The 230,686-nt window shown below is 35.1% G+C and carries 207 protein-coding genes, 1 tRNA gene, 6 pseudogenes and 2 other annotated features (2 of these 216 only partly in view); of the genes and pseudogenes, 53 read left to right on the top strand and 161 right to left on the bottom strand.

The genetic code is table 11. The features are described from left to right. The 4 genes from rpoB to BR77_RS11750 form a co-directional block, all read right to left on the bottom strand. Positions 1 to 733 carry the 5' portion of a DNA-directed RNA polymerase subunit beta gene (gene rpoB, locus BR77_RS11765; protein ID WP_119906970.1) on the bottom strand. The gene continues 2,849 nt to the left of window position 1, outside the view, so the window shows 733 of its 3,582 coding nt (coding positions 1-733); its start codon is at positions 731 to 733; its stop codon lies off the left edge, out of view. A 352-nt stretch (positions 734 to 1,085) separates the two neighbouring features. Then, positions 1,086 to 1,541, bottom strand: coding sequence for a gamma-glutamylcyclotransferase family protein (locus BR77_RS11760; RefSeq protein ID WP_015077780.1), 456 nt, complete (start codon positions 1,539 to 1,541; stop codon positions 1,086 to 1,088). Beyond that, entirely contained in the window at positions 1,541 to 2,188 is a 648-nt protein-coding gene (gene pcp, locus BR77_RS11755) for a pyroglutamyl-peptidase I (RefSeq protein ID WP_015077781.1), read from the bottom strand. Before pcp ends, BR77_RS11760 begins: the two co-directional genes overlap by 1 nt. A 62-nt stretch (positions 2,189 to 2,250) precedes the next feature. Next, positions 2,251 to 3,144, bottom strand: coding sequence for a DUF979 domain-containing protein (locus BR77_RS11750; RefSeq protein WP_051926717.1), 894 nt, complete (start codon positions 3,142 to 3,144; stop codon positions 2,251 to 2,253). A 158-nt stretch (positions 3,145 to 3,302) separates the two neighbouring features. Between BR77_RS11750 and BR77_RS11745 the strand changes: the two genes are divergently transcribed. After that, complete coding sequence (locus tag BR77_RS11745; RefSeq protein WP_015075518.1) at positions 3,303 to 4,622, top strand: IS1380-like element IS1678 family transposase; 1,320 nt, start codon at positions 3,303 to 3,305, stop codon at positions 4,620 to 4,622. Between the two features lie 247 nt (positions 4,623 to 4,869). Here BR77_RS11745 and BR77_RS11740 read toward each other — a convergent pair whose 3' ends face one another. From BR77_RS11740 to BR77_RS11720, 5 genes are all read right to left on the bottom strand, one after another. Then, a complete protein-coding gene (locus BR77_RS11740; RefSeq protein WP_035065117.1) occupies positions 4,870 to 5,577 on the bottom strand; it encodes a DUF969 domain-containing protein in 708 nt (235 codons plus the stop codon). A gap of 147 nt (positions 5,578 to 5,724) precedes the next feature. Further along, complete coding sequence (locus tag BR77_RS11735) at positions 5,725 to 6,336, bottom strand: class I SAM-dependent methyltransferase (protein WP_015077786.1); 612 nt, start codon at positions 6,334 to 6,336, stop codon at positions 5,725 to 5,727. 92 nt (positions 6,337 to 6,428) lie between these two features. Beyond that, positions 6,429 to 8,777: an ATP-dependent DNA helicase gene (locus BR77_RS11730; protein WP_015077787.1), complete on the bottom strand. Its 2,349-nt coding sequence runs from the start codon at positions 8,775 to 8,777 to the stop codon at positions 6,429 to 6,431. A 176-nt stretch (positions 8,778 to 8,953) separates the two neighbouring features. Then, positions 8,954 to 9,748 (bottom strand): SDR family NAD(P)-dependent oxidoreductase, encoded by a 795-nt coding sequence (locus tag BR77_RS11725; RefSeq protein WP_015077788.1) that lies wholly within the window; start codon positions 9,746 to 9,748, stop codon positions 8,954 to 8,956. A 68-nt stretch (positions 9,749 to 9,816) separates the two neighbouring features. After that, entirely contained in the window at positions 9,817 to 10,659 is an 843-nt protein-coding gene (locus tag BR77_RS11720) for an aldo/keto reductase (RefSeq protein ID WP_035065114.1), read from the bottom strand. Between the two features lie 145 nt (positions 10,660 to 10,804). Here BR77_RS11720 and BR77_RS11715 point away from each other — a divergent pair, with 145 nt between their 5' ends. Further along, positions 10,805 to 11,170 (top strand): winged helix-turn-helix transcriptional regulator, encoded by a 366-nt coding sequence (locus BR77_RS11715; RefSeq protein WP_010052024.1) that lies wholly within the window; start codon positions 10,805 to 10,807, stop codon positions 11,168 to 11,170. A 49-nt stretch (positions 11,171 to 11,219) separates the two neighbouring features. Here BR77_RS11715 and BR77_RS11710 read toward each other — a convergent pair whose 3' ends face one another. From BR77_RS11710 to pplA, 13 genes are all read right to left on the bottom strand, one after another. Next, on the bottom strand, positions 11,220 to 12,155 hold the full coding sequence (locus tag BR77_RS11710) for a LacI family DNA-binding transcriptional regulator (protein ID WP_015077790.1): 936 nt from the start codon (positions 12,153 to 12,155) through the stop codon (positions 11,220 to 11,222). Between the two features lie 67 nt (positions 12,156 to 12,222). Further along, on the bottom strand, positions 12,223 to 12,525 hold the full coding sequence (locus BR77_RS11705) for a hypothetical protein (protein WP_010052022.1): 303 nt from the start codon (positions 12,523 to 12,525) through the stop codon (positions 12,223 to 12,225). A 203-nt stretch (positions 12,526 to 12,728) separates the two neighbouring features. After that, complete coding sequence (rplL, locus tag BR77_RS11700) at positions 12,729 to 13,094, bottom strand: 50S ribosomal protein L7/L12 (RefSeq protein WP_010052021.1); 366 nt, start codon at positions 13,092 to 13,094, stop codon at positions 12,729 to 12,731. Between the two features lie 74 nt (positions 13,095 to 13,168). Next, positions 13,169 to 13,672, bottom strand: coding sequence for a 50S ribosomal protein L10 (gene rplJ / locus BR77_RS11695; RefSeq protein ID WP_010052019.1), 504 nt, complete (start codon positions 13,670 to 13,672; stop codon positions 13,169 to 13,171). A gap of 216 nt (positions 13,673 to 13,888) precedes the next feature. After that, positions 13,889 to 14,019: a sequence feature (ribosomal protein L10 leader region), on the bottom strand. A gap of 44 nt (positions 14,020 to 14,063) precedes the next feature. After that, positions 14,064 to 14,753 (bottom strand): 50S ribosomal protein L1, encoded by a 690-nt coding sequence (gene rplA, locus BR77_RS11690; protein ID WP_010052018.1) that lies wholly within the window; start codon positions 14,751 to 14,753, stop codon positions 14,064 to 14,066. 104 nt (positions 14,754 to 14,857) lie between these two features. Then, the gene (rplK, locus tag BR77_RS11685) at positions 14,858 to 15,283 is read right to left on the bottom strand and encodes a 50S ribosomal protein L11 (RefSeq protein ID WP_015077792.1); all 426 of its coding nucleotides are present in this window, start codon (positions 15,281 to 15,283) and stop codon (positions 14,858 to 14,860) included. Positions 15,284 to 15,582: 299 nt separating this feature from the next. Further along, a complete protein-coding gene (locus tag BR77_RS11680; RefSeq protein WP_015077793.1) occupies positions 15,583 to 16,500 on the bottom strand; it encodes an alpha/beta hydrolase in 918 nt (305 codons plus the stop codon). An 80-nt stretch (positions 16,501 to 16,580) separates the two neighbouring features. Then, entirely contained in the window at positions 16,581 to 17,129 is a 549-nt protein-coding gene (gene nusG / locus BR77_RS11675; protein ID WP_010052014.1) for a transcription termination/antitermination protein NusG, read from the bottom strand. 130 nt (positions 17,130 to 17,259) lie between these two features. Continuing rightward, positions 17,260 to 17,433: a preprotein translocase subunit SecE gene (gene secE / locus BR77_RS11670; protein ID WP_010052013.1), complete on the bottom strand. Its 174-nt coding sequence runs from the start codon at positions 17,431 to 17,433 to the stop codon at positions 17,260 to 17,262. Positions 17,434 to 17,460: 27 nt separating this feature from the next. Then, a complete protein-coding gene (gene rpmG / locus BR77_RS18730; RefSeq protein ID WP_010052011.1) occupies positions 17,461 to 17,613 on the bottom strand; it encodes a 50S ribosomal protein L33 in 153 nt (50 codons plus the stop codon). 119 nt (positions 17,614 to 17,732) lie between these two features. Further along, the gene (gene menA / locus BR77_RS11665; protein WP_015077794.1) at positions 17,733 to 18,674 is read right to left on the bottom strand and encodes a 1,4-dihydroxy-2-naphthoate polyprenyltransferase; all 942 of its coding nucleotides are present in this window, start codon (positions 18,672 to 18,674) and stop codon (positions 17,733 to 17,735) included. Between the two features lie 135 nt (positions 18,675 to 18,809). Further along, entirely contained in the window at positions 18,810 to 19,919 is a 1,110-nt protein-coding gene (locus BR77_RS11660) for an FAD:protein FMN transferase (protein WP_016356677.1), read from the bottom strand. 243 nt (positions 19,920 to 20,162) lie between these two features. Then, a complete protein-coding gene (pplA, locus tag BR77_RS11655; RefSeq protein ID WP_010052004.1) occupies positions 20,163 to 21,101 on the bottom strand; it encodes an extracellular electron transfer flavoprotein PplA in 939 nt (312 codons plus the stop codon). A gap of 354 nt (positions 21,102 to 21,455) precedes the next feature. On the opposite strand from pplA, the pseudogene BR77_RS11650 reads away from it, so the two are divergent. The 6 genes and pseudogenes from BR77_RS11650 (at position 21,456) to BR77_RS11625 (ending at position 26,445) form a co-directional block, all read left to right on the top strand. Next, a pseudogene (locus BR77_RS11650) lies at positions 21,456 to 23,317 on the top strand (FAD-dependent oxidoreductase). Positions 23,318 to 23,525: 208 nt separating this feature from the next. Next, entirely contained in the window at positions 23,526 to 24,008 is a 483-nt protein-coding gene (locus tag BR77_RS11645; RefSeq protein WP_010052002.1) for a NusG domain II-containing protein, read from the top strand. Positions 24,009 to 24,058: 50 nt separating this feature from the next. Beyond that, positions 24,059 to 24,616 (top strand): Gx transporter family protein, encoded by a 558-nt coding sequence (locus BR77_RS11640; protein WP_010052001.1) that lies wholly within the window; start codon positions 24,059 to 24,061, stop codon positions 24,614 to 24,616. Further along, positions 24,613 to 25,593: a polyprenyl synthetase family protein gene (locus tag BR77_RS11635; RefSeq protein WP_015077798.1), complete on the top strand. Its 981-nt coding sequence runs from the start codon at positions 24,613 to 24,615 to the stop codon at positions 25,591 to 25,593. Before BR77_RS11640 ends, BR77_RS11635 begins: the two co-directional genes overlap by 4 nt. Before the next feature lie 385 nt (positions 25,594 to 25,978). After that, positions 25,979 to 26,164: a class II bacteriocin gene (locus tag BR77_RS11630; protein ID WP_010051997.1), complete on the top strand. Its 186-nt coding sequence runs from the start codon at positions 25,979 to 25,981 to the stop codon at positions 26,162 to 26,164. Between the two features lie 14 nt (positions 26,165 to 26,178). Then, positions 26,179 to 26,445 carry a sakacin-A immunity factor gene (locus tag BR77_RS11625; protein WP_015077799.1) on the top strand — a complete coding sequence of 89 codons (267 nt, stop codon included), beginning with the start codon at positions 26,179 to 26,181 and terminating at the stop codon, positions 26,443 to 26,445. 302 nt (positions 26,446 to 26,747) lie between these two features. Here BR77_RS11625 and BR77_RS11620 read toward each other — a convergent pair whose 3' ends face one another. The 31 genes and pseudogenes from BR77_RS11620 to BR77_RS11470 form a co-directional block, all read right to left on the bottom strand. Next, entirely contained in the window at positions 26,748 to 27,329 is a 582-nt protein-coding gene (locus BR77_RS11620) for an ECF-type sigma factor (protein ID WP_015077800.1), read from the bottom strand. 60 nt (positions 27,330 to 27,389) lie between these two features. Then, entirely contained in the window at positions 27,390 to 27,932 is a 543-nt protein-coding gene (locus BR77_RS11615) for an NYN domain-containing protein (protein ID WP_010051992.1), read from the bottom strand. A 38-nt stretch (positions 27,933 to 27,970) separates the two neighbouring features. Next, positions 27,971 to 28,729: a 23S rRNA (guanosine(2251)-2'-O)-methyltransferase RlmB gene (gene rlmB / locus BR77_RS11610; protein ID WP_016356678.1), complete on the bottom strand. Its 759-nt coding sequence runs from the start codon at positions 28,727 to 28,729 to the stop codon at positions 27,971 to 27,973. A gap of 97 nt (positions 28,730 to 28,826) precedes the next feature. Next, on the bottom strand, positions 28,827 to 29,249 hold the full coding sequence (locus BR77_RS11605; protein ID WP_010051989.1) for a Mini-ribonuclease 3: 423 nt from the start codon (positions 29,247 to 29,249) through the stop codon (positions 28,827 to 28,829). Between the two features lies 1 nt (position 29,250). Further along, entirely contained in the window at positions 29,251 to 30,660 is a 1,410-nt protein-coding gene (cysS, locus tag BR77_RS11600; RefSeq protein ID WP_015077801.1) for a cysteine--tRNA ligase, read from the bottom strand. Positions 30,661 to 30,819: 159 nt separating this feature from the next. Further along, the gene (gene epsC / locus BR77_RS11595; RefSeq protein WP_015077802.1) at positions 30,820 to 31,329 is read right to left on the bottom strand and encodes a serine O-acetyltransferase EpsC; all 510 of its coding nucleotides are present in this window, start codon (positions 31,327 to 31,329) and stop codon (positions 30,820 to 30,822) included. A gap of 360 nt (positions 31,330 to 31,689) precedes the next feature. Then, positions 31,690 to 31,912: a binding site (T-box leader), on the bottom strand. Positions 31,913 to 31,970: 58 nt separating this feature from the next. Then, complete coding sequence (gene gltX / locus BR77_RS11590) at positions 31,971 to 33,443, bottom strand: glutamate--tRNA ligase (RefSeq protein WP_010051986.1); 1,473 nt, start codon at positions 33,441 to 33,443, stop codon at positions 31,971 to 31,973. A 148-nt stretch (positions 33,444 to 33,591) separates the two neighbouring features. Continuing rightward, on the bottom strand, positions 33,592 to 34,065 hold the full coding sequence (gene ispF, locus BR77_RS11585; RefSeq protein ID WP_015077803.1) for a 2-C-methyl-D-erythritol 2,4-cyclodiphosphate synthase: 474 nt from the start codon (positions 34,063 to 34,065) through the stop codon (positions 33,592 to 33,594). After that, the gene (ispD, locus tag BR77_RS11580; protein ID WP_035065103.1) at positions 34,065 to 34,763 is read right to left on the bottom strand and encodes a 2-C-methyl-D-erythritol 4-phosphate cytidylyltransferase; all 699 of its coding nucleotides are present in this window, start codon (positions 34,761 to 34,763) and stop codon (positions 34,065 to 34,067) included. The genes ispF and ispD overlap by 1 nt, the downstream gene beginning before the upstream one ends. Before the next feature lie 370 nt (positions 34,764 to 35,133). After that, the gene (locus BR77_RS11575; RefSeq protein ID WP_035065100.1) at positions 35,134 to 36,249 is read right to left on the bottom strand and encodes a PIN/TRAM domain-containing protein; all 1,116 of its coding nucleotides are present in this window, start codon (positions 36,247 to 36,249) and stop codon (positions 35,134 to 35,136) included. A 70-nt stretch (positions 36,250 to 36,319) separates the two neighbouring features. Continuing rightward, a complete protein-coding gene (gene radA / locus BR77_RS11570) occupies positions 36,320 to 37,696 on the bottom strand; it encodes a DNA repair protein RadA (protein WP_010051982.1) in 1,377 nt (458 codons plus the stop codon). Positions 37,697 to 37,935: 239 nt separating this feature from the next. Continuing rightward, entirely contained in the window at positions 37,936 to 38,595 is a 660-nt protein-coding gene (locus BR77_RS11565) for a class I SAM-dependent methyltransferase (protein WP_015077807.1), read from the bottom strand. 214 nt (positions 38,596 to 38,809) lie between these two features. Further along, complete coding sequence (locus BR77_RS11560) at positions 38,810 to 39,289, bottom strand: glutathione peroxidase (protein ID WP_010051978.1); 480 nt, start codon at positions 39,287 to 39,289, stop codon at positions 38,810 to 38,812. A 105-nt stretch (positions 39,290 to 39,394) separates the two neighbouring features. After that, positions 39,395 to 39,802 (bottom strand): annotated as a pseudogene (locus tag BR77_RS11555) (ABC transporter ATP-binding protein); the annotation flags it as partial. A gap of 7 nt (positions 39,803 to 39,809) precedes the next feature. After that, a complete protein-coding gene (locus BR77_RS11550; protein WP_034558278.1) occupies positions 39,810 to 41,414 on the bottom strand; it encodes an IS1634 family transposase in 1,605 nt (534 codons plus the stop codon). Positions 41,415 to 41,537: 123 nt separating this feature from the next. Further along, positions 41,538 to 41,813: pseudogene (locus tag BR77_RS11545) on the bottom strand (ATP-binding cassette domain-containing protein); the annotation flags it as partial. Between the two features lie 4 nt (positions 41,814 to 41,817). Beyond that, positions 41,818 to 42,894, bottom strand: coding sequence for an ABC transporter permease (locus BR77_RS11540; RefSeq protein ID WP_015077809.1), 1,077 nt, complete (start codon positions 42,892 to 42,894; stop codon positions 41,818 to 41,820). Between the two features lie 139 nt (positions 42,895 to 43,033). Next, a complete protein-coding gene (locus BR77_RS11535) occupies positions 43,034 to 43,630 on the bottom strand; it encodes a TetR/AcrR family transcriptional regulator (RefSeq protein WP_010051975.1) in 597 nt (198 codons plus the stop codon). 134 nt (positions 43,631 to 43,764) lie between these two features. Continuing rightward, entirely contained in the window at positions 43,765 to 45,084 is a 1,320-nt protein-coding gene (locus BR77_RS11530; RefSeq protein ID WP_015077810.1) for an amidohydrolase, read from the bottom strand. Then, a complete protein-coding gene (locus BR77_RS11525; protein ID WP_015077811.1) occupies positions 45,081 to 46,793 on the bottom strand; it encodes an adenine deaminase C-terminal domain-containing protein in 1,713 nt (570 codons plus the stop codon). The genes BR77_RS11530 and BR77_RS11525 overlap by 4 nt, the downstream gene beginning before the upstream one ends. A gap of 97 nt (positions 46,794 to 46,890) precedes the next feature. After that, positions 46,891 to 47,949 carry an ABC transporter substrate-binding protein gene (locus tag BR77_RS11520; RefSeq protein ID WP_015077812.1) on the bottom strand — a complete coding sequence of 353 codons (1,059 nt, stop codon included), beginning with the start codon at positions 47,947 to 47,949 and terminating at the stop codon, positions 46,891 to 46,893. A 26-nt stretch (positions 47,950 to 47,975) separates the two neighbouring features. After that, the gene (locus BR77_RS11515) at positions 47,976 to 49,016 is read right to left on the bottom strand and encodes an ABC transporter ATP-binding protein (protein WP_015077813.1); all 1,041 of its coding nucleotides are present in this window, start codon (positions 49,014 to 49,016) and stop codon (positions 47,976 to 47,978) included. Positions 49,017 to 49,039: 23 nt separating this feature from the next. After that, positions 49,040 to 49,819 (bottom strand): ABC transporter permease, encoded by a 780-nt coding sequence (locus BR77_RS11510; protein WP_010051966.1) that lies wholly within the window; start codon positions 49,817 to 49,819, stop codon positions 49,040 to 49,042. Then, positions 49,812 to 50,645, bottom strand: coding sequence for an ABC transporter permease (locus BR77_RS11505; RefSeq protein WP_015077814.1), 834 nt, complete (start codon positions 50,643 to 50,645; stop codon positions 49,812 to 49,814). The genes BR77_RS11510 and BR77_RS11505 overlap by 8 nt, the downstream gene beginning before the upstream one ends. Positions 50,646 to 51,081: 436 nt before the next feature. Then, entirely contained in the window at positions 51,082 to 52,527 is a 1,446-nt protein-coding gene (locus BR77_RS11500) for a sensor histidine kinase (RefSeq protein WP_015077815.1), read from the bottom strand. Further along, on the bottom strand, positions 52,524 to 53,195 hold the full coding sequence (locus BR77_RS11495) for a response regulator transcription factor (RefSeq protein WP_015077816.1): 672 nt from the start codon (positions 53,193 to 53,195) through the stop codon (positions 52,524 to 52,526). Before BR77_RS11495 ends, BR77_RS11500 begins: the two co-directional genes overlap by 4 nt. 78 nt (positions 53,196 to 53,273) lie before the next feature. Then, positions 53,274 to 54,533 (bottom strand): ABC transporter permease, encoded by a 1,260-nt coding sequence (locus tag BR77_RS11490; protein WP_051926804.1) that lies wholly within the window; start codon positions 54,531 to 54,533, stop codon positions 53,274 to 53,276. Beyond that, positions 54,520 to 55,218 carry an ABC transporter ATP-binding protein gene (locus BR77_RS11485; protein WP_015077818.1) on the bottom strand — a complete coding sequence of 233 codons (699 nt, stop codon included), beginning with the start codon at positions 55,216 to 55,218 and terminating at the stop codon, positions 54,520 to 54,522. The genes BR77_RS11490 and BR77_RS11485 overlap by 14 nt, the downstream gene beginning before the upstream one ends. Continuing rightward, positions 55,202 to 56,467, bottom strand: coding sequence for an efflux RND transporter periplasmic adaptor subunit (locus tag BR77_RS11480; protein WP_035065092.1), 1,266 nt, complete (start codon positions 56,465 to 56,467; stop codon positions 55,202 to 55,204). The genes BR77_RS11485 and BR77_RS11480 overlap by 17 nt, the downstream gene beginning before the upstream one ends. 19 nt (positions 56,468 to 56,486) lie before the next feature. After that, positions 56,487 to 56,717 (bottom strand): hypothetical protein, encoded by a 231-nt coding sequence (locus BR77_RS11475; RefSeq protein ID WP_015077820.1) that lies wholly within the window; start codon positions 56,715 to 56,717, stop codon positions 56,487 to 56,489. A gap of 155 nt (positions 56,718 to 56,872) precedes the next feature. After that, entirely contained in the window at positions 56,873 to 57,775 is a 903-nt protein-coding gene (locus BR77_RS11470; protein WP_015077821.1) for a helix-turn-helix domain-containing protein, read from the bottom strand. 329 nt (positions 57,776 to 58,104) lie between these two features. Here BR77_RS11470 and BR77_RS11465 point away from each other — a divergent pair, with 329 nt between their 5' ends. The 3 genes from BR77_RS11465 to BR77_RS11455 all read left to right on the top strand — a co-directional run bounded on the left by BR77_RS11465 (position 58,105) and on the right by BR77_RS11455 (position 61,957). Then, a complete protein-coding gene (locus tag BR77_RS11465; RefSeq protein ID WP_015077822.1) occupies positions 58,105 to 58,689 on the top strand; it encodes a nitroreductase family protein in 585 nt (194 codons plus the stop codon). A 313-nt stretch (positions 58,690 to 59,002) separates the two neighbouring features. Next, the gene (locus BR77_RS11460) at positions 59,003 to 60,427 is read left to right on the top strand and encodes a PTS transporter subunit EIIC (protein ID WP_010051896.1); all 1,425 of its coding nucleotides are present in this window, start codon (positions 59,003 to 59,005) and stop codon (positions 60,425 to 60,427) included. 72 nt (positions 60,428 to 60,499) lie between these two features. Further along, positions 60,500 to 61,957 carry a glycoside hydrolase family 1 protein gene (locus BR77_RS11455; RefSeq protein ID WP_015077823.1) on the top strand — a complete coding sequence of 486 codons (1,458 nt, stop codon included), beginning with the start codon at positions 60,500 to 60,502 and terminating at the stop codon, positions 61,955 to 61,957. Between the two features lie 54 nt (positions 61,958 to 62,011). On the opposite strand, the gene BR77_RS11450 is transcribed toward BR77_RS11455, so the two are convergent. Then, a complete protein-coding gene (locus BR77_RS11450) occupies positions 62,012 to 62,572 on the bottom strand; it encodes a sugar O-acetyltransferase (protein WP_015077824.1) in 561 nt (186 codons plus the stop codon). Positions 62,573 to 62,693: 121 nt separating this feature from the next. Continuing rightward, the gene (locus BR77_RS11445) at positions 62,694 to 63,254 is read right to left on the bottom strand and encodes a hypothetical protein (protein ID WP_010051891.1); all 561 of its coding nucleotides are present in this window, start codon (positions 63,252 to 63,254) and stop codon (positions 62,694 to 62,696) included. Between the two features lie 440 nt (positions 63,255 to 63,694). On the opposite strand from BR77_RS11445, the gene BR77_RS11440 reads away from it, so the two are divergent. Continuing rightward, positions 63,695 to 64,045, top strand: a complete 351-nt coding sequence (locus BR77_RS11440; protein WP_010051889.1) for an antibiotic biosynthesis monooxygenase — start codon at positions 63,695 to 63,697, stop codon at positions 64,043 to 64,045. A 118-nt stretch (positions 64,046 to 64,163) separates the two neighbouring features. Here the strand turns inward: BR77_RS11440 and BR77_RS11435 are convergent, their stop codons facing one another. The 12 genes from BR77_RS11435 to BR77_RS11380 all read right to left on the bottom strand — a co-directional run bounded on the left by BR77_RS11435 (position 64,164) and on the right by BR77_RS11380 (position 74,861). Beyond that, positions 64,164 to 65,306 carry a WxLIP family cell surface protein gene (locus BR77_RS11435; protein ID WP_015077825.1) on the bottom strand — a complete coding sequence of 381 codons (1,143 nt, stop codon included), beginning with the start codon at positions 65,304 to 65,306 and terminating at the stop codon, positions 64,164 to 64,166. A gap of 166 nt (positions 65,307 to 65,472) precedes the next feature. Further along, complete coding sequence (locus tag BR77_RS11430; protein ID WP_015077826.1) at positions 65,473 to 66,159, bottom strand: DUF1129 domain-containing protein; 687 nt, start codon at positions 66,157 to 66,159, stop codon at positions 65,473 to 65,475. A gap of 106 nt (positions 66,160 to 66,265) precedes the next feature. Further along, positions 66,266 to 67,366 (bottom strand): redox-regulated ATPase YchF, encoded by a 1,101-nt coding sequence (ychF, locus tag BR77_RS11425; protein WP_010051886.1) that lies wholly within the window; start codon positions 67,364 to 67,366, stop codon positions 66,266 to 66,268. A gap of 32 nt (positions 67,367 to 67,398) precedes the next feature. Further along, positions 67,399 to 67,587 carry a DUF951 domain-containing protein gene (locus tag BR77_RS11420; RefSeq protein ID WP_010051885.1) on the bottom strand — a complete coding sequence of 63 codons (189 nt, stop codon included), beginning with the start codon at positions 67,585 to 67,587 and terminating at the stop codon, positions 67,399 to 67,401. Between the two features lie 33 nt (positions 67,588 to 67,620). Further along, a complete protein-coding gene (locus tag BR77_RS11415) occupies positions 67,621 to 68,514 on the bottom strand; it encodes a ParB/RepB/Spo0J family partition protein (RefSeq protein WP_015077828.1) in 894 nt (297 codons plus the stop codon). Next, entirely contained in the window at positions 68,504 to 69,268 is a 765-nt protein-coding gene (locus tag BR77_RS11410; protein ID WP_010051883.1) for a ParA family protein, read from the bottom strand. Before BR77_RS11410 ends, BR77_RS11415 begins: the two co-directional genes overlap by 11 nt. 159 nt (positions 69,269 to 69,427) lie before the next feature. Continuing rightward, a complete protein-coding gene (noc, locus tag BR77_RS11405; protein WP_010051881.1) occupies positions 69,428 to 70,336 on the bottom strand; it encodes a nucleoid occlusion protein in 909 nt (302 codons plus the stop codon). Between the two features lie 88 nt (positions 70,337 to 70,424). After that, a complete protein-coding gene (gene rsmG / locus BR77_RS11400) occupies positions 70,425 to 71,141 on the bottom strand; it encodes a 16S rRNA (guanine(527)-N(7))-methyltransferase RsmG (protein ID WP_010051880.1) in 717 nt (238 codons plus the stop codon). Positions 71,142 to 71,388: 247 nt separating this feature from the next. Next, positions 71,389 to 72,162: a nucleotidyltransferase domain-containing protein gene (locus BR77_RS11395; RefSeq protein ID WP_015077831.1), complete on the bottom strand. Its 774-nt coding sequence runs from the start codon at positions 72,160 to 72,162 to the stop codon at positions 71,389 to 71,391. A 128-nt stretch (positions 72,163 to 72,290) separates the two neighbouring features. Continuing rightward, the gene (locus tag BR77_RS11390) at positions 72,291 to 73,460 is read right to left on the bottom strand and encodes an MFS transporter (RefSeq protein WP_015077832.1); all 1,170 of its coding nucleotides are present in this window, start codon (positions 73,458 to 73,460) and stop codon (positions 72,291 to 72,293) included. Then, positions 73,447 to 74,088 carry a FadR/GntR family transcriptional regulator gene (locus BR77_RS11385; protein WP_010051877.1) on the bottom strand — a complete coding sequence of 214 codons (642 nt, stop codon included), beginning with the start codon at positions 74,086 to 74,088 and terminating at the stop codon, positions 73,447 to 73,449. The genes BR77_RS11390 and BR77_RS11385 overlap by 14 nt, the downstream gene beginning before the upstream one ends. A gap of 236 nt (positions 74,089 to 74,324) precedes the next feature. Next, a complete protein-coding gene (locus BR77_RS11380; RefSeq protein ID WP_035065086.1) occupies positions 74,325 to 74,861 on the bottom strand; it encodes a GNAT family N-acetyltransferase in 537 nt (178 codons plus the stop codon). Positions 74,862 to 75,017: 156 nt separating this feature from the next. Between BR77_RS11380 and BR77_RS11375 the strand changes: the two genes are divergently transcribed. The 5 genes from BR77_RS11375 to BR77_RS11355 all read left to right on the top strand — a co-directional run bounded on the left by BR77_RS11375 (position 75,018) and on the right by BR77_RS11355 (position 82,336). Continuing rightward, complete coding sequence (locus tag BR77_RS11375) at positions 75,018 to 75,656, top strand: PepSY domain-containing protein (protein WP_015077834.1); 639 nt, start codon at positions 75,018 to 75,020, stop codon at positions 75,654 to 75,656. Positions 75,657 to 75,923: 267 nt separating this feature from the next. Then, entirely contained in the window at positions 75,924 to 78,977 is a 3,054-nt protein-coding gene (locus tag BR77_RS19760) for a 5'-nucleotidase C-terminal domain-containing protein (protein ID WP_016356680.1), read from the top strand. Between the two features lie 276 nt (positions 78,978 to 79,253). Then, positions 79,254 to 79,850, top strand: coding sequence for a helix-hairpin-helix domain-containing protein (locus BR77_RS11365; RefSeq protein WP_015077837.1), 597 nt, complete (start codon positions 79,254 to 79,256; stop codon positions 79,848 to 79,850). 170 nt (positions 79,851 to 80,020) lie between these two features. Continuing rightward, the gene (locus BR77_RS11360) at positions 80,021 to 81,529 is read left to right on the top strand and encodes an AcpB/EbpR/MafR family transcriptional regulator (RefSeq protein WP_015077838.1); all 1,509 of its coding nucleotides are present in this window, start codon (positions 80,021 to 80,023) and stop codon (positions 81,527 to 81,529) included. A 108-nt stretch (positions 81,530 to 81,637) separates the two neighbouring features. Then, on the top strand, positions 81,638 to 82,336 hold the full coding sequence (locus BR77_RS11355) for an IS6 family transposase (protein WP_015077839.1): 699 nt from the start codon (positions 81,638 to 81,640) through the stop codon (positions 82,334 to 82,336). Positions 82,337 to 82,620: 284 nt separating this feature from the next. Here BR77_RS11355 and BR77_RS11350 read toward each other — a convergent pair. The 5 genes from BR77_RS11350 to BR77_RS11330 form a co-directional block, all read right to left on the bottom strand. Further along, a tRNA-Val gene (locus BR77_RS11350) sits at positions 82,621 to 82,693 on the bottom strand. A gap of 112 nt (positions 82,694 to 82,805) precedes the next feature. Next, on the bottom strand, positions 82,806 to 85,448 hold the full coding sequence (locus tag BR77_RS11345; protein ID WP_015077840.1) for a calcium-translocating P-type ATPase, PMCA-type: 2,643 nt from the start codon (positions 85,446 to 85,448) through the stop codon (positions 82,806 to 82,808). Between the two features lie 273 nt (positions 85,449 to 85,721). Continuing rightward, positions 85,722 to 86,303 carry a TerD family protein gene (locus tag BR77_RS11340; protein ID WP_010053296.1) on the bottom strand — a complete coding sequence of 194 codons (582 nt, stop codon included), beginning with the start codon at positions 86,301 to 86,303 and terminating at the stop codon, positions 85,722 to 85,724. 103 nt (positions 86,304 to 86,406) lie between these two features. Continuing rightward, on the bottom strand, positions 86,407 to 86,988 hold the full coding sequence (locus BR77_RS11335; protein ID WP_015077842.1) for a TerD family protein: 582 nt from the start codon (positions 86,986 to 86,988) through the stop codon (positions 86,407 to 86,409). A 24-nt stretch (positions 86,989 to 87,012) separates the two neighbouring features. Then, positions 87,013 to 87,615 (bottom strand): TerD family protein, encoded by a 603-nt coding sequence (locus tag BR77_RS11330; RefSeq protein ID WP_010053294.1) that lies wholly within the window; start codon positions 87,613 to 87,615, stop codon positions 87,013 to 87,015. 248 nt (positions 87,616 to 87,863) lie between these two features. On the opposite strand from BR77_RS11330, the gene BR77_RS11325 reads away from it, so the two are divergent. Continuing rightward, the gene (locus tag BR77_RS11325; protein WP_015077843.1) at positions 87,864 to 89,489 is read left to right on the top strand and encodes a YceG family protein; all 1,626 of its coding nucleotides are present in this window, start codon (positions 87,864 to 87,866) and stop codon (positions 89,487 to 89,489) included. 18 nt (positions 89,490 to 89,507) lie between these two features. Continuing rightward, positions 89,508 to 90,611 carry a toxic anion resistance protein gene (locus BR77_RS11320; protein ID WP_010053288.1) on the top strand — a complete coding sequence of 368 codons (1,104 nt, stop codon included), beginning with the start codon at positions 89,508 to 89,510 and terminating at the stop codon, positions 90,609 to 90,611. Between the two features lie 380 nt (positions 90,612 to 90,991). Here BR77_RS11320 and BR77_RS11315 read toward each other — a convergent pair whose 3' ends face one another. The 4 genes from BR77_RS11315 to BR77_RS11300 are packed head-to-tail and all read right to left on the bottom strand — an operon-like array spanning position 90,992 to position 95,528. Continuing rightward, a complete protein-coding gene (locus BR77_RS11315; protein WP_015077844.1) occupies positions 90,992 to 91,753 on the bottom strand; it encodes an HAD hydrolase family protein in 762 nt (253 codons plus the stop codon). Beyond that, positions 91,750 to 92,910 (bottom strand): cysteine protease StiP family protein, encoded by a 1,161-nt coding sequence (locus BR77_RS11310; RefSeq protein WP_015077845.1) that lies wholly within the window; start codon positions 92,908 to 92,910, stop codon positions 91,750 to 91,752. Before BR77_RS11310 ends, BR77_RS11315 begins: the two co-directional genes overlap by 4 nt. Next, positions 92,911 to 94,296 carry a phosphoribosyltransferase family protein gene (locus tag BR77_RS11305; protein WP_015077846.1) on the bottom strand — a complete coding sequence of 462 codons (1,386 nt, stop codon included), beginning with the start codon at positions 94,294 to 94,296 and terminating at the stop codon, positions 92,911 to 92,913. It lies immediately after the preceding gene. Between the two features lie 2 nt (positions 94,297 to 94,298). Next, positions 94,299 to 95,528, bottom strand: coding sequence for an HpcH/HpaI aldolase/citrate lyase family protein (locus BR77_RS11300; protein WP_015077847.1), 1,230 nt, complete (start codon positions 95,526 to 95,528; stop codon positions 94,299 to 94,301). Positions 95,529 to 95,935: 407 nt separating this feature from the next. Between BR77_RS11300 and BR77_RS11295 the strand changes: the two genes are divergently transcribed. Then, a complete protein-coding gene (locus BR77_RS11295) occupies positions 95,936 to 96,781 on the top strand; it encodes a histidine phosphatase family protein (protein WP_016356681.1) in 846 nt (281 codons plus the stop codon). Between the two features lie 47 nt (positions 96,782 to 96,828). Here the strand turns inward: BR77_RS11295 and BR77_RS11290 are convergent, their stop codons facing one another. Next, positions 96,829 to 97,902, bottom strand: a complete 1,074-nt coding sequence (locus tag BR77_RS11290) for a saccharopine dehydrogenase family protein (RefSeq protein ID WP_016356682.1) — start codon at positions 97,900 to 97,902, stop codon at positions 96,829 to 96,831. 130 nt (positions 97,903 to 98,032) lie between these two features. Here BR77_RS11290 and BR77_RS11285 point away from each other — a divergent pair, with 130 nt between their 5' ends. After that, positions 98,033 to 99,115 carry a response regulator transcription factor gene (locus BR77_RS11285; protein WP_015077852.1) on the top strand — a complete coding sequence of 361 codons (1,083 nt, stop codon included), beginning with the start codon at positions 98,033 to 98,035 and terminating at the stop codon, positions 99,113 to 99,115. A gap of 14 nt (positions 99,116 to 99,129) precedes the next feature. On the opposite strand, the gene BR77_RS11280 is transcribed toward BR77_RS11285, so the two are convergent. The 3 genes from BR77_RS11280 to BR77_RS11270 form a co-directional block, all read right to left on the bottom strand. Next, positions 99,130 to 100,011, bottom strand: a complete 882-nt coding sequence (locus BR77_RS11280; RefSeq protein WP_015077853.1) for a GNAT family N-acetyltransferase — start codon at positions 100,009 to 100,011, stop codon at positions 99,130 to 99,132. Between the two features lie 116 nt (positions 100,012 to 100,127). After that, entirely contained in the window at positions 100,128 to 100,499 is a 372-nt protein-coding gene (locus BR77_RS11275; protein WP_010053272.1) for an iron chaperone, read from the bottom strand. Between the two features lie 15 nt (positions 100,500 to 100,514). Beyond that, positions 100,515 to 100,916 carry an SRPBCC family protein gene (locus tag BR77_RS11270; protein ID WP_015077854.1) on the bottom strand — a complete coding sequence of 134 codons (402 nt, stop codon included), beginning with the start codon at positions 100,914 to 100,916 and terminating at the stop codon, positions 100,515 to 100,517. 212 nt (positions 100,917 to 101,128) lie between these two features. Between BR77_RS11270 and BR77_RS11265 the strand changes: the two genes are divergently transcribed. Then, positions 101,129 to 101,932: a hypothetical protein gene (locus BR77_RS11265; protein ID WP_015077855.1), complete on the top strand. Its 804-nt coding sequence runs from the start codon at positions 101,129 to 101,131 to the stop codon at positions 101,930 to 101,932. 69 nt (positions 101,933 to 102,001) lie between these two features. Here BR77_RS11265 and BR77_RS11260 read toward each other — a convergent pair whose 3' ends face one another. The 6 genes from BR77_RS11260 to BR77_RS11235 form a co-directional block, all read right to left on the bottom strand. After that, positions 102,002 to 102,226, bottom strand: a complete 225-nt coding sequence (locus BR77_RS11260; RefSeq protein WP_010053267.1) for a hypothetical protein — start codon at positions 102,224 to 102,226, stop codon at positions 102,002 to 102,004. 45 nt (positions 102,227 to 102,271) lie between these two features. Beyond that, the gene (locus tag BR77_RS11255) at positions 102,272 to 103,378 is read right to left on the bottom strand and encodes a WxLIP family cell surface protein (protein ID WP_035065079.1); all 1,107 of its coding nucleotides are present in this window, start codon (positions 103,376 to 103,378) and stop codon (positions 102,272 to 102,274) included. A 327-nt stretch (positions 103,379 to 103,705) separates the two neighbouring features. After that, positions 103,706 to 104,491, bottom strand: a complete 786-nt coding sequence (locus tag BR77_RS11250) for a WxL domain-containing protein (protein WP_015077857.1) — start codon at positions 104,489 to 104,491, stop codon at positions 103,706 to 103,708. 37 nt (positions 104,492 to 104,528) lie between these two features. Further along, on the bottom strand, positions 104,529 to 105,326 hold the full coding sequence (locus BR77_RS11245) for a WxL domain-containing protein (RefSeq protein WP_010053263.1): 798 nt from the start codon (positions 105,324 to 105,326) through the stop codon (positions 104,529 to 104,531). Beyond that, on the bottom strand, positions 105,313 to 105,660 hold the full coding sequence (locus tag BR77_RS11240) for an EF2685/EF0750 family sortase-dependent surface protein (protein ID WP_035065074.1): 348 nt from the start codon (positions 105,658 to 105,660) through the stop codon (positions 105,313 to 105,315). The genes BR77_RS11245 and BR77_RS11240 overlap by 14 nt, the downstream gene beginning before the upstream one ends. Positions 105,661 to 105,672: 12 nt before the next feature. Continuing rightward, complete coding sequence (locus BR77_RS11235; RefSeq protein ID WP_015077860.1) at positions 105,673 to 108,804, bottom strand: WxL domain-containing protein; 3,132 nt, start codon at positions 108,802 to 108,804, stop codon at positions 105,673 to 105,675. A gap of 429 nt (positions 108,805 to 109,233) precedes the next feature. On the opposite strand from BR77_RS11235, the gene BR77_RS11230 reads away from it, so the two are divergent. The 3 genes from BR77_RS11230 to BR77_RS11220 all read left to right on the top strand — a co-directional run bounded on the left by BR77_RS11230 (position 109,234) and on the right by BR77_RS11220 (position 111,869). After that, a complete protein-coding gene (locus BR77_RS11230) occupies positions 109,234 to 110,673 on the top strand; it encodes a helix-turn-helix domain-containing protein (protein ID WP_010053259.1) in 1,440 nt (479 codons plus the stop codon). A 4-nt stretch (positions 110,674 to 110,677) separates the two neighbouring features. Further along, positions 110,678 to 111,166: a hypothetical protein gene (locus BR77_RS11225; RefSeq protein WP_010053258.1), complete on the top strand. Its 489-nt coding sequence runs from the start codon at positions 110,678 to 110,680 to the stop codon at positions 111,164 to 111,166. Positions 111,167 to 111,299: 133 nt separating this feature from the next. Continuing rightward, on the top strand, positions 111,300 to 111,869 hold the full coding sequence (locus BR77_RS11220; protein WP_010053257.1) for a recombinase family protein: 570 nt from the start codon (positions 111,300 to 111,302) through the stop codon (positions 111,867 to 111,869). A 134-nt stretch (positions 111,870 to 112,003) separates the two neighbouring features. Here BR77_RS11220 and BR77_RS11215 read toward each other — a convergent pair whose 3' ends face one another. After that, positions 112,004 to 113,992, bottom strand: coding sequence for a MucBP domain-containing protein (locus BR77_RS11215; RefSeq protein WP_051926715.1), 1,989 nt, complete (start codon positions 113,990 to 113,992; stop codon positions 112,004 to 112,006). Between the two features lie 406 nt (positions 113,993 to 114,398). On the opposite strand from BR77_RS11215, the pseudogene BR77_RS19505 reads away from it, so the two are divergent. Beyond that, a pseudogene (locus BR77_RS19505) lies at positions 114,399 to 114,745 on the top strand (recombinase family protein); the annotation flags it as partial. Beyond that, positions 114,722 to 114,964: a helix-turn-helix domain-containing protein gene (locus tag BR77_RS19500; protein WP_010052237.1), complete on the top strand. Its 243-nt coding sequence runs from the start codon at positions 114,722 to 114,724 to the stop codon at positions 114,962 to 114,964. The pseudogene BR77_RS19505 and the gene BR77_RS19500, both read left to right, overlap by 24 nt. A gap of 188 nt (positions 114,965 to 115,152) precedes the next feature. Here the strand turns inward: BR77_RS19500 and BR77_RS11200 are convergent, their stop codons facing one another. From BR77_RS11200 to BR77_RS11080, 24 genes are all read right to left on the bottom strand, one after another. Further along, a complete protein-coding gene (locus BR77_RS11200) occupies positions 115,153 to 115,986 on the bottom strand; it encodes an alpha/beta fold hydrolase (RefSeq protein WP_015077864.1) in 834 nt (277 codons plus the stop codon). Positions 115,987 to 116,005: 19 nt separating this feature from the next. Next, positions 116,006 to 117,010, bottom strand: coding sequence for an NADP-dependent oxidoreductase (locus tag BR77_RS11195; RefSeq protein WP_016356683.1), 1,005 nt, complete (start codon positions 117,008 to 117,010; stop codon positions 116,006 to 116,008). 37 nt (positions 117,011 to 117,047) lie between these two features. Continuing rightward, positions 117,048 to 118,085 (bottom strand): alkene reductase, encoded by a 1,038-nt coding sequence (locus BR77_RS11190; protein WP_257613358.1) that lies wholly within the window; start codon positions 118,083 to 118,085, stop codon positions 117,048 to 117,050. A gap of 75 nt (positions 118,086 to 118,160) precedes the next feature. Next, positions 118,161 to 118,901 carry an SDR family NAD(P)-dependent oxidoreductase gene (locus BR77_RS11185; RefSeq protein WP_010052230.1) on the bottom strand — a complete coding sequence of 247 codons (741 nt, stop codon included), beginning with the start codon at positions 118,899 to 118,901 and terminating at the stop codon, positions 118,161 to 118,163. 15 nt (positions 118,902 to 118,916) lie between these two features. Then, the gene (locus BR77_RS11180; RefSeq protein WP_010052228.1) at positions 118,917 to 119,492 is read right to left on the bottom strand and encodes a TetR/AcrR family transcriptional regulator; all 576 of its coding nucleotides are present in this window, start codon (positions 119,490 to 119,492) and stop codon (positions 118,917 to 118,919) included. Between the two features lie 200 nt (positions 119,493 to 119,692). Continuing rightward, positions 119,693 to 121,075, bottom strand: a complete 1,383-nt coding sequence (locus tag BR77_RS11175; protein ID WP_035065063.1) for a glycoside hydrolase family 32 protein — start codon at positions 121,073 to 121,075, stop codon at positions 119,693 to 119,695. Positions 121,076 to 121,079: 4 nt separating this feature from the next. Continuing rightward, positions 121,080 to 122,699, bottom strand: a complete 1,620-nt coding sequence (locus BR77_RS11170; protein ID WP_035066133.1) for a type 2 periplasmic-binding domain-containing protein — start codon at positions 122,697 to 122,699, stop codon at positions 121,080 to 121,082. Between the two features lie 43 nt (positions 122,700 to 122,742). Next, on the bottom strand, positions 122,743 to 123,627 hold the full coding sequence (locus tag BR77_RS11165; protein ID WP_015077872.1) for a carbohydrate ABC transporter permease: 885 nt from the start codon (positions 123,625 to 123,627) through the stop codon (positions 122,743 to 122,745). Next, complete coding sequence (locus tag BR77_RS11160; RefSeq protein WP_010052215.1) at positions 123,627 to 124,541, bottom strand: ABC transporter permease; 915 nt, start codon at positions 124,539 to 124,541, stop codon at positions 123,627 to 123,629. Before BR77_RS11160 ends, BR77_RS11165 begins: the two co-directional genes overlap by 1 nt. Positions 124,542 to 124,674: 133 nt before the next feature. After that, positions 124,675 to 125,538: an ROK family protein gene (locus BR77_RS11155; protein ID WP_035065060.1), complete on the bottom strand. Its 864-nt coding sequence runs from the start codon at positions 125,536 to 125,538 to the stop codon at positions 124,675 to 124,677. Positions 125,539 to 125,559: 21 nt separating this feature from the next. Next, a complete protein-coding gene (locus BR77_RS11150) occupies positions 125,560 to 126,531 on the bottom strand; it encodes a LacI family DNA-binding transcriptional regulator (RefSeq protein ID WP_010052212.1) in 972 nt (323 codons plus the stop codon). A 284-nt stretch (positions 126,532 to 126,815) separates the two neighbouring features. Then, a complete protein-coding gene (locus BR77_RS11145; RefSeq protein ID WP_015077876.1) occupies positions 126,816 to 127,865 on the bottom strand; it encodes a hypothetical protein in 1,050 nt (349 codons plus the stop codon). Positions 127,866 to 128,939: 1,074 nt separating this feature from the next. Then, on the bottom strand, positions 128,940 to 130,838 hold the full coding sequence (gene mnmG, locus BR77_RS11135; RefSeq protein ID WP_035065057.1) for a tRNA uridine-5-carboxymethylaminomethyl(34) synthesis enzyme MnmG: 1,899 nt from the start codon (positions 130,836 to 130,838) through the stop codon (positions 128,940 to 128,942). Between the two features lie 24 nt (positions 130,839 to 130,862). Further along, entirely contained in the window at positions 130,863 to 132,251 is a 1,389-nt protein-coding gene (gene mnmE / locus BR77_RS11130; protein WP_035065054.1) for a tRNA uridine-5-carboxymethylaminomethyl(34) synthesis GTPase MnmE, read from the bottom strand. Between the two features lie 220 nt (positions 132,252 to 132,471). Beyond that, positions 132,472 to 136,215: a hypothetical protein gene (locus BR77_RS11125; RefSeq protein ID WP_035065051.1), complete on the bottom strand. Its 3,744-nt coding sequence runs from the start codon at positions 136,213 to 136,215 to the stop codon at positions 132,472 to 132,474. 39 nt (positions 136,216 to 136,254) lie between these two features. After that, entirely contained in the window at positions 136,255 to 137,391 is a 1,137-nt protein-coding gene (locus BR77_RS11120) for a WxLIP family cell surface protein (RefSeq protein WP_035065048.1), read from the bottom strand. An 85-nt stretch (positions 137,392 to 137,476) separates the two neighbouring features. Beyond that, complete coding sequence (locus BR77_RS11115) at positions 137,477 to 138,175, bottom strand: WxL domain-containing protein (RefSeq protein ID WP_035065044.1); 699 nt, start codon at positions 138,173 to 138,175, stop codon at positions 137,477 to 137,479. A 35-nt stretch (positions 138,176 to 138,210) separates the two neighbouring features. Then, entirely contained in the window at positions 138,211 to 138,867 is a 657-nt protein-coding gene (locus tag BR77_RS11110) for a WxL domain-containing protein (RefSeq protein ID WP_035065041.1), read from the bottom strand. A 25-nt stretch (positions 138,868 to 138,892) separates the two neighbouring features. After that, positions 138,893 to 139,873, bottom strand: a complete 981-nt coding sequence (locus BR77_RS11105; protein WP_236700884.1) for a WxL domain-containing protein — start codon at positions 139,871 to 139,873, stop codon at positions 138,893 to 138,895. 73 nt (positions 139,874 to 139,946) lie between these two features. Next, positions 139,947 to 140,168 (bottom strand): hypothetical protein, encoded by a 222-nt coding sequence (locus BR77_RS11100; protein ID WP_010052192.1) that lies wholly within the window; start codon positions 140,166 to 140,168, stop codon positions 139,947 to 139,949. A gap of 378 nt (positions 140,169 to 140,546) precedes the next feature. After that, a complete protein-coding gene (locus BR77_RS11095) occupies positions 140,547 to 142,013 on the bottom strand; it encodes an AcpB/EbpR/MafR family transcriptional regulator (protein WP_015077885.1) in 1,467 nt (488 codons plus the stop codon). A 756-nt stretch (positions 142,014 to 142,769) separates the two neighbouring features. Beyond that, positions 142,770 to 143,405, bottom strand: a complete 636-nt coding sequence (locus BR77_RS11090) for a DNA alkylation repair protein (RefSeq protein ID WP_035065037.1) — start codon at positions 143,403 to 143,405, stop codon at positions 142,770 to 142,772. A gap of 137 nt (positions 143,406 to 143,542) precedes the next feature. Continuing rightward, positions 143,543 to 143,965 (bottom strand): SRPBCC family protein, encoded by a 423-nt coding sequence (locus BR77_RS11085; protein ID WP_035065034.1) that lies wholly within the window; start codon positions 143,963 to 143,965, stop codon positions 143,543 to 143,545. 63 nt (positions 143,966 to 144,028) lie between these two features. After that, a complete protein-coding gene (locus BR77_RS11080) occupies positions 144,029 to 144,433 on the bottom strand; it encodes a VOC family protein (protein ID WP_015077888.1) in 405 nt (134 codons plus the stop codon). A gap of 193 nt (positions 144,434 to 144,626) precedes the next feature. Here BR77_RS11080 and BR77_RS11075 point away from each other — a divergent pair, with 193 nt between their 5' ends. Both BR77_RS11075 and BR77_RS11070 read left to right on the top strand, forming a co-directional pair. Then, positions 144,627 to 145,619: an MsnO8 family LLM class oxidoreductase gene (locus tag BR77_RS11075; RefSeq protein ID WP_035065031.1), complete on the top strand. Its 993-nt coding sequence runs from the start codon at positions 144,627 to 144,629 to the stop codon at positions 145,617 to 145,619. A 145-nt stretch (positions 145,620 to 145,764) separates the two neighbouring features. Next, the gene (locus BR77_RS11070; protein ID WP_035065027.1) at positions 145,765 to 146,736 is read left to right on the top strand and encodes a DUF1002 domain-containing protein; all 972 of its coding nucleotides are present in this window, start codon (positions 145,765 to 145,767) and stop codon (positions 146,734 to 146,736) included. Positions 146,737 to 146,818: 82 nt separating this feature from the next. Here the strand turns inward: BR77_RS11070 and BR77_RS11065 are convergent, their stop codons facing one another. After that, the gene (locus BR77_RS11065) at positions 146,819 to 147,361 is read right to left on the bottom strand and encodes an FUSC family protein (protein WP_010052174.1); all 543 of its coding nucleotides are present in this window, start codon (positions 147,359 to 147,361) and stop codon (positions 146,819 to 146,821) included. 585 nt (positions 147,362 to 147,946) lie between these two features. Between BR77_RS11065 and BR77_RS11060 the strand changes: the two genes are divergently transcribed. Then, positions 147,947 to 148,921 (top strand): hypothetical protein, encoded by a 975-nt coding sequence (locus tag BR77_RS11060; RefSeq protein ID WP_035065024.1) that lies wholly within the window; start codon positions 147,947 to 147,949, stop codon positions 148,919 to 148,921. 300 nt (positions 148,922 to 149,221) lie between these two features. Beyond that, the gene (gene treR, locus BR77_RS11055) at positions 149,222 to 149,938 is read left to right on the top strand and encodes a trehalose operon repressor (protein WP_035065021.1); all 717 of its coding nucleotides are present in this window, start codon (positions 149,222 to 149,224) and stop codon (positions 149,936 to 149,938) included. Positions 149,939 to 149,989: 51 nt separating this feature from the next. Here treR and BR77_RS11050 read toward each other — a convergent pair whose 3' ends face one another. The 5 genes from BR77_RS11050 to BR77_RS11030 form a co-directional block, all read right to left on the bottom strand. Continuing rightward, entirely contained in the window at positions 149,990 to 150,451 is a 462-nt protein-coding gene (locus BR77_RS11050; RefSeq protein ID WP_010052166.1) for a hypothetical protein, read from the bottom strand. A gap of 245 nt (positions 150,452 to 150,696) precedes the next feature. Beyond that, the gene (locus BR77_RS11045; protein WP_035065018.1) at positions 150,697 to 152,469 is read right to left on the bottom strand and encodes an oleate hydratase; all 1,773 of its coding nucleotides are present in this window, start codon (positions 152,467 to 152,469) and stop codon (positions 150,697 to 150,699) included. 246 nt (positions 152,470 to 152,715) lie between these two features. Continuing rightward, positions 152,716 to 154,062, bottom strand: coding sequence for a glutamate decarboxylase (gene gad / locus BR77_RS11040; protein WP_035065015.1), 1,347 nt, complete (start codon positions 154,060 to 154,062; stop codon positions 152,716 to 152,718). A gap of 115 nt (positions 154,063 to 154,177) precedes the next feature. Further along, complete coding sequence (locus BR77_RS11035) at positions 154,178 to 156,604, bottom strand: YhgE/Pip domain-containing protein (RefSeq protein ID WP_035065013.1); 2,427 nt, start codon at positions 156,602 to 156,604, stop codon at positions 154,178 to 154,180. After that, positions 156,576 to 158,009 (bottom strand): amino acid permease, encoded by a 1,434-nt coding sequence (locus BR77_RS11030; protein WP_035065010.1) that lies wholly within the window; start codon positions 158,007 to 158,009, stop codon positions 156,576 to 156,578. The genes BR77_RS11035 and BR77_RS11030 overlap by 29 nt, the downstream gene beginning before the upstream one ends. Before the next feature lie 346 nt (positions 158,010 to 158,355). On the opposite strand from BR77_RS11030, the gene BR77_RS11025 reads away from it, so the two are divergent. Continuing rightward, positions 158,356 to 159,675 (top strand): IS1380-like element IS1678 family transposase, encoded by a 1,320-nt coding sequence (locus tag BR77_RS11025; protein ID WP_015075518.1) that lies wholly within the window; start codon positions 158,356 to 158,358, stop codon positions 159,673 to 159,675. A gap of 246 nt (positions 159,676 to 159,921) precedes the next feature. Here BR77_RS11025 and BR77_RS11020 read toward each other — a convergent pair whose 3' ends face one another. The 15 genes from BR77_RS11020 to BR77_RS10960 all read right to left on the bottom strand — a co-directional run bounded on the left by BR77_RS11020 (position 159,922) and on the right by BR77_RS10960 (position 178,082). After that, positions 159,922 to 161,106: a choloylglycine hydrolase family protein gene (locus tag BR77_RS11020; protein ID WP_035065007.1), complete on the bottom strand. Its 1,185-nt coding sequence runs from the start codon at positions 161,104 to 161,106 to the stop codon at positions 159,922 to 159,924. 508 nt (positions 161,107 to 161,614) lie between these two features. Continuing rightward, entirely contained in the window at positions 161,615 to 162,880 is a 1,266-nt protein-coding gene (gene ilvA, locus BR77_RS11015; RefSeq protein WP_010052247.1) for a threonine ammonia-lyase IlvA, read from the bottom strand. 18 nt (positions 162,881 to 162,898) lie between these two features. Continuing rightward, positions 162,899 to 163,489, bottom strand: coding sequence for a 3-isopropylmalate dehydratase small subunit (leuD, locus tag BR77_RS11010; protein ID WP_010052250.1), 591 nt, complete (start codon positions 163,487 to 163,489; stop codon positions 162,899 to 162,901). Beyond that, positions 163,476 to 164,864, bottom strand: a complete 1,389-nt coding sequence (gene leuC, locus BR77_RS11005) for a 3-isopropylmalate dehydratase large subunit (RefSeq protein WP_035065004.1) — start codon at positions 164,862 to 164,864, stop codon at positions 163,476 to 163,478. Before leuC ends, leuD begins: the two co-directional genes overlap by 14 nt. Then, positions 164,864 to 165,922 carry a 3-isopropylmalate dehydrogenase gene (leuB, locus tag BR77_RS11000; RefSeq protein WP_035065001.1) on the bottom strand — a complete coding sequence of 353 codons (1,059 nt, stop codon included), beginning with the start codon at positions 165,920 to 165,922 and terminating at the stop codon, positions 164,864 to 164,866. The genes leuC and leuB overlap by 1 nt, the downstream gene beginning before the upstream one ends. A gap of 3 nt (positions 165,923 to 165,925) precedes the next feature. Continuing rightward, positions 165,926 to 167,452: a 2-isopropylmalate synthase gene (locus BR77_RS10995; protein ID WP_035064998.1), complete on the bottom strand. Its 1,527-nt coding sequence runs from the start codon at positions 167,450 to 167,452 to the stop codon at positions 165,926 to 165,928. A gap of 258 nt (positions 167,453 to 167,710) precedes the next feature. Next, positions 167,711 to 168,751: a ketol-acid reductoisomerase gene (gene ilvC / locus BR77_RS10990; RefSeq protein WP_080639170.1), complete on the bottom strand. Its 1,041-nt coding sequence runs from the start codon at positions 168,749 to 168,751 to the stop codon at positions 167,711 to 167,713. A 5-nt stretch (positions 168,752 to 168,756) separates the two neighbouring features. Further along, complete coding sequence (gene ilvN, locus BR77_RS10985) at positions 168,757 to 169,242, bottom strand: acetolactate synthase small subunit (protein ID WP_010052256.1); 486 nt, start codon at positions 169,240 to 169,242, stop codon at positions 168,757 to 168,759. Beyond that, on the bottom strand, positions 169,243 to 170,934 hold the full coding sequence (gene ilvB / locus BR77_RS10980; protein ID WP_035064995.1) for a biosynthetic-type acetolactate synthase large subunit: 1,692 nt from the start codon (positions 170,932 to 170,934) through the stop codon (positions 169,243 to 169,245). It abuts the gene before it with no gap. A gap of 82 nt (positions 170,935 to 171,016) precedes the next feature. After that, complete coding sequence (ilvD, locus tag BR77_RS10975; protein ID WP_010052260.1) at positions 171,017 to 172,708, bottom strand: dihydroxy-acid dehydratase; 1,692 nt, start codon at positions 172,706 to 172,708, stop codon at positions 171,017 to 171,019. A 168-nt stretch (positions 172,709 to 172,876) separates the two neighbouring features. After that, positions 172,877 to 173,005 (bottom strand): hypothetical protein, encoded by a 129-nt coding sequence (locus tag BR77_RS19495; protein WP_257613203.1) that lies wholly within the window; start codon positions 173,003 to 173,005, stop codon positions 172,877 to 172,879. A gap of 505 nt (positions 173,006 to 173,510) precedes the next feature. Beyond that, positions 173,511 to 173,639, bottom strand: coding sequence for a hypothetical protein (locus BR77_RS19490; protein WP_257613202.1), 129 nt, complete (start codon positions 173,637 to 173,639; stop codon positions 173,511 to 173,513). Positions 173,640 to 173,782: 143 nt separating this feature from the next. Next, complete coding sequence (gene treC / locus BR77_RS10970) at positions 173,783 to 175,441, bottom strand: alpha,alpha-phosphotrehalase (protein ID WP_015077905.1); 1,659 nt, start codon at positions 175,439 to 175,441, stop codon at positions 173,783 to 173,785. 133 nt (positions 175,442 to 175,574) lie between these two features. Beyond that, a complete protein-coding gene (treP, locus tag BR77_RS10965; RefSeq protein ID WP_010052265.1) occupies positions 175,575 to 177,017 on the bottom strand; it encodes a PTS system trehalose-specific EIIBC component in 1,443 nt (480 codons plus the stop codon). Between the two features lie 201 nt (positions 177,018 to 177,218). Further along, entirely contained in the window at positions 177,219 to 178,082 is an 864-nt protein-coding gene (locus BR77_RS10960; protein WP_015077906.1) for a hypothetical protein, read from the bottom strand. A 164-nt stretch (positions 178,083 to 178,246) separates the two neighbouring features. On the opposite strand from BR77_RS10960, the gene dhaS reads away from it, so the two are divergent. Next, on the top strand, positions 178,247 to 178,813 hold the full coding sequence (gene dhaS / locus BR77_RS10955) for a dihydroxyacetone kinase transcriptional activator DhaS (RefSeq protein WP_035064990.1): 567 nt from the start codon (positions 178,247 to 178,249) through the stop codon (positions 178,811 to 178,813). A gap of 326 nt (positions 178,814 to 179,139) precedes the next feature. Here the strand turns inward: dhaS and dhaQ are convergent, their stop codons facing one another. The 6 genes from dhaQ to dhaK all read right to left on the bottom strand — a co-directional run bounded on the left by dhaQ (position 179,140) and on the right by dhaK (position 184,306). After that, the gene (gene dhaQ / locus BR77_RS10950; RefSeq protein WP_035064987.1) at positions 179,140 to 180,129 is read right to left on the bottom strand and encodes a DhaKLM operon coactivator DhaQ; all 990 of its coding nucleotides are present in this window, start codon (positions 180,127 to 180,129) and stop codon (positions 179,140 to 179,142) included. A 101-nt stretch (positions 180,130 to 180,230) separates the two neighbouring features. After that, positions 180,231 to 180,974, bottom strand: a complete 744-nt coding sequence (locus BR77_RS10945; protein ID WP_035064984.1) for a TspO/MBR family protein — start codon at positions 180,972 to 180,974, stop codon at positions 180,231 to 180,233. A 132-nt stretch (positions 180,975 to 181,106) separates the two neighbouring features. Beyond that, positions 181,107 to 182,240 (bottom strand): glycerol dehydrogenase, encoded by a 1,134-nt coding sequence (locus tag BR77_RS10940; protein ID WP_015077920.1) that lies wholly within the window; start codon positions 182,238 to 182,240, stop codon positions 181,107 to 181,109. Between the two features lie 101 nt (positions 182,241 to 182,341). Continuing rightward, complete coding sequence (dhaM, locus tag BR77_RS10935; protein ID WP_010052274.1) at positions 182,342 to 182,713, bottom strand: dihydroxyacetone kinase phosphoryl donor subunit DhaM; 372 nt, start codon at positions 182,711 to 182,713, stop codon at positions 182,342 to 182,344. After that, positions 182,706 to 183,290 (bottom strand): dihydroxyacetone kinase subunit DhaL, encoded by a 585-nt coding sequence (dhaL, locus tag BR77_RS10930; protein ID WP_010052275.1) that lies wholly within the window; start codon positions 183,288 to 183,290, stop codon positions 182,706 to 182,708. The genes dhaM and dhaL overlap by 8 nt, the downstream gene beginning before the upstream one ends. A gap of 26 nt (positions 183,291 to 183,316) precedes the next feature. Beyond that, positions 183,317 to 184,306 carry a dihydroxyacetone kinase subunit DhaK gene (dhaK, locus tag BR77_RS10925; RefSeq protein WP_015077922.1) on the bottom strand — a complete coding sequence of 330 codons (990 nt, stop codon included), beginning with the start codon at positions 184,304 to 184,306 and terminating at the stop codon, positions 183,317 to 183,319. A 244-nt stretch (positions 184,307 to 184,550) separates the two neighbouring features. On the opposite strand from dhaK, the gene BR77_RS10920 reads away from it, so the two are divergent. Then, positions 184,551 to 185,177 (top strand): helix-turn-helix domain-containing protein, encoded by a 627-nt coding sequence (locus BR77_RS10920; RefSeq protein WP_035064977.1) that lies wholly within the window; start codon positions 184,551 to 184,553, stop codon positions 185,175 to 185,177. 290 nt (positions 185,178 to 185,467) lie between these two features. Here the strand turns inward: BR77_RS10920 and BR77_RS10910 are convergent. From BR77_RS10910 to BR77_RS10875, 9 genes and pseudogenes are all read right to left on the bottom strand, one after another. Then, a pseudogene (locus BR77_RS10910) lies at positions 185,468 to 185,914 on the bottom strand (GNAT family N-acetyltransferase); the annotation flags it as partial. A 427-nt stretch (positions 185,915 to 186,341) separates the two neighbouring features. Continuing rightward, the gene (locus tag BR77_RS10905; RefSeq protein WP_035064971.1) at positions 186,342 to 187,025 is read right to left on the bottom strand and encodes a metal-binding protein ZinT; all 684 of its coding nucleotides are present in this window, start codon (positions 187,023 to 187,025) and stop codon (positions 186,342 to 186,344) included. A gap of 396 nt (positions 187,026 to 187,421) precedes the next feature. Continuing rightward, positions 187,422 to 188,210, bottom strand: a complete 789-nt coding sequence (locus BR77_RS10900; RefSeq protein ID WP_035064969.1) for a hypothetical protein — start codon at positions 188,208 to 188,210, stop codon at positions 187,422 to 187,424. A gap of 13 nt (positions 188,211 to 188,223) precedes the next feature. Further along, positions 188,224 to 188,370 carry a hypothetical protein gene (locus tag BR77_RS19115; protein ID WP_155520284.1) on the bottom strand — a complete coding sequence of 49 codons (147 nt, stop codon included), beginning with the start codon at positions 188,368 to 188,370 and terminating at the stop codon, positions 188,224 to 188,226. 22 nt (positions 188,371 to 188,392) lie between these two features. Next, positions 188,393 to 188,824: a thioredoxin family protein gene (locus tag BR77_RS10895; RefSeq protein ID WP_035064966.1), complete on the bottom strand. Its 432-nt coding sequence runs from the start codon at positions 188,822 to 188,824 to the stop codon at positions 188,393 to 188,395. Between the two features lie 417 nt (positions 188,825 to 189,241). After that, entirely contained in the window at positions 189,242 to 191,062 is a 1,821-nt protein-coding gene (locus BR77_RS10890; protein WP_233463384.1) for a P-loop NTPase fold protein, read from the bottom strand. A gap of 177 nt (positions 191,063 to 191,239) precedes the next feature. Beyond that, entirely contained in the window at positions 191,240 to 191,647 is a 408-nt protein-coding gene (locus BR77_RS10885; protein WP_035064960.1) for a hypothetical protein, read from the bottom strand. Further along, positions 191,644 to 192,540, bottom strand: a complete 897-nt coding sequence (locus tag BR77_RS10880; protein WP_035064958.1) for a Tle-like phospholipase domain-containing protein — start codon at positions 192,538 to 192,540, stop codon at positions 191,644 to 191,646. The genes BR77_RS10885 and BR77_RS10880 overlap by 4 nt, the downstream gene beginning before the upstream one ends. Positions 192,541 to 192,558: 18 nt before the next feature. Continuing rightward, positions 192,559 to 192,798 carry a hypothetical protein gene (locus tag BR77_RS10875; protein ID WP_035064955.1) on the bottom strand — a complete coding sequence of 80 codons (240 nt, stop codon included), beginning with the start codon at positions 192,796 to 192,798 and terminating at the stop codon, positions 192,559 to 192,561. A gap of 134 nt (positions 192,799 to 192,932) precedes the next feature. Here BR77_RS10875 and BR77_RS18325 point away from each other — a divergent pair, with 134 nt between their 5' ends. Further along, positions 192,933 to 193,325: a DUF1433 domain-containing protein gene (locus BR77_RS18325; RefSeq protein ID WP_051926711.1), complete on the top strand. Its 393-nt coding sequence runs from the start codon at positions 192,933 to 192,935 to the stop codon at positions 193,323 to 193,325. Between the two features lie 62 nt (positions 193,326 to 193,387). On the opposite strand, the gene BR77_RS10865 is transcribed toward BR77_RS18325, so the two are convergent. From BR77_RS10865 to rpmH, 9 genes are all read right to left on the bottom strand, one after another. Further along, complete coding sequence (locus BR77_RS10865; protein ID WP_035064952.1) at positions 193,388 to 193,591, bottom strand: hypothetical protein; 204 nt, start codon at positions 193,589 to 193,591, stop codon at positions 193,388 to 193,390. An 80-nt stretch (positions 193,592 to 193,671) separates the two neighbouring features. Beyond that, on the bottom strand, positions 193,672 to 194,241 hold the full coding sequence (locus BR77_RS10860; protein WP_257613201.1) for a YdeI/OmpD-associated family protein: 570 nt from the start codon (positions 194,239 to 194,241) through the stop codon (positions 193,672 to 193,674). Beyond that, a complete protein-coding gene (locus BR77_RS19485; protein WP_236700898.1) occupies positions 194,226 to 194,720 on the bottom strand; it encodes an alpha/beta fold hydrolase in 495 nt (164 codons plus the stop codon). Before BR77_RS19485 ends, BR77_RS10860 begins: the two co-directional genes overlap by 16 nt. 4 nt (positions 194,721 to 194,724) lie before the next feature. Beyond that, entirely contained in the window at positions 194,725 to 195,156 is a 432-nt protein-coding gene (locus tag BR77_RS19480; protein WP_236700897.1) for an alpha/beta fold hydrolase, read from the bottom strand. A 369-nt stretch (positions 195,157 to 195,525) separates the two neighbouring features. Next, positions 195,526 to 195,918 (bottom strand): hypothetical protein, encoded by a 393-nt coding sequence (locus BR77_RS10850; protein WP_229251493.1) that lies wholly within the window; start codon positions 195,916 to 195,918, stop codon positions 195,526 to 195,528. Positions 195,919 to 196,082: 164 nt separating this feature from the next. Next, positions 196,083 to 196,820 carry an RNA-binding cell elongation regulator Jag/EloR gene (jag, locus tag BR77_RS10845; protein WP_035064946.1) on the bottom strand — a complete coding sequence of 246 codons (738 nt, stop codon included), beginning with the start codon at positions 196,818 to 196,820 and terminating at the stop codon, positions 196,083 to 196,085. Between the two features lie 46 nt (positions 196,821 to 196,866). Then, positions 196,867 to 197,703 carry a membrane protein insertase YidC gene (gene yidC, locus BR77_RS10840; RefSeq protein ID WP_010052315.1) on the bottom strand — a complete coding sequence of 279 codons (837 nt, stop codon included), beginning with the start codon at positions 197,701 to 197,703 and terminating at the stop codon, positions 196,867 to 196,869. 36 nt (positions 197,704 to 197,739) lie between these two features. Next, complete coding sequence (gene rnpA, locus BR77_RS10835) at positions 197,740 to 198,081, bottom strand: ribonuclease P protein component (protein WP_010052316.1); 342 nt, start codon at positions 198,079 to 198,081, stop codon at positions 197,740 to 197,742. Positions 198,082 to 198,297: 216 nt separating this feature from the next. Continuing rightward, complete coding sequence (gene rpmH, locus BR77_RS10830; RefSeq protein ID WP_010052317.1) at positions 198,298 to 198,432, bottom strand: 50S ribosomal protein L34; 135 nt, start codon at positions 198,430 to 198,432, stop codon at positions 198,298 to 198,300. A 745-nt stretch (positions 198,433 to 199,177) separates the two neighbouring features. Between rpmH and dnaA the strand changes: the two genes are divergently transcribed. The 11 genes from dnaA (at position 199,178) to rplI (ending at position 212,312) form a co-directional block, all read left to right on the top strand. After that, on the top strand, positions 199,178 to 200,518 hold the full coding sequence (gene dnaA, locus BR77_RS10825) for a chromosomal replication initiator protein DnaA (protein ID WP_010052318.1): 1,341 nt from the start codon (positions 199,178 to 199,180) through the stop codon (positions 200,516 to 200,518). 223 nt (positions 200,519 to 200,741) lie between these two features. Next, positions 200,742 to 201,884 carry a DNA polymerase III subunit beta gene (gene dnaN, locus BR77_RS10820; RefSeq protein WP_010052320.1) on the top strand — a complete coding sequence of 381 codons (1,143 nt, stop codon included), beginning with the start codon at positions 200,742 to 200,744 and terminating at the stop codon, positions 201,882 to 201,884. Between the two features lie 324 nt (positions 201,885 to 202,208). Next, entirely contained in the window at positions 202,209 to 202,451 is a 243-nt protein-coding gene (yaaA, locus tag BR77_RS10815) for a S4 domain-containing protein YaaA (protein WP_010052323.1), read from the top strand. Continuing rightward, positions 202,451 to 203,572 carry a DNA replication/repair protein RecF gene (recF, locus tag BR77_RS10810; protein ID WP_010052325.1) on the top strand — a complete coding sequence of 374 codons (1,122 nt, stop codon included), beginning with the start codon at positions 202,451 to 202,453 and terminating at the stop codon, positions 203,570 to 203,572. Before yaaA ends, recF begins: the two co-directional genes overlap by 1 nt. A gap of 23 nt (positions 203,573 to 203,595) precedes the next feature. After that, positions 203,596 to 205,512 (top strand): DNA topoisomerase (ATP-hydrolyzing) subunit B, encoded by a 1,917-nt coding sequence (gene gyrB / locus BR77_RS10805; protein ID WP_087064554.1) that lies wholly within the window; start codon positions 203,596 to 203,598, stop codon positions 205,510 to 205,512. A 149-nt stretch (positions 205,513 to 205,661) separates the two neighbouring features. Next, positions 205,662 to 208,211 (top strand): DNA gyrase subunit A, encoded by a 2,550-nt coding sequence (gene gyrA, locus BR77_RS10800; protein ID WP_015075095.1) that lies wholly within the window; start codon positions 205,662 to 205,664, stop codon positions 208,209 to 208,211. Between the two features lie 242 nt (positions 208,212 to 208,453). After that, entirely contained in the window at positions 208,454 to 208,753 is a 300-nt protein-coding gene (gene rpsF, locus BR77_RS10795; protein WP_010052328.1) for a 30S ribosomal protein S6, read from the top strand. Between the two features lie 50 nt (positions 208,754 to 208,803). Then, positions 208,804 to 209,355: a single-stranded DNA-binding protein gene (gene ssb / locus BR77_RS10790; protein WP_010052330.1), complete on the top strand. Its 552-nt coding sequence runs from the start codon at positions 208,804 to 208,806 to the stop codon at positions 209,353 to 209,355. A 29-nt stretch (positions 209,356 to 209,384) separates the two neighbouring features. Continuing rightward, the gene (rpsR, locus tag BR77_RS10785; protein ID WP_010052333.1) at positions 209,385 to 209,621 is read left to right on the top strand and encodes a 30S ribosomal protein S18; all 237 of its coding nucleotides are present in this window, start codon (positions 209,385 to 209,387) and stop codon (positions 209,619 to 209,621) included. Positions 209,622 to 209,852: 231 nt separating this feature from the next. Then, positions 209,853 to 211,856, top strand: a complete 2,004-nt coding sequence (locus BR77_RS10780; protein ID WP_035064939.1) for a DHH family phosphoesterase — start codon at positions 209,853 to 209,855, stop codon at positions 211,854 to 211,856. Continuing rightward, the gene (gene rplI / locus BR77_RS10775; RefSeq protein WP_010052338.1) at positions 211,857 to 212,312 is read left to right on the top strand and encodes a 50S ribosomal protein L9; all 456 of its coding nucleotides are present in this window, start codon (positions 211,857 to 211,859) and stop codon (positions 212,310 to 212,312) included. Between the two features lie 128 nt (positions 212,313 to 212,440). On the opposite strand, the gene BR77_RS10770 is transcribed toward rplI, so the two are convergent. The 5 genes and pseudogenes from BR77_RS10770 to BR77_RS10750 form a co-directional block, all read right to left on the bottom strand. Then, positions 212,441 to 213,832: an O-antigen ligase family protein gene (locus BR77_RS10770; RefSeq protein WP_035064936.1), complete on the bottom strand. Its 1,392-nt coding sequence runs from the start codon at positions 213,830 to 213,832 to the stop codon at positions 212,441 to 212,443. 42 nt (positions 213,833 to 213,874) lie between these two features. Beyond that, positions 213,875 to 215,314 carry an oligosaccharide flippase family protein gene (locus BR77_RS10765; RefSeq protein WP_010052361.1) on the bottom strand — a complete coding sequence of 480 codons (1,440 nt, stop codon included), beginning with the start codon at positions 215,312 to 215,314 and terminating at the stop codon, positions 213,875 to 213,877. A gap of 61 nt (positions 215,315 to 215,375) precedes the next feature. Next, positions 215,376 to 216,322: pseudogene (locus BR77_RS10760) on the bottom strand (GDP-mannose 4,6-dehydratase). A gap of 56 nt (positions 216,323 to 216,378) precedes the next feature. Next, positions 216,379 to 217,470: a glycosyltransferase family 4 protein gene (locus BR77_RS10755; protein ID WP_035064933.1), complete on the bottom strand. Its 1,092-nt coding sequence runs from the start codon at positions 217,468 to 217,470 to the stop codon at positions 216,379 to 216,381. A gap of 28 nt (positions 217,471 to 217,498) precedes the next feature. Next, positions 217,499 to 218,218, bottom strand: a complete 720-nt coding sequence (locus tag BR77_RS10750) for a WecB/TagA/CpsF family glycosyltransferase (RefSeq protein WP_035064930.1) — start codon at positions 218,216 to 218,218, stop codon at positions 217,499 to 217,501. 445 nt (positions 218,219 to 218,663) lie between these two features. Here BR77_RS10750 and BR77_RS10745 point away from each other — a divergent pair, with 445 nt between their 5' ends. From BR77_RS10745 to dnaB, 7 genes are all read left to right on the top strand, one after another. Beyond that, positions 218,664 to 220,157, top strand: a complete 1,494-nt coding sequence (locus BR77_RS10745; protein WP_035064927.1) for an AcpB/EbpR/MafR family transcriptional regulator — start codon at positions 218,664 to 218,666, stop codon at positions 220,155 to 220,157. A 363-nt stretch (positions 220,158 to 220,520) separates the two neighbouring features. Continuing rightward, positions 220,521 to 221,030: a DUF5067 domain-containing protein gene (locus BR77_RS10740; protein ID WP_051926710.1), complete on the top strand. Its 510-nt coding sequence runs from the start codon at positions 220,521 to 220,523 to the stop codon at positions 221,028 to 221,030. Between the two features lie 43 nt (positions 221,031 to 221,073). After that, entirely contained in the window at positions 221,074 to 223,026 is a 1,953-nt protein-coding gene (locus BR77_RS10735; protein ID WP_035064921.1) for a DUF5011 domain-containing protein, read from the top strand. Between the two features lie 47 nt (positions 223,027 to 223,073). Further along, complete coding sequence (locus BR77_RS10730; RefSeq protein WP_035064918.1) at positions 223,074 to 224,945, top strand: immunoglobulin-like domain-containing protein; 1,872 nt, start codon at positions 223,074 to 223,076, stop codon at positions 224,943 to 224,945. 81 nt (positions 224,946 to 225,026) lie between these two features. Continuing rightward, on the top strand, positions 225,027 to 229,307 hold the full coding sequence (locus BR77_RS10725; RefSeq protein WP_035064915.1) for a MucBP domain-containing protein: 4,281 nt from the start codon (positions 225,027 to 225,029) through the stop codon (positions 229,305 to 229,307). A 183-nt stretch (positions 229,308 to 229,490) separates the two neighbouring features. Then, entirely contained in the window at positions 229,491 to 229,733 is a 243-nt protein-coding gene (locus BR77_RS10720; protein WP_010052377.1) for a hypothetical protein, read from the top strand. A 204-nt stretch (positions 229,734 to 229,937) separates the two neighbouring features. Then, positions 229,938 to 230,686: the 5' portion of a replicative DNA helicase gene (gene dnaB, locus BR77_RS10715; protein ID WP_010052379.1), read on the top strand. The gene runs 640 nt beyond the window's last position; the window shows 749 of its 1,389 coding nt (coding positions 1-749); the start codon lies at positions 229,938 to 229,940; its stop codon lies off the right edge, out of view.

Genomic DNA, 230,686 nt, shown 5'->3' with positions numbered 1-230,686 from the left:
AAACATCTTTCAAGGCTTCTTCAACACGTGAATCATTGGCATTTTTGTGTAGGTCTTTTTCTAAGGTTAAACGTAGGCTTTCATTGTCACCGAAGATTTCTAGAATTTGATCATCTGATCCAAATCCTAAAGCACGAACTAAAACAGATAAAGGAATTTTACGCGTACGGTCAATACGAACATACGATAAATCTTTTGCATCTGTTTCATATTCTAACCATGCGCCACGGTTAGGAATAACTGTCGAACCAAATCCTTGTTTCCCGTTTTTGTCGACTTTACCATGGAAATAAACCCCTGGTGAACGAACTAATTGAGAAACGATAACACGTTCAGCTCCATTGATAATGAACGTTCCCATATCTGTCATCAGTGGGAAATCACCAAAGAATACTTCTTGGTCTTTTACTTCGCCTGTTTCTCTATTTTGCAGACGTAACTTCACATGCAATGGTGCAGAGTAATTTGCGTCATGACTTCTAGCTTCTTCAACAGTGTATTTTGGGCTGTACAACTGATAATCAACAAATTCTAATGATAGGTTTCCAGCGAAATCTGCGATTGGAGAGATGTCTTTAAACATTTCACGCAATCCTTCATCTAGGAACCATTGGTAGGAATCAGTCTGTATTTCAATTAAGTTTGGAAGTTCTAAAACCTCGCTGATTCGTGCAAAACTTCTTCGTGTGCGGTGTTTACCGTAATTTACTAAGTGGCCTGCCAACCTATTCACCCCTCAAAACATATTTACATATACTAAGCAACAATCGCCAAAAACGAAATATTACAAATGAGTTACGAATGTTAAAATTCGTTAACAAAACTCTTTTTTTGCTATTTTTTGGCAAAAAAAAACCAAAAGATCCGTGACATTTTAAACTTAAAATTCACATTTTCTTTTGTTTCTTCCTTTAAAAACTCGCTCTGGACAATATTTCAGGACGAATTTCATGCTACTGAGTACAGTATTCGCATTAAAATAGTATACCTGTAATTCGCCTAACTGTCAATAGTTGATATTGAGCTACAAATTAAAAAAATTTCATCCTTCAGAAAGATTCTGAAAGGATGAAATTTCCCTACTACTATTTATTTTTTTGCAAGGCTTGGCTATGCCAATCACCCTCTGGTAAATAAAGACTATGTTGAGCAAATGAAGCATCATTATCTATACGATAAGGATAACAATACACTTCGAGTTTTTCATCAAATAGTTGAGTTTGTTCATTGTATAGCCAAACCGTTACAACTTTCCGTTCATATTCATTTTCTGGATGGTTAGAACCATAATAATTTTCTAGTGTATCTAATTCTTTTAGCGTTGGATGAAAATCACATAATTCAAACACTTCCCCATATACCCAGTCATCTCCCACTAATAAAGCCGGATAACCTTTTTCCGTTAAATGATATAGCTCCCCTTTAATTCTGGCTCTCCTTGGTTTGCCCATGACTTTTCCAGCTAAATATAGCTGATAGTTAAAAAGCCCCTCCATTAAACTTCCATAAGTAAACAGTGGACGTGGTTGTTCTTCTTGCATTAGTGAATGGCACCTCCAACGGCTTTTAAGTCCGCTTTTCCATCATATTCGACAATCGCTGAAATTGCTGCGGTCAGTCCCTTAGTAATATCTGGCAAACTCATATAAGGTTGATTCGCTTTATCTAAAACTTGTGCTGGAATAAAAGGCACGTGAATAAAGCCACCTTTAAGATTAGGGTATTCTTTTTCAATCAAGTATTGAACTTGATACATAATATGGTTACAAACAAATGTCCCCGCTGTATTTGAAACACTGCCTGGAATTCCTGCTTCTTTAATCGCTGTTACCATTGCTTTAATTGGTAATTGAGTAAAGTAAGCCGGTGCTCCATCTGCTTGAATGACTTCATCAACGGGTTGATTGCCTTCATTGTCCGCAATTCTAGCATCATCAATATTAATTGCAACTCGTTCTGGCGAGACAGTAAAACGTCCACCTGCTTGCCCGATATTTAGGACAACATCTGGTTGGTGTTCTTCAATTGCTTTTTTAACGACTTCTGCTGCTTTTCCAAAAACAGTCGGAATTTCTAATTGAATGACTTCTGCACCATTAATAACTGGCGCTAACCCTTTAACAGCTTCTAGAGCAGGGTTAATTGGTTCGCCACCAAATGGATCAAAACCTGTAACTAAAATTTTCATTTCGTATTCTTCCCTTCTGTAGTTCATTCTATTGATTCAAGATTTTAATTTAAATTTTAACACTAAAACGCCCAGAAATACATTAAAACGACATGAACCACTAACATAATTATAGCTAATGGAGCTTGAGCTTTTATAACAGCATTTTGATCTTTGATTTCTAGCAAAGCCACTGGCAAAGCATTGAAATTAGCCGCCATCGGTGTTAATAATGTTCCACAGAAACCTGCTGTCATCGCTAAAGCCCCTGCAATGACTGGATCCGCTCCTTGAGCAATAACAAATGGTACACCAATTCCTGCTGTAATAACTGTAAAGGCTGCAAAACCATTCCCCATAATCATTGTAAAGATCATCATACCTAAACAGTAAGCAATAACACCAATTAAACGATTACCCTCTGGAACAAATCCAGAAATACCGTTTGAAATCACCGTTCCCACACCAGCTGCATTGAAGATTACGCCTAACGCTGCTAATAATTGTGGCAAAATCCCTGTCGTTCCAACTTGTTGAATCATACGATCTGTATCATCTAAAACAACTTTAGGTTTTGCTTTAGTAATAAACATTGCAACAACTAAAGAGATGACTGCTGCAATTCCAATTCCAATTTGTCCAGATAAAGGACCAAATGGAGCTGTCTGAGCCACAATAACTGCCACTAACGCTAGAACTAAACAGGGAACAAACACAAGATTCCCTAGTTTTCCTGCCGCCTGCTCAGATTCTTTTTCATTTAAATCTGCCACTTTTCCTAACCTAACTTGTTTAAATAGAGTTAACACACCCATTAACAAAATAATGATGCCATCAACTATAAATGGAATATAGTTTCCAGCTCCGAAAACAACTCCTAATAACAGCCAAAAAGCAGCTGTGCCTATACGAGCCGGATTTGTTTGATCACGGAAAGCTCGAACAGCTGTCATAATTAAGATTAAACCAATTAATATATACCTGAATAATTCATACTTTTAATTAAAACCATGTGAAACTGCCTCACGGCAGCTTACAATTACTTTTTCATCTTCACCCGTTAAGTGATGAAAAAAGAACCCCTTTCTGCTATGGTTAAAGTGACTAAACCAACCAAAAGAAAGGAGTTCTTCTAATGACTAGCTTACACAAAAACCAAGTAAAATTCAATTCAAATATCACTATTTCTCATACAGGTGGTCAATTATCGAGTGATTCGGGTCTCGTCCTAGTGAAAGAGCTGATGAACACCTTCGGTTTTTCTGAACTGGCTAAGCAACACATTCACATTGAAGACGAACGAGCATATTTTACTCATGACAACTTATCCATACTTGAGCAGTTCATTATGCAATTAATTGCTGGTTACTCAGCTGATTCTGCAGCTAATCTCCTGAGACAAGATCCTGTGTTTAAAGCTGTTTTAGATAGGAAAGAACTCGCTTCTCAATCTTCACTTTCTCGATTTTTAGATCGACTATCTGAGGAGAATATCCATGAACTTCAAGCTTTGAACCAAGAACTTATTGATAAAGCACGCCTCATCCGTAATGATACGGAATTAATCATTGATTTAGATTCGACCCATTCAGATACATTTGGTCACCAAGAACAAACGGATTATAATACCCACTACCAAACCTATGGTTATCATCCATTGGTAGCTTTTGACGGATTGACTGGTGACTTCTTAAAAGCTGAACTACGTTCAGGAAATCAATATACATCAAAAGGCGTAAAGGAGTTTCTCACACCTTTATTAGAGCACTATAATCACTCTCTACCAAACACTGACATCTTGGTTCGTGGAGACAGCGGGTTCGCTACACCTGGTGTGTATGATTCGTGTGAATCAAAAAAGAGTCATTATGTTATTCGACTGAAGAATAATCGTAGACTAGGTCAAATAGCTGAGAAATCAGTACTTTATGGCGATAATCAAAAGTGGGAAGAACGAGAAGTTCAGTACTTCTCCACCACTTATCAAGCACAATCCTGGTCACAAAGTCGTCGCGTGTGTATACGCTCAACACGTGAAGCGGGCGAACTACTCTTTCGACATGAGTTTATCGTGACGAATCTATCAGAAAATGTTTCTCCTGATACCATCTTTTCTCTCTATGCCAAACGTGGCACAATGGAGAACTTCATTAAAGAAGCGAAAGCTGGCTTTTACTTTGACAAGACAGACAGTCCTCGCTTTTTGGAGAATCATGTCCGAATGATGCTCAGCTTGATAGCTTACAACTTAGTCAACTTCTTAAGAACGATTGGCTTTGAGGAAGTCCAAAAGGGAATGACCATTCATTCTATTCGATTGAAGTTTCTGAAAGTTGCTGGGAAATTAGTCCAAACGGGTAGACGAGTCTATCTCAAATTATCTAGTTATCATGTGTATCAGAATGAATTCTACAGGGTCTTTGCTCGCCTGAGGCGAGCCAGTCAATGGATCTAATCCAACAATCTAACGATTTTTTTACTGGGAAGTTATCCAGGGAGAAGTATGCTCAAAATGCCTTACACCCAAAATTTATTCCTCAATATTTTTGAACAGTGAATGTTTGAAGTAACTTTTTAGTCAAAATCAGTTGATAGGGATATTAGTGATACATATTTCAATAAAATGTACCAAAGAATTAAAGCTATGAATTATTCAGGATATAAAAGAATTCTAAAATAGTACTTGCAAAATTTTCCATATTCTAACGCTCCCCCTTTTCTTTAGAGGCTGCGCCGACATTTACGCCATATTTTTTAGCCATCTTTTTATCAAAAATCATATTATAAATTGCTACCATTACTAACATAATCAACGCAACAGGAACTGATGCTAATGCAATCGAAACATTCGAAACTTCATATCCTAATGAATCAAATGTCGTCTGAATAAGCAATACTCCCGCCGCTGCAATAAACGTATTTTGGGCAAAAAAGTTTCCGAAATTTTCTGTTGCCGCTGCCCGAGCTTTTATTTTATCCTGATCTTCTTCACTCACGTCACCATATTTATTAACTGCTGCTGCTTGAGCCATTGGATTTACAATTGGACGAATAAATTGCGTCTGACCTTGCACACGAATAGAAAGCGTTCCTGCAATTTCTCGAATAATCATATAGATTGTCAAGAATCTACCCGGTGTTAAATTTTTAATTTTTTCAATAATCACGACGGCTTGCTGACGTAACCCAAACCGTTCTGACAAACCAATCATTGGCAATGTCAATAAAAACAAAGTAACTAATCGATTTGAAACAAATGCCTCTCCTAATAATGCCAAAAACTCAGTGAATGAAATCCCTGAAACTAAAGCTGTCGCCAATGCTGCAACTAAAACAACAGCAATGGTATCAAATTTAAAAATAAATCCAACTAAAATAATTAAAATACCAATCAATTTAATAATTTCCACTTTTTTCTCCCCTTATTTTTTTATTTTCCTCATTATACACTACCTAACTAGCAATGTTAATTACTTTTTAATGATAGCATCTATTCATTTAACCCACAAAAAAAGTCAACAAAAACTTTTTCAAAGTTCGTGTCGACTTTTTATTCTTTAATTTACTTGTTTAATACTTTGAATAATCCAGTAGCCTTTATCTTTAGCAATAATCTCAGCGTTGCCAAAAGTTTCTTCCATTTTCGCTTTTGCAGATGGCGCTCCTTGTTTCTTTTGGATTACAACAGTTAAGCTGCCACCCACTTTTAAATAATGATACGCTCCGGTCAAAATACTATGAACAACTTCTTTTCCTGCCCGAATTGGTGGATTACTAACAATCGCTGCAAAATCTTTGCCTTTCACCTGATCATATACATCAGACACATGAATATCGACTGTTGAAATCCGATTATTTGACGCGTTTTGTTTTGCCAAACCCAAGGCACGTTCGTTGACATCAACCATTTCAACTTGTCGTTCTGGATCTGCTTTAGCTAGTGACAACCCCATTGGACCGTACCCACATCCAACATCTAGTATTGGACCATCTACTAATTCTTTCAAATCAAGCGTTTCAATTAGCAATCTTGAACCAAAATCAACTGTCTTTTTCGAAAAAACCCCTTGATCTGTAACAAATTTAAACTCATGACCTTTTAGCGTATACGTCCATGCTACTTCTTTCGAGACAGCGGACGGTTTATTTGTATAATAGTGATCTGCCATTTTGCGCTATTCCTCGTTTCCTTTTCATTTACTCTTTTCTATTCTACACTTTTTCAGCACAACTTCCTACTTTATCTGTTAAATCAACTGAATTATTTTTGCCAGAATTGCTCTAATTCTGTACTAACTTCTTTTGTATTCGTTACTCGTTTCGCATTGCTCCAATGTTCTGGAAACAGCATCTGATATCTAGTTGAATGAAACCTTTGATCTAGTAACAGCACAACACCTTTGTCACTACGACCTCTTATGACTCTCCCCGCTGCTTGCAAAACCTTATTCATTCCTGGAATTTGATAGGCATATTGATATCCTTGACCATTTTCATGGTCGTAGTATTTTTTCACTAAATCTTGCTCTACATTTAATTGCACCAAACCCACACCTATGATTGCTACGCCAATTAAACGTTCACCTTTTAAATCAATTCCTTCAGAAAAAATTCCACCTAACACACAAAACCCAGCCAAACTCTCGGATGGGTTATCTTGAAAACTCGCTAAAAAAAGTTCTCGCTCGCTTTCATCCATCATAGACTCTTGAATAATAGTCTTAAATTTAGGATATTTTATTGAAAACTGTGTATATACTTGATCTAAATAGTGATAAGAAGGAAAGAAGAAAAGATAATTCCCATTTTTTCCTTCTATCAATGCCGCTAAACTATCAATAATCGGTTCAATACTCGAATCCCGATTTTGATATTTCGTATCGACATAATCTGATACTAACAGCAATTGTTTTTCAGGAGCAAATGGTGAAGGCAATTGGTAACACAAAGCTTCCTTTTCACCTCCTAAAATCTGTGAAAAATAAGACATTGGCGATAATGTAGCCGAAAATAAAATAGAGGCTTTCCCCATTTTTAAAGTTTGGTTTAGTAAATAAGAAGGATTTAAGCACAACTGTTTAATCGTGACTTCGAAACCTTTGACCTGAATATAAGTAACGTATCGTTCGTCATAGAGTTCAGAAATTTTCAAATAGGTTAAGGCTTCAAAATAAACAGCTAACAATTCCCCTTGTACTTCAGATTGCATATTTAATGGTAACCAAATTTTCGCTGCTTCTGTAAATTTCCATACGTGATTTAAAAAAGTATCTGCAGGTTCAGTTTGAATTAAGAATTCACGTCCCTCACAATTTTTCTTAAAGGCAGCTAAATCTTTATCTAGTCGGTTAACTGCTCTTAAAAGTTTTTTATCTTCATCTTGATTCTGTAATGCCTTTTTCAGTTGGTGGATCTTGCTACGACTCAAACTAGCTGAAAACATCGATTTTGAACGCTCAACTAAATTATGCACCTCATCAATTAAAAACACATAATCATTTTTTTCTTCTGTAAAAAAACGTCTTAGATAAACGACTGGATCAAATAAATAATTATAATCACAAATAATTGTATCGCACCATAAACTAACATCTAAAGATAACTCAAAAGGACAAATAGTGTATTTACGCGCGTAAGTTTCAATCACATCACGAGTTAATTGATTTTCTTTTGTTAACAGATCAAACATCGCTTCATTTAAACGGTCATAGTAACCTCTAGCATAAATACAATGATCCGGGTTACAAATTCGCTCATCTAAAAAACAAATTTTATCCTTAGCTGTTAACGTGACACTTTTTAACTGCAGACCCTTTCGTTCCATTTCAGAGACAGCATCTTCTGCTACTTGACGTGTAATTGTTTTGGCTGTTAAATAAAATAATTTTTCTGCTTTTCCCTCACCAATTGCTTTAATACTTGGAAACAGCGTTGACATTGTTTTCCCAATACCAGTCGGTGCTTCACAAAAAAGCTCTTGTTCAGTCAAAATTGTTTTGTAAACTGCTACAGCTAACTCTCGTTGTCCGTTACGATAGCTGCCATAGGGAAACTCTAACTCTTTAATGGATTGGTCCCGTAGTTTTGTCCAATTATCTTTAAAAATAATCCAGTCTTCATACTTTTTTAAAAGATCATCAAAAAAATGGATTAACTCTTTTCTAGTCCAAACTTCTTGCGTTTTTGTCAGTTCTTCAGTTAGCGTTTGGAAATAACTTAACTGTAAACAAACCTCATCTAGATCTTCCTCCTGACAAAGTAAATAGCCGTAGCATTTTAATTGTCCCCAATGTAAGGCTTGTTCAGCTTCATTCAATAAATCAAATGGTGTTTCCGAGGTTTTTATTTCATCAATCAAGACTGGTTGATTTTCTTCACGAACAATTCCATCAAGTCGCCCTTCAATAGTATATTCTTTCTGATTTAACATCCTTTTCGTTTTTAAAACAACCTCTGCTTGATAGTTTTCACCAGCAGCTTTTTGGATTTTTTTATGAATACGCGTACCTTCAATAGCCGTATGGGCGGAACTGGTAAAACGTTGATCAATGCTACCTTTGCGCAAAATAAAACTAACTAATTGACGCACAGCAATTTTTTCTTTCACCATAGTTCACACCCCTTTTCAAAATACTCTGACTCCATTATAGAACATACATTCCCATAAAGATATAAAAATTTCAAGGCACTAGGACAGTCAGATTACTTTGATTAAATCTTAGACAAAATCTATTTTACAAAAAAAAGACTAAAGATTTTTCTCCTTAGTCTTTTCCTACTGCTTATTTAATATAATGTCGGAACCAAACCGCCATCTACTCGCAAAGCTGCTCCATTGATAGCACTAGCCATCGGACTACTTACAAAAACTACCATCCGTCCAATTTCTTCTGGTGCAATAAATTTCTGAATTAAAGAGTTAGGTCGATTTTCTTTCATAAAACGTTGGCCTTTTTCAACCAATGTTTCATTGCCGCCAGGAAACCAATTTTCCAGCATCTCAACAACTCCTTCAGTCATTGTCGAACCAGGCATCACTGTATTCACAGTAACTTTACTGCCTTGGGTCAACTTTGCCAATGTTTTAGACAGCGACAGTTGCATCGTCTTCGACATACTATATTGCGGCATTTCTGCATCTGGCATCACAGCTACTTCACTAGCAATAAACAAAATGCGCCCCGCATCACGCTCTAGCATCTGAGGTAAATAATAGCTTGCTAAACGATTGCCGCTTAAAACATTTACATCAAAATAATGTTGCCAATCTGCATCAGTTAACTGAAAATAATCAGAATTGGTAAAAATCCCTAAATTATTAACTAAAATATCCACTTTTGGAAAAGCATCCGTCATCTGTTTTGTACCCTCTTGAGTCGTGATGTCGAATGGCGCAGCAGATGGATTCGTCATTGGATACGCCGTTTTTATTTCCGCAACAACTTCATTAACCGTCCCTGTACTTCGACCATTAACAATGACATCAACACCTTCTTTAGCAAGTTCAAATGCAATTGCTTTGCCAATTCCTTTTGTAGAGCCTGTAACTAATGCTGTTTGTCCTTGTAAATACATATCCATTTGGTTTCCTCCATTATTATTCAGACTATCTATTTTTATTCCAGTAGATTCCCATTGATTTATTCTGATTAAAAATCAAAATTATCAGGATCTGGCCCAATTCGATGATTTTCATTTAATTGTTGAATTTGTTGCATGTCTTTTTCAGATAAATTAAAATCAACTATATCTTTATTTTGTGCTAAACGCTGTTCATTTGTTGACTTAGGAATAGTGATCACTCCATTTTGTAAATCCCAACGTAGAATTACTTGAGCAGCCGTTTTCCCGTGTCTTTCTGCAATTGCTAAAATAACCGGATTCGTTAAAATTTCACCATTCATCAGCGGCGACCATGCTTCCATTTGAATATTATGTTGCTTCAAGTAATTTTGCAACTCCAACTGTGTTAATTTAGGATGGTACTCGACTTGATTAATCACAGGTTTAATTGATGTTTCTGCAAATAATTCTTCTAAATGGTGAATTTGGAAATTGCTGACACCAATACTCCGAATTTTTCCATCTTGATAAAGTTCTTCCATTTTTTTCCAAGTCGGAATAAATTTACCTGATACTGGCCAATGAATTAAATATAAATCTAAATAATCTAAGCCTAGTTTATCCAAACTGACTTGATAAGCTTTTTCAACTTCTTCAAAACCCATATCAGCTGTCCAGACTTTCGAAGTGACAAATAGCTCTTTTCGAGAAATACCTGCTGCTACAATCCCTTGACGAATCCCTTCACCAACTGCCTCTTCATTTCCATAGATACTAGCTGTATCAATACTGCGATAGCCTTGAACAATCGCTATTTTAATTGCCTCAACCAACTCTGCGTGGTCTTCTACACGAAAAACACCTAGGCCAATCCACGGCATGTTTACCTCGTTGTTTAATGTAACTTGATTCTCAAAATTAATGTTCATTTAAAATTCCTCCATGAAAATGATTTACTTTTTTTTAGTATAGGTTTACTATATACCTAACACTTTCAAATAGGAAGTAGGTACTTTATTGTGCTATAGGTACCAAAAAGTACCTATACAGAGACTAAAGAAATGAGTGAAGAAGATGAAAACCATTACGTACAATATCGGTGTTGAGGCAACAATTGATGTGATTGGCGGGAAATGGAAGCCAATTATCTTATGTCATTTGAAACATGGAACCAAACGGACTTCTGAATTAAAACGATTAATGCCGTCTATAACCCAAAAAATGCTCACACAACAATTACGTGAATTAGAAGCAGATGGTGTCGTAACCCGAATCGTTTACGAACAAGTCCCACCTAAAGTTGAGTACTCTTTAAGTAGCTACGGTCAATCACTAGCACCTGTTTTAGAATTACTTTGTCTATGGGGTGAGAAACACATTGAACAACGCGTCTCTCTTTACCAAGAAGACATTGTGTTGGAAAATACTGAATTAACTTAAATTTAAAATTCCTATCGACTAGAAAGAATCTGGTCGATAGGAATTTATTTTATCGTTTAATATATTCTGATTTTAAGCAAATTTTTTGATACTCTTTTGTACAAACTAAATCAAATGCTAGGCGACCTATTTCTGATAATTGTAAATCGATAGTAGAAATCCCCATCGCTTCACTTACATACATATTCGATTGCCCAATCACTTGAACTGTAAGCCCTTTTCGTTGGAATACTTGAAAAATCGCCACTGCCGTCTCATCATTGTTTGTAAAAACTACTTCTGGAACATCTTTCAGTTGACTAAAATAGTCGCCCGCTATAATCCCACCCGGACCATCGTAACAATTATCAACTAAATAATCTGGGTTTAACGGACCAAAGTTTTTTTGATATGCCTCAAAAGTTAATCTGGCACTGTTACTGATCAGCTGGCTACGACCTAAAGTTAACGCTATTTTATTTTTTCCTTGCGCCTTTAATTCAGCAAAAACTTGATTATAAGCTGCTAATCGATCCACATAAACACCGGACACAAGATAATCCCCTGTATCTTCACAACAAACAATCGTCCCATATTTTGTAAATTTTTCAATTTCAGCCATTTCATGAACTCTAGATGTCACAATAATACCGTCAAAGCGTTTATTTTTCAGCTGAGTGAAATAATATTTTTCTTTAGCTTTATCATAATTACTTGGCAACAATGTCACCATATACCCTTTTTCAAACGCATTTTCTAATATTCCATTAATAATCTGATCAAAATAAATAAGACTAATCGCTGGAACAATTACACCAATCGTCTTCGACTCCCCTGATTGCAGATCTCTCGCTTGGCTATTCGGAGCATAATCATGTTCCGCAATAACTTTTAAAATGCGTTCTTTTTTCTCTTCTGAAACATAAGGATGCTGATTTAAAACACGCGAGACTGTCGAAACCGAACAACCAGACAACTTAGCGATATCTTTAATATTCAACTTCAATCACAGCCCTTCCACTTCTTTGGTTATTCTAAGTATAACCAAAGAGGACACCATAACCAAGTTTTAATTAAACCAATTGTCCAGTTGGAACAAAATAATCTTTTAAAATAAAATTTGCAATAACCGGAATAAATAAACTTCCATTCTCAACAATATGAATCAATTGATTTTCAAGAGTCAATGTCACTTTACGGACACCTTCTTCTTCACCTAAATTAATCTCTTTAATTTGATTCGATTTAACGATGCAGCTATAACCGTGTTCAAATACCGACTTCTGTTGAATATGAATTTGATCTTCCACTAATTTCAACTCCACGTAACAATATCTTAACCCTTCACTATCTATCACTTCAATAATACCTCTCATATTATCTCTCCTCACATATCATTCTGTTAATTTTATCTTACAGTATGAAATGCTTCCCAGGTCAAGAGATATCTTTTCTGTTTCTCCTATGTATTTTTTTACATAAAAAAGAGGAGACTTTGGTTTCCCAAAATCTCCTCTTTAAATTTATTTAATTAACTATTCCGCCTTGTTTAACAAAGCCTTCCTAGCTTTTAAAAAAATTATTTAACTGTTACAGAAGCTCCAACTTCTTCTAATTGAGTTTTAAGAGCTTCAGCGTCATCTTTAGATACGCCTTCTTTGATTGGTGCAGGAGCGCCATCAACTAGTCCTTTAGCTTCTTTCAAGCCAAGGCCTGTAGCTTCACGAACAACTTTGATAACTTTAATTTTTTGGTCTCCAGCAGCAGTTAATTCTACTGTGAATTCTGATTGCTCTTCAGCAGCAGGACCAGCAGCGCCAGCAGCAGCTACAGGAGCAGCAGCAGTTACGCCAAATTCTTCTTCGATTGCTTTTACTAAATCGTTTAATTCTAATACTGTTGATACTTTCAAATCAGCAATGATTTGTTCAATGTTTAATGCCATTGTTATGTTCCTCCATTAGTGGTTATATTTTTTTGTTTTTTGATTAACTTGCAAGTAAGAATAAGGGCTTAAAATTAAGCAACTTCTTCTTCTTTTTGTTCTGCAACTGCTTTGATAATAAGAGCAGTATTTCTGACTGGAGCTTGTAGTACTGATAATAGCATTGAAAGTAAACCTTCGCGATTTGGTAGTTTCGCAAGTGCTTCGATTTCTTCTTTAGAAGAAACTTTTCCTTCAATAATACCACCTTTAATTTCTAAAGCTTCTGCTTTTTCAGCGAAGTCATTGATAATTTTTGCAGGTGCGATAACATCTTCATTACTGAACGCTACTGCTGTAGGTCCTTTGAAAACATCACCTAAACCTGGTAGGTTAGCTGCTTCAGCCGCGCGACTTAAAATTGAGTTTTTAATAACTTTCATTTCAACGCCTGCTTCACGTAATTGTTTACGTAACTCAGTGACTTGGTCAACTGTTAAACCACGGTAATCAACGATAACAACTGATGCTGCATCAGTAAATTTTACTGTTACATCTTCAACGATTGCTTGTTTTTTAGCGATAGCTGCTTGACTCATGTTAGAATTTCACCTCCTGGTAGATTGTCTGGAACTCGTGATTCAGAAATTAGATTGTTCCTTTATATAAAGTGTAGGTCGATTGTTTATTTCCTTACAACAAGTGTAGCTCTATACTCAATCTTCTTACAAGATTTAACAAGGGGACAACTCTCATTTCATTCGTCTTGTGCTTTTCATCATCTATTCTGTCTCGCAAAGCGAGCCAATCATAATGATTCAAAGCAAAAAGCCCCATGTCACCTTAGACATAGAGGGATAGTTGTATGCTTTCACATATATTCATCCTCGGCAGGTATTTTAAGGCTTACGCCACCTACTGTCTTCGGTAATATTTATTAACCTAAATGATTGTACCAAGTACAATCATTTAGGTCAAGCTATTTTTTAATTAAAATGAACCTTGGTCAACTTTTACGCCAGGACCAAAAGTTGTTGTAACTGTAATATTTTTGATGTATTGTCCTTTAGCAGAAGACGGTTTAACTTTCAACATTGTATCGTTGATTGTTTTAAAGTTTTCTACTAATTTAGCATCATCAAATGATACTTTACCGATTGGAGCTTGTACGTTACCAGCTTTATCAACGCGGTAAGTTACTTTACCTGCTTTGATTTCGTTAATAGCTTTAGTAACATCCATAGTTACAGTACCAGTTTTAGGGTTAGGCATTAAACCTTTAGGTCCTAACACACGTCCAAGACGACCAACTTCTGCCATCATGTCAGGTGTAGCAACGATAACGTCGAAATCGAACCATCCACCACTGATTTTTTGTACAAGATCAGATTCACCTACGTAATCTGCGCCTGCAGCTTCTGCTTCTTTAGCTTTATCGCCTTTAGCGAATACTAATACACGTTGAGTTTTACCTGTTCCGTTTGGAAGAACAACTGCACCACGAATTTGTTGGTCAGCTTTCTTAGGGTCAACACCAAGTCTATAAGCGACTTCTACTGTTGCATCAAATTTAGCAAAATCAATTGATTTTACTAAAGCAACTGCTTCTTCTACTGAATAAGCTTTTGTAACATCAACTTGCTTCGCAGCAGTTTGATATTGTTTGCTTTTTTTAGCCATGTTCTTTTTCCTCCTTGATTGTGGTTATAACGGTTTTACCTCCCACTTAATCCTCATATCTAATTTATTAGTCTATGAGCGATACTGAGAAGCCTGGTTGAAGATTAGTCCTCGATTGTGATACCCATGCTTCGTGCAGTACCTTCGACCATACGCATTGCAGATTCAACAGATGCAGCGTTTAAGTCGGGCATTTTTGTTTCAGCGATATCTCTAACTTTATCGCGTTTAACTGTCGCAACTTTTTTAGTATTTGGTTCACCAGAACCAGATTCAATACCAGCAGCTTTTTTAAGTAAAACAGCAGCAGGTGGTGTTTTTGTAATAAATGTAAATGAACGATCTTCATATACAGAGATTACTACTGGAATAATTAGTCCAGCTTGGTCAGCAGTACGTGCATTAAATTCTTTACAGAATCCCATGATATTTACTTGTGCTTGACCTAATGCAGGGCCTACCGGTGGAGCTGGATTTGCTTTACCTGCAGGGATTTGCAATTTAACTAACTTAACAACTTTTTTAGCCACGAGACATACCTCCTTGATTGAGTCCGTGATGTGGTTAATGGGGTTAATATTTCCCCTCCCACTTTCTTACATACGTTAAAACGTACCTAAACAATATAGCAGATTCTATTTAACTTTGCAATCTTTTTTCCAAAAACAAAAAATAACCATCTACTATACACTCTTGGCAATTGAATAGATGGTCATCCTCATTTTAATTACTAGCTACCATCTTTTGAACGGCTCTACTTTATAAGGAATCATGTTAACGCACGATTTCTTTTTCACTTTGAGTATTCCATTTCAAAACTGAATCAGTTTTAGTCCTCTTTCCATAAAAATTGGGTCACAGCTTGGTCAACTGCTTGATTTTCATGCAATAAACTATGAGCAGCTTTTAAACCCGTAAAGGTCATTTCACGATAATCCGCGACCTTCCCTTCAAATATAAATCGAGCTGATAAGGCACTAGCCACCGATACCGACCCATCACTTTTTGTACCATCTTCCTTATCTCCAGCAATAGACAACACAGCTAAATCAACTGGTAGATTATCACGTAAGTTCATGAAATTCTGATACCGCTCTGTTGCCATTAAAGGACCTTCGTCTGTCAAATCAAAATCTGTTACACCATCTGCCCCAATTTCTAATCCATTGATTGGCGCTCCAATCAAAACAAGCTTATCCAGGCTAGGGTAACTTACATCCTGCCCAAATTTAGTTATATAATTTGTCAAACTAACGCCACCCATAGAATGACCAACAGCATTTAGCGTTTCGATACCGTAATTGGTTTTCAATGATTGAAAGAGCTCCTGTAACCACCAACTTTGGTTTTCTTCAGTGCTTTTATTGTCGCTAAACAGTACTTGAATCAAGGGGTTTTTAGCCTTGGAATCATACTCCCCTTCATAATGAATGCTTGCATCAGGATCAATCGTTGCAACAAGAGATGGGGTACCTTCCTTATCTTGACTAAATCGTTTAATCATCCCTCCAAAAGAACCTTTTCCACCACTGTAACCATGAACAAAAATAGTTGGAACATTCAACATTGGCTCAGATTCAGCCGATGGACTAGCAGAATCTGCAGAGCTTGCGGTGTCTTTTTCTACTATACTTTTTTTAGCTGGTAGTGTCGGCTGATTTTTTGGTGGACTGAACCAAAAGTAAGCACCGCCGATTAAGACGACTAAAAGAATCAATCCCACGAGACTAAGAACTATTTTTTTCATCAACTTCCCTCCTATACGAAATATATAGAAAAAAGAGACGTGAGCATAACCCACAATCTCTTTTATTTTATAGTTTTATTCTATAATGTGTCGATTTGTTCGAAATCAAGCTCTGTACTTGTTTCGCGACCAAACATTTCTACATTTACTTTAAGCTTCGCACGTTCATTATCAATCTCAGTGATTTTACCAGTTAAACCGCTAAATGCACCTTCAATAATCGTAACTGTATCGCCAACTTCGAAGTCGATTTCTTGATGACGAGTACTGATTCCTAAACGACGTAAAATAACTTCAATCTCTTCATTTAACAAAGGAGCAGGCTTGCTTCCAGCGCCATGAGAGCCAACAAACCCGGTTACACCAGGTGTATTACGTACAACATACCAAGAATCATCTGCCATAATCATTTCAACTAAAACATATCCAGGGAATGTTTTTTTCATATTTACTTTTTCTTTACCATTTTTTGTTTCAGTTTCTTCTTCTTCAGGAACAACTACACGAAAAATGTAATCTTCCATTCCCATACTATTTGAACGTGATTCAATATTTTGCTTTACTTTATTTTCATAGCCAGAATATGTGTGTAATACATACCATTGTTTTTCGCTCTCGATCTGTTCCACGCTTAACACTCCTAATTTTTATTTTGAATACAAAAAAACCTTCATTCCTAAAAAGAAGGTTTCTATTGCGTTTGATTTACATCTTAGTATACCATTATTGGTCATAATTCGCCAATTAAAAATCATTAAATTATTTAATAAATAAACCTAAAAGAGACGTAATCCCGAAATCAACAATCATAAAGAAGATTACAAAGAAAAATACTGTTCCAAAAACGGTCATAGTATATTTTCTTAACTCTTTACCTGTTGGCCAAGTTACTTGTTTCATTTCGCTTTTAACGCCACTAAAGAATTTGCCCATCTTGTTTCCCTTCTTTCTTTGTATTTCTTATTTCGTTTCACGATGTAATGTATGTTGGTTACAATATTTACAAAATTTCTTTATCTCTAAACGTTCAGTGCGATTGCCTTCATTTACTTTTTTGGCATAGTTTCTTGATCCACAAACTGAACATGCTAATGCTGTTTTTTTACTACTCATCTTTTCACCGTACTTTCTTTTGTGCAGACGATTATCATCTTATTTAATTTAACATCCCTTTGTTTCCCTGTCAAATTGTATTTCCATTAAATATGAGTATTCTTTTATAAACTTGTTATTTAAAATAGCAAACTAATCAGCATTAAGCAAACCAAAGCACCGTTAATTAAAATTAAATTCTTAATTGATAGTACAAACGTTTCTGTTTTGACTTGTTTTTGATTAAAAATAGATAAGTTTTTTGAAACTGGAAATAGTGTTAGTAAAACTGCAAGCATAATTGGATGATATATCTTTAGTACAACCGCCAGAACAACTGCCACGTATGATAAATAAATCAATACATTAAATAGTTGAACTCCTCTTTTACGTCCGATATAAAAAACTAATGTATAGCGGTGGTTGACAATATCTTCATCTAAATCACATAGATTATTCGCCAACATAATATTAGCTATAGTAAAGATTGAAGGAATTGAAACCAATAAAATCACTAAAATCTGTAAATAATTTCCAACTAAAGCAAATTGATAATTTGGAAGAAACTGTAAATTTAACAAAGTGCCTGAAGATAAATTGACATAGACAGCAATAAAAAATATTCCAAATCCCATTGTGACACCTGAAAATAGTTCCCCAACAGGCATTCGTGAAATCGGCACCGGTCCATACGTATAAAAAATACCAATAAAGAAACAGGCTCCGCCCATAAACAACACTAAAATATCTGTTCTAAAAACTAACCATAGTCCTAAAGCCGCTGCAATAACTAGCATTGTCAAAATTATAGCACGGACTAATTTTTCTGGTATTTTTTCTTGCCCAATAATATTGACTTGATCTTTATAACCCTCATCTTTTGCTTTCAAAAAATCCATAAAATTATTGATTGCAGTTGTCGTCATGTCAAAAATTAACATTGCTGCGAAAAATAAAAGTGTATTGCCTAAGTTAAATTCTTTAAAATATAAAGCCGCAAATAAGGCTCCCAGTAAGAAAGGAAACAAACTGGCTAATTTCGTTTGTATTTCAACCAATTTAAGAAAGGTTTTAATCGACATGTGTTCCTCTCCTTAATAAAAAGTTTGTTGAGCCGGGTAACTCCGGAAGAAAAATAGGAAATTCCAAAAAAAGTAGATCTTTACTTTTTTGGGAATTTATCTTTTTTCCGAGGAGCTGGCTCATAAGAACCGACTTTATTTCAACGTTTCATTTTTTTCAAGAGTATAATCTTTGGAAGTCAGTTTAAAGGTATCTTTCAAGCCTTTTGAAATATACACTTTGTTTTCTTTCGTAACAAAAATTGCTTCAACCCCGTCTATATCATCAATAAATTCAAGTCCACCTTTCACACCTTTTGAAAAGACTGCAGTAGATAGACCATCTCCAGCAATTGACTTATCAGATACAATCGTCACACCTGCAATATCATTATCAAATGGATAACCTGTTTTCCCATTCATTAGATGATCGTATTTAATACCCGTATCTGGGTCTTCATAAAAACGCTCATAAATACCTGAGGTCACAATTGAACGATTGCTTTCAGGAATACTTCCGATAGTAGTACCACGAGTTTGATTTGGGTCTTGGATTCCAACATTCCAGTCCGCACCCTCACGTCGTGGGCTCGTTCCCATTACGAATATATTCCCACCTAAATCAATAATAGCTGTATCGACATCATTATCTTTTAACACAATTGCCACTTCATCCGTAATATATCCTTTGGCAATTGCTCCTAAATCTAATTGCATACCTTTTTCACTTAAGTAAACCGTTTGTTTTTCATCATCAAAAATTACCTTATGGTAGTCTACTAGGGGCAACACAGCATCAATTTCTGCTTGGCTAGGTTTACGGGCATCAGGAAATCCAATCCGCCATAGATCAGTCACTGCACCAATTGCCATGTCAAATCCACCTTCAGAAGTTTTACTGTAATGTTGAGCTTCCTTTAGAAGATAGTACATATCATCAGTAACTTCCACTGGTTTCACGCCTGCATTATCATTAATAGCATCAATTTCCGAACCTTTTTCATTCACAGTAATTTTAGCTGCTAGTTCTTTAATCCGATCAAAGGCTTTTTCTAAAACTGCTTCTTTGCCTTCATTATAAATACTGACCTTAACAACTGTTCCCATTAAGAATTGTGTATCAGAATAAGGTTCTTTAATTGTGTTTGTTGTTGAATCTTTTTTAGAAGTTTCTTTTCCATCAGTGCCATTGCTACAACCTACTGCCACAAAAGCGAGTAAAAAAATCAATCCCACTGTTATTTTTTTCTTATTTGCTACTTTCATCTGTTTAGCTCCTTTGTATCAAAACTGAAATAATTAATAGTTTATTGTAAATCGAGAAGAAGAATTCACGAAAGATCAGACTAAATTTTATCTTTATTTATTATAGTGCCCGCGAATTTATTTTACAAGTAAAGGTGTGGAGAAAAATGTCCTGTTCTAACATTTATGAAATCAATAAAGAAAGAGGCTCGGGATTTCCACCCCAGCCTCATTTCTAATTGTTTTTCAGTTCCGTTAAATAAATTATTTAACTTCTTCCATTACAATATTGTCTACTTCAATTTTAGCAGTATCGCCTTTTTGAGCAGCATTGATTAATTGAGCAGCCCATAATTTGAAGGCTTCTGATGAATGTGTAGCTCCTGAAACAACTTCAACAGCACCAGCATCTTGTTTTTCAACTAATGCTTTGTTTAATGTTGGGAAGAAGTCAGCTGGACCAACGCCGGCAGTTTTCTTCATCATTTCTTGGTATTCTTTATTTTCTGATTTGATTTCACCTTTATCGTTTGTTCCATCGTAGTTAGATTTAGTAATCTTTCCACCTTCAACAGTCATTTCAAATGTTTCAGTCCAACCATTTGATGCATTTTTAGTTGCTAATGAATACGTACCATCTTGTAAATCAGCTGTATTCGCAATTTCAATTGTTTCTTGGTTGCCAGCTTGTGCTGCTTGAACTAATTGTTGTGCATAATTTCTAAATGCTTCTGATGAATGTGTAGCTCCTGAAACAACTTCAACGTCCGCTGCATTTTGTGCTGCGACTAAAGCTTCATTTAACTCAGGGATAAACATTGCTGGACCAGTTTTTGTTTTAGCTTCCATTGCTTTTTGGTATTCTTTATCGTCAGACTTTTTATCGCCTTTTTCATTTATATAGTTATAGTCAGATTCTGTGATTTTGCCATCTTTAACAGTCATTGCAAATTCAACTTTCCAACCTTTATCGTCGTAATCTTTTTCTACAAGTTTGTAAGTACCATCTTTAAGTTCGCCACCTGCAACTTGTTTCATTTCTTTAGTTTCTTCTTTTGAAGAGCTATCTTTAGCTACTTCGCTTGATGCTGCACTACTTTCTGAAGAACTATCTTTTTTATCTTCGTTACCACCACATGCTGCCAACACAACTGTTGAAGCAAATACTAATGATGCAACTGACATCGCTTTTTTGAATTTCATAATAAAATTCCCACCTTATCCTTTTTTAGTCTGTCCAGCTCATATCCACTCCACGTTTGTAAATAAATTCACAAAGATAAGTTGAACATCTAAGTATATAATAACCATTTTATTTCGATTTGTCTATCTTTTTCACAAATTTTAAAGTAAGAAAATCATGAGAAAATGAGAAGTGTATATTTTCTGATTCAGTTGTTATTAAATAATTCTCATTTTTCAACAAAACACTTGGTTATGGATAGACTTTTCGCTTCATTTCTTGTATAATCAATAAGGTTGTGAACCTTTTAACTATAAATCTTATAGTTGCACTTATTTTATCATATTATATTTATTGGAAAAGGAGAGAAAAAAATGACTGGAAAGAATATTGTTGTTATCGGCGCTGGTTATGCTGGAGTTGCAGCAACTAAAAAACTAGCAAAGAAATACAAAAAAATAAGGACGTTACAATTACTTTAATTGATCGTCATTCTTATCACACAATGATGACTGAACTACACGAAATTGCAGGCGCTCGTGTTGAGCCTACCGCAGTTCAATATGATTTACAAAGATTATTCTGTCGTTTGAAAAATGTTAATTTAGTGACAGATAATGTAACAAATGTGGATCATGATACTAAAACAGTTACCACAGAACACGGTAGCTATAGCTACGATTACCTTGTTTTAGGTATGGGTGGCGAACCAAATGATTTTGGTACTCCTGGCGTTAAAGAATTCGGATTTACTTTATGGTCATGGGAAGATGCAATGAAATTACGTGGGCACATTGAAGAAACGGTTGCTAAAGCAGCTAAAGTTCGTGATGCCGCTAAACGTAAAGCAATGCTAACATTTACTGTTTGTGGTTCTGGTTTTACTGGGATTGAAATGGTTGGTGAATTATTGGAATGGAAAGACCGCTTAGCAAAAGACAATAAAATTTCTGCTGACGAAATTTCTTTAATTGTTGTTGAAGCTGCTCCAACAATCTTAAATATGTTAGATCGTAACGACGCTGGTAAAGCAGAACGTTATATGACTAAAAAAGGCATTAAAATATTAACGGATGCACCAATTGTTGAAGTTAAAGAAGATCATATCGTTTTAAAATCTGGCGAAACAATTCCAACAAGTACATTAATTTGGACTGCTGGTGTTAAAGCAAATTCTGATACTGCTGAATTCGGTATGGAAGCTGCTCGTGCTGGACGTCTTGTAGCAAACCAATATATGGAAGCTAAAGATTTAGAAAACGTTTATGTGATTGGCGATTTAGTTTACTTTGAAGAGTTTGAAAATACACCAACTCCTCAAATCGTTCAAGCTGCTGAATGTACAGCACACACTGCTGCTGCTAACTTAATTGCAGATATTGAGGGAACTGAAAAACACGCTTATAAAGGAAACTACCAAGGTTTCATGGTTTCTATCGGTTCGCGTTACGGTGTTGCTTGCCTATTCAATAAAATTCACTTAAGTGGTTTCTTAGCTATCTTAATGAAACATATTGTTAACTTGAAATATTTCTTTGATATTCGTTCTGGATATTATGCATTCCAATACATTATGCATGAATTCTTCCACATTAAAGACAATCGTAATATTTTCCGTGGTCACTTGTCACGTTACGGTAACGTATTATGGAGTGTTCCACTTCGTATCTTCTATGGTAGCATGTGGCTCCTTGAAGCTGGTAAGAAAACCTTCGGCTGGTTCGGCGGAGAATCTTGGTTTACAGATTCTGTAAAACTTCCATTTGCTTGGTTACAAGCAGAAACTACTTCTGGTGCTTCTGAAGCAGTTGAACAAGTTAAAGAAGTTGCAAAACCTATCTTTGGATTTAGTTATGCTTATGGCGAAGAACCTATGATGGTCTTCGATAAAGCACCTAAATGGTTTGAATGGTTGATGGAAAAAATGTTGCCAACAGCTGATGTTGCTTTGTTCTTCCAAAAAGCTATGACAATTATTGAATTATTAATTGCACTTGCAATTATCGCTGGTTTATTCACTTGGTTAGCTAACGCTGCAACAATTGCTTTAGTTGTAAGTTTTGCTTTATCAGGAATGTTCTACTGGGTAAATATTTGGTTTATCTTTGCCGCATTAGCATTAATGAATGGTTCTGGACGTGCCTTTGGTTTAGATTACTATGTTATCCCTTGGGTACAAAAAGTTGCCGGAAAATGGTGGTATGGTACACCTAAATCTCTATACGGTGATAAATAAATCATTTAATTAATGGTTAAGGCAGTTACTTGACTGCCTTAACCATTCTTTTTTTTAATAAAATCAATATCTTACATATTTGAAGAGTTATCGCCTAATTCCAATGGGAAACTATTGCTAAATAGCCCCATCTTTCTTATACTTAGCTATATGCATTTAATAACAGCTTCCCCTTTAAAATAGCCATTACTATAGGAGTGATATATAAATGAAAACAAAGTTTAAAGCACTAATTCCTTATTTTAAAATGATACGTCGTTGGGATATTATTATTATTTTAGTCCTGACCATCGGCTCTTTTCTACCCTTAGGTCTTTTTTACCTGAACCAAGCTACAGCTGAGACAGATTCTCCAAGTGGGGAACGACAATTGATTGCACATATTTCAGCAGATGGCAAAGAAGTTAAACAAATTGTATTAACTGGACATACCGGTACCGATACTTATCGTTACGAAGATGAAGATGGTGATTTCAATTTATTAGAAATCAAAGATGAAACCATTCGGATGATTGATGCTGATTGTAATGATTTAGTTTGTGTACGAAGTTTCGGAGCCATTTCAAAACCTGGCGAAACAATTTTGTGTTTGCCTCACAAATTAATTGTCGAAGTTCGTTCTACTGATGGAATTAACGATGGCGGAATGGTTTCCTTTGGTGGACTCGATACCCTCTTAGCAAATAAGTAACTAGACTTCTATTTTAACTTGATAAATTACACGTAAAGGACAGACCTTCTATGACCAAAAATCAAAAATTAGTTTATATAGCTTTATTGGCAGCCCAGGGGGTTGTGATTGGTTTAATCGAACGAAGCATTCCTTTCCCCTTTGCTTTTGCACCTGGTGCTAAATTAGGTTTGGCCAATTTAATTACTATTATCGCTATCTTCACCTTACCCTTTAAAGATAGTTTTACAGTTGTTTGGATGCGCCTATTGTTAACAACCTTACTAGGTGGGACCTTGTCAACTTTCTTATATAGTTGCGCAGGTGCGTTACTAAGCTACTTTGGGATGTTGATTGTTAAACAATTAGGACCAAAACGGGTCAGTATTATTGGGATTAGCGCTACAGGCGGTATTCTTCACAATATTGGTCAATTGGCTGTCGCCAGTTGGATTGCTCAAACGTGGACTGTCATGCTTTATTTACCAGTGCTATCCTTTATGGGGATTTTAGCAGGTGTGGCTATTGGAATTGCTGCAAATTACTTATTAGAACATGTTGAGACTTTACGAAACTTTCGTGCTGTCTACGGTCGTTTTGACCAACAAACGAAAGGAGAACACAAATGAAGATTCATCCTATGTGGGACACTTATCCAGAACTGCAGATGGAGCTGGAAAAAACCGTTGAACTCATCGAAAAAAATATTAAAATTCGCAATAAAGAAATCGAAGCTACAATCTTGGCTTTAATCCATTCTGGCGGAAAGCTTTTACGACCTGCCTATTCTTTATTGTTTTCACGTTTCGGACCGGATCAAGATGCTGAAAAAGCTCGTGCTGTTGCTGCTGCTTTAGAAATCTTACACATGGCAACCTTAATCCACGACGATATTGTTGATGATTCGCCTATGCGCCGAGGAACGCCAACCATTCAAGCAAAATACAGTAAGGATGTCGCTGTTTACGCTGGTGATTACTTATTTACCGTTTGTTTTAAATTATTAGCTCGTTATTCAAGTTCTCTTGAAAGTATTCAAATTGACACTCGTGGCATGGAACGAATCTTAATGGGTGAGCTAGATCAAATGCATCTACGTTATAATCAAAAAATCACAATACGCCAATATTTGACTCAAATTTCAGGTAAAACAGCGCAGTTATTCGCTCTTAGCTGTTATTCTGGTGCTTTAGAAAGTGGCACATCTGAAAAATTTGCGCGTTCATGCTACCATATTGGGAATCATATTGGAATGGCATTTCAAATTATGGACGATATTCTTGATTATTCTCAAGACGCAAATACATTTGGAAAACCTGTTTTAGAAGATGTTCGGCAAGGCGTTTATAGTGCACCTTTAATATTCGCTCTTCGCAAATATCCTGAAAAATTTAAACCGTATTTAGATAAAAAAGATCAAATGACAAATGACGATACCCAAATCGTTCATCAATTAGTTCTTGATTTAGGTGGCTTGGCCGCTGCACAAGAGTTAGCAGAAAAATATACCACCAAAGCTTTAAAAGAATTAACTAAATTACCTGAAACTCCTGAAAAAGCTATTATTATTCAATTAACTCGTTCTTTACTAACTCGTTATGATTAAAAGGAGAGAATAAGCTACATATTTCGTAGCTTATTCTCTCTTTTTAACTTTTGGGGATCCCAACCGAAATCCGACATTTTTGAAAAACAGGAAATCAATGAAGCATCTTTAAGAAGAAATTGGGGTTTGAAATAGAATGATTTATATTTGTTTTTAGTCATTCATCGCTATGTCCTTTTAAAAAACAAACTCATTTATTATTTTTATATGTTTGTTATTCACGAGCTTTTGTTTATTTAAGTTTATCAACTTCTATGGAAATTAAAAAAGGTCTTAGCTTCGTTCGAGATACGTTTATCCATGGTTCAGGATGATTTTATCCACGAGTTAATGATTTATGTTACAGTAAACTTGTTACTAAATACTTTATAAGGAGTGTATGTAAATGAAAAGCGTTAAAGAACTAAATAAAAAAGAAATGCAACAAATTAATGGTGGAGCTATCTCTTATGGCAATGGTGTTTATTGTAACAAAGAGAAATGTTGGGTAAACAAGGCAGAAAACAAACAAGCTATTACTGGAATAGTTATCGGTGGATGGGCTTCTAGTTTAGCAGGAATGGGACATTAAAGAGGTATCTAGTTATGATAAAAGATGAAAAAATAAATAAAATCTATGCTTTAGTTAAAAGCGCACTTAATAATACGGATGTTAAGAATGATAAAAAACTTTCTTTACTTCTTATGAGAATACAAGAAACATCAATTAATGGAGAACTATTTTACGATTATAAAAAAGAATTACAGCCAGCTATTAGTATGTACTCTATTCAACATAACTTTCGGGTTCCTGACGATCTTGTAAAACTGTTAGCATTAGTTCAAACACCTAAAGCTTGGTCAGGGTTTTAACTTTAGTTCCAGATGAGTTAAAATCCTAAAAAATAAGGAATAATGGTAAATCAGCATTCCTTATTTTTATAGTCATCACACTATAACTTTACTTAAAGATGTTCGATGGCTATTTATAGAAATACTTTATGCAAAAATCCTATTGATATCTAACTATTTATCTGTTTTCCAAGATTTCAACATTTCTAAATAATTTAAGTATTATATCAAGAAAAGCTAAGCAAATCGATTGATTAGCTTAGCTTTTTTAGTTTTTATCACATTACTAGATTAATTCGAATTGGAAAGTTCTGTCACCAGATTTAGTCATTAAATTTTGTTCGGCATCGACTAAGAGCGTTTTTAACTGATTGAATACTCTTATCATAATAAGTTGCAATTTCTTCGATTTCATAGCCTTTTGTATGTGCTAAAAGGACTTGTTTTTCATATAGACTAAGTAATTGATAATATCGATGTTCACCTTCTCGAGCCAATAAAAGTGCCTCAGGTGTCGCATCTTTTTGAGGTGCATATAAGTAATTTTCACTGGAGCTCGTCTCACGAACTTCATCTAGTGACCCTAAAAATTTATTGCCTTTACGCTTTATTGCATTTTGACGCCGAATTAAATTAAAATAAAATTGCTGCAATTTCATTTTATACAAGTTTCCAAAACTCATGCCTTTTTCAACTTGATGTTCATGAATCACTTGAAAAAATAAAATGCGAGCTTCTTGCATGATATCATCCTGATCATAATCAATGACATTATATTTTCTAGAAATTTTTAAGGTTAAAAATCGATAACGCTGAAATAATTGTTCGAAAAATTCAGTATCGCCACCCTTAATTCCCTTAATTAATTCCGCATCTGATACTTTCTTTTTTTCTTCATTTGTCATCCCAACACTCCTTTGTATAACGCTTACATACTCTTTTAAATAAACAATAAAATTTAAAAGTTATAAATTTCCATTGTCTTTTTTTTCAGAAAGTTGACTTAACAGCTGCTCTAAATCTACTAATTGCTCCAAATCCCATGGTGAATTACGTCTAATCGTTTGGGAATGGAATTTTTCAGTTTCCATTTTGATGCTTTTATTCGATTCTTTCAAATCTTTGTAGAGCTCATTTGCAGATTTACGCAGTGCTCCCCTAGAGAAGACAAGCCACTGTTCGGCTAAATCGCTAGTTGCTACTGTTACTTGGGTTAATCGATTGTTTTTCTCTGATACTATCCGTTCAATAAAACTATCCGCAGTTTCTCCTTCTTTGGTAAAGATAACTGTGACTGTATATCTTTGATAGGACTTTTGAATACCAGGAACGAGTTGTGCATCAAATACTACCCAAATTTCAATTCCCTCATAACGCTGATAATTTGATAACTGATGCAACAGACTGTCCCTAGCATCTTCCATTTGATCTTGGTCTTTCAGTTTAACCAATTCTGGCCAGGCACCAATCATATTATATCCATCGATGATTAAAAGATCTTTTTTCATAGTATTTGATTCACCTCTTCCCTCTTACTATTTTTTAGTTATAGCGCATTACGACCACGGTAAACTTCATACATCAATAAACTTGCTGCGACACTCGCATTTAAACTTTGAACATGTCCAACCATTGGTATTGTGACCATGCCATCCATTTGTTCTTTGACCAATCTAGAAATTCCTTTGCCTTCATTTCCCATAACAACAGCAATTGGTAATTTCGTATCCCATTGGCGATAATCTTGACCTTTCATATCCGTTCCATATAACCAAACGCCTCGGTCTTTTAGCTCGTTAATTGTTTGAACTAAATTTGTAACACGGACAACTGGTACATGTTCAATTGCACCTGTTGAAGCTTTAGCAACCGTTGCAGTTAAACCAACAGCACGTCGTTTAGGGATGATAATCCCATGGGCTCCGCTAGCATCAGCTGTTCGCATGATTGATCCTAAATTATGAGGATCTTCTAGACCATCTAAGATAATAAAGAAGGGATCTTCTTTTTTCAAAGCTGCCGCTGCAAATAAATCATCTAATTCGGCATATTGAAATGCCGCTGCGGCAACAACAATTCCTTGGTGATTCATACCGTCTACTAGCGTATCTAGTTTAGATTTTGGTACCATTTGAACTTGGATATTTCTTTTTTTAGCTAAACCTAGAATCTCAGATATTTTAGAACCACTTAAACCTTCTTGTAAAAAGATTTTATTGATATCGCGTTCTGATTTTAAGACTTCAATTGCCGGAATTCTACCAGCAACTAAATCACGATCCTCTTCTATTTCAGATTGGTCCATGACTTGTTCAATTTCTTTCCGACCGCGGTTTTCATCACGCTTGGGTTTATGTGCTTTACTAGGACGACGATTTTGTTGCGTTACCTTTTTGCCAAAGTTACTTTTTTGATTGCTCATTTTGGTCCTCCTCTGTTTGTTGAATACACCATTGAATTAATTCTTCCATTCGTTCAGTTTGTTTAGATAAATGCAGATAGCCCATTAGTGATTCGAAACCAGTTGCAACGCGATACGTAGTGATATCAGCATTTTTAGCCGACGTGTGACTTTTAGAATTTCGGCCACGTTTGTACATTGTAATTTCATTTTCGGTTAATAACCCATCCACCGCTAACATTTGTTGCATCAATGCATTCTGAGCCTTAGCTGAAACATATTTTGTTGCTGATTTGTGCAATTGGTTAGGTCTCGTCTTACCTGATTGAATTAAATAATCGCGAATATACACTTCGTATATTGCATCACCAATGTAAGCCAACGCTAAACCATTCAGTAGGGACCAATCTTTTTCAGTTGTCATATTATTCTCGTCTCCATCTCGTTCCTTGGGGAGTATCATCAATGATAATGCCCTCTGCTTTTAGTAAATCCCGAATCTCATCGCTTCTAGCAAAATTTTTCTCTGCTCTAGCTGTAGTTCGTTCGCTTAGCAATTGTTCAATATTTTCATCTAATAGTTCAGCTTGATTTTCTAGATTGATTCCAAAAACTTGAAGCAACTCTTTGAACAGCCCTAACATAGCTTCAATAACTGCTTTAGACACTTCAGCTTGTTCACTATAAATGTTCATAACCTTAGCTAACTCATAAATCACGGTAATTCCATTAGCCGCATTAAAATCATCATCCATCTCAGTGATAAAAGTCTGTTTAAATTCTGCTAATTGTTGGAAATAGTCTTGATCTGTCGGCAATTCAATCGTTGCATCACTTAAGCGATAATGAAGATTGCTCGCTGCCATTTGAACTTTATTTAAATTATTTTTAGCTTCTGATATAGTTGCCTCATTATAGCTAATCGGACGTCGATAATGAGTTGTTGCCATGAAAAAGCGTAATACTTGAGGATCAACTTGCTTAATTAGCTCATGAACTAAAACAAAATTTCCTAAAGACTTACTCATTTTTTCTTCATCCATTGTCACAAAGCCATTATGCATCCAGTAATTAGCAAATGGATGTCCGGTTTTTGCTTCACTTTGAGCAATTTCGTTTTCATGATGCGGGAACGTTAAATCTTGACCACCACCATGAATATCAATTGTATCACCTAAATATTTTGTTGCCAAAACTGAACACTCGATATGCCAACCTGGACGTCCAGCACCCCAAGGAGATTCCCAACTAATTTCATCTGCTTTAGCCGATTTCCATAACGCAAAATCGACAGGATCTTCTTTTCGTTCATTTTCTATTTTTTCTAAACGGTTACTCGCACCAATTTCTAACTCATCAATTGACTGATCACTAAGTTTACCATAGTTCTTAAATTTTCGTGTTCGATAATAAACATCACCATCTGACTCATAGGCATAGCCTTTATCTATTAATACTTGGATAAATTCAATAATATCAGGCATATTTTCCATTACTCTTGGGTTTTTCGTAGCTTTCTCAACACCCAAAGCTGTCACATCTGTATAAAAAGCCTCAATAAAACGGTCGGCAACATCTGGCGCTGTGATATTCAATTCTTTTGCTGCCTGAATAATTTTATCATCTACATCGGTAAAATTAGAAACAAATTGAACTTGGTACCCGCGGAATTCAAAGTAACGACGAACCGTATCGAAAGCAACAGTGCTCCGTGCATTTCCGATATGAATATAATTGTAAACAGTTGGACCACAAACGTACATTTTAACTTGCCCTTCTGTTAAAGGAACAAATACTTCTTTTTCACGAGTCATTGTATTGTATATTTTTAACATTTTCTCATCTCCTTAAATAAAAAGTTTGTTGACCTGGATTAGCTCTGGCAAGAAAATAGAAATTCTTTTGTTTAACCTGCCTTTAGTTTAGAAAAAAGAATCTAAAAAGTCAAAACAACTATCTGGCAAATTAAGCCCTTAAAAAACCTTATTATTCAGTTAGCGCACTTTTACAACTTTAGCAGGAATTCCAACCGCTGTAGTATGAGCTGGAATAGACTTCAAAACAACTGCAGAAGCGCCAATCTTAGCATAATCTCCAATTTCAATGGGGCCTAACACTTGAACATGGGCTGACAATAAGACATGATTTCCAACTTTTGGGTGCCGCTGTCCTGTCTCTTTACCTGTACCTCCAAGGGTTACACCATGAAAAATAATAACATCATCCCCTACGATTGCCGTCTCTCCAATGACCACACCCATCCCGTGATCAATGAATAAACGTCTTCCTATTTTTGCACCTGGATGAATTTCAATTCCTGTGAAAAATCGAGAGATCGTAGCTAGTATTTTAGCTAGAAGATAGAGTTTATGCCGATAGAAAAAATGCGCCAAACGGTGGTTTAAAACTGCATGGAAGCCCGGATAGGTTAAAAGTATTTCAAGTGTACTTTTAACGGAGGGATCATTTTTTTTAATAACAGAAATTTCCTCACGAATAGACATTTTTTCTCATCTCCTCTGGATTGTATATGATGTTTGTTTTAGTAAAAAAGATAGTCTGTATTTTAAGGGTTTTATCCTTTAAAGACCACAGTTGCTAATGAACTTAAGGATTTCATCCTTTAGTTCATTCGTACAAAGCGACTTTATGGAGACTTTTCTTCCTTTTATTTCTCCGATGTGTACCATGCTTCTAAGCAACAGAATATAAACCTTTTCGGATTACAGTCGTCCTGCGGCCGATGCATACCATGCTTCTAAGCTGCTGAAGCAGCAAGAATCATGGCAAAGCAGCAAGAATCATGGCAATCCTGGCAAATCATAACAAATAGGCGCCCTCTATACACATACCTATGTATGTATACAAAAGACGCCTTCTCATTGCGTGGTTCCACTTTTATTCTTAATTAGCCTAATTAAGGGTAATTAACTCAAACAGGTTAACGGGTGTGAACCGGTCTTAGCTACTTTAAACTTCACTAGGACAACTCCGAGAGGCACTTTATTTAGCTTCTGACGTCTGATTTCACCTACACAGACTCTCTTTGGACATTCGCTAAACTACTTTTCTCATCACTGCTTTTATTATTCATAATCTTACTTTAATTTGCTCGTTTATTTGATTAAGGACTATAGTACTACGTTTAGCCTAAATTTGCAATAGCTGCTTCTAAATGGGCTTTCGCTTTTTCGCGTCCTAATAATTCAATTGTTTCGCCTAATTCTGGTCCGTGTGATTGGCCTGTAACAGCAACTCGGATTGGCATAAATAAGTTTTTACCTTTAACTCCTGTTTCTTTTTGAACTGTTTTGATTCCTGCTTTAATGCTAGCAACATCGAATAATTCAATTTCACCAAGTACTTTATGGAAAGCATTTAAAACGACTGGTACTGTTTCGCCTGCTAAAACTTCTTTGGCAACATCGTCTAGTTTAGGAGTGTCTGTGAAGAACAACTCAGATAATTCAACGATTTCAGCACCATAACTCATTTGTTCATGGTATAAACTCACTAGTTGACGCACCCATTCAATTTTTTCAGGTGTTGGATTGGCTTCAACTAAACCTGCTTTTACTAAATGTACTAAAGATAGGTCCGTTAATGTATCTAAATCTGTCGCTTTTACATATTGGTTGTTAATCCATTCTAGTTTTTTACCGTCAAAGGCTGCTGGTGATTTACTTAAACGCTCAGGATCAAACATTTTAATGAAGTCTGCTTGGTTGAAAATTTCATCTTCTCCAACTGGTGACCAACCTAGTAAACCTATAAAGTTAAACATCGCTTCTGGTAAATAACCTAAATCACGATATTGTTCAATAAATTGTAAGATACTTTCGTCACGTTTGCTTAACTTTTTACCAGTTTCGCTATTGATAATTAAAGTCATATGACCAAAAGTTGGTGGTGTCCACTCAAATGCTTCGTAAATCATCAATTGTTTCGGTGTATTTGCAATATGATCGTCACCACGTAATACATGGCTGATTTCCATATAATGATCGTCAACTGCTACTGCGAAGTTATAGGTTGGAATACCATCACGTTTGGCAATAACAAAATCTCCACCAATACTGCTTGATTCAAAACTAATTGGTCCTTTAACTAAATCGTCAAAAGAATAAGTTGTATCACGAGGTACACGGAAACGAATAACTGGAGTTAATCCAGCCGCTTCTTTTTCAGCTTGTTCAGCTGGTGTAAGGCTCGCACATTTCCCACTATAATGTGGCATTTCGCTACGTGATTTTTGAGCATCACGCTCTGCTTCTAATTCTTCTTCTGAACAGTAACATTTATACGCACGGTTGCTTAGTAGAAGTTGTTCAATTAATGGATTATATATAGATCCTCTTTCAGATTGACGGTAAGGGCCATAGTTCCCTGGCTTATCTGGACCTTCATCCCAATCCATTCCTAACCATGTCAAATTATCTAATTGGCTAGATTCACCATCTGCGATATTTCTTTTTGCATCTGTATCTTCAATTCTTAAAATAAAATCTCCACCGTTGTGACGCGCAAATAAGTAATTAAATAATGCAGTACGGGCATTTCCAATGTGCAAATGTCCTGTTGGGCTTGGTGCGTAACGTACACGAACTTTTTTAGCCATAGTCAATTCCTCTTTTCTCTTTTTTGAATTGTGTTCTCTTCTTTATTTTAACACTTATTTAACTTTGAGAGAAGGCTGAAGACGTTTGTTTTGAATATCTTCACTTAATCTCAGAATATGGTACTTTTACAACTAGTTTAAATGGACCTTATTTTTTTCCTAGTAAGCAAACTGCCATCACAGCAATGCCTTCTTTTCGACCAACAAATCCCATTTTTTCTGATGTAGTAGCTTTTATATTAATCTGGCTGCTATCGGATTCACAGTCAGCAGCAATATTTTGTTTCATTTCTTCTAAATATGTCTGCATTTTAGGCGCTTCTGCAATAATTGTTGCATCAATATTTCCCAGGAAATATCCTTCGGTTTTAAGAATCGCCCAAACTTCACGAAATAATTCTCGAGAATTTGCATCTTTAAACTGGGCGTCTGTGTCAGGGAAAAAATGACCGATATCTCCTTTTCCGGCTGCACCTAATAGAGCATCGATAATGGCATGCAAAAGGACATCTGCATCAGAATGACCTAATAAACCTAACTCATAAGGTATTTTCACACCACCAATTATGCAATCGCGCCCTTCAACTAATTGATGAACATCATAACCTTGACCAATCCACATTAGTTACCTCTCTCCTTCATCTTCAAAATAGCTTCACCAATCACTAAATCGTCTGGTGTTGTTAATTTAATGTTCATATAGCTGCCTTCCGTGACTTCCACAGCATATCCGTAATGTTCAACTAAAGACGCATCATCTGTTCCAAAAAAGCCTTCTTGTCTAGCACGTTCATGAACTTCTTGAATAAAAGATATTTGGAAAGCTTGCGGAGTTTGAATTTGCCATAATTCCTCTCTTGGAATTGTCTGATCAACTTTTCCTTCCACAACCTTTTTAATGGTGTCTTTAACGGGTACACCGACTATAGTTGCATTTGTTCGCTGAGCTTTTTGATAGAGTTTTTTGATTAAATTAGCTTCTAAAAAAGGACGAGCCCCGTCATGAATCAATACCACACCCGTCTGTTTTTTTAAGTATTGTAACCCATTATATACACTATCTTGCCGTTCTTTTCCACCAATGACAACGGTAATAGGAACTTTAGCAGCAAATTCATTTTGAGCTAACACTGCTTCAATCAATTCTTTTTCCTTTTTTTCAACAACCAAAACAATATGCTGACAGTCGGCATCATTAACAAAAGTAGTTAAAGCATACTCAATTACTGGTTTTCCCAATAGATGTAACAAGATTTTATTTTTAGAAGCCTTCATACGCCTACCTTGCCCTGCTGCCAACAATACTAGCTCATAGCCCACTAAAATCACTCCTTTGAATAAAAAGTTTGTTGAGCTGGTTAACTCTGGCAGAAAAATAGGAAATTCAAAGAAAAGTTGTTCTTTACTTTTTTGGGAATTTATCTTTTTTCCGAAGAGTTGGCTCATAAGAACTAGCCTTGATAAAAAGTTTGTTGAGCCGCTTAGCTCGATCAAAAGTTTGTTGAGTTCTCTCAGACTAGATTGAAGAATAGATGAAATTTGATGTGACGCTTTTTTTCACCTCGAAATTTCATCTTTCTTCCGAGAGACTAACTCATAAAAACTAGCCTTGGCAGAAAAATAGGGGGATTTGAAATGACGTTTTTTGTCACCTCAAAATTCCACCCTTCTTCCATAAAACGAATCTATTTTATTCTTTTTCCTTAATTCCTCTTTGAGCATGAACAGGCTTAGCGAAAATCATACGACCAGCCGCCGTTTGCAATGCACTTGTCACAACAACTTCAATACTCTTATTCATATAGTATTGTCCATCTTCAACAACAATCATTGTTCCATCATCTAAATAAGCCACGCCTTGATTTCGCTCAGTTCCAGCTTTTACTACCATAACATTCATGTTTTCACCAGGGATAACCACTGGTTTAACGGCATTTGCTAGCTCATTAATATTTAGAACTGGAACATTTTGAAATTCACTGACTTTATTTAAATTGTAGTCATTTGTCACAACAACGCCATCTAAAAGTTTCGCTAATTTGATTAATTTGCTATCAACTTCAGTTATATCTTCAAAATCTCCATCATACATTTCAACTTGAATATCAGATTCTTTTTGTAAAGCATTTAAAATATCTAAGCCACGACGACCTCGGACACGTTTTAAACTGTCTGCTGAATCAGCGATATATTGTAGCTCCATCAAAACAAAATTAGGAATCATTAATGTTCCTTCAATAAAACCAGTCTTAGCAATATCATAAATTCGACCATCAATAATGACACTTGTATCTAAAATTTTATATTTACGGAAATCATCATCAAATTTGCGCTCTAAAACTTTACCATTTGCATCTTCTTCATTGCTTTTTTTAGCTCGTGGTTGAATAAGCTTGCGCCATTCTTCTCTTCTAGTAGTCCCAATACGGAATCCTAAATAAGCAAACACCATATAAATAATAATTGGTAGAATTGTACTTATCACTGGCCATTTTAAGCCCATTAAAGGCATTGTTACTAGGAAGGCTAACAATAAGGCTATAATTGTACCTAAGCTCCCAAATAAGAGATAAGCAGTACTTTGTTGACTCAAGTACACCTCTGCTTTTTTTACACCGCGCTCAACATACTTCACAAGAACCAATGAGAAAAGTAAGAATATAATTGCACCAATAATAATATTTGTGAAAGTATTGTTAAGAAAACTATTTGTTACGTTAAATAAGCTCCAGACATCTGGTAAAAAACTTGCTCCTATGCTTCCGCCAACAACGGCAAAAACTGCGGTAATGATTTTTTTTGTCAAAGAAATTCCTCCTTCTATACGTTCTAATTTTAAAGGGAACGCCTCTCACTAAACGAAAGACATTCAGCCTTTATTTGTCACCTAATGCTTTTCTGATTGTATCGGCAACTGTTGACACACCTACGATTTCAACATCTTTTGGAAATGTCCACCCACCAATATTATTTTTTGGGATAAACATACGTGTAAAACCTAACTTAGCTGCTTCTTGCACACGTTGATCAATGCGACTAACACGACGAACTTCTCCAGTTAACCCAATTTCACCGATAAAACAGTCCTTAGCTCGGGTCTCTTTTTCTCGGTAACTTGAAGCCACACTAACCGCAATCGCCAAATCAATTGCTGGCTCATTCAGCTTAACGCCTCCAGCAGCTTTCAAATAGGCATCTTGATTTTGGAGCATTAATCCTGCTCTTTTTTCTAACACTGCCATAATTAACGAGGCGCGATTATGATCGACACCACTTGCTGTTCGTTTGGCATTTCCAAAAACAGTTGGAGTAATCAATGATTGTATTTCAACTAAAATTGGACGTGTACCTTCCATTGCTGCTACAACAGCAGATCCGGTTGCTCCATCTAATCGCTCTTCTAAAAAAAGTTCTGATGGATTTAATACTTCAACAAGTCCACCTTCGCGCATTTCGAAAATACCAATCTCATTCGTTGAACCAAAACGGTTTTTAACCGCTCGTAAAATTCTAAATGTATGGTGTCGATCGCCTTCAAAATAAAGAACCGTGTCTACCATGTGCTCAAGCATTCTTGGTCCGGCTATTGCACCTTCTTTCGTCACATGACCGACGATAAAAATTGCAATATTGTTACTCTTGGCAATCTTCATTAAATCAGCTGTACTTTCCCGAACTTGAGAAACACTTCCGACAACACCTGAAACATCTGGTTGACTCATAGTTTGGATCGAGTCAATAATCACATACTCAGGCTTTAAATCTTCAATTGTTTGACGAATCGCTCCCATATCTGTTTCTGGGTAAATATAGAAATCCGCACCTTTAACACCCAATCGATCGGCGCGCATTTTAATTTGGCTGGCACTTTCTTCTCCTGATACGTATAAAACTTTTCCGCCTGCTATATTTAACTGAGCAGAGACTTGTAATAGTAACGTTGATTTACCAATTCCTGGATCTCCGCCAATTAAGACCAGCGAACCTGGCACGACACCCCCGCCTAACACACGGTTTAGTTCATTCAATTCAGTTTTAACGCGCGGAACTTTTGATACAGTAATATCTTGAATCGCTTCTGCTTTAGCAGTTTGACCGGTCATACTGACACGGTTCTGACGATCATTTTTATCTACTTCTAATTCTTCCATCATTTGATTCCAAGCGCCACAGTTCGGACATCGTCCCATCCATTTAGGCGATTCATATCCACACGCCTGGCAGACAAATTTTGTGGCTTTTTTCTTCGCCATCTCACTATGTCCCCCTTTTGCTCTCAAAAACGTATCTATTACATTCTAACATAGTTTACGTAATTCTTGCTTAAAAATACCACAAAATTCCTTAAAAAAACCTTATATTTTCACACTTAAGAGCATTTTTAAAAAGCCATGCGAAATGAATCTTTTTTTAACTAACCTTCTAAAAATTTAAAATCCGATTAGTTTTAAGCGTTAGGGCTTATAAAATGAATAAGGATAAGACAAAGTTGCTATTTCTTACATGAAAAATAAACCATACTTTTTTGATTTTTGATACTCACTTCTGAAAATTTATCTTCTAAAAACATTCTGACTTCTTCAAATGAATAAAAAGGTGGGCTAAATAAATAGAATGGCACAAAACAAGTTTTAATAATCAAGTCCGTCAAGTATCTTTGATCTTGAATATAAAAACAGCCAGATATTATTCCCCCGGTTTGTAGGACACGATACAATTCTTCAAAAGCAGCTTTTTTTTCTGCAAAAACATGAAATCCATTCATTGTTAAAATATAATCAAAATGACTATCCTTAAAAGGTAACGCATAAACACTTTCTTCATAAAATTTAATTTGCATCAGATTTTCTTTTTCAAACTTTCTTTTGCTTATCTCGAGCATTTCAGAAGAATAATCGACTGATGAAATTGTGCAGTTTTTCAATTTTTTATATTTTTCTAGTGTAAAATTACTACTTCCAGCAGGGATATCTAATAATTCTCCATCAAAGTCATCTGGAATGTCACTCAATAGTTTTTCTATAAATCCAATTGTATGAAAGCCCCAGACCACATTTCCAGCTAGTTTAGCCCACCAAGGTAAGTCCATAATTTTATCATACAGGCATATTTTTTTATACGTATTTTTGACTCTATCCTCATTGTTCTCCACCTAGCAATCCCCTCATTTCCGATGTATTACTTCACTTGTAAACTGTCCATAAATGTACTAGCAAGCCAATTTTATAACATCTTTTATAATTTCGCAAATGATATTACTAAGTAATGTATTTTAGCAAAGTATGTTTGAACATTTTTTTAATTATACTTACTTTTACAATAACAAAAAAGGACTCTAGTTCAAACTAGAAGCCCTTTTCACTCTATTAATTTTTAGCTAACAATGCATTGATATCTTCAATCATATTTTTAGGACTATCTTTTGGTGCATATCTTTTTACAATATTTCCTTCTTGATCAATTAAAAATTTTGTGAAATTCCATTTAATTTTACTTCCCAAAACACCTGAAGTATTCTTAACTAAATAAGAAAAAATTGGATTCGCATCGTCACCATTTACTTTTGAAATTTCATGCATCGGAAAAGTAACTCCATAAGTCAGTCGGCAAGCTTCTCCTGCTTCTTCGCTTGTACTTAATTCTTGTTTAAATTGATTAGAAGGAAAGCCTAAAACTTCTAGTCCTTTTTCATGGTAAGTCTCATAGATTGTTTCTAAATCTTCAAATTGAGGTGCTAATCCACACTTAGTTGCTGTGTTTACAATCACGAGTACTTTTCCCCGATATTTTTCCATCGAGTAGGTTTCACCATTTTCTAGCGTTGCTGTATAATCATAAATAGTCATGTTAGTTCCCCTTCCTCAAGCTAATAAATTTAATTTTTGATTCTATTGACTATCTACAGTATACCCTAAAATACTTTTTCTCACTCTTATTTCAACCTATTCTTATCATAACAATTTCAAAATGCCATCTCGCATTTCGTAGACTTTATCGCAACGCTCAATCAAACGTTGATCATGGGTGACCATAATCGTAGCTTTTTGTTTTTCTTTGGTTTCTTTCGCTAAAATCTCAACAACTTCAAAAGCTTTTTCTGAATCAAGACTCGCTGTTGGCTCATCTGCTAAAATAACGCTTGGATGATGATACAAGGCACGAGCAATTGCAACTCTTTGACGCTCTCCACCTGACAAATCTTTTGGATAACTATTCTTCAAATTTAGCACACCTAAATCTTCTAATAACTTATCTGTTGCTTTTTGATCAAATGCCTTTTTTTCCACTTTATTGACAAGCTTTAGTTGATCATTAACACTTAAAAAAGGGATTAGGTTTGACGCTTGTAACCTGAATTCCCGGAATTTATAACGAGGGAAGGGCAACGCCTAACGCCTCGTATAATTCCTTCTGCTTCGTCGTAACCTCTCCCAACACGCGACCGTGCCCGGGGGCCTCAAATAATTCAATCATGTCCAGTTCGTCCAGTACACCTTGAAGGGTCCATTGGTTAAATAGCTCGGCATCCTGCATCTTCTTTTTCACGTAGGATAAGTAGATTAAGGCGATGAATTCCACAAAAAGCTTCCCATTCAGGGACAATTCGGATGAAACTTGCATTCTTCTGAAGTTGAGGCGCTCTTTTAAATTGCCGAAGGCTTTTTCAACAACATCCTTGCTGCGATAAAGAGACAACGCTTCAAACGGATCATTGACCTCATTAGAAAGCAAGGCGAAGTAACCATAATTTCTAACCGCATTGCGCATCGCCTCTTCTTTAGGCGTGATTTTCTTCCCTCGTTTAGGTGTCTCAGTAACTTCGAAGTACTTATCATAATCTTTCATACGATAATCTTTTAGTGTATTTTCCTTCAGATCTTGGTGAAGGGCTGTCAGATAGTCGTTCATGTCTACCTGATCTTTAATCGCTTTTTCAGGATTGTAGAACAGATGCAGATACGCGCGCTTTTCCAATTTTATCACATCACCTTTATACGGACGTTCCTGTTCGTATTCCCAGTTTATTGTGCGACATACACCGTAGGTGGTGAACTGTGTTTCGAAGTTTGACCAAAGTTTCAAGTTCTCACGTTCCGCTTCCAACACACCCTTGACATATTTGAGTTTGAGTTGCACTCCTATCACGAATTTCTGGTGGTGTTTATACAAGGCGTTGATATTATCCTTGCTGTAAAAACCTCGATCAAATATCACGTTGACCTTTTTGTAGCCCATTACATCAAATTCCTTCATGAGTTGCCGAACCGTTTTAACATCGGTGATATTTCCGGAGAGCTTGCGGTAATAAAAGGGCAGTCCGGATTGCGCCCCAAACAAGAGTGCCAAGTTGATTTGTGGCAAGCGGTCGTGTTCCTTGTTTCGTCCCTTCTTCACTTGCGATAAGACCTCTGAGTAACTCGATATCGACGTAGTGTCAAATGCCCAATACTCCTTTTCCATCCGGCGGTTGCCTTGTTTCTGAAAGAAGGCCATCCGGCCTTCCTCATCGATTGCTTGGAATAGGTCGCTGCTTCGTTGTGAAGGAATATCCTGGCAATACGGGTGATGATGCAGTTTTTGCCAATGGGAAAAACGACTCAAGGCGTTATTCTCTTCGAGAATCAAGTAATAGGCGATCGACAGAATTTGCTTATAATGCTCCGGGAAGATGGCCTTAAGGTCCGCGTATACGCCTGTCTGCTTGCCAATTTGATCGAGCAGATAACCTGCCCCATAGAAGATTCTTCGGACTTGTGTCATTGGAATCGGCCCTGGCTTAACTTCCGATGAAGTCGGGGCCGGTTTCTTTTTGTACGAACGTGTTGGGACGATTTCACCTGTAACCGGATCGACTTTTCCAATCAGTGTCCTCTTAGCGCGTGATTGTTGCTTTTCCTTATCCCAGTAGGGTTCATTCTGATAGGCATAAGTAATGCCCGTTTTCTTGTTTGTCTGAAAAATAACTGCCATATCAACACTCCTCGTTATACATTATATTATATAACGAGTTATAAGTCTACAAAAAAACCGCTATATATCAATCGTTATAGCGGTTTTTCGAGTGATTATCGTTACACAATTCGGGAATGCAGGTTGTAAAATAAAGCCTAGCTCTTTAAAACGTAATGCTGAACGTTGTTTTTCTTTGACTTTACTAAAATTTTTCCCGTTAATAAAAACTTCGCCTTCTGTCGGGCTTTGTAGTCCGCCAGCAATCGTTAATAATGTGCTTTTGCCAGATCCACTAGGTCCAATAATCGCAACGAATTCTCCAGCTTTAATAGCAAAATCGGTTTTCTTTAAGGCCGTGACTTCAGTATGACCTTTCCCAAATTTTTTGGTTACTTGTTTAAGTTCTAATAAATTCATAAGATTACCCTCCAATCGCTTCTAGTGGATCAATTTTCACAATTGTTCGAACTGAGAACAGTGCGCCTAAAATAGCAACACTAATCAATACCACTGTAAAACCTGCTAAAAATAGATAATTTGTCATATAAGGAACTGCCTCGGGTAAGACAAGAGCTGTACCTAACGTCAAGACTAAGCCAATCCCAACACCAAGCGTTGCTAATAAAAAGGTTTGGGCAACAATTGATTTAGCAATATAACTTGTTGCAATTCCTTGAGCTTTCATAACACCAAACATACTGCTTTTTTGTAATGTTAAGACATAGATAAAAATACCAATCACGAAGGCCGCAATTACAAATAAAAAGCCAATCATAATACTAAAAGTTAAGGTTTGTGCCGTATAACCTGGAATATTTGAAATAAAGTTTTTTGACGTAATCCCACTAACCTTATCTTTATCTAAACCTAAATCTTTCATATTTCCAGATTTGACGACGACCCCGCTAATTCTCTGAGTTGCTGACGGATCAGTTGTACCAAATTTTGCCGCTTGCCACTCTGCCATATCCATGTAAACAATCGGAGCTGTATTAAATTTACTGTTTGTGGTGAATCCGACAATTTTCAACGTTGCTCCGTTGGTAGATAGTCGAATCTTATCTCCTAATTTCAGTCCCTTTATTTTCAAGCTGTCATCAACTACAACCTCACCTTCTTTTTCAAAGGTGCGCCCTTCTGTTACATTTGGATTAATAAACTCATCTTGATTGACGCCAAAAACATTAATATTGATTTTTTCAGAAGTACCTTTTTTGGTAATAACTCCGGCTAACTGCCCTAATTCTGCTGTTTCTTTAGCCTTAATATCTTTTACATCGTCGCTAGAAATCGTTGAAGCAGATAAATTATTGTTAGCTTCACTGCTTAAAACAATTCCTGCAGCATCCCATTTATCGACTACCAAACGATTGTCCTGGGCTAACCCATAGGCTAAGCCTGTTAAAAAAAAGACTAAGTATGATACTAAAAACATCACTCCTACAATTAGTGCAAAACGTGTTTTTGAGTATTTTATTTCGTTCCATGCTAAAAACATGTTATCATCCCCATTCATTTATCAATTGATAAACAAATAATACCATTTATCATTTGATAAGTGAAATAATTTGCTTGAAAACTGTCATTTAAAATAAAAAAAACCAATTCTAAGTTGAATTGGTTTTTACGAATGACTATTACTTAAAAACGCCATGCAGCATGAAATCAGTTAACTCGCGGACTTGTTCAGACATTGGCGTTTTTGATGCAAATTTTTGGTTGCCATTAAACATTGGACTAATGCTAGTCACCACAAACTTAGCTGCCGCTCGTGCTGAAACTTCAGGTCGCAGAAGCCCTTTTTCTTGCATCTCTGTAAAGAAATCATCGAAGGGACGAGAATAGGTATCTTGGCTTAATTGGAACAAAAGATATTGATTTTCTGGTTGCATCTCATTTAAAATATCATGAATCATCAGCATAATGTTCGTCGGATGTAAATCAATTAAAGTCAGTATCATCCCAGATAATTTGGTTTCTGGGTCAGTTTCTTTTTTTAGAATTTTATCTAGTTCTTTTTTTACACTTGTTGTTAGTTCCCGAATGACTTCTATATATAGCGTCTCTTTGTCTTTAAAATGATGGTAAAGAGCCGGTTGAGTAATCTTACTCTGTTGGGCAATTTCTCTTGTAGAGGTTGACTTATAACCCTTTTGCATAAATAAAATTTGCGCTTCTTTAAGAATTTTCTCCCTTGTCAGCTGCATTTCTTCTTTACGTGTCAACTTTTCCATTTACATTCACCTTCTTTATTTCCCAATTAAATAGTATTTATAATTGTTACTATACTATATTTAGTAGGCTCTGTCTTTATAATTACTCTATAAGCACAAAAAAAGACTGGAAACTCCCAGTCTACTATTTTTAGTTAATCTGCTAATTCCATTGCCCTTTTTTTAAATTCAGACATTTCCGCCTGTAAATTTTGTTGTAAGCTACTTAATGACTGCTGAACCAACTGTTTTTTCTCCACAACACATCTGCCATTAATATAAACCATTTCTACATTACTAGCATTTCCAGAATAAACCAAAACTGCATAAGGGTCAAAATTAGGAAACATATTGACTGATTTTGTTTCTACTAAAACGACATCTGCTTGTTTTCCAACTTCTAATGAACCGACTTCCTTAGATAAGCCTAAAACTTCTGCTCCACCATTAGTCGCCAAGGCCACAATTTCAACCGCCGGAAAAGCACCTCGATCTTTTAAGGTTGTTTTATGAAAATTGGCAAACAACTTCATTTGAGTAAACAAATCAAGTGTATTTCCGCTACTTGGTCCGTCTGTACCTAAACCAACTGGGACTCCCGCTGCTAGTAAATCTTGAATGCGTGCAACACCTTTGGCTGATTTCGTATTTGCGCCGATGCAGTGTGCCACTTTTGTTCCAGTTATTTTTAATAGCTCGATATCGTCATCAGTCAAGAAGATGCAATGAGCCGCAATCACACGAGGACTTAAAAAGCCAATTTTATGCAGATAACCAACTGGCGTTAGGCCATATTTGTCCATAAAATACTGTACTTCGTAATCCATTTCAGCAACATGTAAACTAACAGGCACATCATATTTTTCTGCTAACATAGTCGTTTTTTCTAAGGCTTCTTGACTATTTGTATTTGGAGCATGGGGCGCAATCGCTGGGGTGATTAACGGATTTCCTAACCACTTGGGAATATAATTTTCGGCATAAGCTAAACCACCATGAGGCTCTTGGGCATCACAAGTTGGGAAATCAATGATCGTTTCGCCAAGAATACCACGACTCCCCATTTCTGCTGTAGCTTTTGCCAATTCATCTTCAAAATAATACATGTCCATAAAACTAGTGACACCCGCCAATTGCATCTCAGCGATAGCATACTTTCCACTGTGATAAGCCAGTTCTTTAGTCATATGTTGCTCTAATGGAAATAGGAAACGTCGCAAACGGTCTGGTACATCGTCTCCTAAAGAACGAAAGGGAACCATACCAATATGCGTATGGGTATTAATCATCCCTGGCATTAGAATTCCTTGTTCACCATCAATGACTTTATCAAAGTGACTTAGTTCTTCTGTCAAATTTTCCATGGCTCCTAATGCGACAATCCGTGTGTCCTGAATAATGAGATAGCCATCTGGAAAAACATCTCGTGTCGCATTCATCGTTACTAATTGGACATGTTGAATCAGTGTTTTCATTTGAACCTCGCTATCACTGGAATAATTGCTTGTGTTCTAGTATCCATCATTCCAATATCTGTAATTTTAATCGCCGGTGAAACAGGTAACGACAAGGTTGAAAATGACATAATTTCATTCATATTTTTATAGCCTAAATCCACCATTGCCTTGCGTACAGCTTTCAATTCTGTTCCTAAAACAGACAACGGCGCGGCACTTAAAATCCCGCCAATTGGCAAGGGACATTCTGCGACCACTCGTTCTTGATCTACAACAATATAGCCACCTTGAATCTCGACTAGACGTTGTTGTGCCACAACCATATCTGCTGCAGAAGTTCCTAACACCATGACATTATGATGATCATGGGCCCATGTTGTAGCAACTGCGCCTTTTTTGGTTAACGTATTTTCAACAAGTCCATAGGCGATGTTCCCATTTTTTCCATAACGTTCCATCACAACTACTAACGCCAACCCACTATTTTCCCAATCCACAATTCCATTCTTAACTGGTAAAATGCGTTGGACTGGTTTTGTAAAAGTCCCAACTTCTTGAATTTGCATCACATTACAGCTAGCTTCTGTAGCATCGGCTGGTGCGGTTAACTGAAAGTCAATAAGTTCAGCCATTTTGCAATGGACCGATTGGTAAAATTCTGCTGGAAAATTTTCTGTGGCTTCAGGTGCTTGAATGTTCTCACCTTTTGTGTGAACTAATTGACCTTTTTTATACACTTGATAAATATCTAATTGCGCTAAGTCATCTAGTAAAATAAAATCAGCCATTTGACCTGGTGCGATCGCGCCACGATCTTGGAAGCCCATCCGTTTAGCAGGTGTATAAGTACTTGTGTAAATTGCCCATTCAGCTGGCATACCACATTTAATTGCATTTTTAACAATTTGATTTAAATGTCCTTCTAATAAATCGTCTGCCATCACGTCATCTGTAATTAATGCTACATATTCATAAAAATGATTGTCAACAATCGTCTGGATGTTTTCTTTTGTAATTGATTTTCCCTGCATTTCAAGAAACATTCCGTTACAAATTTTTTCATAAATGGATGCCGGGCTTTGATGCGTATGGTCTGCTGTCACACCATGATAAATAAATGTAGCTAAGTCTTCTTTGGTAATTTTCGGAACATGTCCTTCAATAGGCATTGTTGGACGTGTTGTTTGACATTCACGAATAATCTGACGAATTAAAGAATCGGGTTCAGAAATAATCCCTTTAAAGTTCATCGCCTCACCTAAACACATAACTTTAGGTGATTTTAGTAATTCACGAACTTCTGGTAAGCCAATGACTCCGCCCGTTGTTTCTAAATCAACAGTGGTTGAAGGCACCGATGAAGGAATCGCATAAAAAATATCTAACTCTGTCTCTGCTTGTAAAAAGGCTTCGACACCTTTTAACCCAAAAACATTAGCAACTTCATGAGAATCCGCAATAATCGTCGTGACCCCATGGTACAAAGCTGCTTTTGAAAAAATAGATGGAATCGTCATGGAACTTTCGATGTGCATATGACAATCAATCAAACCTGGAATCATATGACGTCCGCCGGCATCGATGGTTGCTTTTGGCTCTAAGTATTTTAGATTTTCTTCGCTAATATAAAAGAAGCGTTCACCAGCAATCGCCACATGTTTGGCTTCAAATTTTTGGATAAAGGTATTGAATACCTGAGCATTTTCAACTAATAAATCAACCTGCATTTTTTATTCCTCTTTTCTACTAATTCACTATTAAAATAACCTTAAGCACCGAGAAACCATTCGGTTATCAGTTGCAAAAGGTTATCTATCGTCTGTATTATTGATTTAAGGTTTTATTCCATTGATCAATCCAGCTTGCCAATTGACCGTTAACAAAGCTGAAATCAATAACTTTTGCCCGATCTGCAACGGCTCCATAAGTTTTATTTTCTGCCGTAGCATCATCTAAAACCACTTTGGCATTGGTCGGTGCTTCGTTTAAAGACTTAGCTGTAACTTCTTGTAACTCTTGACTAATTCTCCAGTCAATGAATTTTTCAGCAAGTTCTTTATTTTTAGAATTTTTAGTAATGTTAATGGTATTGAAGTTGGCATATGTTCCTGATTCTGGTACAACATAAGCAACATCTGCATCCGCTTGAGTAATAATTGGAACAGCAAAATCCCCTACAACAGCTGCAACAATTTCACCAGATTTAAACATATTAGCTAAGTCTGAAGATTTTCCGTAAGTTTTAACAACGTTAGGAGCTAATTCTTTTAAGCCTTTAAAAGCTGCGGCACCCTTATCTTTTTCAATGTCTCCACCTTTATAATCATTGGCTAGGTAAACCATTGAAGGGCCATAAGTCGTAGCAATATCTGGAATTGAGATTTTACCTTTTAAAGCTGGATTCCATAAATCAGACCACTCTTTAATTTCCATTCCAGCAGCTTCTTTGTTGTAAATAATCCCGATACTATTAACGCCATAAGCTGGACCGGCTCCGTCCGTTGCAATTTCTTTAGCTGCGTCAGTTAAATTAGCCATATTCGGTACTTTTTCTGCATCGATTTTAGCAAATAAACCTTCATCTAAACCTTTTGCCGCATTAGATTGCGATAATTCAATGACATCTACTTTCGAATTAGGGTTATTTTCTAGTTTTGTATAACGTTCTGAACTTGTCCCTGTTTCAACAACGATTTTTACATTGTTAGCTTCTTCAAAGGGCTTAAAAATATCCTTTTGAACAATATCTTCACTTAAACCAAACGTTGATACAACTAATTCTTTGGGTACATTGCTTGATTTATCTGCGGCCTTATTCCCACAACCTGATACTACTAAAGCTCCCAATAATGCAACTGCTACAAAACCTAAACCTTTTTTCATTTCATTACCCCACTTTTTTTATTTTTTTAAACTAAAACGACTTTATGTTCTGGCAAGCAAAGTTGAACGCGATCACCTGAATGGTAGACTTGCTTATCTGAACCATTAACTAATAACTTACCGATAGCTGTTTTGACTTCATATTGATAACTTTTCCCTAAAAAGGTCCGGACACTAATTTCACCAGCAAGTAGATTGGTTCTATTTTCTTGTTCTGGATGAACAATTTCAATATCATCTGGGCGAATCGTACCAATCGCCTTATTATTTTCAGAGCTTCTTGTCGTTTCAAAAATTGTTCCATTTTCAGCTACATAACTAAATTCTGATTTTTTTTGCAATTGAAAGAAGTTTTCAAATCCAATGAAACGGGCAACAAATTCTGTTTTAGGATTGTTGTAAATAACCTCAGGAGTATCATATTGTTCAATAATCCCTTTATTCATGACAGCTACTTTATCTGAAATTGAGAAACACTCTTCTTGATCATGAGTCACAAAGACCGATGTGATACCTAATTGACGCTGAATTCGTTTGATTTCCATCCGCATATTAATGCGTAATTTTGCATCTAGATTACTTAAAGGTTCGTCCAATAATAAAAGTTTAGGCTCGATAACTAAGGCTCTAGCTAATGCAACACGTTGGCGTTGGCCGCCAGACATTTGCTTGGGATAACGATCGCCAAAATCTTCTAGTCCACAAACCTTCAACATTTCAGTAACTCTGGTAGCAATATTCTCTTTTGATTCTTTTCTCAACTTCAAACCAAAGGCAACATTTTCTCTGACGGTTAGATGAGGAAACAATGCATAACTTTGAAAGACCATACCAAAATTACGTTTATGGACTGGCACTTTAGTCAAATCTTCATTGTCTAAAACAAAGTTTCCATCGTTAGGTTCGATTAGTCCCGCAATCACTCGCAAAGTTGTGGTTTTGCCACAGCCACTTGGGCCTAATAATGAAACGAGTTCTCCTTTTTCCATTGAGATATTTAATTCTTCTAGAATGTTCGTTTTGCCATCATAGCTCACACGAATATCCTTTAAATCAACAAATGACATTTGAACAATTCCTCCTCTTTTGGTTATGCAATAGCAGCTAAGCCTAAGGTTTTTTCAATAATATACATCAGCACAATCGTTCCAATCATTAATAAAACGGAAATAGCTGAAACAGTTGGATCATAATTATATTCAATATAGTTTAGTAAAGATGTTGGTAAGGTTGTGACTCCTGGACCAGATAAAAACATTGAGACAGGAATATTATTGAAGGAATTGATAAATGCTAGCATAAAGGAAGCAAAAATTCCTGACGTAATATTCGGCAATACAATCCGGATAAAAGCCCTAGTCCGGGTACAGCCTAAGGTCCAAGCAACTTCTTCAATGGAAAAATCAAGTTGTTCTAGGCTTGAGCCAACTACTCGAATAATGTAAGGCAAGCTAATTAAGAAATGGCCAAGTAATAGGCCTTGGAAGACAGGTAATTGAAGTTGAATTACAACAAATTGAAATAAAGAATACCCAACTACGATTCCTGGTACAATCGTTGGTGATAAGAAAAAGCTCTTTAACCATTTTCGTCCTTTAATCCCATGTCTCGCTAAAGCGTATGCTGCTGGCACACCAATAATCAAAGCAAGCACTGTGGCTAGAAGTCCAATTTCTAAACTCAGCAGAAAACCATCGACAAAAGCCTCTGACACGAAGATGTTTTGATACCATTTAAAGGTAAATCCTTCGATTGGGAATTGGATTGTAGCATTTTCGCCAAATGAGGTAATCGCAATCAGCACTAATGGTAGGAAGAGAAAAGCGAATACTAGTCCGACGAACAGGGTTAAGCCTCTTTGTTTACGCATTTAGTTCACCTCTCTTATCTGCTTTTCCGGCAATCCAGTTGAAGACGCGCATCACAACGATAGTGGTCACGATCATCACGAATGCGATCACACTCGCTCCGGACCAATCGCCTAATGCCATAGCTTTTTGGTAGAGAAATGTTGCTAAAAGCATATTTTTATTGCCACCTAATAATTGTGGTGTTGTGTAGGCGGTTAGTGTTCCAGTAAATACGAGAACACTGCCGACGATAATTCCTGGAATACTTAAGGGTAAAATAACTTTCATAAAGGCTGAAAACCGATTGGCACCTAAGGTTTCAGCGGATTCCATAATTTCTGGATCAATATTTTCAACTACTCCAACTAAGGTCATCACCATAATTGGTAAAAATAAGTAAATGGACCCCACGATAATCGAGAATTCTGTATACAGCATAACGATTGGTTGTTTGATTACGCCGATACTAAGTAAAAAATTATTAATAACTCCATTTTGGCCTAAGATGTTAATCCAAGCAAAGCTCCGAATAACTGAGTTCGTCAGCAAGGGAAAAAGTGTCAAAGCCATTAACAAGCTGCGCCATTTTTTAGGACTTCGCGCAATATAGTAAGCTGTTGGAACCCCACATAAGGCTGAGATGAGCGTCACAATTAAGGATACTCTTATAGTCCGAATGAAAATACTAATGTTGTAGCTATCGCTAAAAAACTGTTGATAAGCTGTTAGTGAAAAACCACCTTCAAAAACGGTTGGCAATAAAATTGAAACCAAAGGCATCACTAAAAAGAAAATCAAAAGAATCAACCCTGGCGCTAAGATTAGATAAGGTATGCTTTTTTTCATGGTAGGTTCCTCCTTTTATAGAATGTTGCACTCGCAGTCTTAGCCTCGACTAGAAAATAGGAAATTCTAAGAAAAATGTCTTTTTCCAAAGCGTTGGTGCATAAGAGCTAGACTAAATAAAATGCTCATTGAGATATTCTTTATTTAAAATCGTCCTTAAAAACGTACATTAATTTTTCAGAAAGGAATAACGTAGTGATTAATCAACAAAACGACTTTTATAGTATAATCAATTTACACTGTTTTTTCAATAGAAAAACCAAATTAAAAACAATATAAAACTTTTAATGTTCGTGTTTATATCAAGAAAAACTGGTAAAAAGATATTCACGCGCAAAAAAGGACGAATAAAACAATTTAGTTTTATTCATCCTTTTCTCATATATGAATTTCCTGATAAAAAAATCGTTCGGTTTTACCTTCTGGAAACAGTTTTTTACCACTTAATTTTAAAAACCATACCATTTTTTTGTTTTGTTGGCTCAAAAGAATAAGTTAAGTGATCCCGTTCTAGTAATTGTCCAACAATATACAGGCCTAAACCCGTCCCACCGTCTTTTCTAGCTCGCGCATAATCTGGGCGATAAAAAGCGGCAAAGACTTTACTCAAATCATCCGACGTCAGTGGTTCACATTCATTTTCTAATGCGAAGCCAGCTTCATTTAAGGTAACAACAATCCGACCATTTTCTGAAGTATATTGTAAAGCATTACTAAGCAGATTCATAAGTACTCTCTTCAAATCTTCACGAACGCCTTCAATCTGGACTGGTTCTATCTTAGTCTCCAGCTTGTATTTTTTTGTTTTTGCCATCAGTTCAAAAACTGGTAAAACTTCTTTTTCAACTAATTCAGAAACTGAAAATATCTCTCTTTCACTTGCTCCTTCAATCATTTCAAGTCGTGATATATATAATATATCCTTCACTAACTGGCTTTGAGTAGCTAAAATCTCTTTGCAAATAGCTAGATAATGATCGCGATCTTTAAATTCCCCCACATTATATAGCATTCCCTCAACAATGCCTGACATTGCCGTAATCGGTGTTTTTAATTCATGAGAAGCAATCCGCATAAATTCAGCTTTAGAGCGCTCAATCTCAGCAGTTAACTCAATTTCTTGGTTCAATTGTTCAATTGTTGTCAGTAAGTTGCCATAAAGATAATTAATATCGGTTGCCAATGTGCTGACTTCATCTTTCCCAACTACTGGACAACGAGTTGTTTCATTCATTTCAGTCATTTGTTTTGTAATCATCGATAACTGATAAATCCGCTTTGTGGAGTAATAGGAATAGATAAACGCTCCGATTCCGCCAATTAAAAAACTTACAGCCAAAATCCAAGGATAAATATCGAGTAATACGCCTTTTGCTTCATCAATTGGTTGGAGAGTTCGAATCGCATTTAACTTATAAACTTGTCCTTCATTATCAACAAAGTATTTATACTTCTGAATAACATCCCCCCAATTTCCCAGATCATTCGTTTGAATGTTCATAGCAGTGATTAAGGGTTGAGCTGCTCCACTTTCAGTTACATTCCCAAAACTAGAATCATCTCTAACGACTACTTCATTGGTATTCACAGCTTGAGTGACACTTAATAGTTGACCATCTGGATAAATCAATTGGTCCTCTCCGTTTATCAAGGTCCATACTGCTCCAGTTTCCAAGCCTGTCTTATCTAAAATTTCAGTAGTCTCACTAATTGTTTTGCCTTCAATCTGTTTAGCAACATCCTCCATAATTTTAGATAGTTCCGATTCTTTTTTTTGCTGATAATATCCGGGCATAATCCAATAAAGCAAACCAAAAGCTAATGTCACAACAATAATAATAATTCCCGACGTGAAGAGAAAATTTTTCGTTCTGATTCTCATAGCTCTGCCTCGATTGCATAGCCAGTTCCTTTGACAGTTCTGATTTCAATACCGGGTAATTTTTTACGAATATTTTTTATATGGGTATCAATAATCCGGTCACTAGGGTTATAGTCATAGCCCCAAATTTGATCCATCAATTGCTCACGCGTCACAACTTTGCCTTTACGGCTAATTAATTGTGTAACAATATCGTATTCTTTTTTTGTTAAATTAACTGCTTCAGATTGATTTTCAACAGTGCAAGCATCTAAGTCAATTGTTAACTCACCGTATTTAATTTTCCCGCTATTTTCTTCCTCTTGCACGTTTCTACGGAGCACCGCTTCAACTCGTTTAACCAAAATCGTAGGCGAAAAAGGCTTGGTCACGTAATCGTCAATTAGATTACTATAACTAACTACCTGTGTGTATTCATCATCTAGTGCGGTTAGCATAATAATTGGAATTTGAGAAACTTCTCTAAATTGAGCCAGCAACGCTAAACCATCGATTTTGGGAAGCATAATGTCTAAGATAATTAAATCTAGAGTTTCCTTTTGGAAAATATCCCAACCTGCTTGCCCATCTAGCGCTGAGAAAACAGTAAAATTTTGTTCAGCTAAAAAATTAGTAATGACTTTATTCGTCATCTCATCATCTTCGACTACCAAAATTCTTTTCTGCATAAACCCAACTCCTTCCTCGATTCCTTATTTAAAAAGCTTATGGCTTTTATTTTACCAACCCTACACTAAAAGCTCAACCTAATCATAACGTAAAGCTTCAATTGGGTCTAATTTAGATGCTTTGATTGCTGGCATTAACCCAAATACAATTCCGATAATTGAACAAAATGCCATACTACCTATAATCGCTAGCCAAGAAACCATGTATGGATAGTTCAAAGCCGACGTAATCCCTTTTCCGGCAATTAAGCCAAATAAAATTCCAGTTATGCCTCCAATAAAGGTTAACGTGACAGATTCAGTCAAAAATTGTAACAAAATAACTTTACGTCTAGCTCCTAAGGCTTTTTTCACACCAATTTCTCGTGTTCTTTCTGTCACTGAAACGAGCATAATATTCATTACACCAATTCCACCAACTAAAAGAGAGATACTAGCAATACCTGCTAACAAATAAAACTCTGAACGATTGAATTCATCCATTTGTTTTTCAAAATCTTCTAGATTCATTATCCCAAAAACATAATCCGATTGAGGAATAAAACCATTTAAAAGCATAGCCACTTTTTCTGCAGCAGGTTTTAATCCATCTGTATCCTCTCCTTGAACAATCACAGCTGGTGTTGGGTTAATTTCACCAGATACTTTAGGCCATTGAGTTAACGGAACATACGCTTTTCCATTTTCTCCACCACCCATAGCCATAGTCATCATGCCTCCACCGCTACTTATCTCGTTATTTGCTTCTGGATCTTCTACAACGCCTATAACCTTGAATGGAGTTCCATTAAGTTCAACAATTTTACCAATTCCATCTTCTTCTGGAAATAGATTTTCATAGGCCGTTTTGTCTAACATAACAACCTGGTTTTGCCCTTTATAGTCCGTCTCTGTAAAAAATCTTCCAGCCGTTAATTTTTGAGGTAGCATATCAAAATAATTTTTATCCATAGCTTTTATCTCTGAATTAACAGACTTGGAACCCCGAAAAATAGATGCTGATTTTTGATAGGTAAGACTAGCATTTTTGATTCCTGGCGTTTGTCTAACTTGATCCATTTGTTCTGCTGTGAATATCGGTAAATAATTAGGCTTTTTTTCGTTTCCATTTCCACCCATACCCATACTTCCAGAAAATTGGCTTGCAGGTCCAAAATCAACATTCATGGTATTATTCGGACCACCCATAATTTGTTTTTTCATGTTTGCCGTATTTCCTTCGATAATGCTGAAAATTGAAATTATTGCAGCAATACCAATAATTATACCTAACATCGTCAAAATCGAACGTAATTTATGCGCCCAAATGGATTGTAAAGATAAACTAAGATTTTCCAACATATGCCGTCACACTCCGTTCATCCTTTGTAATGAGCCCATCGCGTAAAATAATTTTTCGTTTTGTATAATCTGCTACTTCTTGCTCATGAGTAATGACTATGATCGTTTTTCCATTCTTGTTTAATTCAGAAAATAAATCCATAATCTGCTCACTCGTTTTTGAATCTAATGCTCCGGTTGGTTCATCTGCCAAAATAAAGTTAGCATTGGTAACTAACGCGCGAGCAACTGCCACCCGTTGTTTCTGCCCACCTGAAAGTTCAGCTGGTTTAAAATGCATCCGCTCTTCTAAACCCACTTGTTTCAAGGCAGCAATCCCTCGCTCTTTGCGCTCTGCTTTAGAAACTTTTCCGTAAACTAAAGGCAATTCAACATTTTGTAAAGCTGTTAAACGGGGCATTAAATTAAAATTTTGAAAAACAAAACCAATGCTTTCATTGCGTAAATCAGATAGTTCATAGTCTTTCAATGAAGAAACATCTGTGTTCTCAATTAAGTAATCCCCTCTTGTTGGTTTATCTAAGCAACCGAGAATATTCATCAAAGTCGATTTACCTGAACCAGATGGTCCCATGATTGAAACATATTCACCAGCTTCAATGGATAAATTAATATTTTTCAAAATTTCAACTTCGGAATCTGCTTGCCAATAAGATTTATAAATATTAGTTAATTTTAACATCTGAGCCAACCTCCATTCCAGCTTTCAAAGTGGAATAGGGATAAACAATCTGGTCTTCTTCAGTTAAGCCTTTTGTAATTTCAACTGTATTGGTTTCTTTATCCGGTTCACCAGCTTCAATTTTACTTTTTTCAATTTTGCCTTTTTTAACGAGCCACACATAGGATTCTTTGCCCTCTTGAATAACAAAGTCTAAAGGTAATTTCACCTTGTTGGCTTCATCTCCTTTTGGTAAAACTTCAACATACATATGACGTCCTAAAGGTGGAGGAGTATCCGTTGGATCAAAAATAACTTTAAAAGGATACTTAGACAGATTGGGATTTTCTTCTTCTTTTTTTTCATCGTCTCCACCAGATTCTGCTGCTAGATTTCCCACTTTGCTTATTTTTCCACTCCAAACCTTCTTCTCATCTGTCCGGTCAATGATTTTAACAGGTTGATCAATTGCCAACTGGTCTTTATTAAACTCATCAACCTGGCCATTTACGTATAAACTTGATGTGTCCGTAATTTCCATAAACGTCTCTTTGTTGCCTTCAGCAACAGACTTATTCATTTGATCAGTATCAACTTTTTTCACTACTCCGTCAACTTCAGCTAAAACATCATTAGAACCATACTTTTTTTCTGCATTTGTTACACCTAGTTGTGCTTTTTCTAGCTCAATTTCAGCAGTTCCAATTAATGAATCTGCCGTACGAGCATCAGACTTTGCTTGCGCTACTTCTGTCTCTAACTGTGTTTTTTCTTGTTTTAATGCTTCTTTTTCTTCTGCTCCTGCTTGGTTATATTTTGTTGTTAACTTATCTAAATCAGCCTGTTTTTTATTGTGTTGCTCCCATTTCAAACTAGCATCTGAACGTTTTTGTTCTAAATCGTTCGCTTGATTTGTGACAGTCAACTGCGCTTCTTTTAAGTCTAATTCGCCATCTGGATTTTGATAGGTGTAGAGTTTTTGACCTTTAACAACAGAATCACCTTCCTTCACGTGGACTTCTGATACTGTTCCTTTTGAATTATCTAAAGTTAATTTACTGATTTGATTTGGCGCGACACTTCCTGTTAATAAAAAATTGGACCCTTTGTTTCCATCACCAGATAATTCTTTAACTGTTTGTGGAATCAGCTTCTGACTTAAAGAATTTGCATTGCTTTGACTGCGTGTAAAATAAAAAATACTGCCAGCTATGATTGCTAGTACAATTACAACACTACTTATTAATTTTATTGGCTTCTTTTTTTTCATCTCGGCTTAAGCCTCCTTTCTATTTTGCTTTTTGAGCTTCTTGTGGACTTTCGTTAAATTGGGCTTCTCCACCATCCCCTGATTTAAATACAGTACCACCTTCTTTAGTTTCTGTGACTGCACCCTTGCCATTCGTTACTGTTGCTCCCATGTTCTCAGCTTCTGAGTCTTTTTTACTGCCACCACATCCTGCTAATAAACTTGTCATACCCACTACTAAAATTAAACTTGCTAGTATATTTTTTTTCATACTTTATTCCCACCCATTCATTTATTTGTAAACCTAGTGTAACAAGGTAATCTGCAGTCTATATGTAGCTAATGTGGAGAGTATCTGGAGTTTAAATATCTATGTTGATTACAACAAAAAACACCCTCCTATTTCAGAGGGTGTTTAGTCAACCTTTAGATTTTATAGCTAAATACAAGCGATTCGATTTTATATTCTTCACTGTCTTTTTTAATCGTTTGAATCAAATCTTTACGACCATTCAATTCACAAAGTGCGACGGCTAAATAAAAAATATGCACAGCATCTTCTATTTTGCCTTGTTTACAAAGATTAATCCCCTTTTCATACAGTAAAAGCTCCAATCCATGAATACTGCCGTCTTCTTTTTGCAATTTAATTCCAGCTGAACACAGTTCAATCGCTTTAGTATAGTTTTTGACTGCAGAATAATATTTGGCTGAATTGTAATAAATCTTAATACTTTCTGCAATATCAGAAAATTGAACGTCCGATTTTCTAATTTCTTCTAATTGAGCTAAAGATTTTTCAAAATAATACTTTGACTTATCTAATTCATTCGCCATAAAGTAGGCGACTGCAATTCCGTTGGTCGTCAATGAATCCAGAATATCTACGTTTTTATTTGTACTTGCTTGCATACTTAAGTTAAAGTGATAGTGAGCATCAGAAAAATTTTTGTCCCCCATCAAACTCGCCATTCCCATATAATAATTATATTCTTTGACATCAATAGATTCTGTTAAGTCTTTTACCTTAATTTTTTTAAGCAATAAATCCTTAGCTTCTTTGTATTTTAATTTTTTAAAAAGTTCTTTGACTTGATAAAATAATTCGCGATGTCCATTTTCTGAAACTGGGAGATACTCTGATAGATCAGAAAAATCAATTTTTAAGCGCTCTCCGATTGCTAATAATGTCCGCACCGCCGGGACGCTATTATTATTTTCTAGATTACTAACTGTTGCTTGTGTACAAATACCATTAGCTAATTCTTTTTGTGTCATTCTTTTAGCTTTGCGTGCCTCTTTTACAACATCCCCTATTTGTTTTTGCATATACTTACTCCACCCTTTCTTTCTATACTTTTTAATTATATCTTTATCCTATTGTAACTGACACGCCATTATTAAGATAGTTATAATAGCTGTTTTCGTAAAATATTAAGTAAATATTTTTAAAATCGTACAAATTAACAATTTATTACTATGATTAGAAAATAACCATTATAGATTGAAACTATACATATTTTTATTACTTGCACTTAATTTTAATTTCCGTTACTATAGAACTTAACCAATTGAGAATACTTCTCAATTATCTGTTTGGATTGACTATTTTTTATTTAGGTCCGTTCCAATATACTACTATTAAGGAGTGTTTAATCATGAAACAATCTATTTCCGATACGATTATATCTCGTCGCACCTCAAAAACGAGCTTAGATACACCCATTTCTCCCGAAGAAATTTTTACTTTGCTAGAAAAAGCTAGCTACGCACCATACCATGGTAAGAACGAACCTTGGGTAGCAAAAATTGTCACAACTGAAGCTGAAAAAAAATGGTTATATGAGCGAATTATTGCTAGCTATGAACGCAATCAGGTTATTATTGATGAGCAAACACGGGAACGAATGACTACCAAAATGACACGTTTAATTCTAGGAGCACCTGCAACAATTTTATTTGCTCGTGAGATATTTGTGGATAATCCTAGGAAAAACTATGATTCAATTGAAGCCACTTCTGCTTTGATTCAAAACTTTTCACTCCTTGCTTGGGAGCAGGATCTAGTTGGATTTTGGGCAACAAGTCCCTTCATTTTAGATTCTACCCTCTCAAATGAACTTGGTTTCCCTAGTAATTATGAACTAATTGCGAATTATCGATTAGGACATCGTGATTTAGAACAACCTTTACGAATAGCAACTAGGCAACCTATCGAAAACTGGGCTAGCTCTTTATTATAACCGCTAAATTTAAGCCTTAAGATATCTTGAAGACACATATTCCAGCGAATATGTGTCTTTTTATAAAAAAATTCTATTTTAGTGAAAAAATAGCGACTATACCACTAATTTAAAATTTATTTTTTATCTTTTTAAAGAAAACGCTTGCATTAAGTTTCATCAACTGGTATTATGAATTCATCAGATAGGATTGTTACCAATTCTGGGCAAAACCTAAGCTGATTTGAAACGCAGGGATTCCTGTCGACTTCAAATCAGTTTAGGTTTTTTTTGTTCAAAATAGTGAACACCTAAAAAATGGAGGTAGGAAAAAATGGCTAAGTACACTGATTTAGCAACAGATATTCTTGATAAAATTGGCGGGAAAGAAAACGTCAAAAGTGTTTTCCATTGTGTGACTCGTTTACGTTTCAAATTGAAAGATGAAAGCATTGCTAAAACCGAAGAAATTAAGAAAATGGACGGCGTTGTAACCGTTATGCAAAGTGGCGGTCAATATCAAGTCGTTATCGGCACACATGTACCTGAAGTTTTTGCAGAAGTTTTAAAAGTCGGCGGCTTATCAACTGATGATAGTATGGATACATCAGATGCCGATGACGGACCAAAAGGTAGTTTGTTCGATCGTTTTATCGATATGATTTCAGGAATTTTCACACCAATCTTAGGTGTTTTATCTGCAACAGGTATGATTAAAGGTTTTGTGGCTTTATTTGTAGCCTTAAAATGGCTAGATAGTACGTCCGGCACTTATATTATTTTACAAGCAACTGGTGATGCATTGTTCTATTCTCTACCTGTCTTTCTTGGGTATACTGCAAGTAAGAAATTTGGTGGGAATCCATTTATTGGAATGAGTATTGGGGTATCAATGTTATATCCTGCTATTGCTGCTGTTATGGGAGCAGATATGCCGGTACTTTACACATTGTTCCAAGGAACATTGCTTGAATCTCCAATTAAAATTACTTTCTTAGGAATTCCAGTAATTATGATGAGCTATGCTTCATCTGTTATTCCAATTATCCTTGCTGTTTTTGTTTCAAGTAAAGTCGAAAAATTCTTTACTAAAGTCATTCCAAGTGTTGTTCGTAATTTCTTAGTTCCATTTTGTACTTTACTAGTTATTGTGCCTTTAACTTTCTTAGTTATTGGACCAATTGCTACATGGGCAGGTATGCTATTAGGAGCTGCAACTGGTGCCATTTATGACTTAAGTCCAGTTGTTGCTGGTTTATTACTTGGTGGTTTCTGGCAAGTATTTGTTATTTTCGGATTACATTGGGGTCTAGTTCCAATTGCTATGAACAACATTGCTTCTGGTAATGGCGATCCAATTCTAGCAATGACTCTTGCTGCATCATTTGCTCAAATCGGTGCTGTTTTAGCGGTTTGGATGAAAACTAAAAATCAAAAACTTAAAACGTTGGCTATTCCAGCCTTTATCTCAGGTATCTTTGGAGTAACTGAACCTGCAATCTATGGTGTGACTTTACCACTGAAAAAACCATTCTACGCAAGTTGTGCAGCAGCTGCTATCGGTGGTGGTATTCTAGGATTCTTCAATACTACTGGCTATATTATGGGTGGTTTAGGTATCTTCGCTTTCCCAAGTTATATCAACCCAGCTGGTCTTGATATGGGTCTATGGGGCGCAGTTATCGCCTGTGTTGTCGGCATGATTCTAGGTTTTGTCTTTACCTATGTTCTTGGTTTTAAAGACGAAGAGTTTGCATAAGAAAACATTATCTGAAGGCTGAGATTTTTCTCTCAGCCTTCTATTAAATGAATAAGAGAGGGGTATTTATCGATGAGTATCAAAACACAATTTCCAGCGGATTTTTTATGGGGTGGCGCTACTGCAGCAAACCAATTAGAGGGAGCTTTTGATGTTGATGGGAAAGGTCTATCAACTTTTGATATGGTTACTTTTACACCAAAGGAAGAACGTACTGGTCCACTTTTATCTGATTATACGAAGGAACAAATTGAGGATGCTTTGGCTGGAAAAATGGGCGATAATTTTCCGAAACGCCGCGGTATTGATTTTTATCACCGTTATAAGGAGGATATTGCTCTCTTTGCTGAAATGGGTTTTAAGACGTTCCGTTTATCAATTTCTTGGCCACGTATTTTTCCTAATGGGGATGAAACGGAACCAAATGAAGCTGGTTTAGCTTTCTATGATAAAGTTTTTGATGAGTGTCTAAAATATAATATCGAGCCTTTAGTGACTCTTTCTCATTATGAAATGCCGTTACATTTGGCCACTGAATATGGTGGTTGGGCTAATCGAAAAGTGATTGATTTCTTTGTGCATTATGCTGAAACTGTTTTTAAACGCTATAAAGATAAAGTGAAATATTGGTTAACCTTTAATGAAATCAATGTGATGGCAATGAGTCCTTACATTGGCGGTGGGATTTTAGCTGGAACCTATGAAAATCATATGCAAGCAGCCTATCAAGGAACGCACCATCAATTTGTAGCGAGCGCTCGTGCCGTTAAAGCTGGACATGAGATTATCCCTGATTCAATGATTGGATGCATGTTGGCTCGGATGGAATCTTATGCTGAAACGTGTAATCCAGATGATGTGCAACGAGCTTTGGAAGAGGATCATGCAAACTTGTTCTATACGGATGTTCAAGTACGTGGCTACTATCCAAGCTATATGGATCGTTTTTTTGAAGAAAAGAATATCACTATTGAAATGGAACCAGGTGATGAAGAATTATTGTTGCTCCACACAGTTGATTTCCTTTCTTTCAGCTACTATATGTCTATGGTTCAAAGTGGTGATCCTACGAAGCAACAAGTTGTTGGAAACTTTATGAGCGGTCTGAAAAACCCATACTTGGAATCAAGTGACTGGGGCTGGCAAATTGACCCTAAAGGTTTACGTATTACGTTAAATAAAATGTATGATCGTTATCAAGTACCGCTATTTATTGTTGAAAATGGACTAGGGGCGTATGATACAGTTGAGGAAGATGGTAGTATCCATGATTCGTATCGTATTGATTATTTGCGCCAACATATTGAGCAAATGTCTGAAGCGATTAAAGACGGCGTCGATCTAATCGGCTATACACCTTGGGGATGTATTGACTTAATCAGCGCGAGTACGAATGAAATGTCTAAGCGTTATGGATTTATTTATGTAGATCAAGATGACTACGGCAACGGAACACTGGAACGTTCTCGTAAGGATTCATTTAATTGGTATAAACAAGTAATTGCTAGTAATGGGACAGATTTAGCTTAACAGTGAAAAAGCATTTTACTCATTTTTTGAGTAAGATGCTTTTTTGCTATCTTTTTATTCATCAACGATACTTTTAATCACTCTACATGGGTTTCCTGCAGCAACAACATTGGCAGGAATGTCCTTAGTAACAACACTTCCAGTTCCAATAATGCTATTATCACCAATCGTCACTCCTTGAGCTACTGATACGTCTCCACAAAGCCAGACCTTATTGCCAATTACGATGGGTTTTGAATAGACTTCTCCAGCTGCACGATCAATTGGGTTCTGAGCATGATTGGCTGCGTATAACCCCACCCTTGGCCCAAATAAGACATCATTTCCAATTGTAACTTGGTTACAGTCTAAAATAATTAAATCGTAATTGGCAAAAAAATTCTCACCTATCGAGATATTAAAGCCAAATTCACATCTAAAATTAGATTCTATCATACATTGTTGACCATGCTTGCCAAGAAGCTCTGTCAGGATACTTAGATCATAAGTACCTTCTAAGTTGACTTTATTATTATATTTCCGCGTTAATCCCTTAGCAACATCACGAGCCAAAACTGCTTCTGTAGAAAAATCGTCATATGGTTTCCCTGAATTAACTTGTTCTTGTAAACTCATTCCCTTCTCCCCCTTAACATTTATTTAAAATAGTCGTCAGTAGCTAAATTAGTCATACAAAAAAACTTGATTGGTTTACCTAAAAAATAGGTGCCAATCAAGTTTTGATTCATTCACTTAATTATTTAGCAACTTCAACTGTTCCAGTTACTTTACCTGTATCTAATTTAGCAGAATCTTTCAATTCTTGCGTATCAAAAGTTACATTTCCTTCAACTGTAGAGTCAGCTAATTCAAAACCTTCTGCAGAAACTTGTACATCACCAACAATTGTTCCGTTTTGGATTTTAAAGTTTGGTGATTCAACAATCATTTTTGGTACAGTTAATTTGAATTCGCCTGTTACTTTTTTATCTGCATCTTGTGTGTATAAAGCTAATTTACGGTAAACATCACTTGATTTGTCATTTTTATCGTAAAAAGTTCCTGATACAACTAAATCTTCTGTTAACTTAGCATCGCCAGTTAATGCAAAAATCCAGTTACCATCTGGTCCTAAACCATGGATGATATCCTCAGGTTTATCACTAATTGATGCTCCTGTTACAACTTCTTCAGAACTAGCTGATGAAGCTGCTTTTGAAGATGAATCTTTTGAATCTTTCGAACCATTTCCACAAGCTGCAACTCCAATTGATAACAATAAAACTGAAGCAATAAATGCTATTTTTTTCATTTTCATAACTATAACCCTCCATTACTAATTTTAATTTGTCAGTTAGTTTGATTTAAGGTTATTTAAATCCGTTAATCAACTCACAAACTTTAACTATAGTATAACATAAAACTTTATTTTACTGATAGTGATATGGTAAAAATAAAACGATTTCTCTAAGCAACTATTGATCTAAAAATTCCTAACTGGCTCTGAATTTGAAATGGATTTTAGAGTTACGGTATAATTTTTTCAATTGGAGTATCTCGTTATTTATAAATACTAGTCTCAATTTAAGTATATCATGTGTAATTAGTAACAATAAACCTTGATAATTCAATACTTTTAATGATTGACAACACTCTTTTAACTAGCTATACTTATTTTTAAGTTCCTTTAATTGAGAATCGCTCTCAATTAATACAATTACTTACTTGCAACAGCAAAATGAAGAGGAGGAATAGACTATGTTTATTGTTACAAATACAATTAAAATAGAAAAAGAGCATGTAGATCAAGTTGTTACACGCTTTAATGGTGGACATGCACAAGCTAGTATCGCTGGAATTGAAGGTTTTTTAGGATTTGAATTGTGGCGCAAAAAAGATACTCATCCTGATTATTCAGAGATTGTCGTAACAAGTCGTTGGGATAATGAAGCGAATCAAAAAGCTTGGCTAAAAACAGATGGCTTTAAAAAAGCTCATGGTAGAACGGCTGATACCCGTGAACAACATGCCCATAGAACCGGAATTATTTCAAATGAAATTGCTGAATTCGAAACAGTTTTAAGTCAAGAACCTGTTTTAGAAGGTTAATTATAACAACCAAAAAAGCTAACTCAAAGGATGTGTATTTACCATCTTTTGAGTTAGCTTTTTGATTTATTCTTTATATCTCCCTAACACTTTACTGCTTCTAACTTACTGACTAGATTTAATCATTTTCTTTGTGTTTTACTCTCTTTTTTTGTGCTTCTTTTTTCTTTTTCAGTTCTCTTTTTTTACGCAACTGAGCTTTACGTTGCGCTTCTTTCTTCTTATCTATATGACGTTTAATCAGATAGATGATCACAATTAATAGCAGTAAAATCCCACCAGCAATAGCAAAATAAATCCAGATTGGTGTTTTTTCGACTTCAAGATCAATGGCTTTTTCATTTAAGTCTTTTGCATCTTTTGCCGTAATTGTAAACTCTTCATCCCAATTCCATGTTTTATTGTCATAATCTTTGGCAATTGCAGTAACTTTCGCACGATATGTCCCTGCTTCAAACTCTTTATTATTCCAGTTTACGCCATAATTAAAATTTGAATTAGGCGCCATCTTTAAATTTTCATTTTTTGATTCAACAAAAACTTCGTTACTGCCTTTTTTATAAATCTTAGCTTCAACAGTTAAATCACGGATAAATACGGGTTCTTTATTTTGTAAATTGATGCCTAAATAATTGCGATAATTGACTTGTTTTGGCTGAATTAATTTTTTATCTAAAACTAAATCTGGTTGCACATCAGAAATATCTTCACGAGTGCGTAATTGGATTCCAACAACATACACATATTTATTTTTTATTTGTACACCTGAATCATCGTTTTTTTCTGCATCTTCATTATCTTTGGCTGATAAATAGACTCCACCAGCAATAATGCCTTTAATTTCCGTTTCAGGCATTTTAATTTTAATCTTCATTGTTTTCTTGGAGTTAGCTGGAATCACTTGCTCCTTTTCAAATGTTGCAATACTTGAAAGAGGATGCTTTAGCGTTTTATCATACTTAGGTTTTGCTTGGCTATAGTCTACAACGCCATTGTCATTCGTAATAGCTGAATTTACAGATGATTCCATAGTAATAGCTTCATCTGAGCTATTCGTCAAAACAACCTCGAGTTCTTGTTCCTCACCTGGTGTCATTAATAAATCAAAATACGTTTTATTCTTATCAATTTGATTGTCAGGTATTACAGCAGATATCGCGACATTGGATGGATTTTCCTCTGCAGATACACGCATCGAAAAACTCATGAATAATAACCCAATACTCATTACAAACAGTGCCATTTTTTTAGTGATTTTCATTATGATTCTTCCACCTTTCTAATTAATAAAATAACAAAATTATTCTCAACTTAAATACATCATACTCTATAAATCGTATTTTGGATAATTTAACACATCTATACTCATTCTTTAGACAAAAAAAGCACATCATCATCGAAATGACAGTGTGCTTGTTGTTTCTTGATTAAAAAATTCCACCACGAACATTGAATGTTTTTTTGAAATACATTTTCCCTGCAAAAGCTACGGCTGCTACAATTAAGTAGCCGATTGGTGGCAAGATAATGTTGATTGAAGCTGGTAAAAAGGCCATTGAGAAGGTCATAATTAATAACCAAGCCATCATCGCCGCTCCGACAACTAAGATATAGCGGAAAATTCCACCTTTTTTCTTGTTGCTACCATCACGATTAGGTGTGTTTTTAGCAATTAGTAGGACTACTAAACCACCACCAACAAAGTTTAGTGCAAGAGTGGCAATTCCCATCTCACTTCCACCTTGGCTCTTTCCAATTAAACCAGTTGCCCCCATAACTAAGGACATTAAAGCTACCATCATTAACCCACCGTCAACAAAAATCATCCAATCTTTAGAAGGTGCATTAGCTTCAGCTTTTCTAGGTCCATCTAAAACTTTACCAATTTGTTCAGATACCGTTCCATATAATTGGCGCGCTGTCTGACCTGTTTTTTGGCCCTCAACTAAAACTGGTAACATCTCGCTATAGATTTCGCGCTTACGATCTTCGGTTAGATTAGCCGCATCTAAAGCTTTATCTAGGCTCATCATATATTGTTCGTTACGCTTCGTTAACTTTCGGTACAACTCTTCATTTTGGATTTCTACATTCTTTTGTGTATCTTGTTCCACGTAGTAAGGCCCCTTTCAACATGCGTTAAAGCTGCATTTGGCAAAATTTAAACTGATGAGTAGCTGAGACCATTTTTTGATTTCCGCCATTCATTTTATTACTATATTATACATTAAAGCGGAATAACATAACATCCCCATCTTGCACAATATATTCTTTACCTTCTAAACGAACACGCCCTGCTTCTTTTGCTGCTGCCATATTCTCATATTTATCTAAGTCAGCAAAAGAGACTGTTTCAGCACGGATAAAGCCATGTTCAAAGTCAGAATGGATAATTCCAGCTGCTTGTGGTGCTTTGATGCCTTTAACGAATGTCCATGCTCTAACTTCTTGTACTCCAGCTGTAAAGTATGTTGCTAGCCCTAATAAGTCATAAGCTGAACGAATTAATTGATCCAAACCGGATTCTTTAATTCCTAACTCAGTTAAAAATTCAGCTTTTTCATCATCATCTAATTCTGCAATTTCTTCTTCAATACGAGCACAAATAACATTTACTCCTGAATTTTCAGTTGCTGCAAATTCACGAACTTGTTTCACGTATTCATTTTCTTCTGCATCTCCAATTTCATCTTCTGAAACATTGGCTACATATAAAACGGGTTTAATGGTTAATAAAAATAAACTTTTAACAATTTTAGCTTCTTCTTCATTAAACTCAATCGTACGTGCAGATTTACCTTCTTCTAAAACAGGTTTAATTTTTTCTAAAACTGCAAATTCTGCTAATGCATCCTTGTCTTTCGTACGAGCTAATTTTCCAACTCGTGCATGACGTTTTTCAACAGACTCTAAATCGGCTAAAACCAATTCTAAATTAATGGTTTCAATATCGGCAATCGGGTCAATTCGTCCATCAACGTGAGTGATATTTTCGTCATCAAAACAACGAACAACATGACAAATTGCATCTACTTGGCGAATATGACTTAAGAATTTATTTCCTAATCCTTCACCTTTACTGGCGCCTTTTACGATCCCAGCAATATCTGTAAATTCAAACGTTGTTGGAACAGTTTTCTTTGGTGTTACTAATTCTGTTAAACGGGCTAAACGGTAATCTGGAACTTCTACCATGCCCACATTTGGATCAATTGTTGCAAAAGGATAGTTTGCTGCTTCTACCCCTGCCTTTGTAATTGCGTTAAAAAGGGTTGATTTCCCTACGTTTGGTAATCCTACAATTCCTGCTGTTAATGCCATATCTAATTCACACGATCCTTTTCTAAGTTCTTTTATTTTGTGTCTGCTGTTTGTAATACTTTTTTCATTTTCTTTTCAAATTCTCTTCTAGGCATTAGAACCATATGACCACATTTCTCACATTTGATTCGAATATCCATCCCCATTCGAATGATTAGCCAACGATTTGTGCCACATGGATGTGGCTTCTTCATCTCAACGCTATCGTTCAATTGATACATCTTCATCACACCCACTCATTCTAAATTCAAGCTTTATTCTTCATCATCAAATTGAATTTCTAGAATATCTAAAATTCTAGTTAAGTCATCTGTTGATAAATACTCAATTTCAATTTTACCTTTATTGCCTTTGTCACTAATTTGAACAGCTGTACCAAATTTATCCATCAAGCGATCTTCACTTTCACGGATATAGTAAGGTTTTTTCTCTGCTTTATTAGACTTTTGTTCGACTTCTTTAGGCTGATTTAACTGGTTAACTAATTGTTCCAATTGTCTAACCGTTAAATTATCACGAACAACTTTATTGGCAATTTTAATAATCATGCGCTTATCTTTCAAGCCCAGTAAAGTTCTGGCTTGTCCCATTGAAATCTCATCGCTTTGGAGCATTTTTTTGACAGACTCTGGCAAACCTAATAAACGCAAATAGTTCGCAATGTAAGGACGACTTTTTCCTAAACGTTTGGCAACTTCTTCTTGAGTTAACTTTAATTTTTTCATCAGCATATCGTATGCTTCAGCTTCCTCAAGTGAGGTCAAATCTTCACGTTGCAAGTTTTCTAGAACCGCAACCTCCATCATTCTCTCTTCATCAAACGCACGAATGATTGCAGGAACTGTCGCTTTCCCAGCTAACTTAGATGCTCTAAAACGACGTTCGCCAGCAATGATTTCATAGCCTTTTATCGTTGATTCACGAACAATAATCGGCTGAAAAACGCCTGATTGTCGAATCGAGTCAGCAAGTTCATTTAAGGCTTCTTCATCAAATGTTTTACGTGGCTGATATGGATTCGGGCGAATTTCTTCTAGTGGAATTTCTTTGACCATTTCATTGGTTACATCAATCTCATCGAGTTCAGAATAATCGCCAAAAAGCGCATCAATACCCCTACCTAAACCTTTACTATTTTTATTCGCCATGTGCTAACACTTCCTTTGCTAACTCTAAATAAACTTCGGAGCCTCTTGAACGTGCATCGTAATCAATAATAGATAAGCCGTGACTTGGTGCTTCTGATAAACGAATATTTCGCGGAATAATTGTTTTATAAACACGCTCGCGGAAATATTTTTTGACTTCATCAACAACTTCATACCCTAAGTTCGTACGGGCATCTAGCATAGTTAGTAAAACTCCCTCAATTTTCAAATCAGGATTAAAATGTTTTTGAACCAGTCGAACAGTATTTAATAACTGGCTAAGCCCTTCTAACGCATAGTATTCACATTGGACTGGGATTAAAATTGAATCACTAGCTGTAAAAGCATTAATCGTTAAATGGCCTAGGGAAGGAGGACAATCAATCAAGATATAATCATAGTCATCACTGACTTTGGCTAAAGCTTGTTTCAATCGAGATTCACGAGCCATTTGCGTTGTTAATTCAATTTCAGCACCTGCCAATTGAATCGTCGCTGGGACAATCCATAAGTTCTCCCGAGATGTTTCAAGTACAACTTCATCAACTGGAGTTTCATTGACTAGAATATCATAGATATCTTTTTCAACATCTGCTTTGCGCACTCCTAAACCACTAGTAGCATTTCCTTGGGCATCAATATCAACAAGTAGTATTTTTTTACCGTAATAGGCTAAACATGCACCTAAATTAACTGTAGTAGTGGTTTTTCCAACGCCACCTTTTTGGTTTGCAACTGATATAATTCGTGCCATTGTTTTTCCTCCAATTTATTGAGAAGTCGTGATTGTTAAATCAGACTAACTATTTAATGGTCCTGCGTTATATGATAAAAATACGTAGGAGAATAGGCCGCAGATGCGTGCTTATTCTCCTACGCATCTTTCAAAATGAAGAAATTCATTTATCGCTCATTATTTGTCATTGGTTTTACTTTTTGGAATTTCAATCGTAATCCGATAGACATCCTCTAAATCTTCTTCTTCGGTCTTCATATCAATCCCTGTATCTGTTACCATAGTGATTGATTTTTTAATTGTATTCAACGCTAAACGAACATCTTTCGAGATTCCTTTTTTGCGCTTTTTTTTCTTAGGCTGTTCAGGTCCCGCTTTTTCAGCAATGATTTTTTTAACCAACTCTTCTGTTTCTTTAACGGTTAACTTTTCAGAAATAATTGTTTTAACTACAATTCCCTGGTTTTCTTCATCTAATGCTAATAAACTTCGACCATGACGTTCAGAAATTTCTTGCGTTAACAAGGCCTGTTGAGCTGGAGTAGAAAGCTTCAATAAACGTAATTTATTCGCTACAAAAGATTGACTTTTCCCAATTCTCTGAGCTAATGCTTCCTGAGTAATCCCATTTAACTCAAGCAATCCTTGATACGCTTTGGCTTCTTCAATAGAAGTCAGTTCTTCCCGCTGTAAATTTTCAATCAACGCTACTGATGCGGTTTCGGTATCCGTCATCTCTTGGACAATTGCTGGAACTTCTGTCCATTCCAAAAGCATCATCGCTCTAAAACGACGTTCACCAGCAATGATTTCATATTCATTAGGTGCATACTCCCGAATAACAATTGGTTGAATTAACCCATGAATATGGATGGTCCGAGCAAGTTCATTTAACTTCTCTTCGTTAAAAATCTTACGTGGTTGGAATCGATTGGGAATAATTTGTTTCGCTTCAATTCGTTGAATCGTTTGATGCGCCTCTTCGTTTACAATAGTATCATTGACTACTTCCGGCACAACTTTATCAAGTTTTTCTTCAGTTTTCTTTTTTGATTTTCCTGAACCAAATAAATCAGACAAAGCCATCTTTTTCTCTCCTTCAGTCATCTATTCCAATAATACTATTGTAACAAATTTTTTTCGTTTGTAATAGTCGTTGTAACTGTCAAATTGATTATAAGGGTTTACGATTAGGTGTTCCTGGTTTTCTTGGATAAGTTTTTGGTGTTTCTTTCTTCTTATCAATTAAAATAATATGACGTTCTCCAGCTTCACGAGGCAATTGACAGACAATGTCTTCTCGAACTTTACCGCCTAATAAACGAATAGCACGGTCGCCTTCCTTCATTTCTTCATCACTATTGCTCGCTTTTAACGCGATAAAAAGCCCACCTTTTTTGACTAAAGGTAAACATAATTCCGTCAGAACACTCATTTTCGCCACTGCACGAGCTGTCACAAAATCAAAGCTTTCACGAAACTGCTTGTTTTGACCAAATGTTTCAGCACGATCATGATAAAAATGAACATCTTCTAATTCTAATTCATTTGCTAACGTATTTAAAAATTGGATACGTTTATTTAATGAATCAACAATTGTCACCGATAAACTCGGAAAGACAATTTTTAGGGGGATGCTTGGAAAACCAGCACCAGCACCTACATCACATAAGCTTTGGACCCCTGTTTTAAAATCCACATATAAGCCAGCTAAGATTGAGTCATAGAAATGCTTTAAATACACTTCTTCCTCTTCCGTTATGGCAGTTAAATTAATTTTTTCGTTCCACTCTTGTAATAACTTCAAGTACTGATCGAATTGATGCATTTGTTTATCAGTTAATGGAATTCCCTTTTCAAGAAGGGCTTCCTTAAATTCTTCTGGATTCACGAATTCACGCTCCTTTTTGATAACGTGAAACACACTTTTGTTTCACAACTCTATCTTTCTAACTTTAATACAAATACCTGTGAAGTGCAATGATTATTTCAACTTTTTTTTAATTACTTGCTATTTTTGAACATATAATGAAGGAATTAGTTTATTTTTTGTAAAAATCACTGTATTTCAATTTTTATTTCTTTGATATTCAGCAAATAAAGGCACACAGGATCCTCATCCTTTGCGCCTTTATTTGCTACAACATGTATTTAGTAAAAAGTTCATCCAATAATGCATAGCTTAGCATTGACGGCTGATCTTTTTCTGCTTTTAAAATCACTTCTAATTGTGTCAATTGCTCTTCAATAAATTGATTTAAAATAGGATTTTGGTTTTCTAAATCGAGCTCATCCCCACGTTTTTTCCGAATCAAAAGGGCTTCGACCTCTGCAATTAATTCTGAGTCCAAATCTGGCAACGTCAATAACTGATTAAAAAGAACAGGAGGTGCTTCTTGATATTTTTCTAACCATAAACAAGCTAAAACTGGTCGCAATACATAAAAATATTTTTTGATTTTCACATGCTCCCCTTGCAAATAATCACGAAAGTTGCCACGAGCCATATGGTAGTAATGATACATTAATTGTTTTTGTGAGACGTGGGTTTGAGCTAACGTTCTTAACTGGCTCGCTAAATCACCCGTTTCTAGATAAATAATTGATGAATTTAGCCACTCGATTAAAGATGGATTGCTTTTTCGTAACAATTTTAAAGCTTTCTGTAAATCCCAGCCACTGATATCTAATTCATCATCAATAGGGTATTCAATCACATCACGTTTCGGAGCTATTGATAAATACCATTCTTTTGTATGAACATAAATAAAACGGACATCATAATCACTATCCTCAGATGGAAACCCCCAGGCACGGCTACCAGATTCAACTGCATATAGAATCTTTATATCATGCTCTTTTTCAATCAAGGCTAACGATTTTTTTATTTTCGCTTTCATTTTAGTATCCATATTATTTCCCTTTCTTCATTCATTTTAATACTAAGTATTTATTCAGCAAGCATTCGTACAAATTACCATGCCTAGCCAGCTGAATAAGTTCTATTTAAGTATAACGCATATGATTTAACTATTCAATTTTATAAATCGATTGATGGCTCATTTTTCTCACTGAATGATAGTATTAACAACACGCTACTTAGCAACACCATTATCAAAAACGGGGCAATTGTGCTACCAGTTGTATCCTTTACTGCTCCCATTAAAACAGGCATAAATCCGCCTAATATATAGCCAAATGACTGAATCATACTGGTCCATAAGCTGGTTTCCTCGGCTGTTTTTGTGTTTCTAATAGGCAATAAGACAGCAATTGGAAATAAACCTCCTAGTCCGATAGCTGCTAAAATAATTCCAAGTACGAAAAAAACAACACTAGGAGCAAGAGCAATCATACCGGCACCAATAAATACTAGCCCACTTGAAAAAAACATCCACTGCTTCATTTTACCAAATTGATCCATTAAAGTTGGAATAATGAAACTACAAAGCATCTGAATAACTGTATACAACGTTAAAAAATAACCTGATTGTAAGGTTGTTGCTCCTTTTTCTAACGCTGTTAGGGCCAACCAAGTCGTCATTCCATAAAAAATTCCAGACTGGATTCCAAAAAACAGTGTGTATTTCCACGCTTTTTTATTTTTTAACGGTAAAGAAAAAGACGTTGATTTTGCTGATTTACGTTGACTCTCGACTGGAGAAAACATTTGCCAAATCAAGGCAGCTATAAGTGCAAAAACACCCCACAAAGCGAGAGATATTCCCCAATTCCCTTTAAAATGTTCAGTTAGTGGCAAAACTAAACCTGAACTAAGAGAAGCACCTAAGCCCATACTTAATGAATAAACACCAATCATTAAACCTGACCTAAAGGGAAAATTACTTTTAATAAAACCCGATAACAACGGGCCGATAATGGCAATTCCAAAACCAATCATAAATGCAGTAATTAAAAAAAGATTGTAACTTGTTACAAAAAATCGAGCTAATGTTCCTAGTCCCAAAATAAGTAAACTAAAAAAAATCGTTCGACGTCGTCCCAAAGTTCTTTGAAAATAAGGGACGGTCAATGCAAAAACACCCATACAAATGACAGGAATACTTGTAATTAAGCTACTTTGAAAATTAGAAATACCTAGATCCTTTTTAATTAATTCTAATAGCGCCGGTACTGAGGAAATTCCTACCCTCAAATTAAACGCCACAACAAAAATCAAGCCAACTAATCGTCTCTCATTTTTTTGCATAACGAACTAACTCCCTCTGATTATTCTCTAAAGTTGCAGCCACTACAGTTGCTTCATCCTGTTCTACTAAAGCTTGAAAGATCACTTGGTGTAACTCGGTATTATCTGAATAGTTGTCTGTTCGTAAGACAAATGAACTTAACGTTTGTTTCAAATCAGGTAAGATTTCTTGATACCACCGAATTAAAAATGGGTTGCGACTCGCTTTTACAATTAACCAATGGAAATTTAAATCAGCTTCAACATAATGCGCAAATCGGCCTTTTTCTAGCGCTTCATTTCGCTCAAATAAGACTTCTTTTAATTCCATTAGTTCTTCTGTAGTGAACCTTGATGTGGCTAGTTTACCCGATTGAACTTCTAACATTTCACGAATTTCCAATAATTGTTCCGTTGAATAGGTGGCAACGCGATGTTGATTGACGTATGTCCCTGAACCTTGTTTCACAGTTAAAACCCCTGCATGTTCTAAAATCTTAACCGCTTCTCGTAAGGTTGAACGTCCGACACCACACTCTTCTGCTAGCACTTTTTCAACAGGCAACTTATCGCCTACTTGGTAAGTTCCTTCTCCTAAAAGATTTTCTAACTTCTGAATTGTTTGATTGACTAGATTTCTATTACTCATACTATCCTCACCTTTCAAATCATCTGATGATTACAAAATCATCATATCACTTCTACAAATACGATGCAATTAATTTCACTAAAAAAAAGGGCTGTAAATCAAATTATCTTTTCTAATTCACGTTAATTTTTAGTGTCTGAATAATTTAATATAAATTAGTAATTTATGAATAAAATAACTAGCACAAATAAACACGAGCCACTAATTTGCCCGCGTTTATTTGTACTATTCTTTAATTAATTCAATCCAAATGCTGGTAAGTAACGTACGATCCCCTGACAATTTTCCAAGCTATTTTCAGTTAGTTCTTTAATAAGAAAATAATTCGACTCTATTTCAAAAGGAGCTTCAATTTGCTTGATTTTTGCTGGGAAGTAGCCGAATCTTTGATAGTAACCAGGGTCTCCTAAAATACTTAGACCTTGATAGCCTGCAGTCTTGGCTCTATTTTCTAATTCTGCTATAATAGCCCGACCAATTCCCTTGCCTTGATATTCTTTTTTTACTGCTAAGGGCGCAAGTGCCATAACAGCATCTTCAATTATTGAACTCTCTTTTTGTTCAATAATGACCGGGCTTAATAGTCCATGTCCAACAATTTCAGAATTGATTAAAGCAATAACCTCAAACTCTTTTTGGTATGATTTTTCTTTGCGAATGCGTTCCACTAAAAGCTGTTCATCACCATCACTATGTTCCTCGTTTTCAAAAGCTTTTTGAATTAACACTTTTATTTCTGCATAATCTTCTGTTTCAATTGTTCTAATTTCCATTATTAACCCCTCCTACTTGCCTTAAATAGCCGATTTTGATAACATTAGTGTAACTTAAAATAGTCCTAGGAACAAATCAGACTATAGTCTGATGTTCCCATTATCAATAATTGTTATTATTTTAATAGTTAGTATAAGAAAAGGGGATGTTTAAAAATGAACAAAAAAATAGTACTCGGTATGATTTCAATCGCAACAGTAGCACTTCTAGGTGCCTGTGGAAATGGAAATACAAAAGAAACATCAACAAATAACAACAATCAAGCAACATCTAGCTCACAAGTAGCTTCATCTACTACCGAAAGTAGTCCTTCTACAACATCTACTTCTAGCTTATTAAATCAAGAATTTAAAGTTAGCTTAGATGACGCTATTCAACTATTTTCAAAAGAGCACCCTGATGTAGCCATTACGAGTATTGAATTTGATACGAACTTTGGCGCCTATGGATACAAAATCGAAGGTGTTGATGATGCTAAAGAATATGAGCTATTTATCGATGCAGATACGAAAGAAATAAGTAAACAAAAAGAAGAGCGCTTAGATTCCGAAGATGCAAATGGTGCAGCTAGAAAAAATGATGCTCTGTTATTAGATAACATTATTTCACCTCAAAAAGCAATGGAAGCCGCATTTTCTGAAGCGAATAAGCAAGGTGATATTACTGAATGGAAACTAAGCCAAGAAGTTCAAAAGACTTTTTATGAAGTAACCATTAAAAATGGATCGAACGAAACAGAAGTTAAAATTGATTCTGTTAGTGGGGATATTTTACAAACTGAACAAGACGATTAAAACTAAACTATCAAAAGCATGGGAATCATCAGATTATTGATGATTCCCACGCTTTTTTTAGTTGTCATTCGTAAAAAACAATTTGTTGGAGACCTTTCAACCTATTTATTTTTTTCACAATTAATCGTGAATATAAAAATAAACAGTATTTTAAAGCGTTCTTTAAAATTGTTAGCGTTTTATTAACGAACTATATTGTTTAAATTTAGCTTTAATGTTAAAATTTTACTGTTGGGAAATAAAAATTAAAAGGAGCTTGATTAGTAAATGAAAAAGTTTAATTGTTTTTTAAGTAAGCTGTTAATTGTTGGATTAGTTTCTTCAAGTATCAGTAGTTTTGCGCCTCCAGTTTTAGCAAATGAGACCGTTGTCACCACGGAGGAAACCACTTCTTTACCTGATGAATCGACAACTAGTCCTGAAGTTAGTGCACCAGAAGAAGAAGCGATTACTGTACCACCTGCAGAAACTCCAATCACTCCTCCTATTCCAGAAACTGAGCAAGAACCACTGAAACAGGATGTAGCTACACCAACAATTACAGATGCACCCACAATTGCAGATCCGCAACCTGAAGCTGCACCTGAGAAAAAAACGATCCCTCTTCAACTATTGGGAATCAATGATTTCCATGGGGCTTTAAGCACGACCGGAACAGCCTATATCGAAGGAACCGCGTTTAGCAAAGCTGGAAAAGCGGCACTATTAGCAACTTATTTGAACAATGCTCAAACTAATTTCCAATCTGAAAAGCCTGATGGCACAACGATTCGTGTTCAAGCTGGGGATATGGTTGGAGCTAGCCCGGCTAACTCTGGTTTGCTACAAGATGAACCTACTATAAAAGTTTTAAATAAAATGAATTTTGAAATTGGCACACTTGGAAATCATGAATTTGATGAGGGACTTGGTGAATTTAATCGAATTATGACCGGACAAGCTCCTTTACCTGGTGAATTCAATCAAATTACAGAAGATTACACCCATGAAGCATCAACTCAAGATATTGTAATTGCAAATATGACTGATAAAAATGGAAATATCCCTTATGGTTGGGAACCCTATACAATTAAAACAGTTAAAGATGGCGATAAAGAAGTTAAAGTTGGCTTTATTGGCATCGTCACTACTGAAATTCCTAATTTAGTTCTTAAACAACACTATCAAGATTACAACTTCCTTGATGAAGCCGAAACCATTGCCAAATATGATAAAATCTTACAAGATCAAGGCGTCAATGCGATTGTTGTTTTAGCTCACGTTCCTGCTGTTAGCACCAATCAAGTCGTTTCTGGTGAAGCTGCTGATATCATGGATAAAGTTAATACAGCAAGCCCTGATAACAGTGTGGATGCATTCTTTGCTGGACACAATCATCAATATACAAATGGGGTTGTTGGGAAGACAAGAATTGTGCAAAGTACCTCACAAGGAAAAGCATTTATCAATTTAAAAGCCGAGCTTGACCCTGAAACCAATGATTTTGTTGCGGTTCCAGATGCTGAAGTTACACCTGTTCAAGCTGGTGTAACTGAAGATCCTGAAGTGAAAGCTATTATTGATGATGCTGATACTCGTGTTACTAAGGTTACTTCTGAAAAAATTGGAACAGCAACAACCAACCAAACGATTAGCCGTGAAGTTGAAAAAGATAGCCCAAATAAAGAATCTGCTGTTGGAAACTTAGTAACCGATGGGCAACGTGTTATGGCACAAAAACAAGGCTTCAATGTTGATTTTGCTATGACAAATAATGGTGGTATCCGAGCTGATTTACTTGTCCAAGAAGATCGCTCAATCACATGGGGAGCAGCTCAAAATGTGCAACCATTTGGAAATATTTTACAAGTCGTGCATATGACTGGTCAACAAATTGAAAATGTTCTGAATGAACAATATGATGAAGAAGGTAAATATTTCCTTCAACTATCTGGTTTAACGTATCAATATACTGATACTGGTGATGCAAATCAACCTTACAAAGTCCACCAAATTCGCAAAACAAATGGTGAACTACTTGACCCTAACGCCTCTTATTTAGTTGTCGTAAATGACTTTTTATTTGGTGGCGGAGATGGCTTTAAAACCTTTACAGAAGCAACTTTTGAGGCAACGATGACACAAGATACGGATACATTTATCGATTATATTAAAGCTCAAGAGGCTGATGGCAAAACCATTGAAGCTCAAATTGAAGGACGTAAAAGCTATATTTCACCTGAACAAATAAAAGCTGAAGAAGAAGCTGCGGCTATTGCTTCTATTAAAGCAACGACTGTTTTACCTGATATCAAAGAAGGCATAACTACTTTTACTGGAAAAACAATTCCTAATGGGACTGTTACTGCTCAACTAAAAGACAGCAAGGCACGAACTATTTTATCTACAACTGCTAATGAAAAGGGTGACTTCACTCTTGATTTACAGTCGCTTAATTTAGCTAAAGATCACGTTGTTACTTTTGTTGTGACGGATGCTAATGGTTATAGTGCTGCGTTTGATAAAACCGTGCTTGCCAAAGAAGAAAACGGCGAATCTGCAGCTATCGAAGCTATTAAAGCTGCGACTGTTTTACCTGATATTAAAGAAGGCATAACTACTTTTACTGGAAAAACAATTCCTAATGGGACTGTTACTGCTCAACTAAAAGACAGTAAAGCACGAACTATTTTATCTACAACTGCTAACGAAAAGGGCGATTTTACTCTTGATTTACAGTCGCTTAATTTAGCTAAAGATCATGTTGTTACTTTTGTTGTGACGGATGCTAATGGTTATAGTGTTGCGTTTGATAAAACCGTCCTTGCTAAAGAAGAAAATGGTGAAGCTGCGGCTATTGCAGCTATTAAAGCTGCCACTGTTTTACCTGATATTAAAGAAGGCATAACTACTTTTACTGGAAAAACAATTCCTAATGGGACTGTTACTGCTCAATTGAAAAATAGTAAAGCACGAACTATTTTATCTACAACTGCTAACGCAAATGGTGACTTCACTCTTGATTTACAGTCGCTTAATTTAGCTAAAGATCACGTGGTTACTTTTGTTGTGACGGATGCTAATGGTTATAGTGTTACGTTTGATAAGACCGTTCTTGCTAAAGATGCTGTTACTAATGGAAATGGAACCACTACTGGAAACGGGAATAATGGAACACCGACTGGAACAACGAATAATCCTTTGTCTCCTCCAACTGTTGCTGCTTCATTCCCACAAACTGGAGAAAAGGAATCTAGCGTTTCTACTTTAGCTGGACTCATTTTATTAGGTAGTGCAGCTTTCTATCTAACTAAAAAAAATAAACACAAATCTATCGCTTAAATAAACTTAATTTAAAATAAAAAAACTTTCTTGGGCTCTAGATAGAATCCAAGAAAGCTTTTTATTTTCTGATAGCACAATCGTTCAATTTTAAAAATTTTCAAATAACGAAGCCTGATTTATTGTTTTTTCTAAAGTATCTACATCTCCATTACCTGAGATGTAATCCTCAGTATATTCTTTAGTTCAAGTAAATACCATTTGAATTCAACTAGTTCACTAATCTATGCTATACTAGTTGCAATAAAAAAGTTAGCGACAAGGGAGGAAAACACCATGACAACACTACCAAATATTGGCAAGCCCGCAACAAATGCATTACAAAACATTGGAATTACTGACCTGGAACAGTTAACACACTACAGTGAAAAAACACTGTTACAAATTCATGGTGTTGGCCCAAAGGCAGTCCGTATTCTAAAGGAAACATTGGAAAGTCAGAATTTATCCTTCAAAAATGCTGAACTTCCGAAGGTTAATTTTGCTGTTCTTTGTACCCTGAATTGTGAAAATGCCCCTAAGAAAAAAATTATTCATGATTATTTAATTGCTGCAGCAGCTGCTAATCAAGCTGTTCTCGAAACCTTATTAGTAGACACTTTAAGCTGGATTAAACCCGGTGAATCTCAATTAGAAGGGAAAACACCTTTTATTAAAGCAGTTATTAACCATCGTCAGGATCTTAGTTCACTAGAAATTCAATCGATTTTAACCCATGGTCGTGAAGCTTCAGCACATGGGATTATTACTGATAAAAAAGGCAATAAAACATATTTTTCAGATATTTTTCTATTTTCGAGCTCAAAAAAAGAGGCAAAGATTAAACAAATAACCTCTTTTGTTAAAACTGAAAAAAATTATCATACAAACTAATAAGCAAAGCTATTCCAACTAAAATTGGATACTGTTGTACTATTCACCATTTTTTTGCGGGTCCCTCACTAATTTTTGCAAAAAAAGGTGAAATTATCAAATAAAAAAGCGTATAATAAGAGTTTAGAAGTGTCATAAAATCTACTTAATATAGGAACAGGAGTGTCCTCATGGAATTAGATTCATTACTTAGCACATCAACGTTACGAGAAATAACCTTAATTAAACTTTTAAATCAACGCTACCCCAATTGGATTAGCAAAGAAGAGATATCTAGTCAACTTTACATTTCCAACCGAACACTTAAAAGTACCGTAATTGTCATTAATTCCTTTTTTAAAGAAAAAAATTATGAGCAATATATCGAGACTGATGCAGCTTTGGGGTATAAGCTTAGTGCAAGCACAAATGCTATTTCTAACTTAATTTATTTAGAACGTTTAAAAAGTTCAACTTCTTTCAATCTATTATTAAGTATTTACAATAAAAAATTTATCTCTTCTAAACATTTCACAGACTATTATTTTATTAGTTTAACTTCATTTTACAAAGATGTTCGGACAATCAATCTCATTCTAGACAAATTTGGCATTCAATTCAATAGCCGAGAAGGGACTTTATCTGGGGAATCTTCTCAAATCCGCTATTTTTTTTGTAAGTTCTTTTGGTTCTCTTATGGCATGTCTGAGTGGCCTTTTCAACAAGTTGATGAAGGCGAAACCATGGAAATGAGCAAAAAAATTGGTGCGCAAATAAATCCTTATCTAAGTCCAATCCAAACGAGACAGTTAGCTTTTGCACTTAGCGTTTGTCTCAATGATTTAAATACAAAAAAATTTATTGAGCCAACTTTTAAGACACTTGAATCTGACAATTTGCTCTATCAAGAAATCCAAGCTACCATTCATCAAAAATATTATTTTTTCAAACAAAACATTCTTAAACATGAGGTTAACTTTATCTATAGTTTTATTGTATCCAATCCAATTTTTATTCAAACTGAAAAAATGTTTTCATATATAAAAACCAGTTTCCAAGAAAAGGATTCAGCTAATTTTACCTATTCTAATCAATTATTGACTGAATTAGTCAATAATTCTTCCCATTTAATGAATGTGAATTTTTTAGATAAACAAAATTTTTTAGCGCATATTCTTTGCTTAAATTTTCAAATGGATACTTTCCATGATACTCATAAATATATTGAAGATTTACAATTAGATGAACTAAAACAACTAAATCCAGACTTATTTAATGGTTATTTACTAATTTTTTCAGCTATTGAAAAACAAGGAATTTATCCAACCTATCCTATAGAAACTCGTTCGTATCGTTTAAAGGCCTACTTCTTTTTCTTATTTTCTTTATCTGATTCAGCTGTTGAGATTAATCAAATCAGCATTCAAGTTCTTTCTGATAAAAGTATCTATCGAAAGATTTTGAAAAATGACTTGATTAAAAATATCCCTTATACAATTGATTTCACTGATAATAATGACCAACATAATGGTCCCGATATTATCGTCACAGATACACCAACTTTTTTTAATCAATTGGATATACCGATTTTCTATATCTCTTTTCCTCCAACATCAAATGAGTGGCTAGAATTAAATTCTCTTGTTGAACAAGAAATTCAAAGAAAAAGGACTCTCCAAAATTTCAGACCGTTTAACTAGTGCCTTCATAAAAATATGCCCTGATTCTGACGGTTCTGTTGCAAAGTTTATCTGAACCCAATTTTACGGTATAATTTGAAATAAATCACGTTATCGGAGGACGCATTCATGAAAAAACACTTCAAAGGAAAACAGTACGATTACCGAATCATTATAGAAGCCATCGGCTTATATTACCATTTTTCTTTGAGTTATCGTGATTGTGCAAAAATTATGCGTAAATTCAGTATTGGCGTGGATCACACCACTATTTACCGCTGGAATAAACAATACGGGAAAGTTCTTTATCATTTATGGAAGAAACGAAACAAACGAAGAACGCTATCTAAATCCTGGCGGATTGATGAAACGTATCTGAAAGTAAAAGGAAAAGATCGTTACCTATATCGAGCCATTGATTCTAACGGGAATACCCTAGATATGTGGCTGCGAAATCATAGAGATACCGTCTCCACAAAAGCCTTTATGAAGCGATTAATCCATGATTATGGGCAGCCACGTTCGATTGTGACAGATAAATATGCCCCCTCATTAAAAGCTATTAAAGAGCTGAAAGAAGCAGGCATTCTGGGTCAACACGTGAATCACTGGAAGTCCAAATATCTCAATAATATCTTAGAACAAGATCACCGACAGGTGAAAGGGAAACTCACTTCCGTGAAGAATTTCCAATCTACCTACACAGCAGCTACAACAATTAAAGGTATTGAAGTGGTATCTGCTTTATACAAAGAGAGTCGAAGAGAAATTACGCTTTTCGACTTTTCCCCATGGGATGAAATTGAAAGTCTATTCAGAGCGACATGATAAATTAATTAAGAATCGGGGGAGTCTTTGGATTTTGATAAGTTTGCAACAGAACCACCAATAACACAAAAATAAGCTTTTCATTAATAAAATTTAAAATAACAAAAAAATTTCATATGGAAGAAAAAAAACTATTTCATTCTTTTTAATAAAGAGCAAAACAGGATAATTTTTATTCATATTTAATTACTCAACTAAATACGTAAACATTTTAAAATAGCTGCTTGAATCAAAAAATAGCGCTATTATTATAATAGCGCTACTCTTGCTTATTATTTCTTAAATGGTCCCTACTGGGCTCGAACCAGCGACCCCCACCTTGTCGAGGTGGTGCTCTCCCAACTGAGCTAAGAAACCAAAAATAAAACTCGTTCTCTATCATTGTATCTAACTTAATTATTTTAGTCAACTCATCTTGATAACAAAAAAAGCGAAGAAGTAAACCTCTTCGCTTTTTTGCTAATTTAAATTATTTACCCATTGCTTTAACAACAAGTTTACGTGCCATATCAATTGGAATTGCTAGTACAGATAAGCCTAATACAATTGCCCATTCACTAACACTTAATGCTGTTGTTCTTAAGATTGGTCCACCGACGAAAGTCATAATAATTTGGACCACAATGATTAACAACATAATACGAATAAACATTTTATTGCGATTCAAGTTATCAAAAATGTTTAATTTTTCTGTCCGAACATTAAATCCGTTAAAGACTGCATAAAGGATAAAGAATGAGAAGAATCCAGTTGTAAGAGCTAATTCACTACTAAAGAATTGATTTAAGAATCCGCCTTTCAACATCCATAATCCCATAATTGTAATCACAACACCTTGGAAAGCAAAAGCTGAGAACATGCTACGCGTCACAATATTTTCATCACGACGTTTTGGTTTTTCTTTCATGTAGCGTTTCAACGTTGGTTCAGCACCAAAGGCTAATGCAGCTAACGTATCCATAACTAGGTTCACCCATAACATTTGTGTAATCGTCAACGGATGATCAATACCAATAAATGGTGCAATGAAACTAATCAGTAATGCCCCAACATTTAATGTTAATTGGAATACGATAAATTTTTGAATTGAACGGTAAATCGTACGACCAAATAGAATTGATTGCGCAATTGATTTAAAGTTATCATCTAGAATAACGATATCTCCAGCTTCTTTGGCAACTTCAGTCCCACTACCCATTGCGAATCCAACGTCCGCACGTTTTAAGGCCGGACTATCATTTACACCATCACCAGTCATACCTACAACTAAACCGATTTCTTGCGATAAACGAACTAAACGTGATTTATCTGTTGGTAAAGCACGAGCAATTACGCGCATATTTGGTAATAATGATTTTACTTCTTCATCTGGCATGTCATTTAACTCTTGTGAAGTTAAGACAATATCATCAGGGCTTTGTAAAATTTTCGCATCTTTAGCAATCGCAATTGCTGTTTCTTTACGGTCACCTGTAATCATAACAACTTGAACACCTGCTTGTTGAACATCATGAATCGCTTCAACAGCCTCAGGACGAACATCGTCACGAATAGCTAAAATTCCAACTAATGTGTAATCAGAAGGTAAGCTTTCTTCCGTCACGATTTCATCAGTCGTTGCTAGAATCAAGACACGAATTGATTTTTTAGCCAATTCATTGATTTCATTATCTAATTCAGCTAACTTAGTAAATGGTTGTTTTTGACCTTGTTCATCATAATACGTTGAACAATTTGGTAAGATTTTTTCTGGTGCACCTTTGATTAAGGTCGTATTCCATTCTCCGGCTACTTGAGTTGCAGAGAACTTACGAGCTGAAGAGAAAGGTATTGCTGAAACATGCTCAAGTGTACCGAAAGATTTTTCATCTTTTTCAACAAATGCTAAAACAGCTTTTTCAGTTGGATTTCCACCAATAATAACAACCGCACCTTGATCATCTTCAGAAATTACAGCATTCGTATTATTTAAGATTGTTGTACTTACAATTTTTTTCAATTCTTCTGGAATTGCACCTAGTTTATCAAAACTAGTATTGGCACCATTAATGTAAGAAACTACATCTAATTGACCTTTAGTAATTGTTCCAGTTTTATCAGAAAAGAGCATATTTAAACTTCCGCTCGTCTCAATTCCTTCTAACTTACGAACTAAGATATTGTCACGTAACATTTTTTTCATGTTTTGTGAAAGTACCATGGCAATCATCATTGGTAAACCTTCTGGAACGGCAACTACGATAACAATAACCGCTAGAATAAAGGCTTCAACAACGTCATTCCCAACAGGTCCAATATCGCTAAAATACTTAGCAATTTCTGCACCGTTGAAATTATTCGCAACAAAGATCTTATTGATCATAAAGGCAATAAAAATCAATATACCAGCAGTATAACCGGCTTTAGAAATTTTATTCGCTAAATCAGCAAGTTTTAATTTCAATGGAGATTCACGTTCTTCAACTGTTAACTCAGCAGCCATTTGACCGAAGAATGAAGCATCCCCAACTTTTGTGACCTTCATCACTGCTTCCCCACTAGTAATAACCGCGCCACGGAACAAAGCATGTTTGTTGAACGTGTCACCATCTTCATAAGTTGCACCTTCAGGAAGTGTTTCTTTTTTCGCTTCATCAGACTCACCGTTTAGTGAAGCTTGGTCGACTCTAAGCGAACCATCGATTAAAATCCCATCAGCTGGAATCTTATCTCCTGTTTGTAAAATGATTTCGTCTCCTTGAACGATATCATCGATTGAAATTTCAGTCACATGACCATCGCGGAAAACTTTTACGGTAATTTTTGATGCATCTTCTTGTAACTTTTGGAAAGCTGTCTCATTTGAAAACTCACTCCATGTACCAATTAACGTTGCTAAAAGAACAGCAATTGCAATTCCAAAAGCTTCGAACCATTCTGCATAACCTAGAAAAGCAAATATCAAATTTAAAACCAAAGCAACTAGTAAAATTTTGATGATTGGATCGTCAAAATTGCCTTTTAATTTGTCAAAAAATGTTTCACTTTCTTTTTCGGTTAAAGCATTACTACCATGTTTCTGTCGTGATTCTTCAACTTCTTCTTTCGTTAATCCTACAAATGTTTTGTTCAATGTTTACTCTCCCTTTATCTATTCAAATTAGAAAAAATTACTTATTATTATAAAAAGCTCGTTGAGTCGGGTAGCTCCGGCAAGAAAATAGGAAAAATTGATAGGACGCTTTTTGTCCTCTCGAATTTTTATCTTTTTCTCGAGGAGTTGGCTCATAAGAGCTGGCCTTGATAAAAAGCTCGTTGAGCCGTTAAATCTAGCCTGATAAAAAGAGGCCGGCGTAAAGCCTTCCTCTTTTCTACTACATCGTTTCTTAAAAAAAAGAAACTTGATTTAACCTGCATCTAGTCCATATGCTTGAACTAAAGCGGCTAACCCACCTTGGTATCCACTGCCAATCGCATTAAATTTCCATTCGCCATTATGACGATAAAGCTCACAGAAAACCACTGCCGTTTCAACAGAGAAATCTTCACCTAAATCAAAGTTTAAAATTTCTTCGCCGGTTTCTTCATTTAAAATATGAACAAACGCATTAGAAACTTGACCGAAGTTTTGATTTCTAGCCACGGCATCATCGATTGTAACCGTAATTGCGATTCGATCAACAGCTGGCGAAATTTTTGATAAATCGATTTTGATTTGTTCATCGTCTCCATCGCCTTCGCCTGTTCGGTTATCGCCGGTATGCACAACTGATCCATCTTCTGAAGTTAAATTATTATAGAAAATAAAATTCTTTTCATTCAGACATTTACCGGTACTATCTAATAAAAACGCAGATGCATCTAAATCAAATGCTGCTCCACCATCATATTGGTTGGTATCCCAACCTAATCCAATAATTGTTTTTGTTAAGCCCGGATTGGTTTTTGTTAAATCAATTTTTTGACCTTTTGATAAATTAATTGCCATAAATAAATGTCCCCTTTCTATTAAAAGTTCTTCTTTAATTTGTCTCGATAAATTATATCAGAAAGAACTCATTTTTAATCCATTCTGATTAATTAATCTTATATTACCCGATATTCACACCAAAGTCACGACCTAATGCAGCTAGTCCACCTTGATACCCACTACCGATTGCTGTAAATTTCCACTCGCCATTATGACGGTACAATTCTCCAACAACAATTGCTGTTTCAATTGAAAAATCTTCGCCTAAATCATAGCGAATCAATTCTTCTTCGTTGTCTGCATTTAAAATACGAATGAAGGCATTTGATACTTGACCAAAATTTTGGTTTCGCTCATCAGCGCTATCAATTGTTACTGTGAAACGAATTTTTTCGATGGCAGAATCTACTTTACCTAATTCAACAGTCACCGATTCATCGTCACCATCGCCTTCACCAGTTCGGTTATCACCTAAATGTTGCACGGCTCCATCTGGGCTTGTTGGTTGGTTATAAAAAATAAAATCTGCGTCGCTTTTCACTTTTTCATTTGCTGCAAGTAAAAATACTTCTGCATCTAAATCGAAATCGCCTTGACCATCATATTTATTGGTATCCCAGCCTAAACCAACACGCACCGTTTTTAAACCTGGGTTATTTTTTGTTAAATCAACTTTTTGACCTTTTGCTAATGATACTGCCATTAAAAAAACCTCCTCTAAAATTTTTTATTTATATGTTTGTAACATTTCAGAAAGACTAGCAACATTCATCCCACTACCAACTGCCGCAAATTTCCATTCGCCTTCATGTCGATAAAGCTCCCCTGCAACTAAACCAGTTAGTCCTTGGTAGTTATCAGTTAAGTTATAACGGGCAATTTCAACTCCTGAATCATCCATGATGCGAATAAAAGCATTTTTAATCATGCCGAAGTCTTGCTTACGTTTTTGAGCTTGATAAATATTTACTACGAATACGATTTTATTGTATTTAGGGCTGACTTTATTCAATGATACTTTTACAACTTCATCATCTCCATCGCCTTCACCAGTTAAATTGTCTCCTTGATGTGCGATTGAACCATCTTCGCTTTTTAGATGTCCAAAGTAAACAACATCTTTTTTATCTACAAAACGATCCCCTTGTAGTAAAATAACCGATGCATCGCAATCAATTGCTGCAGGTTTTGATCCGAAAAGACCACCTAGTAATCCACCGCCACCTGATTGTGCCGCTTCATCCCAACCTAACCCAACAGTAATATTATTTAATGTAGGATTCGATTTAGTTAAGTCAATTTTTTGTCCTTTTGATAAGTTAATTGCCATTTTCTATCTCTCCCTCTGATTCATTATAAATTTTCAAAACTATCCTTTAACAGTGACTAATCGCCTTTTTTTAATGATAATTTATATTGATTAGTTGGTATGTATTGGATATACTCTAATTATATCATAATGGTGCTTTATTAGTATTTATTAGTTTGAAATTTCTTGGATAAAAGTTAAAATTCAGACTTTAGTACTAGAAAAATAGTGTCATCTGACAAGCGGAATGCAGAAATGAGGTGTGTGGTGTGCAGGAATTACGTCCGATTCCTCAAGACCTGAATAAAATTGACTGGCAAATGGAATTTGTATTACCTATTTCCCTAAGATCTGGCTTTAGTAAAACGGAAGACTCAATGACCTATCCTCAAGTAGCAGGGGCTGTCTTGGGCGTTCCAATGGATGAATTTAGTTATAGCGAATGGCTCTATGATATTGTCTATCAAGACAACTCAACTATTCATTTATTAGCCGGAAACTTAGATAAACAAATTGACAATCAAATTTTCCAAGGCATCCAAAAACTCTTTAATATTCACAATGAGAAAAAGGGACTTAGCCCCAATCGCTTTGTGGCTTTTATGCAAGGAAATAATTTATTGCCTTTACGGGACCATCCCGATTACTATCGTTACTTAACAGTAAAATTTATTGACTTGATTAAGATTTTTGAAGAAAATCATGGTGATTTGCTTCATGCTGATTTTAGGCGTGTCGTTGTTGATTGTATCAAATGGGGTTTTAATTATATTGATAAATGGCTCCAAGAAATTGATTTAGCTACAGAAGTTCCCAAAGTAATTTGGTATGGGAATGCAACTAAAAGTGAGCAATATTTTTTATGTTTACTTTATTTACTAGGTTTTGATGTACTGGTCTTTAATAGCGAAAAGAAAAATATCTTCAAAGATATAAAAGGCCTCTCAATTTCAACATTTGAGTACCCTAGCGAGATGCCCTTAGAACCTTTTCCAACTGAAAAACCAACTAGAAAGTCTACGACTGCGCGAAAAGCCTCAATGGAATTGAACAATATTATCAACGCAGATGGAAGTTTACTATTGAAACCTTTTCAGTTAAGAGATTATTTACCCGAAAGTCTAACTCTTCAAACTACTTACGATGAGATTCGGATTATTGGGAAAGAAAAAGCTTTTGTGCGTCCAAACTTTAAAGTAAAAAAAGGTGCTGTTGAAATTCCTGTTTTATTTTCTAAAGTTTTAGGTGTATCTGTGGATCGTGGAAAATATTGGACTGATTTTTATGAAGTCAAGCAAAGTACGCCGTTAGTGGAAGTTTTTAAAACCTTCCCTATCAAACCTGAAATAAAAGGCAATCAACAATTCCATTATCAATTTGCATTAGAGAACGGCACATTGAATCCTGAAAAAATAATTACAGCGAATTGGTGGATGCATAAAGAAGTCTCAAAAGGAATGCAGTTGGCCTTAGCCAATGGAATTAGTCGTTATGTCGAAAAAGCGCATTTCCTCCCGCAAGGAAAAGAAACAAAAGCAGATGTTCAAATGTATCTTTTTTCACAGGCAATGACTATTCCACCATTAATTACAAAACTTTTACAGCAATTTGACTATGCACAAGATATTCCCAAGATCATGATTTATAATGATGGAAATAACGGAACCTTAACTCGTTCCGATGCTGCCTTGTTGTTATTGCTCAATGAAATTGGATTTGATGTATTGCTTTATAATCCAACGGGACAAAATGATATTGAATTGTACATTGATGAAAGTAAATTTGATAGTCATTGGCTGGAAGAAGTTAGTTTCACTGAAATTTTCCAAACCAGTAGCATGGCTGCCAAAGGAAATAATGCAATTAAATCGATTTTCAATAAATTCTTAAAATAAAAAGGAGCGTTATAAACGATGGAAAACCAAAATGAAACAGGTTTAGAAGAAGTTCAAATAGTCAGTGTTGAGAAACGAATCTCACAAGCAGAAGCTCAAAAAGCTGAATTAAAAACAGCACCTGATGTAATTAATATCAGTAAAAACATTGATATCAAAGATCAAATTTCTATTTTAGAGTTTGGGAAAGAGCCAGCTGAAGGCATCTCACAATTTTCTGGTCGTATTTTAAACAACATGAGTGTTGCTGAAACACAAAAATCGACTGTCATGCTGAATCAGCTTGGGAAAATAATGGACAAGTTTGAACCAGAAGATTTCGCTGAAGAGAAAAAAGGATTCTTTGGTAAAATATTTGGTAAAGGAAAAGATATTATGGCGCAAATTATGGCTAAATATCAAACAATGGGCGGCGAAATCGAAGTTGTCTATACCGAGATTAAAAAATATGAAGTCAAAATGAAAAACAATGTCGCTATGCTGAATCAATTAGCTGATGAAAATATTAAATACTATTTCGAATTGGAAAAATATGTAGCTGCAGGTGAACTGATTGCGGAAGATTTGCGCAATAATAAAATTCCTCAATTACAAGAACGTGTTAACAATGGCGATCAAATGGCTGGCATCGAACTAAGTAAAACATCGGCTGCTTTAGAAATGGTTGAACAACGCATTTATGATTTAGAAATGGCCAAGCAAGTTTCTTTACAAACTGGACCACAAATCGATATGTTACAAAAAGGAAATGTCCGTTTAATCGGAAAAATCAACTCTGCCTTTGTCATTACGATTCCAGTTTTCAAGAGTGCCTTAATTCAAGCAGTTGCCATTAAACAACAAAAAATGACAGCTGAAGCTATGACTGAGTTAGACAATCGAACAAATGAAATGCTCTTAAAAAATGCACAAAATATTTCACAAAATAGCATTGAGATTGCTAAAATGTCTGGCTCGCCAAGTATTAAAATTGAAACTATGGAACAAACTTGGAGCACTATTATGAATGGTTTAGAAGAAACCAAGCAAATTGAAGCCCAAAACATTGTTGAAAGAGAAGCGGGTAAAAAACGTTTATTAGAATTGCAAAAAGATTACGAAGCTAAAAAACATACTATGTAAATTGAAAAACTACTGGATTTTATTCAAATCCAGTAGTTTTTTTCGCTAAATAAGAAAAGAATATCTAACCAAATACATGTTATACTTTTGTTGTTACCTATCTCACGAGGAGCGAATCCAAACTGAGAGGAGGTGTTTCTCTTGAATATGACAGCGATAACATTTGTCTTGTCTCTTTTAGTAGCTTTACTAGCTGAGATTTCTGGATATTGGTTAAACAATCGAGACAAATAAGAGGTAACTAACCAACATCAGTTGTACATATGTATAACAAAAACCCCCATATCCTCGACGATATGGGGGTTTGGTGTTTCTCTTGAATAACAGTATAAACAAACTATAACATACGTACGTTTTTTATTCAACTATTATTTTTGTTGCTACCCTTCGAGTAACGTATGAATTTTCTCTAAAGAATACGTTGTGGTCTCTAGATTTTTTTCAGAAAAACCAGAAAAATAAAGATACTGGTTTTGTTGCTTAAGCATTCCATAATCCATTTCTGTATCACCCATTGCTAGATAATGTGCAGATTCTGCTAGTTCTTCTTTCAAGCGGGTAATCCCACGTTCTTTGGATAAGGCTTTAGGTAGGAAGTAAAGTTTTTTATGCTGAAAATAAGCACACCAACCCAACTTGGCTAGTTCTTTATTGACCTCTAAAATAAATTTTTCTTCCCAAATTCGCTCGATAGTTAAGACACAATAATACAATTCATCGCTATCTTTTATCTTGCGGATACTTGTAGCTGGAATCATTTTCTGAATTAGCTCCAAAACAAGCTCTTTCTGATTTAACTCTTTTCTAAGTTCTTGCTTTGTTGCAGCTTGCCACTCTAAATCTAATCTACCATAACGATATAAATTCCCACCATTACTAGCTAGAGCAAACGGTAGATTAAAAGTTGAAAAACAATCTGCTAAACGTTCATATTGTTCTGTTGAACGTGTTGTGACTGGGATAAAAAGTTGCTCTTGAGTCCATTCCTGGAGAAAAGCAACTAACTCTTTTTCCATGTAACCAAAATGTCCGTTACGATAGGTTTCTGCCACCACACAGTTCTCAACCTTTAATTCTTTGGGCAAAGAGTTTTTAGAAAATAAAATTGTGCCATCTAAGTCAGTAAACAGCACCTTTTTCATATTTCTTTTTCTCCAACTTTTTGCTTAATTAACCCACAGCAAGAATAAGGCATTTTTGTATATTCTTCGATAGGCACATCCAATTCTTTAGCTAATAATAAAATGTGGCGTAAATCATTGGTTTTTTCAGGATTAATTAATAGTTTCTCTGGTACTCTTCTCAATAAAACCCGTGTCGTTTCACCAACCCCTGGTTTAATAAAATGAATGCTTTCATAGCCAAAATCAGCTTTTATCGTTTCAATAGCCTTCATCCCTGCCCAACTCGGTTCTTCCTCAGGGAGCCAGTTTACCATAGCTTCAGCAATCTCTCGATCCATTTCAACTTTATTCACGAGATAGGCTTCCATAATGGTCTCAATGTATTCATTAGATAAATCTAGGGATTCAAACTCTTTGTAATATTTTGCCCCGTGGACTTCGCCAGGTTTAATAAATTGCTCATTTAGCACCGTTCGGCTAACTAAACCTGAAACAGTGGAATTAAGGCACGCACTTGGAATGAGGAAATCTTCTCTGGTTCCATACAGCGTTGTGCAGTATCCAGTATCTGCTAAAACAGCTAAACTATCAGATAATGGAACAACTAATTTTGGATGTTCTTGATTGTATTTTACACATGCCTCTGTAAGCTCTTTTGTAATAGCCCCTTTACCCGTCCAACCATCAATAAATTGAATATCTGCTTGTTCTGACTGTCGATAAATATAGTCTAAAGCGACTTCATCGATGCCACGGCCTCGAATAATTGAAATAGAATAATGCGGAACATCCACTTGATAAACCAATTTAAGGTACCGTTTAATCAATACACCAATCGGCGTGCCTGCTCGTGCTAAACTCACTAATACCAAATTTTCTAAAGTTTTTCCCAAATCACCTTGATAATACTTCCGCTTAGAAGCTATAATTTGCTCCGCAACAATTCCAACAGATAATGCGATTCGATCAGCAGATTCTTGTAAAGTTTCTTTAAATAGAGCAATGTATTCGGCTGTCGGCTGGTACTCAACCGGTAGCATTTCGGAATAATGGGTGCCATTTTGAATCAAAACTTCTCGCTCAGGTGTAGCAATTTCTGCCACATAAGGGCTAATGTCTTGTAGTAAAAAAATAACATCCTCATCTGAATAACTGCCTTTTATAAATGGTTTCATTTAATTGCCTCCTGTTTTTCGACTTTGATAGATTCGATTTCTAGAAAAATCAATAACGTATACATTGGTTTGATCTGAGGTTAATTGCTTAATGAGTCCTTCTAAGTTGGCCTCATCCACGACACGCTCAATCATTACAAAAATATCTCGATAGTGATTTTTAGGAATCCGATAGACATAATTATCTGCGACTGGTTGCTCAATACTTTTAAATTGGCGTTTGTGAAAAATTGGATAGCCAGATACATCATTTCGACTTAAAATAGGACTTCTTGTTGTTGCTTGAAAGAAAACATCTGCTCCCATAAAAGTAGCAATCCGCAAAGGCACATACATAAACTCACCTGTACCTAGGACTAAGCATTCGCCTGCTTCACGTAGCGATTTTAGTTTAGCTCCTAATATTTTGGCTTGACTAGTTAAGGTATCGATTTTATTCGTCAAACCAAATCGTCCTGTGCTAGATAAGAAAGGTAATTTGGATTCATTTCCAAAATTATCTTCGCTGGTAATCAGGATCTTAGAAAATTCAATTTCCTTTTGAAAAATAGGAAGTTCACATAACTCAATGTCTTGCTCTTCTTCATTACTAATTTCTTCTTCAAATAATGAGGACGATACACCTAGCTCTGTGACTTCACCTTTTAAAAGTGATACTTCTTTAATTGAAATACCAAGCTCTTTTTCCAATTGCTGATAAGCCTTTTGATCACTTTCATTCCGCCAATCTAGGATTGAAACGATTGTAAATTCTTTTTTATGGGGAAATTCTTTGATAATATCACGAATTATATTTAAATTGGTTTTGCCAGTGGTTACTTCATCATCAACCAAAATAATCTCATTTTCATTTTGAAAGAAATCCTGGTTTTCTGCATAAACTTTATGCGAAGTTGCATGGCTATGCTCTTCCTCAAAGGCTAATAGAGGCGTGATATCCGCTCCAAGTATTTCACGAGTCGTATGAATATATTCTGCAGGCGATGAAAAACTAGCGTAAAAAGCTTGCCCTAATGCTGTTGCTGTTTCACAAAATCCAATAATCGTTACAGGCTTTACTAGCTCAACTTTAGGAAGCTGGGCTAAATTAAATTCAAAATTTTGGCTGCCAAATTCTGTGTTTAATGTTGCTTGAATCAACTCTTTTTGGTCATCCATTTTGTCTGCATACGTTAAGGCCAGCGCTCGTCCAATTAACAATGGGATTCCTGGATTCACAGGCAGGTGTTTTCCTAAAACTGGACTAACAAACAAAAAACTTCTTTTCTTATTGATTCGAGCAGCTAGTTGAAAAAGAGCATCTGGCTCTATTTGTAACGGATTTTTTATAATCGAAACTTGGACTTTTAACTCTTCTGTTAGTTGATATTCTTTTATTTCAGTCATTTTTAGTCCTCACTTAAATATTCTGCAATTAGTAAATCGACAAAATCTTTTTGTTCATTAAAGACCCCATAAATTTCGGATCGACGCATAACTTGATTGGCCCATAATAAATGTGGTTTAACTTCATTCATTTTATTGCCTTTTTCACTTTTAAAAACACCAACTTGTCCATTAGTACTATCTAAAATGCGTTTTGCATCGTAATATTCCTCTTTTGAAATTACATATTGGCTGTTTACTGGCACTATATGCGTTGGATGAATACAAGTTTTGCCACTGATTCCATTTAATTTATCTAATAAGACTTCTCGAATCAGACCATCATTTGCATCTGAAATCAACTCTTCACGAAGAATCTGGCCATCTTCTCCCAATTTAGTAGCAAACGGCGTTTTTCTTAAAAGTGGTTTCATTACCCGAGGACGTTTACTGAAAAATTCCCAGACACACCCACTAACAACAAAACGGCAGTCCAGACTAAAATAATTCAGCACATCTGTCATAAAGTCACGCATCACCGAGACATCATAGATTGTGGAATCGATACTTCTACGTAAACCAAATAAACCACACATATCGGTAGCTCCTAACCGAATATTTAAAATTACTTGTTCAAATTTAGGTTGGGTTAATAGTGCATAAATTTTATTTAGCTCAGACTCTCTTGTTTGGCGAACCATTAGTTCTTTTGACTCTAAAATAGGCATCGCCCATAACCATGTATCGGCTTTTTCAGCGACTTGAATTAAAGTCACCAAATAATCCTCTAAGTTACGATTATCAGCTTTCGGCAAAGCAAATCCGTTCACTTCATTAGCTAATGTACCTAGTTTTTCACCAAAATCAGCTAAATGTTGGGGTGTACGAATGCGAATAAAAATCATTGGCAACTTATCTTGTTCCCTTTGACTTTGTGTCTTTTTATATTCTTGAATCTGTCTCAATTGATTTAATAAATTCTCTTCAGCAATCTCCAAACTCACATCACCAATACTATCTTCTAAACACAAAATATAGGTGGTAGCTGAATAACGACTTTTGGTAATAATTTGAGCAATATCTTCTCTTGTTCCAGGCATGTACAAAACAGCACCTAGTGAGTTTGCAATTCGAGCTTTTTCACTTGCTGAAATCATTGCTAAAGAGCGGTCTTGTTGAATGTTAATTGGTTGCGGTTTTTTATAGAAAATTTGGTTTTCTTCCTCTTGTGTTAAAAAATTAAAGTGTTGCATTTTATTCGCCACCTCCATTAAAAATAAAAAACAAATTTCTTACTTTATACTACCACACTTGGGGATAAAATCTAGATAATCCTTTATTGTGACAACTTTTATACAAAATAATAGCAAATGTTCTTAATATAGTTGAAAACGCTTACTCTATGTGGTATATTCATATAGAGCAAAAAAACAATTGAAAAATACTTAGGATTGTTACCAGTATTTTGGGCAAAACCTTAACGAATTTAGAACTAACAGATACTTTATGTATTTTTTAGCGACTGAATTGGTTTAGGTTTATTTTTTTGCTTAAAAATAGCTTTTTGGGGTCTAACTTCAACAGTTCCTTTTAGAGAGGACGCTCTCAATGAATACAAAAGTAGCTGAGAAGATAAATGAAAAAAGGGAGAGAATAAATGATGAAAAAACATTGGGGTAAGTTGGCGATTGTAGCCTTTGGAGCACTATTAATGGTTGGCTGTGGCACAAACAATACAACAGCAGATAAAAAAGAATCGAGTTCATCAAGTTCAGAAGTCGCAACAACTACAGATGGAGAAGTCACTTTTTATGTTGTCCGTCATGGTAAAACAATGCTAAATACAACGGATCGTGTACAAGGATGGTCAGATGCTGTCCTAACTCCTGCTGGGGAAGAAGTGGTTGGTTTTGCTGGTAAAGGTTTAGAAGATGTTGAATTTAAAACCGCATATAGTAGCGATAGCGGACGTGCGATGCAAACAGCACGTATTATCTTAGATGAAAATAAAAAGTCATCTAAAGTGGCATTACAAACAGATGAACGCTTCCGTGAGTTTAACTTTGGTACTTATGAAGGTGACTTAAATGAAACTATGTGGACAGATATTGCTCAAAGCCAAGGAAAAACATTAGAAGAGTGGCAAAGTGCCGGCATTTCTCCAAAAGATTTTGCCAACAGTGTTGCTGCATTAGATAAAGAAAAAGTTGAAGAGGGTATTAATTGGCCTGCAGAAGATTATGCAACGATTTCTGCTCGTCTAAAAGCAGGTATTACTGAATTAGCTGAAAAAGAAAGTAAAAAAGGCGATCACAATGTTTTACTTGTTTCCCATGGTTTAAGTATGGGGGCATTAGTTGATACCTTGTTTGATGACTTTAAATTACCAGATGGTGGTTTTAAAAATGCTAGTGTCACAACAATTACGTATAAAGATGGAGAATTTAAATTAGGTGATGTAAATGATTTAAGCTATATTGAAGCTGGTGAAAAAGCAAGTAAATAATACGATTGGAAGAGGCTAAGGAAAAATTCCTTAGCCTCTTTTTCTATCTATAGACGTCCATACTCAATTGGTTCTTGATTTATCTGTATTTGATTGTCAGATTGTTCCACAACCAAAATTAAGTTGTTATCTTGTTCTTTTAAATAAAAAAGCTCATCAATTTGATAGATGCCTTTAGAGTGACCACCTTCTAGTAAGAGAATAGCCGTTGCAATTGCCATGTCTGCCGTAATCTGCGCCTCATTTTTACCTTTTAAAAAGAGACCTACATGTTCTGTTTTCTTATACGCATCAATTTTAATTTGATAGGTTGGTTGTCCGATTTTTATTTTTTGAAAAAGGGCCAACACTAAAGATTTAACTCTATTTTTTTCTAAAAATCGAATTAGGTTTAATTTAGTCAACGCTGCGAAAATTCCCGTTGCACTTCGAGAATCAAAGGCTAGACGAGTCTTCACTATCGGAATGGCTAAGCTACTTGGCAAAGTAAGTTGATCTGGAAAAGGAAAAAAATAAGCTTTTCGCAGGCGGCGATCTCCCGAAAAACGAATTTTTTCTCCACCAGTAAAACTAGTTACTAAGGTTGAATCAGCTAATGTGTAGCGTGTATTCATATTTTTAATCGTCCAACTCATTGCCTCTTTTCCATGGGTGTCTCCCAAGCCTAGTAAAATAGAAATATCAATTTTTTCAGAACGAGGCATTAATTTTAAACTCTCTTTTGCTACTAAATTGGTTAACCCAGGAGCTAACCCCACACCTAAAATAGCGGTACTGTTTTGCTTCCCTTTATCTAGATACATGAGTTGTTGAAAAAAAGCATAATTTGCTGAAATATCTAAGTAATCAACACCTAACTCTAAACAACGTTCCAAGAACAACGTATTTGTCTGATCAATACAAATAATAACTAAATCCGTATTTTGTAAGAAATCCCAATCGTCCTCGTTAGTTAAATCAACACTTAAATAGCTCAATTTTTCTGACGAATTTCGACTAAATTTTAATGCCTTTTCTTCACTGCGTCCAGCGACAACAACCGTTGAATAGCGCTTTGCTAATTGGCGACTAACCTGTCCACCAACATGACCATAACCACCAATAACGACAATTTTTTTCATTTTCAAATGCCTCCTTAAATGCCCCACAAACGTTTTTCTAGCCATCTTTGTTTCATTAGGCTATGCTTAAGTATAAAATAATTTAAAAAAAGCACCATCCCTAATTACAGGGGCTGAAGGAGGTTATCTGTTGAATGAAACGATGCTAAAAAAACAGCTGCAAAAAATTGCCTTAACATCTCAAGATTTAGTCAGTTATCAAAAAAGTATCAGTCTTTTTTTGAAAAAGGAGAGCCTTTTTAGTTCAATTTGCTTCCATTTAATTGATTCAGAAACACTTTTAACGAGACAAGCTACCACGGATAAAAAAATCCAAGCTATTCATCCACAATTAATGAGCTATGAATATCTAGATGAATCGGTCCATACTTATCGTCAAATGCTTAAAACACAAACCGACATTTCTATTTTGAGTCAATTGGCGAATCCAATTCTGATAGACAACAAGAAATTCACAGAAATTTTAGCACCTGCAAATATTGCAGATGAAATGCGGATAGCCCTCATTTATCAAGATATCTGTTGGGGATTCCTGACTCTGTTTAAAGCAACTGATGATGGCTTTTTCACTAAAGGTGAAGCTGATTTACTGACTTATATAGCACCATTTATTGCTGCTTACTTAGGTAAATCAGCTCAATTCCAACTAACGAATCAACCATTAGAAAACCAAGAGTTGGCTTCCTTCATTATGTTAAATAAACAATTAGAATTAGTCGGTTATACACATTCAGGTGAATCTTGGTTGCATCGTCTCCAAGTAGAATTGCAGCTGCCTTCTAACCAAATTCCTATTCCTCTGCAAAACTTAGCTACCCGTTTATTTTTCTCTAAAGAACCTTCTGAAAAACTGTTGCTTTCACTTGATGACGGAGAATTAGTGAGTGTGGTGGCAAGCAGATATGTAACACCCTTGGATTCACCAAAAATTCAGCAAGTAAGCATCACTTTCCAAGAGCCAAGTTTATCAGAAAAAATCAATTATCAAATGCTGCAAAAGCAGTTAACTGCTCAAGAGCAAAAAGTTGTTGGTTATATTTTATCTGGCCTAAGCAACAAACTGATTGCCAGTGAATTGGCAATTTCTGTTTATACTGTCCAAGATCATATCAAATCAATTTTCACTAAATTAGCTATCAGTAGCCGTAATGAACTATTGCCACAGCTTATTCAAAAAAATAAAGTGAAAAAATCTAAGAACTATGGTTCCTAGATTTTTTCACTTGATCAAGTTATTGAATACTTCTCATCATAATAATCAAATTTTGCTTCGATTCTAAATCCCATCGATTGGTACAAATGTAATGCGCGTGCATTTGTTGATTCAACTTCTAAATAAAGCTTATCTATTTTATTTTTATAAATAGTTGTAATGACTGCTTCTAAAGTAGCTCGCCCAACTCCCTGTCCTCTTATATGAGGAGCAACCATAAAACCATAGATTCCAACTTCTCCTTGGTAATTATCAACTTTTAATTTACCAACAATTTCTCCATTTACACGAACTAACTGAATCCCCTCAAGCTCGACTTCCATCAGTTCTTTCGTTGTAATTTCTTGATTATCAAAGCGTTCTTCATTTAATCTCACAATGATTTCTCGATCAGATTCTTGGGCATCTAATAATTCCAAAGATTTGGTTTTATTAAACGTAGTCAAGTGATCTTGATTAAACCCCATGTGATACTCTGAAAAAGCATAAGGGATTTCTAATTCTTTTATGATACTAGTAAGAAGAGTATCTTCTTGATCTACGATAAAAAGACAATTTTTATTATTTTTTTCTTTGCCATATTGCTTTAAGCAAGTATACATCAGCATAAATTCTTGCTGAGTCCCATCAAAAACAGTCGTGACCTCTAATTCTTGAGGATCGTAAGCACTAAGTAACATATATCCAAGTAAAACACCTTGATTCCGATATAGAATATGGTTAACATAAGGATTTTCTTCTGCAATCATACCTTTATTTAATTTGAAAGAAAGATTTTTCTTTTTCTGTAACGCTGTAATCAACTGATTAACTTCACTTATTTCTGGATTTTTTAATGTACTAACTTGGTTAATTTCTGTTACCAAAGGCCTGACTCCCTTTCCTTTTTCTTTCATTTAATATTCTCTAAATATGCACCACATAAAGAAAAACTGCTTTTAACGATAAAAAGCAGTCTCTTAAACTGAGTTCATTTCATGCTGTAGTACTCATGAACAGATGGCTTAGCAACCTATTTCCGCCAAAAACTTGAATAGTTGGCTTTATCTGATATATTGAATTCAATCATTCTTTCGAGTAATCCATAATCAATTGGACTTTCCCAAGGAATTTGCATCAAATTTTTAGTTTGTCCATATCCCGCTTCTTTAATTTGGTCTGAGAATACCTCCATTCCTAGCGCTTCAGGCGCAACTGCCAAATGTTTTTTAGAGACACTAAATCCAATAATAAAGGTTCCGTGATCTGTTAACATTGGTTGGTTCCAAGCAATCTTTTTCTCCAAAGTAGGAAACTTGGTGGTTGCCCATGTTAAAACTTCCTCTACTCGAGCTCGCTGCTCTGGTTGCTCAATTTCTGCAATAAATTCTGTAAATGTATCCATATTTCCCTCCTATTCTTATGCTTCAGCCAATAATTTTTCTAGTTTGCCCACTAATTCCATTTGCCCATATTTGGCTCCTTCTAACGCGCCAGGCTGTTCACTAATGCCAGTTTGATCAAGATGCAATTGTGTACCACCGTCTTCTAGCGCTGTTAAAGTCCAAACAACCGTATGAACTTCTGGACCTGTTCCCCATGTGTAGGACAAGCTATGAGGCTCTTCTACTTCAAGAACTTGACCTTCTACAATGCCATCCCACCACTCATTTGGTTCTGCACGGTAGGTAAATTTATACCCAACAACCGGTTTAAAATCGTTTTTCCACATCCATTTTGCTAGCATATTTGAATCTGTTAAGGCTGTCCAAACTTGATTAATTGAGCTGGTAAATTGAAAATCTAAAACTAATTCTGCCATTGTCTATTCCTCCGATACTAGATTTTTAAAAAGGTGATATGCGTTCATACTAAATTGTCTCATTTGAGATTAGTATAGCTTATTCCTTAGTTATTGTCTTGCCTTAACCATTAATTTCTCCTTGGTTAAATTCCACTTATTAACTTAAAATTACTGTTGATTTCATCTGTATGTTATAATACTCATAAAATACAAGGTAGAAGGTGTGACTTATGGAACTTAAATTAGACGTCCTTATTTCAGAAATGCAAACAACGATTCAATTTAATCAGCAAGAAGGAACCATCACAATAGTTAAAGCTCAAGAAATTCCCAAAACCGAACATACTCTTTATTTTCTATTGAAAAATAACGAATTTGTTGCTAGTGGTACAACAAATTTTCCAGCTAATTTAAAAGATGTTGAATTTAATCAAGTCATGACTATCACACCCCCATGGGAAATCGAACCTGAACATTTAGAACAGTTATTCCTTGCTCAAGCATCTGATAAAGGAGTCAATTTGGTGAGTCTAAGCAATCCTGAAGGGCAAGTTCCTACAAATGCTGAAAAAACGGTTAACGCTTATCTCGAAACCTTATTCTTTATTCTCGAGAAATTTGGCTACCAAATTGAACCTAAGACTGATCTACCAAAGCCTAAAGCCAAACCTGCAAAAGCACGTCATAGATGGACAAAAGAAGTTAGCCAAATCGAATTTTTCATTGATACGAGAGAAAGTAAAGCCACAGCCCTTTGGGTAAAAAGGAATGAAATGCTTCTTAAAGCTGGTGCCAAAATGATGCCCACTGTGCCTTTAAATAAAGATGGTTCGGTAGGTTTTTCTGCCCGTCTAGGTGAAAAACTACGCTATGATTACAGCGATAAAATCAAAGACTTCACAACAACAGAAGATTTAACTTTTAAAAGTGTCAATGAGATTGGGATATTTCTATATTTCGGTGGAACAAATAGTTGGCTAGAAATGCTCGATGCTAACGGGAAATCAATTAATGAATGGACCGTTGTTGAATAGATTACAAAATAAAAACATCGTACGAAATCTATTTTGCTAAATGATTTCATACGATGTTTTATTTTTCGTTTATTTTTCCTTGATTAAGAGACCTTCATCCCACAAATCAGCATGTACCAATATTACTTCAGGACCAAATGTTTGTTTGATAAAGTCTTTCATTTCAGACAAATCCAACTCATTTTTCAAGACAATAATGCGATTAATAAACCAGTTTTTCCGATCAGCAGTGGCTGGAATTTCTAAATTTATTGTATAAACAAAGCAATCGTCCCAATTTTTTTCGATACGCATATTCTCGCTCTCCTGTTCTGATTGATTAAGCAACAATCGATTCATTTAATCATTATTTTTTTCTATTTTCGCTCTTTGAGCGCGTTTTTTTCGTTTAGCTTGTCTTCTTCTTAGTTCTGCTTGTTTTTGCTTTTCTTGCTTTTTCTTTCTCATAATAAACCAGATTAAAACTAATGCACTTAGAATCAATACAATACCAATGACGATATATAGCCATGTGTAGTCTTTTTTCACCGTGACATCTTTTTCATTTAACTCTTTCGCAACATCTGCTTTGATAGTGAAATCTTTTTTAAACTTCCAGGTTTTATCCATTGATTTTGCAGTCATCACCAGTGTGTAGTCTCCGGCTTTAAGCTTTTCTCCATTTAATGAGACCGGATAAGCAAATGAGGTATTGGGTGCCATCTGCATATCTTCTTTCTTAGACGTATATAACACTTCACTTTCGCCTTTTTTAGTGATTTTTGTATCGACTGAAAGCTGATTTAGGTATTTTGCCTGTGTATTTTGTAGGTTAGCGTTAATCACATTCCGGGCATTAACTTGATTCGGCTCAACAGCACCTAATTTTAACTCAGAATCAATTTTAACATCTGTTTCTTGAAGTACAACAGCGACTACATACGCATATTTATTTTCAATAGCTAACCCTTGTTGAGCATTCTTTTTCTCACTCTCTTCGGTTGCATCTTTCTCTTTTAACGTAATCCCGCCTGCTAGAATCCCATCAAAACCATCTTTAGGCATCTCAATTTTCAGCTCTAAGTCTGTTGAGCCCTTTGCTGGAATTTTTACTTCTTCTACAGTTGGTTTCACGATGTCTTCAATGTTATAAGGGCTTGTTTTATCTAGTTTAGTATTAGATTCACCATATTCTACAACCCCATTTATATTAGTTGTTGCAGCGTGAACACTAGGAATCACCGTAACTTCATTGTCTGTATCATTGCGCATATGAACTTTTAACGTTTGTTGCTCCGATGGCTTCATCATTAAATCAAAATAACTATGAGAAGTATCTTTTTGGTTCTCGGGAATCACAGGTTCAACACTAAATTTCAATTGCGAGGCATTCGCTTGTGGAATAACGCTGACTAGACTTAGAAGAAAGATCAGCCCAATTATTAATTTTCTTTTTACATGTAACATATTTTTTCTTCCTCCTATAATAAAAAGTTCGTTAAGCCGTTTAGGCCTGGCAAGAAAATAGGAAAAATTGATATGGCGCTTTTTGCCATCTCGAATTTTTATCTTTTTCTCGAAGGACTGGCTTAAAAGAACTAGCCTTAATAAAAAGTTCGTTAAGCCGCTTAGCTCCGGCAGAAAAATAGGGAAATACACACAAAGTATCTCGTTACTTTGAGGGATTTCATCTTTTTTCCAAGGAGTTGGCTCATAAGAACTAGCCTTAATAAATGAAAAAACAGGTATAGGAATACACCAAGTAGATGTACTCCTATACACAAAATCTTTTTATTATTCTCCTGAATTAGCTGGAGTATCAGTTAATGTCCAAGTTAAGGTTGTTTTATACGTATCTGCATCCTTAACACTTGAACCTGGTACGCTTAGAGCAATGCTTTCAGCCATGTTTGAAACATCTCCTGCACGGTAAACCCATGTACCAAAACCTTCACCTGCTGCTGCAGACATGATGTTTTCAGCTACACCAGTTCCGTCATTTTTCAATGAGAAGGATGTTTTTACAACACTTGGAATTTTTGAATTTGAAACAGAGGCAACTTGTCCATTTTTAAAGGTTACTTCAGCTCCAACTAGCTCTTTCCCCTCTTTAACTGATTTGAATTGACCATTTTGTTTGACACTCAACGACCAACCTTTTTCTCCACCACGTTTATCTGTAACTTGAGCGTAGTTTGGAACTGGATTATTTAAATCAGCTTTACCATCTTCACCTCGTAAATATTGAGGTTTTGCAAAGTAAGTTTGGTTTTTAGTTGAAATTAATTGTTCACCAAAGTCTAAACTTGATGCATAATCTAAACTTAATGGACCATTTGTACCTGGATCAACTGGTTTTTCTGGGTCGGTTGGGTCAACTGGATCAACTGGTTTCTCTGGGTCTGGATCAGTTGGGTCAGTTGGATCTGTTGGCGACTCATCTTCAATAAATTTTACTTGTGCGTTTGTATCACGATTGGCTGGAATTGGTCCTGGCGCTGCAGAAACAGATCCAACACCACTGATTACTATTGTACTAAATAATAAAGTTCCTACGGTTGCTAATTTTAATGATTTCATTTTCTTAACTCCTCTAGTTTTTTTAGTTGGTTTATTTTTATTCATTTCCTGGGACATCTGTTAGTGTCCAAGTTAATTTTGTATCATAGCGCACTGCATCTTTAGCTGTTGTACCTGGTACGTCTAAAGTGATGGCTTTGTTTTTCTTAACGGTTTTTCCTTCTACTTCCACATCTTCAAGTGTACCGAAACGATCTACCCAAGTTCCTGCACCCGCTCCTTTAACAGCAGTCATTACTTTGGTTGCAGTGTTTGGCGTTAAGGCCATATCAAAGGTTTTAGGCGCAATTACGTTTTCGATATTTGAAGCTGAAACACCATCAGTAAAGGTAATTTGTGAACCCGTTAATTCTTTGTTTAAGGTTTTATCATTTTTAAATTGTCCTTCTTGTTTAACGCTTAATGACCATCCGCCATTATTTCCGCGTTTGTCTGTAATTTGTACATAGTTTGGTCTAGCAGTTGCTGGATCAAAATCAGACATATCTTCATTCCATAAATATTGAGGATTGGCAAAATAAGTTTCATCTTTATTGGTAATTTTATTTTTCCCAAAATCAATACTTGAAGCAAAATCGATACTTAAAGGTCCATCTGTTCCAGGATTTGGTTTATGCTCTGGAGTTGTTGGATCCCATGGATTTACAGGTTTATTTGGATCTGGATCGACTGGATCAACTGGATCCGTTGGACCTTCATCGGGTACAAATTCAACCATTCCACCACTTTGATAGGTTCTTGTGTAATCTTCTTCTGCTGCCAATGCAGGTAGTGCTGTTGTCGCTAGACTTCCTATTAACATTGCTGCTGTTGTACCATATTTAATTAATTTCATTATAAATTTCCTCCTGTTTTTTGTTTTTATTTAGTAATATTAATAGCAATGAGCCTGATAAGATAAGCATTCCTATTAAATTTAAATAACCTGTATTAGTCGTACCTGTTTGTGGCAAGCTTCCGTGATTTGCTACGGACGGGCTTGGTTTTCCTGCTGGTAAAATTTGATTGGGAGTGACTACTTCTGTTTCAGTTTCTGGGTACTCATACTTCCCATAAAAACCAATCCCACTATTTGATTCATAAGTTTGTTTTTCAGATGCATCTACAACTGTCCACGAAATGGATAGACAGCCGAGAAACAGTAAAACTAGAACGATTCTTTTTTTCATTTCGGCTCCCCCTTATCCGTTTCCTGGTACAGATTGTAGTGTCCATTGGATGGCACCCATATATTTTTCATTATAGGGTTGTCCTGCTTTCACTTTCAAAACTGGGCCTGCTTGCACATCTTGCCAATCATTTGAAATCTCAACAGGTTGATTATCTGCCGTTTTCTGATCTCTAATCGGAATCGAGTCACCTACTGTAAAGGCTAGCTCTTTGCCTTGATTGTAATAGTGTAAGCTATCAATTAATTGATGACCTGACTCACTAGTTAATTCTTTTAGAAGTGTCGCTTTCATTGACCATTGATTGCCTTCGCCGCGACTGTCTTGAACAATCAATCCCTCATCTTTATTTTGAATAGGGTAGACCTGGTCTTTTGTTGAAATTTTCAAATCGTTCCCAAAGTTCAACTCCTTTGGTGCAGAAATAAATTCAAGTACTCCCTTGATTCGTGTCTCGACAAGATTCGATTGGAGTCCAACTGTTTTAAAGTTATCAGAAAATGTCATTGCCGCAGTTGCTGAATTTTTAATTATCGTACCGTCAGACACTTTTCCAGCATCCACGGTCACATCGAATTCCACAATAATCGTTTCATTGGCGGCTATTGTTCCTGAGCTATCATTGAGGGAAAGAGTTGTTCCGACTATCGTTGGTACAGCTAATGGCTTCCCGGATTCCGTATGTGCCACTAGATTAGTACTATCTTTTGTATAGTTTGTTAATTCAGTAATATCAGAGTTGATTGAGATTGTAGTGTACTTAGTATCTGCTTGCTTATAAGGCGTGCGGTAAATAATTTTATAATGAAGAATATCATTTACTTGCGCATCATCTGCTACAGAACCATCTTGATGAGTGACACTTTCTTCCAACACACCATAATCTTCAATCAGGGTTGTGACTTCATTTGAATAACTTAAAGGAATCTCAAACCCATTACTGTATTTCCCTTCAACCGTAGTCTTGCCTTTGACAAGTGTACCCGTTGGAACTCCTTTTTTGACTGTTCCGTTGTACTCTAGATACACAGCTTGTTTACGATTCACTGGTTTTGTAATTGAGGCAGTAATTTTTCTAGTCCCCGCATCGTAGGAGCCTGTCCCTATTACTTGACCCGTTTCATCTTTTAGCGTGATATTCGTAATGGCTTCTAGTTGCTCATCAACTGTTGTGGCAAACGATAATGTTGCATAATTTATTGTTTCTGTTTCTGATGGATAAGCACTTAAGGCCGTTCCTCGATAAGTCAATTGTTCACCTGGTGTTGCGATATCTGCCACTGATCCATCAAGATGAAATACTTCTTCTTTGACTTCAAGCCGCTCATCTTTTAGTTTGGCAAAAGCTTCATTACTTTTCACAATTTTGTCTGAAGCATCTGAGTTGGTTACAATGATTTGACTCGTATTTGGCAACAATCGGTAGCCATTCTCGTAAGGATATTTGGATAAATCTGCCCCATCTTTAACAGTCGCTACTACTTCTAGCATGTACATCTTATTGTAAAAATCGGCTCTCTTTAGAGAAGCATCTTTTGCTTCAGCCCGAATATTATTGCCTTGTTGGGAAAGGGTAAATAAATTATTTACATTTTGACCCGTTAAAGTATCAATAATATTGAAGGATTGAACCGACAATTCATCAATAATTGGATCTTCAATAATTAATTGTGGTTCAAAATTCTTGATTTGTCTGTATGGAACACTAACATAGGTTTTATAATTAACTTTTTTCGTTACTTGATCCTCAACTGTTCCAATTTTGGAAGGATCAGGGAAGGCAATTGGAACAAGACTTTTCACATCATACCCATTCCAACTGTTTGATGAGTAATAATCAAAGGTTAGTTCGTCAGTTTCTCCGTATGCGATACTAACCCAACGCGTTTCATCCGTTTCACTAACATTTGAGTTTCGTGGAGACTCGACAGTTAATTGATTATTTCTAAGTTGTCCTAATACGTCTGAGTCTTCCCTTACATAAACTTCTTGAATGCTATCTGAATACATAATTGCCGTTTCATTAAAATCGATATCGGTTAAGTTCCAAACACCTTTTACTTTAACTCTCTCCCCTGTTTCAGAGTCATAAAATTCTACTCTAATAGTTGCAGGATTATATTGTGAACCGCCCTCAACACGTGCAGATAACATATTACTTGTTCCACCCGCTGTTGGAGTTGCAGTACCGAAAGAAGAACCCCCACTAGCTGTGTTCACAATGACTTCTTTGACATCAATCACTCGTCCTTTATAGATACCTGTTTTTGTATAATAAATGTAAGTATCTTCACCTGACTGCGCTCGGGTAAAACGCTGTAATGCTTTAGGTGTTCCTTTATTAACGCCATGGACAAAATAATTAACTTTGCTTTCTTTGAAACGACTTAATACCAAACCATATTCTCCCGAAATAGTTTGAGGCGGATTAAGTTTAGGTATTTTAATGACTCCTGGTTCATTCACTAATAGCGTGCCTGCTGGAAGTAAATTCAATCTAGGCTGAATTGCGCTACGAGGGCTAATACTTTCCATTAATTTTTCATTTTCTACTGGAATTTCCGCTACTGGCGGGGCCAATTCCTCAGCTTTTGGTTGTTCTATTGGCGTTTCTGGAGCAGCTGTATTTGGCTCTGATTCCTCTTTTTCTTCTGGATCAATGAGCGTCTCAATAGATGGGTGAGCCTTTACTGCAAGTGGAAACTGTTTTTCTAGCCCAGTTTCATCCGTAACTTTCACCTTGAAGTCTCCCGCTACGGTAAGATTTCCACTTATATTTATCTTAGTAGGAGCATTCCCATCATTTGCCAACGTAATTTTTTGTTTTAGTCCGACTGGCTCAATTTTTTCAATAACTCCTTGGTTCGCTTGTAGAATATCTGCTGTATTTAGCTTAAATTCCTGAGGTACTTCTAAATAAAATTTACGATTACTTAGAGAATCATTGATTGTTATGTCAAATTGAAAAACATCGTTCTCATAAAACTCTTGTTGGCTAGAAGTAATTGTTAAATTTAACTCCTCAGCTTTAATTCCAGATTCTTTAAATTTAGTTGCATAATGAATCCCAGATAAGATCAATCCTAAAACAAATAGCGCACTAATCCACATACTTATTTGTTTTTTATTCCTTCTGATTCGCATTCTTTCACCCCTTAAATGAGTCTCGTAAACAAATGTTTATGACACGCTATCCAAAAAGCTAATTTGTGCTATAGAAAGTCAGCGATACTGCCAATTTAAATCGGCAAAAAACAGATAAAAAAAGTGTCGCGTAAACATTTGTTTACGCGACACTTTTGGATGTGCTCTCTATCTGCAATTACTATATCATTTACAATTTTTACTGTCATTTTAAAAAATTTTATTTTTTTGAAAATTTTTTAGAATACTTATTTACATGGGTTTAAATAACCTGTTTTTCAAAATATAATAGCAATAAATATATGTTTCTGTTATTCTTATATTTATTTGATACCCATCGTAAATAAAAAATTTCTCTCTAGACTTAATAATTATATTCCTATAAAGTATAGAATAGTTTAAATAAGATAATACATAAGGAGGATACTCATGAATTTTTTACTAAATAAAGAATATCAGCATCGAATGGCTATCTTAAATCATTTAGAACTAACGCCTTTACAAACAACATCCATTCAAGAAGTCTGTGATTCACTCTCTCTTTCAAGTTTTATTGTCAAAAAATCAATCAAACAAATTATTGAAGATTTAAATGAGCACCATATTACAGGTATTCAAATCAAATTAGATTCAAAAAAAATCAGCTTGAATTCAGATGGAACAGATTCTATTCTTACGTTGCAGCGCATTTATTTAAAAGATTCAAATTTATTTCTTTTATTAGATGGAATCTTTAAAGAAAAAGAATTTTCATTAGAGCAGTTCTCTGCCAATCAATATTTAAGCCTTTCTGCAGCCTATCTTTTACGGAATGAATTAGAAGTCATTTTAAATAATTATTCTATTTCGATTGATTCTGACCTACAACTTTCAGGCTTAGAATCTGACATTCGTCTGTTTCTTTTTGAAGTTTACTTTCATTCCTTCAATAGCTTAGAATATCCCTTTTCTAAAGAATTAGTCGAATTGTCCAGGTTATTTATCAAAGAAATTTCAACCTTTTTAGGGATTTCCTTCTCTTCTACTCAAGAAATTAAGATTACTTTCTTTTTATGTATTCTATTTCAACGTCTTTTTTTTGGAAACACCTTAAAAAAACAAGAAATGAGTATTCACTTTAAAGATATTCAACTTGCAATTAAACCAATGGTCATCAACTTTTTTTTAGATACAACAACTCTCACGCAAGCTCAAATAAAATTGGAAACTAGTTTTTTGTGCTCGTTCTTGTTTGCTGGAAACTTGATTCCAAAAATTTCGACAAATGCTTCACTGAAATTTATTGAATCAAGCTGCAAGCCCGCTTTAGATTTAACGGCGCTTTTTTTAAAACAATTAAACAAACAATTTGATATTCAAACAGATGCAACTTACTATCCTTTATTAAGAAAAGAATTGAATCGGATTCACTATAAATTTTTAAAATTTAATCATTCTGATTTAATGATTTATTTTCAAGCTAATCCTGAGTTTCTAAAAGAAAATTACCCAGATTTTTTTCTATTCTCAGAATCCTTTATTCAAACTAATTTTAAACCAACTGAAGAAACAACAATTTTATTTTATGATTATTTATTTTCCTTGATTCGTTTCTTACCTGCGACCCTTTTGAACAATCCAATATACGTTTGTGTCGACTTTTCTCACGGAAAATCATATAATCATTTCATTAGCACCTCAATCAAGTCTTTTAAATTTCTCAATATCTTGATTGAACCCAGTCTCTCTAATAAAACCAATTTATACCTTTCTGATTTTAAACCTACTCAAGCGCATTGTGATTATATTATTTGGAAAAATCCGCCATTGCCAACTGATTGGGAATACTTTGGAAACAAAATTATTGAATTGAAACATCAAGAAAGGTGATTTTATGAATCATAAACTAGTACATTTTACTCAATCTTCAATTATCTGTGGCTTTCTATTCTCAGGACTTTTTTTCACTGTATCTAGCGAAGTTACTGCTAACAACTCAGATATTGTTTTAATAGCAGATAATTCTACCGTTAAGCCTGTTAATCCGCTTAATCCTGCTATTACAGTAGATCCAATAGAAGCACCGCCTAAGTCTACTGATGCAATTGAACAGATACAACCAAATAAGGAACTTGAAAATATCCATCCGACAACTCGTAGAAAAGCAAAGCCGATCAAAAAGAAACCCAAAGAAAAAAAAGTAGCCTCGAAAAAAGAGTCTGCTTTAAAAATTACCGAATTGACTCCATACTCATTTCAAACAGACGCCGTGTTGCCACCTGATCCAAGCAGCAGCGGTGGAAACAATGCATATCATCAAACAAATACGGGTCAACTATTGGCAAATTTATCTGGTTTTATTTTATATGGCACTAAAAAGTAACCTCTTTTTTTCGTTTTTAAGTCATTCCTTTTTATACCCATTAAATTATTTAAAAAATCGCGTTTTTTTCCTTTAAATAATGAACTAACTCTATTATGATAGGGTTAGTTCATTACTTTTAGGAGGAATTTTTTTGGCTATACTAGGCTATGCTCGTGTCAGCACACATTATCAACAACTTGATTCTCAGTTAGCTGCACTGAAACACTACGGATGCGACCGTATTTATACTGAAACAGAGAGTGGCAGGAACGAAAAACGTGTGGAGCTAAATAAAGTACTGAATGAATTACAATCAGGTGATACATTCGTTATTTTCAAGTTGGATCGCCTTTCTCGTGGCACAAAACATCTTTTAATTTTGATGGAAGAATTTAAGCAACGGAATATTCATTTTATCAGTATTCAAAATAACATTGACACAACGACTTCCATGGGACGTTTCTTTTTCACCATCATGAGTGCTTTTGCTGAAATGGAAGCAGAGCTAATTAGTGAGCGTGTCATTTCAGGGCTAAATGCCGCTCGTAATAATGGTAAACAGTTAGGACGTCCCCCAGTTAATAAAAACATTGAAATGGTGCTGGATTTATATACGAATACAGATTTGTCAATTGCTAAAATTGCTCGAACAGCTGAGGTATCTAGATCAACTGTTTATCGCTACCTAGAGAAAAATAATGTTCCATTGAAATGTAAGTAATAGGTAGCATAGATTTGAAAGTTACAAATGAATAGATTATTGTTAAGTAGTTAATGGCAATGACAAAAAAGAGTTTAGGACTTATGTCCCAAACTCTTTTTTCACTTAATTATTTTCGGTAAATACACAAATTTTTAATCTTTATTTCCTAGATACTTTTTTTTATCTACTGTTACTATAAAGCTAATAAAAATTAGGATTCCAATTATCAGTGAATAATTTTTTTCTTCGCCTGTTTTCGGGAAAATCCCTGAATGCTCTGTTATAGAATGAATAAATAACGGATTATTGACGTTAGGTTTATTGGTTGGACTTGGAAGTATTTCATTAGTGCTTAATTTCTCTTTCTCGTAAATATACGCGACTGTCTGAGGCTCTTCCGTAAAGGCTCCTGTTGCATTTTTTGGTTCTGACTTCAACGTCCAACCTTTAATATTTTTTTTGTTTGTATTATAGGTAGTCCCTACTCTACCAGTCAGAATTTCTGAAGTCTCTAGTTCATTGCCTTCTTCATCTTGATAGTTAACCGTTATTGGTGCACCTTCTACCTTTTCATAAACATACGTTACTGTTTGCGGTTGATCTGTGAAGGTCCCTTTTGCGTTTTCTGGCTCTATTTTCAACAGCCAGTCTTTGATAGGTTTTTCTTTCACGCTATATGGTGTACCAATTTTACCAGTCAAAATTTCTGTAGGTGCTAGTTCATTGCCTTCTTCATCTTGATAGTTAACCGTTATTGGTGCGCCTTCTACTTTTTCATAAATATATGTCACTATTTGAGGTTGATCTGTGAAGACACCTATTTCATTTTCTGGCTTTATTTTCAACAGCCAGTCTTTGATAGATTTCTCGTTTGCGCTGTATGAAACTCCCAATTTGCCAGTCAAAATTTCTGCAGGCGCTAGTTCATTGCCTTCTTCATCTTGATAGTTAACTTTTACTGGTGCGCCTTCTAGTTTTTCATAACGGTAAATCACTTCTTGGTATTGACTACCTATTGTACCGATAGCGTTTAAAGGTAATTGAGTTTCATCTAATTTATAAGTCGGAATATCTAATTTGTATTCAGGTGTCGTAGCATCATAAGCTTCGCCACTGTACCCTTTAATTAGATTGGCCTCATGAATTCCGTTGTCTTGTTCATCAAGATAGCGCACATTCACTGTTTCAGTAGCTGCTATGTCAAGTGTGACAAACGTACTATTATTAGGATTATTAAAGGCTTCATCTAGAGTGAATTTTAATAAATGACTCCCTGACTCCCATTGTTCAAGTGGAAAAGATAAGTTAGAATTTATTTCGCCTTCGTAAATAATTTTACCTAGTGAGGTATCTTCAATTGTCAAAACATGTTCTGGGAAAAGTTCCCGATCGAAGCTTTGACTTACAAATAAATCTAAGAAGGTCGGACTTCCCACTAAGAAAGGAGTAAAAACATCTGTAGATTTGAGATTGTTAAAATAATTGTTTTTTGTTTCAATGTGGCCATCATACCCTCCAGTATATAGAAATGTAGCTACATTATATATACTTTTTGGAATTGCTAACATGTCATTGATTGTCACTTGGTTTCCAGAAATATTGACTTCATTCTCTCCAGTTCGATTCTCATATAGACTTTTTGGCAACTGCCCGACAAATTTATTATTAGTAAAATTAATATAACCGATATTGCCTAATCCTTCGGGAATGGTTCCTGTCATCTGATTATAATCAATCCGCAGATAATCTAATTTAGGCATTTGACTAAATGCCTGGGGAATTTTACCAGTAAGCTCATTAGAAAAAAGTTCCAATCGAGCTAAATTTTTAAGTTTCACAATTTCTTCCGGTATTTGCCCGACAATTGGAGGATTATTATTTCCATTTGTCGTAATTCGGATTCTCACAATTTTATCTAAATCTTCAAAAGTTGTATCCACTCCAATAGTTTTAGGCGCTAGCTGTTTATTGACCTCATTAATTAACCAGTCTTGATTCCCTAAATCTGCTCTTGTCACAATGTCTGTTGCTTGTGATACCTCATTATTTTCCGAAGTTTCTGCAACTACTAACAACGGGCTAATCGTCGTAATAAGTAAACTAAATACAAGCAAAGCCTGTATAATTTTTAATTTTTTCATTTCATCACCTTTTCTTGTTGAATTTTGGGCATTCTAAAAATTTAATTTAAGAAAAAATACTTATTTACGACTCACAAAGGTGTCTCTTTCACAGTTTCTTTGCGCTATCTACTTTCTATTTATAAAAATAGTTTATATAAATCATATGTTAAATAGAAAAATAAAATAACGTCAAAATAAAAATGATAAACGCAGCTATGATTGAGTTCCGGTCTGAAATTTATAGTATGTATTCCTTTTTACAAAAAACATAAGTTTAATAGAATAAGTACCTAATAGCAAGTTTTTTTTCAGAAAGCTTTGTTTTTAAATACTTCTTATCCAATTATTTTATAGCTTATCTCTGCTAAATAGCTTAAAATGTGGAATGTTGGACTATATTGAAACTATGTAGGAGGAAAAATAAATGGCTATTATTGGCTATATGCGCATTAGTACAGCGCATCAAAAATTTGATTCACAAGAACAAGCATTAAAAAGATTTGGGGTAAACAAGCTTTATCAAGAACAAGATAGTGGTAGAAACCCACATAGACTTGTCTTAAAACAAGTCCTTAAAAAATTGAAAAAAGGCGATACATTAGTGATATTTAAATTAGATCGCTTAGCCCGAAGCACCAAGCAACTGCTTCATTTATTAGAAGATTTTGATAAAAGAGGCATTCATTTTGTTAGTATCCAAAACAATATTGATACTTCAACACCTATGGGGAAATTTTTTTTACCATTATGAGCGCTTTCTCTGAAATGGAAGCTTCGCTTATCAATGAAAGAATTATGGCTGGGCTAGAAGCAGCAAAACTTAATGGAAAATCTTTAGGCCGTCCTCCACTAGTAGAAAAAAATCAATTAGCACTCCAACTTTATTATGAAAATAGATTTTCTGTTAAAGAAATAGCGACGATTAGTGGTTTAGCTACTTCGACAGTCTATAAAATAATCAAACAAGAAAAAGAAAAGCCTAAGAATTGATAGGCTTTAATAAAAATAAGTGATACCTTAATGGACTGCTTATCGTTTTTTTACAATCGTAACGATTTATTTAACTTATTTATACTGCAAAAATAAACAACTAGCATTCGTTCGATTAGGACTTACAAAACTAAAATCAATTAAGCATATAATCAGTTTGTTTAAGTCAAATTGTATATAAGTTATTTTTAGACCATTAAAAATGTTCCCACATCTGCAACAAATTCTTCAGGATACTGGAATAAGGAGCCATGTCCTGAATCTTTATAAATAATCAATTTACTATCACTAATTCGTTGTGCTAAATCATAAGAATTAGCTGTTGGGACCATAATATCTGTGTCCCCATTTATAATTAGCGTAGGTTGTTTTATTTCTTCAAGTGGGTCTGTTTCCCCGCGGCTCCAACGTTTGATAGCCTTCAATTGCTGATTATAGCTGTGTAATCGAATTGATTTATCTCGATTTTTCTTACGGCTTTTTAATCGTATCAAATATTCTTTAGCTTTTGTTCGGCTACTTTGGGATGAGGTGAAAAATAGATAGTATTTTATATCTTTAAACGTAATCAGAGCCCGTAACATTGAATAATTCGTTACTTTTGCAACACGACCAATTCCCTGACCGCCTTTTGGTCCTGTACCAACTAAAACTAATCTTTCAACTATTTTTGGGTGTGACAGGACAATTTCTTGGGCAACCATTCCTCCCATAGAAAGACCTAAAATATGAACTTTATTCAATCCTAATGCTTGAATAAATGAAACAGTTTCGTTTGCCATTTCTAAAATTTTTTTAGGCGTACTACCACCAGATAAACCTACACCTTGACCATCAAAGGCAATAACCCAAAATTTCCGGGCTAAACCATCCACGATTTTAGGATCCCAATTATCTAAGTTTGCTGATAAATGTGTCAACAGAATCAATGGCATATTTGTTTTTTTACCAACTTCACGATAGGCAAATTTCTTCCCATGCGCATCTTTGATAAATAAATTAGATGCCTCTACATATCCCATCTGCTTTTCCTCCTTATTATTAATCAAACCTTATAACAACTTTTCCTTGTGGATGGCCTTTTTCAACTAGCTCTAAAGCTTGATTAATGTCCTCCAAGCGGAATTTTGATGGATCAATTGCTGGAATAATCTTATTTTTCTCAATGATCTCAGATACTAGTTTCAATTGGTTTCCGTCTGCTTGAACAAAGATAAAATGATAGTCAATATTTTTTTCTTTTGCCTTCTTATCGTATTTTGAACCTACTAAACCAAATAAAAATTGTTTCCATTTCGGTAACCCTTGGCTTATTGCAAAACGTTTATTGGGCCCCGTTATAAGACTTAACAAACGACCACCTGGTTTAATAATAGATAACTCTCGTTCAAATTCTGCGGCCCCCAAAGTATCTATTACAAAATCAACAGAGTCTAGTACTTCCCAATAATTTTCTGTTTTATAATCAATAAACTGATCTGCACCAACTGCTAAAGTTCTTTCTTTAGCTGCCGCATTTCCTGAAACAATTACAGTTAATCCCATCGCTTTTGCAATGGGTATCGCCATTTGTCCAAAACTACCTGAGCCACCTGGAATGAAAACGGTCTGTCCTGCTTGAGCATTTAACTTTTCGTGCAGACCTTGATAGGCTGTTAAACCTGTCAATGGAACTGCGGCTCCTGTAATAAAATCTAAATGATCAGGTAAAAACCAAATAGCATCAGCAGCAACAGCAACATATTCTGCAAAAGCACCAATATGATCGATGGGTAGTCTAGCATAGACAGCATCACCAACTTTAAATCCTTGAACATTTTTGCCAACTTTATCTATTACACCTGTCAATTCATTCCCAATAGTTAAAGGCATTTGATAATCCTGAATTAATTTTACTGCCCCTGTTATATTTAGAATTTCTAGCGGGTTAACAGCGGCTGCTTTTGTTTTTATCAACACTTGATTATCTGATATTTCAGGAATCGATATTTCTGTAATTTTCGCATGCACTTTTTTTGTATATTTATTAATCTGAGCTGCTTTCATTGTTTCTCCTCTCAGTCTTCCAATTTTATTTAGTCTTTTATAAAAATGGATAATCTGTGTAGCCAACTTCTCCTTCATTTCCATAAAAGGTTTCAGGATGTGGCTGATTAAGTGGTTTGCCTGTTTTTAAACGTTCAACTAAGTCTGGATTAGCCAATGCCAACGTCCCAACTGAAACCATTTCAGCATTTCCATTCACAATATCAAAATCAATTTGATCAACAGGTCGACTAGGTCGATTTATAATTAATACATTGGGCCACGCTGTGCGAATATCTTTCAATAACGAGTCCTCATGGCTGACATACATCATATGCAAGTAGGCCAAATCTAATTTCGCTAGTTCAGATACTAAATAGCTATACAATTGCTTCCCAGCATTTCCTTCATCAACACCACCCAGTTGATTCATTGGCGAAATCCGAATTCCCGTTTTATCTGCGCCAATTTCAGCAGCGACAGCTTGTGCTACTTCTAGTACAAATCTAACGCGATTTTTGATTGAACCTCCGTATTCATCTGTTCGAATATTCGAATTCTCTCCTAAAAATTGATGCAATAAATAACCATTAGCACTATGGATTTCAACACCATCTGCGCCTGCTTGAATCGCGTTTTTAGCAGCTAAACGAAAATCATCCACTGTCATTTTAATATCCTCTTTTGTCGTCTCAAGCGGAACTGGAATAGCTTGCATACCGTTACCAGTAAAAATTTCCTCTGTTGGTGCAATCGCTGATGGAGCCTGCGCCTGTAATCCTTTTACATTATCAGGATGAGATATTCTCCCAACATGCATTAATTGAAAGAAAATTGTCCCCTCTTGTTGATGAACCGCATTTGTTATTTCTTGCCATCCGATTATTTGTTCATCCGTATAGATACCTGGAGTATACAAATAACCTTGTCCTACTGCAGAAGGTTGAATCCCTTCTGTAATAATTAATCCCATTGAAGCGCGTTGTTGATAATATTTGCTCATTAGCTTACTTGGAACACCATTTTCCTTGGCTCTGCTACGCGTCATTGGCGCCATCACTAAGCGATTTTTTACTACTCGCTCTTTAATTGTTATCGGATTCCATAAATTTTCCAGTTAATTGGCCTTCTTTCTAGAACGTTCATTCTAATATTAATAAAAAAATAAAAACTATATCGAAAATACTGGAAAAATGGGATTACTTAAAATAAATTCATTTTTCTCATTCACAATTCCTACCGTTTGAGTGCTCTCATAGAGTGCCATTAAGTAGGAGGCAACTTCTTGCGGCGAGCGCAACTGATAGTTCTCATAATCTAACTCTGAATCACTTGATTGTTGAATAAATGCTGTAGCAGTAAGAGCAGGCGCCAAAACTTTAGCTTGTAACTCTGCATCTTTCAATTCTGCGGCTAGACCTTCAGTCAGAACACTAACAAAAAACTTTGAAGCAGAATAAGCAACATTTCCTAATGCGATTACATATCCCATTGCTGATGAAACATTAATTAGTTGTGCACCTTGTACATTAGCGTAATCTTTTGCATATAACGTTGATAAAATAGTTGTTGCTTCAATATTAACTTGGATTATTCGCTCAATTTGTTTCAAATCATTATTCATCAACGCTCCGGAAGCACCAACTCCTGCATTATTGATCCATGTCTCAATATCATACTGTTTCAATGACTCATATAGCCCATAAACTTGTTTTTTATCTGACAAGTCACTTATTTTTACGATAATATCTAGATTAGGATATTGTTTTTGAATCCTTTTTTGTAATTCAGTTAACTGCTCTGTTCGCCTTGCAATCAGTATCATATTCTTCTCTTTTCCAGCAAAGGCTAAAGCTGTTTCATAGCCAATACCTGAACTTGCGCCTGTAATCACTGTATATTTTTTACTCATATCGTTGCCTTCTCTCTATTTAATTATCGACAATGTCGTTTTTACAATCGAATGTAGTTTCATTTGATCATTTGTGGTCTTCACCAACACTCTGATACCGACCCATGCATTATGCAAATAACTTGCTAACTCCCGCAAATTTTCGCTTTTTGAAATTTCTCCTTTGTTCTTAGCCTCAACTAGTAACATATAAAGATACGTTTCACTTTTCTCAAATAGTTCTTGAATCTTATGTTCTATTTGTTTATCTAACAAGGATAATTCCGTCGCTGTATTTACAATCAAACACCCTTTTGGATACTCGTCATCTGTTGATACCACAATCAAAAATAACATTTCAAGCTTTTCTTTAATTGTCATATCTTGCGTCAAGCTCTGCTTAATTATATGATTAAGCCTATATTCATAACAATCTAGTGTCTTTAAAAACAATTCGTGTTTGTCTCCAAATGTATCGTAAATACTGCGGCGATGAATTCCCATATGATCCACTAAATCTTGCATAGAAGTTTTCTCATAGCCTTTTTCCCAAAAAATTTGCATGGCTTTATCTAAAACAACTTCTTGATCAAACTCTTTTGCTCTTCCCATAGATTCTTTCATCCTTTCTGAAATTTTATAGAACGCTCATTCTCATATTAACAAACTATGAAAATAAAGTAAAGTACAATAGAAAAACCACATTCTCCGAGAACTATTAAAACTCTCTATTCGAGATTAATAGTTCCATCAAAATGTGGCTTTTTATCACTTTTCATGAAAAAATAGGGCTACTAAAATTTCACCAATCATCAGATTTTTTTATTGTACACATCTATCTTTAAATCTTTTCCCTTTACTCTAATTTCTGCGTCAACCGATTCCAAATAGAAGGTGGTTGAAAACGTGACTTCATCGTTCACAATAATTTCGCAGCAAGCTTTATCTACATATATTTTGACTATTAAGTTTTCCGAAGAGTAGCATTTACTTCTTTTATCTGATTGCTCTTCTTCGCCTTGGATTGACTGTTGAAGATTTGTACGATCTATCATCAACGATTCTCCATCATAATCAAACTGCAAATAATCTTCATCAGCGCCTATCTCAATAGAAAAAGGCTCGGTAGTCTCTAATTGAACAAAAGGCTCAAGTTGTCCTCTATATAATCGATCTACATTCTGAGAACTAGCTAATGTCAAAGCTTCATTATATTCAGAAACTATCGTCTGAATTAATTTCCCATCTACTAATCTAAGTTCTCTTGGTATAATCATACTTCCTGCCCAGTGATGACCTAAATCATCCGTTGGAATGTTTCGTCCCCACATTTGTTGCCAAGCAATCAAAATTCTACGATTCCGATCATCTTTTAAGGTCTGTGGTGCATAAAAATCCAATCCTGAGTCAATCTCTTCATAACTTTCAGGAATAAACTTATAGGTATCCCAATCAACCTTACCAACAAAATATACAGAACTATTTACATTCGTATAACGTGCCCCCTCACTGGTAAATGCAATCGGCGAGACAATTAAAACATCTTTCCCGTCTAATTCAAATAAATCAGGACATTCCCAAATTTTCCCTTGATGGGGTTCCGCCGTCAAAAAAGTAGATTTAAATACCCAAGAAACCAAGTCATCTGATTCAAATAACAGGACATTCCCAATTCCATCTTTTGTAGAAGCAACTAAAGAATAATATTTCTCGTTCTTTCGAAATATTTTAGGGTCACGAAAGTCGGTCGTATTTTTCACGTGACGTTCGTCAATCACTGGATTGTGTGGCGACTTTTCAAATGTAATCCCATCTGTGCTCACAGCAATGCACTGAATCTGACGCGATTTTCCATCTTCTTCTGAAACACCTGTATACATCAAAATTAATTGATCTTCTTGGGCCAAAGCTGTCCCTGAGAAGCAGCCGCCTTCATCGTAGGGCTGATCGGGCTCCAATGCTACAGGTAAATGTTCCCAATTCAACAAATCTTTACTCTTAGCATGACCCCAGTGCATTGGACCCCATTTAGCTGAGTAAGGGTGAAATTGATAAAATAGGTGATATTCTCCCTTATAATAAACAAAGCCATTGGGATCGTTGATCCAACCAATCGGTGCCGAAAAGTGGTGCAAAGGCTTATACATTGTGTTCACTAATTCTTTATTTTCTGAAATCCATTTATCAACAGTCATTTTATCATCCTTTTGAGTATTCGTCATAGTTTCTTTGCTTGATTTCTAGCCATTCATCCAAACCGAACGCTTTTAATTGTTTTAAATAGTCATTCCATTCTTGATCTATATTACCTTTTGTAAGCCATTCATCTCTTTTTCTAAGAACAAAATCCTTCATATCTGCTTCTATATCAGCGAGACGTTTCGTATCTTTAGCAGATAAAAAGATATTCGGATAATTATTTTCATTTTGAACATATGGGAAAATAAATTTATCCATTAAATCAAGACGCCATTTCGCATCATCAGGCATGGTTGTATAGTTCCCATAATACGTATCTAAAATCGCAAGTGGTCCACCAACTGCAGTTTTCTGACGTACTTCAACAGGAGCTGCACCGTCAAGAGGTTCATGAGTTAATTGATTTTTCTCTTCGTCATATTTAAAAATATTTTGACCTTTATCGCCATAGGTTCCCCAGTTATTTTGAATAGATTGAATAGGATCGTACATTTGATCAATCCATTTTGCTGTTAATTCAATGTTTTTATTTGCGGAAGTAACAACAAATCGGTCTCTCGAAAAACCAAAATTATTTGTTCTAGTCACATTAATTTTGCCACTTTCATTAACCATCGGTTGGTACATAACATAATCCTCTGTACCTCCTGTCACATTATGCGGATCCCAAGTAAAGTACAATCCGTATTTTTGATCATTTCCTTTTGCAACATATCTAGCCCAATCTTGTTCAAAGCTTTCTGTATCAATTAAACCTTCTTCATAAGCTTTATTAAAGAACTTGATTGCTTTTTTATAGCTTTCTGTATTTGCAGTAAACTGTACCTTGCCATCATCATCCACAACTAAATGATCTCCATTATCTCCAGTACCATCGCCAAAGGCTGCAAATAACATCTTCAAATCATTGCCATCATCATTAGAAATGAAGCTCAACGGAATCTCATCCGCCTTACCATTTCCATTAGGATCTTGTTCTTTAAACGCTTTTAATACATTGTATAGCTCTTCTGCATTTTTAGGTTGCTCTAAGCCTAATTTAGTCAGCCAAGCCTGATTAATCCAACCTAAAGAATTTACTGTATGGATTGATTTCTTTCCTTCTCCAAGTTCTTCAATCCATGGCAGAGAATAGATGTGGCCATCTGGTGCCGTCAACATCTGCTTATATTCAGGGGCTTCTTCAAAAACCTTTTGTAAGTTTGGCATATATTTCTCGATTGTTTCCTCTAAAGGTACAATCACACCATTTTGACCCCAAGTAAGTAAATCTTGTTCACTCGCTGCAGCATTGAAAATAGCATCTGGTAAATCACTAGAAGCAATATCTAGATTCCTCTTTTCCGCAAAATCATTGGCGTAGTTTGTCCAACTAATATGAACATTACTTTGTTCCTCTAAACGTTTAAAAATCAGCATATCATTTGGATCTTTAGGGGCCGTTGAATTTTCAGAAACTAGCATTTTCAGCTCAACTTTCTCTTTTAAAGGAAACTCAACATTCGTTAACTCATAATCCTTACTTGCCGTTGCGCTACTATTATCTTTCTTTCCACATGAACCTAATGCTAGTAAAACGACTGTTGAAAAACCAATGATTATCATTTTTTTTGTTTTCATCATCCTAATTCCTCTCCAATTTATAAGTTTAAAATCAACTAAATTATCCTTTCATTGAACCAACTAAAACACCTTTATCAAAATATTTTTGGAAGAATGGATACATAATAATTAAAGGTAAGCTTGAGATAATGATTGTCGCATACTTAATTAACTGAGCGACTTTTTCCATTTCCGCCATAGCTGCTTGTGAGCCAACCATATTTGTATCAATCTGATTTTGAATTAAAATATTTCGCAGAATCAATTGTAAAGGTTGTAAATCAGGGTCTTTAATATAAATCATTGCATCAAAGTAGCTATTCCATTGGCCAACAAAGGCATATAAAAATAAAACAAACATGATTGGTTTAGCTAAAGGTAATAAGATTTTGAAAAAGACTTGCATACTATTTGCACCATCTATTTTTGCGGCTTCTTCTAATTCATCAGGTAAGCTTTGGAAATAAGTTCTAGCCAATATAATGTTCCAAATATTAATTGCACCTGGCAAAATGATTGCCCATGGCGTATCCAAAATCCCTAAATTTTTAACAACCATATATGTGGGAACCAATCCCCCACCAAAGAACATGGTTAACAAGAAAAATGACATGATTACTTTTCTACCTACAAATTCTTTTTTTGAAAGAGGATAGGCACAAAGCATCGTAATAATCGTTGAAAAGGCTGCATATGCAAAAGAATAAAACATTGAGTTAACGAAGCCGCGAAGAATCGAATCATTGGCTAAAACTTTTTGATAACCTGCCAGTGTCCAATTTTTCAAATTAAAACTAATTCCCTGACTCATTAACGTATCTGGATCCTGAAATGAAGCAGCTAGGACATATGCTAATGGAACGATGGTAATAAAAACTAATAAGCCAATCAATACTCGATTAACGATTAGTACATTCCGGTCAAATCTAGTCTGTTTATTCAACATTACAGCCCCTCCCCATCATTTAATTTTTTCACTGTTTGGTTGACTGCAATGATTAAAATAAGATTAATCAAGGAGTTAAACAAGCCAACGGCAGTTGAGTAACTGTAATCTCCTGATTGAAGTCCTACTTTATAAACATAAGTTGCGATAATTTCTGAACTCGGTAAATTCATCGTTGTCTGCATTAAGTAAGCCTTTTCGTAACCGACACTCATAATACCTCCTGCAGCAAGGATAAAACTAATTACCATGACCGGTTTAATTGCAGGTATATCAACATGCCAAATTCTTTGTAAAATGTTAGCGCCATCAATTTTTGCAGCATCAATCAATTCCGGTGACACATTTGATAATGTTGCTGTATAGAGAATCGACGACCATCCAATTCCTTGCCAAATGCCCGAGAAAATATACAAGGGTCGAAAGAAATCAGGTTCAGTTAAGAACGGCACCGTTTTACCAGTAAAAAATTCATAAATATGATTGACAGGTCCTTTATTTGAGAAGAATAGGAAAATCATTCCGACGATAATTACAACTGATATAAAATTTGGTGCATAGAGAATTAGCTGCAGCCTTTTCTTCAATTTATCACTAGCTAATAAATTGAATGAAATTGCCAAAATAATGGGCGGGAAAAACCCTAGTAATAGACCATAAACACTTAGTTTCAAAGTGTTTACTAACAAGATCATAAAGTTAGGCGATGATAAAAATCGAGTGAAATGTTCGAGTCCAACCCATTCACTTCCTATGATCCCTTGAAGAGGATTATAGTTTTTGAACGCAATGAGTAATCCATAAATTGGGACGTATTTAAAAATAAACGTTAAAACAATTGCTGGCAACACCAATAAATATAATAGGTAATTCTTTCGCATATAAAACAAATTATTCTTCACTTTTTGTTTCATTTTTTTTCTCCTTTCGTTTTTGAAACGTTTCCATTTTGTCTTAAAAAAAGAACCAACTCATTTTGGAATCGTTTCCGATATAGAATATATTACACCATATAATTCATTTTTTCAACAACGATTTTATAAATTTTTAAATTATTTTTTTAGCCAACGCAAAATTTCCAATTGTCGCTGATCCATTTTCTACCACAGTCGGTAAGCTTAAATACGTATCTATATTTTCTATTTCAATATAATTATTCAACGTTTTTTTAAATTCTTTTTTTACAATTTCTAATAAATTCGAGCTCATAACACCGCCACCAAGTACAATCACACTGGGACGCAAAGTTAAGGTAGCTTGAACACAAGCTTGTGCAATATAATAACCGATCAGCTCAAAAACAGGGTGATCTAAAGCAACACGTTCCCCTAAAATACCAAGCCTAGCTTGAAGAGTAGGTCCACTAGCTAGCCCTTCAAGGCAATCTTTATGATAAGGACATACACCTTCAAAATCAGCATCATCTAATCTACGTTTTACTGATACATGGCCCATTTCGGGATGACCCGTCACACCAATAATTTCACCATTCAAAACGATCCCTGCTCCAATCCCTGTTCCAATTGTGTAATAGACTAGCCCAGGTACGGCACCTCTAGAAATAAATTCACCGTAAGCCGAAGAATTCACATCTGTTGTAAAATATATAGGCACATTAAGTACTTCTTTTAATTGACTCACCACATCGACATTGGCCCACCCTTGTTTAGGCGTACTTGTAATATAGCCATATTTTTCATGATTAACGCGCTGCTCTAATGGGCCAAACATACCCATACCAATTGCTGAAACGCGTTTTCCTTCAAAAAACTGGACAACTTTTTTTAATGTTTCTTCTGGCGTTGTTGTTTTAAAGACTGCCTTTTCCACTATTTCCAGTTGTTCATTTCCAATCGCACAAACAAATTTTGTGCCTCCACCTTCGATACTGCCATATAACTGCACAATCATACACTCCTTTTATTTTCTATTCTAATTTTTAGTTGTATTTCCTTCAATAAATGTGACTGGAATAATCGTCTTATAGTCAATCGGATCTCCATTAATTGCATTCATAATTTGCTCAACAGCAACTTTAGCCATCGTCTCTAAAGGTTGACGAATCGTGGTCATCAAGTACTCCCGTTCTTCTGAAAGTTTCACACCATCAAAACCAATTACTTGAATATCTTCAGGAATTCTTTTACCTAGTTTTTCTAATTCTTTCATCACATCCATTGCTAAAAAATCATTAATTCCGAAAAGCCCATCAATTGTTGGATTATCGATAAAAAATTTTTGAACTTGATTTTCAAAATCAATAATCGGCTCTTCAAAATCTAGAATAGAAATTTTTTTCCCAGCCCGACGCGCACTTTTCTCAAAATAAATCCGGCGATTCTTCGTCTCGCTTTCTTTATCTTGATGCGTCCCAACAAAAGCAAAATGCTGGCATCCTCTCTTATTCAATTCATTAAAAGCTATTTCCCCACCCTGCTTACTATCAGCTGCTACTATAGTTACCTTACTCGTAAAATGGCGGTCAATACTAACAAACGGAATATCCGAAGAAACGCTTTTATCAATGTCTGTATACGTAATTCCAATAATCCCATCGACCTTATTTTGCTTAATCATTTGAATATATTCGTCTTCTACAGCAGGATCTCCAGTTGAATTACATAGAAAAATTTTATAGCCTAACGCTTTCAACTCTTTCTCAACATGAAATCCAAATTCAGAAAAAAACGGATGCCAAATTGTTGGAACAATCAGAGCTATCGTATTTGATCGATTTGTTTTCATTCCTCTTGCATATATATCTGGCTCATAGCCTAATTCTTGAATTGACTGATTCACTTTTTTTAATGTGCTATCTTTTACGCGGACACCGTTAATGACTCGAGAAACAGTTCCTACACCTACACCGGCAAGCTTTGCCACATCTTTCATCGTTGCTTTCATGTTATCCTCCACTTTTTTATATTAGTATAGCATAGTCATCAACCAAATTGAAACGTTTCCGATATGCATTTGTTTTAATAATCTTATTCTAAAATATTTTACAGATATGCCCATTCACTCTTAAATTGATGTAACAGGATTGAATCGATTCTATCAATGATTTCCATAAAACCTTGATTGACGCCAATCAAGAATATCGGCCAAAACTAACCTAATTAGACAAGATATAAAAATACTCGAGCTAAAATGCTAGCTCGAGTATTTCCTACATAGATTGATTTTTCTTACATTTTAACTTCACGTTGTGGATCTTTAACTAAATTTGATCCCCAAAGTCCCGCTAAAGAAGTAATAATCATACCAAGAACCATCGCAACAAAGCCCCAAATAGATGCTTTAGCTGTCGCATCAGCTGCGTCATCAGCTGCTTTTCTTGCATCGTCAATTGATTCTTTTAAATCAGCTTTTGTTTCCTCTAAGTTCTCACGAACCGTATCAATTTGTTCTTGTGTTTCCTTAGAAGCTTTTTGTAATTCATTATAGATATTATCAGTAGCTTGTTGCGCTTCTTCTGGGCTAAGATCACTATTTTTAGCAACTGCATTTGCAATAGCATCTTTATCTACAGAATCTCCAATTGTTTTTGCTTGTTCTTTTAGTGAATCTGCAGTTGTTTCAAAGATTTTATCTGAGTCATCTGGATTTTTTAGAGCTTCTTTTCCAGCATCTTTAATTGTATCCGTTGCTTGACTTAGTTGGTCTTTCAAATAATCAGGTTGTAATTCTGGTACATCTGTATCTTTTAAATACTTATCGATATTATCTTGTAATTCAGATGTATTCACAGTCCCTACCTCATCAGAAACTTTATCAATTCCTTTAGATATAACATCACCAGTGCCCGAAGCTATAGTTTGAACTCCACTGCCTACACCAGATGCAACATTTCCTAATAATGAGCCAACTGCTGAAAAAGCACCTACAGCTGTAAAACTAACTAAAATAACCACTAGTAACATGCTTGTCGCCCATGTTAAGAATCCATGTAACAAGCCGATTCTTCTTGCAGCAACACCGGCTACAAAACCTGCACTCATTAAAGATATAATTAACATTATAATTGACCAAATGATTAGACCCGTACCAACACCTTCAAAAGGTTGATCTGTCGTTAATTTGAGCGTGCCAAATCCAATAGCAGAACCAATTAGAGAGAGAGTTATAAATATTGATAAAAAAGTGATAACACCAGCAAAAATAGATCCCCATGAAATATTAATTCCTGCTTCTCCATCTGTTAAATAAGTTCTAAACCCAGTTTTCCTTTTTTCCATATCCATCTACCTCCATTTTATTTTTTCTAACTTTATCTACTTCTTTATGTTATCACAAGCTTTTTACTATTCCAAATAATATGGTTTAAAAAATTATAATATAATTAAATTCATTTCGAGTTTTTAATTTTAAAAACATTTTATTTTTCTAATTATTTGTACATGACTTGTTTTTAATAATCTACTTTTATTTCGACCGCACTAGTTCATTATAGTCAAAAAAAACACCCCACTAATTAAACTTTTCAGCCTAATTAGCGAGGTGAACTACATCTTATATCTTCAATTACTCTTCGTTTTACTACTCAAATCCTATTCCGCAACTTTGCCTTGTTATACATAGACAAACATTTATCAATCACAAGTATTCATGTCTATTCATTTAACAACATCAATATCAAAATCTTCAATATATTTTTCTATAATATCAATCAAGTCGTTTTACAAAATAATAGTTTATATCTTAACTTGATAACGCTTTCGTTAAGTGTTATCTTTAACCAAAAGGAGGTAATTATTATGAGATATTTAGTAGGATTCGTTTTTTTATTAGTAAGTATATGGCAGCTAGTGATAACTTGGCGAACATTCGCTAGTATAAAAAGTGAAGGAGATAAAAATACCTCTCCATTTATTATGTTAGGACTGTGGAATAGTTTAATATTTGCTGTAATTTTCTTCGCTGTTGCACTCTGGTGTTTTCTCGTCAAATTTTAAAAACGCTGTTTATAAAAATTGCTCTTTTCTTGTTGCCTTTTAATAGTAATTATTAAAAATTATAACTACAAAATAATCTATAACGATAGGATTATACGGAATAACTTGATACTTATTGATAACTATACTCGCGTGAGGATCGCAAAAAGGTAAAATTCCTATGTGACGTTCAATCCAGTATTTATAGAAAAATAAAAAGCTTCATAGTAAGAAGAGTGTCCCTCTTACTATGAAGCTTATAAAGTACCTTTACAAATCTTATCCAAATGAAATTATGTTAACTTCTAAAACAAGGATAGTTAAAGTGGTAGTTTTTACTAAATTGCTAAATATTACAAAAAGCTCTAATTGAAGACTTTATTCCGCAACTTTCGCAATTTTCCCTTGTTCCACATAGACCATTAAAATAGAAATATCGGCTGGATTGACGCCACTAATTCGGCTCGCTTGGGCAATTGTTTCTGGTTGAATTTTAACCAATTTTTGACGAGCTTCAGTCGCTAAACCATTAATGGCTTCATAATCAATGCGTTCTGGAATGCGTTTAGATTCCATACGTTTCATTTTTTCTACTTTTTCAATCGCTTTTTGAATATATCCTTCGTACTTAATTTGAATTTCAACTTGTTCTTTGACAGCCAACGGCAACTCAATCGTAGCAGGAGCAAAACTCACAACTTCCTCATAAGTCATTTCAGGACGGCGCAAGAAATCAGCAGCTAAAATACCATCTTTTAAAGGAGAAGCACCTTTAACATCAACCAAGAAAGCTTGTAATTCAGCTGTTGGTTTCAAACGCGTTTTCATTAAACGCTTAATCTCATCTTCAACCAAAGCTTTTTTAGCTAAGAAAGTTTCGTAGCGTTCATCTGAGACTAATCCAATTTCATGTCCAATTTCAGTTAAACGAAAATCTGCATTATCGTGACGTAACAGCAAACGGTATTCTGCACGAGAAGTTAGTAAACGATAAGGTTCCATCGTGCCTTTTGTCACCAAATCATCCACCATAACCCCAATATAACCTTCACTACGTTTCATCACAAATGGTTCCTTGCCTTGGTTTTTCAAAGCTGCATTAATCCCAGCCATTAAACCTTGGCTTGCTGCTTCTTCATAACCAGACGTTCCATTCATTTGACCCGCTGTAAATAGGTTCTCAACGATTTTTGTTTCTAATGAAGGACGTAATTGATAAGGTACAACGACATCATATTCAATCGCATAACCTGTCCGCATCATTTCGGCTTTTTCCAAGCCTGCCACTGAACGAATCATATCTAATTGCACATCTTCCGGCATTGAAGTCGACAAGCCTTGAACATAAACTTCTTCTGTATTACGTCCTTCTGGCTCTAAGAACATCTGGTGACGTGGTTTGTCACTAAAGCGCACGATTTTATCTTCAATAGATGGACAATAACGTGCTCCAACCCCTTCAACAATTCCTGTAAACATCGGTGCGCGGTGCAAATTGGCTTTGATAATATCATGAGTTTTTTCATTACTATACGTTAACCAACAAGATAATTGATCCTTCACATAAGCACTATCTGGCGTTTCATAGCTAAAGTGATTCGCTTTTTCATCGCCTGGTTGCTCTTCAGTCACACTATAATCAATCGTTGATGCTTTTACGCGTGGTGGAGTTCCAGTTTTAAAACGCGCTAATTCAAAGCCATTCCGTAGCAAACTTTCTGAAAGCTTAATCGAAGGCTGTGAATTATTTGGGCCTGACGAATACTTTAATTCTCCAATAATAATTTGACCACGAGAAGACGTTCCAGCTGTTAAAATAACCGATTTACTACGGTAAACAGCTCCCGTATTGGTTACAATTCCTAAACAAACACCATCTTCAATAATTAAATCTTCAGCAATTCCTTGGCGTAAAATAATATTATCTTCACGCTCGATCGTGTGTTTCATTTCATTTGCATAAAGGAATTTATCCGCTTGTGCACGTAATGCGCGCACAGCTGGTCCTTTACCTGTATTTAACATCCGCATTTGGATGTATGTTTTGTCGATATTGCGTCCCATTTCTCCGCCTAAAGCGTCGATTTCTCGAACGACAACTCCTTTAGCTGGTCCACCAACAGATGGATTACATGGCATAAACGCAACCATATCTAAATTAATGGTTAAAAGTAAGGTTTTTTGCCCCATTCTTGCACTAGCTAAAGCCGCCTCTGAACCTGCATGACCTGCTCCAACAACGATAACATCAAATGTTCCTGCTTCAAATCGTTCCATTATCTCGTTCCCTTCTCTTATGTTCTATTTTCCTAGACAAAATTGGCTAAACAATTGTGTTAACAACTCATCTTGCACACTGTCTCCTGTAATTTCACCTAATAAATCCCAACAACGGGTCATATCAATTTGCACTAAATCAACTGGCATATCCGCTTCAATGCCGTTAATGACTTCATCTAAAGCTGCTTCTGCATCGTGCAATAAAGCAATATGGCGGACATTGGATACATAAGTTGCATCGCGATCGCCTGTTGCACCTGCAAAAAACAACGCCGCTATTTTTTCTTCTAAAACATCAATTCCTGATTTCGTTAAAATTGACGTTTTAACAATACTAGCTGGATCAACCAATCCTTCTAACTCAGCTAAATCTAATTGGTTTGGTAGGTCCATTTTATTTAAAATAATAATCCGATGATTATCAGCCGTAGCTTCAATTAACAGTTTATCCTCTAACGTTAAGGGTTCATTTTGATTAAAGACCAGTAAAACTAAATCCGCCTCTTGTAAGGCTTGACGACTTCGTTCTACACCAATTTTCTCCACAATATCTTCTGTTTCACGAATTCCCGCAGTGTCAACTAGCTTCAAAGGAACGCCTCGAACATTCACATACTCTTCAATAACATCCCGCGTCGTACCGGCAATCTCCGTCACAATTGCTTTTTCTTCTTGCAATAAGAAGTTCAGCAAGCTGGATTTACCAACATTAGGACGACCAATAATAGCTGTGGCCAAGCCCTCACGTAAAATTTTCCCTTGGCTTGCCGTCTGTAATAATTGGTTAATACTAGCTTTAACATGGTAAGCTTTCTCCACTAACAAACGTGCCGTTAACGTTTCAACATCATCATATTCTGGGTAATCAATATTCACTTCAACTTGCGCTAATGTATCCAAAATTTCCGAACGTAAATTACGAATCAAAGTTGATAAATTGCCATCTAATTGTTGTAACGCTAAATACATCGCTTTATCCGTTTTCGCACGAATCAAATCCATCACGGCCTCAGCTTGCGATAAATCAATGCGCCCATTTAGAAAAGCGCGTTTTGTAAATTCACCTGGTTCAGCTAAACGTGCACCATTTTGCAAAACGATTTGCAAGACTTGATTCACCGATGTAATGCCACCGTGACAGTTAATTTCCACAACATCTTCTCGCGTAAATGTTTTTGGACTACGCATCACCGAAACCATCACTTCATCAATCGTTTCAGAAGTCTTTGGATCACGAATATGTCCATAATGAATCGTATGACTGGCAACGTCAACTAATTTTTTAGTACCTGCTTGATAAACTTTATCAGCAACTTGTAAAGCCTCTCCCCCAGATAAACGCACAATCCCAATCGCACCTTCTCCTGGCGGCGTTGATACGGCTGCAATTGTATCAAATTCTAATGACAATTTATCTCACTCCTTCTTATTTTTTTGCATCAAAAAAGTGCCCACTCCACCCCTTGGCTAAAATTAGCTAGAAATGGAAAAGCACTTTGACTGCTGTATTATTTAATTGAATCACTTATAATTAATTTTTACTATACGTTAGAAATATACATGTATTTCGCTCATTTGTCAATGGTAGCACCTAAATTAGAACAGAATATTTTATTACTAGTGAGCTCTCTTAAGGAGCATCAGATAATAACCACGTTATTTCACCTTGGTAGTTTCCAACTTTGGCATCTGGGCTGACTTTCAATAACAAACCTGCTGTTTCTGCCCACTGAATCATTGGATAAGTTTCACTTCCTGTTGCGATTTTTTGGCTTATTTCACTAATAACTAAATCTGGTATCTGATTTTGTTTAAGAATCAAGGCACTTCTTAATTTTTGTTTCGCTTGATCTTCAAAAGAAACAGCGCTAGCAAATAACGACCAGTTTGACCCGATTGTGTTCTCTATTTCAATTTTCCAATCAGCTTGTATTCGCTCCACGTATGGCGTTTTTTGACTTAACTTTGTTGTTTTGTAATCTAAGTTTTTTGGTAGTTCTTTAAATTTAAGTTCGCCACCAACTGATAGCTGACTATTTTTTTGTAACATTCCCCCTGAACCTTCTTTGGTAGCCTTGAATGTGGCACTGTAAATACCAAATGCTGGTTCAATTTCATTTGTAATAAGCTCAATAGGAAGAGTCGTTCCATCAGCCATATCCCAAGCTTTTGGTTCAACTTTTTGACGAACCAGTTCATCTAAAGTTCCTTCTTCACTGTTTTTGCGCACATCCACCAAATCAAAGAAGGTATCTTTAGCATCTAAAGCAATGGCATCTTTTTCATTGAATAGTGTACTTTCGGCATTATATACGTTAACTGGAATTTTTTTTATGACATCCCGTTTTCCATCAGTTAACGTTGCTTCTACCCATTGAAATCCTACTACTGAGGAATCCATCGATAATGGCTTTAATGTGACATTTGTTCCTTTGATTTCTTTGAATAAAATGTTTAAATCGTTATTGAGCGCTTCCCCTAATTTGACTTTTTGAACGTCAGGTGTGGCGTCTAATTCAGTAATTGTCAATTCGATATTCTGTGCTGCGGAACGTGTTCCATACTCATCAATCCCAATTACTGAAACTGTATGAATTCCTGGTGAAAATAGTTTCCCATCAATTGTTCCTTGATAGGTTTGAACTTCATTATAAGGAATGTTTGTATAGTCAGCTAATGGAACTAATGTTTTATCCTTATCATCCAATTCTAGATATACGCGATAATCCATATTATCTTCATCAGAAATGGTTCCATCAATTTCAACTTTTTGATCCCGATACATGGAAGCCTTTGTTTGATTCAGCGTAACTTTCGGAGGTGCAAGTACACCATACTTCCAAATTTGTTTGAATGATGTACTCTCATTACTTGCAATGTCTACACCTTGATTTTTCATTGAAATACTTGTATTCGATACTCTAACAGGCTGGTTTTCTTTTAAAACAGCCGGTGGAGACAACAAACCTCCACCATCGTTACGGTATCGTTTTCCCGTTTCCCAACCAACGCCATTCGCGTTTTGTACATTGTATTGTTGAAACTTATCTGCCAATTGGCCAGCTGCCCAATTGGGTATGGTTTCTGGATCTGGTATAACAACCATAGAAGACCCATTGTAAGTTAAATTAATTCCCTTAAAGTTATTGATTGGTGTAACAACTACTGGATATGAAGCTGAACCAAAAAACGTAGCAGAAAATTGACTAAGACCGATTTTTTGAGTGTCTGAACCAAAATTTGTAACTTGATACGTAATTTCAACCCCATTATTCTCTAATAATCTTTGAGTTATATCAATTTTATAGCGGTCTAAATACTGAAACGTCCGTCTAAGGGAGTTCGTTTCTCTCTGAATGCTATAAATTGATTCCGTCTGTTTTTTTCTTAAAAACCCTTGCCCAACTGGATTATACCCAGCCATACCATCTGATGTTCCCGCTGGAAATACGCCGTTTATTATTAAGCTCGTTTCAAGATAATTTCTATATATCCAGCTATTCCCATTAAATGTGTACCACCAAGAACCTTGATCCCATTCAATTTTGTATCCAGCCTTCGAAACCGATTCATCAGCTGATACAAATTCCCAGCCATCTTTTAAGGGCCCGTCTATTATAAATAGACTGATTTTTTTTGTATGGACTTTATTTGTGTCTTTTCTTATTGCTCTAATTGTTGCTTCATACTTTCCGAATTGCAACTTCACATTATGCGCGACTTCCATAGTGACTGCTTCTCCATTTTCTGCTTGCCAAGCTTTGGCTTCGCTTTTTTGAAGAATTAATTCATCTAAACGATTTTCTCGAACCGCTACACTTACTTCTGACATCGTAATTTCTAGATCATCTTTTACATCTAGCACAAGATGATCTATATCATTAAATGTTGTCGTTTCAGCATCATACACTGCTACAGGTATTTTAAAAGATTCTTCTTTTAAATCCGCATCAATCAAGACTGCCTCTGCCCATTGAAATCCTACTGTTGTAGAATCTATTTGGGAGACCGATTTCAACTTCGTCTCATTTCCAACAATGTTTGCAAATAATTTCGTTATATCTGCTTGAATTTTATCGCCAATTTTAACCTTTTGTAGAAGTGGTGTTCCACTTATTTCTTTAATTGTAAGGGACAATTTTTGAGCTACTGACTGAGTTCCATATTCATCAATCCCAACAATTGAAACGATATGATCTCCTTTTTTAAAATGTTTCCCTTCAATAGTTACTTGATAATTCTGCACTTCTTGATAAGGTATATTGGCAAAATCCTTTAAGGGAATTAGCGTTTTATCTATATCATCCATTTCCAGATACAACCGATAATTATGATTATTACTATCGAAAATAGTTCCTGTAATATCTATACTTTCGTTTTTATACATTTCCGTATTTTTTTGATCTAATGTAACAGCTGGAGGAACCATTCTACCCAATTTTACAATTTGTTTAAAAGTAGTCGATTCATTCGGCTGCACCATAACCCCTGGATTTTTCATCACTACATCTGTATTACCTAGATATAGTCCTTTATTTTCTTTCAAGTCGATAGATGAATCTGGTTGCTTCTTCCCTGACTCCCAGCCAACCCCATTGACGGAATTTGGATTGTATCCGGCAAAGTTACTTACTCTTCCATTAACTCCAGCTGTCCAATTTGGCATAGTTCCCGAGTCTGGCATCAGTGCCAATGAACTCGGTGCAACATTTAGTCCTTTGAATCCGTTAAGAACCTGTACTGAGGACTTATCTAATAGATTAACTCTTTGGTAAACTCCAATTTTTTTAGCTACTGAAGCCTTATTCGTCACTTGATAACTGACTACTACCGCCCCGTCATCTAACAATTGTTGAAGAATAGCAATTTGAAAACTTTGATACTCAAAACTTCGACGTAATGTATTCGTTGTAGGATTTTTAGCATACGAAGATCCAGCTTGATTTGCCCATACGAATCCTTTCGTAAAATCTGTTAAAATACTATCGTTAACAATCAAATTTGTATAGAGTAAATCACCCTCTATCCAGCTATTGTTATTGTATGTGTAATACCAAGATTCACCATATTTCCAACTAATTTTATTACCACCTTCTTCAATAGAATCGGAGTATTTTGTAGCCACCCAACCGTCTTCAGCAGCTTCCCTAGTTACTTTTTCAACTTGTTGTGAATTAGCTTGACTCTCTTCTGAAGGACTTTCTAAGCTAGTGTCCTCATTGCTTTCAATTTTCTTAATTTCTGGTACATTGCTTTCTTCAGCTGTTTCCGCAAATATACGCCCTTTTAAAAATTCATAATTCCCATACAAAGTAACACAAATTAAACTAATTGAGAAAAAAAACACTATTTGTTTTTTATGTTTTTTTAGCATGATAAATTCTCCTTTCATAAAGAATTAATCTAGTTGACTTTATTTTTTTGTGGTCTGATTATTTGGTCTTTTTTTAGGTAGTCCTTCTGAACTTCTTTTTCTTAACTCTTGTTGTTTCTTTCGTTTTCTCTGTTTGATTAAACGTGCACGTTTTTCTGCGGCTTTTTTCTTCTGATGACGAGAAATAAAGAAAACAACCACTAGAATAAGAAGGAACATCACTCCTATAACTATTGAAATAATCAAGATCCAATTCGGTTCTGTTTTTTCTAATTCAACAGCTTCTTTGTTTAAGTCGGTTGAATCTTTTGCAGATATAGTAAATTCTTTTTCAAATTCCCACTTCTCTTCACCTGACTGTGCAACTAATTGCAACATATAGGTCCCTGGGTCTAAACTTTGATTGTCCCAATTAATTGGGAAATCAAAATTCGAATTCGGCGCCATTGCCATTCCTTCTTTTTTTGTTTCATGAAGCACTTTTGTAGTCCCTTTTTTCATCACTTTTGCATCGACAGCTAAATCTTTCATAATCGTAGCTTCCGTATTTTTAAGATTCGCGGTGACCGCTGTCCTGTAATTTAATAAGACAGGTTTAATATCATGTAAAGTCATCACAGGCTTTACTTCGTTGGTGTTTTCTCTTATTTGGAGTCCAATCACATAGGAATATTTATTCTTGATTTGCACATCTTTTTCTTTATCCTTTGAAGCTGAATCGTCTTCCTTTTTAGAAATATAGAAACCAGCCAAAATCAACCCATCAAATTCTTTTTCAGGCATTTGCACAGTGAAGGAAACTTCTTTGCTTTCTTTCGGTTCTAATGTCACTTCCTGTGCTTTAGAAATAAGAGATGTGACTGGATTTTTTAACGTAGAATCCAATTTCTCATCCATTTTACTATAATCAATCACTCCATTTTGGTTGGTCATCGCTACATTTGGAGAAATAAGAATCGTGGCTTTCTCATCGCTAGAATTGCTGACGGTTAACGTCAACTCTTGTCTTTGATTTGGCTCCATTTTTAAATCGAAATAAGTAAGTGTTTTGTTGATTTGGTTTTCTGGTATATTCGCTTTAACGGAGTAGGCCATTGTTTCTGCAGCTTCTCCTGTCATCGGCATATAATGGATCCCTAGTAGACATAAAGCGAGTATCGAAATGATTTTCTTCATCTTATTGTGTTCCCCTTTTCCTAACTAGAATAGAAAGGATCGTTGAAAAAAACGACCCTTTCTATCAAATTTTAAATTTAGTTGCTTATTTTGGTGCGTCTGCTAATTCCCAGGTAATAGAAGATGTATATTCTGTATCCGCTTCTGGCGTTCCTGCTACCACATTTAATTGAACAGCTTCATTGGCTTGATCTGCTCCAGACCAGACTGTTACCCATGTCCCACGTCCACCTTTATCCATCGCATTCATAAACGGTTTACTATCTGTATTATCAAATAAAACATCTGATTTAGTTGGGGCTACAGAAATATTGCTTGAACTTCCTGCTTTGACAACACCATCTTTAAAGGCTAACGTTGCACCTCTCAACACTTTATTTCCGCTTTTAAATTCGCTCATTTTAGCTGATAAGTGCCAGCCTTCTCCTGCCCCTCGTAAATCCGTTACTTGGATAAATGGGTTGGCATTCTTCGCTTTATAGGCAATGTCTTTCCCTGTAATTTTATGTTCGCCAAATTTGATATTGGAAACATAATCAATCGATAATGGTCCGGTTTGACCAGTTCCTGCATTTTCTGGATCTGTTTCGTCAATTGGGCTTGGTACATTTGGATTGTCTGGATTGGTTGGATCAACAGGCGGGGTCACAACGCCTTCACCTGCTGTAAAATTGATTTTATTCTCTGATGTATGTGTGCTTGATACTGCTGCTTGTGCTTCTGCTCCTCCAAAAGCTAAAGAAGCCAAGACTACTGTCGCCATAATGTATGAACTTTTTTTCATTTTTCTTTACCATCCTTTTTTATTCTTTTAGTTGTTTACGGTGCATCTTCCAATGACCACGTAATCGTTGAAACATAACTCGCTACTTTATTCCCTGCAGGAACCGCTAACGTGACTTTTTCTCCATTTCCTTCAAAGGCATTACTCCAACTTGAACGACCTTGTGTGGTTGTCGCGCTCATGATACTTGTTGCTGTTGCTGATAAATCTACTTTGAAAGCTGTTGGTGTTAAAAGCGGGTCAACGCCATCTTCTGTCGTTAATTTCCCTTTCGGAATCGTCATAACAGCACCTTTTAAGGTTAATGATTTATCTGCCGTTTCAAAAGCTGTTGCACTAACTTTTAAATTCCAACCTAAATCTTGTCCACGAGAATCCGTTACTTGTAAACCTAGCTTCGTGCCTTCAACTGGTGTTGCTTCAAATGGAGCTTTTGCTTCAGAGCCTAATTTTTTAGTTGGAAAATTAAAGCTAGAAACCGAATCTAAACTTAATGGGCCTTTATTTAATGTTGGAGGTTGAATTTCTGGATCTAACAGCTCCGGAACCGTTGTATCGTCGCCTGCTTGTAATTCAAAATTTGCTTTCGAAGAACCTGCACTTGCCTCAGCTGCCTCAACAGATTGATTTCCTAAAACTGCAACACTTATTAAAAGTCCTAAACCTACGATAGAATACTTAGTTAATTTCATTTTTATTTCTCCTTATTCTCTATTTTTATTTTGGTGCATCCATTAATGTCCATGTAACTGTCGACATATATTCGCCTTTTTTATTTCCGGCTGGAACAGTTAATTTGATTTCATCTTTATCAAAAACCGTTCTCCATGTTCCCGCGCCTGTTCCTGCAGCTGCATTCATTACTACCGCTAAATCAGCATTGACTTCAACAGACTGAACTGTCGGTGCGAGAGAGACATTGCCCTCATCTGGTTTTACGACTCCTGCTGGTAAAATTAATTTAGCCCCTTTCAAGACTTTTGTTTCGTCCGCCATGTCTTTAAATGGTGTCTGTGATACTTGAACGTTCCAACCTGTTTCTTCGCCACGGACATCCGTTACTTGAATATTTGAATTTTCTACAACTGATGTGTACACTTGTTCTTTTCCTTCTAGTTTATGTGTAGAAAAGTGAAGAGGAGCGATATTATCTAAGGTTAAAACTCCTTCATTTCCTGTGCCACCTGGTGGAACTGTTGGTTCAAGAGGCTCTTTAGGGCCTGTATCACCAGCTGTTAAATTGATATATCCACGGGACGTTCCACCTTTTCCATCAACACTTCCTGTAATCTCATCTTGTGGTGCAGCTGTTTCTGCTGCATGGACTAAACTTGTACCTACTAACATACCACTCCCAATTAACCCTACTACTGTCATCATTTTTAATTTCATTTTTATTCCTCCTCTTTTTATTATTGCTACTACCATTAACAGGATCCATCCGACTGAAAGTATAGTGAAATTTTCACTTTCTCCCGTTTGTGGTAACGTTGACTTGGTTCTATCAGCTTGCGTATTAGGCAGCTTTTTACTTTTTTGCAGATCTACATCTCCTGCTTCTTCTTTCTCAGTAAAATAAATACCTGCTTGACTAATTGCTGTATTTGCAATACTTGTTGACGAAAAAGTAAAAAAACAAAATAAACTAAGTCCCCCTATAAAAAACGCTTTAATTACTTCAATTTTTTCACCTCCCACTAATTTATTGCCTTAGGTTTTTAGTAAGGGGTTACCTAAAACCCGCGTTAGATTGATGATTCATCTATTTATATTAACCATTATTTTTTAACAATAAGACATCCGAACAATATTCGACGAATAGCACTTTCGTCACTAAATTAAAACTTTTTTTAACTAGTTTTTCTAATTCTGAAAAGTCTAACTCTTCTGGAAGAACAACATTCCTTCTAATGTTTTTCACCGTACCCTCTAAAGATACTTGAAACTCAACAGAGTATAATATTCCATCTTCCCACTTATCTTCTATTCTCAACGTTACTTTCCTCCATCTCGTTTCGTTTCTCTCACAATTATTAATTTGAACATACATTTATTCTTAGATAGCATAGACAATTTATTCCAATCAGATATGTATTTATGTGAATAAATCATGGATACTTAACTATTCCTAATTTCAAATAAAAAAACCTTTTACGTTCGTTATTTTAAATTTCAAAAAAATATTGTTGCTTCAACAAATTTAATTTTAGTCTACTTAATAATAAAAATACATTTCAAAAACTCCTAACCGATATGGAGTTTTTGAAACGCATTCTAATTAATAACGCTATTAAATTATTGTTTCATTTCGATTAATGTATCTAATTCTGATCAATTACAATTAAAACCAAATTAATAAATAACAAAAAAATCATTCACCTTGATTGGGAACATAAAAATTCGAATAAAAGGTTTCTAGTTTGGACCAGTCCTTTTCCCTTGGATATGTTGGAAAACAAAGGACTTCTACATCCGGAATAACAAGTCCAGGTATATTCGTGAGAATTAAATCGCATTGATTTTTGATGCTTTCTATGTCCGTTAAGCAACAATCCATAATTTTAACATCAAAGCGTTTTTTAAATCTATAAGTAATTTTATTTTGAATATGTTTCATAAACTTCTCTTCTGTATTATAAATAAAGCCAATTTTCAATGGTACTACTTCACTCTCAAGTGCGATTACAAAATCGTCCCAATAGATGATCAATATACGGATATAGTCATTTAATTTATATTCTTCTAACCCTTCATCTTGAAAAATTTCTTTTAATTTTAAACGGATAAACTCAATCCCTTCAAAATAGTCATGGCAAAAATGATTGACAATATCTAAGGATTGCTCATATAAAACATGATGTGTTCCATACTCAATCATCCGACTATTACAAAGGCGCGTTAATAATTCTTCTCTGTTCGTTTGTTCAATGTTATACCTAAAAGCTATGTTATCAATTAATTCTTCAAATTTTTCTTTTGTTTTTTTAAGCTGATTATTTATCTTTGCGTGCTCTACTAATTGGTTGTAACTAAAAGACCATTTCCCATCTAAAAATATAGCAAAGAATTGAAGTAGATTTTGGTTATTAATATCTGTATCAAAAGCATCTTTTAATTGTTCTCTTATTGCCGAAGTGTCGACATCAGAATAAACATTTTCCCGAGTAAGAATTGACCTATCAACAAAAAAATGATTATTTTTTCGTCGAATTAATTGCACTAATATAAACACTTCCGTTTGTTCTCTACTTCGACATTCTAATTCAAAATCAACATCATATTGTTTAAATGTAAAATTAATAAGCGCCTTAACCGCAGCTATTTGTGCCTCTGTGAAAATAGTTTTATTCAAATAATAACGTTCTAACACATAATAAGTAAACAAGGTACAGATTCTTTGTTCATCCCCCGTTATTTGCAACGGGCTTAAATTGATTTCCATTCCTTCTTCCTGTAGTACAACATTAATTCTGCTGATCATTCTTCTCAAAGATGATGAACTAAGAAACAACTCTTCTGACAACTGTTCTACTGTATAAGTTTCACATAAAAAAAGTTTTTCAAGTAAATTATATTCAGGGCTTGAAGCAAGCAAAGCAGAATAAATATACACAATCGAATAGCTAGAAGGAATGACAATTTTCACACCTTTATTCCCACTAACATTAATATCAATAGGAAATAGAATTAACCTCGCCTGCTCGATATCTCTTTTTAATGTTTTAGAAGAGACATTCAGGCTAGTACAAAGATCGCCCATGAATAACTCATCTTTATCATACAAAAACTCAACTAATTTTAAAATGCGACCGTCTTGCGGCGACAGTATTCTTCTCATATCTAATCAACTCTCTTTTTTTTACTTTAACTTCTGTATTGAACAAGCTATTCTTATAACTTCAGTCGTTGATTTTCTCCTTAATTACCTACAACTTCCGATAAATCTCATACATGATAACAATTTTTACATAGTTAGCCCTATATCTAATAGTTCTAAATAATCACTTTCATGCCCCTTTCTCAAACACCTTAATTTAATTTTTGGCAGTTATTATCACAACCTTTTCAAAATTCTATTTCGTATTTTATAGACTTTATCACAATTTTCTAATAAACGCTACTCGTGTTAATTCCTTTAATTAAAATTTCGACTACTCAAAAAAATTTGTTTAAATCAAGAATTACTGTTGATTCATCTGTTAAAATAACACTTAAATGATGATTTATTGTACAGGAAATCACAATTTTTAGCAATTGTCATATAATAACTATTATTGATAGTTATTTTTCAAATTTACGAATACCAACTTAGATTCAAGCAGTTAAAAATAACAATCATAAAAATTAAGAATTTCTTTTATAATCAGATACTGCCCCTCTTCCGTTGTCCGTATTAACCTATGTAAATTTTTAAAATCATTCAGTTCATCACTTAACTTTAAAATACTTGAATACAATTACCAAAAATTAAAAAGTCACACTATTGTAGCTAGGCTAGCTACAATAGTGTGACTTTTTCTGATAGTCTCAAACAATTCATCGATAGTATTTTAAAAACCTCATTGAATGATTGATCCAAGCTTCTATTTTCCACTTATTTATTTAATTTATCAACTTGCATGGCTATATAGAGCGGTAAATAATCAGGCGTACAATTTTTTGCTACTTTTTGATTTTTATACAAACCTGTTCGCTCGCCTAATTGAATGCATCTTGGTCGATATTCTTTTTGAAAGATTCCGATTTGTGCGGCAGTAAAATTCATTGCCCATTGTACTTCTGGAGCTTCATTCTCAATTTGAGCTTCAATCAATAACAGTAGCTCTTCAGTATTTGGAGGTGGCGTTTTCCCCATCCAGCGCAGCCGACCTTGATAATACCAAAAAACACGTCTTTGGAGCGATGATTGGCTGTTTTGCCACGATTCCATAAGCGATATTGTTTTTTTACTTTTAGCTAGTTGGTTTGCCATTAGCCAATCGATTAACTGATTTCTTTCACTAGTATTATATTCTTCACTATCTTTATCTAATTTATCAATTAGTTCCTGAGTAAGCATATTTTTGTCCATAATGAGAATGGATAACAGTCGTGCTAAATATATTTCTGTATCCCACAGTTCCATAGCTAATGCATGATCTTTTTTTATATCTTTAGCTATTTTTCGCAAGTCCCCCAAACTAGTCGGCGGATTATTTAGTTGCATTAATATATCTTCTTTTTTAGTCATATTTAAATCCTTTCATCACCTATATTCTATTAAACGAAAAAAGATAATAAATGTGAGACGAACTCCTCATTCATTATCTTTAGAAAAATCAACAATCAGTCATATTGATAACGAGTTAAAATTTCTGTACTTATTAATTAGTTGCTTAGTTTTATAAGCTCAATTCCAGCTTGATCCCACATTTCATTCATCATGTCGTAATATTCATCATCCATCGCAACATCTACAAACATTTTAGTCTGATTACCCACCGGCTCAAAAATATAATGTTCAAGCATATCGGCAAATGCTGGAACTTCAACGTATTTACCACTAGTGACTTCACCTAAAAATGAGAATTTGATTTCTTTTTCTGGTTCAAAAACAACCACTTTAGAAACTAAACCATCCCCTGAACCATCAACGAATGAGATTGTTTCATTCAATCCCATATCGCCTGTGTAAGTTGACCCTTCTTGGAATGCAAATGCCCATTTTTCATACTTATTACGGTCAACAACTAGTTGCCAAGCTTCTTCTGGTTTGCAATTAAGCAGGAATTCTTTTTTAATATGTTTCATTATAAACCCTCCTTTATATTTTTAATTACAGCTTTATCTTAAGCGCACTAACTTAATCAATACCTATTCCCAAATTAGCTGCCAAGTTATACCAAACGAATCTGTCACCCAAGCAACTTTACGCAAATGATTCACAGCTTCTGGTCCCATCATTACAGAACCACCTTCAGAAAACGTTGTAAATAAACGATCAAATTCAGCTTCATCTTGACAACGTACAAAAATTGATACTCCCCAATTAAGCTCTGGAGCATATTGTTTTTCCATATCCATCACCATAAACGATTGACCATTGATTTCAAATTCACCGTTCATCACTTGACCCACAACTCCACGATCACCTTCTCCAAAGTGCGTTAAAGAAAGAATTTTAGCATCCTCAAACAAAGAGACATATAAATTCATCGCTTTTTCAGCATTTCCAGAAAATGTGAGAAAAGTAGAGATTTTTTTAGTTTGTTCAGACATAGTAAAATACCCCTTTCAATTATGAAGCATGTTATTCATGTTAATCCTAACCGTTAACATCACTTTTGTCTAATTTAAACCATTGAATTTAGTTAATTTTTTGAAGATAACTTATTTCACTTATCTAACTAGGAAGGTTATAATAAGTAGTAATCTTATTTAAAATAAGTGGAACCTAGGAGGCCTACAAATAATGAAATTAAGTGTACTCGATCAAATACCCGTTACTAAAGGAAATACTGCCGTTGCAGCACTAGATAAAGCCAAAGAATTAGCCCTGTTAGCTGACGAATTAGGCTATCACCGGATGTGGTTTGCAGAGCATCATGGTTCTGCATCTGTCGCCAGTGTTGCCCCAGAAATCATTGTCGCTCATTTAGCTGCCTTAACTAAAAATATCCGTTTAGGGACAGGTGGAACTATGATTATGCATTACTCGCCGTTAAAAATGGCAGAAACATTTAAAACTCTCAGTGCCTTAAGTCCAGGACGAATTGACTTCGGCGCAGGTCGTGCGCCTGGTGGAGATATGAAAGCTATTTACGCTTTAGCACAAAGCAAACGGCCGCAAATGCGAGAACTATATGAAAAACTAGAAACAACATTAGCCTTGATCAATGATAAAGTCCCGGCAGATGAACTTTACCAAACAACCATTGCTTCACCTACACCAGTTACTTTACCTGAAGCTTGGCTTTTAGGCTCTAGTGGCGATAGTGCGTTACAAGCAGCACGCATGGGAGTCGGCTATTCCTTTGCCCAATTTTTCAGTGGTTCCATGACTAAAGAAATCTTAAGTCTGTATAAAGATCGTTTCATCCCCTCTTATTTTATGGAAAAACCTGAAATCAATGTCGCTTATTTAGCAACTGTTGCAGAAAGCATAGAAGAAGCTGAATTTGAAGCTAGACCAACAGATATCCAGCGTCTAATGATGACCAAAGGCCAATTAACTGGAATTATCACTCCTGAAGAAGCCCAAAATTTCAGTTTGACCGAAATGGACCGTTTAAAAATACAGGAGAGTCGCAAAATTCATTTTGTAGGAACAGCCAAAGCCGTGGCAGATCGTTTAGTAGAAGAAGGCGAGTACTATGGATTCCAAGAAGCGATGATTATCAGTACCCCTCATAGCCAAGAAAAACGCTTAAATGTCTATCGCTTACTTGCAAAAGAAATGCTCTGATTACTCTAAATTTCTCTTAAAATTTGTAAGATTCTTTTATTAAGTAGTCTTATCAGTTGTAGAACCAGCAGGAATATTGCTACAATGTACCTACTACTTGTATAAAAGAATTATTTACTTATTTTGACTATGAAGGAGTATGGATATGAAACTTAAAAAAATAATCACAGCGGGGCTCGTAGGACTATTGGCTACAGGATTTTTAGTTAGTTCAACCACTGCTTTTGCTCAAACACCTATTAATGAAACTTGGGGTAAACCGGCCTTTACTAGAGGAGTAACTTTGAGTGATGCTCAAATTCAAGAAACTAGGGATTTGCTAGGCATCAAAAAAGATGATTCTGTAGATGAATTTGTTGTAGATGGGACAGTAATTGGGAAATATTTACAAAATAGCAATAACCCCGGAGCTCAAGTATTTTCAAGCTCATTAATTCAACGAACATCTGCTGGTGATGGCGTTAAAGTTGAAATTGTTACACCTAAAAATATTACATTAATCACAACAGAACAATATCGTAATGCTAGTATTACGGCCGGTGTCACAGATGCGACTATCAAAGTAGCTTCCGCTGTTCCAGTTACTGGCGAAGGAGCTTTGGCGGGTGTATTTATGGCTTTCGATGAAAACGGCCAAGCACTTGATAAAGAAGCCATTGCAGTTGGACAAGAAGAGCTAGGGGTTATTTCAAGTATTAGTGATGCGAATAGTGATAACTCTAAGTTTAGTGATGCCAATTTAAATGTGGCTTTTGCTGAAATCAAAGCGGAGCTTGCGAGTATCCGTAAAAAGCAAGATGAGCTTGCTACCAAAGCTGACGTAGAACGTATCGTGAATGACGCTTTAAAAAATAATAGTTTAGAAAATGTAGTCACACCCGAACAAAAAACGGAGATTGTCAATTTTATGATTCGTTTTCAAAATTCATCTGCCATCGATAATAAAGAATTGATTAATCAATTAAATCGTTTTGGTGAAGATGTCATGAATAATGCTAAAAACTGGTTAGGCGAAGCACGAAATAGTTTAAATTCAGAGCAAGCACAAGGTTTCTTACAAAATGTTCGAACAAACTGGGATAACTTTGTTAACTGGCTGACTGGTTTCTTTAACTAAAATAGTTCTCTAACTACATTAAAAAACCACTTAGAAATCTAACTTTCTAAGTGGTTTTTTTGTGGATTTGACGAATAATTACTTACTCGATAGAAGAAGCTCGTGCTTTTTTAGGACGAATAAAATGATTCACACCTAAAGCAATCCCAGTGCCAATAAAGGTATCGACTACACGTTGCAACGCATAACCAAAAGACTCGTTTTCCGGAATCATAAAAATAATCGTTAAAAATGTACCACAAGCTCCAACTACACCTTCACTATGCCCTGTTGCGACACAAAACGTAATCATAATCATAATTAATAGTGGAATACCTACTAGCTGTACTAAAACAATATTGCCAACCCATTCATATAATAAAATGACAACAACAGCAAAAATCGCCCCAAAGGTATTTCCCACGATCCGATGTCGACCAAACTTCAAGGTGTTATTCATATCTTCCCTTAACGCAAAAACCGCCGTTAACGTAGCAACAATCGGTGTACCACGATCAAATATGGTGAAAATAAGCATGCATAAAAACACACTAATCCCTGTTTTTAATGTGCGCAATCCGATTTTAAATTTTTTTAAATCCAACATACCTGAACGGACACTTCCTTCAATTTTATACCAACACAAAAGCATCCCTTCCAACTTTATTTTACTAAAAAGGGAATGAATACCTGACTCTTTTTTATGTATACTCGACTACTCTTATCTAAAATTAAATTAGTAAAAAACAAAAGTCATTTCTAACTATACTAAAAATATACCGTTCGTAAAAGCTTTTGTCAATGATCTATGGGTGTTTCAATACTTAATTTGATCTTTATTTACATAAATCGTTCATTTTCATCTACTGATAAACACTATTATTTTAAATTTAAAAATCCTAATAAAAAAACAGCTACAAAATACTCTGAAATGAAATTCCTTTTTGCATGTATGGTTTAATTCGATTTTCCCTCTAATAAAAAAACAACTCACTGACTCTAGCCTTCTAAAAAAAGCCTTTTTATTGACTGAAATTTTCATTTATTCACTCAATAAGGTAAAATAAAACAAACATAAAGGAACCAAAATGTTATATAATAGAAGATATGTTGCGATTTTCAAGATAGCGATTAAAGAAATCATTCGTTTATTTTATAAAGTGTGAATTTAAGGATAGTACGTTCCATTGCTTTACGTACAAAATTAGAAAATCAGAAAGGAGTAAAAAAAATGACTGAAAAAAAGACAAACGAAGAAGAAATTAAGAAAAATGAAGAGGAGGTAGTTGTTACTCCTGAGAATGAAGTTCTTAAAGATAGCGAAGAAACAGTAGTAAGTACTGAAACAGAAGCAACACCTGCCAAAGAAGATGACGTAGCACCTTCTGATACAGAAACAGTAGTAGAAGATGACGTCGTAACCGAAGAAGTAATCGTTGATGAAGAAGTTCCGTCTAAGGATCTTAACGAAGTGGACGCTACAACTGAGACTACTGCAACAAATACTGCTGAAGAAGTAATTTTAGAAGAAGGTATCGAAGCACTAGCTAGTTCTGGTGTTGTTGAAGGTGTATCTATAGAAGGTGAAGAAATTGATGGCGAATTTGACGAAGAAGATTTAGAAGATGAGGACCTTGAAGATGAAGAACCTAAAGGTAAATTGGCTAAACACATGGGTAAAATCCTTTATAGCTTATTAGGTATTATGATTGTTGCTGTTTTAATCTTTGGCTACTATGTCTTCCCGTTTTTCAGTAAAATTGGTGGTACATGGCAAGGAGAAAATACAGCTGGTACCTTTAAAATTGTCAATAAAGGGAGCAAGTCTGAATTTAGCTTTGTTGATATGAATGGTGTTAAAGGTATGAATTTAGTTTTCACAAGTGAATTAACGCGTAAGGGTGTTAATCAATTTGGGGCTACTGACACAAGCGTTAAAATTGTTTTAGATAAAAAGACGATTGATGAAGCAAATATCAAAACCTTCAAAGAATTAACTGATCAAGTGAAAGTTAAAGATGAAACAGACAAAGAAGTCGTACTCGTTTATACAAAAGCTGCTTATGAAACAGCCTTTAAAGATACGAATTTAGATGAATACTTTAATTATCGTTTAACGAATTTTAATTTTGCGTTACAAGGTAAGGACTTAATGTTGAAAAATAAAGATTTCGCAACACCAGAAGTTAACTTCACACGTAAATAATCCGAATAAATCAAAAGACAAGCTCGCTAGTTAGAGCTTGTCTTTTTTATTTGACTTCACTCTCCATTTATAAAGCCGTCTATGCTAAAATGGTAAGAGAATGTTTTTTTAGGCTAGTTCTTTTGAGCCAGTCCTTCGGAAAAAAGATAAATTCCCAAAAAAGTAAAGAACCACTTTTCTTGGAATTCCCTATTTTTCTGCCAGGCCTAACCAGCTCAACGAACTTTTTATTTAGGCTAGTTTTTTTGAGCCAGTCCTATATGGCTCAATGAACTTTTAGTAAAGGAGGGTCGATACCCTATGAACAAATTCCATGAAATTTACTTAGATTTAGAAAAAGCAATTTTAGAAAAAAAGTATCAACCTGGTCAACTTTTACCTAGTGAAAATGAGTTAACTAAAGAGTACAGTGTTTCCCGTGAAACAATTAGAAAAGCTTTAGTATTACTACTCGAGAGTGGCTATATTCAAAAAAAACAAGGAAAAGGCTCTATCGTTTTAGATGTAAATCGATTTGATTTTCCAGTCTCAGGTTTAACAAGTTTCAAAGAGCTCCAAGAGTCACAACAGATGAAAAGCGAAACGATTGTGACTAAAAATGAAGTCCAAACAATCCCTGAAAAATTAGCCGAAAGACTTAAACTACCCACAGATACTAAAGTGATTTACATCGAAAGACAGCGCCGATTTAATGGCGAGGTGGTTATTCTAGATAAAGATTACTTATTGCTCTCAATCATTTCTGAGATGCCTCAAGCTGCAGCGCAAGACTCCATTTATAACTATATTGAACACACTCTGGGACTCGCAATTAGCTATGCTCAGAAAGAAATCACAGTCGACCCAATCACTCCTGAAGACCAAGAGTTGATGGATTTAGGTGATGATACACATATTGTAGTCGTACGTAGCGACGTTTATTTAGAAGATACCACTCTTTTTCAATACACTGAATCCCGGCATCGTCTCGACCGTTTTCGTTTTGTTGAATTTGCCCGCAGAAAAAGTCCTGTTTAACTAAACAAAGAAACCTCATCGCTTCATTCAGCAATGAGGTTTCTTAACTTTTTATTCTGAGACGATACTCTTTTTATATTTATACCCGTAAAACACTGCAAAACCTACAACAACGCCTACAATAAAATAAAGTGCAGCATTGAATATATTTACTGCAATTGCACTTTGTAAAAAAGAATAAGCTAGCATTAAAATGGATACATAGTAAGGAATAACTGAAATAGCTTTCCCTTTTTTTATTTTCATGACAAATAGATACATAAAAACTGTGACAATCAAATAAATTAAGGCGATTCCTGCAAAAAATAAAATCGTCGGCAAGGTAATTGATTCTCGAATAACAGCCGCTTGTTCCGCAGTTAATTCTTTCAATTTAGATAAATCTGTATTGCTTAATGCCACTAAGTAAAGCACTTGTAACACAGATAATAAGGTCACAACAGTTAATGATAAAGCTGATGCTAACGTTAAATTCTTGGCTAATTTGCTATTTTTTTCAACTGGTAGTTGCATAATAAAACTCCTCTCTCTTCATTCAGCTTAAAGCTACCCTTCTACTTTACACTACTTTCAAACTGAATTAAAGAATTACGTGGAAAAATGCTAGACTACTTAAGAAAAATGTTACTTATAGGAAAGTAAAAAAGCACAATAATTTTAGTAAATAAAATTATTGTGCATGACTTCAGAAATAAAATTACAAGTTATGAATGATTTAGTACTCTCACTAATTCACTTAACTTTATAATCAACTCAAACTATAACAATTTTGCATCCTCAAGCAATTCTTCAATGAACGTTCCTTTTATTTTCTTCAATCCTTTTCGTTCGATTATTCCCTCTAATAGCGGAACTTTCACTTCTTTAATCCCTTTTTTATCATTTAGATAGTAAGAAGCATTCAATAACATTCGAATATCGTAGGATGATGCAAATACTTCTGGTACACCACGATCTATATCCAATAAGGTATAGACAGCTTCCATAGCTGTTCTTACAGAATACTCCGTAGTAAATACGGTATCCCTTTCTGTTTCTGCAAAATTACCAATAAATGCCAAATTTTTGTATCCGTCTGGTATGACTAATGGACGATCACCTTTTGCTCTTGGCATAAAGTACGACGTAATATAGGGCATATAACATGGAACGGTGTTACAAGAATTCTTAGCCAAATCATCAATCAGATCTGTAGGAACACCCATTTGATACAACCATTCTGAAGCAATTTCATTTCCAGTACATTCAGTAATCGTTTTTTTAATATAATTTCCAGGTTTATCAGAAAGTAATGCATATACCCAAATCACTAATTGGTCTTCAGGTTGATTTTTAAAATGAGGCTGTCTATTTATTGTATAGCTCATTTTCCAATTAGAGTCCTTCGCATGGACAATACCACCCGTTACAACTCTACCTGCATAAGGATCTCTTTTACTAATTTTTTCAATATAAGGCGCTATTTTTTTATCTAATGTTGTCACTGTAGCTGAGACAAACCAACTTTCATCTGGAATATTTTCACAGAATTTTTCTGGTTTACCAAAATCCGAATCTTGTTCCACCATTTTCTTCCATAAATTCCAGCTACCTCCTAATTCTTTTGTTGGTGGTGCAGGTGTAGTATTATTTCCATATGTTGAACTTTCAGTAATGGATCCATTCGTAATAAACACCAAATCATTTTCTGATAACTTGACAATTTTTTCTTGACCTTTTACATTTAAAATTAGACGCTCTGCTTTCTTATTTCCATTTTCAGAAGTAACTAATACATTTTCAACTTTTGTATCATATTGGAAATGCACACCATTTTCTTTTAAATAGGCTAACATTGGTAAAACTAATGATTCATATTGATTATATTTTGTGAATTTTAATGATGAAAAGTCCGCAAGAGCGTCAATATGATGAATAAAGCGCATCAAGTATCTTCTCATTTCCATTGCTGAATGCCACTCTTCGAAAGCAAACATTGTACACCAATAAGTCCAAAAATTAGAAGAAAAAAACTCTTTTGTGAAAACGTCCGTGATTTTTTTGTCATCTAACTGAGTCTCTTTCATTAAGCACAATGCAAGTATCTCTTTAATTGCCTTTTCACTCAAAGTTAATTGTCCATCGGTAGGGAATTGTTCTCCCTGATTGTGGATTAATCTGCATTTCGAAGAGTTAGGATCTTCTTTATTTAACCAGTAAAACTCATCCAAAACGGACGCATCTTCTACTTCTAATGACGGAATAGATCTAAATAAATCCCAAAGGCATTCAAAATGACTCTCCATTTCACGTCCACCTCGAATAACAAATCCATATTCGTTCTTGTAAATACCATCCAAAGATCCCCCAGCAATTGGGAGTTCTTCTAAAATGTGGATTTTATCACCTTTCACTTGACCGTCTCTGATGAGAAAGGCAGCCGCTGAAAGAGAGGCTAATCCTGAACCGACTAAATAGGCAGATACTTCATCTGATCTAACTGGTTTTTTTGCTCGTGCGAATGCTTCATAATTACCATTACTTCTATACATATTGTTCGTCTCCTTTAAATCTATTTTTATTAAATTAACTAACCTAATTATAAGATAATACATGACTTACTAGTGCCTTAATGTGTCGCTTAGCGCGACATATTATGGTCAGCTGAAAGAGAAACTAATCTGACAAGTTTATTTATAATTCATGCTGACTGATTTTATAAATTTCTATTTTATCAAACTATATATTGTATTTAATATAGTTTTTTCACACTCACAAATAGGACAAATACTTTGTATTTAGTGAGTAAATCCGTGAACTTTATCACCACTATCATGGCCTAACACTGTGGCTGTTGCTAACTCTTTAATTGCTTCTTTAAAGTCTTCCACCATTTCTTCAGCCATTGGCATAGTTAAATCTGCACGACAGACAAAGCGTTGAATGATTATATTATCCATATTTTTTGGCAATGGATATGCTGGAACTTGCCAACCTTTCATGAGTAAACGATCAGCCAAATCATATAATGACCATTTAACTTGTGCATCATTTTTTAAGGTATAACATACAATTGGGATATTGGACCCATCGTTATATATTTTAAATAACCCTGTTTCTTCAACTGATTTCGCAAGATACATAGCGACTTCTTTAGTTTCAGTATGAACTTGACGATAACCATTGTAGCCTAATTTTAAAAACATATAATATTGTCCAATAATTTGGCTAGCACTTCTTGAGAAGTTGATTGCCATTGTTGGCATATGACCTCCTAAATAGCTAACATCAAAAATTAGTTCTTCAGGAAGATACTCCCGATCTTTCCAAATTACCCAACCAACACCTGGATAAACTAAGCCATATTTATGTCCAGATGTATTAATTGAAACGACATTTTTCAAGCGGAAATCCCACACTAATTCCGGATTAACAAAAGGCACAAACATCCCACCACTAGCCCCATCAATATGAATGACTAAATTAGCATTATTTTTTTTATTGTATTCCTCAACCATCTTGTCTAATGCTTCAATATCATCAAATTTCCCTGTATATGTGATGCCAAGAATGCCTACAATACCAATCGTATATTCATCAACGTAATCAAATACTCGATCTAAATCTAAACTTAAATGTTCTGGATCAACAGGCACTTCTCTAAGTTCAACATCCCAGTAAACACCGAATTTTTCCCAGCAAACTTGAAATCCTGATGAAATAACTAAGTTTGGTTTTCTTTTTGTCGTATCAATTCCTTTTTTTTCCGCTAGATGGCGCCATCTGAATTTCATAGCCATCCCGCCTAGCATACACGCTTCACTCGAACCCACTGTTGAAGTTCCAATAAAATTCTCACTCGGTGCATTCCATAGATTTGCCAACATATTTACACATGAAGCTTCTACTTTAGCTGTTCTTGGATATTCAGATTTATCAATAGCATTTTTATCTAAGGTTTCTGACATTAACTTGATAGCTTCATCATCCATATACGTTTGGCAAAATGTTGCTAAATTTTGTCTAGAATTCCCTTCATCGATTAAATAACTTTTAATTGCATCATACGCAACAGCTGAACCAATCCCATCTTCAAAGAATGTTTTTGAAGGTAACTTTTGAGTAGAAAAATCTTTATTTGTCATTATAAACCACCCTATTCTCTATTTTTTTATAAAATTAATACTGTACAAACTAATTATTCGCTTGATTACAATACATAAAATTGACTATCTTGAGTTCTAAATTTTGTTTAACTAGTTAATTTTCTAGGCCTTGTAACTTTTGATTATCATTTAATTCAGAAACATTTTGCAGGTTCTTTTTTTGTAATACATGCATTGAATAGCGTAATAATGCTACAAAAATGATTGTTAATAAAGCTAAAATTAAAATACTCTTTCTAAATAATGGGGCTCCGATTCCGCTTGAAATAGCTTCTCTAAACGCATAAACGGAATAGGACATAGGAAGGTAGGGATGAATTGCTTTAAAGAATGGTGCTTGTAATTGAATTGGGAAAGTTCCACCAGCACCACCAAGTTGCAATACTAAAAGAATCATCGCAACAAATCTACCTGGATTATCAAAGGTCATTGCTAAGAACATCGTGATCGCCATATATGACCAAGCACTAACAAACGCTGTTAAGAAAAATTGGAAAATGTTATCAACTTGTAATCCAATTAATAACATAATACTTGCTTGAATTAACGCCATTATGCTTGAAACAACAAATCCAAGACTCACTTTACTCAACCACCATGCCCCGCTTGATTGTCCCTCTAGTGAAATTTTTCTAATTGGGTAGATAAAATTGAACAACATTGAACCAACAAATAGTGCTAGTGACATAATATAAGGAGCTAATGCTTCACCGTAGTTTGCTACTTTACTATATTCATTATTTTTCAAGGAAGTAGGTGCTGCAAATTGGTTAATATTTTTCTTCGTAATTTTTAGTGTGGAACTTTCACTCACACCCTCATCTAAAGCAGAAGATAGTTCTTTTGCTCCACCTTCTAATTGCCCAATACCACTCATTAATTCAGGTGAATTTTCATTTAATTCTGCTAATCCTGCTTGCAGTTGGTTTGCACCTGTATTTAATTGATTCACACCGTTTGATAAAGTTGGAATTTGACTTTGCAATTGATCTAAACCAGTAGATAATTGGCTACTTCCTGTTGTTAATTGATTTACACCAGCTAAAGCTGTCGGTAACTTGGTTGCCGCAAGATTTAAATCTGAACTAATTGCATATAATCCATTGGTTAATCTTACTGCATGTGATGAATTTGGTACCTGAGCTAATAAGGCGTCAAACGAATTAATTCCAGCATGGATACTCGCTTCAGAAGAAGAAAGTTGTTGTGCAGAGGCTGCCATAGCATTTGTCACATTGCTTACATCATTTGCTGAAGCAGATAAATCTGATGCTTTAGCACTTAGTGTATTTAATTCTGATTCAACTGCCGATAAAGAAGTATTTATTTGTGCTGTTATCGATGAAATTTGCTCATCTAAAATCGCATCAACTTTGCTACTAATTGAACTTACAATATCCGCTTTCTCATTATCTGAAATTGTGGTACCTGCAAGTAAATCTGCAACATAAGAATCTATATCTGTTTGTATTTTTTGCATCTCCAAATTGGCGCCACTCAAACTAGCACTTGCCACTTTTGCTTGATCCGCTACACCTGTTGCATCATTTGAAATTCCTAATAGCTTATCTTTGTTGGTAATAATCGAGTTAATCTCATTACGAATATTTTGTAAATCATTTTCTAGGACTATTTTTACGTTAGGATCTAAATTATTTTCAAATGTGGTTAAAGCGTTGGCCAAATCTTGAGTTCCAGTAGCCAATTGAGTTAAACCAGCATCAATGCCAGCGACATTATTTTCAATTGGTCCTAAAGCTTGATTTGCTTGATTCAAAGCTGAACTTAGTTGATTCGCTCCTGAATCTAATTGCGACACACCTGAAGCTAATGGGCCAATACTATTTGCTAATTGACCCGTTCCATCTGCTAACTGATTTGAGCCACTATCTGCTTGAAAAACGCCTTCGGTATATTGTTTTAGCCCTGTTTGAAGTTCACCACCACCATCTGCAAGTTGATTCGCTCCATTAGCGGCCTGGCCAAGAGCACCAACTAATTTTTGACCCGCGTCAACAACTGCCGTTGCATATGCTTCAATAACTTGTTCCCTGACTTGAGTTTCCAGAGCAGTAGCACCTACAGTTGAAATTTCATTGGCTATATAATTTAACGAATCATTCGTTGTGTATATAATTTCCATTTTTTGAGGGGTATGATTAATGATACTAGCTGCATTTTTTGAAAAATCTTCGGTAATTGTCACAATCATATAATATTTTAAATCTTTCATACCTTTTTCTGCTTCTTCTTTTGAAACAAAATTCCAGTCTAACTGATGATCTTTTTTCAAATTATCAACAACTTGTTGCCCAACATTCATTTTTTGTCCTAATAATTCTGTCGGCTTATCTTGATTTACGACTGCTACAGGTAAATCTTTTGCACGACCATACGGATCCCAAACTGATTTATCAAAAATAGATGAGTACAAAATCGGAATAAAGGCAATTGCGATGACTGAGATTAATAAGATCTTATTACGAAATAAATTAATCCATTCTTGTTTGGTCATCTTCATGATGTGCCGCCCCTTTCAAGCTATGATTCTTGCTATAAAATTGATAAAATAGAAATGGAGCAACTACAGTCACGATGTAACTAAAAATCAATGTAGTAATATACGTTTTACCTTCTGTCTTACTCATTGTATCTGGTATCATAAATGCAGTCATAATGGCGGCAATCGAAAGTAATAGACCTGAACCAGCAACAAAAATTTTCACTTTTGAACCACCAGGTATTTGATACTCTCTTTTCAACTCTTTCTTTTTGAAAACAATAACTAGATAAGCGATAAAAAATAATATATATGCACTTAAATAAATGATTACTGTCAATGAAATTGCTGTTTGGAATGAAACATTTCCACCTGAACTACCAGAACCAAAAGTTAAAATCGCCGCCCAAGCAGTTACAATGATTCCTTGAACTATTAATAATGGAACCGGAACGCCATGCTTATTTACTTCTTCATATTTTTTTGGTAATAAACCTTTTGAAGCAACGAATTGTAAACCTTCTGTTGGACTAACAATCCAAGAACTCACCTGTGCCATAACACCAAATGAGACCAGTATACCTAAAATAATGACCAACGGAGATTCTTTACCTGGAGAAATTATTTCTTTTAACGCATTTACAACTCCTGCATTGGCTGAAATATTTCCATGTGAAACCATAGCTACAACACTACCACCAATCGTACTAAGGACAACTCCAACAATGACTAAGGCAAACATAATTTTTGGATAATCTTTTTTAGGATTTTCCAAATCGGCAATATGAGGAGCTGATGCCTCTACACCCATATATGCGAGTACAAATGAAACTAGCGCAGAAATATTACTTTTATCGGGGAAAAAGTGGGTATCTGTAAAATTCTTTGAAATTTGATTTCCTGATGCTATATATTTAATTGCTAAAACCAACATAAGCAACACTGGAATAACAATACCGATTGAAAAGCCATATTTTGCTACTTGTTCTGTAATTTTTGTTCCCTTAAATTGAAGTGCAGTTAATAACCAGAATATTGAAATAACAAGAATAAATTTCACACCTACGTTAGTATTTAAAACCGGTACATTCAAAACATCTGATACTGTTCCAATAATGAAATAAATCATCGTGACAAAACCAACAGTAATTTGAAACCATTGAAAAAAGATAGCAGCAAAACCAAATTTTTCTCCTAACGGTTCACCAACCCAACTAAAAATTCCGCCGTCTTGATACCCTTCTATCGTTGCAAGTTCAGCCGAACTCAATGCAACAGGTAAAAACCAAAATATTCCACAAAGCAATAAGAAAAAGATTAATGTTTTACCTGAATCAGCGAAAGTTGGATATTCATAAACTGTAATAAACAGCGAGGCTGTCATTGCGAAAAATCCAAATTTAGAAATGTTTTTCTTTTTATTCACTTTTCTGTCCTCCCTTTTAAATTTTTTTAATCTTTAGAAAGTATTTAATTTTATAATCTTACTTTCAACAATTATTTAACCAAAAACAGCAAATATATTTCTATATTTAACAAAAAATCGTGTATTAATATGCCATAAAAAAGCTAAAAAATATATTTTTCAGCTTTTTAGTTTATAACAATAATAGTTGTCCTGAATAATTCATACTTTTAATTAAAACCATGTGAAACTGCCTCACGGCAGCTTACAATTACTTTTTCATCTTCACCCGTTAAGTGATGAAAAAAGAACCCCTTTCTGCTATGGTTAAAGTGACTAAACCAACCAAAAGAAAGGAGTTCTTCTAATGACTAGCTTACACAAAAACCAAGTAAAATTCAATTCAAATATCACTATTTCTCATACAGGTGGTCAATTATCGAGTGATTCGGGTCTCGTCCTAGTGAAAGAGCTGATGAACACCTTCGGTTTTTCTGAACTGGCTAAGCAACACATTCACATTGAAGACGAACGAGCATATTTTACTCATGACAACTTATCCATACTTGAGCAGTTCATTATGCAATTAATTGCTGGTTACTCAGCTGATTCTGCAGCTAATCTCCTGAGACAAGATCCTGTGTTTAAAGCTGTTTTAGATAGGAAAGAACTCGCTTCTCAATCTTCACTTTCTCGATTTTTAGATCGACTATCTGAGGAGAATATCCATGAACTTCAAGCTTTGAACCAAGAACTTATTGATAAAGCACGCCTCATCCGTAATGATACGGAATTAATCATTGATTTAGATTCGACCCATTCAGATACATTTGGTCACCAAGAACAAACGGATTATAATACCCACTACCAAACCTATGGTTATCATCCATTGGTAGCTTTTGACGGATTGACTGGTGACTTCTTAAAAGCTGAACTACGTTCAGGAAATCAATATACATCAAAAGGCGTAAAGGAGTTTCTCACACCTTTATTAGAGCACTATAATCACTCTCTACCAAACACTGACATCTTGGTTCGTGGAGACAGCGGGTTCGCTACACCTGGTGTGTATGATTCGTGTGAATCAAAAAAGAGTCATTATGTTATTCGACTGAAGAATAATCGTAGACTAGGTCAAATAGCTGAGAAATCAGTACTTTATGGCGATAATCAAAAGTGGGAAGAACGAGAAGTTCAGTACTTCTCCACCACTTATCAAGCACAATCCTGGTCACAAAGTCGTCGCGTGTGTATACGCTCAACACGTGAAGCGGGCGAACTACTCTTTCGACATGAGTTTATCGTGACGAATCTATCAGAAAATGTTTCTCCTGATACCATCTTTTCTCTCTATGCCAAACGTGGCACAATGGAGAACTTCATTAAAGAAGCGAAAGCTGGCTTTTACTTTGACAAGACAGACAGTCCTCGCTTTTTGGAGAATCATGTCCGAATGATGCTCAGCTTGATAGCTTACAACTTAGTCAACTTCTTAAGAACGATTGGCTTTGAGGAAGTCCAAAAGGGAATGACCATTCATTCTATTCGATTGAAGTTTCTGAAAGTTGCTGGGAAATTAGTCCAAACGGGTAGACGAGTCTATCTCAAATTATCTAGTTATCATGTGTATCAGAATGAATTCTACAGGGTCTTTGCTCGCCTGAGGCGAGCCAGTCAATGGATCTAATCCAACAATCTAACGATTTTTTTACTGGGAAGTTATCCAGGGAGAAGTATGCTCAAAATGCCTTACACCCAAAATTTATTCCTCAATATTTTTGAACAGTGAATGTTTGAAGTAACTTTTTAGTCAAAATCAGTTGATAGGGATATTAGTGATACATATTTCAATAAAATGTACCAAAGAATTAAAGCTATGAATTATTCAGGAGTTGTGTAAACTTATTTAATTTTTATGGCACATCCTAAAACTTTACACATTGTTTTTCAACTGTTTTAGTTGCTCAATTGCTTGATCAATAGTTTGATGTGCATCATTATTCAAGCTACCATTGTTGGCTGATTTTAAGCCTAATGCTAGTTCTTGGCGAAGTATATCTAACGTACTTATTCCTGCTTCACCTTTTTGTCCCATACTAGAAATTTTTTCCTCAGGTGATAGGATTTCTTTATTCAGAATATCGATATCTTCTGTCTTTTTAGTAACAAATACTTTAGGTGAATTTCTTTCAAGTAATTCGTCTGTTAAAGTTATTTGAGAAATACGAGTATTATTGTAATCCGTGTAGTAATACGTTTTACTTTCGTTACACATCATCCCTATATATTGAGAATAGTCTTCTTTGTCGTCATCTGTAACAACGATCCCTTTAGGAATTTGAACAGTTGCTAAAATTCTCACAGCATTTGTAACCGCTTCAATTTCTATACCCGCTTGATCGATATATTCTTTAAAGAAAGCAGCACGAACAAATCTTTCAGGAGGAGTATAGCCACCAGGTAATCCTAGCGTTCCTGTTCCTTGAGAGAAGGCATGTGAAGTATATTTTCCAAATTTTGTAGGTTCATATTGTTTAGGACGGACATTTAAATAATTACTTAGATTATCAATATGCCAGTCTAAAAGAGGAGTATTTGTCATAACACCGACGGGGTTTTCTTTAAGATGAAGCATTTTACCAGTTGGTTCTATCACCATACAATTTCCAGTGGTATCTGTTAAAATCCAGTGCAAAGGGGTCACTGTATCAATAAGCGGGGCGGGTACTTCAAGAAGATTAACTTTAGAAAGTTCTTTTTTTAATTCTGAGATAGATTTGAATTCACCTAAAGCCCAAGTAATAAATTCATGAGGAGCTAAGTTTATTTTTTCGCTATCAAGTTCTTTTTGATAAACTGCTTTTTGAGGTAAATATAGTTCGGCAATAGCTAAACCATGCTCATTTACACCATCAGCAACAAAATAAGAAGTTCCTAGTAAACGGCCTGCTCCCAACATCCCATATTTAGACTGATGTTTTTCTTTATCAGCTTCAGATACCCACTCATTCTTTTTGGGGAGGTATACTACGTCAAAGTCTAATGGAAATGAAAAATCCATCGTTCTAGCCAACAAATGTTTGTTATCTTTGGTTTCTAAAAAAATACTTGTACACATAAAAACACTCCTTTTATCTATTTTTTATTTGTTATTTATTACCTACGCTATAGCACCATTGTATAAACTTTAAAAGTAAAAACACTTACCCTTAATTTAAATACATTTTACAGAAAAATGTAGAAACAAAAGGAATTTCAACTTAATTAAAAAATAACAAACAAAAATAATAACATTCGTGCTCATTCGAAAACAAGTCCTATATATTTCCGTATTAATCGTTATTTAAATCTAAAATTATAAATTAGACGTTATTAATATAGATTCCGACACTCTTTTAAATATAAAGAAAACAGTTATTTATTTTCGAAAAAACTCCATTAGGAACACTATAATTATTGTTTTTGGATTAATTGGTATTGTAGCTAGTTTAGCTTTAAAATTGCTAACACTATTCATATTTTCTCGGAAGTTGTCCCCGTCTTAATAACTTAGTTTACGACAAAAAAACCTAACTTAAATTTTAAGTTAGATTTTTTTTAGGTATAAATTTCAAAATTGCTTTAGATTATACCAACAACGTATACAACATCTGATTATCATTAATCGAGATATATGTTGGATCAAATTGACTTAAACGCTCAATCAAACTAACAGAATCCTCTTTGTATTTTAGTAAAATACCAATAATAACTGGTCCACTATTCCGATTTACTTTTTTAGTATATTCAAACTTCGTAATATCATCATCAGGACCTAAAACATCACTAACAAATTCTTTCAATGCGCCTGGACGTTGTGGAAAGTTGACTAGAAAATACAGCTTCAAGCCTTCAAATAACAACGATCGCTCTTCAATTTCTTGCATGCGATTGATATCATTATTGCCACCACTGATAATACATACAACGGTTTTCCCTTTGATTTCCTCGCGATAAGGTTCCAAAGCAGCCACTGATAATGCGCCAGCTGGTTCCGCCACAATTGCTTGCTTTGTATACATATCTAAAATTGTCGAACAGACCAAACCTTCTTCAACATCAATCACATCATGCACCATCTCCACACAATGCTGATAATTTAAACCACCAACTTTTCCTACGGATGCTCCGTCAACAAACTTATCAATCGTGTCTAAAGAAAGGACTTCACCTGCATCTAAAGACAAAGCCATTGAAGCTGCTCCACTAGGTTCAACACCAATCACTTTTGTTTCTGGACTAACTGCTGTCGTATAACTTAACAAGCCTGAAACTAGACCACCACCGCCGATTGCCGCAAATAAATAATCAGCCTGCGCCTCTTCTCGAGCTAACTCCTCAAATACTTCAACTGCAATCGTCCCCTGTCCAGCAATTGTATCTGGATCTTCAAAAGGATGGATAAAAGCTGAGCCCATTTTTTCCGAAAAGGCTAGCGCTTCTTTTGAACATTCATCAAAAGTGTCTCCAATTAACACAATTTCAACCTTGTCTTTACCAAAAAACTTGACTTGATTTTGCTTTTGTTGAGGCGTTGTTGTCGGCATAAAAATAGTTGCCGAAATACCCAATTTAGCACACGTAAAAGCCACTCCCTGGGCATGATTCCCTGCACTAGCACAAGTAACACCTTGCGCTAATTGCAACTCATTTAACTGTGAAATAGCATAATAGGCACCACGTAACTTAAAGGAGCGGACCCACTGTAAATCCTCACGTTTTAAATACACTGTACACTGATATTTTTCCGATAAGTATAAATCTTTTTCTAAAGGCGTCTCTTTTACGACAGAGCGCAAAACTTCTCGTGCCTTTAGCACATCTTCCTTCGTTACTAACTTATTTTTGCTCACTCTGACACCCTCTAACTCTTAGTTATATTGTTGATCGTATTTATCTTCATAGCCCTGTAACGCGTCCTGATGGCTTCCCAAAGTAATTCCAATATCATCTAAGCCATGAATAAATTTATGTTTCCAAACTTGATCAATGTCAAATGGATAATCGCCAACTGGACTTTTAACAAGCTGATTCGGCAAATCTATCGTTACCCTTTGCTCCGGTGTCAAAGCTGCTAACTTCTCTCGAACATCCTTAGGCAAATGAATGGGCAAAACGCCATTTTTTGTACAGTTCATATAAAAAATATCACTATATCCGCCAGCAATAATTACCCTAAAACGATAATCTAACAAAGCCCACGCCGCGTGTTCCCTTGAAGACCCACAGCCAAAATTCTCGCCAGTAATCAAAATAGTTGCCTCTTGACGCTTAGGATCATTTAATGAAAAATCGGGATTTAAAGAACGATCTGGTAAATAGCGCCATTCATCAAATAAAAACTCACCAAACCCAGTCTTTTCAATTCGTTTCAAAAAGGCCTTAGGAATAATTTGATCCGTATCAATATTATCATTCATCAACGCAACGATTTGCCCTTCGTGAACTTTAATGGCTTCCATAAATTTCTACCTCCTGTCTAATATCAATGAAATGTCCATGGATTGCTGCAGCTGCTGCCATTGCTGGACTAACTAGATGTGTTCTAGCTCCCTTACCTTGGCGCCCTTCAAAGTTTCGATTCGATGTTGATGCGCAATGAACGCCGTCTGGAACTTGGTCTGGATTCATACCCAAACACATAGAACAGCCGGGTTCACGCCATTCAAAACCAGCATCTTTAAAAACTTGATCTAACCCAATTTTTTCAGCAGCCAGCTTAACTTGTCTAGATCCCGGTACAACCATCGCTCGAATGCCCGCTTTGACTTTTTGTCCAGCTACAAAACGAGCCGCTTCTTTCAAGTCTGACAAACGACCATTCGTACAAGAACCGATAAAGACATAACCCAACTCAATTTCACTGGCTTTTTGACCAGGCTCTAATCCCATATAGCGATAAGCACGCTCATGATTCATATTTTCAATGGCTGGAAAATTCTCAGTAAAAGGCACCCCCATTTCTGGATTGGTTCCCCAAGTTACGTAAGGTGCTAATTCAGAGACATCTACTTTAATATCTAAATCATAAAGTGCATCTGGATCACTAGGTAATGTTTTCCAATCTGCTACTGCTTTTTCAAAATTCTTAGGAGCATATGCACGACCACGAATGTACTCAAAGGTTGTTTCATCAGGAGCCATCATACCCATCTTAGCTCCGCCTTCAATCGCCATATTACAAATAGTCATTCGCTCTTCCATCGTCATATTGCGCACTGTTTCGCCATAATACTCCACTGCATAACCGGTTCCAAAAGCCACACCATAAGTAGCAATTAAATGCAAAATAATATCTTTAGAATACACGCCTGGTGGCAGTTCTCCCACAATTTCAATCCCCATTGTTTTTGGTTTTTGTTGCCAAATAGATTGCGTAGCTAATACATGTTCCACCTCACTACTCCCAATTCCAAAGCCAATTGAACCAAAAGCACCGTGAGTCGCCGTATGAGAATCGCCACAAACAATCACTTTCCCCGGTTGAGTTAAGCCTGTTTCAGGACCAACCATATGCACAATCCCTTGATTTTCACTCCCGTTATCGGCTAATGTGATCCCAAATTCAGCACAATTTTTTTGCAAAGCTTCAATTTGCTTCTTCGCAACTAAATCTTGGATATTGAAAATATCCTCTGTTGGGACATTATGATCTAACGTTCCATAAGTTTTATCGGGACGTCTAACGGTTCTGCCTTCTACTCGCAAACCCTCAAAACCTTGAGGAGAGGTCACTTCATGAATCAAATGTAAATCTACGTATAATAATTGCGGTTCACCAACTTCTCCATAAATAACATGACGATCCCACAATTTATCAAACATTGTTTTTCCCATTATCTTCGACCTCCTTCAATTATTTGTTTGCGAACGGCTTCAGTAAATTCAGTCGTTGTCGCTGTTCCACCTAAATCCGTTGTTAGAATTCCTGCCTCCATCACCGTATTACTAGCCACCTCAATCGCTGCTGCTTCTGAAATTAAAGAAAAACTTTCTCTTAACATCATTGCTACAGATAAAATCATGGACATTGGATTGGCACAATTTTTTCCAGCAATATCTGGTGCTGAACCATGAATCGGCTCATAGACAGATGGGCCTTCAATGCCGTGACTGGCTGATGGCAACATACCTAGCGATCCTGTAATAACAGACGCTTCATCACTTAGAATATCGCCAAACAGATTCTCCGTCACAATCACATCAAAAGTTGTCGGTTTTTGAATAATCAGCATCGCAGCGGCATCGACATATAGATGCTCCAAAGTAACGTCAGGGTAATCTTGCGCCACTTCTGCTACAACTTTGCGCCATAATTTGCTTGAAGAAAGGACGTTTGCTTTATCAACAGATGTCACTTTTTTCTTACGTCCTTGTGCAATTTCAAAAGCTTGAACACAAATACGACGAATTTCTTCGCGCGTATAGACTAACGAATCCAACGCTTCCTCATCATTCCAGTGCTTTGGCTCACCAAAATAAATTCCACCAGTCAATTCACGTACCACAACAAAGTCACTGCCACTAACAATTTCCGCCTTTAATGGTGACAGATGTGCAATACTAGTTGGGACTTGAATCGGACGAATATTTGCATAAAGACCCAAGGCTTTACGTAACTGTAATAGACCCATTTCAGGTGTCTTACTAGCTTTTTGCCATTTAGGACCGCCAATTGCACTTAATAAAATAGCTTCAGACTCCTTACAAGCATTTAACGTTTTGTCTGATAATGGATCGCCTTCCGCATCAATCCCAGCACCACCAAACGGGCGCTTCGTCACTTGGAATTGATGCCCAAAGACCTCTTCAATAGCTTTTAAAACACTCAAGCCACTTTCCATAATTTCGGGTCCAATCCCATCTCCAGGTAACGCTGTAATTTTATATTCCATACTTTAGTTCGCTCCTTTTCCCACCTGATCTTTGGCTTTTCCACTCGCTTGAATATAAGCTTTAGCCGATGCGTTTAAAACATCAAAATCAATCCCGATTCCATGAAATGTCCGTCCATTTCCATCTTTAACTGTCGTATGAACTTCCGCCTGAGCATCTTGTCCTTTTGTTACTGCTTGAATTCGGTAATCTGTTAACTCAACACTAGCTTCCATAATCCGGTCAATCGTGTTATAAATCGCCTCAATACTACCTGCGCCTGTCGCTGCATCCTCTAAAGGAGCCGTACCCTTTTCTTCCGCAATACTGACAATCGCACCTTGTAAACCACCTGAAACATATTGCAATTGCAAATGGGTCAACTCGTAGTTTGTATCTTCAGCAACTTGACCTAGCATAATTGCATGAATATCTTCTTCTGTAACTTGTTTCTTAACATCCGCCAAATGTTTAAAGCGTTTAAAAGCAATTTTATTTTCTTCATCGCTAAGATGATAACCCATTTCTTCAACTTTTGTATTAAAGGCATGTCGCCCAGAAAGTTTTCCTAGCGGCAGTGAATTTTTTTCTACGCCTACTAATGCAGGGGTAATAATTTCATACGTATCAGGGTTTTTCAAGACACCATCTTGATGAATACCTGACTCGTGGGCATAGGCATTGGCCCCAATAACCGCTTTGTTTTTAGGAATAGCCATTCCTGACAAACGACTGACTAGATCACTGGTACGTTTTGTTTCAGCCAGCGTAATTCCTGACTCAGCCTGGTAATAATCATGACGAATATGCAAGGCAACTGCGACTTCTTCTAATGAAGTATTTCCAGCACGCTCACCAATCCCATTAACCGTTCCCTCCACACGTCTAGCTCCATTTTCAATTGCTGCCAAAGCATTAGCAACGGACATCCCAAGATCATCATGACAATGAGTTGAGAAAATAACATCATCAAATTGGGCAATATTATCACGAAGATGACGGAATAATGCACCAAACTCTGTCGGATTTGTGTAGCCCACCGTGTCGGGAATATTAATAATTGTCGCCCCTGCATCAATTGCCGTTTGAACCGCTTTTGTTAAGAAATCAATCGGAGTTCGAGTCGCATCCTCTGGTGAAAATTGCACTTTTTCGAATTTCGTTCGAGCATAAGCAACATGATGGGCAATAGATTCCAGAACTTCTTCCTGTGTCATTTTTAATTTATATTCTAAATGGACTGGACTCGTTGCTAGAAAGATATGTACTTGTGGTGAAACAGCCCCTTTTAGAGCTTCATAAGCACAATCAATATCCGCTTCAACGCAGCGAGCTAAACCGCAGACCGTTGCTTTCTTTAACGTATTTGCGATTTTTTGAACAGATTCAAAATCTCCCGTTGAAGAGATTGGGAAACCAGCTTCAATCACATCTACTCCCCAGTTTTCTAACTGTAAGGCGATTTGAATTTTTTCTTTCTGGTTAAAATTAACGCCTGGCGTTTGTTCACCATCTCGCAGTGTTGTATCAAAAAATTGAATGTAACTCATGTGTTCCACCATCATTTCTGTTTATATTTTTATACTGCTATTGTTCGACCTTTGAAAAAAGGCGAAATACATAAAAAACAAAATGTATTTCCCTATTTTTCAGTCAGGCCTATACGAGCTCAGTACGCTTTTAATCCTATCCAGCTCCATGAGCTAGCCCTTAGGAAAAAAGATGAAATCTACGGAAAACTAAGAACATTTTCCTATATTTCCCTATTTTTCGGTCAGGCCTATACGAGCTCAGTACGCTTTTAATCCTTAATTATTCGGTTTTACAAATGGCATCATTTCGCGTAGTCTTGCGCCAACTTCTTCAATTTGATGTCCTTGTTGGCTAGCACGCATTTGTTTAAATTCTTTAAATTCATTTTTATTATCATCAACAAAGGCTTTGGCAAATGCTCCAGTTTGAATGTCTGTTAATACTTCTTTCATTGCCGCTTTAGTATCAGCTGTAATCACGCGTGGACCTGAAACATAATCCCCATATTCAGCCGTATTCGAAATCGAGTGACGCATTTTACCCATTCCACCCTCATACATTAAATCAACAATTAATTTCATTTCATGTAACACTTCAAAGTAAGCAACTTCTGGTTGATATCCTGCTTCTGTTAACGTTTCAAAACCAGCTTGAATCAAACTTGTTACTCCACCACATAAGACAGCTTGCTCACCGAATAAATCCGTTTCTGTCTCTTCTTTAAAGCTAGTTTCTAATACGCCGGCACGAGTAGCACCAATACCTTTTGCATAAGATAATGCTAAATCACGAGCTTTGCCAGTTGCATCTTGGTAAACAGCGAATAAAGCTGGTACTGCTGCTCCTTCAACAAAAGTACGACGAACTAAATGACCAGGACCTTTTGGTGCAACTAAGAAAACATCCACATTTTCGGGTGGAGCAATTACGTCAAAATGGATATTAAAGCCATGAGCGAAAACTAATGAATTGCCAGCTTCTAAATAAGGAGCAATCTCATTCTCATAAATTGTACCTTGCGTTTCATCTGGTAAAAGAACCATGATTACATCACTTTGTTTAGCCGCATCAGCAACAGACAAGACCGTAAACCCATCTTCACGTGCTGCTTCTGCCGATTTACCTTCACGAATACCGATAACAACATCATAGCCATTGTCACGTAAGTTTTGTGAATGGGCATGCCCCTGCGAACCATAACCAACAACTGCAATTTTCTTATCCTTTAAAGCGTCCTCTGTTACTGTATTGTCATAATATACTTTTGTCATGTGTGTGTACCTCCGAATTTTTTTGTTTTTTATATGGTCAATCATTGTTCCTATGTTTTAGGACTTCTCGTGAAGCCAGTCACGCCTGTTCGAGCAATTTGAAGAATCCCATATGGAGAAATCAGATCAATAAACCCCTCCACCTTTTCACTAGTGCCCGTTACTTGAACAACAACACTATCTGTTCCAACATCAATAATCTGGCCTCTAAAAGGTTCCAAAATAGCATTGATTTCCGGCCGAACAGAAAGCGGAGCATCCACTTTAATTAACGCCAACTCTCGTTCCAAATGCGGGCAATCTGTGATATCTTTGACTTTTAAAACATCAATTTGCTTATACAATTGCTTGATAACTTGTTGAGCTTCCTCCTCCGTTTCGATCTCTACAACAATCGTAATTCGCGAAACTTCAGGTTCAATCGTTCGCCCAACAGATATACTGGAAACATTATATTGCCGACGAGAAATCACTCCTGTAAATCGGTTCATAACGCCAGTTGCATCGCGAACTGTAGCGGTAATAACTCTGCGCATTTACTCCACCCCTTCCATTGCATGATTCGGTTGCCCTGATGGAATCATCGGGAGCACTACCTCATCTGGAGAAATATGAACATCAATGACAATGGCGCCTGGTTCATTGAAAGCGGCTGTTAAATCAGCCTTTAATGTAGCTGGATCACTTAATGAAATGGCTTTGACTCCATAAGCTTCTGACAATTTAACAAAATCTGGTTGACTATCGAACTCTGAATGAGAAAAACGGGCTCCATGAAATTTTTGTTGCCACTGATGAACCATTCCCAAAACACCATTGTTCAAAATAACTGTCTTCACATTCAAATTATATTCGTGAATAATCGACAACTCTTGATTGGTCATTTGAAAACCGCCATCACCTACAATACAAACAACGGTCTTATCTGGAAAAGCCAACTGAGCTCCAATTGCTGCTGGGAAACCAAATCCCATCGTGCCTAAACCACCACTTGTGACAATTTGATAGCGATTTTTATAAGGATAATATTGCGCAGTCCACATTTGATGTTGCCCAACGTCTGTTGCGACTAAGGCTTCACCATGAGTAATTTCGCCAATTAGTTCAATGACCTTTTGTGGCTTTATCTCTTCATCAGACTCTTTATATCCAAATGGATACCGTTTTTTACGTGCTTGAGTTAACTCCTGCCACTCACTTGTATCGGCCTTTTCTAGCAAAGGCTGTTGCAACAAGTAATTCAAGATTTCTTTAACATCGCCGGCAATTGGAATATCGGTTTTAATAACTTTTCCAAGCTCAGAAGGATCAATATCGACATGTACGATAAAAGCTTCTGGGGCAAATTCTTTTGGACAACTGGCTAAACGATCATCAAAGCGTGAACCAAAATTAATTAGTAAATCACATTCTGTCAAACTCATATTAGCTGTATAAGAACCATGCATCCCACCCATTCCCGTAAATAATGGATGATGATACGGAAAACTACCCAGTCCCAACAACGTATTTACAATTGGAATTTGATAACGTTCTGAAAATTCTAATAATTCTAAACCGGCTCCTGCATGATTGATACCCGCTCCAGCTAAAATTAATGGTTTTTCAGCTTTAGCTAGCGCAGCCATCACACTTTCAATTTGTTTCATATCAACTGGATAGCTTGTTGTATATCCAGGTAAATCAATAATTGCGGGACTACTTTCTGCTACTTGCATAATCCCAACATCTTTAGGAATATCAATCACAACTGGACCTTTCCGCCCCGTCGTAGCAATATGAAAAGCTTCATTAATAATACGCGGCAATTCTTTAGCATCCCGAACTTGGTAATTGTATTTGGTAATTGGAGTGGTCAGACCAATCATATCTGCTTCTTGAAAAGCATCCTTCCCAATTCCAGGTCTATGTACTTGACCGGTAAATACTACCAAAGGAATTGAGTCACTCATTGCATCCGCAATACCTGTCAATGCATTGGTAGCACCAGGACCGCTAGTTACAACGACAACACCAGGTTTCCCTGTTACTCGAGCATACCCTTCTGCTGCATGAACAGCACCTTGTTCATGACGAGTTAGAATATGCGGAATATCCGAATCATAGAACGCATCATATAAAGGCAAAACTGCTCCACCAGGATATCCAAATATCATCTCAACTTCTTGCTTTTCCAAGGCATCGACTAATAACTGCGCACCAGTTTTCATCTTCGTTTCATTCGTCATATCATCACTCCTTTTTAGAAAATTTACTTCTTCCTGTCCCCTATGCTAGTGATAGGAAGAAGTCCAAACTAATACTCACGATTTAATCTAACAATTCATCTGGAATCTTCAAGACCCCGCCTGTATGCGCAGAAGTTACTAAGGCAGCATAACGAGCCAGATAACCCGTTCTAACCTTCGCTTTAAAGCGTGGCAAATGAGTTCTGCGTTCTTCCAATACCTCATCACTAACATTTACATTGATTGTCCGATTTGGTAAATCAATCGTAATCCGATCACCATCTTGAATTAACGCAATTGGACCTCCTGCTGCTGCTTCTGGAGAAATATGCCCAACCGCAATCCCACGTGTTGCACCTGAGAAGCGCCCATCAGTAATTAACGCTACCTCTTTACCTAAACCTCTTCCTACTATAGAAGAAGTCGGTGCTAACATTTCTGGCATTCCTGGTCCGCCTTTTGGTCCTTCATAACGAATCACAACAACATGTCCCCTTGTCACTCTATGATCGTCAATCGCTGCAACCGCCTCATCATGTGTACTAAAACAAATCGCTTCTCCTTCAAAAACTTTAACAGAAGGATCGACACCACCAACTTTAATAGTCGCACCTTTAGGAGCAATATTACCAAATAACATCGATAGACCCCCAACAGGACTAAAGGCGTTTTCCTTAGGATGGATGACATCTTTATTTAATATTTCTTTGTCTTCATTATTTTCACGTAATGTTTTTCCAGTTACCGTAATCCGGTCTGGATGAATCGCATTCCCAACTTTGATCAACTCATTGATAATCGCCGGTACACCACCAGCTTCATGAACATCATGCATTGAATAAGAAGAAGATGGAGCAATTTTTGATAAATAAGGAACACGAGCTGCAATATCATTGATACGTTCCAACTCATAGTCAATCCCAGCTTCATGCGCCAAGGCCAAGGTATGTAAGACAGTATTTGTCGAACCTCCCATTGCCATGTCTAAAGCAAAAGCATCATCAATCGCATCTTTAGTAATGATATCGCGTGGTTTAATATCGTTCTTCACCAAATCCATTAAATGGAAAGCAGATTGACGAATTAACTCACGACGTTCATCAGAAACTGCTAGAGCTGTACCGTTATACGGAACTGCTAAACCTAAAACTTCCATCAGACAGTTCATCGAGTTTGCCGTAAACATTCCAGCACATGAACCACAAGTCGGACACGCATTGGCTTCCATATCAAGGAATTCTTCTTGAGTCATTTTGCCCTCTTTAAAGGTTCCAACAGCTTCAAACATGGAGGATAACGTTAACGCTTTACCTGTTGCCGAAAGCCCCGCTTTCATTGGACCCCCTGAACAAAAAATGCCTGGAACATTCGTACGCACAGCTGCTAATAGCATGCCTGGCGTGATTTTGTCACAGTTGGGAATATAAAATACGCCATCAAACCAATGAGCATTAATAACGGTTTCAGCTGCATCTGCAATAACTTCACGACTTGGTAAAGAATAACGCATTCCAATATGGCCCATCGCAATGCCATCATCAACCCCAATTGTGTTAAATTCAAAAGGAATTCCGCCAGCTTCACGAATCGCTTCCTTGGCAATGTCAGCTAACTCACGTAAATGTACGTGCCCAGGAACAATATCAATATAAGAATTACAGATTGCAATAAACGGCTTATCCATATCTCCGGAACTTTTTATTTGACCAGTTGCATGTAACAAACTTCTTGCTGGAGCCTGTTCGACTCCTTTTTTTATCGTATCACTTCGCATCTTACTTACCCCATTTCTATATATACACGCATTATTCTTTGCCTAATTTCTTCCAGAAAAAAAGACATCCCAAGGCAATGGGATGTCTAACTGTTTAAAAGTTAGAATCCCGTTTTAAAAATCGAAAACAGGACTCAAACTACTGATATTTCAGTGTTCAAAGCCCTTCTAAATTAATAATAATGTAATGACTGCGTTAAATGTTGTTTGTGTATTTGCTGCTTTCGTATTCATCGTTTTCATAGTCATTACCCCCTTATTTTTTAGTTTGAAGTGAACACTTGTCGTTAATCTCATTTTTTTCTAATTACTTTCTAATCTTTGTGTTAATTAATAATTTAACGTTTTTCCATGGCAATGTCAACCTATTTCATCATAATTATTCCTACCTAAAGTCTAAAATAACAAAGACCAAACCCTTATACAGCCGATAAATAAGATAAAAACCTTATATTGTCAGACTTTTCAAACAATTGATTACCTTTCATTAACAAAAATAAAAACACTAATTTTTCTGAAAAAATTTTGCGTTATCTGTACTCCCAGTGGCTATAAATGATAAAATCGATTGCATTTATCATTAAAAACCCATTTTCAAACCCTGTTCTAATTCATCTCTAAAATCAGCATTAGCCCATGTAAGTGAATCTCAATCAGCCGGTAAAGTAACATACACATCTGATAAAGAAGATTTTATCCATTTTGATTCTGAAGGAACTATTATTGAATCAAATCTACCAAAAAATGAAAACCAAAATAAACGAGCTACTCTTAATTATTCAACTGGAAGGTGGGTTTATTTTTAAAAACTAATAAACTGGGGAAGAAGTAAAGTAGGAGGCAAACCAGTATCTGCTAGAGGCGGATTGAATTCTTGGTCATTTGCTTCAGCTACTGGACCACGAAAAGCCACTTTTGAAGCTTGGTACAAACCTAATGGATCTTATTAAAAATAATAGTATAGTATGTAGTTGATACTTAATTAGTCAGTTTAGAGAGAATGTACTCGGTTCTAAACGAACAAAAAAAGAGTCAGATAACCTCTTACCTGACTCTTTTAGATCTCAATAAATTCTATGCATCCAAATAAAACGCAATTGTCTCATAAGGAGCTAAGGTTAAGCTACTAGTTAATTCACGCTCTTGGCCATTTCCAATCAAGTAGCGACTAGAACGGTTCAAGTATTCTTCTGGAACTTGAATCGTGACAGGCTCTGCATAAAAATGATTAAAAACAAGCACCGTTTCACCATCTAAATGACGAGCATACGCATAGACACTTGGGTGCTCTAATAAAAGCCCTTCATAGCTTCCATTTGCAATAATCGGCAATTCCTTCCGTAACTGAATCAACCGTTGATAATAGCTGAAAATTGAACCTTTCGCAACTTCTTTTGCCACATTAATCTCACGATAATTATCAACAACTTTCAACCAAGGCGTCCCTGTAGTAAAACCAGCGTGTTCCTCATCTGTCCACTGCATTGGAGTCCGGTTATTGTCTCGTGATTTTTCGCGAATAATTGCCATCGCCTCAGATTCAGATAAGCCTTTTTCCTGTAATTCTCGATAGGCATTATGTGTTTCAATATCCATAAAATCTTCAATCGCTTCATAATCAGGATTCGTCATGCCCAACTCTTCCCCTTGATAAATATAGGGCGTTCCTCGTAACAAATGAATCGTCTGAGCTAGCAACGTTGCACTTTCACTATGATAATTTACCGGATCAGCAAAACGGCTAATCGCTCGTGGTTGATCATGGTTATTCCAGAATAAAGCATTCCAACCATCACCTTCTGACATCCCAGTTTGCCAGTCATTTAAGATGTTTTTTAACGCTAAGAAATCAAACGGCATCAATGACCATTTTTCTCCATCGACATAATCAACTTTTAAGTGATGGAAACTAAAAGCCATTGAAAGCTCTTCACGAGTTGGGTTTGAATACAGCACACAATTTTCAATCGTTGTTGATGACATTTCACCGACTGTAACAGTATCCGCTACGCGTCCAAAAGTGGCTTGATTCATCTCTTTTAGATAATCATGTACAATTGGTTGATCCGTATACAATGGCTTCCCATTACCTGTCAGATCATCTACTAATTCTGTCGTTGATTTCCCAATCAAATTGATTACATCGAACCTAAAGCCTTTTACACCCTTGTTAAGCCAAAAATTAACGACTTGGTGGAGTTCTTCTCGAACTTTCGGGTTGTGCCAATTTAAATCCGCTTGCGTTGGATCAAATAAATGCATATAATACAAATCGGTTTGACCAAATTTGCTCCAAGAAGGCCCGCCAAATTTAGACTCCCAATTTGTTGGCAAATCGCCATTTTCCTGTGCTGGACGTAAATAGTAATAATCTTGATACTCTTTATCGCCTGCTAATGCTTTTTGGAACCATTCATGTTCTGTTGAACTATGATTTAAAACCATGTCTAACATGATTTCCATCCCTAATGCTTCAGCTTTATGCACCAATTCTTCAAAATCAGCCATCGTACCAAAAAGTGGATCAATCTCTTTGTAGTTGGAAATATCATAGCCATTGTCATTTTGTGGCGAAGTAAAAAACGGATTCAACCATAACATATCCACCCCTAAATCAGCTAAATATGCTAACTTTTCAATCACACCTCTCAAATCACCAATTCCATCACCATTCGAATCTTTAAAAGATTTCGGATAAACTTGATAGACTACTTTATCATGAAAATTACTCACTATTATCGCCACTTTCTAAAATTATTTAACACTATTATAAAAACAAAGTTACCAGTTCACCAAAGAGAACTTCTCCTAGTGAACTGGTATAAAGCACGTAAATTAACTTTTTACATTGCTTTTAACTATTTGATTAAACAGATTCATCAATCGGATCTAACTGATTAAAAATACCATATTTACGGAAGAGAACGGTTAGCCCAAAAGGTACGACGATCGTAATCAACATACAAACTAGGAATACGCCCCAGTAAGGTGGTTGAATGGATAAGATACCTGGTAAACCTCCGACACCAACTGTATTCGCAGTGACATTGAAAATGGTTGAAACCAAACCAGCAATCGCTGAACCAATCATGGCCGCGATAAAGGGATAAACATACTTTAAATTAATCCCAAACATCGCCGGTTCAGTTACACCTAGATAACAAGAAATCGCTGCAGGAATCGAGATTTGCTCCTCTTCTTTGTTGCCACGGTGTAGGAAAATAATCGCTAATACAGCTGAACCTTGCGCAATATTTGATAAAGCAATCATTGGCCATAGATTCGTACCACCAAAATCAGCAACTAATTGGAAATCAATCGCATTACTCATATGATGCAGCCCTGTAATAACTAGCGGGGCGTATAAGAAACCAAACAAAGCACCGAACAACCAGTTCACACTACTTGTTAAACCAGCATTTACGATCATTGAAACTTTATCACCGACCCACCAACCAATTGGACCTAAAATCATATTAGCAGCAATTACAGTCGGTATTAGTGAAAAGAATGGAACAAAAATCATTGAAATTGATTGTGGAATAAACTTACGAAGCCAAATTTCTAGATATGCTAACATAAATCCTGCTAGCATTGCTGGAATAACTTGGGCTTGGTAACCAATTTTATCAATTGTAAAGAAACCAAAATCCCAAAACGGAATTTCTGCTGCTTTTGTTGAAGCCACAGAATACGCATTTAATAATTGTGGAGAGACTAAAGTAATCCCTAAAACAATTCCTAATATTTGCGTTGTACCCATTTTCTTGGCAATGCTCCATGTAATTCCAACTGGTAAGAAGTGGAAGATTGCTTCACCAATTAACCATAAGAAATCATTGACACCACTCCAAAAAACAGAGACTTCAGTAATTGTTTGACCATTTAAAAAGCCCATTTCAACGCCTTCCAAAACATTACGGAAACCTAAAATCAAACCACCTACAATAATTGCGGGAATAATTGGGGTAAATATTTCAGCTAAAACAGCCATTGCTCTTTGAACTGGATTCATATTTTGCTTCGCAACAGATTTAACGGCATCTTTTGAAACACCTTCTGTTCCTGATAATTTTACAAATTCATTATAAAAAGTTGCCACATCATTGCCAATAATAACTTGGAATTGACCAGCCTGTGTAAATGTTCCCTTTACAGCTGGAATTTTTTCAATCTTTTCTTTATCTGCTGCTTTTGGATCAACTAACACGAAACGCATTCTGGTAGCACAATGAGTAACTGCAGAAATATTGTCTTTTCCTCCAATATCCTCTAGCAATAACTGTGCATCATTTTTGTAGTCTGCCATTTCTTTTCTCCTCCTCTTAATAAGCAAAGTCTTCAACTTGTATATACAAGATAACTTACAAATGAATTGTAAACCTTTTCTTTAACAAATGCAAGCGTTTTTCATTAGGTTTACTACTTTTTATTTTTTAGTTGATTTTATTCAAAATAAAAATTGGGGCTAGAAGTAGCTCTATCATCCACTTCTAGCCCCAATTTATTTTTAATCTGTCGCTCCATCATCAAAACTGGTTGCAATTCCAATCGTACTCAAAACATCAATTGAACTTTCAATCGTATATACACTGTCTTCCTCTTGCCAAACAATACTGGTTTGATTAGGTTTGTTGTCTGTCACATCGGCTTGAATTTTCCCGACACTATTAGGTGCTGGTAATAACTCCTTTTCCAATTTTTCAACAATTTTAGTAGCCATCTGACGACCTGGCTGAGTAGTATTAGCCAAACTTGAACGCACATCAAGATACCAATTGCCTTCATTCCAGCCGATAAACTGCGAACCTGCACCTGCATTTTCATAGCCTGTCAAACCGTGACCTAGATCAATTCCACCTGCGCCATTTTCATAACCAGCATCAGCTTTTTGATACCCCACTGCCACATTAGCTTCCGAAACAGACGGATAGCGTAAAGCAGAAATTGTTACAATTTGGCTAGCTTGATTCGGATCGTTCAACGCATTATTATTGATGGGAATAGGTTCTTTACTTTCAAAAAAAATCACATGATAACTTGTAGCGTCAGAAACCGTTGCTGCCGATACATGTAAATTAGGATTACTTAAAGGAATACTTGTAGGCAAACGAATAACCACTTGAGTTTCTAACTGATTTTTAACAGTATCCATTACTTGATCAATCGTTAATCCATTTTCTGGAGTTACTGATGAATCTTCTGCTTTTTCTGATGATTCAGAAGACTGATCTGACTTAGAAACACTATTCTCAGAAGAATTATTCGTTATTTCAGAAGTTTTGTTCTTCATCGAATCTGGTGAACCTTCCATACAGCCACCTAATAATAATAAGGATGCTAATAAAAAAATACCTTTAGATATAGGAATCATTTTCTTCACTCCTTTTCTATTTATTGTTATTTAAATGGTATAGGCAATCTTTTAGCAAGTCAATTAATACGCTTTCAAAAATCTATTCAAAACTCAATTTTTTAATTTAGTCCAAACCATGTATAATAGAAATAAGTGAAGTCAAAATAACGGAGGAAAATCCCATGCATGATTCATTAATTACAAAAAAGGTGATTGCTCATTCCTTAAAAGAGCTTATGCAGCTCACACCGTTTCAAAAAATTTCTATCCGGGATATCATGGGGCATGCCTATATTAGACGCCAAACTTTTTATTACCACTTTCAAGATAAATATGAATTGCTAGCTTGGATTTATAACCAAGAAGCCTCAGAAAATATTGAAGACTATTTAGATTATGAACACTGGAGTAAAGTTATTACTCGGCTTTTTTACTATTTAAAAGAAAATAAAACATTTTACCTCAATGCTTTAGAGGTAACGGAACAAAATTCCTTTGATCTTTATTTTTTCGAACATACCAAAAGTTTAATTTTAACGGTTGTTACCGATATGCAAAACAACGCACAAGTAGTTATTCCTGAAGAATCCATTCAGTTTTTTTGCACGTTTTATGCCCACGCCTTCGTAGGAATGACGAAAGAATGGCTTTTTTCTGACTGCAAAACACCTGTTGAATTATTATCCCAAAACATCCAATTGCTTTTAGAAGAATCTTTTTCAACCGTTATTGAACGCTTTAAATCTTGAGTTGAATGCCATTTATGCAAATAAAAAAAGCAAGCCTAGAGAGCCTGCTTTCCTCATGAATCATAAATGAATATCTAGCTAGCAATTGAGCTACGTAAACCAGAAGAGTAAAAAAAGACCACATCTCATGCTGTAGAGGCAAGATGTGGTTATAGTTAAAATATAAAACTAGAATCATTGAGCCTAGTAAATCTAAACCCAATACTAGAGGGGCATGTTCAAAGCATGTCTCTCTTTTCATATTCAGTATACTACAAAAAAACTATTTCTTCTAACACATCAGCCTGATTTCACATAAAATCATGCTGATCTACCTAAATTTCACCTCACCAAGCATACGTATCAACAGGTACTTTTAGCCACTCTAACCACTTCTCATCCTCTAAACGGAGAAACGTCAAGGATAGTCCAGACATATCGTTAGATGTTACAAAATCCCCAACCTTTTTAAACTCAACTTGAAGGCCTTCCAATTCTAATAAACGCCGGACATCATTACTAAAAACAAACAATTCCATTAAAGGTGTGCCGCCCAAACCATTGATCATCATGGCAAACTTTTCGCCTTTTTTCCAATGAAACTGACTTTTCAATTTATTCACCAATTCAATTGCTAAACGTTCTGATGAATGTAGAATTTCCGTTCGATAGCCTGGTTCGTCATGAATACCAATCCCAAAAGAGATTTCATTTTCAGCCAACTGAAATTGCGCTTGATCTTCCCCCGGAACAACCGATGGTGATAAAGCTAAGCCTAATGTGTTCATAGATCGAACAACTTTTGTCGCTAGTTCTGTTAATTGTTCTAAAGAATAGCCTTCCTCTGCAGCTGCAGCAACAATTTTTTGAACAAGTATCGTTCCAGCAACACCTCGACGACGCTTTTTAAAACTATTTTCTTCAATCGAACAGTCATCATTAACAATTACATAACTGACTTGATAGCCTTCTGCTTCAGCCAACTCTTTTGCTTTTAGAAAACTAGCTACATCTTTTTCAAAATTCTTAATCACTAAAAATACTCCGGCTCCTTGATCTGCAACCTTAATACCAGCTAAGATTTCCTCTGCCGTTGGCGGTACAAAAATAGGTCCACAAATACACGCAGCTAGCATACCCGTTCCTACAAATCCAGTATGAGCTGGCTCATGACCACTCCCACCACCACTGACTACAGCAACCTTATTTTCACTCTTAGTTTGGCGGTAAATGACTCCAGTTCCTTTAATACCAGCTAACTTATCACTATTGGTATATAACAAACCACTTAACATTTGGCTTACAATTTTATCTGGATGATTCATGATCTTTTTCATTTTATTCCTCAATTCTACTTAGCCCTTTCAACATTTAGGCTTTCAATAAGCGGCATTTTCTACTTCTTATCTTATCACAAATCAAAGGTTTTGAATGAATTTTATTTAATCTTACTTAGATTTTTTCCTCGTTTTAAAAAACTAATTCCAATTAACAAAATTAGGCCAATACCCGAAAATAATGCAATCAATGAAATAAGGCGGCTTGAATCGTAGTCCCTGAAAAAGATTCCTAGGTAAGCCCAGATAAAGACTAAATTAAAGATTCGATCTTGATAAATCCATAACATCAGCGCCCCTATAACTAGCCCTAAAAGAAGGAATAAACTAGCCGATACCGCTTGACTACTCATCGATATTTGCTGCTCTGCTACTAAATAATAACTAATATTTGCCAGCGTCGCTACCGTTACCCAACCTAAATAAATTGAAAAAGGCCAAACAATTCCTTTTTGTCCTCGCTCATATAAATACAGTAGCAGTAATGTTACAAACAATGCAGTAATCACAAAAACAGACGTTCCTACAAATTGATAATGCCAAAAAAAGATCCAACTACCATTTAATAAACAACTTAAAATAAATAAACTAGCTGAAATTTTTCTAATCGGTTCCTTATTCAGAGATAGATTTACCAGCCAAATAAAAACAGCAATGTAAATTACGCCCCAAATACTAAACACATACCCTGCTGGAGTAAATAATACATTATACAGATTTGAAATTTCACCTGTATTCATTCCGTTAAATGGCAAAATATTGGCTAGCGCATTAACGGCAACCATAGCAAAAAAAGAAAGATACATAATCACTTGTAAACTAAACTTCCGACTTTTATTTTCCACATTAATTCCCCTTTTCTATTCTTTATTTATCTTAGTATAACGTGAAAATAAAAAATAAGGGATTCATAACCCTTCTGTATAGAAAAATGAGGCTGGATAAAATTATCCAAGCCTCACAATTGATTCTGTCTCTTAAACTAAATTGGCTTTATAATTAGCACCAATTTTATCAGCTGCCAATAATGCAGAAGCCACAGCTTCAACTGTAATTGGGAACGGCATTGAATGAATCGATTCTTCTGGAATACACGCTTTTTCTGCAACTGCTAGCGCTTCTTCATAGGAAATAGATTCTACTCCGATATCAGCTAAACAAACAGGCAAACCAATTGATAATGAGAAATCTAAGACTTCGTATAACTCTTCAGTCGGCGCATTTTCTAAAACTAATTGAACAATTGCACTAAACGCTACTTTTTCACCATGGAAATAATGATGCGTGCCTTCTAGCGCTGTTAATCCATCATGAACCGCATGAATGGCAGCTAAACCAGCACTTTCAAATCCAAGTCCCGATAATAAAATATTCGTTTCAACAATATTTTCTAAAGCCGGAGTTACCAAATTATTATCACAAGCTATTTTCGCATTTAAGCCATTTTCTAACAACATTGTATAACATAATTTTGCCATCCCATAAGCAGCATTTGTGCCTTTAGCTGGTGGACATTCTCCTGAATTAGCTCCACAAGGTAAGCCAGCATTCACATTTGAAAATGAATTTGCAGTAGCTCGCGCTTCGAAATAAGTCGATAAGGCATCGCCCATTCCAGAAACTAAAAAGCGAGTTGGCGCTTGAGCAATAATCTTCGTATCAACTAAAACAACACTTGGACTTTGTTTAAAGTAGGCATAATCATCAAATTCACCCTCTGGCGTATATAACACGGCTGAATGACTTGTTGGAGCATCTGTTGCTGCAATTGTTGGCACTATAATTAATGCTTCACCTGCCGCTACACATTTAGCAGTATCAATTGCCTTACCTCCACCTAAACCAATCACGCAATCACAGTTATGTCCTTTAGCAAACTCTTGAAGACGAGCAACTTCTTCCCTAGAACATTCACCATTAAAATTACTAGAAATAAATTCAATCCCAAATTTTTCTGCTGTTTGATCCAACTGACTTTGAACACGACCGATATCATCCTTATGGGCAATTAATAAAGCTGACTTTCCAAATGTTTTCACAAAATAACCTAAATTCAGTAATTCGCCTTCACCTTGTACATACTTTGATGGTGCAATAAATGCTTTTCTCATTCCAATAACCTCCGTTTAATTTTAGTGTTTTTTTAGCAATCGTTTACATTACTATCTAAATTAGACAGCCTTACACAAGTTAAAACTGTCTAAAATTTCCCTTATTTGACCTTCATAGGTGCTAATTGCTCTTCAATAGCATCTAACTCTGCACCCGCTTGAATCAATGCTGCTGCAGTATAACTGCTTTCAATAAATGCAGTATCATATAAATGAACCTCTTTGTCTGTTAACTCCATCACCATTTCTAAATTCATCTTGGCACTACCTAAATCATAAAAAGCCAATAATGTCTCACCTGTATTTTCTTCAAAAGCTGCTTCAATTTTTGCAAAGCTTGTACCGACTTCATTATCATCCGTTCCGCCAGCAAACGTAATCGAAACATCTTTCGCTACTTCTTTCATTAGTGTCACAACGCCTTCCGCAATTGCCGGAACATGAGACACAACAACAACGCCTAATTTACTCATTACAAACACCTGCCTCCATCATTGTCTCAAATAAATAACCACTTGAAGCTGCACCTGGATCGATATGCCCAATAGAACGTTCACCTAAATACGAAGCTCGTCCCTTTGTAGCTTTCATATCCTTCGTTGCATTTACAGCAGATTCAATCACTTCCGTAGTTAGCTCGTTTGTTTTAATGGCTTCAATAACGGGAACCCACGTATCAATCATCGTTTTTTCCCCAGCAACAGCTTTACCACGTTTTTCAATACTATCTAAGCCAGCTTGTAAGATTTCACCTAAATCATCAGTCGCGCTAGCTTCCTTTGCCATCCCAATAAAAGCTGAACCATATAAAGGTCCTGAAGCTCCACCAACTTTGCTCACCAAAGTCATTCCTGTTAATTTAAAAATATCCACCACAGTTGTTGGCTTTTTAGCATCCAGTGCCTCTTTGACAGCTGTTGTGCCACGCGCCATATTCATACCATGGTCACCATCTCCAATTGCGCTATCCAATTCACTTAAATAGTCTTTATTTTCGTTAACCTTTTCCGTAAAAAGGTCCAACCATTTGATGATATTTTCAACATTCATTTAAATCTCTCCCTATCTATTTAGATTTACCAAGCAATTGTTTTTGTCTCGTAATTTAAGTGATCTAGCCATTCATTTTCCTCTAACTTAATTAAAGTTAAGGATAAACCTGCCATATCAATCGCAGTCATATAGTCGCCAACCTTTTTAAACTCAACAACCAGACCCTCTTCTTCTAAAAGCAAGCCAACATCATTTGTAAAGATGTATTGTTCCATCAAAGGCGTACTTCCTAAACCATTAACCAGTAACCCATAACGCTCACCAGATTTCCAATCAAAAGCTAATTTTAATTTTGATACAATTTCTTGCGCTAATTCTTTTGATGGAGCGATTTTTTCTTTACGATACCCTGGTTCTCCATGAATACCAACACCAAATTCGATTTCATTATCAGCCAAGACAAAACCAGGTTTTCCAACTTCCGGTGCCGTTGCGCCAGACAGTGCCACACCTAACGTTTTAATTGCAGGTACAATTTTTTCAGCTAGTTCTTTGATTTCAGTTAAAGTTGCTCCTTGATCCGCAGCTGCACCTAAAATCTTATGCACAAGAACCGTTCCAGCCACACCTCTTTTACCAGCTGTATAGGTACTATCTTCAACTGCAATATCATCATCCACTACAATAAAATCAACTTTAATGTCTTCCATTTCAGCTAATTCTTTCGCCATATCAAAATTCATCACATCGCCAGAATAATTTTTAATAATTAAAAAGACACCTGCACCCGAATCAACTTCCTGAATAGCTGCTAAAATTTGATCTGGAGTTGGAGAAGTAAACACCGGACCACAAACAGCCGCTGATAACATTCCCTGCCCAACAAAACCGGCATGAGCTGGTTCATGCCCACTTCCGCCACCACTTACTAACCCAACTTGCCCATTTACTTTATTTTTTTTCGTAATAACACCGCTTTCAGGAAGACGTTTAATACTATCTCCGTGAGCATATACAAGTCCTTGCAACATTTCTTCTACTACAGCTTCTGGCTGATTTATAATTTTTTTCATTTTCAATTCCACCCTTCAATTTACTTTTATCTCTAAAACAACTATACAACGAAACCGCTTTCTTTTAAACGGACAAAATTTAAAATCTGTCCGGGCTCACAAAAAAAATACATTTAGCTAACTCGTAGAAAATGGACAAATGAGTTATACTCTATATAAACGCAATACAACCAGTGGTTGAATTAGATTTATCCATATTCAACAAACAGTTCATTGATAAAACGCTATTCGAGGAGGTACACTAATGTTAGAAATAGGAAAAAAAATTAAAGAATTAAGATTATCAAAAAAGTTAACTCAAAAAGATTTAGCACAAATTTTGAATGTTACTCCACAAGCAATCTCAAAATGGGAGAGAAATGAAAGTAATCCTGATATACAAATGCTTGTCACTCTGAGTAAGTATTTCAATATTTCTGTTGATGATATTTTAGGGAACAAAAACGAGAATTTTTTTGGTTCTTTTATTTCTAAAATAAAGGGGAATAAGAAAATGGAAAAAGTAACGAAAAAAAACCAAAGTGAGGATTTTGAGAATACGGAGAGTGAAAAAAAAGTAATGATTTTTGATATTGTTTTTAGTTTAATTTCAGATGAAGGCCAAATCCAGACTCAATTTTTAACTAGTAAACTAGAATTACTTTTAAAAAAAAGTAATGAAAATATTACTGTTAAAACCTATAGCTCAGATAAAGTAGATCAGTATGGTGCACAAGCTGATGTTCTATTATTGGTGCCCACATTTGGATATGCTAAAGATGAATTAGAAAAAAAATTCCCTGGAACACCTATATTAGTTATTTCAAAAAAAGATTACGGGATGTTAAATGTTGAAGAGTTGTCCAATAAAATAATTGATTTATTGGGATAACTATAGAATCTTTCTAAATGAGACTGAGATAAAACTCGATTTTGCAACAAAAAGACCTGAATTGAACTAATTTTATACATGTTTCTTCTGCGTCCTTTGCCATAACCTGATTGTTTACCAACTCCTTGTGAGAATCAATAAGATTCTCATTCTGTACCACTGCCATCTTGTTTTCAATCGCCTTCATTTCTGATAGTTCATTCATATGCACATAAACAAACACCTCATCTGAATTCAGATGAGGTGTTTGTTACAAAATCAGATTAAATGCCGCTACGATTTTTTGAAAATCATGATTCTTGCAGCAATAACCATTCGTTACGTAATACTCCATATTTTATTGAGTCATAGTATTTTTTTTGATAATATCTAACTTTTCTAATTTGCGCCTCTTTCGTCATACCAATCTTTTCACCGACTTTCATCATCCCTTTATTCCCAGACCATGTCGTAAAACCAATTCTATGAATATGAGGTGTAATCTCAAATAAATGTGTAATCCATAATTTAGTTACTATAGAACCCATTCCCTTACTCCAAGTATTTTGGTCATACAGCAAAATACCAAATTCTAACCAATTTTTTAATTCTCCATCTTCCCAAAAAGCAGAAACTTGACCAACGACTTTATTTTCATAAACAATAACTGCTCGATAAGGATTATTTAAATAGTTTTCTTCAGCAACATTTTTAAATTCTTCAAACGTAAGAATTGGATTATTAAAGTAAGGTCCATTCCACTTTGTCCATTCTAAATCTCCATCTTATGCCATCTTCCATAAATCAAAAATGTCTTTTGTTTCTATACTCCTTAAACTTATGTTAGATATACTATCTTTTATAAACATTCATTTCACACTTTCTAATTGTTTTTGATGAAATTTTTTTAAATAACTATTTATAATATTGATTCTCAACATTCATTAATACTCTTCTGAATGACAGTAACATACTTATAAGTTTTGGACTACTGTTTTTTATTGTCATTCACTTATTTTAAACTTTTTCCAAAAAGTGCTTAAAAATAAGTTGAGTGTGAACTAAGACTTGTTGTAGTAACGAAAATAAAAGCTTCAGCAAGCAAGTTGCTCACTAAAGACTTTTACGTTCATTTACATTTGATTTTTGTTCTTTTAATTAACTTTACTTATCACTTTTTCATATTTAATGATATAGCATGTCATGAATAATATCTTTTTTCGACATACTTTCTGGAAAATAAGTTGGCCAGTTGGTCATTTCTGATAGTAATTCTTTATGGCTTTCATTTCCCATATAAATATGATAATGACCGCTTTTTTGAGGTTCAATAATATGATCGCTAAATTGAATAAATTTTGGAGCCTTACTATTATTTTCCACTGAACTAAACAAGTAACGAACTCCTTTTTTTCCAGATTCATAGGTTAAAATCTCATAACCGTCATAGTTATACTCTGCTGTTTCCCATTTATCATTCATATGAAAAGAAATAATGCTTTTATTGATATCAATAGAGTTAATATCGGTTTGATACCCTTCCCTATAATATTCTTTGTATTCTTCAAATGTTTTGTCCCCATCTTTAGCCTTTTTCTCAAAAACTTCATCAAGTGACCCGTCAACCAAATAGGGATAAATTGATTTCCAAGACCCTACCCAATCAGATAGCTCTCTATCTTTGACTTCACTATCCTCAAAAATACCTTGACTAGCTTTTGTCTGTTCATGACTATGTTCATGCTCGACAGACTCATTGCTTTGGTTTTGGCTAGAATCTACAGGTGACTCATTTGTTTTATTTGTACTACAGGCCGTAGTAAATAACACTAAAGAAAAAAATATGGTAGTTAAGATAAACTTATTCATAATACACTCCTTTTTTAAATCGTAATCATTACGTTTTAATATTCTCATAGTCAATTTAATTTGTCAATATTTAAATTAAAAAAATATAACTGGTGGACCAGCTATTTTAGTTATTACTCTGAACTTATGTCCCAAACTCTTCCTAAATGAAAAATATCATCTAACGCCAATTTGATTTTTCTACAAGTTTTGCAAAGGTCTAAACCTAAAAGTGTTCACTTTTCAGTTAACTTTTAAAGATATGCCTAAATAAAGTTAGTTCCGTTTTACCTAATCACTAAAACTTACTTACTTTCTAAAAACAGTATATAAAAAGCCATAATTTTTAAATCCCAAAGATTCAAAATTATGGCTTTTACTGAATTATATTTAATGACTAACTTTTTTCTATACTATTTATTTACCAGCACATGAAACTGCACATGTTGAGGCTTGACTCCCTTTCATAGCAGCAGCTGCGACAATACAACCTATACATCCCGCACCAGCTGTAAGGAAACATCCCAATGAACAAAGAGTAGTTACAGCACTAATAACCCAGCTTTCTACCCCTTTTGATTTCAAACAACTACCCATGCATGATCCCCAGCTAGCTACACTTCTTTTGTTTCGACTGTTTTCTTTTCCGGCATTAAGTTTTGTAGCTATACCATCAGAAAAAGACTCTCCAGAAATAATAGTCCCTTCTGTATCTACAACCATGCTTATTTTCTTTTCAGAATTAACGTAATATTGTACTCGTATGTCATCGTTCATTTGGCTTCCTAGTAAAGTCATTTTTTTTAAAACTTCACCTTTTTGATTATAGACGATAGATAGCGAGCTACTATCTTTTATATTTTCTCCAATTATTTTATGCTCTGAAACGTACACTGCCGGTTCAGTTGTTTTTTCATTTTGTGTTATCGCTATTAAACTACTTGCATTTTTTTCTATTTGTACAGAGTTTCCATCTTCATTCAACATTTTTTCAGTTTCAATAACCTTTTTTTCACTAACAACGGCATCTTCACTATCAACACTAATTTCCTCGTATTTATAATTCCTCATTGCATCCCCTATATTTCCTATATCCGTTGCCTCAACACTCTTATTGCTTAGAGTTGGAAAATACATTAGAGCAGAACTCACGATTAAAACACCTGCAAAAAAATTAATAACGACTTTTAATAAATTTTTATTCATCTTAAAACCTCCATTATTTTTTTTTATAAAACATACCTATGCAAACAAAAAACATAATCCCTAGTAAAACCATGGTTGATAATTTAAATGGAAACAATGCGTCAATAAATAATAGAACCAAAAATAATAACAATACTATCTGTTCTTTTTTCAACTTCATTTATGCTACCTCCTTTCAACTATTAGTTATATTTTAAAAATTCATTTTCCAGATCGATTGCACTCAATTTTGTTGGATTAATTTGTTTGACAACTGTCTTATCTTTTACAACTATAACTGCAGGAACCGTTTCAACATTTAATTCAGTTAATAACTCTGTCATTTGCAAATCTTTTCTATTTTTATCCGTGTCATAATAATTTACTTCAAGGTTTGTTTCTTTTACTACCTTATTCAATTTAGGAACAAAATCAATACAATATTCACATGTAGGTCTACCAATATAAACAATATGAGTCCCTTCTTGTTTTGTTAATGATTTTAAATCATTCGTATCTAACTTTTTTAAAGAACTTACATTGCAAAAATATAATAATTTATCTGAATATTTCACTGTCAAAACTGTTCCAAACGTGATTAAAGCAAGCACAAATATTACAATGTTTTTTTTCATTTTTTAACCACCTTTCTACATTTAATAATTAATATAATTTCATTACCAAAAACAATGTTATCAAACCTCTATTATTTTGTAAACAAAACAATAGAAATTCCTTATGAAACGATAATTAAATCCCTTTTTTTAGATTGTTTTTATACAATGTTGTATTTTTTTATAAAATAAACATTTACTTTGGTCACTGATTTTTAAATTCAAACCGTCTATTAAAATCAATTTATATAAATTAAAGCGTATCCGTAAATGTATTCCATTTTTGAACAACTCCTTGTAATATTTATAGCAAAAACAGTAGTTAATGGTAATTTGATTTTGCCACAAGTATTGGCACAGTTTTAAACAAAAAAAATAGCCTTTTTAAGGCTATTTTTGAAATCAGCATAAACAAATGTTTTTGCCTATTGTTTACTATCACATATAATCAATTATTCCAATATCTGTAATTAAGCGATCTATTTTAATCACATTGTAAGAAGTTGGATATTTATCTTTTTGATTTAATAGCTCCTCTTGTATATATTGAAGCAATTTAGTTGTTTTTAAATTTTCCTTTTTATTTATTAATTCTTTGATGAAAATCTCACCTTCTCTATAATCAATAGAAATCAAGTCACTCACAATTTTTTTTGGCGAAAACTTTTTATTTTTTTCATCAAATATTAAACTTAAATCCAATTCATAATCAATTTCTTTCTTTTTTAGTTCAATTATTACTTTATTAAGTTTTTTTATTGAAGAACATTCATTTAGCTTCGCTTCCATATTTTTTTGATCATCCACTGAATTCATTACCATTAATTCTTTTTTTATTTTGACTAGTTCTCTACTATATTTATCCGGACTTAGAAATGAATAACCCATATAGCCTTCAGTATTAGAGTAAAACTTTGCTTTTGTTTCAAATCTTTTATTTTTGTCTGTAATTTCTTTAAATTCCTCAGGCACATACAAGTCCGATATACCTTTTTTATTTAAATATTCAACAATACATAGATAATGATATATTTCACCAATATCATATGACTCTCCTTCCATAATTTTATTTTTTATATCAATAATGTTCGTGATCCCATTTTTGGGTAAATCATATAAATTATCAAGAAATTTTTTAATTAGATTCATTGGTGAGTTTTCAACAATGCTTTTACTTCGTCTATTTTCTATTTCTATTTTTATTAGTTTAGAATATTTGCTAAAATCTCCTTTAGAATTAATATGCACCCATTCATCCATTAAGGGAGTACTAGTATCCATTCCACGAGATTTATAAAAATCCTGTAAAAATTGCTCTGAATCTAGTTTGATTTTTTTTGAGTCTATTGAATTTGTTACATAGAAAAAGTTGTTATTACTAAGATATGTTACCATCTTATTGTAAATAATTTTTTCAAAATATTCTTTATTATTCGTAACAAACTCATCATCAATATTCAAGTCATTGTAAATTTCTTCAATAAAGAAAATCACATCACTTAAAGCATATTGATAAATCCTTAAATTTGTATCTTGTTCTGTAATCGTATCTATTATCCTATTATTAATAAAATTTAGTGCATTAAAAACTAAAGATTTTCTTGCTTGTCCACTAATTTTACTTTTGTTTTCAAACTCTTTAGTAAAAACTTTAAATGCTGTATTAGCATCTGAGTATATTGAGAATTTTTTTCCGATAACTTTTTCTTTAAACTCAAAATATATGGTATTCTTTTCATTTTCATTTTTTAATTTTGATTCATTGCAAATAAGAATAACTTTCATCCCATTTTCAAATATTAAGCGGGAACAAAAACCAAGCATTTCAGAAAAGTTTATATCTGACCTTTCAAAATCATCAATTATAACTAAGCAATTTTTATTTTGTTTTATTATTTTTTCAAAATCTTTTTGATATATTTCTTTTATATCTTCACCACTTAAACCTGTTGTAAGTGGACCAAAATCAACATCTAATCGTGTGTTACCCCATAATTTTTTTAATGCCTTTTTAAACATGCCACTTTCTCCAGATATTGAATCTAGAATTAGATTTTCTAATTCTGATATTTTTCTTAATCCAAAAGCCGACACAGTATAAATTTGACTTCCAGTATTTTTTTTTGTTTCACAATATTTTTCAATAAAATAGCTTTTCCCTGTCCCCCATTCACCATCAATCATCACAGCAAATTTACTATTTTCATTTTCAATATAACTGTCTAAATAATTAACAATATGAAGATTATGCGTTAACATTGAGTCCAATTTATTCACTCCTGTTCATTCATTATTATTTACTATTTCTGTATTCTTAATTCTAATTAATTCTCTTTTGTATTCAAAATATGCTCCTAATTCAGCATTTTACTTGCTTTACGAAACATCATAACTAAAAATAAAACTACTATAGTTACCCCTCACTTCTAATTTAGATTAAAAGCCTTTCTTTCGGCCACTTAACTTCACCAAGCTACTATGATCATTTTTCACACCAATAATCGTTTTATTCTTGTTTGAAACTTTCACTCGATACTTGCTGCCAGCTGTTCCTTTAAAACAATTACGTGATTCATCCTTTACTGCAGTAATTTGAGTATTCGCACTTTCAAACGAGCTACTATTCTTATCCTTCAGTTTCTTGGTTTCTTCAATCATATCATCCATTTTAGCCTTGATAGCCTTCTTTAAAGCAGATTGTTGGGCCATTTTCTTTTCTGCTAACTCGTAAGCCTTATATTGTTCCTTCCAGGCATCGAGCAAAATTTTATTCGGGTGATCCTTTGCTTCTTCTCTAGCAATGTCTTTCTTAATGGTATCTTTTACGCCACTATACATACTCATTTAAAGTTCATCCTTTTCTCCGATAATTCCTTGTCTTTTGCTTCCATTACTATAGCTGCTTGATACGTGTCTCCGCCCAACTCGTCCATTTCTTTTTTAGCCTGCTCGATTCCACTTAACACATCATCCATTTTGTCAGGATCATGTAGATAGGGTTGGCCGTTTCGGCTAAATTTTGCAATGTCACGGATCATATCTTCAATTTCATACTCGCTTAATTCAGAATAGAGACCACCAGGCATGGCTTCATTCTTTAAACTTTTTTCAAAATAATAAAGCTCGTCGCCTTCAAACCATTGATAATCCAATAAATTTCTTTTAATAGAATCTAATTCTGATTCAATATGTCTAAAACGCCCGGACAATTCTTTTATCCGTTCCGGCGTATAAAAAATTTGTTCCGCACTCCCATTTTTAAATGCTGAAGAAAAATCTGTTGAGTTAAAACCAGCTTGGATATGAGCGTTCATCATATCCTTAAAAAAGTTCCCTGTTTTCTTTATGTTGTTCTTAATGTAGCGTTTCGTGCCGATTCGTGGACCTGGAGGGGAAAATGGAACAACATCGCCTTCATGAGCATAATCAAGAATTTGAGCATTGTACATACCAAGTAAGGCTTTTGCTTTTTCAACCGTATTTAACTCATGAAACGGATTAGCAGCTGCAAAGGTTGTCGCAAGTTTTCCAGACCTTATTGCACCAACAGTGGCTAATTTACCGCCTAAACTATGGCCAGTAAAACTTCCCACCCCATCTGGAGCTAATTGATCTCTAAATACTTTTTGAGAGAATTCAACAAATTCATTGGTTTGATTGATTCCTAAGTTCGGTGTATAAAACTGACCTATCCCTGTACCTTGATAGACATCCGCAACTAACCAATCTTGAACCACATCAAGAGCATTATTGCTTTATGATCCACGAGCAACAACCACAATCGTGTCATACTTTTTAGGATTTTTATTTTTTTGTGCTTCCCACTCTGAAAGTGGAACCACTGCAGCTGCTTGCAAACCACTTGGATTATTTATTGAATTTACTGTTACCCATTTCGAATTATCCTCTGGGTTATTGAAGATATGATTTAATGAAAGTGTTGAGTCATCATAGATTAAATTCGACAAACCCCAGTTTTGTGCATCTGATACCATGCTTTGTTCACCTCTTTTGATTTTATGATATACTGGTGTTACTAAATTAATTTTAAAAGGACATTAACTAAATGAAAAAAAATATAACTATCGTTTTGACAATACTATTAATTTTAACATGCGGAGGGTTATTAATGAACCAAAAACTAAAAAAAGATGAACAAACAAAAATAAAATATTTAAATCAAGTTAAACAAGATCAAGAACCTTATATTGAAAAGTACATTCGTTACTACTTTAACGACATCGATACAATCAGTTTAACAACTACTGAACAAATTCCTACTGGTGCTATTACTATTAAAGGATTTATTAATGATAATGAAAAATTAGACTTTACAGCGTTTATTGATAACCCTAAACCAGGTAGCAATATTGGGTTGAGCTATGGCGAGGAATTCTATGAGTTAACCAAACCCGAATCCGAAACTCCTGCAAAAAATATGGAAGAGATTCTAAAAGAGGAACGAAAGAAAAAAAGAGCTGAAGAAAAAACCAGTTCAACACAAAACTGGTTTAATATCTAAAAAATACCCCACTAAACTCTATTAGTGGGGATTTTTGCACTTCTATTTTAAAGTACTCTCAATCATTGCAGTAAACTCTTTTCTTTCTTATCAAGGCTAAAACGAATTTTAACCGCCTGTAAAAGTAGTAGCCAAATTCCCCACCAAACAATTCGTCTATGAGTTTTTAAAGCTATCTTTGTATTTATCCCAACCTCTCTTATTGTATATGCTAATGCTCCTCTATCATCTCTATTAGCTCTTATATTGATACCAAACTTCTTCATATATCAAGCAAAGCACTTCAACAAAATAGTAATCATAAATATCTTTGTGTTCTCTATAGGAATAAAACAAAAGAAGCAATCTAATATCTGAACTTTTCTCCTTTTTCCCATGAACCAATTAATCGATTCAATCTTCTCAGTCTGGTTTCTTCTTTTTTAGCACTCATTACCCACCAAATAGAATCTCTCTTGTAAGAAGGCGAAAGCTGATTAAAAAATTCCCAAGAACTTGAATTCTTTCTAATTTCATCCTCATATTCTTTCATTAGAGTAACGTTCCTATGAACTGAAGAATAACCTATTTCATCCTTTCTTTGATTAAAAACAGCCATTCCTTCAGGCCTCATTTGATTGAACTCTATCAGTTTATGCACCTTTTGCACATTAACTTTACTCCAGAGACTATTCGGTTTGCGTGGAGTAAAGCGAATTTTATAGCTGTCTTTATCAATCGTTTTTCGTATTCCATCAATCCAACCAAACGCTAATGCACAATCTACTGATTCGGACCAAGTGAGACTTCCTTTATTAGTCTTTTTCTTAAAAAAAACTACCCAAATTTCACTAGCTATTTGGTGATGAACATCCAACCAATCAATAAATTCTGTTTGATCACTGAAGAATAGAACTGCACTCATTTTCCCAACCATTCTAAAATCATTTGATTGAGCTCTTCCGGTCTTTCTTCTTGAATCCAATGACCAGCATCTAAACTCTTAATGTCTATATTAGGTACAAAATCTGTTATGTTTGGAAGTGGCGGAATAAGATCTTTCTCACCATAAACCATCAATGTTGGCTGATGAAGAATGGGCGATGCAGTAGCTAATAAATGCCAATTACGATTTAAATTTCTGTACCAATTGATGCTTGAAGTGAAACCCGTCTTATTGAAGGCTGCGATATAAACAGAAAGGTCCTCAGCACTCATAATAGGTTCACCTAATGGTTTGGTTGCTTTAGCTAGATGAAGCATTTCCATCCCTTCACTAGGACCTTGTGATGGAGCATTCTTTCGATATAGGTTACGAAGAAATTGTTCTACATTTTCGTCTAAGATAGCATCTGCAACTCCTGGTTGTTTGTTAAAATGAACAAAATAGTACTCGTCTCCAAAAACTTCTTCCATAAAATCAAGCCAAGGTCTCTCCTCGATCTTGGTAGGGCAAGCTTAAGTTAATCATTTTACTAACACGTTCTGGATATAACAAAGCCATACTCCAGACAACATTCGCGCCCCAATCGTGGCCCATAAAAATGGCATCTTTATATTGGTAATGATCCAACAAAGCAACAAGATCACCCGTTAAATGTTCAATATCATATTTTATGACTTCTTTTGGACGAGAAGACTCTCCATACCCTCGTTGATTAGGAATAATAACATGATAACCTGCTTCTACAAGAGGAGTCACTTGATATCGCCAAGAAAAGGCATGCTCTGGCCATCCGTGGCAAAGAACTATAGGTCGTCCCCAATTTTTTTGTCCAGCTTCAAAAACCTCTAGCTCCACACCATTAACTGAAATAAGTGTTGGCGTTGGAAATTCATAATTAATTGTCATTTAATATCCTCCTAGTTCAAATAAAAGTGTCTTGCAATAACAATATTACCATTGAGTTTTGACAACAGTCTGTCAGCTTTAAGAAACTAACTTAACAATATTTTTCAACCAACAATCTGAGTTTTAAAGTAATTTTTTTCTGTATTTCTTTGGAAGCCACTATATATTCTTCAAAACTAACTATACTTTTTAACTATGTTCAATGTAGACTCCGCTTGTTTTTTGAAACTATCATCCTTTTATAAACCTGTCGCCACAACGCAAAAAAGCAGCTTGAGAATCCCTCTCAAACTGCTTTTTAGACTATTATCTTAAAAATGAACCAGTGACATTGACTAACCTAAAACTAGGATACATTTGGATAGTGTTTTATATTTTTTCATCCCGATACCAAGACCAACCAATTTTTTCAAGAAACTTTTTTACCTTGCAATACATTCTTCTAAACCAGATATTGCTTATTTTCTTTAAAATACTCATTTTGGCTTCATTAGGAGACTTTTTTATTCTTTTTCTTTTTTCTTTATTTTTTGAATTCTCCATATTCTTATCTCGCCACTTACCAACTGAGTCTAAACGCTCTTTTTTTTCCGTTCTTTCTGCAACGTCTAGCGATTTTTCAACTGAAATGACTTGTAGTTTTGAATATTCATTTGTTTTTTGCTTATGCTTATTTTCTTCAAATTTTACAGCACTCGCTTTAGGCTGAAATAAAATAAAAATCAGGCAAGTTATACTAAATCCCATCAAAATATATTTCATCATTCTCCTCCTAGATCAAACGAGTTTCATTACTATGTATCCATCTAATTTATTATACCATACGTACATTAATAGGTTTAGTTAAGTAATTAACTTTAAGTTATCTTTACAAAAAAAAGATGCCATGATTCTACTCATTAGCATCTTCTTTAGTTCAAACTCAATTAAAATCTTTTTTTTGTAGGCTCAACGACTAGATAGCGGTGAGGCTCGTTGCCCTCTGAGTGGGTCGACAACTTATCATTCTTACTTATATAAAAATGAATTTGTTTTCGCTCAAATGCAGGCATAGGCTCTAGGAAAACAGCTTGGTTTGTACGCAAAACTTTTTCAGAGGTTCGATCAGCTAATTGTTTTAAAACGGCCTCACGACGCTCACGATAGTCTCCAACATTAACAATTGCTGTCAATTTACTTTTGGCATGGCGATGCATTAAAACTTGAGCTAATGACTGCAAAGCATTTAAGACTTTGCCATGTTTGCCAATCACTAAACCAGGTTTTTGCGTTTCCATATGAAAAATAACTTGGTCTTGCACAACATCTACTTGAACAGTTGACGGTGCACCCATTTCAGTTGCAATACTCGTTAAATAATCACTAATAGCTTTAAAAGCAATCTCATCATTGCGCTCTTCCACTTCAACTACAGGATTGACTTCTTGAGTCTGTTTTTCAACTTCCAACTCTGGAACATCTGTTGATTCTGTTACACTTGGAGTTTCTTTGACTAGTTTGGGACTTATCTCAACAATCGCATCTTTTTTACCAAAACCTAAAATGCCTTTTTTACCTTCAAAAATAATTGTAATTTGAGCTTCATCTTTTTTTAGTCCAAGTTTTTTTAAACCATTTGAAACAGCTTCTTCAACCGTCGTTCCTGTCGCAGTATATTTTTCCATCTGTTTTCCCTCCATTTCTATCTATATCCCTACTTACATTTTTAATCTAACGTTTTTTATTGCGTTTTTTCTTAGGATTTTTTGCTTTTTCTAATGCTTTTTGATAGTCACGCTCAGCTTTAATTTTATCTTCACGCTCACGTTTAATCTTAAATGGATTATTTAATAGTAACGTTTGTCCTACTGAGAAGGCATTCCCAACTACCCAGTATAATGATAAGGCACTTGGTAAGCTAATCCCCATAAATAGGATCAAAGCAGGCATCATATACAACATTGCACTCGTCGTTGGGTTTGATTCTGCTTGGCTCATTGTTGAAAGCTTCGTTGTTGCAAATGTTAAGATCGCTGCTAAAATTGGTAAAATGAAATAAGGATCTCGTGAACCTAAATCCATCCATAAAAACTGACCCGTTTTCAATACATCAGTTCGGCTAATCGCTTGGTACATCGCCATTAAGACTGGCATTTGGACTAACATTGGCAAACAACCCATGACTGGATTAACGCCAGCTGCTGAATATAATTTTTGTGTTTCTTCTTTTAATTTATTTTGAGTTTCAGTATCTTTGGAAGCATATTTTTGTTGCAAAGCCTTTAATTGAGGCTGCATTTCACTCATTTTACGTGTACTTTTTGTTTGATGGTGCATTAAAGGTAATAGAATAATTCGAATAATTATTGTGAAAACAATTATCCCTAATCCATAACTACCAAAGAAAATATTAGATAAACTCGTAATGGCTCTTGAAAAATTCCATACGACATACTGATCCCAAAAACCTGTACTATCTGCTGTTATTGGTGATGTTCCACACCCAGTTAGAACAACCATCAAAACAATGGAAGCTAACACTATAAGTAATCGCTTACGTTTACGCACTATTTTTTCCCTCACTTTTACATAAATTAACGCTCTTTATTTGTTGATCATTTTGGCTAATTTCAACACATGGGTTAAACTTTTTTTAACTTCTTTAGTTGACATACCAGCTGCTGGAACACGAGCAATTACGATAAAATCTTTATCTGCCTTCAGTTCACTTTTCAGCTCCGTTAAACTCTGTCTAATTCTTCGCTTAACAGCATTACGCGCAACTGCGTTACCAACTTTTTTTCCAACCGATAAACCCACTCGAAAATGTTCTTGGTTCTCTTTATTTAATGTATAAATAATAAATTGTCGATTAGCTGTTGATTTACCTTTATGAAAAACTTTTTGGAAATCAGCTTCTTTTTTCACTCGATAAGCTTTTCTCATAAACAATCTCTCATCTCTATCTTTTCTTTCATCATACCATAATTCATCTCTAAATTTGACTGTCTTCTTATAATAATACACACAGTTGATTACCTAGCAAAGAAACACCTTACTAAAATTGAAAATCTCAGGGTCTTTAGAATGCTTTCTATTTCACTAATAGACTTAAAAAAATCTATTTTGATAGAAAAAAAGACCACTGAGACGTTCAGTGATCTATGCAGACAATTCTTTTCTGCCTTTACGGCGTCTACTTTGTAATACTCGACGTCCATTTTTAGTACTCATACGTTTACGGAAACCATGTACTTTTTGACGTTTACGTTTTTTAGGTTGGTAAGTTCTTTTCATTCGTAATACACCTCCTGTAAAAACTATCTCTTTATATTCAGTTCTACTTTTCTCAAAGACAGTCTTGATTATTATAACGAAGCAAAAATAGTCTTGTCAAGTGCAACTCGTCTACTTTCATTCACTCACTCAAATATAATAGCATAAATGTTATCAATAAGAAACCTATTTTCGCGATATTTATTATAAAAGCCCCTCGATTTTAATTAAAATCCAACTTTTTTCTAAAGATAAGGCTTTCAAAAAATAATTACTACCTATTATCTGAGTCATTATTTTTTAAATCTCATTTTTTATCTCTTTCTCTTATCTTTAAAATTTGGCTAAAAAAAATTCATTCGCTTCAATTATTTTTACATTTTTATTTTTCAATCAAATTGTCCACATCTCCCTTTTTTTATCCACAAACGTCTCGAATAACTTTTTCCACAGTAAAATTTAATTTTGAGTTAGATTCTAATTATCCACAAGTACACAGATTGTGCACTACTTTTATACCCACCTCAACATTTTTTGTTAACAATCCGTGAAACACCTTTTGTTACAAGGTTTCAAAACCATTTTCTATCCACAAAAGAAAAGGAAAACTCATTTTTTTAAAAGTTATACACACTATTTTTTCGTCCTGTGGAAAACTTTTACCCAGTGATTTTATAAATTTTCAACAGATTGCAACTACTTGTGGAAAACTTTCAGTTAAAATGCTAAAATAGTTAAGACACACTTATAAAGGAGGTTCGTTTTTGTGGATGACTTACAGAGCCTATGGAACTATCTAAAAGAAAGATTTAAAGAATCGCTTGCCGAAGTCAGTTATAACACTTGGGTTAAAAGTGCCCATCCAATTCGAATAACCGAGCAAAACATTATTATTGAAGTTCCTTCATCCTTACACAAAGATTATTGGGAAAAAAATTTAACGACACGAATCGTTGAAAACATTTACGAATACTCAGGTCGTGAAATTTCACCTTTATTCATTATTAAAAATGAGCAAGACTCTACAGATAATTCTTCATTTGAAAATAATTCATCTATTTCTAAAAAAGATGGTCCTAGAAAAGATGCTTTGCTAAATGATAAATACACCTTCGAAACTTTTGTTATCGGAAAAGGGAACCAGATGGCTCATGCAGCTGCTCTAGTCGTAGCTGAAGAACCTGGAACTATTTACAATCCGTTATTCTTCTATGGAGGAGTTGGATTAGGTAAAACACATTTGATGCACGCTATTGGTCATCAAATGCTACTAATCAATCCGGATGCTAAAGTAAAATATGTCAGTAGTGAAACATTTGCTAATGACTTTATTAATTCTATTCAAACAAAGTCACAAGAAAAATTCCGAAATGAATATAGAAGCGTTGATTTATTATTAGTTGATGATATTCAATTTTTCGCGGATAAAGAAGGAACACAAGAAGAGTTCTTCCATACATTTAATGCCTTGTATGATGAACGTAAACAAATTGTCCTAACAAGTGATCGTTTACCAAATGAGATTCCTAAACTGCAAGAACGTCTTGTTTCAAGATTCGCATGGGGCTTATCAGTTGATATTACGCCACCTGACCTAGAAACGAGAATTGCGATTCTACGTAAAAAAGCCAATGCTGAACGTTTAGAAATTCCAGGTGATACCTTAAGCTATATCGCCGGACAGATTGATTCCAATATTCGAGAATTAGAAGGGGCTTTAGTTCGAGTACAAGCCTATGCAGCTATTGAAAGTCGTGATATCACAACTAGCTTAGCTGCAGATGCTTTGAAAAGTATTTTGCCCTCAAATAAACCAACAACCTTATCAATTTTAGAAATTCAAAGCGTCGTAAGTAAGTACTACCAAATCGCATTAAGTGACTTAAAAGGCAAGAAGCGTGTTAAATCAATTGTTGTCCCTCGTCAGATTGCTATGTACTTATCAAGAGAGCTAACTTCAAATTCACTTCCAAAAATTGGAGCTGAATTCGGTGGTAAAGATCATACAACTGTCATTCATGCATATGAAAAAATAGATCATGCCTTAACAAAGGATGAAGAATTACGCCGTGATATAGAAGAAATAAAAAATAAATTAAGCAGTTAAGTTGTTCGTTTTAGCCCTAATTTTAAGTTATTTTTCATTCCACGTCATAATTGACTATGTGGATAACTTTAAAACTTATCTGCTATTTATGCACAAGTTATACACATGTGGAAAACTATTAGGCTCTAAGTGTTACTCCATTTTTCCACAGTATCAACAGGCCCTACTACTATTACTAAGTATTTATTAAATAAATTAAACCAATTTGTGGAGGTTATTATCAATGAAATTTTCAATCAAAAGAAGTGAGTTTTTAAAAAGTTTAGCAGACGTTCAACGTGCTATTTCATCTCGTACAACAATTCCAATTTTGACAGGTTTAAAAATTATGGCTTCAGAAGAAGGACTAACTTTAACAGGTAGTGATTCTGATATTTCAATTGAAGCTTTTATTTCTCAAGAAGATGAAAAAAATAATTTAACCATTGATCAAGCTGGTAGTATTGTTTTACAAGCTCGCTTCTTTAGTGAAATTGTTAAAAAATTACCTGATGAAATGATGGAAGTCGAAGTATTAGATCATTTCCAAACATTGATCACATCTGCTAATGCCTCATTTACGGTTAATGGCTTAGATGCAAACAATTATCCGCACTTACCAGTCATTGATACACAAGAAACATTTGTCTTACCTGTTAATTTATTTAAACAAGTCATTGGACAAACAGTTATTGCTATTTCAACACATGAAAGTCGTCCAATTTTAACGGGTGTGAATATGGTCATTGAACATGGTAAATTATTAGCAGTTGCAACAGATAGTCACCGTTTAAGTCAACGAATTATTCCATTGGAACTAAATAGCGCTTTAGCTGATCAAAAGTATAACGTTATTATTCCAGGAAAAAGCTTAATTGAATTGTCTCGAACATTGGATGATTCACATGACAATATCGAAATGATGATTACTGAGAACCAAGTTCTATTTAAAATGGAAAATATGCTTTTCTACTCACGTTTACTAGAAGGCTATTACCCAGACACTGCTCGTTTAATTCCAGAAACAGCCTCAACTGAAATTGTATTTAATGCAAGTTCATTGTTAGGATCGATTGAACGTGCTTCATTACTTTCTCATGAAGGTAAAAATAATGTTGTTAAAGTTTCTATTACTCCTGATTTAGTTGAAATTTCTGGTAATTCTCCAGATGTTGGGAATGTTAAAGAGGAACTTGCTTATATTTCTGTTGAAGGTGAACCAATTGATCTTTCATTTAACCCAGATTACATGAAAGATGCCTTAAGAACTTTCGGACAAACAGATATTCGCATTAAATTCACTTCACCTGTTCGACCATTTATTTTAGTTCCAAGTGAAGATGATAAAACCTTTATTCAACTAATTACACCAGTCAGAACTTTTTAAAAAATAATCAAATAGAGTTAAAAAAATTCACGCATTGAATTTTTTTAACTCTATTTTTTTCATTTTAGAACGAATTCAAATGAGATTTTGAGGAAAAATTATGAATAACCTATTAAAATACCCCCTATTTTTCGATATAAGCACTTTTTTTTAATTTAAGGTCTTTTTTTAAAAGAGTAACAAAATGCAAAATAGCCCTCAAATAATCAGAATTACATTGTAAAATAGGTGTGTTAATGGTATAATTAAGGATAACCAAAATACTGAATTGCGTGGATTTACAACCATATTTCCGCGCTTATTTTATTGAGAGTAGGTGAGCTTGTGAAAGAGACCGTTTATATTGACAGTGAATTTATTACGTTAGGGCAATTATTAAAACATGTGAATATTATTAGTAGTGGTGGGATGGCTAAATGGTATTTAGCTGAACATACTGTTTTATTAGATAATGAAGTCGAAAATCGCCGAGGAAAGAAAATTTTTCCTGGTTCAATCGTCGAAATTCCTGATGAAGGAACTTATTTTATTCAAGATGCTAGTCAATCCCAAAAGGCTGAAGATTAATGTTTTTAGAAGAAATTAAACTCACTCAGTATCGCAACTATGAGGCTGCGGAAGTTCAATTTTCAGAAGGCATTAATGTTTTTTTGGGTGAAAATGCCCAAGGGAAAACCAATTTAATGGAAGCCGTCTACGTTTTAGCTATGACAAGAAGCCACAGAACGTCTAATGATAAGGAATTAATATTTTGGAACCAAGAGTTCGCTAAGATTAGTGGACGCATTCAAAAGAAAAATTCCTCCTTCCCATTGGAAATTGTCGTTTCTAATAAAGGCAAGAAAGCTAAATTTAATCACTTGGAACAAAAAAAATTAAGTGATTATCTAGGGAAACTAAATGTCATTTTATTTGCTCCCGAAGATTTATCTTTAGTCAAAGGATCACCAGCTATCAGACGTAAATTTCTCGATATGGAAATGGGACAAATGAATCCCATTTATTTGCATAATCTTGTAAATTATCAACATATTTTAAAACAACGAAATCAATATTTAAAGCAATTAATGATGAAAAAAGCCAAAGATCTAACCTTTTTAGAAGTTTTGACTGAACAGCTAGCCACTTATGGCGCCGAGATTTTACTAGAACGGCTTTCTTTTGTAAAAAAATTAGAAAAGTGGGCTCAGCCAATTCATCATGAAATTTCTAGGGAACGTGAAGATTTAGTGATTGAGTACCAATGCAGTTTGCCACTCACAAATGAGTTGGATAAAGCCAGTATTTATCAGGATTTACTTGCTGCATTTGAAAAAGGTCGAAAACGTGAGCTGGATCAAGGGAGTACGATAGTTGGGCCTCACCGTGATGATTTAAAATTCCTAGTCAATAATCAAAATGTTCAAACATATGGTTCACAAGGACAACAGCGAACAACAGCTTTAAGCATCAAGCTCGCTGAAATTGATTTAATGAGAGAGATTACAGGAGAATATCCAATTCTTTTATTAGATGACGTGTTATCTGAATTAGATGATGAACGGCAAACGCACTTACTTAAAGCGATTGAAAATAAAGTTCAAACTTTCTTAACCACAACAAGTTTGGATGGAATTAAAAAAAATATTTTGAAAGCACCTCGTGTTTTTCAAGTTAGTAGTGGTCATGTAGAAATGGAGAGTGAATAAACGTGTCGGAAGAAACAAGAGATATGGATGCATTAGCGCAAGAATATGATGCCAGTCAAATTCAAGTTTTAGAAGGATTAGAAGCCGTACGTAAACGTCCAGGGATGTATATTGGATCAACAAGTGGTCAAGGATTACACCATTTAGTTTGGGAAATCGTAGATAACTCAATTGATGAAGCCTTAGCAGGTTTTGCTAGTGAGATTAATGTCATTATCGAAGAAGATAACAGTATTACGGTTATTGATGATGGTCGTGGGATTCCAATCGGGATTCAAGCTAAAACAGGTCGTCCAGCTGTTGAAACGGTGTTTACTGTTTTACATGCCGGAGGTAAATTTGGCGGTGGAGGATACAAAGTTTCTGGTGGACTTCATGGTGTTGGATCTTCAGTTGTAAATGCACTCTCAACGATATTAGAAGTAATGGTTCATAAAGATGGCAAAATTCATTACCAAAAGTTCCATCAAGGAAAAGTTGGCGAAGATTTAAAAATTATTGGCGATACTGATCGTCAAGGAACAACTGTCCATTTTGTACCAGATCCTGAAATTTTTACTGAAACAACAGTCTTTGAATTTGAAAAATTATCAACCCGTGTCCGTGAGTTAGCGTTCTTAAATAAAGGCTTGAAAATTTCAATTGAAGACAAACGTGAAGGTCAAGAAACGTTAAAAGAATTCCATTATGAAGGCGGAATTAAGAGTTATGTAGAACACTTAAATCACAACAAAACCGTTCTTTTTGAGGATCCAATCTATATTGAAGGTGAGCAACAAGGGATTGTTGTTGAAGCAGCGATGCAATATACAGATGGATATCATACAAACTTGTTGAGTTTTGCTAACAACATTCACACTTATGAAGGTGGAACTCACGAATCAGGTTTTAAAACAGCCTTGACGCGTGTCATCAATGATTATGCTCGTAAAAGCAAGTTGATGAAAGAAAATGAAGAAAACTTAACAGGTGAAGATGTGCGAGAAGGATTGACAGCTGTCATTTCAATTAAGCACCCAGATCCACAGTTTGAAGGACAAACAAAAACAAAATTAGGGAATTCTGAAGCGCGTACGATTACAGACCGTTTGTTCTCGGCTCATTTTGATAAATTCCTAATGGAGAATCCTCAAGTTGCTCGTCGTGTCATTGAAAAAGGGATTTTAGCATCAAAAGCTCGCTTAGCTGCTAAACGTGCCCGTGAAGTAACACGTAAGAAGAGTGGTCTAGAAATCAGTAATTTACCTGGTAAATTAGCCGATTGTTCAAGTAAAGATCCTAGTATTAGTGAAATTTTCATCGTCGAAGGAGATTCCGCTGGTGGATCAGCAAAACAAGGCCGTTCACGCCTATTCCAAGCTATTTTGCCAATTCGTGGGAAAATTTTAAACGTTGAAAAAGCAACCTTAGATAAAATTTTAGCCAATGAAGAAATCCGTTCTTTATTTACGGCTATGGGTACCGGATTTGGTGGAGACTTTGATGTATCAAAAGCTCGTTACCATAAATTAGTCATTATGACCGATGCCGATGTCGATGGTGCGCATATCCGCACGTTATTGCTGACTTTATTCTACCGTTACATGCGTCCAGTTGTTGAAGCAGGTTATGTGTATATTGCTCAACCACCGTTGTATCAAGTCCGCCAAGGAAAGAAAATGGTTTACTTGGATTCAGATGCTGAACTAGAAGCTTACTTGAAAGAAATTCCAGCACAACCAAAACCAGTAATCCAACGTTATAAAGGATTGGGTGAGATGGATGCTGAACAACTTTGGTCAACAACCATGGATCCAGAACGTCGTAGAATGTTACAAGTAACAGTTGATGACGCGATTGAAGCAGATCAAGTTTTTGAAATGCTAATGGGTGATCGTGTTGAACCACGCCGTAAGTTTATTGAAGAAAATGCTGTTTACGTACAAAATCTGGATATCTAACAGACGATTATTCGTTTGGAGAACTACTAGTTAATTTTAGTAAAGAACGTCTAATGGACTAAAACCAGTTAATTTTTCATAAACTAGCGACCCTATGTTAAGCATACGAACTGAGTACTGCTTTTCTAAAATGAGGAGGATTTTATAGAATGGCCGAAGAATTTAAAGAGAATATCTCCGAAATTAATTTAACCAAAGAAATGCGAACTTCATTCTTGGATTATGCCATGAGTGTTATTGTTGCCCGCGCTTTGCCAGATGTACGAGATGGCATGAAGCCAGTTCATCGTCGAATTTTATATGGAATGAATGAATTAGGCGTTACGCCTGATAAACCGTACAAAAAATCTGCGCGTATTGTTGGAGATGTTATGGGGAAATACCATCCCCATGGAGATAGTGCGATATATGAATCAATGGTACGGATGGCACAGCCATTTAGTTACCGAAATACATTGGTTGATGGACACGGAAACTTTGGGTCTGTCGATGGAGATGGAGCAGCTGCTATGCGGTATACGGAAGCCCGTATGTCGAAAATAGCGATGGAGATGCTGCGTGATATCAATAAGGATACAATTGACTACCAAGACAACTACGATGGCTCAGAACGCGAACCAGAGGTCTTACCGGCACGCTTTCCTAACTTACTAGTCAATGGAGCTACCGGTATTGCGGTAGGGATGGCAACTAATATTCCGCCACACAATTTATCAGAAGTTATTTCAGCACTGCACATCTTGATGAACAATCCTGATGCAACAACAGCTGATTTGATGGAAGTATTACCTGGCCCAGATTTCCCAACTGGGGGATTAGTGATGGGTAAATCTGGAATTCGTCGTGCATATGAAACGGGTCGAGGATCAATTACAATCCGAGCAAAAGTAGAAATTGAAATTCTAAAAAATGGTAAAGAGCGGATTGTTGTTCACGAATTGCCTTACATGGTGAATAAAGCGAAATTAGTTGAACGAATTGCTGATTTAGCTCGTGAAAAACGAATTGAAGGAATCACTGATTTAGGTGATGAATCCGATCGAGATGGTATGCGTGTAGTCATTGATGTCCGTCGTGATGTTAGTGCCAGTGTTGTTTTAAATAACCTATACAAATTAACGCCAATGCAAACTTCTTTTGGTTTCAACATGTTAGCAATTGTTAAAGGTGTGCCAAAAGTACTAAGTTTAAAATCTATTTTAGAAAATTATTTAGAGCATCAAGAAATTGTGATTCGTCGTAGAACAGAATTTGATAAGCGTAAAGCTGAAGCACGTGCGCATATTTTAGAAGGTTTACGAATTGCTTTAGATCACATTGATGAAATCATCAAAATTATTCGTGGCTCTAAAACAGGTGAGATTGCCAAAAATGAATTGATGGAACGTTTCAGTTTATCTGAAAAACAAGCGCAAGCCATTTTAGATATGCGTATGGTACGTTTAACTGGTTTAGAGCGAGATAAAATTGAAGCTGAATACAATGACTTAGTTGAATTGATTAAAGATTTAACAGACATTTTAGCCAGCAGCACACGAATTCATACCATTATTGAAACTGAATTACTTGAAATTCAAGATAGATTTGCGGATCCTCGTAGAACCGAGCTATTAGTTGGCGAAGTGCTAAGTTTAGAAGATGAAGATCTAATCGAAGAAGAAGATATTGTCATAACTTTAACTCATAATGGCTATATTAAACGTTTGCCTAATAATGAATTTAGAGCACAGCGTCGCGGTGGTCGTGGAGTTCAAGGAATGGGCGTTCATGATGATGATTTCATTGAAAAATTAATTTCATGTTCAACTCATGACACGTTATTATTCTTTACAAATAACGGAAAAGTTTACCGCGCTAAAGGATATGAAATTCCAGAATATGGCCGTACAGCAAAAGGTATTCCAGCGATTAACTTACTAGGAATTGATTCTGGTGAGAAAATCCAAGCGATTATCAATGTTAAAGGACAAGCAGCAGACAATCATTTCCTATTCTTCACAACACTTAAAGGTGTAGTGAAACGGACGTCTGTTAGCGCATTTGCCAATATTCGTAGCAACGGACTAAAATCAATTGTTCTTAGAGAAGACGATGAACTGATGAATGTTTGTGTAACGGATGGCGATCAAAATGTGATTATTGGAACACATTTAGGTTATGCTGTAACCTTTAATGAAAATACGGTTCGTGATATGGGACGTAGTGCAAGTGGTGTTCGTGGGATTCGTTTACGTGAAGATGACTACGTTGTTGGAATGGACGTAATGAAACCTGATTCAGAAGTTCTTGTGATTACTGAAAATGGCTATGGAAAACGAACTAAAGCTAGTGAATACCCAATTAAAGGTCGTGGTGGTAAAGGAATCAAAACTGCTAATATTACGGCTAAAAATGGAAATCTTGCTGGATTGACAACAGTAAATGGCGAAGAAGACATTATGCTGATTACCAATACAGGAGTTATTATTAGATTTGATGTTGATACCGTCTCTCAAACAGGTCGAGCAACCTTAGGAGTACGATTAATTCGTGTTGGTGAGGATGCAATTGTTTCGACAATGGCTAAAGTAGATGCTGAACCAATTGAAGAAGAAGTAGAAACAGAAACAACTCCTATAGTATCTGAAGCTAGTAATGAATTAGATGATTCAAATACAGCTGAAGAAATAGAAAATGATACAGATTTAGATCAAGAATAAAAATTATGTGATGCTCTTTGAAGTTAGATTTTTAGTCTAACTGCAAAGAGCATTTTTTATAGAATTACAATTAATATTCCTTTTGTTATTTTTAATATAGATAAAATAAAAATGGTTTAAACTATTGATATTCCTTGATAAAAATGTTACACTGATAGGACGTGAGTAATCTATCTTATAGAATGCTCTCCTTGCTCTTTTGAAATCAAAAGAGCCAAAGTCCATAAGGAGGTGACAGTCAGATGAGTCAAACAGCAAAGTATGAAATTAATTACATTATCCGTCCTAACATTGAAGAGGCAGCGAAAGCAGCTCTTGTTGAACGCTTCGATACTATCTTAAAAGATAATGGCGCTGAAATAATCGAATCTAAAGACTGGTCGAAACGCCGTTTAGCTTACGAAATTAAAGATTTCCGCGAGGGAATTTACCATATCGTTAAGTTAACTGCAACTGATGCAGCGGCTATCAATGAATTTGATCGTCTAGCTAAGATTAGTGATGATATTATTCGTCATATCGTAATTAGAGAAGAAGTGTAATGTTAAAAATGTTTCACATGAAACATTTTAATGGAAGGAGCTAACAAAAGATGATTAACAGAGTTGTTTTAGTTGGAAGATTAACAAAAGATGCAGATTTACGATATACTTCTAGTGGTACAGCCGTTGCTTCTTTTACTGTGGCAGTCAATAGACAGTTTACAAACCAGAGTGGGGAACGCGAAGCTGATTTTATCAACTGTGTAGCATGGAGAAAAACTGCTGAAACACTTGCTAATTTTACACGCAAAGGGTCTTTAGTTGGAGTGGAAGGTCGTATTCAAACACGGTCTTACGATAACCAACAAGGGCAACGTGTTTATGTTACTGAGGTGGTTGTTGATACGTTCTCAATGCTTGAGTCAAAATCAACAAATGAGCAACGTCAAAGTCATGATACAAGTGGTAGTAATGGTGGGGCAACTAGTCCTTCTAAACCTTCACAACAATCAGGTGGCTATCAACAAAATTCTTATAACAGCAACGCAAATAATCAATCTTCAGCTCCTCAACAACAATATCAAAATTCCAATCGGAATGAGGATCCATTTGCTTCAAGTGGACAACCTATTGATATCTCAGATGATGACTTACCATTCTAAACAGAATGGAATGAAAAGGAGGATTAATAATGGCTCAACAACGTAGAGGCGGACGCAAGCGCCGTAAAGTTTGTTATTTCACAGCAAACCATATTGATAATATTGATTACAAAGATGTTGAATTGTTGAAACGCTTTGTTTCTGAAAGAGGTAAAATTTTACCTCGTCGTGTTACAGGAACATGCGCTAAACACCAACGTAAATTAACAATTGCAATTAAACGTGCTCGTATTATGGGATTATTACCATTCGTATCAGCTGAATAATAGAAATTGTAGGTCGTGATGTAAATCACGACTTTTTTATTTTAAAAAATAAGTCGAAATAAGAGATGAATTACTGAATCTATGTTCAAGTAGAAATATAGATTATCAGATTGTTTCACGTGAAACAAGCAATGAACCCTTGCTAGAATTAAAGTTTGTAGTATGGTAAAATATAGTATATATTCAATTTAATTTAGTAGTGATAGTTGTGTTGAAGAGAAGGAGTCTGATATGGAAAAAAATCTGCCTCACGAAAAGCTTCCAGTTTTTTTGAGAGATAAAAAGCTGAAAATAGCTTCATTAGTTTTAGGGATAATTTTATTCTCAGTAATAGTAGTAGCTTTCTTTGCTAATTTTTGGATTGGTGTAACTTTGTTTTTCCTATTTATTGTAATATCATTATTGGTATTATATGCTCTGAAAAAAATCACAGTTGAAACAAACAAATATATTGCAGACTTATCTTATCGTATAAAAAGAGGAGAACAAGAAGCTTTAATAAAAATGCCAATTGGAATCCTTTTATATAATGAAGAATATGAGTTGCAATGGGCAAATCCATACTTACAATTATACTTTGGAAAACAGGAAGTATTAGGTAGAAAGATTGCCGATATTGATAAAGAGTTAGCTGGAATTATTAAAAAAAATCAAGAATCTGGACTAACAAATATAAAATGGGGCAACAAGGATTTTCAAATGATTGTTCAAGATGATATAAAAGTTGTTTACTTAATGGATATTACCCAATATGCAAAAATTAAAGAACAGTATATTGAAGAGCAAATAGTTATTGGTAATATTTTTATTGATAACTATGATGAAATTGTTCAATCAATGAATGATCGAAGTGTTTCAAATTTAAATAATTTTGTCACAACTCAATTAACCAATTGGGCGAGAGAGCACCATATTTATTTAAAAAGAGTTTCTGATGATCGATTTATTGTCCTTATGTATATGAAGTCATTAGATAAAATTGAATCAGAAAAATTTAGTATTATTGATCGAATTCGAGAACGAACATCTAAACAAAATTTCCCATTAACTTTAAGTATTGGTTTAGCATATGGAGATAAGGATTTGAGTGATCTCGCAAAACTTGCTCAAAGTAATCTTGATTTGGCATTGGGTCGAGGTGGGGATCAAGTTGTTGTGAAATCCGCAGATGAAGAAGCTCGTTTTTATGGTGGGAAAACAAATCCAATGGAGAAACGAACACGTGTTCGTTCTAGGATGATTAGTCAAGCATTACAAGAAATTATGAAACAAACAGATTTAATTTTTGTTATGGGTCATAAATATCCAGATATGGATGCTATTGGGGCTTGTTTAGGCATTAGACGTATCGCTGAAATGAACAATAAGGAAGCCTACATCGTTGTTAATCCAGAAGAATTTAGTAATGATATTGCACGTCTGATGCAAGAAGTTGAAAAAGACCCTAATATTAGCCGTTATATTATTACACCAGAAAAAGCTCAGGAAATTATTTCACCAGCATCGTTAGTTATTATGGTGGATCATCATCGACCAACGATTACGATTGCTCCTGATTTGTTGAAAGTAACCAATCAAGTTGTTGTAATTGATCATCATCGTAGGGGCGAAGATTTCCCTGAGAACCCTGTTTTAGTTTATATTGAACCTTATGCTTCATCTACTGCAGAATTGATTACAGAGCTTTTTGAGTATCAATCTAATGAAGCGACTCCAATTAATAAAATAGAAGCAACAGCTATGCTAGCCGGAATGATAGTTGATACACGAAGTTTCTCACTACGAACAGGTTCTCGAACCTTTGACGCAGCTAGTTATTTAAGATCTTGTGGAGCAGATGCTGTTATGATTCAGCGTTTATTAAAAGAAAACGTTGATGTATATCTTCTAAGAAGTCATTTAATAGAGTCTATCGAATTTTTAAGTGAAAATATGGCTGTAGCGACTGGCGAAGAAGATAGAGTATATGATACAGTAGTAGCAGCACAAGCTGCTGATACAATGCTTTCAATGGCTGATGTAGATGCATCATTTGTTATCACAAAGCGCTCCGATGGACGAATAGGGATTAGCGCCCGTAGTCTTGGCGAAATCAATGTTCAAATCATTATGGAGAGGTTAGGTGGCGGTGGTCATTTATCAAATGCAGCAACTCAAATAGAAGGCTGCACTGTTGCTGAAGCTAAGGAGCAACTTAGAAAAGTCATCCAAGGACAAATAAAGGAGGAAGTATAAATGAAAGTTATTTTTTTACAAGATGTAAAAGGTAAAGGTAAAAAAGGTGAATCTAAAAATGTAGCAGATGGGTACGCGCAAAACTACCTAATTAAAAATGGTTTAGCTAAAGAAGCAACATCTTCTAGCTTAAGCGAATTGCAAGGTCAGAAAAAAGCGCAAGAGAAGCATGATGCAGAAATTCTAAAAGAAGCGAATGATTTAAAAGCCTTTTTAGAAGATGAAAAAACGGTTATTACAATGCCTGCTAAAGCAGGAGAGGATAGTCGTTTATTCGGTTCTATTACAAGTAAGCAGATTGCAGATGCTGTTAAAAAGCAATTTGATGTGAAATTAGATAAGCGAAAAATTGATTTAACTACTCCTATTCGTAACTTGGGAGCTGCTAAAATTGATGTTAAGATTCACCCAGAAGTAGTAGCAACATTAACTATTAATGTAATCAAAGAAGACTAATAGAAAAAGAGGCTGGGATAAAACGCTTCTCTAATAAATTAAAAATAGAGTTCAACTAGTTTTTTCTAGTTGGACTCTATTTTATATAAAATGATTTTTTAAATTTCCTAAACCTAAATTGAATCAGATCAATCTAAATTAAGTTCAACAATTAGATAAGCTAAAATAGAAACAAAATAGATACTGACTGCTGGCGCTGTTAAGATGTGACCAGCTATATAGGCAATGCCTAATGCTATAGCCAAACTAGCTAAGATGAGTATATATTTTAATTGCAGAATCATTTTTTTATTAGCCCACATTACTTTTATTAAGTTGAAACCATAATAAAGTAGAGGTAACAGAAGGACAAAAGCCCCAATAAAGCCAAATTGATAAAAAATATCATAAAAATCCATTTCAATTGTTTTAGGCTGATCTTTATAATTCCCACCATAACCCATTCCAAAAGCTTTTTGTGATAAATTAGCTTCTTTAAAGAATGTTTTATATTGAGCTAGATAAACGGTTCGACCGCTGTAGATTAATTCATTTAGTTCGGTGTCTTTATCAGCAGGAATATCGGGTGATGAGGGGACTTCTGCCTCAACAGCTGCTTCTTGTGTATTTTCAGAGCTAGAATCAACCTCAGTAATTGTTTTTTGCTCAGCTAAATAGTCGAGATGAATGGTAGTATTTGTGCTAACTGAAATCATTGGAGTAATAATAAGCACACCTATGAATAGAGCTAAAGTGATACTTGCGTTAAGAATATACATCTTTAAATTGTACTGCTTATTGAAATAAATTTCGATAAAGATGGTTAGAAAAGCAATCGGCAAGGTTAGAATTATTGCGCCATACCCTACTTTAGTTCCAATAATTAATAAAGAATAGACAGTTAAGAGCGTCGGTATCCAAAAATAAAGTTTTTTTAGTTGGCTACTTTTTTTTAGTGTATACCAAAGAACAACCGGAAATGCGATAGCTAATAAGGATCCTAGTTCATTTCCAGCGTAAAACCAGCCACTTTGCCCAGCTTTCATATACATATAAGAAGATACACTGGTAGAGGTTAACTTAGCGATTATCATTACTAAGTTAACTAAAATAGTCGCATAAATAATTACTTTAGGAAAATAGTTGTTTAATTTATTAGCTAGCTGGAGCTCCTTAAAAGCCGTAATGTAGGCTAGTAGCATAATGACATAATAAGAAATTTTGGCAACTGATTTTACTTCTTCTGAAAGAATATAAAGATCCTTAAACAGATAGGTAGTGAGTAAGTTAAGACTTAAAATAACACCTAAGGAAAGTAAATAAATTAAAAATAATCGGTTTTTCTCATTTTTTTTCATCAAAATTAAATAGATGACACTAGTTAAGGCAACTAAAAAGCGAATTAAAATCCCCGGAGTAATGGATGATTTTAAAACTAGAAGGCTAAAGGTAGTCAATAAATCTAATAGAGGTTGAAAAAGAATAAAGAGTGTTAAAAATAAAGAATAACGACTTGTTTTTTGAGTAGCTATATCTAGCATGTTGTTCCTCCAATTATATAAAATAGTAGTAGTGAATAAACTTCAACGGAAAGACATTTTCAGTTTAGTAATCGCTAGATTGATTATTTTTTGAACGTTTTTGTTAGATAATATAGTTAGAAAAATAAAAATAAATTCAACAATAACGATAGCGAATAAATAATTCATTTGTGTTAAAAATGCGATAAAGAAAAAACTGGTTAGAATGCCACTTAATAAAATTAAAGCTATGTTTTTGAATAAAAAAGACAATCCATTCGTAATGAATAATGCACAGCCTATAATCATAATAACCTCTGCAAACACTGGGGCTAATGCGCCACCAACAATTCCGAAGCGTTGTCCTAAAACGATATAGCCTATGATTGAAATAGCGAGCCCAATCAGCATAATTAACGTACGTTGCCATTGTAGTCCATAAGTAGTTAAAAAATCAGCTAAAGGGTACTTTATTGCTTGGATGAAAACTAAAAAAGATAAAATTAAAAGTACATTTACAGAAGGCAAGTATTTTTGACCTAATAAAGTTAAAATCCAATACTCAGGATTTAAAATAAAAGGCAAGGCTAATCCTACCCCTAAAATAGTCATTAATTGAAGCTCTAAGCTGCTTGTTTTTCGATGCTCACTGCTATTTTTATCGTTACCTAAGGAAAATAATTTTGGATAGAAAGCTGTCGCAATTAATGCTGGAAACTGATAAAGCATGGCTGGTATTTTAAAAGCTGCAGAATAGTAAGCAACATCTGTTACAGATAAAACTTTAGCTAAAATAATTGGTCCTAGCTGTGGCGTCAAGATAATAATCGCACTGTTCGTTGTAAAGGATAGTAACTGGTAAAGTATTTTTCGATCAAATTCTTTTTTAAAAGAGATTGCTCGGACTGAGATAGCCAGTCCATAAATTCCAGCAAGAACACTGGATAACCCATAAACTAAACAAATAGTTCCAATTGAAAGCTGAAATAAAATACCTAAAAAAAGAGCAAGAGAATTTCCGACGCCAAGAATAATATTGATGTAAGAAACATAGTTCATTTTTTCAATGATCTGAAAAAAAGTTCCACCGACCCCTTGTAATAATGACCCCACCAATGAGGGAATGACTAGGAGCAAGATAGCTTGTTGCATTTGTAAATCATTTCGATAGACAAAATAAATGAAAATGGTTGAAAATAAGGAAACTAAAAAGAATAAAATGACTCTTACGGTCACATAAGAGTACATTATTTTCCCAATATCAGAATTTTTCTTAGTTCCTTCCCGTATCGCGGTATGACTGATCCCAGAATCAGTTAGAAAGGTTAATATCGCTGAAAAAGATAGAGCAATTGATAATACACCATAATCTTTTACATCAGTATAATTTGCGTATAAGATAGTGGCGATGGCCCCGATGAATTTAGTGACAATGGTTCCAAAAAATAAGTGTAGAATATTTATGAAAACATGGTTCGTAGATTTAGCATTGATTGTTTTCAAAAAAAAATCCTTTCTTGAATACCGTGATTAGGTAGTATTTTAAAAATCCAGACACGACTTATTATTTCTGGAAAGTAGCTTGCCAGTATTCGTTTAACCCGGTTTTTAAATCAATAGTTTGTTTAAATCCTAAAGATTTAAGTTTAGTTATTGAGGCATAGGAATCCTGAATATCTCCTCCCGTTTTGTTTTAAATGTTAAATTAAGGGACAGTCCTGTCAAACTAGTATAGGTTTTAATGAGTCTATTTAAAGAAATTTGCTCTCCAGATCCAATATTATAAACTTCACCAAGACTCTTTTCGGATTTACTGACTAGAATGAGTGATTGAACAACATCTTTTACATAAATAAAATCTCTAGTTTGTTGCCCAGTTCCATAAACAGTGAAGGTCTCTTTTTTTTCTTTATTATTTTTAAGTTTATTTGTAATGATTGAAATAACCCCTGAATAGGTAGAAGTCGGGTTTTGTCTGGGACCATAGACATTAAAAAAACGAACAGCAGAAGTCGGGACATTGTATAAAGAAAAGTAACTTAGCACAAATCTTTCGGCAGCATATTTATCTATCGCATAAGGCGTTTTAGGCAAAACAGAAGAACTTTCTTTTTTTGGAAGTTCTTCTAAATCGCCATAGACAGCAGCAGATGAAGCAAAGACTAGCCTTTTTAAAGTAGGTTGTTCTTTTTTTATTAAGTCTAACAAAGTAAGGGTTGCTTCAAAATTAACTTGATGCGTTTTAATGGGTTCCATGACGGAATCCTGTACATTCGCAATTGCAGCTAAGTGAAAAATGTAGTCAAATTTATGAGAACAAAGTAATTTTGATAGTAAGGCTTTGTCACAAATATCTCCGTAGATAAATGTTAAATTTTTATGGTTAGGTAAATTGGCCATTACACCCATAGATAAATTATCAATAACCCATATCTGATGAGTTTCAATTAACTGATCTACTAAATGAGAGCCAATAAAACCAGCACCACCAGTGATTAATATTTTATTCATAAAATACCTTATATAGCAATTGATAAAAAAGAATGCTATATATTCCTTTTCTAAAATTATTTTTTAGTCTGTAGTAACTGACAATAAATGGCTTTGATATCTTTGGCTAATTTTGGCATAGAAAAATTAGTCTTAGCATACTTGTGAAATAACTCTCCTTTATGAGCTAGCCGATTCTCTTTCCAAGCGATATAAGCTTCTGTCAACGCGATTTTGAGGGAATCCTTATTGTTATCAATAACCCAACCAAAATCAGAATGCGGAATGATTTGTTTTGTCGCTCCTACATTAGTAGCAATTGCTGGGCATTTAAACTTAGCAGCTTCTAATAAAACAGTAGGAAAACCTTCACTATAAGAAGTTAATAAGCATACATCTGCTAATTGATAAAGAGTGTCAACATCTTCTTGGTGACCTAAAAATTCGATTGAATCAGTCAAATTAAGGTCTTGTGAAATGGATTTTAAGTTGTCTTCTAACGGGCCATCTCCGGCAATCAGAAGCGTTACATTATTTAATTCGAGTTCAGAAAGAGCTTGTAACAATAAAGCATGATTTTTGACGGGTTGAAGTCGCGCTACAATAAGCAAAATAAAATTTGAATTAAGCTGCTTAGGTAATGGTGTTAGTTCATTTTTATCAGAATAGTCAATCGCATTATAAATAGTTATTATTTTATTTTCGGGTACGTTCATTTGAGTAAGTTGAGTTTTAAAAGACTCAGTAATTAATAAAAAGCAATCAATCTTGGAATAGCTCCAGATGTTTAACTTTTTAAAAATGGCTCCTTTAATGCCTCTATTTTCAAAATCTAGTAACGGGTCACTATGAATTGTCGTAGTCCAAATAAGATGAGACTTTTTCTTTGTTAAGCCAATAAAAAAATTAGCTCGAGGACCATGTGTGTGAATCACATCATAGTTCTTTTTATTTATATGTTTTTCAATTGATTTTATGGTGAAGAGTAAGTTGGATTTATTTTCAATTACGTATACGTTGATATTGTATTTACGAGCATGCTCAGCAACAGGTCCCTCCTCAAAGACAAGTAAATCAACTTCTTCAGGATTAAATTGAGAAAGTAGACTAACAATATGAGATTTGCCACCGCCCGTTTCATTACCAGCGTTGACGTGTAAAATTTTCAAATAAATTCTCCTTTGTAATCAAATTTTTCTAATCTTTGAAAATATGGTAAACAAATTTTGGTAAGGCTATCATTCGCTTCAAACGCGTTGGTTGCTTTATTAATCGGTACAACCATTCAAGATGTAAATTCTGCCAAAATAGTGGAGCTCTTTTAACCGTTCCAGCAAGAACATCAAAGCTACCTCCAACTCCGATAAATATACCCCCACCAATAACTTTTTGTGCTGAGGCAATCCATTGCTCCTGTCTTGGAAATCCTAAAGCAACGAATATAAAATCAGGTTGTGTCTTTTTAATGTTTTCGATAATAGTCGGATCAGATATTTCAAAATATCCGTGATGTGACCCAGCTATAGTTAAGTTTGGATAGGAGTTAGTTATATTTTTAAGTGCAAGATTTAACGTTTCTTCTTTTGCACCTAAGAAATAGATTGAATAATTTTTTTGACTAGCAACTTCTAGCAAACTGCAAAGTAAGTCATATCCAGTAATCCTTCCTGGCAAAGGAGTTCCTAAAAATTGAGCGGCTTTAACAATTCCAATTCCATCAGCAGTAATATAATCTGCACTATGTAACAACGAGTTAAAATTTGGGGAGGCTTTAGCATACATGACTATTTCTGGATTAGCAGTAACGACAAAAGTTGATTTATTTTCGAACAAATCTTTTTCTAACTGAAAGATAAAATTTGATTGGTTCGTGCATGTAAAAGGTATTCCTAATACATCAATCGTTTTAAAATTCATTTTTTCTCACCTCTTTTTTATACACAGGGTCTTTTTTTGAGTATAGATAACTTACAGAAGGATAATTAAATATATTAAAAATCTGATTTAGATAACCTTAAGCAAATTTAAATATAGAATTAGCCTAACATAAAAAAAAGAAGAGGTTGTTTCAAAAAATTCCGTTCATGTGGAAAAGCTCTTTTTTTGAAATGAGTGAGTAGAACACTGCTAAACGTACATTTAAAAAATTTAATATTTTAACATATGCTGTAATGTAAAAGCTAATTTAGTTTGGTCGAATGCGCGGAAAAGTCATAAAAACAAATGATTTATTCACAAATAATTCACGTTTAAAATAAGAGAATTTTTTTTTTTTAATTGCTATTTAAGTAAATTACACGTATCATTTATTAATGCCATTAATTTCCTCATAAATTAATTTTTATTCGAAAGGAGTGCATATATGCAATCAATTTTAAATTCAATTGACTCTAGACAGATTTCTTTTATTGAAGTCCTTTTTTTTCAAGACGATTGGATTACATTAGGAACAATCGCGGAAAAATTAGACTGCTCTGAAAAAATATTGCGGAGTAATATTAACATAATAAATAACATATACGCCCCGTTCCAAATTACAACTTCAGTGAAAAGGGGGATTCGAATTTTATATCCAGAAAATTATAATTTGGATTTTGTTTATTCAGTTACTTTGGGGAATAGCTACGAGTTTAATTTCTTAGAATTAGTTTTTTTTAATGAAAGCCTAAAAAAGGGAGAAATGGTCGAAAGTCTTTTTATTAGCCCATCTTCTTTAAATCGAATTGTTAAAAAATGTTCGGCATTTTTCTCTCAATTTGGAATTGAAATTCGAACATCGCCCTATCAAATGGTTGGAGATGAATTAAAAATTCAAAATTTTTATGTGCATTATTTTTTAGAAAAATATTTACTAGATAGCTCCCCATTCGAGGACAAAGAACTAGGATTAATAAATACCATTCTAGATTTTTTTCTTAAGTATTATCAAGATGATTCAGGATTTTCAAACAAAAAGAAACTTTTATTTAGCGCAATGACTGCTTTGACTCGTTTAAAAAATGGTCATGTTCGTAAAATTGGTAAGATTTCAAAGGAAAACGAAGAAATTATTCATGAAATTTTGAGTCATACAAATTTAGTTCAATCCTTTAGACAATTAATGGGTATTGAACTAACAAAAAACATGCTAATCCAACTGTTTTATGTCTTTTTCCATGATGATTACATTTTGTCCACGAACATATTTCCAGAAAAATTACATAATCCTAAAGTTGAAGAAGATTTTGCTATAATTGACCAATTTTTAGAGAGTTTATCAATAAAGTTAGGCATTGAATTACAAAATAAAGAGTTATTAGTGTTGAAAATATATAATGCTCGGAATTTTTTATTTGGTAAAAATTATATTTTGCATAATAAAAAAATTGGTTTTTCGCAGCATATTGAGCAAGAATATCCACTTTTTAGTAAGATATTAAAAAAAGAAATTAAAGCTGCTAGTTTTTCAACGATAGAAAAAGAGAATCCCTCTTTTTTTAATGAAGTTTTATATGAGTTGATTATTCATTGGACGAATTTAACAATGGAGTTAACAAAATCTGTAGTTCCAATTTCAATTGGAATTATTAGTGATCAGGGTACTGAACATGCTGAATTTATCCGGAAATTAATTGATTACCGTTTTGGTAAATATATTTCTGCTTCAATAATTGCCTCTGAAAATTTAAAATTTAATCAAAATAAATATGCCATGGTGATAGCCACAATGTCTTATTTTTATGGAGATTTTTTTGATATACCGGTTATTAGCATTAATTCAGTTCCGAATGAACATGATTGGAAAAATATTCAGAAAAAATTACAGGAACTATCTTGTTTTGAAGGAGAGATGGGTACAAAATATATCAAAATTTAAGTAGGTATTAAGTGGCTAAAAATAATTTTTTAAACTCAAAAAGGCTCGGCATTCAAGTTTTCATTTCTTGATTGCCAGGCTTTTTTTTGTTATTTATTTAAAAAGATTAGCTTAGCTACATAAAATAAAAACTGTAAGTTTTCCGATTGTTCGGAAAAAGTTGGAATTCTAATCAAGGGAACACTTTGATATTCTGAGTATGTTATTGTGTGGCATTGATTAAATAGCTTGGTTGGAATCTATTTTTACTTAGACTCTTTTTCATTCTTAATTATGTAACTGGAAAGTGGTGATTCAATTTAGTCTATAAGAACTAGGGGGAGGATTTCAATTATAAAAAAAAACTATGTTTTCTTTGTAATAATGGGTTTATTGTTCTTTTTAAGTGCGTGTGCGGTTAAAGAGGAGAGAAGCCAGGATAAAGAGTCAGAGGGAATAATAATTGATACACCGTACTTGCTTGAAGAAGGAAGTATTATAACTTCGGGAGAAAATGTAACTATAGGTGCTATCAATTATTCACTATCAAAAGTTTCGACGATTGCTGGTGTAAACAATACAAAATTGGCGGTTATTTATTTTAAAGTAACAAATAAAACCAAGCAAGAGATTATCCCAAATGAATTTTGGTTTAGGTATGTAAAGGTCACACAAAATAATGAAGATCCTTTGCCGATTGGTGCTCTTCCTTATAAGAATAGAGAGGACAATAATGGGCAGCTAATTAAGCAAGCAAATCAAGGATTAAAAAAAGATACGACTGTTGATGTAGCGGTAGCTTATATACTTGATGGAACCGCTGATTTGAATGTGATTTTTATGAATACTGAATACAAAGAGCTTGCCAAAAATTCATATTCAGTCAAAGAGTGATTAACAGGTTGACCTGTTAATATAAATTTTAGGAGGAAAAAAAATGAATAAAAAAATGAAATTTATTGGAATGAGTGCCGCTGTTTTACTAGCTATCTCGCCAGTTGTAACACCAATTTTAGGAGTAAGTTCGGCAGTTGTTTATGCAGATTCAAGTTATGACGTAATTTTAAGAAATGCTTTGAAAGCATCTGTTAGAGTAGATGGTTGGAACAACCGTGTAGACCCAGCCGATACGCCAGTGGTAGATAAGAATCTAAAACAGGGTTTAATGGAGCTAGTAAATAGTGGTGCAAAAAATACAATCTATACAGGTGAAGAGACTAATGTATTCTTCACAAAAATTTTTACAAAAGTAATAGCAAAAGAGAAAAAATTGAAAGAAATTTTAGGGGCAGCCGGTGAAAATTCAGAAGCCCAGTTCCTTGTAAATGGTAAGTCTGATGTAACGTTGGATGACTTATCAAGTTCTGTATTAACATTGACAGTTAAAGTATTTGGAACGGATGGGAAAACTGCAGAGGCAGATATTACACTAAACACAGATGCTCCTGAAATTGCACTTAAAGAAGGCATTTCTTTAACTAGATTCGTAGGTGAAGAAGATGGGTATATAGATTTTGTTAATCAGACAAGTGAGTTTATTGAACTAACAAATGCAGATGATTCTTGGTCAATTTTAGAGGGTTCTACAAATAAAAAAACTATGCCATCTAAAGAAGGAATAAAAGGAGAAGGATTTATTGATGATGAGGGTGTCTATCTTAAAGCTGGTTCATACACTCAATTAGTTACAGTAACATTAATGAATAGTGAGACTGAATTGCGTGAAAAAAGAACGATTTCTGTCACAGTTAATGTTATCCCAGATCATTATGATGAATCAGAGTTTGAATTTCAAGAACTGAATGGAAATAGCTCGTTTAAATCAGGGTCAACTATTTTGAATGCAAAACTTGGGAGCATGGATATTAGTGCAGATGGAAAACGTTTATCTGAGATGCTAATCCAAAATAATCCTGATTATTTTAATTTTGATTCAAAGTTAATAAATCGAGCTCAGTTAGATGAGGATCTTAAAACTCGTTTTCTAGAACTATTCCGCATATGGGCAGAAGAGGGTGTTGTAGAGTTTGATACCAGACCACAAGATAAATTACGTTTAAGTGTAGATTCTTCAAATATTGATTTTTCAAAAGAAAACAGCATGGCACTAGTTCCATTTACCTACGTAACCGAATTTGGGAAAACTATGACAGTAACACTAGAATTATTGATTAAACAGCCCAATTATCCGATTATTGAGTTCAACACAAACCAAGATATGACAATCAATGTTGGAACACCTTTTAATTTATATGATTTTAAAGCGTATCAAGATAGTGCGGCTAATCTTTTAACAAACCGTGTTTCAATTAGTGGTAGTGTGAATACATCAAAAGTTGGTACGTATGAATTAACGTATTCTGTCGTTAATAAATATAATTTAAAAACAACCCTTATTCGTACGATTAATGTAGTGGATCCTAATGGTTCACCAAATAACAAACCAACTATTACAAGTTTAGAAACAGTTGGCTATGTTAAGTATGTAGCAGGGTATGGAATTCGAGTTTGGAGTACACCAGATGGCAACGGAAGCAATCAGTATTTACCTCATGGCACGGCTTGGAAAATTGATCAAAAAGCTACATTCAAGGATGGTTCGATTTGGTATCGTGTCGGTAAAGATCAATGGGTAGATGGCTCATATATTAAATTTACTCCAGTATCTTCACCAGGTATGAAAGAATTAAAAGGTGTTGGAACGATTAATTATGTTCAAGGCTACAGTGTCAATGTTTATCGCGGAGCAGAAGCATCTGGAGAAAATTGGACAGGAAATCAATTAAAACATGGAACTAAATGGCGTGTTTATGGTGAAAAGGATGGTTTTTATAATTTAGGCGGAGACCAATGGGTTTCAACTAAATATATTTCTTTCCAAAAAGATTAAAACATTTTTAGCTAACTATATATCCACAAAGGAGATTGTAAAATAAAATGAATAAATTAAAATATGTTACATTAAATGCAGTATTAATCTTGGGATTATTACCTGTAGCTTCAACGATTGCTGCGGTGGAGACTGTCCATGCAGATGAGTTAAGTGCAACAACACGCCAAAATAGCGGAATGGCTAGTTTACTGGACGATAAATTAAAGCGCGAAGCTTCAATTAGTATCGATGACTTAAATGGCCATGCAAGTGTTTTAGCTGATATTGTAAATCAAGAAAGTAACGAAGCGATTATCTCAGGTTATCCAGCTGGGCCTAAAAATGTAGCTTTAGCTGCACTATTTAAGGCGATTTTAAAAGTAGACGATTCTAGCTTTACTCTTCAATCATTAACTAATCAAATTAGTCGAGGTCAATTAGTAATTAATGGTAAAACAGCTATTACTGCAGAAGAAATTAAATCTTCTGAGCGTTTGATCATTGAATTCAAACTATTTAGTCTAGGTTCAACAGCTCCTTCAATTAGTCAACCTGTAACGCTAAATGTAAAACATTATTCTGCTATAAATCCTGATTTGGTTAAAAAGGTAACGGAAGTTTATAATGTCAGAGGAGATTTAAAAGTGAAAGATCCCGAGGGTCTAGAAATCACTGATTACACAATTAAAATTGCGGGAACGAATACAGAACTTATGTCTGATGCTAAACCAGGATATTTAATTGAGGCAGGTCTGATTGATGCCGGAACTGGAAAGTTTATTAACGAAGGAAGCTATGTTGAAAAATTTGATATTTATGTTGGTGACTTGCTAGTTAAAGCGAATGTTGAACGTACTTTAGAAATTAGTATTGGAGATGCCCAACCCTCTTTTGAAATTAGAGGCGGTAAGTATGATTCAGGTTCAACAATTACAAACACATCTCATTTTTTAACTCCTATAGAAGGGGATAGCGTTCATTCATTAGAAGCATCCATTAAACGTGTTGTACTTGATAACATAAAAGTATCTGATATGAATGTGAATGTATCAGCCACGAGTGATTATAATGCATTAACTGCTGAAAATTCAGTTATAGAAGCACCGGTAGTCTTTGATTTAAGTAAAACAGCAACCTATAAAGTAAAAGTAACCTATAAAAAAGCGGGTTCTAACATTACGTCTGTAATAACAGTTCCGGTTATAGTTAAAGCAGCAACGGCACCTGTAATTCGTTTTACACAAGGTCAAAATCTAACAATTCCAGTTGGAACCAGTTTTGATTTAGCTAAGAATATTAAAGTTTATGAAAATAAGGTTGCGACAGTAGAAGGACAGAATGTTGTTTGGAAAGTTGACGGAGCAATTGATACTGCAACGCCAGGCGTCTATCGCTTACGTTACATTGCGACCAATCCTAAAGGTCTTTCAACAGAGTTAACTCGTATTATTACAGTTGAAGGCAAAGCCACTGAAAAACCAACTATTGAAAAATTTGTAAGTGTTGGTTACGTGAATTATGTACCTGGCTATGGAATTCGTGTTTGGGGTGAACCACAAAGCAATGGATCAGATCGTGTCTTAGCACATGGAACAGCTTGGAAAATTGATCAAAAAGCGACGATGAAAGATGGTTCAGTTTGGTATCGAGTTGGAACAAATCAATGGGTCGATGCCCAATATGTTTCGTTAACACCAATTAATGAAGCGAATGAAGAAAATGTCAGTGGTGTTGCAACCATTAATTATGTAGAGGGATATAGTGTCAATGTGTATTCTTCACCAGCCAGTTCATCAGCGTCATGGACAGGTAAACAATTAAAGCATGGGACAAAATGGCTAACGTACAAACGTGCAACTGTAAACGGAAAAACTTTCTATAACCTAGGTGGAAGCCAATGGGTAGATAGTCAATATATTACGTTTTCAGCAAATTAATCAAGTTTTTTAATCTAACTAGTGGACAAAATTTATTTTGTTCACTAGTTAAAATTATATTTAAAGGGAGGAACTAAGCCAATGAATACAAAAAAAAGTAATATTTCAATGAACTTTTTGTTGATCGGTATTCTTTTTTATTTAGCTTTACTGGCACCAACAGCATCGGCTGCACCAATTGCAACGGAGGGAGTGATTGATGTTGGAGAAGATTTACAACTTTCCTATTATTTTGGAAAGAAGCCAGGAAATGTAGAGATTGAGCCGAATCGTGTGCAAGTAGCTAATGTGAATTTTTTAACTAAAGGGAGACGAGTGGAACACCTATATCAAAACGGAAGTAATAAAGGAACGATTTCGATAGGATTTAACGGGGCAAATAGTTATGTAGATCCGACTAATATTACTATCCGCTCAATTACTGGAGGTGGCATTAATTCAGCTATTACGGCAACTTATACTGCTAATTATGCTGGAAATCAGTTTGAAATCACTTCAACCTTAACGCCAAGAGGAAATAATATTATCGTTTCAGATACTATTAAAAATATTTCTGGTAAGGACTTAAAAAATGTCTGGATTGCTAGAAGCTATGACACGATGTTGGATGGCAATGATGCTGTACCTGTAAAATATTTAGGGTCAAATAATGGTCTTTATATTGCTCAGAATGATTCTAAATTGTCTTATAATTTTCATATGCCAATCGGACCAGAAGGTTGGGCGGCAGATCAATATAATAGACAAATTGTTCCAGCTGTCTTTAGTACCCCAACAAACCTTGGTCAAGCTTCTTTAAATAAACCAGCGGGTGATATTGCCTTTAGTAATGGAGATTCTGGAATATTTATGAAGTGGTCTCCTAAAGATTTTCCTAAAGATAGTTCTAGAGAAATCGGGTATATTGTAGGAGTGACACCAGAAAATGTTGATGCTCCTGAAGTAACTGTTGCGAGAGAAAGTTTTGAATATTTGGGTGGAGATTATGATTTAAGAGGGACTGTTTTATCAAAAGATCCTTCAGTTACAGATATGAAGATGTACTATCAAGTTGATCGCGAAAGTCCTAAAGAATTTAAAAATGTAGCGAATAGTCCTTTAGGTTCAGCTCTTAGTTGGAGTACGGTTATTCCTGAATCAGAATTGACTGGTGGATATCCAAAACAAATTAGTGTTTATGCGATTGATTCTAATGGTTATTATTCAGATGCTAAAACCGTCGATTTAACTGAGCCAAAAAGTCAGCCAGTGACTGTTAAGTATCTCAATCAAGAAGGAAAGTTATTAAAAGAGACTAAGATAACCGGGCGATACGGTGAATCTTACGAGGCGGAAGTTCTTGATTTTCCTAATTACACAGTAGAGAATCAACCAGAAAATAGCATAGGAACCATTTCTAATAAACCTCAAGAAGTTGTTATTAAATATGTCGGTCAGTATGTTGGTGAAACCAATGGAAAAGTGACTGCAAGATACGTAAATCAAAATGGGAAGGAGATTGCAGATGCGGTTACAGCATCTGGAAATGGCCTTTTTGGTAGCCCTTATACAACAGAACAAAAAGACATAGAGCATTATGAATTTGTTGGAATAGATGCTGAAGGAGCCACAAAAAATGGTTTTTATACAGATAGTATTCAAACAGTTACCTTTATCTATCAAGGCAAAAATCTTGGAGAAAAAGGTAAAATTACGGTAGAATATCAAAATCAAGAAGGTAAGCTATTAGGTGAAGATTTTATTATAGGAAGATATGGTGATTCCTATGATGTTTCTGAAAAATTATTAAAAGAATTTAGATATTACACAAGAGATCCTTTGCCAAACAACTCTAAAGGAACCATTACGGATCAGCCACAAAAGGTGATTATTACCTATACAGGTGAACCATTTGGAAATAGTAGCGGGAAAGTTACAGTTAAATATATAAATCAAAATGGGGATGAAATAGCCGATGCAATACAGGCTAATGGAAGTGGCCTTTTTGGTGGCTCATATACAACCGAGCAAAAAAAGATTCCTAATTATGAATTTAAGGAAGTTGATTCTAGTAACTCTGGTGCAACTGGATTTTATACAGAAAGCCCGCAAACTGTTATTTATAAATATCAAGGCAAGGAAGTTGGCGAAACTGGTAAAATTACTGTGGAGTACCGTAATCAAGAAGGCAAGTTACTAGATCAAGCTTTTATAACAGGAAGATATGGAGATATCTATGATGTTTCTCTCAATCATTTAAAAGAATTTGATTATTATACAAGAGATACTTTGCCAACAAATGCTAAAGGGACAATTAATAACCAGCCACAAACGGTTATTGTAACGTATACAGGCAAGCAAGTCGGTAATGCGCAAGGAAAAGTTAAAGCTAAATATATTAATCAAGAAGGCCTAGAAATTTCAACTGCGGAAGATGCGACAGGAAGTGGTCTTTTTGGTAGTCCATATACAACCGAACAAAAAGAGATTCCTAATTATGAATTTAAAGAAATTGATTCTAGTGGTGCGAAACAAACAGGCGTTTATAAAGAAGCACCCCAAATGGTTGTTTATAAATACAAAGGAAAATCTGTAGGTGAAAATGGCAAAATTACAATTGAGTATCGTAATCAAGTTGGGGCTTTGTTAGGAACAGAATTTATTATAGGAAGTTATGGAGATAAGTACGATATTGAGAGGGATAATGACGGAGCCTTAGTAAAAAACTTTGATCATTATACTATTAACAGATTACCTGAAAATAAAAAAGGTTTAGTTTCTAATGAACCACAATTAATTACCGTGACTTATACAGGTGAATTAGTTGGAGAGGATAAAGGGAAAGTTACTGCAACATATGTAAATCAAGCAGGAGAAGTACTTTCGGAAGCAACCAAAGCTAATGGTGATGGTCGATTTGGTAGTCCGTATACGACAGAACAAAAAGAGATTGCCAATTATGATTTTACTGGCGTAGGTCCCACTGGTGCACCACAAAATGGAACATATAGTATGAAACCACAAACCGTTATTTTTAAATATACGGGTCAAAAAGGTGGAAATATAATAGTCAAGTATGTGAATCAAAGTAACAAAGAGTTGAAAACAGAAGTGTTGAAAGGAAATGTTGGCAACGCCGCGACAATTAATCCGCCAACAACTGGACTATTTTCAAATTATAATTTAATGCCAAATCAAAATTTAGTGGCTACATTTAGTCCAGAAGAACAAGTTATTACAGTTAACTATGATGGGAAACCAGCGAAACCGCTAATTGTAAAACACCTTGGTACTGATGGGTATGTATTTTCTAGTGAGGTTATTGCAAATAAAAAATATGGGGATAGTTACCAATTAGAACCAAGTGAACAAGATGGTTACTCTTTTGATCGAGTTGTTGGTAACAAAAATGGTACCTATTCAAATGAAAATCAACAGGTTACATTTTACTATAAAAAAATTCCAGTACAAACAGGAACTATAACTGTTAAGTACCTTGAAGTAAACACAGGAAAAGTGCTAGCTCCTTCAATTAAGTTAACGGGGGTAGTTGGAGATGGTTATTCAACAACAGCAAAAGAAATTAAAGGGTATGTTACTCCAACTGATCAATCGGGTACGTTCCAAGAAGGTTTTAAAGATGTAATTTATGAGTATGCTAAAGAACCGATATTAGGAGCTAATATAACGGTGAAATATGTAGATAAATATGGTAAAGCCATTAAAGTTCTTGGGCAAAAAATTATTCCTGGAGGAATTATTGGTACTCAAGTACCTGTTGAGGTAGTAACACCTACTTTAGGGTATCGTATTATATCTTCAAAACCAGATCAAACTAGTTTGAAATATCAAGCTTATAAACAAGTGATAACTTGTACAGTTGCAATGGGACTCACAACGTCAGGCCGTGCTGAAGTTAGAAAAGCTGCTCCATCATCTTCAGGTGCAACGATTCGTTATGTAAATGATTCTGATCCTGAAAATGCATCTGAAATAACACCATCACTTTCAGTTTCTGGATTTGTTGGGGAAAATATCTGGCAACCAAATTATTTACCTGAATTCATAGAAGACTATGAGTTAGTTTCAGATATTGAAAGCTTTAATACAGAACTATTTGGTGACGAGAGTAAGATAATCAACGTAGTTTATCATTTTGCTCCTACGACAGACATGAAAAAAGAAGTTAAAATTAAAATTGTAGATGCATCTGGCGATCTACTTAAGACAGTAACGCAAGTAGTCACAGTAGGAGAGGCTTATACTATTGAGGTTCCTGTGATAGAAGGCTATAACTATCAAGAAGATACTAGTATAAACTTAACTGGAACTTGGGAAGATGGTATGCCAGAAGAATACACTTTAACGTATGATTTAATTTAGTAATGAGTCAATATAATTATTGGGGCTGGAATAGCTAGATTCCAGCCTCAACAATTATTTATAGATTAGCTTAATCTAGAAAAAATTATTCACTCTAAAAAATAGCACATAGCAATAAGCTAATTTAATTAGTTGTTAACGTTAAACGAAAGCTCTCACTAGTTTCAACGAGGAGGAGGAAAAATGAAAATTGAAGATAATTGGACAGATGTCGAGATAGTCAATGTAGAATTTTTAGGTTTTAATAATGAAGTCTATTCTAGAACAATGATTGTACCAAGCGGACATAGCGAAGATGAGATTAAAATAATGTTAGTGGAAGAGTTTCCGCCTGTTAAAAAATATCTCGCAATTGATTTTTCTGAGGAAGGTTTTTATTATAAAGGAAACTATTTTACAACGAGTTGTAGCTGTGTGGATGAATAAGGTTGATTTACATAGTAAGTGGAAGGAAATAAGTCTTGGTAAAAGAACTCTTAGAGGGAGTTCTTTTTTTGTAGATTTTAATCGACTCTCTAATAATTGAATGATTGTATAAAGGGAATATTTGCGGTAAAATAGTAGAACTGAAAGAAATTCAGACAAGACGTTCCAGCGGATGGAAATGAGCTTATGAAAGGAAGATAAAAATTGGCAAATGAAGCTTTTCAAGATCGATTACCCCCTCAAAGTATTGAGGCCGAGCAAGCCGTTTTAGGTGCTATTTTTCTTGATCCGGAAACGGTTGTAGGCGCATTAGAGTTCTTAGAGCCACAAGATTTTTATCGTCGTGGGCATCAATTAATTTTCCAAACTATGTTGGATTTAAACGACCGTAATGAAGCAATAGATATTGTAACAGTGATGAATAACTTAGAAAGCCAAAATCAATTAGAAGACGTGGGTGGTATGTCTTATTTGGCTGAATTGGCTGTAGCTGTTCCAACAGCTGCGAATATGGAACATTATGCTAAAATTATTGAAGGAAAATCTATTTTACGAAAATTAATTCATACTGCAACAGATATTGTGACACAAGGATTTGAAGAAGGAGAAGAGTTAAGCGCGATTTTAGATCAAGCTGAGCGTAGTATTCTTGAAGTCTCAGAAAGACGAAATAGCAACGGTTTTTTAGCGATTTCGGACGTGCTTAATAGTTCGATAGCAAAAATAGATCAGTTGTATCAAAATGATGAAGAGATAACGGGTTTGCCAACTGGTTATCAAGCATTAGACCAAATGACTGCGGGTTTGCAAAAAGAAGAATTAATTATTCTTGCCGCTCGTCCAGCGGTTGGTAAAACGGCATTTGCTTTGAATATTGCTCAGAATATTGGAACAAAAACAGATGAAACCGTAGCAATCTTCAGTCTGGAAATGGGTGCCGAATCATTGGTTAA

Source organism: Carnobacterium maltaromaticum DSM 20342, assembly GCF_000744945.1.
In the GTDB taxonomy this organism is placed as follows: domain Bacteria; phylum Bacillota; class Bacilli; order Lactobacillales; family Carnobacteriaceae; genus Carnobacterium; species Carnobacterium maltaromaticum.
This window is presented reverse-complemented; position numbering and strand designations above follow the sequence as displayed.

What these genes read in the sequence shown, in the direction of transcription:
- BR77_RS11760 (WP_015077780.1), bottom strand. Translation starts at nt 1,541, where the DNA reads ATGCAAGAAGAACAACCACGTCCACTGTTTACTTATGGAAGTTTAATG.
- pcp (WP_015077781.1), bottom strand. Translation starts at nt 2,188, where the DNA reads ATGAAAATTTTAGTTACAGGTTTTGATCCATTTGGTGGCGAACCAATT.
- BR77_RS11745 (WP_015075518.1), top strand. Translation starts at nt 3,303, where the DNA reads ATGACTAGCTTACACAAAAACCAAGTAAAATTCAATTCAAATATCACT.
- BR77_RS11735 (WP_015077786.1), bottom strand. Translation starts at nt 6,336, where the DNA reads ATGGCAGATCACTATTATACAAATAAACCGTCCGCTGTCTCGAAAGAA.
- BR77_RS11730 (WP_015077787.1), bottom strand. Translation starts at nt 8,777, where the DNA reads ATGGTGAAAGAAAAAATTGCTGTGCGTCAATTAGTTAGTTTTATTTTG.
- BR77_RS11725 (WP_015077788.1), bottom strand. Translation starts at nt 9,748, where the DNA reads ATGGATATGTATTTACAAGGACAAACAGCATTAGTTACAGGCTCTACA.
- BR77_RS11720 (WP_035065114.1), bottom strand. Translation starts at nt 10,659, where the DNA reads ATGAACATTAATTTTGAGAATCAAGTTACATTAAACAACGAGGTAAAC.
- BR77_RS11715 (WP_010052024.1), top strand. Translation starts at nt 10,805, where the DNA reads ATGAAAACCATTACGTACAATATCGGTGTTGAGGCAACAATTGATGTG.
- BR77_RS11705 (WP_010052022.1), bottom strand. Translation starts at nt 12,525, where the DNA reads ATGAGAGGTATTATTGAAGTGATAGATAGTGAAGGGTTAAGATATTGT.
- rplL (WP_010052021.1), bottom strand. Translation starts at nt 13,094, where the DNA reads ATGGCATTAAACATTGAACAAATCATTGCTGATTTGAAAGTATCAACA.
- rplJ (WP_010052019.1), bottom strand. Translation starts at nt 13,672, where the DNA reads ATGAGTCAAGCAGCTATCGCTAAAAAACAAGCAATCGTTGAAGATGTA.
- rplA (WP_010052018.1), bottom strand. Translation starts at nt 14,753, where the DNA reads ATGGCTAAAAAAAGCAAACAATATCAAACTGCTGCGAAGCAAGTTGAT.
- BR77_RS11680 (WP_015077793.1), bottom strand. Translation starts at nt 16,500, where the DNA reads ATGAAAAAAATAGTTCTTAGTCTCGTGGGATTGATTCTTTTAGTCGTC.
- secE (WP_010052013.1), bottom strand. Translation starts at nt 17,433, where the DNA reads ATGGGCAAATTCTTTAGTGGCGTTAAAAGCGAAATGAAACAAGTAACT.
- rpmG (WP_010052011.1), bottom strand. Translation starts at nt 17,613, where the DNA reads ATGAGTAGTAAAAAAACAGCATTAGCATGTTCAGTTTGTGGATCAAGA.
- menA (WP_015077794.1), bottom strand. Translation starts at nt 18,674, where the DNA reads ATGTCGATTAAAACCTTTCTTAAATTGGTTGAAATACAAACGAAATTA.
- BR77_RS11660 (WP_016356677.1), bottom strand. Translation starts at nt 19,919, where the DNA reads ATGAAAGTAGCAAATAAGAAAAAAATAACAGTGGGATTGATTTTTTTA.
- pplA (WP_010052004.1), bottom strand. Translation starts at nt 21,101, where the DNA reads ATGAAATTCAAAAAAGCGATGTCAGTTGCATCATTAGTATTTGCTTCA.
- BR77_RS11645 (WP_010052002.1), top strand. Translation starts at nt 23,526, where the DNA reads ATGAAAACAAAGTTTAAAGCACTAATTCCTTATTTTAAAATGATACGT.
- BR77_RS11640 (WP_010052001.1), top strand. Translation starts at nt 24,059, where the DNA reads ATGACCAAAAATCAAAAATTAGTTTATATAGCTTTATTGGCAGCCCAG.
- BR77_RS11635 (WP_015077798.1), top strand. Translation starts at nt 24,613, where the DNA reads ATGAAGATTCATCCTATGTGGGACACTTATCCAGAACTGCAGATGGAG.
- BR77_RS11630 (WP_010051997.1), top strand. Translation starts at nt 25,979, where the DNA reads ATGAAAAGCGTTAAAGAACTAAATAAAAAAGAAATGCAACAAATTAAT.
- BR77_RS11625 (WP_015077799.1), top strand. Translation starts at nt 26,179, where the DNA reads ATGATAAAAGATGAAAAAATAAATAAAATCTATGCTTTAGTTAAAAGC.
- BR77_RS11620 (WP_015077800.1), bottom strand. Translation starts at nt 27,329, where the DNA reads ATGACAAATGAAGAAAAAAAGAAAGTATCAGATGCGGAATTAATTAAG.
- BR77_RS11615 (WP_010051992.1), bottom strand. Translation starts at nt 27,932, where the DNA reads ATGAAAAAAGATCTTTTAATCATCGATGGATATAATATGATTGGTGCC.
- rlmB (WP_016356678.1), bottom strand. Translation starts at nt 28,729, where the DNA reads ATGGACCAATCTGAAATAGAAGAGGATCGTGATTTAGTTGCTGGTAGA.
- BR77_RS11605 (WP_010051989.1), bottom strand. Translation starts at nt 29,249, where the DNA reads ATGACAACTGAAAAAGATTGGTCCCTACTGAATGGTTTAGCGTTGGCT.
- cysS (WP_015077801.1), bottom strand. Translation starts at nt 30,660, where the DNA reads ATGTTAAAAATATACAATACAATGACTCGTGAAAAAGAAGTATTTGTT.
- epsC (WP_015077802.1), bottom strand. Translation starts at nt 31,329, where the DNA reads ATGTCTATTCGTGAGGAAATTTCTGTTATTAAAAAAAATGATCCCTCC.
- gltX (WP_010051986.1), bottom strand. Translation starts at nt 33,443, where the DNA reads ATGGCTAAAAAAGTTCGTGTACGTTACGCACCAAGCCCAACAGGACAT.
- ispF (WP_015077803.1), bottom strand. Translation starts at nt 34,065, where the DNA reads ATGTGGATTGGTCAAGGTTATGATGTTCATCAATTAGTTGAAGGGCGC.
- radA (WP_010051982.1), bottom strand. Translation starts at nt 37,696, where the DNA reads ATGGCGAAGAAAAAAGCCACAAAATTTGTCTGCCAGGCGTGTGGATAT.
- BR77_RS11560 (WP_010051978.1), bottom strand. Translation starts at nt 39,289, where the DNA reads ATGACTATTTATGATTATACAGCAACGCTAGAAAATGGTGAAACCTAC.
- BR77_RS11550 (WP_034558278.1), bottom strand. Translation starts at nt 41,414, where the DNA reads ATGGCAGTTATTTTTCAGACAAACAAGAAAACGGGCATTACTTATGCC.
- BR77_RS11540 (WP_015077809.1), bottom strand. Translation starts at nt 42,894, where the DNA reads ATGTTTTTAGCATGGAACGAAATAAAATACTCAAAAACACGTTTTGCA.
- BR77_RS11535 (WP_010051975.1), bottom strand. Translation starts at nt 43,630, where the DNA reads ATGGAAAAGTTGACACGTAAAGAAGAAATGCAGCTGACAAGGGAGAAA.
- BR77_RS11530 (WP_015077810.1), bottom strand. Translation starts at nt 45,084, where the DNA reads ATGAAAACACTGATTCAACATGTCCAATTAGTAACGATGAATGCGACA.
- BR77_RS11525 (WP_015077811.1), bottom strand. Translation starts at nt 46,793, where the DNA reads ATGCAGGTTGATTTATTAGTTGAAAATGCTCAGGTATTCAATACCTTT.
- BR77_RS11520 (WP_015077812.1), bottom strand. Translation starts at nt 47,949, where the DNA reads ATGAAAAAAGGTTTAGGTTTTGTAGCAGTTGCATTATTGGGAGCTTTA.
- BR77_RS11515 (WP_015077813.1), bottom strand. Translation starts at nt 49,016, where the DNA reads ATGTCATTTGTTGATTTAAAGGATATTCGTGTGAGCTATGATGGCAAA.
- BR77_RS11510 (WP_010051966.1), bottom strand. Translation starts at nt 49,819, where the DNA reads ATGCGTAAACAAAGAGGCTTAACCCTGTTCGTCGGACTAGTATTCGCT.
- BR77_RS11505 (WP_015077814.1), bottom strand. Translation starts at nt 50,645, where the DNA reads ATGAAAAAAAGCATACCTTATCTAATCTTAGCGCCAGGGTTGATTCTT.
- BR77_RS11500 (WP_015077815.1), bottom strand. Translation starts at nt 52,527, where the DNA reads ATGAGAATCAGAACGAAAAATTTTCTCTTCACGTCGGGAATTATTATT.
- BR77_RS11495 (WP_015077816.1), bottom strand. Translation starts at nt 53,195, where the DNA reads ATGCAGAAAAGAATTTTGGTAGTCGAAGATGATGAGATGACGAATAAA.
- BR77_RS11485 (WP_015077818.1), bottom strand. Translation starts at nt 55,218, where the DNA reads ATGTTAAAATTAACTAATATTTATAAATCTTATTGGCAAGCAGATTCC.
- BR77_RS11480 (WP_035065092.1), bottom strand. Translation starts at nt 56,467, where the DNA reads ATGAAAAAAAAGAAGCCAATAAAATTAATAAGTAGTGTTGTAATTGTA.
- BR77_RS11475 (WP_015077820.1), bottom strand. Translation starts at nt 56,717, where the DNA reads ATGAAAAAAAATATACTAGCAAGTTTAATTTTAGTAGTGGGTATGACA.
- BR77_RS11470 (WP_015077821.1), bottom strand. Translation starts at nt 57,775, where the DNA reads ATGCAAAAACAAATAGGGGATGTTGTAAAAGAGGCACGCAAAGCTAAA.
- BR77_RS11465 (WP_015077822.1), top strand. Translation starts at nt 58,105, where the DNA reads ATGAAACAATCTATTTCCGATACGATTATATCTCGTCGCACCTCAAAA.
- BR77_RS11460 (WP_010051896.1), top strand. Translation starts at nt 59,003, where the DNA reads ATGGCTAAGTACACTGATTTAGCAACAGATATTCTTGATAAAATTGGC.
- BR77_RS11455 (WP_015077823.1), top strand. Translation starts at nt 60,500, where the DNA reads ATGAGTATCAAAACACAATTTCCAGCGGATTTTTTATGGGGTGGCGCT.
- BR77_RS11450 (WP_015077824.1), bottom strand. Translation starts at nt 62,572, where the DNA reads ATGAGTTTACAAGAACAAGTTAATTCAGGGAAACCATATGACGATTTT.
- BR77_RS11445 (WP_010051891.1), bottom strand. Translation starts at nt 63,254, where the DNA reads ATGAAAATGAAAAAAATAGCATTTATTGCTTCAGTTTTATTGTTATCA.
- BR77_RS11440 (WP_010051889.1), top strand. Translation starts at nt 63,695, where the DNA reads ATGTTTATTGTTACAAATACAATTAAAATAGAAAAAGAGCATGTAGAT.
- BR77_RS11435 (WP_015077825.1), bottom strand. Translation starts at nt 65,306, where the DNA reads ATGAAAATCACTAAAAAAATGGCACTGTTTGTAATGAGTATTGGGTTA.
- ychF (WP_010051886.1), bottom strand. Translation starts at nt 67,366, where the DNA reads ATGGCATTAACAGCAGGAATTGTAGGATTACCAAACGTAGGGAAATCA.
- BR77_RS11420 (WP_010051885.1), bottom strand. Translation starts at nt 67,587, where the DNA reads ATGTATCAATTGAACGATAGCGTTGAGATGAAGAAGCCACATCCATGT.
- BR77_RS11415 (WP_015077828.1), bottom strand. Translation starts at nt 68,514, where the DNA reads ATGGCGAATAAAAATAGTAAAGGTTTAGGTAGGGGTATTGATGCGCTT.
- BR77_RS11410 (WP_010051883.1), bottom strand. Translation starts at nt 69,268, where the DNA reads ATGGCACGAATTATATCAGTTGCAAACCAAAAAGGTGGCGTTGGAAAA.
- noc (WP_010051881.1), bottom strand. Translation starts at nt 70,336, where the DNA reads ATGGCTTTGTCTGATTTATTTGGTTCAGGAAAATCAAAAAAGAAAACT.
- BR77_RS11395 (WP_015077831.1), bottom strand. Translation starts at nt 72,162, where the DNA reads ATGGATACTAAAATGAAAGCGAAAATAAAAAAATCGTTAGCCTTGATT.
- BR77_RS11390 (WP_015077832.1), bottom strand. Translation starts at nt 73,460, where the DNA reads ATGCAAAAAAATGAGAGACGATTAGTTGGCTTGATTTTTGTTGTGGCG.
- BR77_RS11385 (WP_010051877.1), bottom strand. Translation starts at nt 74,088, where the DNA reads ATGAGTAATAGAAATCTAGTCAATCAAACAATTCAGAAGTTAGAAAAT.
- BR77_RS11380 (WP_035065086.1), bottom strand. Translation starts at nt 74,861, where the DNA reads ATGGAAATTAGAACAATTGAAACAGAAGATTATGCAGAAATAAAAGTG.
- BR77_RS11375 (WP_015077834.1), top strand. Translation starts at nt 75,018, where the DNA reads ATGAACAAAAAAATAGTACTCGGTATGATTTCAATCGCAACAGTAGCA.
- BR77_RS19760 (WP_016356680.1), top strand. Translation starts at nt 75,924, where the DNA reads ATGAAAAAGTTTAATTGTTTTTTAAGTAAGCTGTTAATTGTTGGATTA.
- BR77_RS11365 (WP_015077837.1), top strand. Translation starts at nt 79,254, where the DNA reads ATGACAACACTACCAAATATTGGCAAGCCCGCAACAAATGCATTACAA.
- BR77_RS11360 (WP_015077838.1), top strand. Translation starts at nt 80,021, where the DNA reads ATGGAATTAGATTCATTACTTAGCACATCAACGTTACGAGAAATAACC.
- BR77_RS11355 (WP_015077839.1), top strand. Translation starts at nt 81,638, where the DNA reads ATGAAAAAACACTTCAAAGGAAAACAGTACGATTACCGAATCATTATA.
- BR77_RS11340 (WP_010053296.1), bottom strand. Translation starts at nt 86,303, where the DNA reads ATGGCAATTAATTTATCAAAAGGTCAAAAAATTGATTTAACAAAAACC.
- BR77_RS11335 (WP_015077842.1), bottom strand. Translation starts at nt 86,988, where the DNA reads ATGGCAGTATCATTAGCAAAAGGTCAAAAAGTTGATTTAACAAAAAAT.
- BR77_RS11330 (WP_010053294.1), bottom strand. Translation starts at nt 87,615, where the DNA reads ATGGCAATTAACTTATCAAAAGGACAAAAAATTGACTTAACTAAATCG.
- BR77_RS11320 (WP_010053288.1), top strand. Translation starts at nt 89,508, where the DNA reads ATGGAAAACCAAAATGAAACAGGTTTAGAAGAAGTTCAAATAGTCAGT.
- BR77_RS11315 (WP_015077844.1), bottom strand. Translation starts at nt 91,753, where the DNA reads ATGAAAAAGGTGCTGTTTACTGACTTAGATGGCACAATTTTATTTTCT.
- BR77_RS11310 (WP_015077845.1), bottom strand. Translation starts at nt 92,910, where the DNA reads ATGAAACCATTTATAAAAGGCAGTTATTCAGATGAGGATGTTATTTTT.
- BR77_RS11305 (WP_015077846.1), bottom strand. Translation starts at nt 94,296, where the DNA reads ATGACTGAAATAAAAGAATATCAACTAACAGAAGAGTTAAAAGTCCAA.
- BR77_RS11300 (WP_015077847.1), bottom strand. Translation starts at nt 95,528, where the DNA reads ATGCAACACTTTAATTTTTTAACACAAGAGGAAGAAAACCAAATTTTC.
- BR77_RS11295 (WP_016356681.1), top strand. Translation starts at nt 95,936, where the DNA reads ATGAAAAAACATTGGGGTAAGTTGGCGATTGTAGCCTTTGGAGCACTA.
- BR77_RS11290 (WP_016356682.1), bottom strand. Translation starts at nt 97,902, where the DNA reads ATGAAAAAAATTGTCGTTATTGGTGGTTATGGTCATGTTGGTGGACAG.
- BR77_RS11280 (WP_015077853.1), bottom strand. Translation starts at nt 100,011, where the DNA reads ATGAAAGAAAAAGGAAAGGGAGTCAGGCCTTTGGTAACAGAAATTAAC.
- BR77_RS11275 (WP_010053272.1), bottom strand. Translation starts at nt 100,499, where the DNA reads ATGGATACATTTACAGAATTTATTGCAGAAATTGAGCAACCAGAGCAG.
- BR77_RS11270 (WP_015077854.1), bottom strand. Translation starts at nt 100,916, where the DNA reads ATGGCAGAATTAGTTTTAGATTTTCAATTTACCAGCTCAATTAATCAA.
- BR77_RS11265 (WP_015077855.1), top strand. Translation starts at nt 101,129, where the DNA reads ATGGAACTTAAATTAGACGTCCTTATTTCAGAAATGCAAACAACGATT.
- BR77_RS11260 (WP_010053267.1), bottom strand. Translation starts at nt 102,226, where the DNA reads ATGCGTATCGAAAAAAATTGGGACGATTGCTTTGTTTATACAATAAAT.
- BR77_RS11255 (WP_035065079.1), bottom strand. Translation starts at nt 103,378, where the DNA reads ATGTTACATGTAAAAAGAAAATTAATAATTGGGCTGATCTTTCTTCTA.
- BR77_RS11250 (WP_015077857.1), bottom strand. Translation starts at nt 104,491, where the DNA reads ATGAAATCATTAAAATTAGCAACCGTAGGAACTTTATTATTTAGTACA.
- BR77_RS11245 (WP_010053263.1), bottom strand. Translation starts at nt 105,326, where the DNA reads ATGAAATTAATTAAATATGGTACAACAGCAGCAATGTTAATAGGAAGT.
- BR77_RS11240 (WP_035065074.1), bottom strand. Translation starts at nt 105,660, where the DNA reads ATGAAAAAAAGAATCGTTCTAGTTTTACTGTTTCTCGGCTGTCTATCC.
- BR77_RS11235 (WP_015077860.1), bottom strand. Translation starts at nt 108,804, where the DNA reads ATGCGAATCAGAAGGAATAAAAAACAAATAAGTATGTGGATTAGTGCG.
- BR77_RS11230 (WP_010053259.1), top strand. Translation starts at nt 109,234, where the DNA reads ATGAATTTTTTACTAAATAAAGAATATCAGCATCGAATGGCTATCTTA.
- BR77_RS11225 (WP_010053258.1), top strand. Translation starts at nt 110,678, where the DNA reads ATGAATCATAAACTAGTACATTTTACTCAATCTTCAATTATCTGTGGC.
- BR77_RS11215 (WP_051926715.1), bottom strand. Translation starts at nt 113,992, where the DNA reads ATGAAAAAATTAAAAATTATACAGGCTTTGCTTGTATTTAGTTTACTT.
- BR77_RS19500 (WP_010052237.1), top strand. Translation starts at nt 114,722, where the DNA reads ATGAGCGCTTTCTCTGAAATGGAAGCTTCGCTTATCAATGAAAGAATT.
- BR77_RS11200 (WP_015077864.1), bottom strand. Translation starts at nt 115,986, where the DNA reads ATGGGATATGTAGAGGCATCTAATTTATTTATCAAAGATGCGCATGGG.
- BR77_RS11195 (WP_016356683.1), bottom strand. Translation starts at nt 117,010, where the DNA reads ATGAAAGCAGCTCAGATTAATAAATATACAAAAAAAGTGCATGCGAAA.
- BR77_RS11185 (WP_010052230.1), bottom strand. Translation starts at nt 118,901, where the DNA reads ATGAGTAAAAAATATACAGTGATTACAGGCGCAAGTTCAGGTATTGGC.
- BR77_RS11180 (WP_010052228.1), bottom strand. Translation starts at nt 119,492, where the DNA reads ATGGGAAGAGCAAAAGAGTTTGATCAAGAAGTTGTTTTAGATAAAGCC.
- BR77_RS11175 (WP_035065063.1), bottom strand. Translation starts at nt 121,075, where the DNA reads ATGACTGTTGATAAATGGATTTCAGAAAATAAAGAATTAGTGAACACA.
- BR77_RS11170 (WP_035066133.1), bottom strand. Translation starts at nt 122,699, where the DNA reads ATGAAAACAAAAAAAATGATAATCATTGGTTTTTCAACAGTCGTTTTA.
- BR77_RS11165 (WP_015077872.1), bottom strand. Translation starts at nt 123,627, where the DNA reads ATGTTGAATAAACAGACTAGATTTGACCGGAATGTACTAATCGTTAAT.
- BR77_RS11160 (WP_010052215.1), bottom strand. Translation starts at nt 124,541, where the DNA reads ATGAAACAAAAAGTGAAGAATAATTTGTTTTATATGCGAAAGAATTAC.
- BR77_RS11155 (WP_035065060.1), bottom strand. Translation starts at nt 125,538, where the DNA reads ATGATTGTGCAGTTATATGGCAGTATCGAAGGTGGAGGCACAAAATTT.
- BR77_RS11150 (WP_010052212.1), bottom strand. Translation starts at nt 126,531, where the DNA reads ATGAAAGCAACGATGAAAGATGTGGCAAAGCTTGCCGGTGTAGGTGTA.
- BR77_RS11145 (WP_015077876.1), bottom strand. Translation starts at nt 127,865, where the DNA reads ATGGAAAAAAGGAAAACTGGGTTTAGAACTTATTTAACAGATGGAGAA.
- mnmG (WP_035065057.1), bottom strand. Translation starts at nt 130,838, where the DNA reads ATGGAACGATTTGAAGCAGGAACATTTGATGTTATCGTTGTTGGAGCA.
- BR77_RS11125 (WP_035065051.1), bottom strand. Translation starts at nt 136,215, where the DNA reads ATGCTAAAAAAACATAAAAAACAAATAGTGTTTTTTTTCTCAATTAGT.
- BR77_RS11120 (WP_035065048.1), bottom strand. Translation starts at nt 137,391, where the DNA reads ATGAAGAAAATCATTTCGATACTCGCTTTATGTCTACTAGGGATCCAT.
- BR77_RS11115 (WP_035065044.1), bottom strand. Translation starts at nt 138,175, where the DNA reads ATGAAAAAAAGTTCATACATTATGGCGACAGTAGTCTTGGCTTCTTTA.
- BR77_RS11110 (WP_035065041.1), bottom strand. Translation starts at nt 138,867, where the DNA reads ATGAAATTAACTAAGTATTCTATCGTAGGTTTAGGACTTTTAATAAGT.
- BR77_RS11095 (WP_015077885.1), bottom strand. Translation starts at nt 142,013, where the DNA reads ATGAGAAGAATACTGTCGCCGCAAGACGGTCGCATTTTAAAATTAGTT.
- BR77_RS11090 (WP_035065037.1), bottom strand. Translation starts at nt 143,405, where the DNA reads ATGACTAAAAAAGAAGATATATTAATGCAACTAAATAATCCGCCGACT.
- BR77_RS11085 (WP_035065034.1), bottom strand. Translation starts at nt 143,965, where the DNA reads ATGAAACATATTAAAAAAGAATTCCTGCTTAATTGCAAACCAGAAGAA.
- BR77_RS11080 (WP_015077888.1), bottom strand. Translation starts at nt 144,433, where the DNA reads ATGTCTGAACAAACTAAAAAAATCTCTACTTTTCTCACATTTTCTGGA.
- BR77_RS11075 (WP_035065031.1), top strand. Translation starts at nt 144,627, where the DNA reads ATGAAATTAAGTGTACTCGATCAAATACCCGTTACTAAAGGAAATACT.
- BR77_RS11070 (WP_035065027.1), top strand. Translation starts at nt 145,765, where the DNA reads ATGAAACTTAAAAAAATAATCACAGCGGGGCTCGTAGGACTATTGGCT.
- BR77_RS11060 (WP_035065024.1), top strand. Translation starts at nt 147,947, where the DNA reads ATGACTGAAAAAAAGACAAACGAAGAAGAAATTAAGAAAAATGAAGAG.
- treR (WP_035065021.1), top strand. Translation starts at nt 149,222, where the DNA reads ATGAACAAATTCCATGAAATTTACTTAGATTTAGAAAAAGCAATTTTA.
- BR77_RS11050 (WP_010052166.1), bottom strand. Translation starts at nt 150,451, where the DNA reads ATGCAACTACCAGTTGAAAAAAATAGCAAATTAGCCAAGAATTTAACG.
- BR77_RS11045 (WP_035065018.1), bottom strand. Translation starts at nt 152,469, where the DNA reads ATGTATAGAAGTAATGGTAATTATGAAGCATTCGCACGAGCAAAAAAA.
- gad (WP_035065015.1), bottom strand. Translation starts at nt 154,062, where the DNA reads ATGACAAATAAAGATTTTTCTACTCAAAAGTTACCTTCAAAAACATTC.
- BR77_RS11035 (WP_035065013.1), bottom strand. Translation starts at nt 156,604, where the DNA reads ATGAAGATGACCAAACAAGAATGGATTAATTTATTTCGTAATAAGATC.
- BR77_RS11025 (WP_015075518.1), top strand. Translation starts at nt 158,356, where the DNA reads ATGACTAGCTTACACAAAAACCAAGTAAAATTCAATTCAAATATCACT.
- BR77_RS11020 (WP_035065007.1), bottom strand. Translation starts at nt 161,106, where the DNA reads ATGTGTACAAGTATTTTTTTAGAAACCAAAGATAACAAACATTTGTTG.
- leuD (WP_010052250.1), bottom strand. Translation starts at nt 163,489, where the DNA reads ATGGAAGCCATTAAAGTTCACGAAGGGCAAATCGTTGCGTTGATGAAT.
- leuC (WP_035065004.1), bottom strand. Translation starts at nt 164,864, where the DNA reads ATGGGAAAAACAATGTTTGATAAATTGTGGGATCGTCATGTTATTTAT.
- leuB (WP_035065001.1), bottom strand. Translation starts at nt 165,922, where the DNA reads ATGGAATATAAAATTACAGCGTTACCTGGAGATGGGATTGGACCCGAA.
- BR77_RS10995 (WP_035064998.1), bottom strand. Translation starts at nt 167,452, where the DNA reads ATGAGTTACATTCAATTTTTTGATACAACACTGCGAGATGGTGAACAA.
- ilvC (WP_080639170.1), bottom strand. Translation starts at nt 168,751, where the DNA reads ATGATTGACCATATAAAAAACAAAAAAATTCGGAGGTACACACACATG.
- ilvN (WP_010052256.1), bottom strand. Translation starts at nt 169,242, where the DNA reads ATGCGCAGAGTTATTACCGCTACAGTTCGCGATGCAACTGGCGTTATG.
- ilvB (WP_035064995.1), bottom strand. Translation starts at nt 170,934, where the DNA reads ATGACGAATGAAACGAAGATGAAAACTGGTGCGCAGTTATTAGTCGAT.
- ilvD (WP_010052260.1), bottom strand. Translation starts at nt 172,708, where the DNA reads ATGCGAAGTGATACGATAAAAAAAGGAGTCGAACAGGCTCCAGCAAGA.
- BR77_RS19495 (WP_257613203.1), bottom strand. Translation starts at nt 173,005, where the DNA reads ATGAGATTAACGACAAGTGTTCACTTCAAACTAAAAAATAAGGGGGTA.
- treP (WP_010052265.1), bottom strand. Translation starts at nt 177,017, where the DNA reads ATGGCAGACTACAAAAATGATGCACAGTTATTGCTAGAGGATATTGGA.
- BR77_RS10960 (WP_015077906.1), bottom strand. Translation starts at nt 178,082, where the DNA reads ATGATTCCTATATCTAAAGGTATTTTTTTATTAGCATCCTTATTATTA.
- dhaS (WP_035064990.1), top strand. Translation starts at nt 178,247, where the DNA reads ATGCATGATTCATTAATTACAAAAAAGGTGATTGCTCATTCCTTAAAA.
- dhaQ (WP_035064987.1), bottom strand. Translation starts at nt 180,129, where the DNA reads ATGAAAAAGATCATGAATCATCCAGATAAAATTGTAAGCCAAATGTTA.
- BR77_RS10940 (WP_015077920.1), bottom strand. Translation starts at nt 182,240, where the DNA reads ATGAGAAAAGCATTTATTGCACCATCAAAGTATGTACAAGGTGAAGGC.
- dhaM (WP_010052274.1), bottom strand. Translation starts at nt 182,713, where the DNA reads ATGAGTAAATTAGGCGTTGTTGTTGTGTCTCATGTTCCGGCAATTGCG.
- dhaL (WP_010052275.1), bottom strand. Translation starts at nt 183,290, where the DNA reads ATGAATGTTGAAAATATCATCAAATGGTTGGACCTTTTTACGGAAAAG.
- dhaK (WP_015077922.1), bottom strand. Translation starts at nt 184,306, where the DNA reads ATGAAAAAAATTATAAATCAGCCAGAAGCTGTAGTAGAAGAAATGTTG.
- BR77_RS10920 (WP_035064977.1), top strand. Translation starts at nt 184,551, where the DNA reads ATGTTAGAAATAGGAAAAAAAATTAAAGAATTAAGATTATCAAAAAAG.
- BR77_RS10905 (WP_035064971.1), bottom strand. Translation starts at nt 187,025, where the DNA reads ATGAATAAGTTTATCTTAACTACCATATTTTTTTCTTTAGTGTTATTT.
- BR77_RS10900 (WP_035064969.1), bottom strand. Translation starts at nt 188,210, where the DNA reads ATGAATAAAAATTTATTAAAAGTCGTTATTAATTTTTTTGCAGGTGTT.
- BR77_RS19115 (WP_155520284.1), bottom strand. Translation starts at nt 188,370, where the DNA reads ATGAAGTTGAAAAAAGAACAGATAGTATTGTTATTATTTTTGGTTCTA.
- BR77_RS10895 (WP_035064966.1), bottom strand. Translation starts at nt 188,824, where the DNA reads ATGAAAAAAAACATTGTAATATTTGTGCTTGCTTTAATCACGTTTGGA.
- BR77_RS10890 (WP_233463384.1), bottom strand. Translation starts at nt 191,062, where the DNA reads ATGTTAACGCATAATCTTCATATTGTTAATTATTTAGACAGTTATATT.
- BR77_RS10885 (WP_035064960.1), bottom strand. Translation starts at nt 191,647, where the DNA reads ATGAGTATGTATAGTGGCGTAAAAGATACCATTAAGAAAGACATTGCT.
- BR77_RS10875 (WP_035064955.1), bottom strand. Translation starts at nt 192,798, where the DNA reads ATGGTATCAGATGCACAAAACTGGGGTTTGTCGAATTTAATCTATGAT.
- BR77_RS18325 (WP_051926711.1), top strand. Translation starts at nt 192,933, where the DNA reads ATGAACCAAAAACTAAAAAAAGATGAACAAACAAAAATAAAATATTTA.
- BR77_RS10865 (WP_035064952.1), bottom strand. Translation starts at nt 193,591, where the DNA reads ATGAAGAAGTTTGGTATCAATATAAGAGCTAATAGAGATGATAGAGGA.
- BR77_RS10860 (WP_257613201.1), bottom strand. Translation starts at nt 194,241, where the DNA reads ATGGTTGGGAAAATGAGTGCAGTTCTATTCTTCAGTGATCAAACAGAA.
- BR77_RS19485 (WP_236700898.1), bottom strand. Translation starts at nt 194,720, where the DNA reads ATGGAAGAAGTTTTTGGAGACGAGTACTATTTTGTTCATTTTAACAAA.
- BR77_RS19480 (WP_236700897.1), bottom strand. Translation starts at nt 195,156, where the DNA reads ATGACAATTAATTATGAATTTCCAACGCCAACACTTATTTCAGTTAAT.
- BR77_RS10850 (WP_229251493.1), bottom strand. Translation starts at nt 195,918, where the DNA reads ATGAAATATATTTTGATGGGATTTAGTATAACTTGCCTGATTTTTATT.
- jag (WP_035064946.1), bottom strand. Translation starts at nt 196,820, where the DNA reads ATGGAAAAATATACTGCGACAGGAACGACGGTTGAAGAAGCTGTTTCA.
- rnpA (WP_010052316.1), bottom strand. Translation starts at nt 198,081, where the DNA reads ATGAGAAAAGCTTATCGAGTGAAAAAAGAAGCTGATTTCCAAAAAGTT.
- rpmH (WP_010052317.1), bottom strand. Translation starts at nt 198,432, where the DNA reads ATGAAAAGAACTTACCAACCTAAAAAACGTAAACGTCAAAAAGTACAT.
- dnaN (WP_010052320.1), top strand. Translation starts at nt 200,742, where the DNA reads ATGAAATTTTCAATCAAAAGAAGTGAGTTTTTAAAAAGTTTAGCAGAC.
- recF (WP_010052325.1), top strand. Translation starts at nt 202,451, where the DNA reads ATGTTTTTAGAAGAAATTAAACTCACTCAGTATCGCAACTATGAGGCT.
- gyrB (WP_087064554.1), top strand. Translation starts at nt 203,596, where the DNA reads ATGGATGCATTAGCGCAAGAATATGATGCCAGTCAAATTCAAGTTTTA.
- gyrA (WP_015075095.1), top strand. Translation starts at nt 205,662, where the DNA reads ATGGCCGAAGAATTTAAAGAGAATATCTCCGAAATTAATTTAACCAAA.
- rpsF (WP_010052328.1), top strand. Translation starts at nt 208,454, where the DNA reads ATGAGTCAAACAGCAAAGTATGAAATTAATTACATTATCCGTCCTAAC.
- ssb (WP_010052330.1), top strand. Translation starts at nt 208,804, where the DNA reads ATGATTAACAGAGTTGTTTTAGTTGGAAGATTAACAAAAGATGCAGAT.
- rpsR (WP_010052333.1), top strand. Translation starts at nt 209,385, where the DNA reads ATGGCTCAACAACGTAGAGGCGGACGCAAGCGCCGTAAAGTTTGTTAT.
- BR77_RS10780 (WP_035064939.1), top strand. Translation starts at nt 209,853, where the DNA reads ATGGAAAAAAATCTGCCTCACGAAAAGCTTCCAGTTTTTTTGAGAGAT.
- rplI (WP_010052338.1), top strand. Translation starts at nt 211,857, where the DNA reads ATGAAAGTTATTTTTTTACAAGATGTAAAAGGTAAAGGTAAAAAAGGT.
- BR77_RS10770 (WP_035064936.1), bottom strand. Translation starts at nt 213,832, where the DNA reads ATGCTAGATATAGCTACTCAAAAAACAAGTCGTTATTCTTTATTTTTA.
- BR77_RS10750 (WP_035064930.1), bottom strand. Translation starts at nt 218,218, where the DNA reads ATGAATTTTAAAACGATTGATGTATTAGGAATACCTTTTACATGCACG.
- BR77_RS10745 (WP_035064927.1), top strand. Translation starts at nt 218,664, where the DNA reads ATGCAATCAATTTTAAATTCAATTGACTCTAGACAGATTTCTTTTATT.
- BR77_RS10740 (WP_051926710.1), top strand. Translation starts at nt 220,521, where the DNA reads ATGGGTTTATTGTTCTTTTTAAGTGCGTGTGCGGTTAAAGAGGAGAGA.
- BR77_RS10735 (WP_035064921.1), top strand. Translation starts at nt 221,074, where the DNA reads ATGAATAAAAAAATGAAATTTATTGGAATGAGTGCCGCTGTTTTACTA.
- BR77_RS10730 (WP_035064918.1), top strand. Translation starts at nt 223,074, where the DNA reads ATGAATAAATTAAAATATGTTACATTAAATGCAGTATTAATCTTGGGA.
- BR77_RS10725 (WP_035064915.1), top strand. Translation starts at nt 225,027, where the DNA reads ATGAATACAAAAAAAAGTAATATTTCAATGAACTTTTTGTTGATCGGT.
- BR77_RS10720 (WP_010052377.1), top strand. Translation starts at nt 229,491, where the DNA reads ATGAAAATTGAAGATAATTGGACAGATGTCGAGATAGTCAATGTAGAA.